We start from the raw sequence: 227,828 nt of genomic DNA, 5'->3' as shown, positions 1-227,828 counted from the left end.
AGGTGGCGCTTGTAGCGCTGTTCGCTGAGCAGGTGCGGCAGCAGTACAAGGCCGGGCAGCACAAAGCCGATCAGGCCCTTGAACAACGACGTCAGGGCCAGCAACAGGAAAAACACCGTATAGCGCCACAGCCGCGTGTCGTCTGGGCCGCGCCAATACCACGCGACTGCCGCCAGCACGCCGCACACGGTGAGCACATCCGCCGTAGCCACGCGGGCCCAGAACAGGAAGTAGAAGGTGGTGGCGAGCATCCAGCCGGCGATCAGCCCCGTGCCCTTGCGGAACAGGCGTTCGCCAATCAGGTACACCAGCCACACACTCAGCCACGCGCCGATCACCGACGGCAGGCGCAATGACCAGGGCCCGAGGCCTCCCATCAGGTGCGCCGCGCCGGTGATCAGCCAGTAGGAGGGCAGGGGTTTGTCGTAATACGGCCCGCCCTTGAGGTATGGGTCGAAATAGTCACCGCTCTGCAGCATCTGCAAGGCGATATTCGCCCAGCGGGTTTCCGGGCCCCATAGGTCACGCGCACCCAGGCCGGTGAGCAGCAGCAGGGCCGAGACGCCCAGCAACAGCAGCAGGGCGCCGCGTTCGGTCTTGAGATAACCCGGCATTATGGCGCCTGCGGGTAGAGGATAAGTTCCAGGTAGCCCTTGTAATAGCGTTTGCCTCCGGGCGGCAATTGCCCTGCCTCGCGCATTTCACTGGTGCTGTTGACCCGCAGCAGCACGCCGACCGAGCCGTGTTGGCGAGCGTCCTTGAGCCAGGCTTGCACCTGCTCCAGATCGACTTTGCGCGGAGCCGAATCGGCATATTGCAAGCCGTAGCGCAGCTCGCCTTCGGTGTCATACAGCGTCACGTCGGGTCGTTGCAGGCGCCAGGCCAAGGCGCTGGCGCTCTCCAGTTCATTGCTCAGCAGCGCGTGGGTGTGCTGCAACTCATCCACATGCTCCAGCACAAATTGGTCGGGCATTTCGTTATCGGCGATGTAGGCCGGCATGCTCGACGGCAGCAGCACCACCAGCAGGCCGATGCCCAGGGCTGGCATTGCCCACAACGTCAGCGGCCTAAAGCTTTGCAGCAGGTTGGTGAGGATCCAGCCCAGCAGCACGATAAAGGCCAGCGACAGGCTGAACATCTCGGCATGGCTGTTGCCGTAGAGCGGCCTCGCGATTTGCAGGTAGATCAGCCCGACCATGGCGGCCATGCCGATCACGAAGTTGAACAGGCCATTGAGGCGCAGGGTTCGGGTTCTGCCTTGGCTGACCAGCTCGCTCAAGGTATGCCCCATCAGCAACGCCAGGGGCAGCAGGCACGGCATGATGTAGGTCGGCAGCTTGCCGTTGCTCAGGCTGAACAAGCCCAGGGGCAGCAGCAACCACAGGGCCAGGAAGGCGATTGCCGGGTGGCGCTTTTCTGTCCAGGCCTGGTGCAGGGTGTTGGGCAGCAGCCCGGCCCACGGCAGGCAAGCCACCGCCATGATCGGCAGGAAGAACCACCAGGGTCGCACGTGTTGCGCGTTGTCGGCGCTGAAGCGGCGGATGTGTTCATTCCAGAAAAAGAAGCGCCAGAAATCCGGTTCCTGAGTGTGGATCGCCAGCACCCAGGGCAAACACACCAGCACGGCCACGCCGATGGCCAGCGGGCCATACCGCAGCAACTCGCCCAGGCGCCGCTGCCAGAGCATATAGGGCACGGCGATCAGCACCGGCAGCGCCCACGCCAGGAAACCCTTGGTCATGAACCCCATGGCACAGGCAAATCCCAACACGGCCCAGGCGCCCAGGCGGCTGCGCAGGGTGCTGCTGTCGAGGGCAAACCACAGCGCCACCAGGCTCAGGTTGACCCACAAGGTGAATGGCGGATCGAGGTTGGAATACCCCGCTTGCCCGGCCACCAGGCCAAAGCTCAGGTAGAGCAGGGCGCAGGCGAAGCTTTTGCGCGGGTCGTTCCACAGGCGACGGGCGATCAGGTAAGCGAGCAGCACACTCAAGCCGGTGGTCAGGGCCGAGGCGATGCGTACACCGAACAGGTTCTGGCCAAACACGGCCTGGCCCAGGGCGATCAGCCAGTAACCGGCGGCCGGTTTTTCGAAATAGCGGATGCCCATGAAGTGCGGTGCCACCCAGTTGCCGCTCAGGAGCATCTCCTGGCTGATCTGGGCGTAGCGGGTTTCATCCGGTATCCACAAACCGTGCAGGCCCAGTGGCAACAGATAAAACGCGACGAAGGCCAGCAAGAGTACCGGCAGGGGTTTCAGGCGAGTCATGAAAACGTCGCTCCTTGACGTCCGATGGTGTTTTTTTCAACTAATGAAGTAATGGCGAAAGTCGTCACGGCGTTCACTAAATAACAGGAAATAGTCATAACGACCTTAATTAAGGACGCAACTAAACATGCCAGAACAGGGCTGTCTTTTTGCTGAACATAAGCCTGGCGGCGGGAAGGGAATGACTTAGATTTGTTTAAGCGCGGCAGGCCAGTCCTGGTTTTTCATGATGCCCAGGGCCTTGAACTTGCCGTTGGCCAGCACCTGCACGAACAGCGCGCTGCCGTACTCGGAAAACTTGGCGTGGGGGAAGCCCAGGGCGGTTTCAAAGTCGGCGATGCAACCGCTGTGGGTGACGAATACGAGGTTGCGTCCAGCCTGTTTGTGGCTGAGCAGTTCTTCGCCCATGGCCTTGCCGCAGACGGCTTGTTCGCTGGAGGTCATGTCGGTTTTGCCGAACATGAAGCGCGAGGTCTGAGCCGTGCGAATGGCGGGGCTTGAGAGTACGTCAGTGCCGTCCATGCCCAGTGATTTAAAGGCTTTTCCCAGGTTTTCGGCGTGTTGGCTGCCATTGATCGTCACGCCTTCCACCGGGCCCAGGCACGGGTTGCTCGAACGGTCGCAGCGCTCTTCATGCCGCACCAGTACGATCAGGTCGCCGTCGCGCCACAGCGGCAGCACCTGGGACGTCAGCAGGCGGTTGCCCACGCCGAGGTCCCGTGGGGAGGACGGCCAGAACAGCGCGCAAGTGAGCAGCACGGCGACCACCGTAAGCCCGAGCCAAAGCGGTTTGAGGCGCTTGAAAAAGGCTCGGCGCGAGCGTGGTTTAATCAGGGTAAGGTCAACCACTACATTCACCATGGTCACTATCGGCTGTGTTGTATTAATTAGGCGCAACTTGTCGGCAAGTGCCCGAAGTGAAGCGCGAGGCTGTCACAGGGTGGCTGTCTTTTCGCTGAACATGCTGCGGTTAAAAGTTGCCAGGCGTGGCAACTAATAAGTTGTCGACGAGTGACGCTTGGCCGGCAATTTAAAGTGCGGTGGGTGGGCGGCCGGTGAAAACCATGTGAAAAATTTGCGTGGCCTTGATCCTCAGCCGTTATTCTCGATTGCCAGCCATCAAACGAGTGTTGCCATGTTGCAGGTGCAAGGTGTCTTCAAAAGCTACGCCACCCCCCAAGGCCCGTTGGCGGTGTTGGCGGGGGTCGACCTGCACCTGGGGGCGCGCAGCAGCCTGGCGTTGATGGGTGAGTCCGGCAGCGGCAAGAGCACCCTGCTGCATCTGGTTGCCGGGCTTGATCGGGTGGACGGCGGCAGCATAGAGGTGGGTGAGCAGCGCCTCGACCGGATGAGCGAGGCGCAACTGGCCCACTGGCGGCGTACCGAGATTGGCCTGGTGTTCCAGCAGTTCAACCTGATCGGCAGCTTGCGCGTCGACGACAACCTGGCGTTCCAGGCCCGCCTGGCGGGGCGTTTTGATCCGCAGTGGCAGGCGCAATTGGTCGAACGCCTGGGCCTGGGGGACTTGCTCAAGCGCTATCCGGAACAACTCTCGGGCGGCCAGCAGCAACGGGTGGCGGTCGGGCGGGCGTTGGCCTCGCGCCCAGGTTTGCTGTTGGCCGACGAGCCCACCGGCAACCTCGACGAAGCCACCAGCGACGAGGTCCTGCAACTGCTGCTGGACCTGCTGCGCGACAGTCCCACCAGCCTGTTGATGGTGACCCACAGCCCACGCATCGCCGCCCGACTGGACCGGCAAGTGGTGCTGCATCATGGACAGGTCATGCCGACGTGAGGGTGTTTTACTGGACCTTGCGTGCCTTGCTCAGCCATTGGCGACGGCATCCGGTGCAGTTTTTCAGCGTACTTACCGGCCTGTGGCTGGCCACCGCGCTGCTGACCGGGGTGCAGGCCCTCAACAGCCAGGCCCGCGACAGTTACGCGCGCGCCAGCCAATTGATCGGCGGCGAACCCCAGGCCAGCCTGAGTGCGCCGGACGCCACCAGTTTCGCGCAAACGCTGTTTGCCCAACTGCGTCGTGCCGGGTGGCCGGTGTCGCCGGTGGTGCAGGGGCGGCTGCAACTCAAGGGGCATGAGGACGTACGCCTGCAGTTGATGGGCATCGAACCATTGTCGTTGCCCGGCAGCGGCGCGGTGGCGGGGCAGCGCCTGAGCCAGGCGCAGATGCTGGCCTTCTTTGAACCGCCGGGTCTTACCTGGATTGCGCCGCACACCTTGCAGGCCCTGGGACTGCGCGAGGGCCAGCAACCGCTCACGCTGACTGGGCAGCGCCTGCCGCCGTTGCAGGTCCAGGCGGATATGGCGCCCGGCCTGTTGCTCACCGATATCGGGTTTGCCCAGGCGCTGCTGGAGATGCCCGGCCAGCTCTCGCGCCTGCTGGTGGACAAGGCCTTCGCCGCTCGCCATCCCACACCGCCCGCCGGGCTGCAGCTCAAGGAGGGCGAGGAGAATAACCTTGCACGGTTGACCGAGAGCTTTCACCTGAACCTTGATGCGCTGGGTTTCCTGTCGTTTGTGGTGGGGCTGTTTATCGTGCACGCGGCCATTGGCCTGGCCCTGGAGCAGCGGCGCGGGTTGTTGCGCACCTTGCGCGCCTGTGGGGTGAGTGCGCGGATGTTGATCCTCGGCCTGGGGGGGGAGCTGGGGGCGTTGTCGCTGTTGGGGGGCGTGCTCGGCGTCGCCAGCGGTTACCTGCTGGCCAGCCTGTTGCTGCCGGATGTGGCCGCCAGCCTGCGTGGCTTGTATGGCGCCGAGGTGCCGGGCCAATTGAGCTTGAGTCCCTGGTGGTGGGCGGCAGGGTTGGGCTTGAGCCTGCTCGGCGCCTTGCTTGCCGGCGCCAGCAGCCTATGGCGCGCGGCGCGTTTGCCGTTGCTGGCGCTGGCCAACGCCCAGGCCTGGCACGAGGCCCATGGGCGCTGGTTGCGGCGCCAGGGCTGGGTCGCGGCTACGGCCTTGCTGATCGCGTTGTTGGCGTTATGGCTGGGCGACAGCCTGGCGGCGGGCTTTGTGTTGATGGCGGCCTTGCTGCTCGGCGCCGCCCTGGGCTTGCCGGTGCTGCTCAATGGCCTGTTGGAGGCGCTGCTGGGGCGCAGCCGTTCGGTACTCGACCAGTGGTTCCTGGCTGACTGCCGTCAACAACTGCCGGCCCTGAGCCTGGCGTTGATGGCGCTGCTGTTGGCCCTGGCCGCGAATATCGGCGCGGGCTCCATGACCTCAGGCTTTCGCCACACGTTCAACAACTGGCTGGAGCAACGCCTCACCGCCGAGCTGTACCTCAACCCGCAAACCCCGGCCCAGGCAGAGCAACTCAGCGCCTGGCTGGCGCAGCAACCGTTGGTGCATACCGTGTTGCCCACCTGGCAGGTCGCGGTGCAATTGCAGGGCTGGCCGGCGGATCTGTTTGGCGTGGTCGACGACCCGACCTATCGCCAGCACTGGCCGTTGTTGGAAGCGGCGAGCGCGCCGTGGGACCAGTTGCAGCAAGGCGAGACCCTGATGCTCAGCGAACAGCTGGCGCGGCGGCTCGGGGTGACGCTGGGTGATACGGTGAGCATTCCCACGCCCCAGGGTGTGTGGTCGCCGACCGTGGTGGGGGTGTACGCCGATTACGGCAACCCCAAGGGCCACGTGCTGGTCAATTCTCGGCACCTGCTGGCCCGCTGGCCGACACTGGCACCGGCGCGTTTCAACCTGCGGGTGTTGCCGCAGGACGTGGCGCCGCTGGTGGCTGAAGTGCAGCGCGCCTTTGCCCTGGAAGACAGCCGTATCGTCGATCAACAGCAACTCAAGGGCTGGTCGAGCCAAGTGTTCGAGCGCACCTTCGCCGCCACCGCCGCGCTCAACAGCCTGACCCTGGGCGTGGCCGGCGTGGCACTGTTCATCAGCCTGCTGACCCAGAGCCAGAGCCGCCTCGGCCAACTCGCCCCGCTGTGGGCATTGGGGGTGACGCGCAGGCAATTGATGCTGCTGAACCTGGGGCAAACCTGGCTGCTGGCGGTGCTCACGTTGCTGCTGGCGTTGCCGCTGGGCCTGTTGCTGGCGTGGTGCCTGGACGCGGTGATCAACGTGCAGGCCTTTGGCTGGCGCCTGCCGTTGCAAGTGTTCCCGTGGCAGCTCGCACAATTGCTGGGGCTGGCGATGTTGGCCACGTTGCTGGCGTCGGCCTGGCCGCTGTGGCAGCTGTACCGCAGCCGTCCGGCGGATTTGTTGAGGACGTTTGCCCATGAAGATTAAGCCCCTGTTCCTGGCTGTCCTCTCTGTAGGAGCGAGCTTGCTCGCGAAAAACCCGAGAGCGCCGCGTGCAGCCGGAATGCCCGCGTTATCGTTGACGTTTTTCGCGAGCAAGCTCGCTCCTACAGGGCTTCTTCTGTTGCTGTTAGGCGCGTGCGACCAACAACCTGCGCCGCCGGAAAGCTTCGCCGGCCTGGGCAGTGACGCGGCCGACTTTGCCCAGGTGCTGCCCGGCAAGGTCTTCAGCTTTCCCGAGGACCACGGCCCCCACGACGGCTTTCGGATCGAGTGGTGGTACGTCACCGCCAACCTCAAGGACGCCCAGGGCAATGTGTTCGGCGTGCAATGGACGCTGTTTCGCAACGCCCTCAAGGCCGGGCCGACGCAGGCGGGCTGGCACGACTCGACCGTATGGCTCGGCCACGCCGCCGTCACCTCCGCCACCCACCACTACGCCGCCGAACGCTTCGCCCGCGGTGGCGTCGGCCAGGCCGGGGCGCAGGCCGCGCCGTTCAACGCCTGGATCGACGACTGGAATTTCGCCAGCCAGCCCGGCGCCGCGAGCGCCTTGGCGGACATGCAACTCAAGGCCAGCGGGGCGCAATTTGCCTACGACCTGCGCCTCACCTCCAGCCGGCCATTGGTGTTGCAAGGCGACAACGGCTACAGCCGCAAATCCGATCAGGGCCAGGCGTCGTACTACTACAGCCAGCCGTTTTTTACCGCCGAGGGCAGTGTCAGCATCGACGGTAAGACGTATCAGGTCAGCGGCCCGGCGTGGCTCGACCGCGAATGGAGCAGCCAACCGCTGACCGCCAGCCAGACCGGCTGGGACTGGTTCTCCCTGCACCTGGACCGAGGCGAGCAACTGATGCTGTTTCGGGTGCGGCAAACCGACGGCGCGTCCTACCTGACCGGCACCTGGATCGACCGCGAAGGCCACACCCAGACCCTGCACAACGCCGACATCCAACTGGCACCGCTGGACACCACGGCGATTGACGGCCGCCAGATTCCCACACGCTGGTCGCTGAAAATTCCCGGCAAGCAGCTGGATATCACCACCCAGGCCGTCAACCCCAAGGCCTGGATGAACCTGAGTATTCCGTACTGGGAAGGGCCGGTGCGGTTTGAGGGTGGGGTGGGGTACCTGGAGATGACCGGGTATTAGATGAAGAAATTTCCTACAAAAATACTGGACATGCATACAGTTGTTGGCTAGATTCCATCCCAGGTGACCGGATGTCACCTGACCTTCAGTTTTTAACTATGGATGGATAAAAAATGAAATCGAAAAAAGCCTTTATGCTCGGTGCGGCCATGGCGGCCACCTGCTTTGTCTCGGCCTTTGCCCTCGCTGAACAATACCCTCACCTGGCTGCGCAAGCGGCGCCTCCTGCGGTCAAGCAAGGCTTGAAAAGCGCTGCGAAGGTCAAGGCCAACAAGGCGACGGCTGCCCTCAAACAGCAATTGCTGGCGGGTGCCCAGCAGAAGAAAACCCTGTTTGCCCCCAAGGCGAAGGCTGACTCGGTGGTGGAAGACAACACTGCGCCGGCCAGGGTGGCCAAGGTACAAAAAGCCACGGCCCAGTCGGCGCCCGCCGTGCAGGCTGCGCTGGTCCAGGGCTGTGAGCAGACGCTGGACATCAACTCGCTCTATACGATCGATGGCGTGCAAACCGGCGACCTGCTGTGCTACCACTTCAACCTGCCGCAGAAGGCGCGGATCAATGTTCTGCTGGTCAACCAGACCGCAGGCACCGACATGTCGTTGTCGCTGTTCCAGGACGACGGCCAGGGCAATCCGCTGCCCCTGGGCACCTCCAATAACCCCGGCACGGGCGATGAAAGCCTTGGCGGCGTGGTGCCGGCCGGCGATTACTACTGGTTCATGGAGGCCAACGCGGCGGTCCAGGGCTCGAGCTTTCAGTTCGGCGTCGCGGTCGATACCAACCTTGATGCGTTCGAACCCAATGACACCCCGGACACGGCCTTCCAACTGCCGGACACCCTCAACTACATCAACGGCAATGCCGACAGCCTGGATGATGTCGATTACTTCGATTTCACCGCCGTCCGTGGCCAGAGTGTGGGTATTGCGCTGACGGCCGATGCGACCAGTGGCAGCACGCGCAACAAGTGGATCCTCGAGCGTTTCGATGGCGCCCAGTGGGTCACCGTGGGGGCCAACGTCGTGTCGACCTCGATCCCGAGCCCGGGTGTCGGTGGCGTGGTCAAGGTACGTGTGCGGCCGAACCAGCACCCGAACGAGCCGTGGAGCGCGACCGGCAAGTACAACTTGTCGTTTGGTTCCAACCCGCGGGTCAACAGCCCGGATGTGAAGGGCGAGGCGAACGTGTTGCGCATTCCGTATTCGGCTTCCGACGTGGGCTACGGCTACATGACCACCCAAGCCTATCGCGACCTGACCTGGACCATGGGCCTGTCGGACAGCACCGGTGCACCGCTGGTGGGCCTGCACCCGATCGTCTATCTCGACCAGCGGATCGACCCGGCCAACGGCGATATCGTCTACAAGGCGTATTCGGCGGCGACCGACAGTGCGGGCCAAGCGGCGGGCACGATCAACGTGGGCACCTGCTTCGGTGATTTCCAGACCACCTTTGTCGACTATGCCCAGGGCTACAACAACACCTGGCGTACCGACTTCAACTACGGCGTGTGGCGCATGGAAGTACTGGAATACCCGGGTATCGGCGTCGGTGGTGACAACACCGAGTTCGTCAGCTTCGGCCACCTGTGCAAACAGACCTTGCTGAGCAGCACCAAGAGCTGAACATGAGTGACCCGTAGTACCCAGGGCATACAGGCCAGGCGCCTGTATGCCCTGTTTGCGTTATTGCGCCAACGCCAGCTTCAACGGCAAGCGCGCCATGCTCGTATTCTTCAATGAGCCCAGGTACAGCCAGTCGCCATATTCCCGGGCCGTGGTGATGGGCGAGTAATTGCTGGCGCTGCCATCCTGCAAGTTGGCGATGACCTTGCCGTCGGTGTCCAGCCCCAGCACGAAGGCTTTGCGCTCAATGGGCTTGGGCACCACCATCAGCGCGCGCACCATCACCTTGCGCAGCAATGGGTAGCCGGCAAAACTGTCCAGCAGCGGGTTGCGCGGTGAGTACAGTGCTACCCAGAAACGGTCCTGGCCGTTGAAACTGAGGTTGTCCGGCAGGCCGGGCAGGTTGTCGATAAACAAGTCGTGGTTGCCCGCACGTTCGCCCTTGAGCCAGTAGCGGCTGATGCGATACGCCCCGGTTTCATTGACCAGCAGGTAATTTTCATCGGGGCCGAGGGCCACGCCGTTGGCGAATTGCAGTTGGTCCAGCAACACCTCGGTGGTGCCGTTGCGAAAGTCATAGCGCAGCAGGCGACCATCGCCGCCATGCTCGATCACCGCCTCGCCATCCTGGCCATAACCCCAGCGGCTCGAAGCATCGCTGAAGTAGGCATAGCGCCCGCCGGCATCGATGGTCACGTCATTGGTAAAGCCAAAGGGGACGCCATTGGCGCTGGCGCTCAGGACGGTCAGTTGGCGCTGGGGATCCAGCGCGAGCAAGCCCTTGACCCCGTCGGCAATGATCAAGCGCCCGTCCGGGTGCAGTGCCATGCCCAGCGGCCGCCCACCGGTGTTGGCCAGTACTTCCAGGGTGGGGCTGTCGGGCGACGTGCGGATGATGCGGCCGTCATGCAGCCCGCTGATCAGAAGCCCCTGGGCATCGAGCAGCAAGGCCTCGGGGCCGGCGATGCCCTGGGCGCCGATTTTCTGCACAGCCTTGAGGCGCTGGTTGTCGGCATAGGCACCTTCCTTCATCGATGGCGCCTTGGGCGGAGCCCAGTTCACCGGTTGCACTTTGGTCGGCATCAACAGCAGGAAAGCGATCACCGCCAGCAGCAGCACAAACAGCAGATGACGCATTTTCTTTCGACGGGTACTCATGACGATTCCTGGTTGTCGTTGGGGTTCGGTTCCCAGTACAGGGTGCCGAACAGGTAATCCATCAGCGGGAGGACGATATTGAAATTGCGCCCCTGCATCAGCTCTCGGCGGTGATGCAGGGCGTGCAGTCGGTGCATCTGGCGAATCCACGGCAGGCGCGCCAGCGGGTGGTCGGCGGGCAAGTGCTCGCAGGCGTGGAACACTTCGTAGAGCAGGTAACCGAGGATCATGCTCCCGGCGAACAGCCCGGCGACATTGGCGTTCAGGTGCTGGAGCAACCACCAGGCGGGGAGGGTGATGACCAGGCTGTGCAGCATGATCAGCCACGCCGGGAAGAGAATGACGCGCCAGTCTCGCGGGCTGTCGTAGGTCATGTGGCCGGGGGTAAAGAAGCTGTGGTGATCACCGGTGTGGCGCGCATAGAACAGGCGGGCCAAGGCGTGCTTGTGATGGCCGAGGTGGCGATGCACCAGGTAGATACAGAGGTTGAAGAGCACCAGGGTCAGCGGCACAGTCAGCCACTCGAACGGCGTAACTCGGTGGGTGGAGGCCCCGGCCAGGCCGATGCAGCACACGCCATAGCCGAGCACAAAGCCGGCGTGCAGCCAGGGGTTGTAATGGGGGCTGACCTCGGCGCGGTAGCGGCTGCGAAACGTCTCGGTGGGATGGACCATGGCGGGCTGCTCAGGTTTTTTTGTTGGAGACTGAGCTTAGTTGGTACACGGGAATCTGCGAGTTTTGCGCGCTGCGCCGGGGAAGGGATTCAGATCAACGGGTCCCAGCGCTGCGACCAGTCACTCTCGGCCTTGACCACTTCACGCAGCAGCCCCAGGGCCTGTTGCAACACCGCCGAATCCCGTGCCCGCGAGTACACCAGGAACGTCGGGAAGCTGAACTCCGGGGCCTTGGGCACGCGCTGCATCACGCCGCTGTCCAGGTAGCTCTGTACCACCCGCGTGCGGAAATAGCCGGCGCCGCCGTTCTCGAGGATGTACTGCAATGCCAGCGGCCCGAGGTTGAAACTTACCGCCGCGCGAGCCCTGTCGGGCAGGGCCGCGTCGTGCTGCTGGCGGAAACCAGGGCCCCAATCGATGTAGACGTACGGGGCCGGTTTGCTCGTCAATTGCACCAGGATCAGTTTTTCTTCCAGCACCTGCTCCACCTGCAACCCCGGCCAGTACTGCGGCTGGAACACCAGCGCGGCATCGAGTACGCCGAGCTCCAGCTGCCGCAGCAGGTATTCACCTTCACGCACTTCGGTGCGCAGGGCATGCCCGGGGATCTGTTCGCGCAGGGCCCGGGCCCAACCGAGCATCAGCGGGTTGCACAGGCTGACTTCACCGCCGATATGCAGCACATTGCGATAGCCATCGGGCAGCGGCAGGTCACGCCGCGCGGCTTCCCAGGTTTGCAGCAACTGGTTGGCGTACACCACAAACGCCTCGCCGTCGGCGGTCAGGCGTGCACCGGCGCGGTTGCGCACGAACAGCGTACTGCCCAGCTGGCTTTCCAGGTTTTTAACGCGTGCGGTGATGGCGGTCTGGGTGACGTGCAGTTTCTCGGCTGCGGCGGCCAGGCTGCCGCAGCGGGTGATTTCCAGGAAAGTGCGTGCCAGTTCGATGTCCATGAAGCCCCCGGGGATGAATGGGGGACATTGTAGAGGCAGGGGATTGGAGTGCGCTCAGAAAATGTGCGAGGGGGCTTGCCTCCGAAGACGCCTTCTGGGATGCCCAGGGTGTTCAAAAGGGATAGATTTATTTGGATTTGGCCAAGCGGTACTTGGGCATGAACTTCACGGCAGTATCGGCAGGCAGTAGCGCCCACCGGAAATAGTGCATGGAGCCTCGATAGATATTGTTGTTCATGTCGCCCAGGGTCAAACCGTCCTTGGGTTCTGCCCACAAATCCTGATCCACCACGAAGTAGCTCTGGCCAGCCTTGACGGACAAGTCAAACTGGCGCGTGGCTTCGTCCGTGAGGATTGAGGTTTTGTTGGAGCTGACGCGGTGCACGCCGGCTGGCAAGTCCACCTTGAAGTAGCCGCCGGTAGGCAGCCCCCCAAGGCACTGGCCATCGACGTGGACTTCGGTGATGAATTGCGGGCTCATGAGGCGATACTCGCGCACGAAGTAAACGGTGGCCTTGTCGCTGGCTGTCTGGGCTGGCGTTGTGAAGTAAGGCTGACCCAGCAGTGGGTCGGTATGCGCGCAGCCTTGCAAGCAGGCAAGCGCCAAGAAAAGACCTGTCCATGTGAGTATTCTTGGCATTGCGTAAAACTCCTGAAAACATTGAGGGCGCGAGAATAGCACTGAGTCAGGCGTCAACGCATTCCGCAGGCACAGTGGCTATTTATCAGACCGGGGCATGCAAGTGTCGGGTTGGAAATGCTCGCGCATACACCTGGCATACCCTCAACACCTGCTCATCGGCAAACCGCGCCGCCACCACATGCAACCCCACCGGCAAGCCATTCGCCGCCAAGCCGCACGGCACCGACGCCGCCGGTTGCTGGGTGAGGTTGAAGGGGTAGGTGAACGGTGTCCACTCGGTCCATTCCTGCATCCCGGAACCGGGCGGTACGTTGTGTCCGGCCTCGAACGCGGTGATCGGCATCATCGGCGAGACCAGCACGTCGTAATGCTCGTGGAACGCCGCCATCCGGGCCACCAGCGCGGCGCGGGCTTCGAGGGCTGCGTTGAAGTCATCCAGGCTCAACTGCTCGCCACGCTGGGCAATGCGCAGCAGCCCAGGGTCCAGCAGTTGTTTCTGTGCGTCGCTCATGGACCCGGTCAGGCGTGCCGCGCCCGCCGCCCACAAGGTGCTGAACACCTCCAGCGGGTCGCTGAAGCCAGGGTCGATCTGCTCGACATGGGCACCCAGCTGCACCAGGCCCTCGACCGCCTGGGCGACCACCCTGGCCACCTGCGGGTCGACATCCACGTAGCCAAACGTGGGGCTGTAGGCCACGCGCAGGCCGTTCAAATCCGTGTGCGGCGTGAGCCATGGCGTGGTCCTCGGCGCGCCGATCAGGCCATCCCGCGCATCCGGCTGTGCCACGGCCTGCAGCATCAGCACGCTGTCTTCCACGGTGCGGGTCATCGGCCCCAGGTGCGACAGGATGGTCATCGAACTGGCCGGCCACTGCGGCACATAGCCGAACGTCGGCTTGATCCCGAAGGTGCCGGTAAACGCGCAGGGGATGCGGATCGAGCCGCCGGCATCGCTGCCCTGGTGCAGCACGCCCAGGTTCAATGCAGCTGCCGCGCCCGCGCCGCCAGACGAGCCGCCTGCGGTGGTGCGTGTGTCCCACGGGTTGCGCGTGATGCCGTACAGCGGGTTATCGGTGACGCCTTTCCAGCCGAATTCCGGGGTGGTGGTCTTGCCCAGCAGCACCGCGCCGGCCTTGCGCATAAAGGCTGGGAAGGGCGCGTCGACGTCCCACGGACCCTCGGCCGACGAGGTGCGCGAGCCCTTGCGGGTGGGCATGCCGAGCGTCAGCGTGAGATCCTTGATCGAGGCGGGCACGCCATCCAGGGCACCGCAGGGCTCACCCTTCAACCAGCGGTGCTCCGAGGCCCGCGCGGCGCGCAGCGCGCCCTCGGGGTCCACATGGCAGTAGGCGTTGACCATCGGGTTGTAGCGTTCGATGCGCAGCAATGCATCCTCGGTGACCTCCACCGGCGACAGGGTCTTGTCGCGAAAATGCGCCAGCAGTTGTACGGCCGTCAGTTCACCTATGTCACTCATGGCTATTCCCCTGTGCCGCGTTGACCATGGCGCGCAACAACACGGCGCTCCCGGCCGCCAGGTCATCCGGCGCGGCGTTTTCGATTTCGTTATGGCTGATGCCGCCTTCGCACGGCACAAAGATCATCCCGGCCGGGCCCAGTTCGGCGACGAAAATCGCGTCATGCCCGGCGCCGCTGACGATGTCCATATGGCTCAGGCCTAAGGCACTCGCCGCATCACGCACGGCGTTGACGCAGGCCGGGTGGAAGTCCAGCGGCGGGAAGTCGGCGGTGGGCGTCAGTTCGAAGGTCAACCCGTGCCGGGCTGCTGTGGCTTCGATCACGCCACGTACTTCATCGACCATGGCCTGCAGCTTGTCGGCATGCAGGTGGCGCAGGTCGAGGGTCATGTGCACCTGGCCGGGAATCACATTGCGCGACCCCGGGTGCAGGCTCAGGCAGCCGACCGTGCCGCAGGCGTGAGGTTGCTGCTGGTGGGCGATACGGTTGACCGCGCTGACCACCTCGGCGGCGCCCACCAGGGCATCCTTGCGCAGGTGCATCGGCGTCGGCCCGGCGTGGGCTTCGACGCCGGTGAGGGTCAGGTCGAACCACTTCTGGCCCAGGCAGCCCATGACCACGCCAATGGTGGTGGCCTGGTCTTCCAGCACCGGGCCTTGCTCGATATGCGCTTCGAAATACGCGCCGACCGGGTGGCCCAACACCGCGCGGGCACCGGCATAGCCGATGCGCTGCAACTCGGCGCCCACCGACAGGCCTTGCTCGTCCTGTTTGGCGAGGGTGTCCTGCAAGTCGAACTTACCGGCAAATACCCCGGAGCCCATCATGCACGGCGGGAAGCGCGAGCCTTCTTCATTGGTCCATACCACCACTTCGAGCGGCGCCTGGGTCTCGATGTTCAAATCGTTGAGGGTGCGGATCACTTCCAGCCCGGCCATCACCCCGTAGCAACCATCGAACTTGCCGCCGGTGGGTTGGGTGTCGATATGGCTGCCGGTCATCACCGGCGGCAGTGCCGGATTACGCCCAGGGCGGCGGGCGAAGATATTGCCGATGGCGTCGACACTGACGCTGCACCCGGCGGCCTCGCACCACTGCACAAACAAGTCACGGGCCTGGCGGTCCAGGTCGGTGAGGGCCAGGCGGCACACGCCGCCCTTGACCGTGGCGCCCAGTTGCGCCAGGTCCATCAGCGATTGCCACAGGCGGTCGCGGTTGATCAGCGGGGCGTTGCCCTGGAGCGGTTGCGCAAAACTGTTCATCTGCATTCTCCCGTCAGGCGCTCAGCGCCAGGTAGCGGTTCTTGATCGTCGGGTCGGCGCGGAAGGCGGCGGCACTGCCTTCGTAGACCACGCGGCCCTGTTCGAGGACGTAATGGCGGTCGGCGAGCTTGTCGCAGACCATCAGGTTCTGTTCCACCAGCAGCACCGGCAGGCCGTCGTCCTTGACCTTGCGCAGGATCTTCACCAGTTCGTCGACGATCACCGGGGCCAGGCCTTCGGTGGGTTCGTCGAGGATCAGCAGCTTCGGATCGTTGAGCAGGGCGCGGGCGATCGCGAGCATCTGTTGCTCGCCGCCGGAGAGCGCATGGCCGGCGTTCCTGCGCCGCTCCTTGAGGCGCGGGAACATGCCGTACACGTCTTCAAGCTGCCAGCGGCTGCTCTTGCGGACGGCAATGCGCAGGTTTTCCTCGACGGTCAGCAGGCGGAAGATCCCGCGATTCTCCGGCACCAGCGCCAGGCCCTGGCGCGCGATTTCAAAGATTTTCTGCCCCACCAGCGCCTGGCCGTTGAAGTGGATCTGGCCCTGGCGTGGGCAGATGATGCCGAGGATGCTGCGCAGGGTGGTGGTCTTGCCGGCACCGTTGCGCCCGAGCAGGGTCACCAGTTCGCCGGGGTTGACCCTCAGCGACACGCCTTCGAGCACGTGACTCTTGTCATAGTAGGAATGGATATTCTCGACGATCAACATCAGGCAGCCTCCCCAAGGTAAGCACTGCGCACGCGTTCATCGGCACGCACGAACTCCGGCGTGCCTTCCACCAGGATCTGCCCGTGGCTCATCACGGTGATACGTTGGCTGATGGACATGACGATGCTCATGTTGTGTTCGATCAACAGCACCGTGTGGTCGCGGCCGAGGTCGCTGATCAACTGGGTCATGATCGGGATGTCATCGATGCCCATGCCCGAGGTGGGCTCGTCGAGCATCAACAGTTTGGGCTTGGAGCAGATCGACATGCCCACCTCCAGCACCCGTTGCTGGCCGTGGGACAACTCGCCGGCCAGGGTCTCGGCGCGGGCGCTGAGTTGCAGGCGTTCGAGCACCTGGTCGGCCATCTCCAGGTGTTCGCGCTTGCTGTCCACGCGGCGCCAGAAATTCAACGCACGTGCACCGTCGCGGCCCTGGGCGGCGAGGCGCAGGTTTTCGCGCACGCTGAGGTTCTGGAACAGGCTGGTGAGCTGGAACGAGCGCGCCATGCCCAGGCCGACGCGCGCGTGGGCGGGCTTGCGCATCAGGTTCTTGCCGTTGAAATGAATCGCCCCGGCCGTGGCCTGGCGTTCACCGGTCAGGCAGTGGAACAGGCTGGTCTTGCCCGCACCGTTGGGGCCGATGATGGTGTGGATGGTGCCGGCTTCGACCTTGAGGTTCACGCCGTTCACCGCACGGAACGCGCCATAGGCCAGTTCCAGGTCCTGGGTTTCCAACAAGATGCTCATAGCCCTTCCTCCTTGGCGACGACGACGGCCTTGCGACGGCCGCGCACGCGCTCGAACAACGCGGCCAGGCCGCCCCACAAACCGCCGCGCATGAAGATCACCACCAGGATCAGGATCACCCCCAGCAGCATCAGCCAACGGGGCCACAGGTCGGAAAGAAAATCCCCCAGCAGCACGATGGACCCGGCGCCCAGCAACGAACCGAACAGCGAGCCGGTGCCGCCGATGATGGTCATGATCAGGATGTTTTCGGACATCGCCAGGTCGATATTCGACAGCGGCACAAAGTGCAGCAGCATGGCGTACAGCGCCCCGGCAATTCCGGTGACTGCGCCGGACAGCACGAACACCAGGATCTTGAAGTGCCGCGTGTCGTAGCCGATGGCCGAGGCGCGGGTTTCGTTTTCGCGGATCGCCATCAACGTGCTGCCGAACGGCGAGGCGATCACCCGGCGTGCGCCGATGAAGATCAGCAGGAACAGCACCGCGACAAAACCATAGAACGCGCGGGCGTCGGCCAGGGACAACAGCACGGCGTCGCCGATGCGGATTTCCGGGCGTGGCACGCTGAGCAGGCCGTTATCGCCGCCGGTCCAGTCGCTCAAGGTGTAGGCGACAAAGTACGCCATCTGGCTGAAGGCCAATGTGAGCATCACGAAGTAGATGCCGGTGCGCCGGATCGCCAGGGCACCCACCAGCAAGGCCAGGAAACCACCGGCGATGGCGGCGCCCAGCAGCGCGGTGAACAGGCCCAGTTGCAGGTGGATCATCAGCAGCGCCGCGCAGTAGGCACCGGCACCAAAGAAGATGCCTTGGCCGAATGACAGCAGCCCGGTGTAGCCCAGCAACAGGTTGCAGGCCAGGGCCGCCATGGCAAAGATCAGAATCTCGCTGGCCAGGGTCGCCGAGGGCAATAGCACGGGCAGGCCGATCAGCACCGCCACGACCCACAGCAACATGGCGCGTGATTGGGTTTTGGCAAACGGCAGGGGATTTTTCTCGCTCATGTCAGGCTCTCCCAAACAGGCCGTAAGGCCGCACCAGAATCACCACGGCCATGGCGCCGTAGATCATCAGGCTCGCGCCTTGGGGCCAGAGTGTGGTCATCAGGCTTTGCACCACGCCCACCAGCAAACCGCCGACCAGCGCACCGCTGAACGAGCCCATGCCGCCGATCACCACCACCACGAAGGCGATGCCGAGAATCTCCGGGCCAACGAACGGCTGCGCACCGCGCAACGGCGCGAACAGCACCCCGGCCATGCCGGCCAGGCCCACGCCGAGGGCGAAGGTCATGGAGAACAGGCGGAAGATATTCGTGCCGAGCAGCGACACGGTCTCGGTGCTTTCACTGCCGGCGCGCACCAGGGCGCCGAAGCGTGTGCGTTCCAGCAGCAGCCACAGGCCCAGGCCCACCAGCCCGGAAAACACGATGAGGAACAGGCGGTAGTAGGGGTAGACGAAATCACCCACCACCAGCACGCCGCGCAGCAGTTCCGGCACGGCGACGCTTTTGCCCACCGGGCCCCAGATCATTACGCTGGCTTCCTGGATGATCAGTGCGATGCCCAGGGTGACCAGGATCTGGAACATGTGCGGCAAGTGATAGATCCGCTGGATCAACAGCCGCTCGATCACCCAGGCCAACGCGGCCACCACCAGCGGCGCAATCAACAGCGCCAGCCAGAAGTTGCCGGTGAGGCTCACGGCGGTGTAGCAGATGTAGGCGCCCAGCAGGAAGAACGCGCCGTGGGCGAAGTTGACGAAGTTGAGCAGGCCGAAAATGATCGTCAGCCCGACCGCGATCAGGAAGTAGATCATTCCCAATCCAAGGCCGTTGAGTATCTGGAACAGGTAAAGATTAAGCATGCAGAAACCCTCGAACAGGTGGCCGCCCGGGCGGCCCTGCCGTGTACAACGGTGGTGTTTTAGCGGATCAGGCGAGCGTGCAGCCCGTGGCTTCCACCGGCGGGAAGGACTGGCCGGCGCTGAGTACCTTGGCCAGGTCATCCTTGTCGGCCATCTCGCCGGCGGCCTTGCCGACCAGCAGGTAGTAGTCCTTGATCACCTGGTGGTCGCCGGCGCGGATCGACTCCTTGCCGGTGGGGCCTTCGAAACTCAGGCCCTGCATGGCCTTGGCCACGGTCGGCCCGTCGAAGCTGGCGGTGGCGATGATGGTGTCGAGCATGACTTTGGTGCTGATGTAGTCGGCGGCCAACGGGTAGGTGGGGTTGATGCCGTACTTGGCCTGGGTCAGCTTGACCAGTTCGCGGTTGAGCGGGGTGTCGACCTGATGCCAGTACTGCGCGCCGAGGTACACGCCGTCGAGGATATCGCTGCCCAGTTCCTGGAACTGGTCGAGGCCGGCGGACCACACCAGCAGCACTTTCATGCGCTCCTTGATGCCGAAGTTCACCGCCTGGCGCAGGGTGTTGGACGATTGGCTGCCGAAATTCAGCAACACCAGCACGTCGGGTTTGGTGGAGATGGCGTTGGTCAGGTAGCCGGAGAATTCCTGCTCCTGCAGCGAGTGGTAGCTGTTGCCGACATGCTCCAGGCCATGTTCCTTGAGTACGTTTCTGGCGCCTTCGAGCAGCGCTTCGCCGAACACATATTGCGGCGTGATGGTGTACCAGCGCTTGGCATCCGGCAGCAGCTTGATCAGCGGCACCATGGTTTCGCGGATCGCGCCGTAGGTAGGTACCGACCAGCGGAACGTGGCGTGGTTGCAGTCTTTGCCGGTGACTTCATCGGCACCGACCGGGGTCATGAATACACCGCCGACCTTGTCGACTTCCTTGGCCACCGCGAGTGCCGACGACGACAGCGTGCAGCCCTGGAAGAAGCGCGCGCCGTCCTGCTGGATCGCCTCCTGCACCTTGCGCACGGCCTTGCCGGCGTTGCCCTCGGTGTCGATGACCTTGTAGTTCAAGGGGCGGCCCAGTAGCTCGGTGTGTTGTGCCACCGCCAGGCGCGAACCCATGTCGGCAAACTTGCCATAGCTGGCAAAGGCGCCGGACATGGACTTGAGGCCGTAAAAGGTAAAGGGCTCGGCGGCGAATGCCGAACGCACGCTCAGTGGAAGACTGAGGGCGGCGGCGGTAAGACTGGCTTTCAATAACGTACGACGCTGCATGGGGTGACTCCCTGGTTTAGTTATTGGCAGGAGTAGCAAGGGCGATACGGTGGAGCAGGGCCTGTGGGCAGGCCTGTTATTGGGATAACGCAGTGAATGCAGTCAACTGTGGGAGGGGTGTTTTCAGTGGTTGTGGTCGAACTCCAGTAGAAAGTGCGGGCTGACCTGGCCTTCCAGCGCGGTCATATGGTGTTCGGCGTCGCACATATGTTCATGCATCAGGCTGCGTACCGCGCCTTCATCCCCGGCGCGAAAGGCGTTCAGCAGCTGTTTGTGATAGTCGAGGTTGGCCGCGTCGAACTGCTTGCGCTTGGGCTTGTAGGCTTTTTTCAGTACCACCAGGTCGCGCAGCAGGTCGTTGAGAAATTGCGCCATAAAGCTCAGCAACGGGTTGGGGCAGGCCTTGGCCAGCAGGTTGTGGAACTCCAGTTCCGCCAGGCGTTGCTCGCGCTGGCCGGCTTCGCTGTCTTCGGGGGCGCTGCAGAAATCCACGTTGTCCTGCAATGCCCGGTAGTCGTCCTCACTCAGGCGCCCGAGCACCGACACCGCCAGTTCCACTTCGATGACCTTGCGCAACTGGTACACCTGCTCGCCGTCCAGATGCTGGAAGTGCAGGTAGTTACGCAGCGCGCGGCTGGCGGGTTCAGTGCCGGCCTGGTTCAGGTACGCACCGCCGCTGGGGCCGGTGCGCGTACTCACCAGCCCCTCGACCTCCAGGGCCTTGAGCGCTTCACGGGCCGAGCCCTTGGAGCACTGGAAGCTCTCCATCAGCTCACGCTCGGTGGGCAGGCGGTCGCCGGGCTTCAAGGCGTCGGTGACGATAGAGCGCTTGACCGACTCGACAATCACGTCGGACAGCTTCTGGCGTTTGCGGCGTAGCGGGCGACTCAGCATGGGTTCGATTTATCGTATTAATGCGGATAAATAGCACTTAATAACGATTGCGACGGAGCGTCAACGCAGGGTGTCGTTTTCGGCGGCAACAGGTCGTAAACGACGCGCTACTGCCTGCCTGCCACGTCAAGGCAGCGAGTCGACGGTGGCGGCTGTTTGCCATAGGCGAGGAAGTCACCCACCCATCGGTTGATACAGCCGCCGGCGTCCGGTTTGGCGGGCTCCTTGAGGCGCAGTTGTTCGACCCCAAGCCTACCCGCCATGGTGTGTTCGGCGTTGACCAGCACCATGCGTGCGACGCGCTCGGGAAACACTGCGGCATAGCGGCTGCCCAGGCGCGTGGCGATGGTGTCCCCCAGGTAATGCAGTTGGGCGTCGCCCAACTGGGCGCGGACGTACTCCATGTCCCGTACGGCCTGTTCGACGCCATGCTCCTGAGTGAGGTCGCGGGGGCTGAGTTCGATCATGTCGTAGCGGTTGAGCAGCGTGCGATAGGCTTGTGTTGAATACGTGTCCCAGCGGCTGGCGAGGTGAATGGCGAAGGTGCTTCCGTAGTTTTTTTGCGCGGTGTCGCCGGCCTGGGTGAAGACCACGCCCTTGCGGTTCAGGGGATCGCGGGCGCCGACACGGGTCAGGTAGAGGCGCTGGTGGCCTTGCCAGGGGGCGGCATGGTTGCGCGGTACGGTGACGATGCCGCACTGGGTGCGCGACAGCACCTCGGGGTCAAGCCGTTCGGTGGTGGGGAGGGGGCAATCGAGCAGCCAATCAATGGCGGTGGGTTTGATCAGTGGCTCTGCCTGGCCAAGGGTTGCCATCAACCAGAGACAGCCGCACGCGAGGTATTTTGCAACATTCATCCAGTGTTCCCTGGCAGCCGTGTGATAGCGGCATTTTTTACCAAGGAACCTGAGTCGAAGAATGTAGGGGCGGTAGACGACTTATGTACGAAACTGGAGTTTCGTTTATCAGATGCTGGTTTTCCAACCGCCGCCCAATGCCTTGTACAGCGCAATGCTGGCCTGCAGGCGTGACAGTCGCAATTGCACGTTCAAGTCCTGGGCGGCATACAGGGTGCGCTGGGTTTCCAGTACCGTCAGCAAGTCCTCGGCACCCGCCTGGTAGCGGCTTTCGGCGATCTGGAAGGCGGTTTGGGCCTGTTGCAGTTCTTCCGTTTGCCAGTGGCGCTGCTGGTCCAGGCGCGTGATGCTGCTGAGGGCTTTTTCCACATCGGCAAAGCCGTTGATGATCGCGCCGCGGTAGGTTTGCAACAGCTCATCCTGGCGCGCGCGCGCCTTGTCGCGCTCGGCGCTTAAACGGCCGTTGTTGAAGATCGGCCCGACCAGGCCGGCCGTCAGCGTGTAGTAGGGGCTGCGCAGGACGTCCACGGCCTTGTAGGCATCGGAGCCGAGCGTGGCGCCGAGGGTCAGGGCCGGCAGCATGGCGGCGCGGGCCACGGTGACGTCCGCCTGGGCTGCCGCCAGTTCGGCCTCGGCCTTGGCAATGTCCGGCCGGCGGCTGAGCAGCTGGCTGGGCATGCCGGCGCCGATGGTTGGCCAGGTCAGCTCCTGGAAGGGTTCGGCGCCCAGGTCCAAGGCCTGGACCGGTTGGCCGAGGAGGGCGGCAAGGGTGATCTGGGATTCTTCGGCCAGTTGTTGAATCAACGGCAGCTGGCGTTGCTGGCTGGCCACCAGGCTTTTCTGCTGGGCCAGTTCCAGGGCCGTAGCGGAGCCTGCGTCGTAACGGGTCTGCACCAGGTCGAGGACGTTACGCGCATTGGTCAGGTTCAACTCGGCGATCTGCTGGCGCTGGCGCGCCGCGAGGGTTTGCGCGTAGCGGTCGGCGACGTTGCTGAGCAAGGTCAGTTCCACGGTGGCCTGGTCGAACTCGCTGGCGCGCAGACTGTGCAGGGCACTGTCACGGGCAGCGGCGCGGCCACCCCAGAAATCCACTTCGTAGCTGGCGGTGAAGTTGGCGCCGAAATTATCGACGGCGTCATCGCTTTGTGAGGCGTCAAGGTCCGGCCCGCCCGTGCCGTGCAACAACTTCTGGTGGCTGGCGGCAAGGTTGAACTTCACCTCGGGCAACAGTGGCGCCCCGGCAATCACCGCCGTGGCCTGGGCCTGGCGCACGCGGGCCATGGCGGCGGCCACGTCGAAGCTGTCACGCCGGGCCTGGTCGACCAGGCGGTTCAACTGCGGGCTGCCGAACTGCGTCCACCAGCGCTGGTTAGTGGCCTGGGCGGCGTCGCGTTCAGCGAACTGCCAGGCAGCCGGCGGCGCAATAGCGCTGTCCACGGCGGGCGGGTCACCGGCGCAGGCCGTGAGCAGCAGGCACAGGCCAAGTGCGGGCAGGTACGGGGGAATGGATCGTTTATTCACTGGTCAACGCCTTAACTGGATCGAGCCGGGCAGCTTTACGGGCCGGCATGAAGCCGAATACGACGCCGGTGACCAGTGCGCAAGCGAATGCGCCAAACACCGCCACCAGGGAGAACTGCACCGCCACCTTGGCCAGCACCAGCACGCCACCCACCAGCAGGGCCAGGGCAATGCCACACAGGCCGCCGACCACCGACAGCATCACCGCCTCGGTCAGGAACTGGCGCAGGATGTCGCGCTGGCGCGCGCCGGTGGCCATGCGAATGCCGATCTCGCGGGTGCGTTCGCGCACGGTCATCAGCATGATGTTCATCACGCCAATGCCGCCTACCAGCAGGGAAATCGCGGCAATCGAGCCGAGCATCAGCGACAGGGTATTCTGGGTGCGCGCCTCGGCCTGGATCATCGCCGCGTTGTTGGTCAGCTCGTAGTCGCGCTTGCCGTTGTGCAGCTTTTGCATCAACTGATCGATGGCCACTTCGGCCTCGTGGACTTTGCGCGCATCGGCGGCGGCAATCACCACGTATTCGGGGTTGTAGCTGCCGAACAGGCGCACGCTGGCGGCGGTGTAGGGGATGGCGATACGGTCATCACTGTCTTTGTTGCCGGAGCTGGCGCCTTTCTCCGCCAGCACGCCGATCACCTGGAACGGTACGTTTTCGATCAGGATGTACTGGCCGATGGGGTCGACCTCTCCCTTGAACAGCTTTTCCCGCACGCGATGGCCGATCACCGCCACGGTGGCGGCCGCATGCTCGTCGGCCGCCGTGAAGTAACTGCCCTCGACCACCGGCCAGTTGAAAATGTCCGGGAAATTGGTGTCATTGCCGCCCACATAGGCCATGTAGTCGACGTTGCCATAGCGCACGCCGGCTTCGGTGCCGTTGACCGGCATGATGCGCTTGATCTGGGGCAGCGCCGCCAGCGCCGCGACGTCATTGAGGGTGACGATACCCAGCGGCGTGCGCGGGTTGGGCGATGAGCCGCTGAGGTAGAGGATGTTGGAACCGAACGCGCCCATCTGCGCCATGACCTGGCGTTTGCTGCCTTCGCCCACGGCCAGCATCACCACCACCGAGGCTACGCCGATGATGATCCCCAGCAGGGTCAGCGCGGTGCGAAAACGGTTGATCCACATCACCCGCCAGGCGGCCTGGACCGCGTCCAGCAGTTCGGCCTTCCAGGCGCCATTGTGTTCGGCGCCGTCGGCCAGGCGCTGGCGCAGGTCCACGGCTTGCAGCGCGCCGCGGGTGGCGGGTGGGGGCGCTGCTTCGTCATCGGCCGAGTCACTGATGATCAGGCCATCGCGAATCTCGATGATGCGGTTGGCCCGCGCCGCGACTTCACGGTCGTGGGTGATCAGGATCACCACATGGCCCTGGCTGGCCAGTTCGTCCAGCAGGGTCATTACCTCGGCGCCGCTGTGGCTGTCGAGGGCGCCGGTGGGTTCATCGGCAAGGATGATGTGGCCGCCGTTCATCAGCGCCCGAGCGATCGAGACACGCTGTTGTTGACCGCCGGACAGCTGGTGCGGACGGTTACCGGTGCGCTCGGCCAGGCCCAGGCGTGTGAGCAGCGCGTGGGCGCGGGCATGGCGTTCGGCGGCGCTGATGCCGGCGTAGATCGCCGGCATCTCGACGTTCTCCTGGGCCGAGCCCGAGGGGATCAAATGGTAGCCCTGGAACACAAAGCCGAACGCCTCGCGGCGCAGCCAGGCCAGTTCGTCGCTGTCCAGGTGGGCGACGTTTTCCCCCGCGAACAGGTACTCGCCCAGGCTTGGGCGGTCGAGGCAACCGAGGATATTCATCAACGTGGACTTGCCGGAACCGGAAGCCCCGACGATGGCGACGAATTCCCCGGCGTGGATCGACAGGTCGATGCCGCGCAACACGTCGACCTGCGGGCTGTCGCCACCGCCGTAGGATTTGCGGATGTTCTTGAGTTCGATCAGGGGCGTGGTCACCTCAACCCCCGTTGCCGTCGGCCGGGCCGATCAGCAGGTGATCGCCTTCGTGCAGGCCGTCGAGCACTTCGACCCGCAGGCGATCGCTGATGCCCAGGTGCACTTCACGTTCTTCGATGCGGCCGTTGGTGGCGACCACGCGGGCGATATGCTTGTCGGCACTTGAGGTGCCCAGCAGCGCGGCCACCGGTGCGGTGAGGACATCCTTGACCTGGCTGGCGACGAAAAATACCTGGGCGGTCATTTCGGCCATCAGCGCGTTGTCGCTGTTGTCCACGTCCAGCAGCACGGTGTACAGCACCACGCGACCGCTGCCGCTCTTGCTGGAACTGTTGGGGCTGCCGCTGCCCTGGGTTTCATTCAGCGGCTTGGGCGGGATCGGCAGGATCTGCCGCACGGTACTGGTCCAGCGCCGGTTGCCGCCGCTGAGGGTGGTGAAGTAGGCGGTCATGCCCGGTTTGACGTGGCCGATGTCGGCTTCCGAGACTTCCGCCCACACGGTCATCGGCGACAACTTGGCGATCCGCAGGATCAGCGGCGTCTGCTGCTGGGCATTGAGGGTCTGGCCGACGCGCGCGTCCACCGCGACCACGGTGCCGGTCATCGGTGCGTAGATGCGCGTATAGCCCAGTTCCGCTTCATCGCTGCGCAGGCTGGCCTGGGCCTGGAGAATCTGCGCCTGGAACATGTCCATCCGGGCCTGGGTGGCACTCAGTTCGGCCTTGGCGGTTTGCACGTCTTCCTCGCGGGTGGCGTTGCCGGCGGCCAGGCGCTGCTGGCGCTGGTACTTCTGGCGGGCCAGGGCGTGCTGGGCCTTTTGCTCCTGCAACTGGGCCTTGAGGTTTTCGATGGCGTAGCGGCTGGCATCGAGCTTGGCTTTTTGCGTCGAGGGGTCGATCTCCACCAGCAATTGGCCCTCCTGCACCCGGTCGCCGGCTTCAACGTGGATCTTGCGAATCTGCCCGGACGCCTGGGCGCCCACGTCGACATACCGGCGCGGTTGCAGGGTGCCCAGGGCCGTGACGCTGTTTTCGATAGTGCCGCGGGTGACGGTGACGGTGGTCAGGTTGTCACGCCCCGGCGGCAACACCTGCCAGGCGGCGACGGCGATGATGGGAATCAGGCACGCGATAGCGAGCAAGGCGCGTCGGGCAGGTCGAGGGCGTTTCATGCTTAGGTTCCAGCCGGGAAAGTTCGGAGCGCAGTTGCGCAGAGCTGACAGTTAAACGAGAGAATTGGCCGAGGATTTAGGGTGTTACATAAGTGGTTACAGGTCTTGTGGAGAAAAAAAACGGCCTGTAGGTGCAAGTCTTGTTTAAAAGTAGATGAGAATTACTATAAATTGCACCTACCCAAACTGCCATTACTGAATGGCCTGTATTTGTGTAGGAGCGAGCTTGCTCGCGAAGAGCTCAATGACGCCGCGTTCACTCTGGTTTCCCGCGTTATCGTTGACGTACTTCGCGAGCAAGCTCGCTCCTACAGGACCTAATGCCGCCACCCGGTGGCCGGGAGTCATGTTGGAAAACTACTATCGCGAGCTGGTGTGTTTCCTCAACGCCAAGCTGGGCAACCGTCAGGTGGCCGAGGATGTGGTGCATGACGCTTATGTCCGGGTGCTGGAACGTTCCAGCGAGACGCCCATCGAACAGCCGCGTGCCTTTTTGTATCGCACCGCGCTGAACCTGGTGATCGATGGCCACCGGCGTAATGCCCTGCGCCAGGTCGAACCCCTGGAGGTGCTCGACAGCGAGGAGCGCTTTGCCGCCTGTTCGCCCCATGCCACCCACGACTACGGCCAACGCCTGGCCTTGCTCGAACGCGCCCTGGCCGAGCTGCCGGCGGCCTGTCGCGACAGCTTCCTGCTGCGCAAACTCGAGGGCCTGAGCCACCTGCAAATCGCCGAGCGCCTGGGTATTTCCCGCACCCTGGTGGAAAAACACATCGTCAACGCCATGAAGCACTGCCGGGTGCGGATGCGCGAGTGGGACGCGCACTGATCACTGATCGGTTAAATTTTTTTTCACTGTCCTCGTTTCCTATCAACACATGACCTGTTGTGCAGGTCTCGAAGGTATTCCCGCCCCACCGCCAAGGGGCTTATCCAGAGGACACTGGAATGACACAGGCAATTGCTTCGCCCGCGGTTCATGACCTGATCGGTATCGGTTTCGGCCCTTCGAACCTGGCGCTGGCCATCGCCCTGCAGGAGCGTGAAAAGGCGCAGGGCAAACTGGACGTACTGTTTCTTGACAAACAGGCCGATTACCGCTGGCACGGCAATACCCTGGTGACCCAGAGCGAATTGCAGATTTCGTTCCTCAAGGACCTGGTGACCCTGCGCAACCCCACCAGCCCGTACTCCTTCGTCAATTACCTGAAAGCCCACGACCGCCTGGTGGACTTCATCAACCTGGGCACCTTCTACCCGTGCCGCATGGAGTACAACGACTACCTGCGCTGGGTCGCGGGGCAGTTCCAGGCCCAGGCCCGCTACGGCGAGGAAGTGCTGGCCATCGAGCCGATCCTGCACCAGCAACAGGTCGAGGCATTGCGCGTGATCTCTCGCGATGCCCTAGGCGAGCAGCATGTGCGCACCACCCGTTCGGTGGTGGTCAGCGCCGGCGGCACCCCGCGCATTCCCGAAACCTTCAAGGCCCTCAAGGGCGACAGCCGGGTGTTCCACCATTCCCAGTACCTGGAGCGCATGGCCACCCAGCCTTGCGTGGACGGCAAGGCGATGCGCATCGCCATCATCGGTGGTGGCCAGAGCGCGGCCGAAGCCTTTATCGACCTGAACGACAGCTTCCCATCGGTACAGGTCGACATGATCCTGCGCGGTTCGGCGCTCAAGCCCGCCGATGACAGCCCGTTCGTCAACGAAGTGTTCTCGCCGGCTTTCACCGACCTGGTGTTCCAGCAAGTCGGTGCCGAGCGCGAGCGCCTGGTCGCCGAGTACCAGAACACCAACTATTCGGTGGTCGACCTCGACCTGATCGAGCGCATCTACGGGATTTTCTACCGCCAGAAAGTCTCCGGCATCGCCCGCCAGGCCTTCCGCACCATGACCGTGGTCGAGAAGGCCACCCCCGGCCCCCTGGGCATCGAACTGGCCCTGCGCAACAACGCCAGCGGCGAAACCAGCGTCAACCATTACGACGCGGTGATCCTCGCCACCGGCTACGAGCGCGAGACCCACCGCGCATTGCTGGCGCCGCTGGAGGAGTATCTGGGTGATTTTGAAGTGGCGCGCGACTACCGCATCGTCACCGATGAGCGCTGCAAGGCCGGCATCTACATCCAGGGCTTCAGCCAGGCCAGCCATGGCTTGAGCGATACGTTGCTGTCGGTACTGCCGATTCGCGCGGATGAGATTGCGGCGTCGCTGTTCGAGCATGATCGTCACCGTGGCCAGGGCCGCTCGGTGCAGGATTTGCTGCTCGCCACTGCCAGCTGACCGCCCTTGTAGGAGCGAGCTTGCTCGCGAAAATCGTCAACGATACGCGGGCATTCTGGATTAACGCGTTGTTCTTGCGTTCTTCGCGAGCAAGAACTAGGCGTCCCCCTCGCTCCTACAGGTGGTACTAGCAACACTGTTGGGCTACTGGTACTGTACAAAAAACCAGTATCGGTAGCCTTCCATGCAGTTGATCGAAAAACTCAGCATCCTTGCCGACGCGGCCAAGTACGACGCCTCCTGCGCCAGCAGTGGCGCGCCCAAGCGCAGTTCGGAGGGCAAGGCGGGTCTGGGCTCCACCGATGGCATGGGCATCTGCCACAGCTACACGCCGGACGGTCGTTGCGTATCCTTGCTCAAGGTGTTGCTCACCAACTTCTGCCTCTACGACTGCCAATACTGCGTCAACCGCCGCTCCAGCGACGTGCCCCGTGCACGCTTCAGCCCGGAGGAGGTGGTCACCCTGACCCTGGATTTCTACAAGCGCAACTGCGTCAGCGGGCTGTTCCTCAGCTCCGGCATCATTCGTTCGGCCGACTACACCATGGAGCAGTTGGTGCGGGTGGCCAAACTGCTGCGCGAAGAGCATGACTTTCGCGGTTACATCCACCTCAAGACCATCCCCGAAGCCGACCCGGCGCTGATTGCCGAGGCCGGGCGCTATGCCGACCGCCTCAGCGTGAATATCGAACTGCCCACCGATGCCAGCCTGCAAACCCTGGCGCCGGAAAAACAGATCGTCTCGATCAAGCAGGCCATGCAGACCATCTACACCGGCGAGCAGACGGTCCTGAACGAACCCCGCGCACCGCGTTTCGCCCCGGCCGGGCAGAGCACCCAGATGATCGTCGGCGCCGACGAGACCGACGACAGCACCATCCTCCACAGTGCCGAGGCGCTGTATGGCAACTTCAAGCTGCGCCGCGTGTATTACTCGGCCTTCAGCCCCATCCCCAACAGCCCGAAAAGCGTGCCACTGGCCGCGCCGCCGTTGATGCGCGAGCATCGCTTGTACCAGGCGGATTTCCTGCTGCGCAGCTACGGCTTCAGTGCCAACGAACTGTTCGAAGGCCCCGGCCACCTGGCCCTGGACATCGACCCCAAGCTGGCCTGGGCCCTGGAGCACCGCGAGGTATTCCCCCTGGACCTGAATCGCGCCGAGCCGACCTTGATCGCTCGCATCCCAGGGATCGGCCTGCGCACCACCCAGCGCCTGGTGGACCTGCGCCGCGAACGCAAGATCCGCTTTGAAGACCTGGCGCGCATGCGCTGTGTGCTGGCCAAGGCCAAGCCGTTTTTCATCACCAGTGACTACCACCCGCAACAGGCGGACAGCACCAGCGTGCTGCTGCGCGAGCAACTGCGCGACCGCCCGCAGCCGCAGCAGATGGGGTTGTGGGGATGATCAGCCTGGAATGCGACAACCTTTTCAGCACCTGGCGCGAACAGGCGCGCTGGCTGCTCAGCCATCAGGTCGACCCCAGCCAGGTCAGCTGGGGCGAGATGCAGGCGGCGGATCTGTTTGCGACCGATGAGCCGATCCCCGCAGGCTTGGGGCCGTTCCAGGCGCGCATTCCCAAGGCGCTGCTGGAGTTGCTGGAGTCGGCCGCCTGCTACCACGGCGACCAGCGTTGGAGCCTGTTGTACGAAGTGCTCTGGCGCGTCAGCCATGGCGACCGCACCGCGATGCTGGCGGGGGATAAACTCGGCACTGAGCTGCAGCGGCGCATCAAGCAGGTCAGCCGCGAGGCCCATCATCTGCATGCGTTTGTGCGCTTTATCGCCTTGCCGGCAGGGGCAGGGCCCGAGTTGCCGGAGTACGTCGCCTGGCATGAGCCGGCCCATGACATCCTCAAATCGGCCAGCCAGCATTTTGTCGGGCGCATGGGGCGCCATCGCTGGATGATCGCCACGCCGTTGGATGGGGTTTATTACGATGGCGAACAGTTGATTCATCAACGCCAATGCCCTGAGGCCTGGCAGCAGCTGGCGCAGAATGTCGAAGATCCCCACAGTGCGATGTGGCTGACGTACTACAGCCATATCTTCAACCCGGCGCGGTTGAACCCCAAGGTGATGGAAGGGCACTTGCCGAGCCGGTTCTGGAAGAATCTGCCGGAGGGCAAGTTGATCCCGGGGTTGATCAGCGAGGCACGTACGGGGAAGCAGAAGGATGGGCAGGCGAAGATGATTGGCACCAAGCTCGGCAAGCGTATTTCAAGCGGGCGCGGTTAAAAATCTGGGAGGGGCAAACCCCTCCCACATTGGATTTCCAGTGTTTGAGGATCTAGGCCAGTTCGATGGCGGTATTTTTCACCACCGCCAACTCCGGATGTGCCACCAACTTATCGATGTGCAACTCATCATTGTTCAGCCAGATCTCCGATACCACCCGGTAGTGCTCCATGTCCCGGCAGCGCATGCGCAGGCTGTAGTCGAACGGCCCGCTGATCAGCTGGCATTCGAACACCTGGGGGCACGCCTTCATACAGGCTTCGAAGGCCTTTTGCGCCGAGCGCCCGCTCTGGTTGGACAAGGCCACCAGCACCAGCAGCGACAGTCCGGGCGAGACCATCTGTACATCGATGATCGCGCCGTACCCGCGAATCACCCCGCGTCGCTCCAGCTTGCGCACCCGCTCCAGGCAGGGCCTGGGGGTGAGGTGCACCAGTGACGAGAGCTTTTCATAGGTGATACGCCCCTGGTGGCGCAGCACTTCGATGATCGCCTCATCGATGCGATCCAGCGCAGGGGAGGTATGGGGTCCGTTGGCCTTGGTATCCATGGGTTTCACTTCAAACGGTTGGAAAGAAATTGCTGCAAGCGCTCGCTGTTGGGGTGGTCGAGGATCTCGGCGCCGCCTTGTTCCTCGACTCGGCCCTGATGCAGGAACAGCACTTGGCTGGACACCTGGCGGGCAAAGCCCATTTCGTGGGTGACCATCAGCATGGTACGACCTTCCTCAGCCAACGTCTGTATGACTTTGAGGACTTCTCCTACAAGTTCGGGGTCGAGGGCGGAGGTGGGTTCATCGAACAGAATGATTTCCGGCTCCATCGCCAGGGCCCGCGCGATGGCCACGCGCTGTTGCTGGCCGCCGGACAGGAACGCCGGGTACTGATCGGCCACGCGGCCCGGCAGGCCGACCTTGTCGAGGTACGTGCGCGCGCGTTTTTCCGCTTCGGCGGCACTTACCCCCAGCACCCGGCGCGGGGCTATGGTGATGTTTTCCAGCACGGTCATGTGGCTCCACAGGTTGAAGTGCTGGAACACCATGGCCAGGCGCGTACGCAGGTTCTGCAATTGTTCCTGGTGCGGCGCACGGGCGCCGGCGCGGCCCTGGCGCATTTCGATGCTGATGCCGTCCAGGGTGATGACGCCGGCGTCCGGCTGTTCGAGAAAATTGATGCAGCGCAGCATCGTGCTTTTGCCCGAGCCGCTGGCGCCGATCAGGCTGATCACGTCGCCATTGCGGGCGTTGAGGGACACGCCCTTGAGCACTTCGTGTTCGCCGTAGCGTTTATGGATGCCTTCGACCTGCAGCTTGACGGCAGCAGTTGTCGCCTGGGTAACGGGTACATCGACAGGATAAGTGGCCAGGGCCTGCGCGGACTGATTCATGGGTTAGCCTCGGGTAGGAACAAGAAAACGCATCCAGCGACGTTCGGCCAGTCGGAACAGGCCCACCAGTGCAAAGGACAGCAGCATGTAGAGCAGGGCAGCGATGCCGAAGGCCTGGAACGTCAGGAACGTCTCGGCATTGGCATCGCGCGCCACCTTGAGGATGTCGGCGACGGTGGCGGTAAACGCCAGCGACGTGGCGTGCAGCATCAGGATCATTTCATTGCTGTAGGCCGGCAGCGCGCGGCGCAGTGCGGCAGGCACCACCACAAACAGGTTGAGGCGCCAGCCGTGCAGGCCATAGGCGCGGGCCGCTTCGAGTTCGCCGTGGGGAATGTTGCGGATCGCCCCGGCGAAGATTTCCACGGTGTAGGCGCAGGTGTTGAGCACAAAGGCCAGGAGGGTGCAGTTGAGGGCATTGCGGAAAAACTGGTTGAGCAGGGCGTTGTCTTGCACCACCTCCAGGCTGTACAGCCCGGTGTAGCAGATCAACAGTTGGATATACAACGGCGTGCCGCGGAACAGGTAGGTGTAGACCTCCACCGGCCAGCGCAGCCAGAAGTGTTCCGACACGCGGGCCAGCGCCAGGGGGATCGACAGGAAAAAACCCAGCACCACCGAGATAATGAACAGCCACAAGGTCATGGCAACGCCGGACAACCCGGTGCCATCGCTGAACAGGTAGGCCAGGCCGTATTGCTGGAACAGTTCGATCATCGCGCCATCCCCTTGATGCCGAGGTTATAGCGCCGTTCGAGGCGCTTGAAGATGCGGTTGGAGAGGGTGGTGATCACCAGGTACACCAGGCCCGCGAGGATCAGGAAGTACAACGGCTCGTTGGTGGTCTTGCCGGCGTTCTGCGCGGCCTTGACCAGGTCCGACAGGCCGATGATCGACACCAGCGCCGTGGACTTGAGCAGCACCAGCCAGTTATTGCCCAGGCCCGGCAGGGCAAAGCGCATCAGCTGCGGGAACAGCACCAGGTGAAAACGCTGCCAGCGGCTCAGGCCGTAGGCGGTGGCGGCTTCGAGTTGGCCGACCGGAACACTGAGGATCGCGCCACGGAAGTTCTCGGTGAAATACGCGCCGTAGATAAACCCCAGGGTGATGACCCCAGCGGTAAACGGGTCGATTTCAAAGTAGTCCCAGCCGAACACTTCGCTCAGGTCGTTGAGCCACAGTTGCAGGCTGTAGAAAATCAGCAGGATCAGCACCAGGTCCGGCACGCTGCGGATCAGCGTGGTGTACAGCGTGGCCGGCACCCGCAGCCATTGGGCGCTGGAAAGTTTGGCGCCGGCGGCGATCAGGCCCAGGGCGAGGCTCAGGGCCAGCGCCAGGAGCGCCAGCTTGACCGTCATCCAGGCACCCTGGGCGAGCATCGGGCCGTAGCCTTGCAGGTTGAGGAGTTCGTTCATGGGGAGATCTCTAAAGGGCGCAGACATACCCCTGTGGGAGGGGGCTTGCTCCCGATGAGGGCGTGCCAGTCGACACCTGTATTGACTGACCCACCGCTATCGGGAGCAAGCCCCTTCCCACAAGGGATTGTGTTGGCTTATTCGTTGTAGATGTCTTGATCGCCGAAGTATTTCTTCTGGATCTGTGCGTAGGTGCCATCGGCCTGGACGGCGGCGATGCCCTTGTTGATCAGCGCACGCAAGTCCTGGTCGTTCTTGCGCAGGCCCATGGCGATGTCCAGGGGCAGGGTCGGGTCCTTGAAGGCCGGGCCGGTCTTGAAGTCGGCGCCTTCAGGCTTGGACAGGAAGTTGAGCTGGGCTTCGAGCTTGTCGGTCAGGGTAGCGTCGAGACGGCCGTTCTGCAGGTCGGCGTAGTTCTGTTCCTGGGACTGGTACGCCTTGATCTGCGCGCCCAGCCTGGCCAGGTGTGCACGGGCATAAGCTTCCTGCAACGAACCTTGCAGCACGCCGACCTGTTTGCCTTTCAACGATTCCGGGGTGCCGCCGAAGTCGGCGTTTTTGCGCGTGATCACCGACGTGGGGCTGAGGAACAGGCGGTCGGTGAAGTCGATGACTTTCTCGCGCGCCGGGGTTACAGCCATGGACGACATGATCGCGTCGAACTTGCGCGCGCGCAGGGCCGGGATCATGCCGTCGAATTCGTTGTGCACCCAGGTGCATTTGACCTCGAGCTTGGCGCAGATCGCGTTGCCCAACTCGATATCGAAGCCTTGCAGGCTGCCGTCGGCGGCCACGGACTCAAACGGGGGGTACTCGGGGAATACGCCGAAGCGGATTTCTTTCCAATCCTGGGCGTGGGCGGCGCTGGCGCACAGTGGCAACAGCAACGCAGCGAAGAGTGATCGCAGTGGAGTCATGTGTCGGTCCCTATATTTTGTAATTGATGTCAGGGCAGTAAAAAGGGTGCAGCGTGCATTCATTCTGTGACGCTTTGGTCGGGCTCAGAATGCTTCATGATGGTGCGTTTTTTGTGTCGTTTACCCCGCGCTCAAAGCGCAAATTGCGCTGTTAAAACACGTAATGCAGCGGAATCGGCTGTAGCACCCTATGAATCGGCTTTTCAGTCCTGGAAATCCGGCCTGCCCTTGGCGCAAAGGGGCAGGCCAGAGCGGTCTCAGGCGCGCTTTTTGTGCTGTGCACGAGGCTGTTGGGCCAGGCGTGCGAACAAGTCCTTGGGGTCGGCCAGGTCCGGCACCAGTTCCAGTTCGCTGCCGACATCCAGGGCCTTGGCCACGTCCAGCACATAGCGCAGGGCCGAGTAGTCTTCGATGGCAAAGCCCACCGAGTCGAACAGGGTGACCTGGCGCTCATGCTCGCGGCCGGCGACCTGGCCGTTGATGACCTGCCACAACTCGGTCACCGGCGAGTCTTCCGGCATGTGCTGGATTTCACCTTCGATGCGGCTTTGCGGTTCGTACTCGACGATCACACGGGCGCGCTCGACGATGCGGCGGTCCAGTTCGGTCTTGCCCGGGCAGTCGCCGCCCACGGCGTTGAGGTGCATGCCGGGCTCGATCATGTCGTCGGTGAGGATCGTCGCGTAGGCCTTGTCGGCGGTGACGGTGGTGACGATGTCCGCGCCTTTGACCGCTTCGGCCACGCTGCCGGCCAGGATCACCTTGATTGCCGGGAACGCCTTGAGGTTGGCTGCCAGCTTGGCGGTGGCCTTGGCGTCGATGTCGAACAGGCGGATCTCGTTGATACCGAGCATGGCGTGGAAGGCCAGGGCCTGGAATTCGCTCTGGGAGCCGTTGCCGATCAACGCCATGCTGCGGCTGTTGGCGCGGGCCAGGTAGCGGGCCACCAGGGCCGACGTGGCGGCGGTACGAATGGCAGTGGTCAGGGTCATTTCCGCCAGCAGCACCGGTTTGCCGGTGTCGACGTCACCGAGGGCACCAAAGGCCATTACGGTGAGCATGCCGGCCAAGGTGTTCTTCGGGTGGCCGTTGACGTACTTGAAGGCGTACAGCGAGGCGTCGGACACCGGCATCAACTCGATCACGCCATCCGGCGAGTGGTTGGCCAGGCGTGCGCATTTCTCAAAGTCCTGCCAGCGCAGGTAGTCGGCGCGGATGTACTCGGCCATCTCGGTGATGCAGGTGTGCAGGCCTTTTTGCGAAACCAGATAGCTGAGGTCGTTGACGTCGATATAGCGGGTCATGGCAAGACTCCTTATTGAAATGAGGGACGGGCGGGCAGATGCACTTCTGCCAGCATGCAGCGGGCACTGCCGCCGCCGATGCGTTCGATGTTGTCGATGTTCACCACCACCGGCCGGGTGTGGCGCTCCACATGCCGGCGCTGGGCCGGTTGCAGCGCGCCCCAGGCACTGGCAGACATCACCAGCAGCGGCTGGCCGTCGCGGTCGTGGACTTCGAGCATGTTGCCGGCGAAGGCTTCGAGCTGGTCGAAGTCGAGGCCGAGGATGTCTTTGCCGGTGTCGCGCAGCGAGCGTTCCAGGGCCTGGCGTTCGTCGGCGTCGGGCAGCGCTTGCAGGCACACCACCGAGAGGTCGCGGCCGACGCTCATCATCACGTTGCTGTGGTAGATCGGTGCGTGGTGGCGGTCGACGGCGTGGAAGACGCAGAGCCGGTAGTCGAGGCGTTCGGCAAACTGGCGCAGCGCGTCGTGGTGGGTGCGCCCGGAGTGACAGGCGTAGCTGATGCGGTGCTGGCGGTCGAGCACCATGCTGCCGGTGCCTTCGAGGAAGATGTTCTGTTGTTCGAGGTGGCTGAGGTCGATGGTGTCCTTGATCGCAAAGCGCTGCTCCAGCACTTGCAGCACGCCTTTGTTACGTTCCAGTCGGCGGTTCTGGCCTTCCATCGGGTACAGCACCAGGCTGCCGTCGGCGTGGCTGCTCCACCAGTTGTTGGGGAAGATCGAGTCGGGTGTGTGGGGCGCCGGAGTGTCTTGCACCACCAGCACTTCCACGCCGTGCCGGCGCAGGGTGTCGACATAGCCGTCGAACTCTTCCAGCGCTTTCTGCTGTGCACTGAGCGGGTCGAGGGGTGGGCGTTGGAAACGGTTGTTGATCGCGGTATCCGGGTTGAAGGCAAAGCGCGCCGGGCGAATCATCAGGACGGTGTTGGTGGTTTGCATGGGTGCACGAATCCCTGGGGTTGAGCAGTGGGGCTATTTTGTTCGCTGTGGCAGGGGAATCCCGGCTGAAACCAAGGGGCGGCTCAGCCGGGAAAGCTGAAAAGGGGGGTGAGGCAGCCGAATCGGCGGTGGGAGCTGGAGCGCGGTCAAAATGTGGGAGGGTGGCTTGCCCCCGATTGCGGTATATCAGTCACTCAATCCATCAACTGGCACACCGCCATCGGGAGCAAGCCCCCTCCTACATTGGTACAGTGGCCACTGTAATAACGCCGTCAGCCAGGAGGAATCATGTCTACCGTCGTACGTCTTGCCCAATCCGACGATGCCGAAGGGATCAGCCTGGTCATCCTGGCGGCCTTGCACAGCAGCAATGCGCGGGACTATCCGGCGGATGTGATTGCCCGGGTGGCCAGCAACTTCACCCCGGACGCGGTGCTCGACCTGCTCAAGCGCCGTGTGGTGCTGGTGGCGGTCCAGGACCGGGTGATCGTCGCCACGGCGGCCCTGGATGCCAATGTGGTGCGTTCGGTGTTCGTCAACCCGACGCTGCAAGGGCAGGGCATTGGCCGGTTGCTGATGATTGAAATCGAACTGCGGGCGCGGGAAGCGGGGGTGACGACGCTGAGTGTGCCGTCCTCGCTGACCGCCGAGCCGTTCTACACCAAGCTGGGTTTTCACACGGTACGTGACGTCTACCACGGCAATGAGCGCACGTTGGTGATGGAAAAAGCGCTGTTGTCGCGCCATCCCATCGGTCCGTATCGCGACCGCCAGCACCGTGGGCAAGTGGTGGCGTTATGGCAGGAGGCGTTTGGGTATGACACGGCGCATAACCTGCCGACCCTGGCGATCGATAAGAAACTGGCGGTCAATGACGGGCTGTTTTTTGTGGCGACGGACAAAAAGACTGTTATCGGGACGGTGCTTGCCGGCTACGACGGTCATCGCGGCTGGTTGTACTCGGTGGCCGTGCACCCGGGCTATCGGCGTCATGGCCTCGGTTCCTCGCTGGTGCGGCATGCGGAACAGGTACTGACGGCCCTGGGCTGCATGAAGATCAACCTGCAGATCACCGGTGGCAATGAGGCGGTGGTGGGGTTCTATGAGGCGCTGGGGTATGGGGTGGAGCCGAGGATCAGCATGGGCAAGAAGATTGACGAGAATATCCCGAAAGAATCTTGAATACACCGGAGAGCAAATGTGGGAGGGGGCCCCCTCCCACAGGGTTTTGCGGTGTTACTGGCTTAGACTTTTACGATCCAACCCGCTGGCGCTTCGACGTCGCCGGTTTGCACGCCGGTCAGCTCTTTGTAGAGCTTCTGGGTGATCGGGCCGACTTCGGTCTCGCTGTGGAACACATGCAACTGGCCGTTGTACTGGATACCGCCGATCGGCGAGATCACTGCCGCAGTCCCGCAGGCACCGGCTTCCTTGAACTGATCCAGCTTGTCGATAAATACCTCGCCTTCGACCACTTCCAGGCCCAGGCGGGTCTGGGCCAGTTCGATCAGCGACAAGCGGGTGATGCCTGGCAGCACCGAAGGTGACTTCGGTGTGATGAACTGGTTGTCGTGGGTGATCCCGAAGAAGTTGGCCGAGCCGACTTCTTCGATTTTCGAGTGGGTCATCGGGTCCAGGTAGATCGCATCGGCGAAACCGGATTTCTTCGCTTCCGAGCCCGGCATCAGGCTGGCGGCGTAGTTGCCACCGACCTTGGCGGCACCGGTGCCCTGTGGCGCGGCGCGGTCAAAGGTGGAGATCTGGAAGTTGTGGGGCACCAGGCCGCCCTTGAAGTAGGCGCCGACCGGGATGCAGAACACCGAGAAGATGAACTCCGGCGCGGTGCGCACGCCGATGTTGTCACCGGTGCCGATCACGAACGGGCGCAGGTACAGCGCGCCGCCGCTGCCGTACGGCGGGATGAATCGCTCGTTGGCCTTGACCACTTGCTTGCACGCGTCGATGAACGCGTCGGTCGGGACGTGCGGCATCAGCAGGCGGGCGCAGCTGCGCTGCATGCGCGCGGCGTTCTGGTCCGGGCGGAACAGGTTGATCGAGCCGTCCTTGCAGCGGTAGGCCTTGAGGCCTTCGAAGCACTGTTGGCCGTAGTGCAGGGCGGTAGAGCCCTCGCTGATGTGCAGCACGTTGTCGTCGGTCAGGGTGCCGGTTTGCCATTCGCCGTTTTTCCAGACCTGGAGAAACCGCTTGTCGGTCTTGATGTAGTCAAAACCCAGCTTGTCCCAATTGATGCTTTCGTTACCCATGACACCCTCTATCTTTGGTCAAGTCGGTTTTTTTCTGAATGGGCGCAACAATACTTCATTCGCAGGCCCATTCGCATCCCCCGCGTCCCTTGTAGGAGCGAGCTTGCTCGCGAAAATCGTCAACGATAACGCGTCAAACCAGAATGAACGCGGCGCCCTCAGGTTCTTCGCGAGCAAGCTCGCTCCTACAGGGGGTGTTTATTTACAGGTGCAACGCGTGGCCCAGGGCCCGCAACGCCGCTTCCTGCACCGCCTCGCCGAGCGTCGGATGGGCGTGGATGGTGCCGGCCACGTCTTCCAGGCGCGCGCCCATTTCCAGGCTCAGGCCGAAGGCGGTGGACAGCTCGGACACGCCGGCGCCGACTGCTTGCCAGCCAACAATCAGGTGATTGTCCCGTCGCGCCACCACCCGCACGAAGCCGGTTTTCGACTCGAGGGTCATCGCGCGGCCGTTGGCGGCAAACGGGAAGCTCGACACGATGCAGTCCAGGCCGGCGGCCTTGGCTTCATCGGGCGTCTTGCCGACCACCACCAGTTCCGGGTCGGTGAAGCACACCGCCGGGATCGCCGCCGGGTTGAATTCGCGGTGTTGACCGCTGATCAGTTCGGCAACCATTTCACCCTGGGCCATCGCTCGGTGGGCGAGCATCGGCTCGCCGCTCAGGTCGCCGATGGCATACACATTGCGCATGCTGGTCTGGCAGCGGCTGTCGATCCTGATCGCCGCGCCGTTCATCTCCAGGTTCAGCGCCTCAAGGTTCCAACCCTGGGTGTTGGGTTTGCGACCAACGGCCACCAACACCTGGTCCGTCGCCAGCGACAACGTGTCGCCATTCGGATCGCGCACTTGCAGGCTGTTGTGCTCGAAACCCGTCACGCTGTACTTGAGGTACAGCTTCACGCCCAACTGCTTGAGCGATTCGTGCACCGGTTGCGTCAGCTCGGCGTCGTAGGCCGGCAGGATACGATCCTGAGCTTCGACCACACTCACGTCGGCGCCGAGCTTGCGATACGCAATCCCCAGCTCCAGGCCGATGTAGCCTCCGCCCACCACAATCAGGCGCTTGGGCAGGCGGGTTGGCGCCAGGGCTTCGGTGGAGGAGATGATCGGCCCGCCGATCGGCAGCATCGGCAGGTTGACGCTTTTCGATCCGGTGGCCAGCAACAGGTGTTCGCACTGGATGCGCTGGTCGCCGACGTCGACGGTCTTGCCGTCTACCACCTTGGCCCAGCCATGGATCACCTGCACTTTGTGCTTTTTAAGCAGCGCAGCGACACCGGTGGTCAGGCGGTCGACGATGCCGTCTTTCCATTCCACGCTTTTGCGGATGTCCAGGGTCGGCACATCCACCTCGATTCCCAACCGGGAACCCTGGCTGTGGTGCACGGTTTGCTGGAACTGCTCGGCCACGTGAATCAAGGCCTTGGACGGAATGCAGCCGATGTTCAGGCAGGTGCCGCCCAACGCCTGGCCTTCCACCAGGATGGTCGGGATGCCCAGCTGGCCGGCACGAATGGCGGCCACATAACCGCCAGGGCCGCCGCCGATAATCAGCAGCGTGGTATGCAATGTCTGGGTCATGCCCTTACTCCAGGAACAGGCTGGCGGGTTGTTCGAGCAGGCCGCGAATGGCCTGGATGAATTGCGCCGCGTCCATGCCATCGACCACGCGGTGATCGAAGGAGCTGGAGAGGTTCATCATCTTGCGGATCACGATCTGGCCCTTGATCACCATCGGCCGCTCAACGATGCGGTTGACGCCGACAATGGCCACCTCCGGCAGGTTCAGCACCGGGGTGCTGACGATACCGCCCAAGGCGCCCAGGCTGGTCAAGGTAATGGTCGAGCCCGACAGCTCATCGCGACTGGCCTTGCCGTTGCGCGCGGCGCTGGCCAGACGCGCGATTTCCTCGGCGTTGCCCCACAGGCTGCGGGCTTCGGCGTGACGCACCACCGGCACCATCAGGCCCATGTCGCTCTGGGTGGCGACGCCCACATGCACCGCGCCGAGGCGGGTGATGACCTGGGCTTCGTCGTCGTAACGCGCGTTGATCTGCGGGAAATCCCGCAACGCCACGACCATGGCGCGCACGATAAACGGCAGCAACGTCAGCTTGCCGCGCGTGGCGCCGTGCTTCTCGTTGAGGTGCACGCGCAGCTCGTCGAGGGCGGTGACGTCGATCTCTTCCACATAGCTGAAATGCGCGGCGCGCCGGGTGGCGTCCTGCATGCGCTGGGCGATCTTGCGGCGCATGCCTATCACCGGGATCTGTTCTTCGTCGTTGCGTTCGGCGTAAGGATTGGCGGCCGTCGAAGGCTTTGAAGCCCCTTGTTGCAGATAGGCCTCGAGGTCTTCGTGCAGGATCCGCCCGGCGGGGCCGGAGCCCTGTACCAGACGCAGTTGAATCCCGGCATCCAGCGCATGCTTGCGCACGGCGGGGGAGGCCAGGGGGCGTTCGTCGGCATCGCGGGCCACGGGGGCCTGTGCGGCTGCCACCGGTGCGGGCTTGCTTTCGACCACCGGTGCCGGCTTGGCCTCGACAACGGCAGCCGCTTTCACCGGCTCCGCCACCACGGGCACGTCCTTGGCATTGCCCGCACCTTCTACTTCAATGCTGATCAGGATACTGCCCACCGCCATGACTTCACCCGGCTCGCCGCCGAGGGCAATCACCTTGCCATGGACCGGCGAGGGAATGTCCACCATCGCCTTGTCGGTCATCACATCCGCCAGCACCTGGTCTTCGACGACCATGTCGCCGACCTTCACATGCCACTGCGACAATTCAACTTCCGCGATGCCTTCGCCAATGTCCGGCATCTTGATAACGTGCGTGCCCATTCAGACCTCCATGACCCGTTTCAACGCCGCGCCCACTCGGGACGGGCCTGGGAAATACGCCCACTCCTGCGCGTGCGGGTAGGGGGTGTCCCAACCGGTGACGCGTTCGATCGGCGCTTCCAGGTGGTGGAAGCAATGCTCCTGCACCAGCGCCACCAACTCGGCACCAAAGCCGCAGGTACGGGTGGCTTCGTGCACCACCACGCAACGGCCGGTTTTCTTCACGGACTTGACGATGGTGTCCAGGTCCAGCGGCCACAGGCTGCGCAGGTCGATGACTTCGGCGTCGATGCCGGTTTCTTCGGCGGCGACCTGCGACACATACACAGTGGTGCCGTAGGTCAGCACAGTGACAGCCGAGCCAGGGCGCACGATGGCGGCCACGTCCAGCGGCACCGTGTAGTAACCGTCCGGCACCTGGGCTTGCGGGTGTTTCGACCACGGTGTTACCGGGCGGTCGTGGTGGCCGTCGAACGGGCCGTTGTACAGGCGTTTAGGTTCAAGGAAGATCACCGGGTCATCGTTTTCGATGGAGGCGATCAGCAGGCCCTTGGCGTCATAGGGATTGGACGGCATCACCGTGCGCAGGCCGCAGACCTGGGTGAACACCGCTTCGATGCTCTGGCTGTGGGTCTGGCCGCCGTAGATGCCGCCGCCGCAGGGCATGCGCATGGTCAAGGGCGCGGTGAACTGGCCGGCCGAGCGATAACGCAGGCGCGCCGCTTCGGAGATGATCTGGTCAGTGGCGGGGTAGACGTAGTCGGCGAACTGGATTTCGGCCACCGGGCGCAGGCCATAGGCACCCATGCCCACGGCCACGCCGATGATGCCGCTTTCCGAGATCGGTGCGTCGAACACCCGCGAGCTGCCGTACTTGGTCTGCAAGCCTTCGGTGCAGCGGAATACTCCGCCGAAGTAACCGACGTCCTGGCCGAACACCACCACGTTGTCATCACGTTCAAGCATCACATCCATGGCCGAGCGCAGGGCCTGGATCATGGTCATGGTGGTGGTGGTCATGGCGGTTTCCAATTCGATGCTGTTGTTGTGATCGTTCATGTCAGATCCCCAACTCCTGACGCTGGCGCTTCAAGTGCTCCGGCATCTCTTTATAGACGTCTTCGAACATGGTCGCGGCGCTTGGGATCTGGCCACCGGCCAGGGTGCCGTACTGTTCGGCCTGTTTCTGCGCGGCGATCACCTCGGCTTCCAGTTCGGCACTGACCGCCGCGTGTTCCTCTTCGGACCACTGGCCAATCCTGATCAGGTGCTGCTTGAGGCGGGCAATCGGGTCGCCCAGCGGGAAGTGGCTCCAGTCGTCGGCGGGGCGGTATTTGGACGGATCGTCCGAGGTGGAGTGCGGACCGGCACGGTAGGTGACCCATTCGATCAGGGTTGGGCCGAGGTTGCGGCGCGCACGCTCGGCGGCCCAGGCGGAGGCGGCGTACACCGCGATAAAGTCGTTGCCGTCCACGCGCAGGGAGGCGATGCCGCAGCCGACGCCGCGTCCGGCGAAGGTGGTGGCTTCACCACCGGCGATGGCCTGGAAGGTGGAGATGGCCCATTGGTTGTTGACCACGTTGAGAATCACCGGGGCGCGGTACACGTGGGCGAAGGTGAGGGCGGTGTGGAAGTCGGATTCGGCGGTGGCGCCGTCGCCGATCCAGGCCGAGGCGATCTTGGTATCGCCCTTGATCGCCGAGGCCATGCCCCAGCCCACACCCTGTACGAATTGGGTGGCGAGGTTGCCGGAGATGGTGAAGAAGCCTGCATCCTTGACCGAGTACATGATCGGCAACTGGCGGCCCTTGAGCGGGTCGCGCTCGTTGGACAGCAGCTGGCAGATCAGGTCCACCAGCGGCACGTCGCGGGCCATCAGGATGCTTTGCTGGCGGTAGGTGGGGAAGCACATGACGTCGATGTTCAAGGCCAGGGCCTGGGCGCTGCCGATGGCTTCTTCGCCAAGGCTTTGCATGTAGAACGACATTTTTTTCTGACGCTGGGCGACCACCATGCGGTTGTCGAAGATCCGCGTCTTGAGCATGGCGCGCATGCCTTTGCGCAGGACTTCAACGGGAACCCCTTCGGCCCATGGCCCAAGGCCTGGCCCTGGTCGTCGAGCACGCGGATCAGGCCCTTGGCCAGGTCGGCGGTGTCGGCGGGTTCTACGTCGATGGCGGGTTTGCGCACGGTGCCTGCGTCGGTCAGGCGCAGGTAGGTAAAGTCGGTCTTGCAGCCTGGGCGGCCCGAGGGTTCGGGAACGTGCAGGCGCAGTGGGGCATACGGCTGATTCATGGCTTTCTACGCTCGATCTTGTGAATTTCTTGTAGTGGGCGCGCTAGCTGACAGTCAGTCTCCGGGTAAGAGAAATCTTGTCCTACAACAATCATAGGCGTGGCGTAGAAGAATATTTATCTGTGTTTTATTGCGTCCGCGATCATTTGCGGATAAAAAACCTGCATAAACATAATAAACAGGTGATTTTGTCTCATGCGCAAACTGGACCGTACCGATATCGGCATTCTCAACGCCCTGCAGGAGAATGCGCGGATTACCAACGCCGACCTGGCCCGCTCGGTCAACCTGTCGCCCACACCCTGTTTCAACCGGGTCAAGGCGATGGAGGAACTGGGCCTGATTCGCGAGCAAGTCACCCTGCTCGACGCCGATTTGCTGGGGCTGCACGTCAACGTGTTTATCCATGTGAGCCTGGAAAAGCAGAACGAGCTGGCGTTGCAGCAGTTCGAAGGCGCGATTTCCGACCGGCCCGAGGTGATGGAGTGCTACTTGATGGCCGGCGACCCGGACTATTTGATCCGGGTATTGGTGCCGACGATCCAGTCGCTGGAGCGTTTCATGATGGACTTTCTGACCAAGGTGCCGGGTGTCGCCAACATCCGCTCGAGCTTTGCCCTCAAGCAAGTGCGCTACAAGACGGCGCTGCCATTGCCGCCGGGTGGATTAATGGTTTGATCTCAATAGGGGGCTGCACCGCTGATCCTGATAGTTAGCCAAGTAATAATCAGGGCGGGCTTTTTATTTTTGGTTAATGAAAAATTGCATCAGCGGTCACGTATTTTTCACAAGCATTTCAACACATTGGCCTCCATCAGGCCGTGAAGTTCGCGGCCCAGGAAAGGGGTAAGCCGCGGTGTCCATGAGAGCCTTGAAGTTGAACTTCCGTACCACACTGTGTTTTGGCCTGGTGTGCCTTTTGCTGCTGATACAAGGCGCAATGACCCTGATAAAAGTCGATAAGGTCTATTCGTCGACGGTTGAAATCGAAACTAACTGGCTCCCCAGTATTCGTTTGGCGGGTGAAATAGATTCGGCGTTTTATAAACTTCGTCTCGATCTACGTCGTTATGTCATGGATATCAGCCGCCAGGATCCGGCCTCCCTGGAAAAACTCAAGGCGACCCGTACGGAAGCCCTCGATGTTGCCGAGCGTTATGGGCCTTTAGTCTCGAGCCCCGAAGAACAGGCCAAGTACAACGACGCCTTAACCGGCATAAAGAACTACAGCCAGAAGATGGACGAATTTCTTGCGCAAGCCTCCACCCTGTCCGCTGAACAGATGTCGACCTACCTGCGCGAAGTCAACGGGCCGATTGCCCTGGATGTGCAGCGTTCCATCAGCGAGTTGATCGCGTTGAATGAACGGGGCTCCAAGGCGGCGGTGCAGGTGGCTTCCAGCGAATATGACGCGGCGCGTCTGTTCACCTGGATATTGATGGCCGCCTCCTTGCTGATCACCGTCGTGGTAGCAAGCCTGTTTACTCGCAGCATCATTACTCCGGTGCGTGAATTGCTGGTATCGACCGGCAAGATTGCCGACGGCGATCTGCGCGTGGCGATTGCCATCAATGGCAATGACGAGTTGACCGCGTTGCAACGGTCCACGGCGTCCATGCAAATGAACCTGAAAAGTACCTTGCAGCACATCTCCGAGGCGTCCGGGCAATTGGCGGCGGCGGCGGAGGAGATGAGCGCCATCACCCGCGAGTCCAGTGCCGGTATTGAACGCCAAAGCATGGAAACCGATCAGGCCGCCACGGCGGTTAACCAAATGACGGCAGCAGTTGAAGAAGTGGCGCGCAATGCGGTGTCAGCGTCCCAGTCCACCCAGGACTCCCAACGCTCGGCCAAAGTGGGCCAGGAGCGTGTGACGCAAACCATCGCCTCCATCGAGAAACTCAGCGCCACGGTGCAGCAGACCGGCGTCGAAGTCGAAGGGCTGGCCAGGCAGGCCCAGGATATTGCCCGGGTGGTTGAAGTGATCCGCTCGATTGCCGAGCAAACCAACCTGCTGGCCTTGAACGCCGCCATTGAAGCCGCCAGGGCAGGGGAGCAGGGCCGGGGCTTTGCGGTGGTGGCCGACGAGGTGCGGGCCCTGGCCCACAGAACGCAGACCTCGACCCAGGAAATCGAGCAGATGATCGCGAAAATCCAGACGTGCTCCAGCGAAGCGGTGTCTTCCATGGCCCTCAACCGCAACGAAGCGGTGGACTCCTTGAAGATTGCCCATGAAGCGGGCCTGGCGATTACTCAGATCACCGAAGCCATTACCGATATCAATGACCGCAACCTGTTGATCGCCACGGCCTCCGAGGAACAGGCCCACGTGGCCCGTTCGGTGGACCAGAACCTGATCAGCATCCGTGATCTTTCCATCCAGAGTTCTTCGGCGGCCGGACAGACCTCGATCGCCAGCCAGGAACTGTCGAGGCTGGCGGTGGACCTCAAGCAGATCGTGTCGAAATTTGCCGTAGCCTGATCGCACCTGCGCAGCACCCCCGGAGCATGGAATGGCATGGACGCCAGGCAGGACGGCTTTAGAGCTGGTTCAACGGAATCTTCAAGTACACCACCCCGTTCTCCTCCGCTGGCGGCATATGACCGGCCCGCACATTCACCTGGATCGCCGGCAACAACAGCGTGGGCATCCCCAGCCCGGCATCGCGCTGGGTGCGCATCGCCACGAACGCCGCTTCATCCACTCCGTCATGCACATGGATATTGCCCGCGCGCTGCTCCGCCACAGTGGTCAGGCATTTGGCCTCGCGGCCTTCGGGCGGGTAGTCGTGGCACACGTACAGTTGGGTATCGGGGGCAAAGGCCAAGAGCTTGCGCATCGACGCATACAGCTGGCGCGCATCGCCGCCGGGGAAGTCGCAGCGGGCGGTGCCGACATCGGGCATGAACAGGGTGTCGCCCACCAGGATCAAGCGGTCGTCGATCAGGTAGGCCATGTCCGCCGGGGTATGCCCGGGCACGTGCAGGGCCTGGGCCTTGATGATGCCGATGTGGAAGATTTCATCCGGCGCGAACAGGTGGTCGAACTGCGAGCCATCGACGCGAAACTCCGGCTCCAGGTGGAAAAGATGCTTGAACACGTCCTGCACCTTGCTGATGCTTTGGCCGATGGCGATCTTGCCGCCCAGGGTGCTGCGCAGGTACGGCGCGGCCGACAGGTGGTCGGCATGGGCGTGGGTTTCCAGCAGCCATTGCACCTGCAAGCCGTGCTCACGCACAAAGGCAATGACCTTGTCGGCCTGAACGGTGTCGGTGCGCCCGGAGGCCGGGTCGTAGTTGAGCACCGAATCGACGATGGCACACGGGCCGCCGTCCGTTTCATAGACGACGTAGGTGTAGGTCGACGACGCCTCGTCCAGAAAGGAATGAATCAACGCTGACATGACGGCTGCCCCTGATGTTGAAAAAAGTGATTACAATCACTTTACATTTACACATAATGTTTTGAGCTTAAGTGACGCAAAGGACCCGAGGCAAATGGAATCTACTCTGAGTGAAGGCGAAGTCGCCCAATTGCGCGCGTCGGCGTCCAAGGCCTGTGCCTTGCTCAAGGCCCTGGCCAATGAGGATCGTTTGTTGATCCTGTGCCAGTTGACCCAGGGCGAGCGCAACGTCGGCGAGCTGGAAACCATGACCGGCGTACGCCAGCCCACGCTGTCACAGCAGTTGGGCATCCTGCGTGACGAAGGGCTGGTCGCCACCCGTCGCGAAGGCAAGTACATCTTCTACGGGCTGGCCAGCCATGAAGTGATCCAAGTGATGAAGACACTGTCCGGTCTTTACTGCGGCGCGGTGATAAAAAGCTGGGCGTGACGCCATACGGCAGCGACCCTTGTGTGCATTGACGATAAAAGGCAATAGACCATGACCGACCAACACTGGGGGCCAACCATCAGTGGCGATATCGTCGTCATCGGCGGCGGTTCGGCAGGCATCGGCCTGCTGGCCAGCCTGCTCAAGCGCGACCCCGACCTCAACATCACCCTTATCGAACCCAGCGATCATCACTGCTACCAGCCGGCCTGGACCCTGGTCGGCGGCGGCGCCTACGACCTGGAAAAGACCCGGCGTCCCCTGGCCGACGTGCTGCCCAATGGCGTCACCTGGGTGCAGGCTGCCGTTACCGAGTTGCTGCCGGATGAGCACACCCTGGTGCTCGACAGCGGCCAGCGGGTGACCTGGAACCACCTGATCGTCTGCCCCGGCCTGCGCCTGGCCTGGGAGAAAGTCGAGGGCCTGGAAGACACGTTGGGCCGCAACGGGGTCACGTCCAACTACAGCTATGAGCACGCCGCGTATACCTGGCAGCTGGTGCAGCAGTTGAAGCGCGGCAAGGCGATCTTTACCCAGCCGGCCATGCCGATCAAATGCGCGGGTGCGCCGCAAAAGGCCATGTACCTGTCCTGCGATCACTGGCTCAGGCACGGCGACCTCAAGCACATCGACGTCGAATTCAACCTGGCCGGCGCGGCGCTGTTCGGCGTGGCGACCTTTGTGCCGCCGTTGATGAAGTACGTGGAGAAATACCATGCGCGCCTGGCGTTCAACGCCAATCTGGTCAAGGTCGATGGCCCGGCGCGCAAGGCCTGGTTCGAGGTGAAGGACGCCGAGGGCAACGTCACGCTGGAGGAAAAAACCTTTGACCTGCTGCACGTGGTGCCGCCGCAAGTCGCGCCGGATTTCATCCGCTACAGCCCGTTGGCCGACGCTGCCGGCTGGTGCGAGGTAAACCCCCACAGCCTGCAACACCTGCGCTACCTGCACATCTTCGGCCTGGGCGATGTGTGCGGCACCCCCAACGCCAAGACCGCCGCCGCCGTGCGCAAGCAAATCGTGGTGGTCGCCGAAAACCTGCTCGCCCTGCGCAAACAGGCGCCGCTGCCGCTCAAGTACGACGGCTACGGTTCGTGCCCGCTGACGGTGGAGAAGGGCAAGGTGGTGCTGGCCGAGTTCGGTTACGGCGGCAAGCTGCTGCCGACCTTTCCCCTCGACCCGACCCGGGCGCGGCGTTCTATGTGGTTCCTCAAAGCCACATTGCTGCCGTGGTTCTACTGGAACGGCATGCTCAAGGGCCGCGAGTGGCTGACCCGTCTGAGCAAGGTGGACTGAATGCTGCTGGCGAGCGTTTTAGGCGTGTTGATGGGCCTGGTCATGGGCCTGACCGGCGCGGGCGGCGGCATCCTCGGGGTGCCGGCGCTGGTGTTGGGGTTGGGCTTGACGATGACCCAGGCCGCGCCGGTGTCGTTGCTGGCGGTGGGGGCGGCAGCGGCCGTCGGGGCGATTGACGGGTTACGTCACGGCCTGGTGCGTTACCGCGCCGCGCTGTTGATCGCGTTGCTCGGCGCGCTGTTTTCGCCGCTGGGGGTGTTTCTCGCCCACCAGTTGCCGGAGCCGGTGCTGATGGGCCTGTTCAGTGCGCTGATGGTGCTGGTGGCCTGGCGCATGTTGCAGCGCGAAAAGCTCGAGGCCGGGCCGAGTGACCATGGCGCGGCGTCCTGGGGCCAGAAGAACTGCATGCTCAACCAGCAGACCGGGCGCCTGGCCTGGACCGCCAAATGCAGCGCCACCCTGGCCGCACTGGGCGCGGTGACGGGGGCAGTCTCGGGGTTACTCGGGGTGGGCGGCGGCTTTTTGATCGTGCCGGCGTTCAAGCAACTCACCGACGTGCAGATGCGCGGCATCGTCGCCACGTCGCTGATGGTGATCAGCCTGATTTCGCTGATCGGCGTGGCCGGCGCGTTCCATGCCGGGGTGCGCATCGAACCCATGGGTTGGGTGTTTATCGCGGCGAGCATCGTCGGCATGCTGATCGGCCGGCGCCTGTGCTCGGTGATTGCCGCACGCACCTTGCAGGTGGGGTTTGCCAGCCTGTGTGTAGTGGTTGCAGCTGGAATGCTTGTGAACGCTTTGCTGTGAATTTGAAATGCAGTCCAACATTTGAATCTCCCTTGTTTTTGAGCGATTCATCCCATCGCATCCCCCCACCCAGTACCCAAGTAGCATAGGTCCCACCCTCCGCCCTTCGTACACTCATGCCTCAGAGGGGGAGGTAACGATGCATAACAGTGAAGGCGTAGTCAGTGCCATGTCCCAGGCCACCGATGCCGGGCAGGCCGCCGAGGAGTTGGCGCGGCAACTGTTGCATCCGTACCTGGGCTTCGTGCTGTTTTTCTGCTCGGCGTCCTACGACCTGCAGGCCCTGGGCCGCGCCCTGCAGGAGTGTTTCGGCAACGTGCGCGTGGTGGGCTGCACCAGCGCCGGCGAGATCACGCCCCAAGGCTATGGCCGCAATTGCATTACGGCGATGGGCTTCAACCACGCGCACTTTTCCATCGCCACGGAGCTGATCGACCAGGTGGAACACTTCAGCCTGATCGACGCCCAGCAGATGGTCGAACGTCTGGTCGGCGGTTGCCGCAGCAATACCCTGGCACCGATCAAGGGCAACACCTTCGCCCTGACCCTGCTCGATGGCCTGTCCAGTCGCGAAGAAATGGTGCTCGCCGCCCTCAGCGCGGCGCTCGGCGACATTCCGCATTTCGGCGGTTCGGCCGGCGACGACAACTTCCTCACCCACACCCACGTGTACTTCAACGGCGCCTTCCACAGCGGCGCGGCGGTGGTGGTGCTGGTCAATACCTGGCTGGATTTCGAGGTGTTCACCACCCACCACATCCTGCCGCGCAGTGAAAAGCTGGTGGTGACCGGCGCCGACAGTCCGTCACGCCGGGTCTTCGAGCTTAACGCCGAACCCGCCGCCGAAGAGTACGCGCGGCATATCGGCGTGGCCGTGGCCGACCTCGATCACCGCGTCTTCGCCGCGCACCCGCTGGCGGTGCGCATCCACGACCAGTACTACGTGCGCGCGATCCAGCAAGTGCACGACGACCTCAGCCTGAGTTTCTACTGCGCGGTGGAAAACGGCATCGTCCTTACCGTGATGAAGCCCGGACCGATCCTGCCCAACCTGCAAACCCTGTTCGACGGCCTGCAAGCGCGCCTTGGCGACCTGCTGTTGACCATCGGCTGCGACTGCTTCCTGCGCCGCCTGGAGTTGGAAGACTCAGGCAATCTGGAACAGATCGGCGGTTTCCTGCGTGACCAGCGGGTGATGGGTTTCAACACCTACGGAGAACAGTTCAATGGCATGCATATCAACCAGACCTTCACCGGGGTCGCCATTGCCCGAGGCCGGCGCTGAACTGCTCGCCCAGGTTGCCCAGCTGCAACAGGACAACCACAAGCTGGCACGGATCAACGCGGCGCTGATCGAGCGCATCGAGTCCGGCATGGCCCAGGGTAATAACCCGTACACCACCTTTCAGCATTCGGTGGTGCTGGCCGAGCAGGTGCGCGAACGCACCGACGCGCTGAACCAGGCGATGGCCGAACTCAAGGCCAGCAACCACTTGCTGATCAACGCCCGGCTGCGCGCCGAAACCCTGCGCGGCGAACAGGCGGCGGCGCAAAAGGCCCAGGAAAGCGAACGCTGGATTCGCCTGATCACCGATAACGTCCCGGCCCTGATCGGCTACCTGAATGCCGACCTGGTCTACGAGTTCACCAATAAAGTCTATGAAGAATGGTATTGCTGGCCACGCGGCATGATGCTCGGCCAGAGCCTGCGCGAAGTCCACAGCGAGCAGCACTGCCAGCGCCTGGATGCCTACGTCGCCCGCGCCCTGGCGGGGGAGAGCGTGACCTTCGAGTTCGCCGAGACCAACATCAATAACCAGGAGCGCTACATGCTGCGCTCCTATGTGCCGAATATGCTGGCCAGCGGCGAAGTGGTGGGGATCTTCGTGCTGATCCGCGACATCACCGAACGCCGCCGTACCGCCGAAGCCCTGCACCAGGCCTATCAGCACCTGGAGCAGCGCGTGGCCCAGCGCACCTCGGAACTCACCGCGCTTAACGACCAGTTATTGCAGGAGATCGACGAGCGCCGGCGCATGGAGGCGCGCCTGCGTGAAGCCAAGCTCGAGGCCGAACAGGCCAACCTGTCGAAAACCAAATTCCTCGCCGCCGTCAGCCATGACCTGCTGCAACCCCTGAACGCGGCGCGCCTGTTTACCAGCGCATTGCTGGAGCGGCCCAGCGAAACCCTGGTGCGCAACGTGAGCAATTCCCTGGAAGACGTGGAAAACCTGCTGGGCACCCTGGTGGATATTTCCAAGCTGGATGCCGGGGTGATCAAGGCCGACATCGCGCCGTTTGCCCTGAGTGAATTGCTCGACAACCTGGCCGTCGAGTACACCGAATTGGCCCGCAGCGAGGGCCTGGAATTGCATTTTGTCGGCTGTTCGGCACTGGTGCGCAGCGATATCCAGTTGCTGGCGCGGATCCTACGCAACCTGCTGAGCAATGCGCTTCGCTACACCTACAAGGGGCGTGTGGTGCTGGGCTGTCGCCGCCAGCATCAGCGTTTGTCGATCCAGGTGTGGGACAGCGGCATGGGCATCGCCGAGGAGCGGTTGGAGGAAATTTTCCAGGAATTCAAGCGCGGCGATGTGCAGCGGCCCGACCAGGACCGGGGGTTGGGCCTGGGGCTGGCGATCGTGGAAAAGATCGCCGGGATCCTGGGGCATCGCATCAGCGTCAGATCCTGGCCGGGCAATGGCTCGATGTTCTCGGTGGAGGTGCCGTTGAGCGCCACGGCGCCCAAGTCGCTGCCAATGCTGGCCATGAGCGAGCCGATGCTCGAACGCCTGCAAGGCGCGCGGGTGTGGGTGCTGGATAACGACGCGGCGATCTGCGCGGGCATGCGCACCTTACTGGAAGGCTGGGGCTGCCAGGTGATCACCGCGTTGTCGGAGCAGGACCTGGCGCGGCAGGTGGACAACTACCATGCCGAAGCCGATTTGCTGATCGCCGACTACCACCTCGACGACGACCAGAACGGCGTCGACGCCGTCGCCCGCATCAATGGGCGCCGCGGCCGCGCGATACCGGCGCTGATGATCACCGCCAACTACAGCAATGAACTCAAGCTGCAAATTCGCGAGTTGGGGCACACGCTGATGCACAAGCCGGTACGCCCGATGAAACTCAAGACCGCCATGAGCCACCTGCTCGGCAAATGAACGGCGAAATACCCACAAGTGGAGATCAAAATGTGGGAGGGGGCTTGCTCCCGATAGCGGTGGGTCAGTCGACATCATGACTGACTGATGCACCGCCATCGGGAGCAAGCCCCCTCCCACATTTGAGCAGTGTTGTGCCTGGAAGATTGGCGGCGCAGGTACGTCCGATGAAGCTCAAGACTGCCATGAGCCACCTGCTCGGCCGGCCCTGACAAACGGAGAACCAATGTGGGAGGGGGCTTGCTCCCGATAGCGGTGGGTCAGTCGACATCATGACTGACTGATGCACCGCCATCGGGAGCAAGCCCCCTCCCACCTTTGATTTGTGTTGTGTCAGATGGGTCAGCGGCGCAGGTACGAGCCGAAATCGATATCCCCGGCACTGAGGATCGCCTGCACCCGGTTATGCACATTCAATTTGCGCAGGATCGCCGACACATGGGCCTTCACCGTGGTCTCGGCAATCTCCAGGGTGTAGGCGATCTGCTTGTTCGACTCGCCCTTGGTCATGCGCTCCAGCACCAGCAACTGCTTGCGCGTCAGGGCTTGCAGCAGCTCGGGGGCGAAGCCGGGGTTTTCGTTGAGGCGCCGGTGGGTGCCGGGCTTCTGGGTGCGGATGATGTCCGGCGGCAGGTACACGTTGCCGTTGAGAATCTGCTGGATCGCCTCGGTCATTTGCAGGCGGGGCGAGGACTTGGTGATAAAGCCCACGGCGCCGTAAGTGATGGCTTGCAGCACGACCTGCTTGTCCTGCTCGGCCGAGACGATCACCACCGGAATGGTCGGCGCCTCGTTGCGCAGGTTGATCAGGCCATTGAGGCCATGCATGCCGGGCATGTTCAGGTCGAGCAGGATCAGGTCGAGGTCGTCGTGTTCCTGGGTCAATGCCAGGGCGCTGTCGAGGTCGGCGGTTTCCATCACTTCGCTGCCGGGGAAGCCGTCGCTGATGACGTTATGGATCGCTTCGCGAAACAGTGGGTGATCGTCGGCAATCAGGATTTTGTACATGGCCGTTCACCTTTCTTATTGTGAGGTTTGAAATGGCTCGGGTTGGGCGACCGTCACCGGCAGCTTCGCCGCTTCCCAGGCATCCAGGCCGTCGCGATACCAGTACACAGAGGTATAGCCGAGGTTGGCGGCACGTTTTACCGCGTTCCAACTCAGCCAGCAATCGGAGCGGCAATAGAAGACCAACGGTCGCTTGAGGTCGCCGCCGCTGTAGGCATACAAGTGGCGCACGAAATAGCTTTGCCACTCCGGCGTCAGGTCGCCGTCGCCGGTATTGGCCAGCCAGTGGCTGCCGGGCAGGTTGGCGTGGGGCTGGTCTTCGATGAAGCGGCCTTGCAGCCACTGGCGGCGGTACACATCGATCAGCACTGGCGCCGGGCTTTGATTGAGCAGGGTTTGCAGGGCCGCGGTATCGACAATCGTGGCGCCTGGCAGGTGGTCGGGCGTAGGGCTGCGGTACAGGCTGATGCGGTAGCCGTCGGCGGAAAACAGCGGGGTGTCGGCCTGGACGTGGGCGACGAACAGGCACAGCAGTGCCAACAGAGGCAGTCGAGCGTACAGCATGGCAGGGCAATCCTTATCGTTATGCGCGCATTACACGTGAGTCCCGAGCCCTTGGGAATGCGACGATAGACAGGAAAACCAGTACCAAAGTAGTAGTTTTGCCGCCTTCAGCCCTTTTTGCGCAGCGCCGCATGCTGGGGATTGAAGGTCAGCACCGCCAACACCGCGAACAGCACGGTCAAGCCCAGGCACACCGCCAGGGCCAGGCCGGCGAAGCGTTCGTACAGGGCAAAGCGCACCAGCTCCACGGCGTGGGTAAACGGGTTGATCGCGCACAGCCAGTACAGCCATTCACTGGAGTCGCGCATCTTCCACAGCGGGTACAGCGCCGATGACAGGAAAAACAGCGGGAAGATCACGAAGTTCATCACCCCGGCAAAGTTCTCCAGCTGGCGAATCGCATTCGACAGCAGCAGGCCCAGGGCACTCAACATCAAGGCCACCAGCAGCAACGCCGGCAGGGCGACGACCAGCCCCATGGCCGGCGGTTGCACGCCGTACACCCAGGCGATCGCCAGGAACCCATACACCTGCAACAGCGAAATCAGCGCGGTGGCCAACAACTTGCTGCACAGCAAGAATGTGCGCGGCAGCGGGCTGGTCAGCAGCACGCGCATGCTGCCCATCTCGCGGTCGTAGACCATCGACAGCGAGCCTTGCATGCCGTTGAACAGCAGGATCATGCAGGCCAGCCCCGGGACGATGTACACCTCGTAGGGGATGTAGGTGTCGTAGGGTTCGATTACCGAGATGCCCAACGCGGCGCGGAACCCGGCGGCGAACACCAGCAGCCACAGCAATGGGCGCACCAGCGCACTGAGAAACCGCGTGCGCTGCAACACAAAGCGCAGCCACTCGCGCAGCACGATGCCGCGCAGGCATTGCCAGTAAGCGTTCATGCCGCCGCTCCCGTCGTGGTGGGGCGAGTCAAGTGCGCGAACACGCTGCCCAGATCGCCGCCTTGCTGCGCGATCAAGGCAGCGACTTGCCCGCTGGCCACCAGGCGGCCCTGATGCAGGATCATCAACTCATCGTCGGCCTGTACTTCGTCGAGCAGGTGGGTGGTCCACAGCACGCTGATGCCCTGTTCGATGCACAGGCTGCGCACGTGCTGGTTCAGCGCCAGGCGGCTGGCCGGGTCGAGGCCGACGCTGGCCTCATCCAACAGCAGCAGGCGCGGCTCATGCAGCAACGCCCGGGCGATTTCCACCCGGCGCCGATGCCCGCCGTTGAGCTCGCGGACTTTTTCGCGTCGCCGTTCGGTGAGGGCCTGGCGTGCCAGTTCGGCGGCTACGCGCAGGTCGGTCTGGCGCCGCGATAAACCATGCAGCGCGGCGTGGTAGCGCAGGTTCTGTTCCACGCTTAAATCCAGGTCCAGGGTGCTTTGCTGGAACACCACACCCAGCTGGGTGAGGGCTGCACGCGGCGCCTCACGCAGGGAATGACCGCCCACGCGAATATCGCCGCTTTGCAGGTCATACAGCCGCGTGAGCAGGGCGATCAAGGTGGATTTGCCGGCGCCATTGGGCCCCAGCAGCGCCGCAAAGCGCCCTGGTGCCAGGCTGAAACTCACCTCGCACAAGACCTGCCGTGCGCCATAGGCGAAGTTCAGGTCGCGCACCTCCAGGGCGTTCATGGCGTGACCACCACGCCCCACGGATAACGCCCGACCTTCACCGACTTGATCACCTTGAGGCTGTCCACATCGATCACCGACACATCACCGCTCACGCCATTGGTGGCCAGCAACTGTTTCTCGTCCGGGGTAAATGCCATCTGCCACACGCGGCGGCCCACCAACAGGTAGTCGAGGACCTCGAAGGTCCTGGCGTCGATCACGGCCACATGGTTGGCCGGGCCGAGGGCGACAAAGCCGTACTTGCCGTCGGCGCTGAGCTTGATGCCGACCGGCTGGACTTTGTCCGGGTGCACGCCCTTGATCTTGAAGGTCAAGGTCTTGAGGATCGCGCGGCTGGCCACGTCGAGGATGGTCACGGTGCCGCCGATTTCCGCCGAGGCCCACAGCTGCGAGCCATCGTGGTTGAACTCGACGAAGCGCGGGCGCTGGTCCACCAGGGTGCTGTCGGCCAGGGTCTGGGTGCTGGTGTCGATCCAGTGCAGCATGTTGGTGGTTTCGCTGGTGTTCACCGCCCACTTGCCATCCGGGCTCACGGCCATGCCTTCGGGTTCGACGCCGACGTTGATCTGGCCGAGCACCTAGGAGGTTTCGGTGTCGATCACGGTGACCAGCGCATCGTCTTCGTTGGACACGTACAGCCAGCGGTTATTGGGGTGCAGGGCGAACTGCTCGGGGTCTTTGCCGGAGGGCAGTTCCTTGATGATCCTGCGCGTGGCCACGTCCATCACCTGCACGCGGTCCGAGTCGCTGGCGCAGATGTACAGCAGCTTGTTGTCATGGGACAGCAGCAGGCCCCGTGGGCGCTGGCCGACCTTGAGGGTGTCGGTGACTTGCAGGGTCTGCATGTCGATCAGGCTCAGGCTGTTGTCTTTCTCGTTGGAGACCCAGGCGGTACTGGCCACGGCGTGCCCGGCGGCAAGCAGCAGGGCGCATGGGAGCAGGGTGCGGCGCATGGCGGATTCCTTATTATTGTGGGTAGGCGATCAAGGGAAGCGGCAGGTCACCTCGGGTTTGTCATAGCCCAGGCTGTCCATTTCGTTGGTGGGGTGCAGGAAGCCGTCCTGGGGCGAGGTGCTGACCAGCGCGCGGGGCTGCACGATGGGAATCGGCTGGCGCAGTTGGCCGTTCCAGGAGCGGTAGCTGAGCTTGCGGCCCTTGAAGCCGTCCAGGGGCAGTTGCTCGCTGATTTGCACTTGGCGGATCGCCATGGGCTCGACCTGGCGCAACTTGCTCACTGCACTGGCGACGCTGCGCACGGCCATCCAGGCGGCGAAGTCGCGGTCGTTCATCCAACGCCCGGCCAGGGCCTCGAAGCGTTTCTGCAATTGGGCGGCGCCGTAGGTCTCGACGGTTTTGTGCCAGCCGGTGGGCGTCAAGCCCTGGGTGCCGGCGACGGGGCGCGGGTACCAGGTCTGGTAGGGCACGTACTCGCCGAAGTCGCCGCGCTCGTCGGCCACCAGCACCACGTCGTATTCGGCGGTCTGGGTGAACAGCGGCATATCCGCCTGGGCGCTGCGGCGTTGGTCGTTATCGAAGCGCCAGGCCTTTTCCGCCACCAGCTGCACGCCGAAGCGTTTGGCGGCGCGCCGCAGGGCGGCGGCGTAGGCCTGGTCATCCTCGGTGGGGCCGACGATCAACAGCGCTTTCTGCCATTTGCGCACTACCAGGAACTGCGCCAGGGCATCGGCGAGCATCGCGCGGCTGGGCAGGGTATGCAGCACGTTGCCCAGGCAGTCGCTGCTGCGCAGTCGGTCATCCGGGCTGCCGGCATTGAACAGCAGGCTGTCGGGCAGGGCTGCGCTGAGTTGGCGCAGGCTGGCGGCGGGTGCGTTGATCACGAACAGGCGCAGGCCCTGGGCATGCTGGGCCTGGGCGGCGGCGAGCAGGGCGTCCGGGGTGTCCACCGTGGCGGTCGTCAGGCTGTAGCGCTGGTTGAGAAAGGCGCCCGTGCTGTTGCTGTCGATGATCGCCAGTTCAGCGCCACGCTGCCCGGCATCGGCGGGCTCGGGAATCACATTCGACAGCAGCGGGCCTGGATCGGGCCGATAGCCCAGGTAGCCGATCTGCACCTGCAAGGGCGCTTCGGCGGCCTGGCCGGTGGCGGTCCAGGCGATCGCCAGCAGGCAGATCACGGCGTAGGGGGCGAGCTGGCGCATAGGGCACTCCATGACAGGTAGCGCCAGCATAGGAACCCTGAACGTCGCTGCAAATATGCAGAAAGTAGCGCTGGGGCAGTACCAAGGTAGTAGCCCCGGGCGCGCCGTGGGGTTTTAGCATGGAGCACCACGGGCTCTATCCACAGGAGTGACACCAGCATGCGCGTCTTGTCGACCTTGTGGCGCATCAACCTATGGGTGTGCGGCTTCTTCATCCTGGTGACCTGCGCCTGCACCGCGCTGTTGCTGCACCAGGCCCTGGCCGATGTGGAGCGCGAGCTGCAATCGGCCGAAGCGGTGGTGCACTACCTGAGCGAAACCGCCGCGCGCGACCCGGCCAGCCTGCAACCCCACCTCACCGCGAGTTTGCGCCATGTCCGCGTGCACTGGCTGGCGAGCGGCGACACCGTGCAAGCGCCGGACGCGGACGGGCTGGACGCCTGGCTCGGGCAGCTATTGTTTGCCGAGGCGCGGCGCAGTGCCCAGGTGTTGGACTTGCCGGACGGCCGGCGCGTGTCCATCGCTGTCGACCCGCGGGATGAAATCGACGAGGTCTGGGACTCCCTGCAACAACTGCTGGGCCTGTGCGCCCTGGCCCTGGCCCTGAGCCTGTTGACCATCCGCTGGGCGGTGCGCCGGGGCATGGGCGTGCTGGATGAATTGCTGCGTGCGCTGCAACAGGTGTGCGCCGGCCAGCTCAATGTGCGCCTGCGCAGCCAAGGCGCGCCGGAAGCACGCCAACTGGCGCTGCACTTCAACCGCATGACCGACGCCCTGGAGCAGGCGCGCACCGATAACACCCGGCTTACCCAAACCCTGCTGGCGGTGCAGGAGCGGGAACGCACCCACCTGGCCCAGACCCTGCACGATGACCTCGGCCAATACCTGGCCGGCATTCGCGCCCAGGCCTGCCTGTTGCGCCTGGCCACCGACCAGCCGCACCTGCTGGCGCCCACGGTGGCGCAACTTGAGGATCACTGCGAGCACTTGCAGCAAGGCTTCCGGGCACTGGTCCACGACCTTTATCCGGTGGCCCTGCAACACCTGCCGATGGCCGAGGCGTTTGCGCTGCTGGTCACCCAGTGGCAGGCCAGCCACGGCATTCCCTGCCACCTGCAGGTCAGCACCGACCTGCCGCTGTTGCCCGGCGCCAGCAAGACCCATCTGTACCGCCTGCTCCAGGAAGCCCTGACCAACATCCTGCGGCATGCCGACGCCAGCCAGGTGCACGTGCGCCTGCAACATCGCGGTTCGCGCCTGCGCCTGTGGGTGCGCGATAACGGTCGCGGCGCAGACACGCCCCAGCGGCCCGGCGTGGGCCTGTATTCGATGGCCGAACGCGCCCGCTGCCTGGGCGGCGAATTGAAGATCATCAGCCAGCCCGGCGCCGGCTGGGCGTTGGCGTTGAACATGCCGTTGGAGGCCTCATGAATATTCTGTTGGTGGATGACCACGCCGTGGTACGCCAGGGCTATGCCAGCCTGTTGCGTGCGCTGCTGCCGGCCGTTGAAGTGCGCGAGGCGGCCAGTGGCGAAGAGGCGTTGAGCCGGGTCCAGGAAGCGCTGCCGCACCTGGTGATCATGGACTTCGGCCTGCCGGGCATCAGCGGCCTGGAAACCACCCGGCGCCTGCGCCAGCGTCTGCCGCACCTGCGCGTGCTGTTTTTCAGCATGCACGACGAGTTGCCCCTGGTGCGCCAGGCCCTGGAGGCGGGCGCCTCGGGCTACCTGACCAAAACCTCGGCACCCGAGGTGTTGATCGAAGCGGTGCGGCGCATCCTCGACGGCCACGCCTATATCGAACAGGCCCTGGCCACTGAACTGGCCTATACGCCCGGTGATCAACGTTTGCAGGGCATGACCCCGCGCGAGCTGGAAATCTTCCTGATGCTGGCCAGGGGCACGCCGACCCGAGCGATTGCCGACCAGTTGAATATCAGCAGCAAGACCGTGTCCAATCACCTGACCTTGCTCAAGAGCAAATTGCAGGTGAGTTCCCATGCCGAGCTGGTGCACCTGGGGATCGACATGGGGGTGGTGCGGGTGGTTGGGTAACCGGGTGTGCGCACCGCCCCTCCCACATTTCAAGAGCGTCGTTTCAGCGATCCCAGGTCGTTGGGCAATCCTGGCAGCCCTCCATATTCGCATCCTGAAAATTCCCATAATGTTGCCGCGCACCGGTCAGGGTGGCGTTTTCAAGGTTGCTCTCGCCGAACTTGGCTTCCTGCAGGTTGGCATCGCTGAGGTCGGCACCTTGCAGGTCGGCCTTGCTCAGCCAGGTCATTTCCAGGTCGGCCGCACGCAGGTTGGCCTTGTGCATTTTCGCCCCCGACAGCCGCGCAAATTGCAGGTAGGCCGCGCTGAGGTTGGCGTTTTCGAACTGTGCGCCCTGGGCGAACAGGCCCCAACCCTGGATCGCCATCAACGTGGCGCCGCTGAAGTCGGCCAGGCGCAGGTTGGCCTGTTGCAGGCTGGCGCGAGTCAGGTTGGCGCCTTGCAGTCGGGCTTTTTCCAGGTTGGCCAGGTCGAGGTTGGCATGGCGCAGATCCGCCTCGCGCAGGTCGGCGCCGGCCAGGTTCATCTTGCTCAAGTCCTGGTTGCGCAAGTTGGCGCCCTTGAGGTTGGCGCCAGGGCATTGGCTGTGTTCGGCGATGGTGCAGCCGTTGATGATCAGCGGCGCATCGTCGCCATCCTCGGCGTGGGCCACGGGCAGGCAGAGCAGGAGTAACAAGGGCAGGTAGTTCATCGTGCGACCTCTGGGGATCCTGTGGTAAGCGGGCTTGTTGTGGTGAGGGGCTTGCTGTGGTGAGCGGGCTTGCCCCGCGCTGGGCTGCGAAGCGGCCCCGGCATTCCTCCAGCACCACCGTGCGCTCAGGTTCTACGACTGCTGCGCAGCCGAGCGCGGGGCAAGCCCGCTCACCACAAGGGAAGAAGCCGCCTGCTGCAAAAAGCGGCCCGGCATTCTCGCGGGGGTTATTTTTGCGCGGTCTTTTGATCCCAGCTCGGGATCTTGAACACCCAGAACGACCCGCCTTGTGCCACTGGCTTGGTCAGCTCCGCCATGTCGCCGCCCCACAATGGCACCGCGCCGCCGTAGCCGACGGTGACGCCGACATACTGCTCGCCATCCTGCTCCCAGGTGATCGGCGGCGAGACGATGCCGCTGCCGGTCTGGAACTTCCACAGCTCCTTGCCGGTTTTCGCGTCGAAGGCCTTGAAGAAACCGTCGCCTGTACCGGTAAACACCAGGTTGCCCTTGGTCGCCAACACGCCGGCCCACAGCGGCAAGGCTTCCTTGTGCTCCCACACCACCTTGCCGGTGGTCGGGTTCATTGCCCGCAGGGTGCCGACGTGGTCGTCATACATGCGCTTGATGCGAAAACCCATGCCCAGGTACGCCGAGCCCTTCTTGTAGTTGACCTCTTCGGTCCAGTATTCCTCTTTCCACTGGTTGCCCGGGATGTAGAACAGGCCGGTGTCCTGGCTGTAGGCCATGGGGTTCCAGTTCTTGCCCCCCAGGAACGGCGGCGAGACCTCCACCGGTTTGCCTTTGGTTTCACCCGGCAAGGGCTTGGCCGGGCGCTGGCCTTCGTTCTCCACCGGACGCCCGGTCTTCAGATCGATATGGCTGGCCCAGGTGATGTTGTCGACAAACGGGAAGGCGTTCTGCAGCTTGCCGTTGTTGCGGTCCACCACATAGAAAAAGCCGTTGCGGTCGGCGTGGCCGGTGGCCTTGACCACTTTGCCGTCCTTGTCCTTGTAGTCGAACAGCACCAGCTCGTTGTTGCCGGAAAAGTCCCAGGCGTCGTTCGGGGTGTGCTGGTAGAACCACTTCACTTCGCCGGTGCTCGGGTCGACGCCGACCTGGCCCGAGGTGTAGAGGCTGTCGAAGTCGTGGGGGTTGCCGTCCTTGGCGGTGCGCGCCCAGGTGTTCCACGGGCCGGGGTTGCCGGCACCGACGATGATCGTGTTGGTCTCGGCATCGAAGCTCGCGCTCTGCCAAGGGGCGCCGCCGCCGTGGCTCCAGGCCTCGACCTTGCCGGTTGCGGTGGTCGGGTCATCCGGCCACGAAGGCGCCTTGACGTCGCCGGTGGTGGTGCTGTCCTTGCCGTTGAGGCGGCCCATATGGCCTTCCACGAACGGGCGCATCCACACTTCTTCACCGGTGTCCGGGTCGCGGGCAAACAGCTGGCCGACCACGCCGAACTCATCGCCGGAGCTGCCGTGGATCAGCAGCACCTTGCCGCTGACCTTGTCTTTGATCAGCACCGGGGCGCCGGTCATGGTGTAGCCGGCGGCGTGGTCGCCGAACTTCTTGTTCCACACCACTTTGCCGGTGTGCTTGTCGAGGGCGATCAGGCGCGCGTCGAGGGTGCCGAAGTAGATCTTGTCGCCGAAGATCGCCGCACCGCGGTTGACCACATCGCAGCATGGGCGAATGTTGTCGGGCAGGCGGTGGTTGTAGGTCCACAGGCGCTTGCCGGTCTTGGCGTCGAGGGCGAACACGCGGGAATAGGAGCCGGTGACGTAGACCACGCCGTCGCTGACGATGGCCTGGGATTCCTGGCCGCGTTGCTTCTCATCGCCGAACGAGTAGGACCAGGCCGGGGTGAGCTTGAACACGTTCTTGTCGTTGACCTGGGCCAGCGGGCTCCAGCGCTGGGCGTTGGTGCCCATGCCGTATTGCAGCACGTCCTGGGTAGTCAGGTGGTCGTTGGCGATGTCTTCCCAGGTGACGTTGTGCGTCGGCTTGGCGGGTTCGGCGGCGGCAAACGTTGCCGCACTGAGGGACAGGCTGCCCACCAGCACGAAGGCTTGCACGGCAAGGCTTAAAGGTGAGCGGGCGGGTAGCGATCTTATTGTCATGGTTGCAGTTCCCAGTGGAGGTTTTGGCCTGCACAGGGTGGAACGCCGGGGCGCCGGGCGGATACGGAAAAATTCCCGCCGTGGCCGGGAAGACTTCCCGAGGCGCCGCTGTTTTAGGCGTGCCCCACAAGCCCTACTACCAAGGGAGGAGAGGGCGGCCACCAAAGCAGCATACGGCCCATGCCCCGGGGTTTCTAAGATGGTTGCCATAGCCTCTGCAATGAGGTTTTGCGTGCAATCCTGAGGGCAAAAATAATGACAACAAAACACAATGCCTTGCTCGTCGCCGGGCTGTTGGTCGGTGTGATCGCCGGGGGCTCCGCCTGGGCCCATGGCAACGTGGTCCCGCAAGCGGTGGAAACCAAGGGCCTGACCTCGATCAAGGACGCCGGCGTACCGGTCAACGAAGACGGCTGGGCGGCGGTCAACCCGTACCGCACCTCGCCTGAACACGACCGCGCCGTGGAAATCGGCTCGTCCGCCTATAACCAGAACTGCGCCGCCTGCCACGGCCTGGAAGCCAAGTCCGGCGGTATCGCCCCCGACCTGCGCATGCTCGATGTGGGCGAAGCCGGTGATGAGTGGTTCGTCGAGCGCGTGCGCCATGGCGCGGTGCGTGACGGTCGCGTGTACATGCCGAAAATGGCCGACTATCTGAGCCAGGAAGCCTTGTGGGCCGTGCGCACCTACCTGGACAGCGTGCACGTCGAGGAGTAAGCCATGCGCCTGTTCGCTTATGTGCTTGGCCTGGCCCTGCTGTGTTGCCAGCCGGCACAGGCGCAGGTGCGCAGCTATGACCAGATGATCGCCGCCGGCGAAATCAACGTGGCGGTGTACAAGGACTTTGCCCCCTACAGTTTCGAAGACGGCGCCACCGCGCGCGGGGTCGACGTGGAACTGGCCCAGGCCCTGGCCACGGCGCTGGGGGTACGGCTGAAGTTGATCTGGGCGCCGGCCGGCGAGAAGCTCGACGACGACCTGCGCGACTACATCTGGCGCGGCAGCCCGTTGCACAACCAGCAACTGGCCGACCTGATGATGCGCGCGCCCTACGACCGCGATTACGCACAAAAGCGCAACGACCAGGGCGAACTGGAAAACGGCCATGTGGTGATGTTCGGGCCGTACCAGAACGAACAATGGCAGGTGGCTTATGACCGTCGGCGCCTGGACACGGTTGCCAGTGTGGCGGTGTTCGAGCAGCACCCGATTGGCGTCGAAGTCGACAGCGTACCGTCGTTCTACCTCACCTCGGTGTTCAACGGCATGCTCGCCGCCAAGACCCATCACTACCCCGACGTACCCCAGGCCTTTGCGGCGATGAAAGCCGGTGAGGTCGATGCGGTGATGGCGATGCGCGGCGAAGTCGATTGGCAGGTGCACGAGGCCCATGACCCGCAACTGGCCCTGGCCGAAAACGCCTACCCGAACATGGGCAAGCAACGCTGGGAGATCGGCATGGCGGTGCACGAGAGCAATCGCCAGTTGGCCTACGCGGTGGAAGAGGCGCTGGAAGGCCTGATCCGCGACGGCGCGGTGCAAGCCATCTATGCCCGTTACGGCCTGCAGTACGAAGTGCCCGAGATGTATCAATAGGAGCAGGCGATGAACTGGCGATTGAGCTGCATCCTGGCCTGCTGGCTGCCGCTGGCGGCGCACGCCGTGGAGGTCGACCCGGTGCCGTCGGTGATGTGGGACTTCTATCACAAGCAGTTCCTGGCGCTGGCGCCGTTCGTGTTCGACGACCGAGTCAAGCTGCTTGCGCCGCCGTTTGCCGAAGATGCGCGTCAGGTGCCCCTGGAAATCGATGCACGGGCCTTCAGTGGCCATGTGGTGAAGATCCTCGCCTGGGCTGAGCTCAACCCGTTGCCGAAAATCGTCGACTTCCAGCCCAAGGCCGGGGTGCTGCCGTGGCTGTCGCTGCGGATTCGTATCGAGCAGGCCACGCCGTTGCGGGCGGCGGTGCTCACCGATGACGGCCTGTGGCACGTGGGCTCGACCCTGATCGACGCGGCCGGTGGCGGCTGCACTGCGCCCAGCGTGGTACGCACCCAGCCGGGCTGGGAAGAGCACATCGGCGAAGTGCTCGGCGGCCGGTACCCGCGTGGCGAGTTCAGCCGGGTGCGTGTACAGGTGGCGCACCCGATGGACAACGGCATGGTCAGCGGCATCCCCGAGTTTTTTATCAACCATGCACAACTGCGCGGCCAGGACGGCCAGGTGCTGGCTGACCTTGAGTTGTTCCCGGCGGTCAGCGAAAACCCCAACCTGGCCTTCGACATCGACGCGCCGGGGCCCACCCGCCTGGTGTTGCGCGACAACAGCGGCAATGAGTTCGACGCGGCCATCCCCTGACCAGAAGGAGCGCGGCATGCGCTGGATTCTATTGTTATGCCTGGGCCTGAGCCTGCCCGCCCTGGCGGACCTCGACTACGCCCTCAAGCCCCGGCTGATCGCCGACGACACCTGGCTGCTCGAAGGCAGCACCGACAATTTTGCCAAGGCCAATGGCGGCAATATCGTCAACACCGCCTTCATCGTCACCGAGGCCGGTGTGGTGGTGATCGACACCGGACCGTCGCGGCGCTACGGCGAAGCCATGCGCGAGGCCATCGCCCGTGTCACCCCCAAACCGGTGATCCAGGTGCTGATTACCCATCATCACCCCGACCATGCGCTCGGCAACCAGGCCTTCAAGGACATGCCCATCGGCGCCCTGGCCGAGACCACGCGGCTGCTGCACGAGCAGGGCGACGGCATGGCGGAAAACCTCTATCGCATGGTTGGCGACTGGATGCGCGGCACCGAGGTGGTGTTGCCCACCCAGGTGCTGGAACCCGGTGTGCTGAGTGTCGGCCGCCACGACTTGCGCCTGCTTGCGCTCAGCGGTCACACCGGCGCCGACCTGGCGATCTTCGACCAGAGCACCGGCGTGCTGTTTGCCGGCGACCTGGTGTTTTACCAGCGCGCCCTCACCACCCCCAACAGCCCGGGGCTGGCGGTGTGGCTGGCTGACCTCGGCACCCTGCAAGCCTTGCCCTGGACCCTGATCGTGCCCGGCCATGGCCCGGTGGCCAGCGATGCCCAGCCTTTCACACAGATGCGCGACTACCTGACCTGGCTTGACCAACTGCTGCGTGACGGCGCGGCCCAGGGCAGCGACATGGCCGAGATGATCCGCAGCCCCATCCCCGCACGCTTCGCGGCGATCAGCCTGAGCCGCTATGAACTGATCCGCAGCGTCAGCCACCTGTACCCGCGTTACGAGCGCGAACAGATGCAACGCGTGGATTCGGCGCGCTGACCCGCTACTAAGGAACTAGCAAACTCGATACTGCGGTCAATTGTGACAACGGCCCCTGCGCCCAAGAATCTGCACCAGACCGGGAAAATTTCCCGGGTATAACAAAAAACCGCAGAGGTAGCCGTCATGACCCAACCCGCACGTCGCCAACCCTTCGCCTTGAGTGTGTTGCTCGGTGCCATCCTGTTGTCTGGCCAGGCCATGGCCTCGGTCACCGATGAGGACATCCTCCAGGACCCGAAAAACCCCGGGCAGATCGTCACCAACGGCCTCGGCGTGCAGGGCCAGCGCTACAGCCCCCTCGATACCCTGAACGTCGACAACGTCAAGGAACTGCGCCCGGTCTGGGCGTTTTCCTTTGGCGGCGAGAAGCAGCGTGGGCAACAGGCGCAGCCGATGATCAAGGACGGGGTGATGTACCTCACCGGTTCCTACTCGCGGGTGTTCGCGGTGGATGCGCGCACCGGCAAGAAGCTCTGGCAGTACGATGCGCGTCTGCCCGATGACATCCGCCCGTGCTGTGACGTGATCAACCGTGGCGTGGCGCTGTACGGCGACCTGGTGTTCTTCGGCACCCTCGACGCCAAGCTGGTGGCGCTGAACAAAGACACCGGCAAAGTGGTGTGGAGCAAGCAGGTCGCCGACCACAAGGAAGGCTACTCGATCAGTGCCGCGCCCCTGGTGGTCAACGGCAAGCTGATCACCGGCGTGGCCGGTGGCGAATTCGGCGTGGTCGGCAAGATCCAGGCCTATGACCCGAAAAACGGCGAGCTGCTGTGGAGCCGCCCGACGGTCGAAGGTCATATGGGTTATGTCTACAAGGACGGCAAAGCCGTGGAAAACGGCATCTCCGGTGGCGAGGCGGGCAAGACCTGGCCGGGCGACCTGTGGAAAACCGGCGGCGCCGCACCGTGGCTGGGCGGCTACTACGACCCGGAAACCAACCTGCTGCTGTTCGGCACCGGCAACCCGGCGCCGTGGAACTCGCACCTGCGCCCCGGCGACAACCTCTACTCGTCCTCGCGCCTGGCGCTGAACCCGGACGACGGCACCATCAAGTGGCACTTCCAGAGCACGCCCCACGACGGCTGGGACTATGACGGCGTCAACGAGCTGATCGCCTTCAACTACACCGAAGGCGGCAAGGAAATCAAAGCGGCAGCCACCGCCGACCGCAACGGCTTCTTCTACGTGCTCGACCGCGCCAACGGCAAGTTCATCCGTGGCTTCCCGTTTGTCGACAAGATCACCTGGGCCAGCGGCCTGGATAAGGACGGTCGGCCGATCTACAACGAAGCCAGCCGCCCAGGCGCGCCGGGCAGCGAAACCAAGGGCACCTCGGTGTTTGTCGCGCCGGCGTTCCTCGGTGCGAAGAACTGGATGCCGATGGCCTACAACCGCGACACCGGGCTGTTCTATGTGCCGTCCAACGAGTGGGGCATGGACATCTGGAACGAAGGCATCGCCTACAAGAAGGGCGCGGCGTTCCTTGGCGCGGGCTTCACCATCAAGCCGCTGAACGAAGACTACATTGGCGTGCTGCGCGCCATCGATCCGAAGACCGGCAAGGAAGTCTGGCGCCACAAGAACTTCGCGCCGCTGTGGGGCGGGGTGCTGACCACCAAGGGCAACCTGGTGTTCACCGGCACGCCGGAAGGCTTCCTGCAGGCGTTCAACGCCAAGACCGGCGAGAAGGTCTGGGAATTCCAGACCGGCTCCGGCGTGCTCGGCTCGCCTGTGACCTGGGAAATGGACGGCGAACAGTACGTCTCGGTGCTCTCCGGCTGGGGCGGCGCCGTGCCGTTGTGGGGCGGTGAAGTGGCCAAGCGCATCAAGGACTTCAACCAGGGCGGCATGCTCTGGACCTTCAAGCTGCCCAAAGAGCTGGTCGCCAAGCACTGAAACTACGACCAAATGACAAGTGCCCCCCTGCCAACGGCGCATTCGCCCGCCAGCGGGGGCTCTTTACTATCGGGTCATCGCCTGTTGACCGACAGGCCCGGACCCAGACAGAGGCTTTAACATGATCTACGCACAACCTGGCACCCCTGGCGCCATCGTCAGCTTCAAGCAGCGCTACGGCAATTACATCGGCGGCGAGTTCGTCGCCCCGCTCAGCGGTGAGTACTTCACCAACACCTCGCCGGTGACCGGTGAAGTGATCGCCGAATTCCCGCGCTCCAACGCCGCCGATATCGACAAGGCCCTTGACGCTGCCCATGCCGCCGCCGACGCCTGGGGCAAGACTTCGCCCCAGGATCGCTCGCTGGTGCTGCTGAAAATCGCCGACCGTATCGAGCAGCACCTCGAAGTGCTGGCCGTGACCGAAAGCTGGGACAACGGCAAGGCCGTGCGCGAAACCCTCAACGCCGACGTGCCCCTGGCCGCCGACCACTTCCGCTACTTCGCCGGCTGCATCCGCGCCCAGGAAGGCGGCGCCGCCGAGATCAACGAACACACCGCGGCCTATCACTTCCATGAGCCATTGGGCGTGGTCGGGCAGATCATTCCGTGGAACTTCCCGCTGCTGATGGCCGCCTGGAAACTCGCCCCGGCCCTGGCCGCCGGTAACTGCATCGTGCTCAAGCCGGCCGAGCAGACGCCGCTGTCGATCATGGTGTTTGCCGAGTTGATCAATGACCTGCTGCCACCAGGCGTGCTGAATATCGTCCAGGGCTTTGGCCGCGAAGCCGGGGAGGCGCTGGCCACCAGCAAGCGCATTGCCAAGATCGCGTTCACCGGCTCGACCCCCATCGGTGCGCACATCATGCATGCGGCCGCCGAGAACCTCATTCCCTCCACCGTGGAACTAGGCGGCAAGTCGCCGAACATCTTCTTCGAAGACATCATGCAGGCTGAGCCGCAGTTCATCGAAAAAGCCGCCGAAGGCCTGGTGCTGGCGTTCTTCAACCAGGGCGAAGTGTGCACCTGCCCGTCGCGGGCGCTGGTGCAGGAGTCGATCTACGACGACTTCATGAAAGTGGTGATGAAGAAGATCGTCAAGATCAAGCGCGGCAACCCGCTGGACACCGAGACCATGGTCGGCGCCCAGGCGTCCGAACAGCAATACGACAAGATCCTCTCCTACCTCAAGATCGCCCAGGAAGAGGGCGCCGAGTTGCTCACCGGCGGCGCGGCCGAGCGCCTGGAGGGCGACCTGTCCAGCGGTTACTACATCCAGCCGACCCTGCTCAAGGGCCACAACAAGATGCGTGTGTTCCAGGAAGAAATCTTCGGCCCGGTGGTGGGTATCACCACCTTCAAGGACGAAGCCGAAGCCCTGGCGATTGCCAACGACAGCGAATTCGGCCTCGGCGCCGGGCTGTGGACCCGCGACATCAACCGCGCCTACCGCATGGGCCGGGCGATCAAGGCCGGCCGCGTGTGGACCAACTGTTATCACCTGTACCCGGCGCATGCGGCGTTTGGCGGCTACAAGAAGTCGGGCGTGGGGCGTGAGAACCACAAGATGATGCTCGATCACTACCAGCAGACCAAGAACCTGTTGGTGAGCTACGACATCAATCCATTGGGTTTCTTCTGATTCCAACTTGAAATGCGATCAAGTGTGGGAGGGGGCAAGTCGAATCGTCGCACCGCCCCTCCCACATTTTGCTCCCTGTACATTCGCGACTAATGCAGTGCGGCATTTACTTCGAAAGTAGCATTCGCACCCCCATCCCCCCATGCATTAATGCCTTTACCGGAATCTTCCGGCACAACAAGAGGACTCTGCCCATGTGGACCAAACCCGCCTTCACCGACCTGCGTATCGGCTTCGAAGTGACCATGTACTTCGCCAGCCGCTGATCCATCTCCGGCCAGCCTCGCGCTGGCCGGTGCCCTATTGGGAATGACCCTTTGGTCTGATTGCAAACGCCTGCGAATGGGTTAGTGTGGAGCGCATCTCCCAAAAATAATAACAACAGGCTTTCCAATGAGCCCCAATCTGAGCCTCCTGCGTAAATTCGTCTCGCCTGAAATCATCTTCGGTGCCGGCTGTCGGCACAACGTCGGTAACTACGCCAAGACCTTTGGTGCGCGCAAGGTCCTGGTGGTCAGCGACCCCGGTGTGATCGCCGCCGGATGGGTCGCCGATGTGGAAGCCAGCCTGCAGGCCATCGGCATCGACTACTGCCTGTACAGCGCCGTGTCGCCCAACCCGCGCGTCGAGGAAGTGATGCTCGGTGCCGAGGTGTACCGGGAAAACCATTGCGACGTGATCGTGGCCATCGGCGGCGGCAGCCCCATGGACTGCGGCAAGGCCATCGGCATTGTGGTCGCCCATGGGCGCTGCATCCTCGAGTTCGAAGGCGTGGACACCATCCGCGTGCCGAGCCCGCCACTGATCCTGATCCCCACCACCGCCGGCACCTCGGCGGATGTCTCGCAGTTCGTGATCATTTCCAACCAGCAGGAACGCATGAAGTTCTCCATCGTCAGCAAGGCGGTGGTGCCGGATGTGTCGCTGATCGACCCGGAAACCACGGCGAGCATGGACCCGTTCCTGTCCGCCTGTACTGGCATCGACGCGCTGGTGCATGCGATCGAGGCGTTCGTGTCCACCGGCCATGGCCCGCTGACCGACCCCCATGCGCTGGAAGCCATGCGCCTGATCAACGGCAACCTGGTGCAGATGATCGCCAACCCCGGTGACATTGCCCTGCGCGAGAAGATCATGCTCGGCAGCATGCAGGCGGGGTTGGCGTTCTCCAATGCGATCCTCGGCGCGGTGCATGCCATGTCCCACAGCCTCGGCGGGTTTCTCGACCTGCCCCATGGTTTGTGCAACGCGGTGCTGGTGGAACACGTGGTGGCGTTCAACTACAACTCGGCGCCGGAGCGCTTCAAGGTGATTGCCGAGACCTTCGGCATCGATTGCCGTGGCCTCAACCACCGACAGATCTGTGGGCGCCTGGTGGAACACCTGATTGCCCTGAAACACGCCATCGGCTTCCATGAAACCCTCGGCCTGCATGGCGTGCGCGTGGCGGACATTCCGTTCCTGTCCCAGCATGCGATGCACGACCCGTGCATCCTCACCAACCCGCGCGAGTCCAGCCAGCGTGATGTCGAGGTGGTGTATGGCGAAGCGCTCTGACGACCAGCAACAGGCCCTCGCCGGTCTGTTGGGCCTGGGTAATCACTCGGCGCGCAAGAGCCACTACCCGGAACTCACCGCGCGTCTCGACGAGCTGGAGGCCGAGCGCAACCGCTATATCCGTCTCAACGATGAGCTGGAGCAGCGCGTGGCGGCGCGCACCGATGAACTGCTGGAAGCCAACCGCAACCTGCAACAGCAGATCGCCCAGCGCGAGCAGGTCGAGCAGGAGCTGCGTGACGCCCGCGATGCCGCCGAGGCCGCCAACCGCAGCAAGGACAAATACCTCGCCGCCGCCAGCCATGACCTGTTGCAGCCGCTCAACGCCGCGCGACTGCTGATCTCCACCTTGCGCGAGCGCAAGCTGCCCAGCGTCGAACAAGTGCTGGTGGAACGTACGCACCAGGCCCTGGAAGGCGCCGAGGATTTGCTCACCGACCTGCTGGATATTTCGCGGCTCGACCAGGCGGCGGTCAAGCCCGATGTGGCGCTGTATCGCCTGGATGAGCTGTTTGCGCCGCTGGTCTCGGAGTTCCAGTCGGTGGCGCTGGCGGCCGGGCTGAACCTGCGCGCGCGTACCGGCCATTATGCGATTCGCACCGACCTGCGCCTGGTGACGCGGATCCTGCGTAACTTCCTCAGCAACGCCTGTCGCTACACCGACGAGGGCTGCATCCTGCTCGGCGCGCGCCGCCGTGGCGATCGCCTGCGCCTGGAAGTGTGGGACACCGGGCGCGGCATCGCGGCCGACCGCCTCGACGCGATCTTCCTCGAGTTCAACCAGCTCGACGTCGGCCGTGCCTCGGACCGCAAAGGCGTAGGGCTGGGCCTGGCGATTGTCGAGCGCATCGCCGAGATCCTCGGCTACCCGGTGGCGGTCCGTTCGTGGCCGGGGCGCGGCTCGATGTTCAGCATCGAGGTGCCCATCAGCGAAGAGATGCCCCTGGCGATCAGCCAACTGCCGGTGCTGCCGACCACGGGTAACCCGCTGCCGGGGCGGCGTTTGCTGGTAATCGACAACGAGGTGAGCATCCTCGACAGCATGCGCGCGCTGCTGGGGCAGTGGGGCTGCGAGGTAATTACCGCCACCGACCAGGCCGGGGCGTTGCTGGCTTTGCAGGGCAGGGCGCCGGAGCTGATCCTCGCCGACTACCACCTTGACCATGGGGTGGTGGGTTGTGCGGTGGTCAAGCACCTGCGCGAGCATTTCGCGCAGAACATCCCCGCCGTGATCATCACCGCCGACCGCACTGACCAGTGCCGCCGCGCGCTGCGCCGCCTGGACGCGCCGTTGCTGAACAAACCGCTCAAGCCCGGCAAGTTGCGGGCGGTATTGAGCCAGTTATTGACCTAGGGTGTTGATACCCGTCAACACCTGTTGCGGCGCTTTGCCCCATGCTGCCTCCCTGATTCAGAGCCCGACGGAGCCCGCCATGAACGCCCCCGCAACAACCGCAGCCTCTTTCAAGTTGCCCCTGGGCCTGGTGATCGGCGTACTGGTGATGGTCGGCGTGCTGCTGTTGCCGCTGCCCGCCGACCTGCCGGTGGCCGGGCAGCGCATGCTGGCGATCCTCGCGTTTGCGGTGGTGGTGTGGATCACCGAGGCGGTGTCCTATGAAGCCAGCGCGATCATGATCACCTCGCTCATGGCGTTTTTGCTCGGCACCGCGCCGTCGCTGCAAGACCCCACGCACCTGATCGGCTCCAGCCCGGCCATCAGCATGGCGCTTACCGGCTTTTCCAACCCGGCACTGGCCCTGGTGGCGGGCGCGTTGTTCATTGCGGCGGCCATGACCCACACCGGCCTGGACCGGCGCATCGCCCTGGTGACCCTGACCCGCGTCGGTACCAGCACGCGGGGCATTCTGCTCGGGGCGATTGCGGTGACGATCCTGCTCAGCCTCGTGGTGCCCAGCGCCACGGCGCGGAGCGCCTGTGTGGTGCCGATCATGATGGGCGTGGTCGCCGCATTTGGCGTGGACAAGCGCTCCAACATCGCCGCCGGCCTGATGATCGTGGTGGCCCAGGGCACCAGCATCTGGAACGTCGGCATCCTGACCGCCGCCGCGCAAAACCTGCTGACCGTGGGCTTTATGGACAAGATGCTCGGCCAGCGCGTGTCGTGGATCGACTGGCTGATCGCCGGCGCGCCGTGGGCGGTGATCATGTCGGCGGTGTTGCTGTTCCTGGTGATCAAGCTGCTGCCGCCGGAAACCGACAGCATCCCCGGTGGCAAGGAGGCCGTGGCCCAGTCCCTGGTGGACATCGGCCCGATGACCGGCCCGCAGAAACGTTTGCTGACGGTGTCGGTGCTGCTGCTGTTGGCATGGGCCACGGAAGGGCGCCTGCACCCGTTCGACACCACCTCGACCACCTATGCCGGGTTGGTGTTCCTGCTGCTGCCGGGCATCGGGGTGATGACCTGGAAAGATGTGCAATCGCGCATTCCGTGGGGCACGGTGATCGTGTTTGGCGTGGGCATCAGCCTCGGTACCGCATTGCTGACCACCCAGGCCGGGCAATGGCTGGGGTCTCAGGTGGTGGCGCACACCGGCCTGGATCAGGTCGGGCCGTTGGGGGTGTTTGCGATCCTGGGGGCGTTTCTGATTGTGATCCACCTGGGCTTTGCCAGCGCCACGGCGCTGACTTCGGCGTTGTTGCCGATATTGATTGCGGTGCTGCAGACCTTGCCGGGGGAGTTCAACCGCTTGGGCATGACCATGCTGTTGGGGTTTGTGATGAGCTACGGGTTTATCCTGCCGATCAATGCGCCGCAGAACATGGTGTGCCTGGGGACGGGGACGTTTACGGCGCAGCAGTTTGCCAAGGTGGGGATCCTGGTGACGTTGATCGGGTATGGGTTGATGTTGGTGTTTGCGGCGACTTACTGGAGCTGGCTCGGTTGGATCTGATTTGAAATGCGCTTGTGGATGCCCATGAGATCCACTGTGGCAGGCCGCTGATGTGGTGAGCGGGCTTGTCCCGCGCTGGGGGCGCATCGCACCCTCACGGGGGACAAGTCTGCATCGCCATCAGCTTGAGCGTTGGGTGGGCTTAGTCATAGGACCTTGATCACCACCTTGCCCTTGGCTCTGCCCCGTTCGACGTAGCTCAAGGCCTCAGCCGTTGCCTCGAGAGGGAAGGTTCGGTCGATCACCGGTGTGATAGCGCCGGACTCGACGAGCGCGGTGATTTTCTGCAATTGCGCACCGCTCGCACGCATGAACACGAACCCATAGTCGACGCCCTGCCTGCGGGCTTTTCTGCGTATGCCGCTGCTTAACAGGCGCATGATCCAACCGAGTCCCCAGGACAGCTTTTGCTCGCGTGCGAACTCGGCGGTCGGTGGCCCCGAGATGGAGATGAGCTGCCCACCCGGTTTGAGAATGCGCAGGGATTTTTCCAGTTCGGCGGGGCCGAGGCTGTTCAAGACGACGTCGTAGTCACGCAAGACGTTTTCGAAATTCTGCTGCGTATAGTCGATGACGACGTCTGCTCCCAACGCCTTGACCCAATCCACGTTGGCGGTGCTGGTCGTGGTGGCAACGAAAGCCCCCAGGTGTTTTGCAAGCTGGATGGCAATGCTGCCGACACCACCGGAGCCCGCCTGGATAAAGACTTTTTGCCCCTTCTTCACGCGGGCTGTTTCAACCAGCACCTGCCAGGCGGTCAGTGCCACCAGGGGCAGGGCGGCGGCTTGTTCCATGCTGGTGTTTTTGGGTTTCAGTGCGAGGGCACTTTCCTTAATCGCGATCAGCTCGGCAAAGCCACCGATGCGCGCGTCGGGCGGGCGCGCGTAGACCTCGTCACCGGGCTTGAAGGTGCGCACGCCTGACCCTACGCGAACGACGACGCCGGCCAGGTCGTTGCCCATGATCAGCGGGAATGTGTACGGCAGGATCAGTTTGAATTCACCCTTGCTGATCTTCGAGTCCAGCTGGTTGACGCTGCTGGCATGTACCTTGACCAGTACGTCGTGGATGCCCGGTTCCGGGTCCGGTACCTCGGCAAGGCGTCCTTGATGCTTGCCGTAACGGTCGATCAGGAAGGCTTTCATCGTTCAGTTCCCATGGCTATACGTGACAATCACGCCTTGGCTTGATAGCGCTCGGCGACGACCGATTGGCGAATCTCTGACAGCAAACCCTGGCGGGCGGCTTGCAGGGCATCCCAGCGGGCGGCGTCTTGCAATGGCGGAATGGTCACCGGCTCGCGACGATCAAAACCGACCAGCGCAGCATCGACCAACTCGTCCACGCTCATGATTTCGCTCAGGGTATTGATGTCGATGCCCGCGCGATCCCAGATTTCCGTGCGAGTGGCGGCTGGAAGAACGGCTTGCACGTAGACGCCCTTGGGCGAGAGTTCGAGGCTCAGCCCCTGGGATAGAAACAGCACGAACGCCTTGGTTGCACCGTAGACGCTCATGCCGAATTCCGGTGCCAGCCCCACCACCGAGCCAATGTTGATAATCGCGCCGTTACCGGCGTGTACCAGGCGTGGAGCGATGGCGCTGGCGAGTCGCACCAGGGCGGTGGTGTTGAGCGCGACCAGGTTGGTAACGCTGTCGATGGATTGCTCGATGAAGCTGCCGGAGAGGGCGGCGCCCGCATTGTTCACCAGGATGCCGATACTGGCGTCGTCACGCAGGCGTGCTTCGACGCGGGCCAGGTCACCGGTTTGAGTCAGGTCGGCCTGGATCACGTCAATGGACACCGCGTGTTTCTCACGCAGCTGCGAGGCCAGTGCGTCCAGCCGGCCTTTATCGCGGGCTACCAGCACGAGATTGTGCCCACGTTGGGCAAAACGCTCGGCGTAGGTCGCGCCAATGCCTGTTGAGGCGCCGGTAATCAGTACGGTTTCTGGGGTGCTCATAAGTAGATGCTCTTGATTGTTCAGGATGATCAGAGACGGCGATCCGCGCCGTACAGCCGCAGAGACATGCGCTGGTGGTTTTATGATGTCGATCACAATCAAAACTGTCAACAGTTTTGATTGTGATCGACATCATAGTATAGTCAGGCCATCGTTCAGGAGTCCCAGGGGCGCGAAATGAAGATCACCAAGACACAATCACTCGCCAACCGAGCTCATATTGTGGAGACGGCGTCAGAGCTGTTTCGTGAGCGTGGCTATGACGGTGTGGGTGTGGCAGAACTCATGGCTACTGCGGGTTTTACCCAGGGAGGCTTCTACAAACACTTCGGCTCCAAGGCCGACTTGATGGCCGAAGCAGCGGAAAATAGCCTGGCAAAGTCCCTGTCGAATAGCTCCGATCTGGACATTCCGGGCTTTGTGAACCTGTACGTGTCCAGGGATCACAGAGACGGCAGGGGAGAGGGGTGCACCATGGCAGCCCTGTGTGGTGACGCGGCCCGTCAGTCAGATGATCTGAAGGCAACCTTTGCCAGTGGCGTTGAAAACACGCTTGCAGCACTCGAGGACAAGTACACGGCGGGTGTGGATGTGCCCAGGCAAGAGGTCCGCGCGAAAATGATCGACCTGCTGGCCCATGCAATCGGTGCGGTCATGCTGTCGCGGGCGTGTCCGGATGACTCGGCCCTGGCGGATGAAATATTGGAAACGTGCCGCGCTGAGATAATGGCATCCCTGCCATCGAGTAAAGAAAGCAGCGCATGAGTGGCAAGATGGGCGCTGACCGACGCGCCCAAGATGGCAAGATGAACCCCGCTCAGGTTTACTACTCTGAGTAGTGGTTTTACCGACGTCACCCGTCGGCTCATCTAGGTCATCGAATGGACAAATACACCCCCCGCCCTTGGGAACCCCACGAGCGCCCGAGCCTGCCGGGCTCGCCGTCGACGCCGCTGCATCCGACGCACAAGCGCTGGCTGTTTGCGATGGTCGGCGTGCTGGTGGCAATCACCGGTGGCCTTGGCAACGCGCTGGTGATCGCCAACCTGCAATACCTGCAAGGCGCCCTCGGTGCGACCACCGCGGAAATGGCCTGGCTGCCCGCCGCCTATGTGATGACCAACGTATGCATGAACCTGCTGCTGGTGAAGTTCCGCCAGCAATTCGGCCTGCGCGCGTTTACCGAGGTGTTCCTGGTGCTGTATGCGCTGGTGACCTTCGGCCACTTGTTCGTCAACGACCTCAACTCGGCCATCGCCGTACGGGCCGCCCACGGCATGGTCGGCGCGGCGCTGAGTTCGTTGGGCTTGTATTACATGATCCAGGCGTTCCCGGCCAAGTGGCGGTTGAAATCCCTGGTGCTGGGGCTGGGCACGGCGCAGTTGGCGTTGCCCCTGGCGCGGCTGTTCTCCGAGGACTTGTTGCAGATCGCCGAATGGCGCGGGCTTTACCTGTTCGAACTGGGCCTGGCGCTGATCTGCCTGGGTTGTGTATTCCTGCTCAAACTGCCTCCCGGCGACCGCTTCAAGACCTTTGAAAAACTCGACTTCGTCACCTTCGCCATTCTCGCCAGCGGTGTCGCGCTGCTGTGTGCGGTGTTGTCCCTGGGGCGTATCGACTGGTGGCTGGAAGCGCCGTGGATCGGCGTGGCCTCGGCCTGTTCCCTGGTGCTGATCATGGCCGGCCTGGCCATCGAGCATAACCGCGCCAACCCGATGCTGATGACCCGCTGGCTGGGCAGCGGCACCATGATCCGCCTGGCGTTGGCGGTAATCCTGATTCGCATGGTGCTGTCGGAGCAGTCCACCGGTGCGGTGGGGTTCATGCAGATGCTGAACATGAGCTACCAGCAGATGCATACGCTGTACGTGGTGATGCTGGCCGGCGCGATCAGCGGGCTGGTGGTCAGTGCGCTGACGATCAACCCGGCGCACCTTCTAATGCCGTTGGTTATCTCCCTGGCGCTGATGGCCACCGGCTCGGTGATGGACAGTTTCTCCAGCAACCTCACGCGTCCGCAGAACCTGTACATCAGTCAGTTCCTGCTAGGCTTCGGTGGCACCTTCTTCCTGGGGCCGACCATGGTGCTGGGGACCAAAAACGTGCTGGCCAACCCGCGTAACCTGGTGAGCTTTTCGGTGATGTTCGGGATTTGCCAGAACCTCGGCGGCCTGATCGGCGCGGCTTTGCTCGGGACCTTCCAGATCGTGCGCGAGAAGTATCATTCCAGCATGATCGTCGAGCACCTGACGCTGCTCGACCCGCGTGTGGCCGCACGGGTGCAGAGCGGCGGGTCGGCCTATGGCGGTATCGTCGCCGACCCGGAACTGCGTAACCTCATGGGCATCCGCAGCCTGGCCACGGCGGCGACCCGCGAGGCCAATGTCATGGCCTACAACGATGTGTTCATGCTGATCGCGATTATCGCGATCCTGACCATGATCTGGATCTTTATCCGCAGTCTGTGGCTGATGAGTACCACCAAGGCAGCCACTCCCGTTCAACCCAGCGGCGCTACTTCATGACCGAACCCACCACCACGACCACCAACGCCATCGCCGCCACCCCGGAAGGCACCACGCCGCCCGGCGCCACGGTTACCGAGCCGCGCTCATTGCGCGTGCGCATCTTCTCGTCCCTGGGCTTTGCCGCGATTGCCATCGTCGGCGTGTTGATCGTGCTGTATGCCTGGCAATTGCCGCCGTTCAGCAGCGCGGTGGAAACCACCGAGAACGCTCTGGTGCGCGGCCAGGTGACCATTATCGGCCCGCAGCTCAGCGGCTATGTGTTCGAGGTGCCGGTGCAGGACTTCCAGTACGTCAAGGCCGGCGACCTGCTGGTGCGCCTGGATGACCGTATCTACAAGCAGCGCCTCGACCAGGCCCTGGCGCAACTGGCGGTGCAGAAGGCCGCGCTGGCCAATGTGGTGCAGCAACGCAACAGTGCCGAAGCCACCATCAAGCTGCGCCAGGCCGCACTGGTGGACAGCCAGGCCCAGGCGCGCAAAAGCACCGCCGACCTGCGCCGCAACGAAGAGCTGATCAGCGACGGTTCGGTGTCCCGGCGCGAGCTGGACGTGACCCGCGCCGCCAATGCCCAGACCATCGCCGCCGTGGCCCAGGCCCAGGCCAGCCTGGAAATCGCGCGGCAGGATTTGCAGACGGTGATCGTCAATCGCGGCTCCCTGGAAGCGGCGGTGGCCAGTGCAGAGGCGGCGGTGGAGCTGGCGCGGATCGACCTGTCCAACACCCGCATTACGGCGCCCCGTGACGGGCAGTTGGGGCAGATTGGCGTGCGCCTGGGGGCCTACGTCAACTCCGGCGCGCAGTTGATGGCGCTGGTGCCGAAGCAGCTGTGGGTGATCGCCAACATGAAGGAAACCCAGATGGACAATGTGCAGGTCGGCCAGCCGGTGACTTTCACCGTGGATGCGCTCAACCACCGCAGGTTTCACGGCACGGTGCAGCATATCTCCCCAGCCACGGGCTCGGAGTTCAGCCTGTTGCAGGCGGACAACGCGACGGGCAACTTTGTGAAGATTGCCCAACGCGTGCCGGTGCGGATCACCGTGGACCCGGATCAGGCCGAGAGCGAACGGTTGCGGCCGGGGTTGTCGGTTGTCGTGAGTATCGACACGGCTGGGCGGCTGAAAAACTCTCCACCTTGAGCATGACGCTGATCCCTGTAGGAGCGAGCTTGCTCGCGAAGATCGTCAACGATAACGCGGGGCGCCTGATGCCCCGCGTTGCCCTGAGGTTTTTCGCGAGCAAGCTCGCTCCTACAGGGGGGTGTATTTCAGGTTGAAATTGAGTTGGACCGACTGATTGTGTTCCAGCAGTTTCAGGCCCGGCCGTCCCGCCAGGTGATGAGCATTCACCGGATGGCTCACCGGCTCGATGCAAAAGAACCCCAGCCCCGGCGGGCAGTACAGCAGGAAGTAATCGGCCCCGCTGGCCTGGCATTCCAGCGCATAGCCCAGGTCCGGCTGTTCGATCCGGCAATAGCCATCCCATTGGCAGAAACCATTGTCCACCAGGCCTTCGGGCAGGGGCTTCAATGCCTGGAAGTCCCACTCGCCCGGCACCGGCGCCAACCCCGTCGGCAGCTTGGACGCGTCACTCATCCACACCTGTGCGGCCCTGGCCTGCAACCGGGTACCCGGCCGGCGCGGAAAGTACGGATGCAAGCCCAGGCCGTGCCACGCCGCTGTTTCGGCCAGATGGGTCACCCGCAGTTCAATACTTAACGCTCCGTCACTCAGGCGAATCCGCTGCTCGGCGCGATAGGCAAACGGCGTCTCGCACAGTACCTCCAGCACCACTTCATCCGCCGACTGGCTGACCACCTGCCACGCCTGTTGCCAGGCCGAGCCATGGATCGGCAGCGGATCGGTGAGGCTGTTGGGCGTGAGCGCGAGCCAACCGTCGGGGTTGTCGAAACCGCCGTGGGCAATGCGGTTGGACCAGGGCACCAACGGATAGCACGCCAGCTTGCCGGGCAAACCGGTATGGATCGCCTGCTCATCGTTATGGCGCAGCAGCGGCTGCCCGGTGGCGCGCACCGTCCAGTTGACGATGCTGCCGCCCACGGCCGGATTCACGGTGAGGTGGGTCAGGTGGTCTTCAAGTTCAATCATCTTCACAACACCACGCTTGGCAGCCACAACGACAGCGCCGGAATGTAAGTCACCGCTAACAGCACCAGGAACAGCACGGCGTAAAACGGCAGCAGCGCTTTCACGGTCTTCTCGATACTCACCTTGCCCACCGCCGCACCCACGAACAGCACCGCACCCACCGGCGGCGTAATCAAGCCAATGCCGAGGTTGACCAGCATGATCATGCCGAAGTGCACCGGGTCGACGCCGATACCGAGCACCACCGGCAGCAGGATTGGCGTGAGGATCAGGATCAGCGGTGCCATGTCCATCACCGTGCCGAGCAACAGCAGCATGGCGTTGATGCACATCAGGATCACGTAGCGGTTGTCCGACAGGGTCAGGAACAGCGTGGTGATTTTTGCCGGGATCTGCATCAGGGTCATGATGTAGCCGAAGCTGGCCGCGAAGGCGATCAGGATCATTACGATGGAAATGGTGCGCACCGTGCGGTGCATCAGCTTGGGCAGCTCGCTCCATTTGTAGTCGCGGTAGATGAACATGGTCACGAAGAACGCCCACAGCACGGCAATCGCGGCGGACTCGGTGGCGGTGAAAATGCCCGAAAGAATGCCGCCGAGGATGATCACCATGGCCATCAGGCCCCACAGCGCGTCGGCGCAGATTTTCAGGGCCTGTTTCAAGGGGATGACTTCGCCCTTGGGGTAGTTGCGTTTTTTCGCGAAGATCAGGCACAGCACCATCAGGCACGCGCTCATCAGCAAGCCGGGCACCACGCCGGCCATGAACAGCGAGGCGATGGACACCGTGCCGCCCGCCGCCAGGGAGTAGAGCACCGAGTTATGGCTGGGCGGGGTCAACAGCGCCTGCACCGAACCGCTGACGGTGACGGCGGTGGCAAATTCCCGTGGGTAGCCACGGCGCTCCATTTCCGGGATCAGCACCGAGCCGACCGAGGCGGTGTCGGCCACCGACGAGCCGGAGATGGCGCCAAAGAACGTCGAGGCCATGATGTTCACCAGCGACAGGCCGCCGCGTACAAACCCCACCAGCACCCCGGCAAACGCCACCAGCCGCCGCGACATGCCGCCCTCGGCCATGATCGCCCCCGCCAGCACGAAGAACGGAATCGCCATCAGCGAAAATTTGTTCACCCCGCCCGCCACCTGAATCATCAGGGCCTGGAACGGGATGTCGATCCACCACGCGCCAATCAGCGCCGACAAACCCAGGGCGTAGGCCACCGGCATGCCGATCAGGATCAAGGCGATAAAGCTGCCCAGCAGAATCAATGCGTCCATATCAGGCAGCCCCTTCGCTTTCTTCCACCAGGTCGAAGCGCACCACGCGCCGGTTGCTCTGGTCACCGAGCAGGAGTTTTTCCACCACGAAGATCAGGGTCAGCAGCCCGCCAATCGGAATCGGCATATAGGTGATGCCCACGCGCAGGGTCGGGATGGCGCTCATGAACTGGTTCCAGGTGGACACGCACAGCTTGGTGCCCCAGATCGCCATGAACAGGCAGATGGTGCCCATCAGCAGTTGCGACAGGATGCCGACGATGCGGCGCTGGGCGGGCGGCAGGCGGTCCGTGACCATGGCCACCGACATATGCGCGCCGGCGCGGTAGCTGGCGGCGGCACCGATAAAGGTGAACACCAGCATCAGCAGGATGGCGGTGGGTTCCGGCCAGCTGGAGCCGGTGCCGAGGATGTAGCGGGCGAAGATGCCCCAGGGGATGATCAGTGCGACGCCGAGAACCGAGAGGCCGGCGACCCAGATGCAGGTCATGTAGATGCGGTCGTTGATGCGCAGCAGTAGATTCTTCATGGCGTTCACCGTAACCGGGCGCGGCGGTGCAGACCGCGCCGGGCCTTTTGCGAGAGGCAGGAGAGGTTATTGAACGGCGTCGATGCGCGCGATGATGTCGGCGTACGGCGCGCCGTACTTGGCGCGAACCGCTGCGGTGGCGTCATAGAAGGGCTTTTTGTCGACGGTGATGAACTCGACGCCGGCCTTTTTGAGTTTTTCCTCACTGCTGGCGGACTTGGCATCCCACAGCGCGCGCTCATCGGCCTGGGCGGCCTTGGCGGCGTTTTTGACCATGACCTGTTGCGCCGGGGTGAGCTTGTTCCAGGTGATTTTCGACATCACGATGGGCTCGGGCAGGATCAGGTGCTCGGTGAGGGTGTAGTACTTGGCGTTCTGGAAGTGGTTGTGTTCCAGCAGGGTCGGCGGGTTGTTCTCCGCGCCGTCGATCACCCCGGTCTGCAGGGCGCTGAAGATCTCGCCGGTGTCCATTGCAATGCCGTTGGCGCCCATCGCGTTGAAGGCGTCGATGAACAGCGGGTTGCCTTGCACGCGGATCTTCATGCCCTTGAGGTCTTCGATCTTGCGCACCGGCTTCTTGGTGTAGAGGTTGCGTGTGCCGCCGTCCATCCAGGCCAGGGCCACCAGGCCGAACTCGGAGTCGGTGATCTTGGCGAGAATCTCGTCGCCGATCTCGCCGTCGATAACCTTGCGCATATGCGCCTGGTCGCGGAACACGAACGGCAGGTTGAACACGTTCACGTCCGGCACCACCGGCCCGACGATACCGAGGCTGACGCGGGTCATCTGGACGGCGCCGACCTGGGCCTGTTCGACCACTTCCTTCTCGGAGCCCAGCACGCCGCCGGGGAAGTACTTGAAGGTCAGTTCGCCGTTACTTTCCTTGGTCAGGGCCTTGCCCATGTTTTCTTCGGCGACGACGGTGGGGTAGCCGGCGGGGTGGATGTCGGCGAACTTGATTTCCAGTGCATGGGCGGCGCTGCTGAGGGTAAAGACTGCGGCGGCGAGCAAGGTGCGTTTGAAGTCCATGGGAGGTCACTCCTGTGTTGTTATTGTTGTATTCAAGGCACAGCGATGCAGCTAAAGGATGAAGCGGGGCTCCGGCAATCCGGTGACACCGGGGTTGAGGGCGAACACGCCGCCGGACACTGACTGTTCACTCTGGTCGTCACGGATCGAGGTGACGAACAGGGTGTCCAGGCGGCTGCCGCCGAAGGCGCACATGGTGGGTTTTTTCACCGGTACGGTGAGGGAGCGGTCCAGGCGCCCGTCGGGGGTGAAGCGGTGGATCAGGCCGGCGTCGTTGGCGCAGATCCAGTAGCAGCCATCGGCGTCCACGGCGGCGCCGTCGGGGCGGCCGAGGAAGTTGTGCATGTCGACGAACACGCGACGGTTGGACGGCGTGCCGGTGTCGATGTCGTAGTCGAAGGCCCAGATCTGCTGGACCAGCGGGTGCGAATCCGAGGCATACATCGTGCGGCCATCGGGGCTGAAGGCCAGGCCGTTGAGGGTGATAAAACCGTCCAGATGGGCGTGGGGGGCCGAACCCGATGCATAGCGATAGAGGATGCCTTCGGCCGCATTCGCGCCCATGTTCAGCACCATGCTGCCGGCCCAGAAACGGCCCTGGCGGTCGCAACGGCCGTCGTTCAGGCGCATGTCCGGGCGTGGATGCTCGACACTGGCCAACGGCGTGGTATCGAGGCTGCCGTCGTTGTGCGGCGTGAGTTGGAAGAAACCGGTTTCCATCCCGGCGACCCAGTTGCCCGCCGTGGTGCGGGCAATGCAGGCAAGCATCTGCGGGGCTTTCCAGGCGGCAACGTGGCCGCTGGCGGCGCTCCATTTTTGCAGGCCGCCGTTGGGGATATCCACCCAGTACAGGGCGTTTTCCTCGGGCACCCACACCGGGCATTCGCCCACGGCATTGCGGGCGTCGACGATCAATTCAGCAGTCATGGCCACTCATTCCCTTGGGTTGGTGTGAACTCAGTCACCGAACGGCCCGGCGGCGCAGAACGCCCCACCCTGATAGACCTTGGCCGGGTCATCGGCGGCTACCGGTGGCTGGGTTTCGACCTGGGCGCGGAAGACTTCGGAGCTGTCTTTCGGGGCGTAGCCCAGGTGCGCGGCGTAGCGGTTGTCCCACCAGGTGTCGAGGTTATCCGACATGCCGTAGACCACCGTGTGACCGACGTTCGGCGTATACAGCGCGCGTTCGAGCAGTTGGGTCAGGTCGTCGAAGCTCAGCCAGGTGTGCATCATCCGGCGGTTCTGCGGTTCTGGGAACGAGGAGCCGATACGGATGCTCACGGTCTCGATGCCGTAGCGGTCGAAGTAGAAGCTCGCCATGTCTTCGCCGTAGGACTTGGACAGGCCGTAGTAGCTGTCGGGGCGGCGTGGGGAGTGGGCGTCGATGGTTTCGGTCTGCTTGTAAAAGCCGATCACATGGTTGGAACTGGCGAAGATCACACGTTTTACCCCATGGCGGCGTGCGGCTTCGTAGATATGGAAGGTACCGCTGATATTGGCGCCGAGGATTTCTTCAAACGGACGCTCCACCGATACACCGCCGAAGTGCAGGATGGCGTCGACGCCTTCCACCAGGTGGTGCACCGCTTGTTTGTCGGCGAGGTCGCAGGGCTGGACTTCTTCCGAGGCATCCACCGGCGGGGCCATGCTGGCGATGTCCGACAGGCGCAGCACCTGGGTGTAGGGACGCAGGCGTTCGCGCAGGACTTTGCCGAGGCCGCCGGCGGCACCGGTGAGCAGCAGGCGGTTGAAGGGAGTGGGGGTGGTCGTGGTCATGGGGATTCCAAATTTTTGTTGTAGGTTGTCGTATGACTATGCCGAAGTATTGTTAGGGATCCCCCAGGTTGTCAACGTTCTTCCAGATGAGTGAGATTCAAACTGTGGGAGGGGGCTTGCCCTCGATGAGGGCGTGCCAGTGAATGCATCTGTTACTGACCCACCGCCATCGGGAGCAAGCCCCCTCCCACAGGGGATTTTCTGGGGCTGGGAGACTAGGTTCTACAGCAGGGAGATTGGATAGCTGATAAAGATCCGGTTTTCGTCGAACTCGTTGTTGCTGAAATCTCGACGCATGGTCGAGTTGCGCCACTTCACGTTGAGGTTCTTCAACGCACCGCTCTGCACGGTGTAGGCCAGTTCCGATTCGCGCCCCCATTCCTTGCCATCGGTGATCGCCCCGGTGTGCACGTTGCTGCCGCTGATATAGCGGTTCATCAGGGTCAGCCCCGGCACGCCGAGTATCACGAAGTTGAAGTCATGCCGCACCTGCCAGGATTTTTCCTTGGCGTTGTCGTAGCTGGCGTTGTAGCTGTCGTTGGCCAGGGTGCCACCGCTGGTGCCGTTGACGCGCATCCACACGCTGTCGCCGGTGAGTTTTTGCAGGCCCACGTAGAAGGTGTTGCCGTTGTACTTGGCCGAGAGCAGGGCGAACACGGTCTTGTTGTCGAGGTCGCCGGCCAGGGCGCTGCCGTCTTCCTTGCCGTTGAAGAAACCGAGGTTGGCCCCCAAGGTCCAGTCGCCCACGGGCTGGCTGTGGGTCAGGTTGAAGTACTGCTGCTGGTAGATATCGGCCAGCTCGGCGTACCACACGCCGACCTGGGTGCGCTTGTCGTTGAAGGTGTATTCGCCGCCGCCGAAGTTGAAGCGATCGGAGGTGAACGCGGCTTTGCCGTTCATGAACATGTCTTCCATGCTCGCGTCGTTGCGCGGGCTGTTGCCGCGAAACTGGCCGCCGTAGAGGGTCAGGCCGGCGATTTCGCTGGACGTCACCTGGCCGCCGCGAAAGGTCTGGGGCAGCGAGCGGCCATCGTCGGAGCGCAGGATCGGCAGCACCGGCATCCATTCGCCGACCTTCAATTCGGTCTTCGACAGTCTGGTTTTCAGCGCCACGCCCAGGCGCCCGAAGTTGTCGGCGGGGCGGCCGTCGTCGTGGATCGGCAACAGTTGGGTACCGCCGGTGCCTTTGCCGCCATCGAGCTTCTGGGAATACAGCCCCAGCACATCAATGCCGAACCCCACGGTGCCCTGGGTGAAGCCGGACTTGGCGTCGAGAATAAAACTCTGCGTCCACTCTTCGGCCTTGCCCTGGGGGTTGCTCGGGTTGGTGAAGTTGCGGTTGAAGTAGGCGTTGCGCAGGTTTAGCGTGGCCTTGGCATCATCGACGAAACCGTCGGCATGGGCGAGGAGGGGCAGGGTAAACAGGCCGATAACACTGAGACGCGCGGACGAATTGCGGGCGAATGGACTCACAGTGACGCTCCCTTTCATTTGTTGTTTTTATTATTTGTTATACGTCGTCGTACAATATTGGAGCGGATATTTGCGGGGTTTTCAGGGTGTGTCAAGCAGAAGTTATACGATGACTAGGTGTGGGTTGATCTAGAGCGCACAGGATCAATGTGGGAGGGGCGGTGCGACGATTCGACTTGCCCCTTCCACATTCAGCCCGTCAGGACCATCGGCGGCAAAGTGCCAAGGAGTGAAACGACCGCTACTGCACAAACACCGAGCAGCCATTCCAGCATCACGCTGGCCTTCAAGCTGCCCAACCGCTGTTCGCCGCTATCAAGGCGCAACCGGTTCAACAATGCCAGCGCCAGCATGCCCAGCACCAGCATCACCTTGATCAGCAGAATCAGGGCAAAACCACTGAACAACGGCGTGGGCCACAGCTGTCCGGTGAGTACGCGCACATTGATCAGGCCGGTCACCAGCAAGCCGGTGACCAGGCCATAACCCACGCCGCTGAAACGACGCAGGACAGGCGCCAGCTCAACACGGTGTGACTGCCTGAGGATCAATACCAGCAGCAATAACCCACCCAGCCATGCGCCGACGCATATCAGGTGCATCACCTGGTTGAGGATCAACAACTGCCCGCTCAGCCCGTCGAGCATGGCGCCATGGCCGACCGGGGCGAGAGTCATCAGCAACAGTGTGAGCAATGGCAGGCGCGGGGCTTTCCACGGGGTCATCAGGGCGATGACCAGCAAGCCATTGACGATCAGGTGCCAGGTCCACACCTGGCCAAAAAAGGTCTTGCCCAGCACCAACTGCACGGTCGACAGTTCCAGCGCCGCCGGCCATGAACCGGCCATGCTGGCGGTAATCAACAGTAACCAGATCACCCCCGACGCGAGGGCCGTCCATGCCAGCCCATGGGTGATGCGCAACAATTGCCGGTCCAGCACCGGCTGCGGTTCAGCGCCGAGGAGCCAGGGCCTGAATACACGGGCCCCGAACATCAACAGCACGACGATGAAATGCACGAACCGGCACAGCACCAGCAGCGTTGCCATGGGTTATTGGCCGACCTTGAAGCTGTACTCACCGTTGCTCTTGTGGGTGTCGACCGACACCGCATTCCACACCACCTTGTAGGTGCCCGCCGCAAGTGGGGCGGCCGGTGTCACCACCAGGGTTTTCTTGTCGGCGTCCGGGGTTTCCAGGCCTTTGATGGCGATTTCGGTGCCATCCTTGCTCAGGGACACCTTGGTGAAGGTGGCTTCGACGCCTTCGCTGAAGGTCAGGCGCAGGTCTTTGGGCGCGGTGACGCTGCTGTCTGCCGCAGGCGTGGAGCTTTTGAGATGAGCATGGGCAAATGCTGCGGAGGCACCCAGCAGGGAGGCGAGCAGGGCGACAGTGGTCAGGGTTTTCTTGATCAACATTGTGCAATACCCATCAATGGTTAGGAGCGGGCAGTGTACGAAGTTTCGACTGCGCCTGTCGCCCCGATCTAGAGCGGTGGTAGTCTTTGGGGCATGTCTTTGTCAGGGAGCCCTTATGGGCAATCACAAGAGCGGAATTCGCCGGGTCAACGTCGAGAAAATCCTGCTGGCGGCGGAGAAAATCTTCGCCGAAAAGGGCTACGGCAGCACTGCCATGGCCGATATCGCCGAAGAAGTACAACTGCCGCGCTCCAACCTGCATTACTACTTCACCACCAAGAGCGAGCTGTACAGCGCGGTGCTGTTCGACCTGCTGGAAGTGTGGAAGCAGGACGCCCTCAGCTTCGAAACCTTCGATGACCCCCGGGTGGTGCTCAGCAGCTATATCCGCGCCAAGATGCAGCGCTCGCGCACGCGGCCCTATGGCTCCAAGGTCTGGGCCAACGAGATCATCCACGGCGCGCCGACACTCGGTGAGGCCCTGGATGAAAGCCTGTACGACTGGGCCAAGATGAAGGAAGCGAAAATTCGCCAGTGGGTGGAAGACAAACGCATCCTGCCGGTGGAGCCGTCGAGCCTGCTGTACATGATCTGGGCGTCGACCCAGCACTATGCCGACTTTGATCACCAGGTGAAGATTTTGAATGATCACCAGCCGTTGTCGGATATGCAGTTCGAGAAGGCGATCCAGACGGTGACCAGTGTGATTTTGCGCGGGATTGGGTTGGAGCCTTGAGTGTTGTGGTGGGGCTGAGGGCCTCATCGGGGGCAAGCCCCCGATAGCGGCCTGAAGGCCTACACCGCTTCCCGGTAAGGATTCCTCGGATCCTGCGTCCAATTCAAAAACGGCTTGCCCGTGTCGATGGGCACCATCTCGATGCAATCGGCCACCGGGCAGGTGATCTGGCACAGGTTGCAGCCCACGCACTCGTCATCGATCACTTCGTATTTATGCGTGCCGTCCGCCTGTTTCAGGCTGGCGATGGCCTGGTGCGAGGTGTCCTCACAGGCAATATGGCAACGCCCACAGCCAATGCACGCCGCCTGGTCGATCCTGGCGATCACCTGGTAATTGATGTCCAGGTACTTCCAGTCCGTGGTGTTGCCCACCGCACGCCCGGAAAATTCTTGCAGGCTGGTGTAGCCCTGGCTGTCCATCCATCGCGACAGCCCATCCTTCATCTCTTCCACGATGCGAAAACCATGCAGCATCGCCGCCGTGCACACCTGCACCGCGCCGCAACCGAGGGCGACGAATTCCGCGGCGTCGCGCCAGTTGCCGATGCCGCCGATCCCGCAGATCGGTAGGCCTTGGGTCTGCGGGTCACGGGCGATTTCGGCAACCATGTTCAGGGCAATCGGCTTGACCGCCGAGCCGCAGTAACCGCCGTGGGTGCTCTGGGTGCCGACCATCGGCAGGGCGACCATGCGTTCCAGGTCCACGCTGGTGATGGAGTTGATGGTGTTGATCAGCGACACCGCGTCCGCACCGCCGCGATACGCTGCCCGTGCCGCCACGCGGATGTCGGTGATATTCGGCGTGAGCTTGACGATCACCGGCAGCGAGCAATAGGTCTTGCACCAGCGCGTCACCTGTTCCACGTACTCCGGCACCTGGCCCACCGCCGCACCCATGCCGCGTTCGGGCATGCCGTGGGGGCAGCCGAAGTTCAGCTCGATACCGTCGCAGCCGGTGGCTTCCACCAGGGGCAGGATGTTTTTCCAGGATTCCTCCACGCAGGGCACCATCAGCGACACGATCAGCGCGCGGTCGGGCCAGTCCTTTTTGACTTGGGTGATTTCCCGCAGGTTGATCTCCAGGGAACGGTCGGTGATCAGTTCGATATTGTTGATGCCCAGCACTTCACGGTTGGCGCCGTAGTGCGCCGAGTAGCGCGATGACACATTGACCGCCGCCGGGTCTTCACCCAGGGTCTTCCACACCACGCCGCCCCAGCCCGCTTCAAACGCACGCACCACGTTGTAGGCCTTGTCGGTGGGCGGCGCGGAGGCCAGCCAGAATGGGTTGGGGGCCTTGATACCGGCGAACACAATCGAGAGATCGGCCATTACGCAGCCTCCACATTCAGCATGAGTTGGGCGTGCATGGCTTCGGCGGCCAGCTTGCCGTGTTGCACCGCCTGCACGGTGAGGTCCTGGCCGAGGCTGACGCAGTCACCGCCGGCGTAGACCCCAGGGATGCTGGTGCGCAGCTGTTCGTCGACGAAGATACGCTCGCCGACGCGGTGCAGCTGTTGCGCCAGGGGATCGTGCAAAGCGTCGTTGTCGAAGCCCTGGCCGATGGCCTTGAAGATGGCATCAGCGGCCAGTTCGAAGGTTTCTCCGGTGGATTGCAGGCGGCCGTTTTCCAGGCGGGTGCGGGCGAAGCGCATGCCGCGTACGTGGCCCTGGTCGTCGAGCAGGACTGCTTCGGGTTGGGCCCAGGTCAGCAGGCGCACCTGATTGGCCTTGGCGATGTCCTGCTCATGGTGGGTGGCGCCCATGTCGGCCAGGCCACGGCGGTAGACGAGGTTCACATCACGGGCACCGAGCCGGGCCATTTGCACGGCCATGTCGATGGCGGTATTGCCGGCGCCGAGCACAATGCAGCGGTCGGCCAGGGGCAGTTGAGTCAGGTCATCGGCCTGGCGCAGTTCGCGGATATAGTCGGTGGCGGCGAGCAGGCCGGGGGCGTCCTCATGGGGTAGACCGAGTTGCTTGCTGGCCGCCAGGCCCAGGCCGAGGAACACCGAATCGAATTGCTGGTGCAGTTCGCTCAGCGTGAGGTTGTCGCCCAGGCGCTGGCCATGGCGGATTTCGATGCCGCCGATCTGCAGGAGGAAATCCAGTTCCTTCTGGGCGAAATTATCCACCAGTTTGTACTTGGCGATCCCGTATTCATTCAGGCCGCCGGCTTTTTCCCGCGCTTCGAAGATCACCACGTCATGCCCGTGCATAGCGGCACGATGGGCACAGGCCAGCCCTGCGGGACCTGCGCCGACCACGGCGATGCGTTTGCCGGTGGAGGCGGCACGCTGGAACGGGTGTTCGCTGAAGTGGGCGTTATCGATGGCGTAGCGTTGCAACAGACCGATCAGCACCGGCGCGCATTCTTCGGCGTTGTTACGCACGCAGGCTTGCTGGCAGAGGATCTCCGTTGGGCAGACCCGCGCGCAGCTGCCGCCGAGGATGTTGGCCGAGAGGATTTTCTGCGCGGCGCCCTGGACGTTGTCGGTGTGGATATTGCGGATGAACGACGGGATGTCGATTTCGCTGGGGCATGCGTTCACGCAAGGGGCGTCGTAGCAATACAGGCAGCGCGAGGCTTCCAGTTGGGCCTGGCGCGCGTTGAGCGGCGGCGCCAGGTCGGTGAAATGGCTGGCGAGGGTGGCCCCGTCTTCATGGGGATGGGGGAGGTGGGTCAGGGTCTGGATCACGGTGTGGGCCTCACGGTTTTTTTGGATTGCCTCTAAGTGGGCATTTTTGTTGCCTGGCGGTCTCAGCGCTTCACAGCAACCGGCCTGGAATGCTCCGCCCGCTTGCTCAACTGTTCGAACACCGACGGATACGCCGGCCGTTCCACATAGCGCCCGGCCCCGCGCTCGGCGCGCAGGTCGCCATCGGCCCAGACCAGCTTGCCCTGGCTGATGGTGTGGCTCGGCACGCCGCGCACGGTCTTGCCTTCGAAGATGTTGAAGTCGACTTGCTGGTGATGGGTCTTGGCGGAGATGGTCCGCGTACCCTCGGGGTCCCACAGCACCAGGTCGGCATCCGCACCCACGCGGATCGCGCCTTTGCGTGGGTAGAGGTTGAAGATCTTCGCGGTGTTGGTGGAGGTCAGCGCGACGAACTCCTGCATCGACAGGCGCCCGGTATTGACCCCTTCGTGCCACAGCAGCGCCATGCGGTCTTCGATACCGGCGGTGCCGTTGGGGATCTTGCTGAAGTCGTCACGCCCGGCGGCTTTTTGCTCGGCGCAGAAGCAGCAGTGGTCGGTGGCGGTGGTGTGCAGGTTGCCCGATTGCAGGCCACGCCACAGCGCTTCCTGATGCCCGCGCGGGCGGAACGGCGGGCTCATCACGTAGCCGGCGGCGGTTTGCCAGTCGGGGTGCTGGTAGACGCTGTCGTCCAGCAGCAGGTGGCCGGCGAGCACTTCGCCGTAGACCGCCTGGCCCTTGCCCCGGGCGTAGGTGATTTCATCCAGCGCTTCCTGTGTGGACACGTGCACCAGGTACAGCGGCGTGCCGATGGTCTCGGCGATACGGATCGCGCGGCTGGCCGCTTCGCCTTCCACCTGGGACGGGCGCGACAGCGGGTGTGCTTCCGGCCCGGTGATGCCCTGGGCCATCAGTTTGCGTTGCAGGTGGTACACCAGCTCGCCGTTTTCCGCATGCACGGTGGGCACGGCGCCGAGTTCCAGGCAGCGTTCGAAGCTGGCCACCAGGGTATCGTCGGCCGCCATGATCGCGTTCTTGTAGGCCATGAAATGCTTGAAGCTGTTGATGCCGTGGTGGCTGACCAGCTCGGCCATTTCCTCGCGCACCTGCTCGCTCCACCAGGTGATTGCTACGTGAAAGCCATAGTCGGACGCGGATTTTTCCGCCCAGCCCCGCCACTGATGGAACGCTTCCATCAGCGATTGCTGCGGGTTGGGAATCACGAAGTCGATAATCGACGTAGTGCCCCCCGCCAAACCCGCCGCCGTGCCGCTGAAGAAATCTTCACTGGCCACGGTGCCCATGAAGGGCAGTTGCATATGGGTATGGGGATCGATGCCGCCGGGCATCAAATATTGTCCGCTGCCGTCGAGTTGTTCAGTGCCGGCGGGAATATCCAGGTCCGTGCCAATGGCGCGAATCAGACCGCCTGCGCATAAAACATCGGCGCGGTAACTTTCATCATGGGTAATAACGGTGGCGCCACGGATCAACAGCGACATGTCGAGTTCCTCACAGGCTTGACCGGCTTGTGCCAGTTCTAAGTGTTGTATGGCTACGCGCCGATGGTCGGTTAATTCCTGTCATCGGTGACAGGAATAGAAACTAGACCGAGTTTTTCGATTGAGCAAGAAGATTTTTTATAAGCTTATATCGTATTTAATCTATTGATTTATAAGAATAAAAATACAAAATCACCAAAATGTAGCGGTCTCTCACCATTTTGACGCACTTGACAGGTTCCCAATATGAGCAACATTTCTTATTGCAAATCAGACGCTTGAGACATGCCTCTTGACGGGGTCGGTCAATAAAAATAATTGTGGTGCACCAGATTGAGTCCTGACCATTCGGATAATTGGCGCGTTATTTAGCCTGAGTATCGCGGCAAGTACCGCAGGCACAATCGGAAAGCTGATTAACATCAGCGAGTTATATAAGCGGTGCGGGTTCAAGAGCGGTTGTCGGCACGGTTATTGAGTGCAGTGGCGGCTGGCCGGGCCCGTGATGTCATGTTGTTTACGAGGTACTCCGGCCACCCTGCGTTCAGCGCGGAGTGAGCAACAATAATTCGAAAAAACCGTGGAGCGGCCATGCAACAGAACAGATCGCAAGTCATTGAGCGCAACGGCCTGTACGAACTCGACGCCGGCCCCGACGTCCTCGACAGCCCTCGCTACAACCACGACATGGCACCGACCAAGGTGCACGAACGCACCTGGAACAAGTGGCACATCACCGCGCTGTGGGTCGGCATGTCGATCTGCGTGCCCACGTACACCCTGGGCGGTGTGCTCACCGCGTATTTCGGGTTGTCGGTGGGCGAGGCGCTGATGGCGATTTTGCTCGCCAATATCGTGGTGCTGATCCCCCTGACCCTTAACGCCTTCCCCGGTACCAAGTACGGCATTCCGTTCCCGGTGTTGTTGCGTTCGTCCTTTGGCATCCTCGGCTCTAACGTGCCGTGCCTGATCCGCGCGCTGGTGGCGTGCGGCTGGTTCGGGATCCAGACGATGTTTGGCGGGCTGGCGATTCACCTGTTCCTGGGCTCGATTTTCGAGGGGTGGAAGTCCCTCGGCGGCACTGGTGAAGTGATCGGCTTCATGATGTTCTGGTGCCTGAATTTATGGGTGGTGCTGCGCGGCGCCGAGTCGATCAAGCGCCTGGAAACCCTGTCGGCGCCGTTGCTGGTGGCGGTGGGCATTGGCCTGCTGGTGTGGGCGATGCCGAATGTGTCTCTCAGCGAACTGATGGCAATCCCGCCCAAGCGTCCGGAGGGCGCGAGCCTTACCGGTTACTTCATGGCCGGCCTGACCGCGATGGTGGGCTTCTGGGCCACCTTGTCGCTGAATATTCCCGACTTCAGCCGCTACGCCAAAAGCCAGAAGGACCAGATCCTCGGGCAGATCTTCGGCCTGCCACTGACCATGTTCCTGTTCGCCGCCCTCGGCGTGATCATGACCGCCGCGTCGGTGAAACTGGTGGGCGTCAGCGTGTCCGACCCGGTGACGCTGATCGGGCATATCCAGAGCCCTGTGTGGGTGGCCGTGGCCATGGCGCTGATCATCGTCGCCACCTTGTCCACCAACACCGCCGCGAACATCGTCTCGCCCACCAACGACTTCCAGAACATCGCGCCCAAGCTGATCAACCGCACCACGGCGGTGATCCTCACCGGGTTGGTGGGCTTGGCGTTGATGGGCCATGAACTGCTGAAAAAACTCGGCTTGATCGTCTCGGATGTGAGCCTGGAAACCGTGTATTCCAACTGGTTGCTGGGCTATTCCAGCCTGTTGGGGCCGATTGCCGGGATCATGGTGGTGGACTACTTCATCACCCGCAAACAACAACTGGACCTGGCCGGCCTGTACCGCGACGACGTGTACCCGGCGTGGAACTGGAGCGGTTTTATCGCCTTCGGTGTGCCGGTGGTGCTGACCTTGCTGTCCCTGGGCAGTGATGCGTTCAGCTGGTTCTATAGCTACGGCTGGTTTACCGGTTCGGCGTTGGGCGGGTTGTTGTATTACGGCCTGAATGCCAGGCGTGGAGCCAGCCCGGTGGTTGTCAATTCATAAGAAATACAAGCCTGAGGAGATCCCCATGAACGCTGCCCTCGACGTTCTGCAATCGCCCCACCAGCACATCAATCGCGACCGCTTGTGGCAGTCGTTGATGGACCTGGCCAAACTCGGTTCCACCCCCAAGGGCGGCGTGTGCCGCCTGGCGCTCACCGACCTCGACCGCAAGGCCCGCGACCTGTTTGTGCAATGGTGCGAAGACGCCGGTTGCACCGTGACCGTCGACGGCATCGGCAATATCTTTGCGCGCCGCCCTGGGCGTAATCCCGACCTGCCGCCGGTGATGACCGGCAGCCATATCGACACACAGCCTACGGGCGGCAAGTTCGATGGCTGTTTCGGTGTGCTGGCGGGCGTGGAGGTGCTGCGTACGCTCAATGACCTCAAGATCGAAACCGAGGCGCCCTTGGAAGTGGTGGTGTGGACCAACGAGGAAGGCTCGCGCTTCCCGCCGTGCATGATGGGCTCGGGGGTATTTGCCAAGAAATTCACCCTGGCGGATACCTTGGCCAAGGTCGATGCGGATGGGGTCAGCGTGGGTGACGCGCTGAATGCGATTGGCTACGCGGGAACCCGTCCCGAGTGTGGACACAAGGTCGGTGCGTATTTCGAGGCGCATATCGAACAAGGGCCGATTCTGGAGGATGAGAAAAAGACCATCGGCGTGGTGCTCGGCGCCCTTGGGCAGAAGTGGTTCGACCTGAAACTGCGCGGTGTCGAGGCCCATGCGGGGCCGACGCCGATGCACCTGCGCAAGGACGCCCTGGTAGGCGCGGCAGCGGTGGTGGCGGCGGTCAATGCGGCGGCGTTGGGGCATCAGCCCCATGCGTGCGGGACCGTCGGTTGCCTGCAGGCGTATCCCGGTTCACGCAACGTCATTCCGGGCGAAGTGCGCATGACCCTGGACTTCCGTCACTTGGAACCAGCGCGGTTGGATTCGATGATTGCCCAGGTGCGCCAGGTGATTGACGAGACCTGCGCCAAGCATGGGCTGAGTTTTGAAATGGAACCCACGGCTGACTTCCCGCCGCTGTACTTCGACAAAGGCTGTGTGGACGCCGTGCGCGATGCGGCCAATGGGCTGGGCTTGTCGAACATGGACATCGTCAGCGGGGCAGGGCACGACGCGATTTTCGTCGCCGAGTTGGGGCCGGCGGGGATGATCTTTGTGCCGTGTGAAGGGGGCATCAGCCACAACGAAATCGAGAACGCCGCCCCGGATGACCTGGCGGCGGGGTGTGCGGTGTTGTTGCGGGCCATGGTGGCCGCTTCAGCCGCCATCGCCAGCGGCAAACTCGCGGCTTGAAATGCGGGTAAAAAATGTAGGAGGGGGCTTGCTCCCGATAGCGGTGTATCAGTTACAGATAAGTTGACTGACCTACCGCAATCGGGAGCAAGCCCCCTCCCACATTTGAACTGTGTTTGACGTTAAACCCAGATGGCATCCCACAGTGGGTAGTCGCCAATCCGCTCGACCAGACCCGCTCGCAATGGATTAGCCACCACATACCGGGCCATTTTCACCAAGTCATCTTCCTTGCGCAGTGCCCGGTCATGAAAGCTTTCTTGCCAAAGCCGTCCTTTGCGACCACTCACAGCATTGACGGTCCTGGTGCTTTTTGACTTCACCTGGCACATCAAGTCCGCCAGCGAGCCTTTTTTCAGTTCAAGCAGCCAATGGAAATGGTCCGGCATGATGACCCATGCCAGGGAGTTGGCCAGCCCTTGGTACTGGGCTAACCGAAATTGCCAGACCACCAGGCGAGCGAGTTGGAAATTGTCGAATATCGGTATGCGTTCGTGGGTGTTGGTGGTGATGAGGTAGATGCGGTTGGGGTCGCTGAATCGACCGATGCGCAGGCGGTGTGACGCGGGTAAATCTGCCATTCCCTGGCCCTCTCTAGATGTGCTTAGAGAGGCTAGATTGGAGAGCAAGAGGTTGATGGGCGGGCTTTTGGCAGGATGTGTCTGGACGGTCGCGATCGGGGGCAAGCCCCCTCCCACATTGGCTCAGCGGTGTTCATACATTGTGTGTCTGACGTGGGACCAGTGTGGGAGGGGGCTTGCTCCCGATGAGGCCGGAACTGACGCTGCCGAAACCTCATTGGACGTGGAAGTACCTTGTTTTGAGGCTGTGGTGTAAGGCATGTCTTACTCCTTTGTACGAAGTCTCTTTTGTTCTTCTCCTCGCTCATCATCTTGGCTATCTGGTGTTAGGTTCTGCCGCGCAAAAACCTAATGCAGAGGAAGCATGCAATGGCGAACCCTATACCCCCGCCTGGTGTATCGGTTGACGAAAATATGGCCACCGCTTTTCATAAAAAGAATGTACTGAAAGCCGGTTCAGCGTTTATGTACTCTTGGTTTTATACTCAGGTCCGCAATCGCGGCCCGTGGGACTACAAGCAAATTTCCAAAGAATATGAAGCGTTTGGAAATTTTCACTATGGTGCGGTGGGGATTGCGGCGGGTTTCAGCGAGGAAGTGCTTTTACGCGCAGCGGGACTTGCTCAAACCAGAGCGGGTACGGATAAACCCGAGTTTGGTCGTTGGTGGGGGGATGCGCCTTTCGGTGACGATCCAGTCGACCAATATTGGATCAAGAAAGGAATCAGCTATGCCAGGTTCAGGAACTACTAGAAAGTCGCTTTATTCAACGGTCACAACGATCTTGCTGGCGCTTTGCTTGGTGTATATCGCTGGTGATTGGCTGCTCTCGCCGGGCCGTCCGCAATTGACGGAGGTTGTACTCCGCGTGCCGATCAGTGATGACGCTTCGATCTATGGCGTCAAGGATGATCGCGGAGGGGCCACTGTGCCGTTCAGTTACCGATATTACGTTTACCGCACCTTGGGAACCGATAGTGAAATATTGGCTGTATTGAAAGATGCCAATCCGTTTCTAGTTACGCGTGACGGGGCGGTAAAAGTTGATGTCGAGAGCCGTTCGATTACGGTTTCGGTGTCGGGGGATGTATCCGACTATCACAGCAGCACCCTGTATCGGCATGCCAATGGTAGTGATTACACAGTGGTGAGTGTTTTTCTTAATAGTCGGCCAGAGGGCTGAAATGTGCGGTGGCTCAGTCAGTGGTGGTTGACTGAGCCACCGCCATCGGGGGCAAGCTCTCTTCTGCATTTAGCCGGAACTGTGCCTTGGGGCGATGTCAGGCGCCAGGTTGCCAGCCGCCGCCGAGTGCAGTCATGAGTCCTACACTGGCCTGCAACTGCCGCGTCTGCACCGCCTGCAATGTCCGCTGCGCCTGCAACGCCGCGGTCTGCGCGGTCACCACATCCAGGTAACTCACCGCCCCCGCCTGATAGCTGTTCATCGCCAATGATTGCGTATGCTGCGCCGCATCCGCCGCCGCCTGTTCATCCTGCGCTTCCTGCTGCAAATCCCGTAGTTGCGCCAAGTTATCTTCCACCTCGCGCACGGCCTTCAGCACCTGGCTACGGTACTGCGCCGACGCCTCTTCAAACTCGGCCTTGGCCTGGCGTTCATTGGCGCTCAAGCGGCCACCGTCGAAAATCGGCAGGTTCACCAACGGGCCCAGTGCCCAATACCGATTACCCGCCGACAGCAGATTGCCGACGCCCTGTGTCTGCCCGCCAATCAACCCGGTCAAGCTGAAGTCCGGATACCACGCCGCCTTGGCCACGCCGATATTTGCGTTGGCCGCAAACACCCGTCGCTCTGCCGCTGCAATATCCGGGCGACGTTGCAACAGGTGGCTTGGCAACTGCGACGGAATTCCCGGCAGGGCGATCAGTTGCTGGCCGGGCGGCAAGGTAAAGTCGCTGGCTGCCACACCCACCAACTCGCCGATGGCGTGCTCGGTGAGGTTGCGTTGCCCACGCACTTCATCCAATTGCGCCCTGGCCTGCGCCAGTTGATTTTGCGCACGGGTCAGGTCCAGCTCCGAGGCTATCTGGCCCTCGTAGCGGCTGCGGGTCAATTGCAATGCCTGGCTGAAATCATCCAGCGAGCGAGTGAGAATCCGGCTCTGTGCATCCAGCCCATTGAGCTGCACGTACAAGGTCGCCAACTGACGCTGCAAACTCAGGCGTGCCACCGCCAGGTCATCCCCGGACGCTTGCGCCTGGGCATCGCCGGCCGCGACCTGGTTGCGGATTTTGCCCCACAGGTCCAGGTCATAGCTCAACGAAAAGCCCGCGATGTTGCTGTTGTACACCGACGGTTGCGTATCCCCTCGCAACGGTCGCGAATCCGATTGCCGCTGGCGCAGCGGTTGCGCGCTGGCGCTGATTTGCGGGAACAGGCCTGCGTGCAGTTGGCTGGCATACGCCTGGGAAGCGTCGAAGTGCGCCAGCGCCGCCGCCAGGTCCGGGTTGGCCTTGAGCAGCTGCTGTTGCAGGTCATTCAGGCGCGAATCGTTGTAGAGCTTCCACCATTCGGGCGCCAGTTGGTCGGAGGGCTGGGCGCTGTGCCAGGGCCCATCGCTGGTCTGTTCGCGGTAGTTGGCCGGCAGGTCGATCGCCGGCACCTTGTAGGTCGGCGCCATCGAGCAACCCTGCAAGACCAGCAGCGTCAATGCGGCGAGCGGTTTAAGCCTTATGCGCATGCGCACCTCCGGAGGCATCGGCGAGTTGCACGGGATCACCTTCGCGCAGCGCATCGGGCGGGTTGTCGACGATGCGGTCGGCGGGTTTCAAGCCCTGGTCGATCACCAGGCGTTCGCCCAGGTCGAGGCCGATATGAATGGCCTGCAGGTGCACATGGTTCTGCCCGTCCAACACCGCCACCTGGGTGCCCTGGGCGCGGAAGATCAGGGCGCTGGCCGGGATGCTCACACCATGGGTATCGGCCGGAATCGGCAGGGTGGCCTCGGCATAATCACCGGGCAGCAGTTCGCCGTCGGGGTTGTCGGCGACGAACTGGGCGAGCAGGGTGCCGGAGCGGCGGTCGATGGCGGTGGAGTCACCGATCAGGCGCGCCTTGAAATGCTTGCCGGGGTGCTCGGGCACGGTCAGCTCGGCTTCAAGGCCCGGATGGATGACCGTTGCGTAGTTCTGCGGCACCGGTACATAGAGGCGCAATTGATGGGTGTCGGCAATGTTGAACAGTTCCGGATCGCTGTCGGTGTCGGCCTTGATCAGTTGGCCGATATCGGTGTTGCGCGCGGTGATGGTGCCGGCGAACGGGGCGCGAAGGGTCTTGTAGCTTTCCAGCGCCGACAGCCGGGCATAGTCGGCAGCGGCGGCCTCGGCGTTGGCCTTGGCGGCAGCGGCATTGGAGGTTTTTTCATCGGCCTCCTGGCGCGATACCGAATGGCTGGCCAGCAGGTTTTGCCAGCGCGTGGCGGTGGTTTCGGCCAGGCGTGCGTTGGCCTGTTCCTGCACCAGGCGTGCATGGGTCTGCGCCAACTGTTGATCAAGGTCGGGGCTGTCGATTTCCGCGAGGACTTGCCCGGCGTTGACGTGGCTGCCGATATCGACTTTCCAATCCTTCAGGTAACCGCTGACCCTGGCGTGGATCGGCGCCTTGCTCCAGGCTTCCAGGTGCGCCGGCAGGCGCAAGGTATCGCCGGCCACATTCTGCCTGGGCTGGAACACCATCACGTGCGGGATGGCGGCGGTCTCGGTCCAGGCCGTGACCGATTGTTCGTGCAGCGTACGGGCATGCAGGCCGTTGGCGACCAACAGGGCGGCCAGGGTCAGGCCGCCGACACCCATGAGCATCAGACGCTTGCGCGAGGGTTTGTGATCAGACGACATGTGGGGTTTCTCCTGCAACTGCGCGAGTAGGGTGACGACCGTGGACCAGGCTGAAGACCACGGGAACAAACAACAATGTGGCGAGGGTGGCGAAGATCAAACCGCCGATGACGGCGCGCCCGAGCGGGGCGTTCTGCTCCTCGGAAATCGCCAGGGGCAACATGCCGATGATCATCGCCAGGGCGGTCATGCACACTGGGCGGAAGCGCGTGTAACCGGCCTCCATGGCGGCTTTCAACGCATCACCATGTTCGGCCAGGCGCTCACGGCAGAAGCTCACCACCAGGATCGAGTTGGCCGTGGCGACGCCCATGCACAGGATGGCGCCGGTGAGTGCCGGCACCGACAAGGAGGTGCCGCTGAGGAACAGCATCCACACGATGCCTGCGAGCGCCGCCGGCAACGCGGTGATGATGACGAATGGGTCGGCCCACGACTGGAAGTTGACCACGATCAGCAGGTAGATCAGCACCACCGCACCCAGCAGGCCAAGGCTCAAGCCGCTGAAGGCTTCATGCAGCGCATCGATCTGTCCGTGCAGGCTGATCGTCGCGCCTTTGGGACGCAGATGCGCGGTGTCATCCAGCACCTTTTGCACGTCGCGGGCTACGCCGCCGAGGTCGCGGCCCTGCACGTTGGCGTACAGGTCCAGGGTCGGTTCGATGTTGTAGTGGGTCACCACCGCCGGGCTTTGCACGCGGGAGATGGTTGCCACGCCGCCGAGGATCTGCGACTGCCCATCGGCGCCGGTGACGGGCAGCGCTTCCAGTGACGGCAGGCTGTCGAGGCGGTATTGCGGGGTGGCGGCGACGATGGAATAGGACACGCCGTTGGCCGGGTTGAGCCAGAAGGTCGGCGCGGTCTGCGAACTGCCGGCCAGCGACGCCACCATGCTGTTGGTCACGTCCCGCTCGGTAATGCCCAGGCCGTTGGCGCGCATGCGGTCGACACTCACCTGCAGCGACGGGTAGCCGGTGGACTGCTGGATGCGCAGGTCGGCGATACCAGGCACGTGTTGCAGGCGACGTTCCAACTCGACGGCATAGGCGCGGTTTTCTGCATCGCTGCGCCCGGAGATTTTCACGTCCAGCGGCGCCGGCGCACCGAAGTTGAGGATCTGGCTGCTGATGTCCGCCGGCAGGAACGCAAAGTGGCTGCCAGGGAAACTTTGCGGCAGCGCTTCACGCAGTTTTTTCACGTAGTCGGCGGTGGGCGCATGGTCCTTTTTCAGGCTGACCTGGATGTCGCCATCCTGCGGGCCGATGGTGCCGCTGCTGCTGTAGGCCATGTCGATGCCGCTGAGCGGAATGCCAATGTTATCGACGATGGTGTCCAGCTCTTCGGCGGGGATCACTTCACGGATCCGCGCTTCGATGCGGTCGAAGGCGGCGGCGCTTTCTTCGATGCGCGTGCCCAGCGGCAGGCGCACATGCAGGGCCAGCGCACCGGCATCCGTCGCCGGGAAAAAGTCCTGGCCCAGGCTTGGCAACAGCAGGAATGAGGCGAGCACGCAGGCCAGGAAACCGACGATAAAACCCTTGCGATTGCCCAGGGCCAAGGTCAGCAGGCCGTGGTAGGTGTCGCGGATATTCGAGAAGTGACGCTCGAAACCCTGCTGGAAATTCAGCACCGCTTGCAGTGCGGCATTGCGCGGTTTCGGGTGCTGCTCGCCCTCATGGTGGTTGATGAATGCATCTTCGGGATGGTGCCCCACGCCTGGCTCCGGCGTGTGCGGCTTGAGCAGGAACATCGCCAGCGTCGGCACCAGGGTGCGCGAAAGAATGAATGAGCTGGCCATGGCGAAGATCACCGCCAGCGCCATCGGCCGGAACAGATAACCGGCGATGCCTTGCAGCAGGAACATCGGCACGAACACGATGCAGATGCACAGCAGCGAGACGAACGCCGGGCCGACAATTTGCGCGGCGCCGTCGAGGATCGCGGTCTTCACCGCCTTGCCTTGTTCCAGGTGCCAGTTGATGTTTTCGATGGTCACCGTGGCGTCGTCCACCAGGATCCCCACCGCCAACGCCAGCCCGCCGAGGGTCATGACGTTGAGGGTCTGCCCGCTGACCGCCAGCAACGCAATGGCCGACAGCACCGCCAGGGGAATTGACGCCGCGATAATGATCGTGGAGCGCCAGCTGCCGAGGAACAGCAGGATCATCGCACTGGTCAGCAGCGCGGCGATGATGCCTTCCTGGGCCACGCTGCCCACCGATTGCTTGACGAATACCGAGGCGTCGCCCAGCAACGAGGTCTTCAATGACGGCGGCAGGGTTTCGTTGATGCGCGGCAGCATCTGGCGGATACCGTCGATGATCGACAGGGTGGAAATGCTGCCGTTTTTCAACGCCGGCATCAGCACCGCTCGATGGCCGTCGACGCGCACGATGTTGGTCTGCGGCGGCGAACCGTCGCGCACGTGGGCGACCTGGCCGATGGTGATCAGCGCGCCGTCGACGGTCTTGATCGGCAGGTCGTTGAGCTCATCGATGGCCTTGGGGCTGTTGTTGAGCAGGATCGTGTATTCATTGGGGCCGAGTTTGGCGGTGCCCACCGGGATGATCTGGTTCTGCAGCGCCAGGGCATTGCCCACATCCTGGGCCGACAAGCCTTTGGCCGCCAACGCCTGGGGGTCGAGGTCGAGGGTGATCTGCCGCTGCTTGCCACCCATCGGCGTGGGCATAGCCAGGCCGGGCAGGGCGCTGAGGGGCAGGCGGATATTGTTCTGCACCAGGTCGCGAATTTTGGCTTCCGACAGCGTGGGGCTGGAGAACGCCATTTGCAGGATCGGCACCGTGGAGGCGCTGTAGTTGAGGATCAGCGGCGGCGTGATGCCCGGTGGCATCTGCTTGAGCACGGTTTGTGACACGGCGGTCACTTGGGCGTTGGCGGTGCGGATGTCGACGCCGGGCTGGAAGAAAATCTTCACGATGCCCATGCCGGGCAGGGATTGCGATTCGATATGTTCGATGTCGTTGACGGTGGTACTCAGGGAGCGTTCATAGGTGTAGATCACCCGGCCGGCCATGGCGTCCGGTGACAGGCCGTTGTACTGCCAGACCACAGCGACCACAGGGATGCCGATATCGGGAAACACGTCGGTGGGGGTTCGCAGGGCCGCCATCGGCCCGATGATGCAGATGAATATGGCCAACACGATAAACGTGTACGGCTTTTGCAGTGCGGTCTTTACCAGCCCGAGCATGCGTGAACCTCCGAGGGAGCAGGATTGCAAACCCCGGCAGTCTTGCCCGACCCACCTAACACGCGCCTTTCAGCCAGGTGAAGGAACATTTAGGTAAGGGCTGAAGATCGTTTCATATGGATTCATTTGTTCTACAGGGCGTGGCTGCCCAAGCTTGCATCCCATCGGACGACTTGTCTTTTAACTGATGTTCTTTGGAGCCCTGCCATGTCACTCAAACCTTTATTGTTGATCCCCGCCCTGGGGGCTGTTTTGTTGTTGTCGGCCTGTGCCGGCCCGATTCCCAAGGCGGACCCCAGCGAAGCCTGGATCGGCTTGAAAGAAGAAGCGCCGAACGACCTGATGGCCGAACGTGTGGACGGCAAGCGTGTCGACGACGGGCGCTTTTTCGAGGTGACCCCCGGGGATCACCGCCTGGACGTGACGTTGTTCGAGGAAGAGGCAGGCGACGACAACCAGCAGGACTGCCAGGGTCGGGTCGAGTACAAGGATTTCAAGGCGGGTGAGCATTACACCCTGGTGGAGTCGAGCCTGGGCACCACCGTGCGCGCATCCCTGATGGACGGGCACGGTAAGGAAGTCGCAGCGACTCAGGATTTCAATTGCATGCCTGGCTAGGCGTGGTGCACCGCCGCTCTATGGGGCTTGGCGGGTGCCGCAGGTTTGACGTGGGGGTGATGGTGCCGGCGAGTAATGCGCAACACCCCCCACAACATGGCGCCGGCTACCGCCAGCCAACCGCATATCAACAGGAAAATCGTTGTTGCAAGGCTCATTTTGGCCTCCTTTCGCCCCGCAGGGGGCACACACAGTCTTCTCAATGGACAGTCTAGCTACCCGGCGGTTGCCTGCTATTGACCAATGGTCGTGTTCGTCCAACTCGTTTGCTCTATCCGCGACGCTTTACTGAGCCTGTGGGCTATACCCGCGTGGCAGAGCGTCCTATGATCAGGGCCCTCACCGGCAGTTGATCAAGAGAGTAAAAAATTGCGGTTACGGTCGAACCTTAAAACATCCTTGTTGCTGGCCTGTGCCCTGGGGCTCGCGGCCTGTTCCGGGCAGCCGTCGAAACTTCCGGGCCTGCCGGAACGTGTCGAACTCAATGGTGTGCCGACCTTTCGCAGCGAGGCTTATCAGAGTGGTCCTACAGCGTTAGCCAGCATGCTGTCGCAACAAGGCATTGTGATGACACCGGGCTTGTTGGATAAACCGTTGCATTTGCCGGGCGGGGAAGCGGACCTGGAGCGCAACATGCAGGTGCTGGCCCGTGAGTACGGGCTGATGGTGTACCCGCTGGATGCCAAGCTGACCGCGGTACTGGCGCAGGTGGCGGCGGGTTACCCGGTGATGGCGCGGATTGGCGGCGGCCTGTTGTCTGACGCGCGCTACGTGGTCGTGGTGGGTTTCAACCAGCAGAAAAGCACGGTGCTGTTGCGTTCAGGCATGGACCGACGCCTGCTGATGAGCTTCAGCGACTTTGAGTCGAAGTGGAGCAGTGCCGGGCACTGGGCAATCCTCACTCAGCGCCCGAGCCAGTTGCCGGCCAATGTGGATGCGCAGCGCTGGCGGGACTCGGCGAACGCAACGGCCCAGGCCGGGCAGGAGCGGGCGGCGGCGCAGGCGCTCAAGGTGTTGGCGGAACACAAATAAAATGGGAGGGGCGAGCCCCTCCTAAATGAGTTCTCGGTGTTCCTTAGCGGCGGACTTCGGCGGCATTCGCGCGGTTCTTCAGGTTCTTATCAGCCTTGTAGCGCAGAGCGACGTCCGGCACCGAGCCGCCCTTGCCGGTCTCGACCCAGTTACGGATACGGCTGGCATCGGCAAAGTGGGTGAATTTGCCGAAAGCATCCAGGATCACCAGCGACACCGGACGATTACCCATGCGGGTGACCAGCACCAGGCAATGACCGGCCTGGTTGGTGAAACCGGTCTTGGTCAGCTTGATATCCCAGTTGGCGCGGTTGATCAGGTGGTCGGTATTGGAGAAACCCAGGGTGTAGTTGGGCTTGCGGAACGCTACGGTCTTTTCCTTGGTGGTGCTCAACTGGCTCAGCATCGGAAATTTTTGCGCGTAGGCCAGCAGCTTGCTCAAGTCGCGGGCGGTGGACACGTTGTGGATCGACAGGCCGGTGGGCTCGACATAATGGGTGCTGGTCATGCCCAGGGCCTTGGCCTTGGCGTTCATCGCGGCAATAAAGGCCGCGTAGCCGCCCGGATAGTGGTGCGCCAGGCTCGCGGCGGCGCGGTTTTCCGAGGACATCAGGGCAATCAGCAACATCTCCTTGCGCGGCATCTGGCTGCCGATCTTCACGCGCGAGAACACGCCTTTCATCTCCGGCGTGTCGGTGATGTTGATGTCGATGTACTCGTCCATGTTCTGCTTGGCTTCAAGCACGATCAGGCCCGTCATCAGTTTGCTCACCGAGGCGATAGGCACCACCACGTCGGGGTTGCTGGCGTAGATGACCTTGTTGGTTTGCAGGTCCACCAGCATGGCGCTGCCGGAAGCGATCTGCAGTTTGGATGGATCCCGCGGCGCCAGGGCGGAGTCGGCAGCGTGTGCAAAGGTGCCGGTGAAAGCAAAAAATAGGCTGACAATGGAAAGACGAATTTTCACGCGGATGAACTCGCTAAAAAAGTAAGAAATACCGTTGGGAAACGGGTTCTGTGACAAATGGCGTTACATTTTAGGAGTATGGACGACAGACTGTCGAATGTTCTTCTAAAACCAGACGAAAGTGCTTAAAAACTAAGAAAAAACAGGTTTTCTTCCGGGCAATAAAAAGCCCTGCGATAAGGCAGGGCTTTTTCAGTACGACTGGTTATTAACCGTGCAGGGTTTCTGCGGCGTACAGGGTATTTTCCAGCAGGCAGGCACGGGTCATCGGGCCAACGCCACCCGGCACCGGGGTGATCCAGCCAGCGCGGGGCAGGGCGGTTTCATACACCACGTCGCCGACCAGCTTGCCGTCTTCCTGGCGGTTGATGCCCACGTCGATGACGATGGCGCCTTCCTTGATCCATTCGCCCTTGACCAGGCCCGGCTTGCCGGCGGCCACGACGACCAGGTCGGCACGGCCAACGTGGCCTGCGAGGTCCTTGGTGAAACGGTGGGTCACGGTGACGGTGCAACCGGCCAGCAGCAACTCCATGGCCATGGGGCGGCCCACGATGTTGGACGCGCCGACGATGACGGCATCGAGGCCGTACAGGTCGACACCGGTGCTTTCCAGCAGGGTCATGATGCCTTTGGGCGTGCACGGGCGCAGCAGCGGGATACGCTGGGCCAGGCGGCCGACGTTATAGGGATGGAAACCGTCGACGTCTTTGTCAGGGCGGATGCGCTCGAGCAACTTGGACGCGTCCAGGTGCGCGGGCAATGGCAATTGCAGGAGGATGCCGTCCATCGCCGGGTCGTCGTTGAGGCTGTCGATCAGGTCGGTCAGGGCCTGCTGGGTGGTGTCGGCAGGCAGGTCGTAGGCCTTGGAAAGAAAGCCGACCTCTTCACAGTCTTTACGCTTGTGCGAGACATAAACCTGAGAGGCAGGATCGCTGCCGACCAGGATCACCGCGAGGCCAGGCGTGCGCAAGCCTTGCTGGCTGCGCTCGGTGACTCGTTTGGCGATCTGCTGGCGCAGGCTGGCGGCGATTGATTTGCCGTCGATAAGTTGTGCAGTCATTACGCGTGATTAACCATCGAGAGGGGGAGGAAAAGTGCGCGCATTCTCGCACGCCACGGCGTGAGGGCAAAGGCGCTTGGTCCGCAAATTGGCCTAACCCCTTAAATAAAATGAATTTTTTTCAAAAAAGATTTGACGGGTTTCCAGGCCCTCTATACTATTCGTCGCACTTGTCGGGCACAGCCTAGCACTGGTTAAGAAGGTCGAGCAGAATCGTTGTTCTGCAAGGCTGGAAGCACTTAGTTTGTAATCCTCCAAGAGTACAGATTAATAAGGCGCCCGTAGCTCAGCTGGATAGAGCATCCGCCTTCTAAGCGGATGGTCGCAGGTTCGAGTCCTGCCGGGTGCGCCATTAGGCAGCTTTGGCACAAGTAGCGCTATATGGTGGGCGTAGCTCAGTTGGTAGAGCACGGGATTGTGACTCCCGTTGTCGAGGGTTCGATCCCCTTCGTCCACCCCATATTTTGAAAGGCGCCAGATTAACCGTCTGGCGCCTTTGCTTTAAGAGCTTCAAGCGCGGATGTGGTGGAATTGGTAGACACACTGGATTTAGGTTCCAGCGCCGCAAGGCGTAAGAGTTCGAGTCTCTTCATCCGCACCAATAAAGCTTTACTCGGTCTATACGCAGGGTAGGGCTCGACAAAGAAGTGGTTTGGTTTCTTTGTTAACGCAATATGGTGGGCGTAGCTCAGTTGGTAGAGCACGGGATTGTGACTCCCGTTGTCGAGGGTTCGATCCCCTTCGTCCACCCCATATTCGAAAGGCGCCAGATTTAACAGTCTGGCGCCTTTTTTGGTTTTGGCGGTTCGGATTGTCGTGGCTGCAGGTTCTGGGTCGCGATGGCGGTGCGTTTCATCGTATTTATGTGTCTCGATGATACTGCGTTGTCTATCTGCCCTCACTGCGGGGTGGGCGTCAGGGAGATGAGCGACGATCCCTTCTATATATAGAAGGGGCGGCGCAGAGCCCTGGCGTGATTGGCTTTATTTGTCACCGGGGCGGGGCGCGACAGTGCCTTCGTATCGATAAATTGCCGGCTGTTTACGGGCGTATTTCCAGTAGGGTGACTTCTTGAGTTTGACCCACTAGAATGCATGCCCTTGATTGGGGTCGGAAATGGCCGGCTAACGTCTGTGCAACGAGGAATATCCATGCAAGTTTCTGTTGAAAATACTACTGCTCTCGAGCGCCGCATGAGCATCACCGTGCCGGCTGAGCGCATCGAGACTGCGGTCAACAAGCGTCTGCAGCAGACTGCCCAAAAGGCCAAGATCGCTGGTTTCCGTCCAGGCAAAGTGCCAATGAGCGAAATCAAGCGCCGTTTTGGTGCTGATGCACGCAATGAAGCCGTCGGTGACGTGATCCAGGCTTCTTTCTACGAAGCAGTGGTTGAGCAAAAGCTGAACCCGGCTGGTTCGCCTTCGATCGAACCCAAGTCCCTGGAAGCGGGCAAGGACCTGGAATACGTTGCCGTATTCGAAGTGTTCCCCGAGTTCGAAGTGGCCGGTTTCGACGGTATCGCTATCGAGCGCCTGAGCGCCGAAGTGGCTGATTCGGACCTGGACAACATGCTGGAAATCCTGCGCAAGCAGAACACCCGTTTCGAAGTGGTCGACCGTGCTGCCCAGAACGAAGACCAGTTGAACATCGATTTCGTTGGCAAGGTTGACGGCGAAGCATTCGCTGGCGGCTCCGCCAAGGGTACTCAGCTGGTGCTGGGTTCCAACCGCATGATTCCTGGCTTCGAAGACGGCCTGGTTGGCGCCAAGGCTGGCGAAGAGCGGGTCCTGAACCTGGAATTCCCTGCTGACTACCAGAACCTGGACCTGGCTGGCAAAGCCGCCGAGTTCACCGTGACCGTCAACAGCGTTTCCGAGCCTAAGTTGCCAGAGCTGAACGAAGAATTCTTCAATCAGTTCGGCATCAAGGAAACCGGTATCGAAGGCTTCCGCACCGAAGTTCGCAAGAACATGGAGCGCGAGCTGCGCCAGGCTATCAAGTCCAAGGTCAAGAACCAGGTCATGGACGGTCTGCTGGCCTCCAACCCGATCGAAGTGCCTAAGGCCCTGCTGTCCAACGAAGTGGATCGCCTGCGCGTACAGGCTGTCCAGCAGTTCGGCGGCAACATCAAGCCAGACCAGCTGCCGGCCGAGCTGTTCGAAGAGCAAGCCAAGCGCCGTGTGGTGCTGGGTCTGATCGTGGCTGAAGTGGTCAAGCAGTTCGACCTCAAGCCTGACGAAGATCGCGTCCGCGAAATGATCCAGGAAATGGCTTCGGCCTACCAGGAGCCTGAGCAGGTCGTGGCCTGGTACTACAAGAACGACCAGCAGCTGAACGAAGTACGTTCGGTTGTGCTGGAAGAACAAGTTGTGGATACTGTTCTGCAGAAGGCTAAGGTGACCGATAAAGCGGTCTCTTACGAAGAAGCAGTCAAGCCGGCGGAAGCAGCACAAGCCGACTGATTGTCCAACTCGTTGGAAATTCAACCATAAGCCAGCCTCGCGCTGGCTTATGCGTTTTCAAGACATGACTATTTGGGAGTAACTGCAGAGCATGTTCCGTAATTCCTATATTCAGCAGAACTCTGATATCCAGGCCGCAGGCGGCCTGGTCCCGATGGTTGTCGAGCAGTCCGCTCGTGGCGAACGCGCCTACGACATCTACTCGCGCCTGCTCAAGGAGCGAGTGATCTTTCTGGTGGGCCCGGTAGAGGACTACATGGCCAACCTGATCTGTGCGCAACTGCTGTTCCTTGAAGCGGAAAACCCGGACAAGGACATCCATCTCTACATCAACTCGCCGGGCGGTTCGGTGACAGCGGGCATGTCGATCTACGACACCATGCAGTTCATCAAGCCGAACGTATCGACTACCTGCATTGGCCAGGCCTGCAGCATGGGCGCGTTCCTGCTGACCGCAGGTGCCGAGGGCAAGCGTTACTGCCTGCCGAACTCGCGCGTGATGATTCACCAGCCACTGGGCGGTTTCCAGGGCCAGGCGTCGGACATCGAAATCCACGCCAAGGAAATCCTCTTCATCCGCGAACGTCTCAACACGCTGATGGCCAAGCACAGCGGGCACACCCTGGAAGAAATCGAGCGCGACACCAACCGTGACAACTTCATGAGCGCCGAAGCCGCACGTGAATATGGGTTGATCGACGCAGTGATCGAAAAGCGCCCCGCTTAATATAAGCCGCTCAAAATAGGGCTGGTCGGGTTTCCCGATCATCTGCGGGCTTGAAAAAGCCCGCATAAGCCTTCATCTTGTGTTGCAAGCCTATCGGATTTGGATCGAACGAATGACTGACACCCGCAACGGCGAGGACAACGGCAAGCTGCTCTATTGCTCCTTCTGTGGCAAAAGCCAGCATGAAGTGCGCAAATTGATTGCCGGCCCCTCGGTCTTTATCTGCGACGAGTGCGTCGACCTGTGCAATGACATCATCCGTGAGGAGGTGCAGGAAGCCCAGGCCGAAAGCAGCGCGCATAAATTGCCTTCGCCTAAAGAAATCAGCGGCATCCTTGATCAGTATGTGATTGGTCAAGAGCGTGCAAAGAAGGTTCTGGCCGTAGCGGTATACAACCACTACAAGCGCTTGAACCAGCGTGACAAGAAAGGCGACGAAGTCGAACTCGGCAAGAGCAACATCTTGCTGATCGGTCCTACAGGCTCGGGTAAGACCCTGCTTGCAGAAACCCTCGCTCGCCTGCTGAACGTTCCGTTCACCATCGCTGACGCCACCACCCTCACCGAGGCTGGCTACGTGGGCGAAGATGTCGAGAACATCATTCAGAAACTGCTGCAGAAGTGCGACTACGACGTAGAGAAGGCCCAGATGGGTATTGTCTACATCGACGAAATCGACAAGATCTCGCGCAAGTCCGACAACCCGTCGATCACTCGGGACGTTTCCGGTGAAGGCGTGCAGCAGGCCCTGTTGAAACTGATCGAAGGCACGGTTGCTTCCGTACCGCCACAAGGCGGCCGCAAGCACCCGCAGCAGGAATTCCTTCAGGTTGATACGCGCAACATCCTGTTTATCTGTGGCGGTGCATTCTCCGGCCTGGAGAAGGTTATTCAGCAACGGTCTACCCGTGGCGGCATCGGTTTCAGTGCAGAAGTGCGCAGCAAGGAAGAAGGCAAGAAGGTGGGCGAGTCCCTGCGTGAAGTCGAGCCTGACGATCTGGTCAAGTTCGGTCTGATCCCGGAATTCGTTGGCCGTCTGCCGGTCCTGGCCACGTTGGACGAGTTGGATGAGGCGGCTCTGATTCAGATCCTCACCGAACCGAAAAACGCCCTGACCAAGCAATACGCCAAGCTGTTCGAGATGGAAGGTGTGGACCTCGAGTTCCGTACCGACGCGCTCAAATCGGTGGCCAAGCGGGCACTGGAGCGCAAGACCGGTGCACGTGGCCTGCGTTCGATCCTCGAAGGTGTATTGCTCGACACCATGTACGAAATCCCCTCGCAGTCCGAGGTGAGTAAAGTGGTGATCGACGAAAGCGTTATAGAAGGTAAGTCCAAGCCACTGTATATCTACGAAAACAGTGAGCCGACTGCCAAGGCTGCGCCAGACGCGTAAGCGTTTCGCAGTTTTGGTACAAACGAAGGGGCCTCTAGGGGCTCCTTTGTTTTTCATAAGGATTTTTACTGCGTGTAACTGCCAGCATTGAGCTTGTTTTTTTTACACGCAGCCCCCATCTTGGTTTCAAGCTTATTTTTCAACTGTCATAGAGGCGAAATCATGAAGACAACCATCGAATTGCCTCTCCTGCCGTTGCGTGATGTCGTCGTCTATCCGCACATGGTTATCCCGCTGTTCGTGGGGCGCGAGAAGTCTATCGAAGCCCTCGAGGCCGCGATGACGGGCGACAAGCAGATCCTGCTGTTGGCCCAGAAAAATCCTGCCGATGATGATCCAGGCGAAGATGCCCTGTATCGCGTCGGCACCATTGCCACTGTCCTGCAACTGCTCAAGCTGCCCGATGGCACCGTCAAGGTGCTGGTGGAAGGCGAGCAGCGCGGTGCGGTAGAGCGTTTCATGGAGGTGGACGGCCACCTGCGCGCCGAAGTGGTGCTGATCGACGAAGTCGAGGCCCCTGAGCGCGAGTCCGAAGTGTTTGTGCGCAGCCTGCTCTCGCAGTTCGAGCAGTACGTGCAGTTGGGCAAGAAAGTCCCGGCTGAAGTCCTGTCTTCCCTCAATAGCATCGATGAGCCAAGCCGCCTGGTCGACACCATGGCCGCGCACATGGCGCTGAAGATCGAGCAGAAGCAGGACATCCTCGAAATCATTGACCTGTCGGCCCGTGTCGAACACGTGCTGGCGTTGCTGGATGCCGAGATCGACCTGCTCCAGGTCGAGAAGCGCATCCGGGGTCGGGTCAAAAAACAAATGGAGCGCAGCCAGCGCGAGTACTACCTGAATGAGCAGATGAAGGCCATTCAGAAGGAACTCGGCGACAGCGAGGAAGGCCACAACGAAATCGAAGAGCTGAAAAAGCGCATCGATGCTGCCGGCCTGCCGAAAGACGCCCTGGCCAAAGCCACCGCCGAGTTGAACAAGCTCAAGCAAATGTCGCCGATGTCGGCCGAAGCCACCGTGGTGCGCTCGTACATCGACTGGCTGGTGCAGGTGCCGTGGAAGGCCCAGACCAAGGTACGCCTGGACCTGGCCCGTGCCGAAGATATCCTTGATGCCGACCACTATGGCCTTGAAGAAGTCAAAGAGCGCATCCTCGAATACCTCGCCGTGCAGAAGCGCGTGAAGAAGATTCGTGGCCCGGTGTTGTGCCTGGTTGGCCCGCCTGGGGTAGGTAAAACCTCCCTGGCCGAGTCCATCGCCAATGCCACCAACCGTAAATTCGTGCGCATGGCCCTCGGTGGTGTGCGCGATGAGGCGGAAATTCGTGGCCATCGCCGGACTTACATCGGTTCGATGCCAGGAAGATTGATTCAAAAAATGACAAAGGTGGGTGTGCGCAACCCGCTGTTCCTGCTCGATGAAATCGACAAAATGGGCAGCGACATGCGTGGCGATCCGGCATCGGCCTTGCTGGAAGTGCTCGACCCTGAGCAGAACCACAATTTCAACGACCATTACCTGGAGGTCGACTACGACCTGTCCGACGTAATGTTCCTGTGCACCTCCAACTCCATGAACATCCCGCCGGCATTGCTGGACCGGATGGAGGTGATTCGTCTGCCGGGTTACACCGAAGACGAGAAGATCAATATCGCCGTCAAATACCTCGCGCCCAAGCAGATTTCGGCCAATGGCCTGAAGAAGGGCGAGATCGAATTCGACGTCGAGTCGATCCGCGACATCGTGCGCTACTACACTCGCGAGGCCGGTGTCCGGGGCCTTGAGCGCCAGATCGCGAAGATTTGCCGCAAGGCGGTCAAGGAGCACGCGCTGGAAAAACGCTTCTCGGTGAAGGTCTCGGCCGACGCTCTTGAGCACTTTCTGGGTGTGCGTAAATTCCGTTACGGCCTGGCAGAACAGCAGGATCAGGTAGGGCAGGTGACTGGCCTGGCGTGGACCCAGGTGGGCGGCGAATTGCTGACCATCGAAGCTGCGGTGATCCCCGGCAAGGGCCAGTTGATCAAGACCGGCTCCCTCGGTGACGTGATGGTCGAATCCATTACCGCCGCGCAGACCGTGGTGCGCAGCCGCGCCAGGAGCCTGGGGATCCCCCTGGACTTCCACGAGAAGCACGACACCCACATCCACATGCCGGAAGGGGCTACACCGAAGGATGGTCCGAGCGCTGGCGTAGGCATGTGCACGGCCCTGGTTTCGGCATTGACCGGCATACCGGTGCGCGCCGATGTTGCGATGACCGGGGAAATCACCCTGCGTGGCCAGGTATTGGCCATTGGTGGCCTGAAAGAGAAATTGCTGGCTGCACACCGCGGTGGCATCAAGACTGTGATCATTCCTGAAGAGAATGTTCGCGACTTGAAGGAAATTCCTGACAATATCAAGCAGGATCTTCAGATTAAACCGGTTAAATGGATTGACGAGGTCCTGCAAATTGCGCTGCAATACGCGCCGGAGCCCTTGCCGGATGTGGTTCCGGAGATAGTTGCAAAGGACGAAAAACGAGAGTCTGATTCCAAGGAAAGAATTAGCACGCATTAATGTGAATAAGCCTGGGGGCTTCCTTGACAGCTTTTTAGAGCCCTTGTTATAAAGCGGCTCTTAAGTGTCTGTAGGCCATTCAGCACTGGTTTTTGCTGTTTACCAAAAAACTTAGAATCATACTCAATAGATATATAAGGGGACTTAGAGTGAACAAGTCGGAACTGATTGATGCTATCGCTGCATCCGCTGATATCCCGAAAGCTGCTGCCGGCCGTGCGCTGGATGCAGTAATCGAATCCGTCACTGGCGCTCTGAAGGCCGGCGACTCCGTGGTACTGGTAGGCTTCGGTACTTTCTCTGTGACTGACCGCCCAGCTCGCACTGGCCGTAACCCACAGACTGGCAAAGCACTGCAAATCGCTGCTGCCAAGAAACCAGGTTTCAAAGCCGGTAAAGCCCTGAAAGAAGCGGTTAACTAAGCTTCGATCAAGCCTTTGCTACCCGGGTCGGACGCAGGTCTGGCCTGGCAGCGGAGCGAAAGCTGACCCAAGTATCCATCGGGTCGCCAAGCCGGGGGTGTAGATTCAACCCCCCGTCCGCTCCGCCAGTTACGAGAAGGCGCATCCTCGGATGCGCCTTTCTTCTATCCGGACTCTACCCACGCTCCACGGTTGCCAATTTTTGAAGTTCAACCGTTTCTGGGGGACGCATGCTGCAAAATATCAGGGACAATTCACAAGGCTGGATTGCCAAGACCATTATCGGGATCATCGTCGCATTGATGGCGTTCACCGGTATCGAGGCCATTTTCCAGGCTTCGACCAACACCAAGCAGGACGTGGCCAAGGTCAACGGTGAAGAAATCACCCAGACTGAACTGAGCCAGGCCGTCGACATGCAACGTCGCCAGCTGATGCAACAGCTGGGCAAGGATTTCGATGCTTCACTGCTGGACGAAAAACTGCTGCGCGAAGCGGCCCTCAAGGGCCTGATCGATCGCAAGCTGCTGCTGCAAGGCGCTGCCGACTCCAAGTTTGGCTTCTCTGAAGCTGCACTGGACCAGGTGATCCTGCAGACGCCGGAATTCCAGGTGGACGGCAAGTTCAACGCCGAACGCTTTGACCAGGTGATCCGTCAGCTGGGCTACAGCCGTCTGCAGTTCCGTCAGATGCTGACCCAGGAAATGCTGATCGGCCAGGTGCGCGCAGGCATCGCCGGCAGCGGTTTCGTGACCGACGCCGAAGTGCTGGCATTCGCCCGTCTGGAAAAACAGACCCGCGATTTCGCTACCGTCAATATCAAGGCCAACCCTGCGGCGGTGAAACTCACCGACGACGAGGTCAAGGCTTACTATGACCAGCACGCCAAGGAGTTCATGACCCCGGACCAGGTGGTCATTGACTACCTGGAACTGAAGAAGTCTTCCTTCTTCGACCAGGTCAGCGTCAAGGACGATGAACTGCAGGCTGCCTATCAGAAAGAAACCGCCAACCTCGCTGAACAGCGTCGTGCCGCGCACATCCTGATTGAAGTCAACGACAAGGTCACCGACGCACAAGCCAAGGCCAAGATCGAAGAAATCCAGGCACGCCTGGCCAAGGGTGAGAAGTTCGAGGCCCTGGCCAAGGAGTTCTCCCAGGATCCAGGTTCGGCCAACAATGGCGGCGATCTGGGCTTTGCCGGCCCTGGCGTCTACGACCCTGACTTCGAAGCTGCCTTGTACGCGTTGAACAAAGACCAGGTTTCGGCGCCGGTGCGCAGCACCTTCGGTTGGCATTTGATCAAGCTGTTGGGCGTTGAAGCACCGCAAGTGCCGACGTTTGCCAGCCTGAAAGACAAGCTGACCCGCGAGCTCAAGACCCAACAGGTCGAGCAGCGTTTTGTCGAAGCAACCAAGCAATTGGAAGATGCGGCATTCGAAGCCTCCGACCTGGCCCAACCAGCATCGGACCTGAAGCTGACCGTACACACCTCCGCGCCGTTTGGCCGTGAAGGTGGTGAAGGTGTCGCGGCCAACCGCGCCGTGGTCACCGCTGCGTTCAGCCCGGAAGTGCTGGATGAGGGTGCCAACAGCAGCGCCATCGAGCTGGACCCGGAAACCATCATCGTGCTGCGTGCCAAAGAGCACCGCAAACCGGCGCAACTGCCGCTGGAAAGCGTTGCTGCGGCGATTCGCACACAGATGGCCAAGGAGCGCGCCAGCGCGGCTGCCAAGACTCACGCTGACGAACTGATCGCCAGCCTGCGTGATGGCAAGACCCCGCTGAACCAGCCGGTCGACGGCCAGGCCTGGAAAGTCACTGAAGCGGCTACCCGTAGCCAGGAAGCGATTGACCCGGCCGTGCTGCAAGCCCTGTTCCGCATGCCCAAGCCTGCGGCCAAGGACAAGCCGACCTTCACCACCGTGACCCTGGCTGATGGCAGCCTGGTGATCGTGCGCTTGAACGGCGTCAACGAAGCGGCTGCCCCAACGGACGAAGAAAAGGCGCAATACCGCCGCTTCCTCGCTTCCCGTGTCGGCCAGCAGGACTTTGCGGCGTACCGCAAGCAGTTGGAAACCAAGGCTGATATCAAGAAGTACTGATGTCGCTTTGAACAAGAAGCCCCCGGCCTGAAAAGACCGGGGGCTTTTTTATGTGCGCTAGACTGGGTACTCGGTATCGTCGACCCAGGAGTTCCAAGCGTGTTGATTCAAGGAATGGATGGCTTGCTGATCCGCCGCGCCAGCGTGGCGGATGTTCCTGCGGTGCTGCAGGTGTTCGACGAGGTGATCGCCTGGTTCGTTGGCAGGGGCAATGCCCATCAGTGGGGCACCGAGCCCTGGTCGGGGTCGCCCCGGCGGGTCGCGCAAGTGGCTGAAGCCTGCGCGTTGCCCGGGGCCTGGGTTGTCGAGGACCCCGAGGGGCATCTCCGAGGAGCGCTGGTGGTGGGCGATCCCATGCCTTATGTACCTTCGGCGACTGAGCCCGAGGTGTATGTGCGCCTGTTGATTGCCGCGCGTGACCCGAGTGTTCGCGGCCTTGGCCGGCGCATGATGGCCTTTGCCGATGACCAGGCCCGCGCAGCAGGAGTCACGCGCTTGCGTGTGGACTGCTACGGCGGCGGGACAGGGGATCTGGTGCGTTTTTATGAGTCCTGTGGCTACCAGCGCATTTCAACGTTCGACTTGGCGGGGTGGCCGGGCCAACTGCTGGGGCGCCGTCTGTGATGCACCGGCCCAGGCCAGCAGCATCAGAAGCACAACCGCCCATGGAAAGGCTGTGACGCCCCAACCTTGAAGCAATACGCCACCCGCCAGGCCGCCACCGGCTATCCCCAGGTTCCACACGGTCACCAGCATGGATTGTGCGGCATCCGCCGACTTGCCCGCCGATTGGGCCAGTGCGGTTTGCAGCAATGCCGGCAAACCGCCGAACGCCAGACCCCATAACGTCACGGCGATATAGATGACTGCCGGCACATTGATCCACAACGCCAGCGCAAGGGCGATCAGGCCAAACAGCGCACAACTGATCAGCAGCAAGGCGCGCAACCACCGGTCAATCAATACACCTGCCAGCCAGATGCTCAGCACTGCCGCGAGGCCGAACACCAGCAGTACTCGGTCAACGTCCGCATCGACCCCTGCGGGCACCAGCAACGGGGCGATGTAGGTGTACAGAATGTTGTGGGCCAGCACGTAGGTAAACGTCACCCATAGCACCGGACGAATGCCCGGCAGGTTCAGCACCTGGCGCAGCCCCAGGCGTTTATCCGCCCGTTCGCCGGCAAAGTCCGGCAGTTGCCAGCGTGCCCAGGCGAGCAGCACCAGGGTCAGCCCGGTCATGATCGCAAAGCTCAAGCGCCAGCCAACGGCGGTGCCGAGGAAGGTGCCCGCAGGTACACCCAGCGACAGCGCCAGGGGTGCACCCAGCATCGCCACGGCAATGGCGCGACCTTGCAGGTGTGGCGCCACCATTCGGCTCGCATAACCCGCCAGCAACGCCCACAGCAACCCGGCGAAGACCCCGGCAAAAAAGCGCGCCACCAGGGTCAACCCGTAATGGCTGGACAGCGCGGTTACGCTATTGACCAAGGCAAAGCCGCCAATGGCCAGCAGCAACAACGGCCGCCTGCGCCAGCCGCGGGTCAGCAGCGTCAGCGGGATGGCTGCCAGCAGGGAGCCAAGGGCGTAGAGGGTAACCAATTGGCCGACCAAGGCGGGCGACACGCCCAGGCCGTCGCCCATCTGCGGCAGAAGCCCGGCGGGCATGGCTTCGGTGAGGATGGTAATAAAGCCGGCGCTGGCCAGGGCCAGTAGACCGCCCAAGGGTAAAGAATCCCGCTGGGCTGATGCGGTGAGTGAAGGGCTGCTGCTCATGACGTTTTATCCAGGTAAAAGGGCAAGCAGGCAGAGTAGGGGGCTGTGGTTGACGGAAAAACAGGCTAAGGTTCCGAACTTATCGGACGCGGATGTCCGTAATTGGAGGCAGATCATGGACAGCTTGGGCAGCCTGTCGGTATTTGTGCAGGTGGCGCAGACGCTCAGCTTCACCGCCGCCGGCCGCGTGCTGGGGGTGTCGTCGTCGGCCGTGGGCAAAAGCATTGCGCGGATGGAAGAGCGCCTGGGCGTGCGGCTGTTTCACCGCAGCACGCGCAGTATCACCTTGACCAGTGAAGGTGCACTGTTCCTTGAGCGCTCGCGGCGGATTCTCGCTGAGGTGGAAGCGGCCGAGCAGGAGCTGACGGACGCCGCTGCAACGCCACGGGGCAAGTTGCGCATCAGTGTGCCGCAGGTGCGCGGCTTGTTGATGCCGGTGCTCAGTGACTTTATGCGCACCTACCCGGAGATCGAGCTGGACGTGGATTTTTCCGACCGCATGGTGGACGTGATCGAGGAAGGTTTCGATGCGGTGATTCGCACGGGCAAGCCGGAAGATTCGCGCTTGATGGCGCGTCATCTGGGCCACTACCAGTTGGTACTCGTCGCCACGCCGGGCTACTTCGCCCAACACGGCACGCCGCAGCAACCACAGGACCTCAATGGCCACGCCTGCCTGCGCCACAAGTTCTGCGCCACGGGCAAGCTCGAGCCCTGGCCGTTGCGCCTTGCCCCGGGGGCTGCGGAACCGCTGTTGCGTACGCCGCTGGTCAGCACCACCATCGAGTCCCTCAAGCATGTGGTGCTCGAGGGCTTGGGCATTGCCTGCCTGCCGGACTACATGGTCAACCAGGCCGTGGACGAAGGGCGGTTGCAACGGGTGCTGGATGATGACCTGGAGCATCGGGGCAATTTCTGGATATTGTGGCCCGGTCGCCATACCTCGGCCAAGCTCCGCGTATTTATTGACCATATGTGCGCCGGGCTTTTCCCTGCAGGCCCCGGCGCGTAACCCTGTGACGTTTTACCGACAGGAATGCGCGCGCCAAGGCCTCGTTCTGTTGCACAATACCGCCCAGACCGTTTTCCTCAGGATTATCAATGTCGACATCATTCCACTTGCGTAGCCTCGGGCTGGCGCTGGTGCTGGCGGGCGCCGCGGGCTGCTCGTCACCCAAGACCGCTATTTATGAACATGAGAACTTCGACGACTCCGGTACATTTTCCCGGGATTACCCGGTTACCGATGTAGCGGCGTGCGAGGCCGCGCGGCGCGCCTTGCTGAGCCAGGGCTACATCATCACCAGCAGCGATCCGAAACTGGTCGTGGGTAACAAGAGCTTCCAGCAGACCGGCGAAACGCACCTGCAGATCAGCTTCAACGTGGTGTGCGCCGATGATGGCAAAGGCAAGAACCACTCGACGATGTTCGCCAATGCCCTGCAGGATCGTTATGCGCTGAAGAAGGTCAACAACTCCGCGAGCCTGGGCGTGGGCGTGCTGGGGTCGGTGTCGATGCCGATCGGCTCTACCGATGACTCGATGGTGAAGGTGGCCAGTGAGACGGTGTCCGCGCCGAAGTTCTACGACCGTTACTTTGCGTTGGTGGATGTGTTCCTGCCACAGGAAGTGAAGAAGGCCGAGCATATCCCCGAGCAGCCCAAGGCCGACCTCGGTGTGCCGGAGCCGAAGGCCGCACCGGCTGCAGAGAAAGTCGAGGCGCCGAAGGAAGAGCCTGCCGCACCGGCTGCCTCGGAGCCGGTTGTGCCCGCGCCTGAGGCTGCACCGATTGCGCCGCAGGCCGAGCCCGCACCCGCTGCCACCACGCCGGACCTGCCGCCGCCGACAGAAGCGATTCCGCCCCTGCCGACGCCTGCGCAGTAAATCAAACCGCTACGGGGTCGGCCTTGTCGACGTTGATCCCGTAGCGTTTGATCGCTTCACTGACCTTGTCGCGACCGATCACGCCGTCATCCGCCAGTGCCTTCAGGGCAGCCAGGGCGATGAAGTGGCGATCCACCTCAAAGAACGCGCGCAAGGCTTCCCGGGTGTCTGATTGCCCGAAACCATCAGTGCCCAGTGCGACAAAGCGTCGGCCCGGCACGAACGGACGGATCTGATCGGCGAACAGCTTCACGTAATCCGTCGCCACCACCACCGGTCCCGTTTGCCCGGCCAGGCATTGCTCGACGTAGCTCTCGCGTGGCTCACGCTCGGGGTGCAACAGGTTCCAGCGCTCCACCGCGTGCCCGTCACGGCGCAATTCGGTCAGGCTGGTCACGCTCCATACATTGCATTGCACGGCAAAGTCGTTGGCGAGCAGGTCGGCGGCGGCGATCACTTCGCGCAGGATCGAACCACTGCCCATCAGTTGCACCTTGGCGTGCTGGCTGCCGCTCAGGCGGTACATGCCTTTAACAATGCCATCCTCCATACCTTCGGGCATTGCCGGGTGCGGGTAGTTTTCGTTGAGCAGGGTGATGTAGTAGTAAATATCCTCCTGTTCGACATACATACGCCGCATGCCTTCGCGAATAATCACCGCCAGTTCGTAGGCAAAGGTCGGGTCATAGGACACGCAGCACGGAATCATCGACGACAGGATATGACTATGGCCATCGTCATGCTGCAGGCCTTCGCCCATCAACGTGGTGCGCCCGGCCGTGGCACCCAGCAGGAAACCACGTGCCCGTGCATCGCCCGCTGCCCAGGCCAGGTCGCCGACGCGCTGGAAGCCGAACATCGAATAGAAGATGTAGAACGGCACGGTCATCAGGCCGTGATTGCTGTAGGACGTACTCGCCGCTATCCACGAGGAAATGGCCCCGGACTCATTCAGGCCTTCCTGCATGATCTGTCCGTCCTTGCTCTCCTTGTAATAGCTCAGTTGCCCGGAGTCCTGTGGGGTGTAGAGCTGGCCGACGGCAGAGTGGATACCGATCTGACGGAACAGGCTTTCCATGCCGAAGGTGCGTGATTCGTCCGGCACGATGGGCACGATCAGCTTGCCCAGGTGCGGGTCTTTCAGCAGGGTGCCGAGGATGCGCACGAAGGCCATGGTGGTTGATATCGCGCGCTCGCCAGTGTCCTTGAGCTGAGTGGCGAAGGCGCTCAGTTCGGGGATCTGCAACGGTTCGACCGCCGTGTGGCGCGCGGGTACATAGCCGCCCAGGGCCTGGCGACGCGCGGCGAAGTAACGGGCTTCTTCGCTGTCGGCGGTGGGCTTGAGGTACGGAATTTCAGCGAGTTGCTCATCGGGCACTTCCAGGCCGAAGCGGTCGCGGAAGGCTTTGACGGCATCGGCGCCCATCTTTTTCAGTTGGTGATTGATGTTCTGGCCTTCGCCGGCTTCGCCCATGCCAAAGCCCTTGACGGTCTTTGCCAGGATCACCGTTGGTTGGCCGCTGTGGCGTACGGCGGCAGCATAGGCGTTGTAGACCTTGTCCGGGTCATGGCCGCCCCGTGAGAGTTTCCAGATATCGTCGTCGGACAGGTCTGCAACCAGTGCCAGCAACTCCGGGTATTTGCCGAAGAAATGTTCGCGCACATAGGCGCCGTTCTGGGATTTGTAGTTCTGGTAGTCACCGTCCACGCACTCCATCATGCGCTGGCGCAGCAGGCCGCCGGTGTCTTTTTCCAGCAGCGCATCCCAGCCACCGCCCCAGATCACTTTGATCACATTCCAGCCGGCGGCGCGGTACAGGCTTTCGAACTCCTGGATCACCTTGGCATTGCCGCGTACCGGGCCGTCCAGACGTTGCAGGTTGCAGTTGACCACGAAGATCAGGTTGTCGAGTTTCTCGCGCCCGGCCAGGGAAATGGCGGCCAGGGATTCCGGCTGGTCCATTTCGCCATCACCGAGGAATGCCCAGACCTTGCGGCCCTGGTGTTGCTTGAGGTCACGAAACTCCAGGTAGCGCATAAAGCGCGCCTGGTAGGCCGCCGTGATCGGCCCGAGGCCCATGGACACGGTGGGGAATTGCCAGAAGTCCGGCATCAGCCGTGGGTGGGGGTAGGACGAAATGCCCTCGCCACCGGCTTCGCGGCGGAAGTTATCCAGTTGTGCTTCGCTGATGCGGCCTTCGAGGTAGGCACGGCCGTAGATGCCTGGCGAGGAGTGGCCCTGGATGTACACCAGGTCGCCGTCGAAGTTGTCGGTGCGGCCACGGAAGAAGTGGTCGAAACCTACGTCGTACAGCACAGCGGCTGACGCATAAGTGGCGATATGCCCACCCACACCGGAGTGTTTGCCTGCACGCAATACCATGGCCATGGCGTTCCAGCGGATAAACGCGTTGATACGGCGTTCGATGACCAGGTTGCCGGGGTAGGGCAACTGGCGTTCCACCGGGATGGTGTTGACGTAAGGCGTGGTCACCCGCCCGTAGAAATCACCATGCCGCGCCACGTCGAAATCCAGCAACTGATCGATCAGGTAATGGGCGCGCGGGCGACCTTCGGTGGACAGCACCGATTCGATGGACTCCAGCCACTCGCGGGTTTCCTGTGGATCGACGTCGCGTCTGACTACGTTATTCGGGGTCATGTGAGGCTCCAGGGTCGGCGGATTTCAAGTGGCGGGCTCCTTGTGGGAACGTCGTCAATGTTGTTGCAATTGCAACTACATGGCCGAATCTAGCGCGGGATGAGCTACTATTGCAACCTTCTTGAAATCCGCCGGATGGTGTTGCATGTCGTCGAAAGAGCCTGATGTATGGTTCCGTTTTGTCAGGGCCCACAGGACGGTCATCCGTGAAATCGAGCGCCGCCTGGCGGCCGCCGACTTGCCGCCTTACGCCTGGTACGATGCACTGTGGGGCCTTGAAAGCGGCCCCGAAGGCACCCGCCGCATGCACGAATTGGCCGATGTGCTGGCCATCGAGCGCTATAACCTCACGCGCCTGGTAGATCGCCTGGAAAAGGACGGCCTGGTGCTGCGTTCACGTTCCGACGGCGATGGGCGCGCGGCCTTTGCGTCGATCACCGATGCCGGCCGGGCGTTGCGTAAAAAAATGTGGAAGATCTACGAAAGTACGGTGGACGAGTTGTTCCTGTCGCAGATCGAACCGCAGCAGCGCCAGGCGTTTGCCGAGGCGTTGGAGCGTACCGCCGGGATGGCGGTGGAGGCGGGTGTCCAAACCCGTGGTCGACGCAAGTCTGAAACTTGATGCATTCCATTTCAGTGCATCCCTGATTGCAATCGCGCCTCAAAACCCCGGTGCTAAATCCGCACAACGCTGCTACGTTTAATCCTGGAGTGCAGGAACGTCATGACGTCGACATTTTTTCGTCATCACGGCACTTTAGGCTGGCTGTGCAGGTCATTTATCTGCAGCCGCTTTTAATTCAAAACAAGGAGCCCACCATGGACGAATACCAGGAAGAACTGCTGGAGTACCAGGCCTTTGAACTGGATCCTCTGGATCCGGCCGATGACGCCACCGAGCTGTAAGACCGACTTCAGGCGGAATGCCGCTGACTGCGGCGAAATTCCCCTGGGGTCTGGTTGTTCCATCGCCTGAACGCCCGTTGAAACGCCTGGGCCGAGGCAAAACCGAGCAAGTAGGCGATTTCGCCGAATGCCAGTTCCGTATCGCGAATGTAGGTCATGGCCAGGTCGCGGCGGGTATCGTTGAGAATCGCGCGAAACTGTGTGCCTTCTTCGGCCAGTTTGCGGCGCAGTGTCCAGGTCGGCAGCTTCAAGCGTGCCGCCACTTCTTCCAGGTCGGGTTCCCGGCCGCCATTGAGCATCGGCCCGAGCAACCGGGTAATGCGCTCGCGCAGGCTGCGGGTGCGGGTCAACTGCTCCAGTTCCCGTTCACACAGTTGCAGCAACAGGTGCCAGGTACTCGGACAATGCTGCGGGTTGCGCAGGGCCAGGGTTTGCTGGCTCAGGCGCAGTTGATTGGCGTCGGCGCCGAACTGGATCGGGCCATCGCCCAGCACCGCGTACTGTTCGCTGTAGTCCGGCGCTTCAAACTCGATTTCAATCCGCTGCGCCTGCACCGTTTGCTGGGCCAGGCTCGACAGTTGCTGCAGCCAGCCGGCGATGATCGAGTCCACCACGAAGCGGTTGTAGGCGTTATAGGGGCTGATGGAATAGAAACGCAGCCAGGCGCCTTCGGCGTCCTCGTGAAAACTTGATTGGCCGCGATAGTTGGAGCCGTACAGCGCCTCGAAGCGGGTCAGGGTGCGCGCCGCCTCACGTACGTTGGGTGCCTGGGCGGCGGTGACCCCGGCCAGCCCGGCCTGGCTCAGGCGGCTGAGCTGGCCCATGCGCAGGCCCAGGCCGGGGGCGCCGGTGAGTTGGATGGCCGCATGGCCCAGGCGCATATAACGGGGGATCGACAAGCGTGCACCCGCTTCGGCGAGGCGCGCGGGGTCGAGGCCGTATTGCAGCAGCAGCGGTTGCGGGTCGAGGCCGTGGCTGTGGATCGCGTCGGCCAGAGTGTGCACGAAGCCCACCGACAAATCACCCAGGCGCACCGGCTTCACGGGGTTACAGCCAGATATTCAGCAGGCGCGCACCACGGGCGTCGCCGTCGGCGCTGATCTGCCCGTAGCTGCTGAGAAAGCTGTGCCCGGCCGTGCCCAGGTCCCAGAACTGCCCACGCAGGAATACGCTCATGCCAGCGGTTGCCTGGCTGACGGGTTGCTGGCTGATCAGCGTCAGGCGCCGCCAGGCCTCACCTTCGCTGAGTTCTTCAGGCTTGAGGCTGATTTCCGGTGGCGTGGACACGCTCTTGAAGCCGCGCCATGGTCGATCCCAGGTATCGCGACCCAGCACAAAGGCCGGTACCGCAATCAGTTGCGCACCTTGCTCGTTGAGCTTGCGATAGTTGTCCGGGTACCAGCTGTCACTGCCGACCAATACGCCGAGGCGCCCGGCCGGGGTGTCGACCACGCTGACGATGTTTTCGTCACCGGGTTCGATAAAACCGCGTTCATCGTAGATCGGATAAAGCTGGCGCTGGGGATCACCGAGGGGCAATCCGTCCGCCGCGAACACCACGCTGGCGTTGTACAAGGCGCCATGGCCGACCTGCAGTTGGCCCTGGCTGACGCTGGGGTTGGGCAGGGCGATGGAGCCGGCCACCAGCGTGACACCAAACTCCTTGGCCAGGCCGCCGAACAGCACCTGATAGTCCCGCGCCATGCCGGAGGCTTTCATGCGCAGGTAGGCGTCATCGGTGCGGTTATCGCCGGTTGCGCTGATCCAGGCACGGGCAAACAGCAGCGGGTTGCTGACTGACAGCCAGTTCATCGCATCCTTCACGTGCAGCGCCTGGTACACCTCATTTTTTTCACCGGTCAACATCAGCCAGGTGCCGATATGTTCAGGCAGCACCACGATGGTTTTTTCGTTGATCAACCCCTGGTCCCGGGCATTTTGCAGATAGGCCGCGAGCTTCAGGTGCAGGCGTTCCAGGCTCTGGTAATCGGCGGGAAACAGCTCCGGCTGGATGCCCAGCAAGTTGCCGCGATCGGCGGGCAGGCCTTCGTTGACGGCGAGGGTGATGCGCAGGTCCGACAGGTAATGCCCCACGGGGCGCTCCTGGGTCCAGACCAGATACGCGGCGACTGCGGCAACCAGGGCCATGGAGACGGTAAAAGCGAGAAGTTTACGCATGGGGCAACAGACAACAGACCGGGTGCAGGGTTCGCGACTAGGGTAGGGCCCCGGCAGCGGCTTGCCAAGGGGCGCTGTGCATTTGGATCAATAACTTGTCAGTTTCAGTCATTGAGCCGTCGTCCACCGCCTCTTAGTCTGTGGGACATAAACCGATGGGGTGCCATTCGAGCCCTCCACGTCCCGTGATGATCCGTTGTGGAGCTGTACCATGACCGCTGCTGCCTACCCGCACCTGCTGGCCCCGTTGGACCTGGGTTTTACCACCTTGCGCAACCGCACCCTGATGGGCTCGATGCACACGGGCCTGGAAGAAAAGCCCGGTGGGTTCGAGCGCATGGCGGCCTACTTTGCCGAGCGCGCCCGTGGCGGCGTGGGCCTGATGGTCACTGGCGGCATTGGCCCGAATGATGAAGGCGGGGTGTATTCCGGCGCGGCCAAGCTCACCACCGAAGAAGAAGCGCAGAAGCACAGGATCGTCACGCAGGCCGTGCATGAGGCGGGCGGCAAGATCTGCATGCAGATCCTCCACGCCGGCCGTTATGCGTACAGCCCAAAACAGGTGGCGCCGAGTGCGATCCAGGCGCCGATCAACCCGTTCAAGCCCAAGGAGCTGGACGAGGAAGGCATCGAGAAGCAAATCCAGGATTTCGTCACCTGCTCGCTGCTGGCCCAGGTCGCCGAGTACGACGGCGTGGAAATCATGGGTTCCGAAGGTTACTTCATCAACCAGTTCCTCGCCGCCCACACCAACCACCGCACCGACCGTTGGGGCGGCAGCTACGAAAACCGTATGCGCCTGGCGGTGGAGATCGTGCACCGCGTGCGTGAAGCGGTGGGCCCGAACTTCATCATTATCTTCCGCCTGTCGATGCTCGACCTGGTGGAAGGCGGCAGCACTTGGGAAGAAATTGTGCAGTTGGCCAAGGCCATCGAGCAGGCCGGCGCGACCATCATCAACACCGGCATCGGCTGGCACGAAGCGCGTATCCCGACCATCGCCACCAAAGTACCCCGTGGCGCGTTCAGCAAAGTCACGGCCAAATTGCGCGGTGCGGTGCAGATCCCGCTGATCACCACCAACCGCATCAACACACCGGAGATTGCCGAGCAGATCCTCGCCGAAGGCGATGCCGACATGGTCTCGATGGCGCGGCCTTTCCTCGCCGACCCCGAGTTCGTCAACAAGGCCGCCGCCGGCCGCGCCGATGAAATCAACACCTGCATCGGCTGCAACCAGGCTTGCCTGGACCACACCTTTGGCGGCAAGTTGACCACCTGCCTGGTCAACCCGCGGGCCTGCTATGAAACCGAACTCAACTACCTGCCGGTCAAGCAGATCAAGAAAATCGCCGTGGTCGGTGCCGGCCCCGCAGGCCTGGCCGCCGCCACCGTGGCGGCTGAGCGTGGCCACCAGGTGACCTTATTCGATTCGGCCAGTGAGATCGGCGGCCAATTCAATATCGCCAAGCGCGTACCGGGCAAGGAAGAGTTTTTCGAAACCCTGCGCTACTTCAATCGCAAGTTGCAGACCACCCACGTCGAGCTGTGCCTCAACACCCGTGTCGACACCGCACAACTGGTGGCGGGCGGTTACGACGAGATCGTCCTGGCCACCGGCATTGCGCCGCGCACGCCGGCGATTCCGGGCGTTGAAAATGCCAAAGTGCTGAACTACCTGGACGTGATCCTCGAGCGCAAGCCGGTGGGCAAGCGCGTCGCGGTGATCGGCGCCGGCGGCATTGGTTTTGACGTGTCGGAATTCCTCGTGCATGAAGGCGTGTCTACCAGCCTCGACCGCGAAGCGTTCTGGAAAGAGTGGGGCATCGACACCCAGTTGCAAGCCCGTGGCGGTGTGGCCGGGATCAAGCCGCAACCCCATGCCCCGGCCCGTGATGTGTTCCTGTTGCAACGCAAGGCTTCCAAGGTCGGCGACGGCCTGGGCAAGACCACCGGCTGGATCCACCGTACCGGCTTGAAGAACAAGCGCGTGCAGATGCTTAACAGCGTCGAGTACCTGAAGATCGACGATGACGGCCTGCATATCCGCATCGGTGCCGAAGGTGAGCCGCAGCTGTTGGCCGTGGACAACATCGTCATCTGCGCCGGGCAAGACCCGCTGCGCGAGTTGCAGGACGGCCTGGTCGCCGCAGGGCAGAACGTGCACCTGATCGGCGGCGCCGATGTGGCGGCCGAGCTGGACGCCAAGCGCGCCATCAACCAAGGCTCACGGCTCGCCGCCGAGCTGTAAGGCGACGCAAGGGGCGGTGTTAGACTACCGCCCCTTTTTCGATGCAGATGCCGCCCGATGGGTCCTTTCGATTGGCTTCCCCATGCACCGCTTGAACCGTTAGCGCTGGAGTGGCTGAACGGCGTCGAGCTGGCCGTGCTGCGCCTGGACCGTATCGACCCACTGATCAGCGGCAATAAGTGGTTCAAGCTCACCCAACATCTGGCCCAGGCGCAGCAGGCCGGTGCCAGCGGCATCGTCAGCCTCGGCGGTGCTTACTCCAACCATCTGCACGCGCTGGCAGCGGCGGGCAAGCGCTTTGGTTTTCCCACCGTCGGCCTGTTGCGTGGTCACCCTCAAGACACCCCCACAGTCCTCGATCTGAAAGGCTTTGGCATGCAGTTGCATTGGCTGGGCTATGCCGGCTACCGCGCGCGCCACGCGGAGGATTTCTGGTTGCCGTGGCGCGCGCAATATCCCGATCTTTACCCCGTGCCCGAAGGCGGCGGCGGGATGGCCGGGGCATTGGGTTGCGGGGTCTTGGTCGAGCAGGCACGCCGGCAATTGAGCACCGTGGGCTGGGCCGATTACGATGCCTGGTGGTTGGCGGCAGGCACCGGTACGACGTTGGCGGGGTTGGCGTTGGCGGAGGCGGGCGCGCATCCGGTGTATGGCGCCATGGCGGTACCGGATGATCATGGTGTGGCACAGAACGTGAGTGCCCTGGTGCAGGGTGGTTATGAATTGCTGGACGCCAGTCGGGGCGGTTTTGCCAAGGTAGATCCGCTGCTACTGGACTTTATCGAGACCGCTGAACAGGCCTGCGGTGTACCGCTGGAACCGCTCTATACCGGCAAGGCGTTGTTGGCGTTGAAGCAGCAGATCGAGGCCGGGCGGTTCTTACCCGGCACTCGCCTGATCTTCGTGCATACCGGCGGCTTGCAAGGCCGCCGAGGGTTTACAGCCTAGCACGCTTACCCGGCATCATCCGCAGCGCCGTGTTATCACGCATCACATAATGATGAAAGATCCCCGCCAACGCATGCAGCCCGATCAGCCAGTAACCGGCCTTGCCGAACCACACATGCCAGCCTTCAATCTCTTTGGCCAGCGCCTTGTTTTCAGCGATCAGCGGCGGCAACTCGATCCCATAGAACATCACCGAATGCCCCTCGGCACTGACGATCAGCCAACCGGCAATCGGCATGCCGATCATCAAGGCGTACAGCGCGAAGTGCATCAGCGTGGCCAGCAGGCTTTGCCATTGCGGCGGGGCGGGGACGATCCTCGGCGCAACCCCCAGGCTGCGCGCGAACAGGCGCAGCCACACCAGCACAAACACGGTGAGGCCGAACATAAAATGCATCTCGACGATCAACGTCCGTGCACCGCTGCCTTTGGGAAACTGTCCGCGTAACTCAATGCAGGCGTAGACCACCGCCAGTAGCACCACCATCAACCAGTGCAGCGCAATCGACATGGTGCTGTAGCGCGTATCGGAATTTTTCCACGGCATCGCTGGGTTCCTCACTCATCAGGGCGAACCTTCGTTCTTTGGCGACGAAGTCCTTTTACTGTAAGCCTGTTTTGCGCGGTTTGCCCGGTGCGATGTCGTTGTCTTGACCTCTATCAGTCGCTTTGCGGCATTTCGCCACGGGCCAGGCGCTGGTTGATGTCGGCGATGACGGCCGGCAGGTCGGTAATGGTATCGATCAGGTAATGGGGGCGGGAGCTTGCGAACATCGCTTCGATGCGCGTGCGTTCGCTGGCCAACGTGGCGCTGTCCAGGGCGCGGAACTGCGCGTAGGTCAGGCCCAGGGCATTGCCGGAGCAGGTCAGGGCCACGGTCCACATCCCGGCGCGGCGGCCTTCGAGGATGCCTGGCACGGTGTCGTCGACCTTGACGCACGCCGCCACATCGTCGATGCCCAGGGCGATCACGTTGGCGAGTGCCTGGGCTGGCCATGGGCGGCCGTTGGGCACTTCGTCGGTGGCGACCACGTGGTCGGCGACGTAGCCGTTGGTGGCGGCCAGGGCGACGACCTTGTCCATGACTTGCTTGGGATAGCCCGAGCAGGAGCCGATCTTGATGCCTTGCCCGCGCAGTTGGCCGATGGTGTCGAGGGCGCCGGGGATCAGCGCCGAGTGTTCGGCGATCTTCTCGATCTGCAACGGCATGAAGCGCTGGTAGATGGCCGTCACGTCGTCATCGGTGGGCGTGCGGCCGAATGCCTGGCGGTAGCGCTCGGCGACTTGCGGCTGGTCGCACAGGGTGCGGATATGGTCCCACTTGCCCATGCCCATCGGGCCACGGGCTTCTTCGATGGATACCTGCACATCGAATTCGGCGAAGGCCTCGACGAAAATCTGCGTGGGGGCGAAGGAGCCGAAGTCGACCACGGTGCCGGCCCAGTCGAGGATGACGGCCTGGAGGGTGTTGGGGTTTTGATAGTTCATGGTTCAGATCCTGTGGGTAGGGGGCAATCAGATGTCCGACACTTCCATTTCTTCCAGCACCTCGGCGATCGCCTTGACCGCTGCGCGCATCCCTTGCGCATCGACATGGCCGATGCAGCCCACGCGGAACGTCTCCACCTCGGTCAATTTGCCCGGGTACAGAATGAACCCCTTGGCCTTGACCCGTTCGTAGAAGTCCTTGAACTGGTAGCGCGGGTCCTGCGGTGCGTGAAAGGTCACGATGATCGGTGCCTGGATCGCCGCCGGCAGGAAGCTGCGCAGGCCCAGTGCGGCCATGCCGTCCAGCAAGGCCTGGCAGTTGTCGGCGTAGCGTCGGTGGCGCGCGGGCAGGCCGCCTTCTTCCTGGTATTGCAGCAGCGCTTCGTGCAGGGCGGCGACCACATGGGTCGGCGGGGTAAAGCGCCATTGGCCGGTCTTGGCGATGTAGCTGTGCTGGTCGAACAGGTCCATCGCCAGGGAATGGCAGTTGCCCTGGGCGGTGGCCAGCGCCTGTTTGTTCGCGAAGACGAAGCCCATGCCCGGAACGCCTTCCAGGCACTTCCCGGACGCGGCGATCAGTGCGTCGAACGGCACCTCGCGGGCATTGATCGGCAGCGCACCGAAGGAGCTCATGGCGTCGATGATCAGGCGCTTGCCGTGGTGTTTGACGACCTCGGCGATCTGCGGCAGCGGGTTGAGAATGCCGGTGCTGGTTTCGCAGTGGATCAACGCAACGTGGGTGATGGCGCTGTCTACCGTCAGCAGGCGGTCCACATCGGCGGCGGTAGTGGGCTGGTCCTCGGCGGTCTCAAAGGTGCTCAAATCACGGCCGAGCACTTCGCAGATCCTGGCCAGGCGCTTGCCGTAGGCGCCGTTGATCAGCACCAGTACCTTGCCGTCACGCGGGACCAGGGTGCCGATGGCGGCCTCGACCGCAAAGGTGCCGCTGCCTTGCAACGGCACGCAATGGTGGCTGCCTTCGCCGTGGAGGATCGCCAGCAATTGCGCGCAGACGCTGGCAGTGAGTTGGTTGAAGCGGTCATCCCATGAACCCCAGTCCACCATCATGGCCCGGCGGGTGCGGTTCGATGTGGTCAGGGGGCCAGGTGTCAGCAGGATCGGCGCGGCAGTGGTCATCTCAAGTCCTCGCAAGGCATCGGGGGTTGAAGCTACGACGCCTAAATTGCAGTTTGGCTTGTCATCAATCAAATTGTTTGTTGTTATGCGAGCTATCAGTGAGGCCGATAACCATGAACCTGTTCCAACTGCGCGCATTCGATGCCGTGGCCCGCGAGGGCAGTTTTACCCGTGCTGCCGCGCGGCTGTTCATCAGCCAACCGGCGGTGACCGGGCATATCAAGGCCCTGGAGGAGCACTACCAGATCCCGTTGCTGCGCCGCACCGCGCGGCGGGTGGAGTTGACCGAAGAGGGCGCGCGGCTGGCGGCGATCACACGGGCGATCTTTGGCCTGGTGGACGAAGCCCAGACCATGCTGGAGGCCAACCGCCAACTGCTGAGCGGGCGCCTGGAAGTCGCGGCGGACGGCCCGCACCTGGTGATGCCGATGATTGCCAGCCTGCGCGCGCGCTACCCCGGGATTACCGTCAACCTGCGCCTGGGCAATGCCCAGGAAACCCTGGCCGCGCTGTTGTCCGAGCATGCGGATGTGGCGGTGCTCACCGAAGTGGAACCGCGCAACGGTCTGCACCTGCAACCGTTGAGCGAGTCGCGGATGTGCGCATTGGTGCCGGCCAGCCACCCGTGGGCGCAGCAACCCGAGGGTATTCGCCTCGAGCAACTCAACGACATGATCATGGTGCTGCGCGAGCCCAGCTCGATCACCCGGCGTACCTTCGATGAGGCCTGCATGGCCGCGAATGTGCAGCCCAAGGTGCTGCTGGAGCTGGACAGCCGCGAGGCGGTGACCGAAGCCGTCGCCGCTGAGCTGGGGGTGGGCGTGGTCTCGTCCATGGAAGTCAGCCCCGACCCGCGGGTGCAGGCGGTGCCGATTGAGGGCGAGGGGCTGCTCAACCGGCACCTGCTCGGTTGCATGGAGCGGCGGCGCTCGTTGCGCCTGATTCAGGCGTTTTTCGAGTTGGCGCCCTGAGGGTTTTTTGGTGGAACGATGCGTTCTCGCGCTATAAACTCTGCCCCCAAAGCGCCGGCCAGTAGACGTTTCGGCGCGATGTATAGAAGAGAGTGAGTCATGGGCGCACAGTGGAAAGTCAAACATAAAGAAGCGGCATCCAATGCCAAGGGCAAGATCTTCGGCAAGCTGGTGAAAGAAATCACCATCGCCGCCCGCAACGGTGCCGACACCGCGACCAACGCCCACCTGCGTCTGGTGGTGGAACAGGCCAAAAAGGCCTCGATGCCCAAGGAAACCCTGGAACGCGCGATCAAGAAGGGCGCCGGTCTGCTCGGTGAAACCGTGCAATACCACCGCGTGACCTACGAAGGGTTCGCCCCGCACCAGGTACCGTTGATCGTCGAGTGCGTGACCGACAACATCAACCGCACCGTGGCGGAAATCCGCGTGGCGTTCCGCAAGGGGCAGCTGGGTGCTTCCGGCTCCGTGGCCTGGGATTTCAACCATGTCGGCCTGATCGAAGCCTCGCCGGACACCCCGGATGCCGATGCGGAAATGGCCGCGATCGAAGCCGGTGCGCAGGACTTTGAAGACGGCGAAGAGGAAGGCACCACCCTGTTCATCACCGAGACCACCGACCTGGACGCCGTGCAAAAAGCCCTGCCGGAACAGGGGTTCACCGTGCTGTCGGCCAAGTTGGGCTACATCTCGAAGAACCCGGTAAGTGGCCTGACCGATGAGCAGATGGCTGAAGTCGAAGCCTTCCTCGAAGGCTTGGACAACCACGACGACGTGCAGGATATGTTCGTCGGCCTGGCGGGCTGATTTATCCGCTGAAGAAACGCATTCAAAATGTGGGAGGGGGCAAGCCTTAATGCCAGTCAGTTAAGGCTTTTTGTAGGAGCGAGCTTGCTCGCGAAAAACTCACAGGCGCCGCGCTCATTCAGGAAGCACGCGTTATCGTTGACGTTTTTCGCGAGCAAGCTCCTACAGGAGGCGATGTAAGCTTAACTGACTGGCATTAGGGCAAACCCCCCTCCCACATTTGTTTATTGGTGTTGGATGGATTGCAGCAAGGCGTTGATTTCTTCGAAGCTCGGCCGTGCCAACACGTCGGGCTGGCAACAGCTTTTCTGCAACGCTACCAGCGCCTCGTCAATCAACCCCGCTTCAACCCGCTCCAGCAATTCCCCCAGCAACACCCCGAACGCGCGCACTTCAATGCGTTGCAAGGCTCGTGTTTCCAAGGTGTCTGCCTTGGCATGGAACGACGCCGCGCCAAAGTCCCCGAGCAAACAATCTCCCGCTTCATTCCACAGGATATTGTGCCCGTACAGGTCGCCATGGGTGATGCCGTGCCGGTGCAGATGCGCGGCCACGGAGGCGATGCCCCGGGCCATGCGCAAGGCTACGTCGAGGCTGAAGCGGGTGGCGGGGTCGTAGACATCGCGGGTGCACGAGGCCAGGCTCGGCAGGGCGGCGAGGTTGCGGTAGCTCGGGTCGATCAGGTCCATGACCAACGCGGCCTGGTCCTCGGGGGCACCCACCACGCGGCCTTGCACCTTGATCAGGTTAGGGTGCAACCCGGCGGCGATGCAGGCCTGCATTTCGTGCAGCGGCGAGCCGTCGCTGGTGATCGTGCCCTTGTACAGCTTGACGGCGACGGGCTTGGCCATGGGGGTCCACAGGGCCTTGCGAATCACCCCCGAGGCACCTTCGCCCAGCACGTCTGCGAGTTCCAGTTCCGTCCAGGGAATAGCCGCTGTCGTGTCGTCCACCGCCACATCCACGGCCATTTCCACCGGGTTGCCCGCATAGGCCAGCCACGTCAGGCTCGGCAGCGTCAACAGCCATTCGGGCAAGCGTGTGAGGCGGTTGGAGGCAATGCGGATCAGCTCCAGATTGCTGCAGTTGGCCAGGCTCTGCGGCAACTGCGTCAGTTGGTTACCGGCGAGCATCAGTTTCTGCAGTAGCGGCCGCTCGCCCAACTCGCAGGGGAGCTGGCTGATGCAGTTATCGGTGAGGATCAGCCAGCGCAGCAACGGCGGCAGCGCGGCGGCGGGCACGTGGCTGATCTGGTTGGCCTTGAAGCCGATCATGCTCAGTTTGGCGCATTGGCCCAGGCATTCCGGCAGTTCGGTAAAGGCGTTGTCCGAGCAGAACAGCACGCGCAGGTGCGGCAGGCGGTGCAGGTCGTCGGGCAGGCGGCTCAGGGCATTGCCGCTGAGGTTGAGGATTTCCAGGGAGTCGGCCAGCCCGAAGATTTCCTCAGGGAATTCGGTGAGCCCGCAGGACAGGTCCAGGCGCGTAATGCCGGCCAAGTGGCCGGCCTTGAGTTGGGCGAGGGTATTCATGAACGGCGCGATCACTCGGCAAGGGGGCGTAAATGGCGCTCATGATACCGGGTCGCGCGCCCGTTGCGGGTTGGCCTGTTGCAATTGGTTCAGGCGACTGGCGGTGCGCGCCAGGTCGATGGCCTGGCCGCTCATGGCCTGTTCCAGCGGTTGTTCGCCGATCAGGACCAGGTGCTTGTCCTTGTCGTAAAGCACGTCCACCAAGTTGATAAAACGTTGTTGCACGGCGATCGGGCACTCTGCCAGGTGGGGCAGGCCGTCGATGACCCAGTGATCGAACGCCTCGCACAGCAACAGGTAGTCCATCACCGCCGTCAGCTGTTCGCACAGATCGTTGAAGGTGAATACGATGGTGCGTGCCTGATGCTGGCGGCAGATCAATGTGCGGTTGCCCACCGTCAGCGTCTGCGTCGGGCCGCCGCTGACCGGCAGGCCGAGCGCCGCACGCTGGGCCTGCGTGCCCGGCCACAGGTAACAACCGGTGGTAAAGCGTTGCGCGGCATGGGCCTGGGGCAGGCTGCGAAAGTCCTCGGGCGAACTGACTTCCAGCACGTCCATACGCGCGGCAATCAAGTCGATCACCGGCTTGAAACGCTCGTGGTACAGCGGGTTGGGCAACAGTCCTTCGGGTGGATAGTTGGAGGTGACCAGCACCCACACGCCACGCTGGAACAGGGCCTTGAACAGCCGGGTAATCAGCATGGCATCGCCGATGTCGTGCACGTGGAACTCGTCGAAACACAGCACGCGGCAGCCGTCGAGCAGTTCGTCCAGGGTCATGGCCAAGGCATCGTCCGTCGCCTGGTGCGTGAACATACCGCGGTGCAGTCGGGCGAAAAACTCATGGAAATGCACGCGTTGCTTTTCGGCGATGGGCAGCGCCTGGAAGAAACCGTCCAGCAGCCAGCTTTTGCCGCGCCCCACCGGGCCGTGCAGGTACAGGCTGCGGGTCGGCTGGCTGGCGAGCAGGTGCCGGGTCTGGCGCGCCATCGCGTCGATGGCCTGGGCTTGGCCAGCACTGAGGGTGTAACCCTGTTGCCGGGCTTTGTCCTGAAAGAACGTCTGGATGGGCATGTCGTCGTGTGTGTCGGTTTTTTTACCGAGCAAACGACGGATAAGGGGGAGCACGGCCAATGCGAGTCACTCTGTAGTGCGGTGGTCGCTTACTTTAGGGCGCCGCTGGCGATTTGACCAATCTAGAACGGCTGCAGGGGCGGCGTCGGCTGGCCGGCCGGGCTGACCACCGCATAGTTGTAGCCGCCGCCGGACCAGTATTGCGCTTGCAACCCATCCGCCGTGCGCTCGCCACGGGGCAGGAAACCGTTGTCCGGGCCCGGTGGGCGGATGTAGAAGCTGATGCGCCGACCTTGTGCGTCCTGGTACAGCACCATGGCGGCGGCGCCTTGATCGGTGGTGAGCAGTCGCCCGCTGACGGGCGTGAAGCCCGCTTGGCTCAAGTCCGGCAGGCGATGGGCTTGATTGAAGTAGCGGTCGAGCCACGCCTGCATCGTGCCGCGGTCCTGGCCGTTATAGTCGGCGGGCATGATGCCCTCCTGGGCAAACAGGCGGAACGCTTGCATCGCATCGGCCATCGGCAGCAGCGGCGGTTGCGTGGCTTCACGGGCCTGCCAGCCGCCGAGGCCACCGAGGCTGACGGCCATCAGCAGGACCGCAGCGGTAGCATAGTGGCGGCGCGATTGATGCTTGAGGCGCTGGCGAATCAGTGCCGGGTCCAGCGCCGGGTTAGCCGGTTGTTGCAGGGCGCCGCTCAAGGACGCGCGCAGCAATTGCGCGTCCTGTTGCCACGCCTGCACTTGGGCCGCGACCTCGGGGTGGGCGGCCAGATAGGTTTCGAGCACGCGGCGATCACTGTCCAGGAGTTGATGATCGACGTAGGCATGCAGGTCGCGTTCGCTGGGGGGCAGGCTGATCATTTGAGTATCCGCAGGGAAGGGCTGGCGATGTCGCCATCGCTGAGTTGACGCAACGCTTGGCGCGCCCGGGACAGGCGCGACATCACGGTGCCGATCGGCACCTCGAGTATTTGCGCGACTTCCTTGTAGCTCAAGCCCTCCACCGACACCCACAACAGCAGTGCGCGTTGTTCGGTGTTGAGTTGGTCGAAGGCTTGCAGGGTCGCTTGGGCGATGACGGTGCGCTCCACCGACGGCTGCGCATCATCGCGGCCGGTAAAGAATTCCAGCATGCGTGCATAGCGCCGGGTGCGGCGGTGGGCATCGAGGAACTGCCGGTAGAGGATCGAGAACAGCCAGGCGCGCAAATCGCCCTCGATGCGTTTGTCGGCCCAACGGGTGATCGCCCGCTCCAGGGTCGCCTGCACCAGGTCGTCGGCACTGCTGGCGTTACGGGTCAGGGACACAGCGAAACGCCGCAGCCTGGGGATGAGTTCACTTAACGGTTCGTCGAGTTCATGCATGGGTGTCTGGCTGGTCACTACGCTGGGACTAGAGAGACGTCCGGCGTGAACGGTTATTCCCGGCCGTGGAAAATAAATCCAGGGCCTGGGAATAGAGCGGATCGGCGTTCGTCTTAATGCTCCGACCTTATGGTTACCCCCAAAGGCCTTCAGGCCCTGGAGTCTGTTCATGGTAGATCACTCATCACCGCCACGTCCCCCGTTAAGCACGGCGAGCCTGATCGCACGACTTGCGGGAATTGGTGCCGTGGTTGCGGTTATGGCCGGGGCATTTGCCTACGTCAACGGCAGCCTCGACCCACAACGCCTGCGCCCGAAAACCCTGGTCAATGCCCTGGAAACCAACAACGGCGTGCACCCTGGATTCCGGCGTAACCATGCCAAGGGCGTGTGCGTGGCCGGGTACTTCGAAAGCAGTGCCGAGGCGCGTGCCTACTCCCGCGCCCAGGTGTTCAGCGCGGCCAGGACCCCATTGATCGGCCGCTTCGCCCTGCCCAGCGGCAACCCCTATGCGCCGGACAGCAGTGTACCGATCCGCAGCTTTGCCGTGCAGTTCAGCCTGGTCAACGGCCAGCAATGGCGTACCGGCATGAACAGCATACCGGTGTTCCCGGTGGGCACGCCCGAGGCGTTCTACCAGATGCTCAAGGCCGGCGCGCCGGACCCGGCCACCGGCAAGCCGAACCCGGCGAATATGCCGGCGTTTTTTGCCGCACACCCTGAGGCGGCGCCATTCCTGGCGTGGGTCAAGACGGCCAGGCCATCGGCCAGTTATGCGACCGAAACCTATAACGGTATCAACGCGTTTTATTTGGTGAGTGCCGAGGGCAAGCGCCAGGCCGTGCGTTGGGGCGTAGTGCCCCAGAGTCAGGATGCAAAGGGGGAGACCGCACCGATGGGCGCCGACTTTCTGGAGAAAGACCTGGTGCAACGCCTGGCCACAGGGCCGTTGCGTTGGCAGTTGAACATGACCCTGGCCAACCCCGGCGACCCGCTGGAGGACGCGAGCAAACCCTGGACCGGTGAGCACAAAGTGTTGAATGCCGGCACCCTGGTGCTGCAAAGCAGCCAGCCCCAGGCCGACGGCGATTGTCGCGACATCAATTTCGATCCGTTGATCTTGCCCAGCGGCATCGAAGCCTCCAATGACCCGCTGCTGGCTGCACGTTCGGCGGCGTATGCCAGTTCGTACCTGCGCCGTGCCGGTGAAGTCAGCCCCTTGCACAGTGCCCCAGCGGAGTCGAAGCCATGAATGCCCAACCACGGTTTTTTGCCCCCCTGGCGCGCCTGCTGCACTGGTTGATGGCGCTGATGGTCATCGCCATGTTGTTTATCGGCGCAGGCCTGGCGGCGTCAGTGTCGGAACGGCATGAGTGGTTGATCCACCTGCACAAGCCGTTGGGGATCGCGATCCTGATGCTGGTGATCCTGCGCCTGGCGGTGCGCTTTTCCACCCGCCAGCCGCCGTTGCCGTCTGACTTACCGCTGTGGCAAGTGCTGGCGGCCAAGGCGTCCCATCTGGTCTTGTATGGGTTGATGCTGGTATTGCCGCTGCTGGGCTGGGCGATGATTTCGGCGGCGGGCGACCCGGTGATGCTCAGCAGTTCGGTACAGTTGCCGGCGTTGGTGGCGGCGGATGCGCCGCTGTTTGCGCTATTGCGCAAGGCCCATGGGTATCTGGCCTACCTGCTGTTCCTGACGGTGCTGTTGCACCTGGCGGCGGCGCTGTTCCATGGGTTGATTCGGCGCGATGGTGTGTTGCAGAGCATGACCGGCACCAAGGACTGATGCCGGGGGCCAGGGGCGTTAGCGCAGGACCGTGACGATATCGGCCACGGTGCTCAAGACGTCCTTGGCCAGCTGTTTGGAGCGTTCGCCTGACCAACCGGTTTTCGGGTTGGGGGCGTCATCGTTGTCCTTGAACGGCATTTCCAGGGTCAGGGACAGGCAGTCGTACTGCTCGCCGACGGCATTGCAGGCCAGAGTCATATTGGCTTCGCCCGGCAAGTCACGGGTGTAGCCGTGGGTGGTTTGGAAGTCACGGGTCAGCGAACTCAAATGGCTGCGAAAGCGTTTTTCCAGCGCTTCGATACGCGGGGTGTAGCCGGGGTTGCCTTCGCAGGCAGCGGTGAACACGTAGGGGATTTCTTCGTCGCCGTGAATATCGAGGAACAGGTCGACACCGTACTGCTGCATTTGCTGTTGCACGAACAGCACTTCCGGGCTGATCTCCTGGCTGGCGCTTTGCCAGGCGCGATTGAGGTCCTGGCCCATGGCGTTGGTGCGCAGGTGACCGTGGAAGGCGCCGTCGGGGTTCATGTTCGGCACCAGGTACAGGTCGGCAACGGCCAGGAGCTTTTTCATCTCGGCATCGCCATCCTGTTGCAGGCGTTCGATGATGCCCTCCATGAACCATTCGGCCATGTGTTCGCCGGGGTGCTGCTGGGCAATGATCCAGACATTGCGTCGGCCTTCGCCGCCTTTGCCACGTCGCAACAGTTGAATATCGCGGCCCTCGACACTTTTGCCGGTGGCCAGCAGTTGGGTGCCGGCGTACTTCAGGGCCTGGTCGATCAGCCAGTTGTGGCGTTCGCGACTGTAGGGCTCGAAGTAGGCCAACCAGGCATGCTTCTCACGGGTTTCGAGGCTGATGTGCAGGATCTCGCCGTCAAAGCGCGTGGGGACTCGGAACCAGTTGACGTGATCATAGGACGCGACAGCGTTATAGCCGCTCCAGGCGTGCTTATACGAAGAGCCACCGGCGTTGCTCAGGCGAAAGTTATGGGTGTGGCCCACGTGCATGCCTTCGGCTTTGAAGTGGAACCATTGGTAATGGTGGCTGCGGGTATCGGGCTGGATGGCCAGCAGCAACTGGTAGGCGTCGCTGGCGTCGAGCACCTGGATATTGCCACTGTCGAAGTCGGTGCTGATCTTGATGGAGGTCAAGGCCACGGTCATAGTCTGGTTGCCTGAATATGAGTGTTGTGGCGGCTATATTACACAGGAGTCTGGTAAAGCCTGGATGCAAAATTGTTGCGGGGAGGGGGGCGTCGTCCGTGACGCCGCCGCAGCTTAGAATCTATGAGATTGATTCTCAAGCGCTATTTCGCAGAGATGTGCGCTGGAGCACTGGACTGGCTTTCTTTTGGCGATGGTCTTTTGCTACCATGCGCGCCATCAAGCAACACACAGTCTTCATTAGCCTGAAGCCATGCCAGGGAAACTGGCAAAAAAAAGACCCGGCCAAAGAGCCGGGTCAAAAACCGTGATTAGCCTGATGAGGAGATATTCCAAGAGTCCGACCTAAGGTCCCTTGGTCTATCGACTGATCTCGCGATCAGCTGGGTCCAATAATAATCATTATCATTTGCAAGTCAAATGTTTTTATCCATGGGATAGAAATATTTTTCTTTCGCGGTTGTTATCCGTTCGCCCGAACCTCCGGTGCCCGCAACGACCGCTCGACCATCGCCTTCGCCATATCAATCAAATACACCACGGAAAACGCCAGGTCGCGCTGGTTGCCCTGATGGCTGCTCGCTGATTCGTAGGCCGTGGCGGCGGCACTGCGCAACAGGTCCGAGGCGTGCACCAGGGCTTCCTCCTGGCTGATGCCGGGCTTGATGGCGAAAAAGCTGTCATCCGGGACGGGTGCTGACATATTTTCTTTCAAGTAGAAGTCCAAGGCACGCTGGGCAGCACCGCTGCTGCGCAGGCCTTGAACGTCATCGTTTTCGGGTGTTTCAGGCAGGGGATACGGGCTCGTCGTCATAAGGGGCGGTACTCTGGGTGGGTGTCGAAAACCTTATGCCCGATGATAGTACGTATCGTATTTATGTCGTTTTATGGATTACTACAAACTGTTTATTGCCCTGGAAACTGGCTGACGTATTGTCGGCGGCCATGGATAAATGGATAGCATTGGTCAAGGCCAACATGAAAGACCGCGAGGTCACCCAGGGTGAGCTGGCTGAACGCTTGGGCATGTCCCAGGGGGGCGTTGGCCACTGGCTCAACAAGCGCCGCGTGCCGAGCCTGGCGGATATGAACCGGGTGCTGGAAGAGTTGGGGCTGGGCGACTTGGAGGTGGTGCAGGAGCTGCGTGAGAAGGCCGACGAAGTCCGTGGCCCGGCAAAACAATACACGTCGTATTTTCGCTACCCGGTCAGCGAGTGGAAAGGCCTGTGTGACATTCGCGAAGAGCGCCCGGCCTATGGCGCCGCACGCTTCGAACCGACGGATTACCACGCCCGGGGCGACGCCTTCTGGCTGCCGGTGACAGGTGACGCCATGACCGCGCTCAGCGGCCCGAGCATCGCAGCGGGGATGATGATCCTGGTAGATCCGGCCATCGCCGCCGAACCCGGCAAACTGGTAGTCGCCCAACGGGCCGCCAGCACCCAGGCGACCTTCCGCCAGTTGCTGGAAGAGAGCGGCCAGCTCTACCTGGTGCCGCTCAACCCCACCTACCCGAAACTGCTGTTCACCGCTGATTGCCGCATCCTCGGCGTCGTCGTGCAGGCCACGGTGAAGTTCTAGTCCGCCGTTTCGAGCTCCACCAACGCACACCCTTCGGCAACCATTTCGCCCTCCTGGCAGAACAGCGCCTTGACTACCCCGGCCTGGGGCGCGCGGATGCTGTGCTCCATCTTCATCGCTTCGAGCACCACCAACTGGGTGCCGGCCTCGACCGTTTGGCCGACGTCCACCAGTACCCGCACGATGCTGCCGTTCATGGGTGCCGTGAGGCCGCCCTGGTGCGACTGGTTGGCCTCGACAGCGGCAATCGGATCGAACAGGCTGACGCCCTGCATCTCGCCGTCCCAACGCAGGAAAACCGTGTGCTCGTTGCGCACTGCCAGATGTGAACGACGGACGCCCTGGTGTTCGATCACTAACTGTTCGCCCTGCAATGTCGCGGCGTCGGCGGCCAGTGTCACCAGGCGGTCCTGGCCATTGCAGCTCAAGTGCAGCGAGACCTCGGCGGGCAGCCCCGCACGGAATCCACGGGTGTCCGCCCATGGCCCGTCACCCGCAGGCAAGCTCTGCATGAAGGCCGAACCCGCAGCCTGCCAGAACGCATCGCTCAGCGTCCCGGCCACCGGCAGCAGATCCTCCTGATAGCGCGGAATGAATCCGGTATCCAACTCGGCCGCCGCAAATGCCGGATGACCAATAATGCGCCGCAGGAAGCCCAGGTTGGTCTTCAGCCCACCCACGGCAAACTCGTCGAGCATGCTCAGCAAGCGCAGGCGTGCCTGTTCACGGTCTTCACCCCAGGCAATCAGCTTGCCGAGCATCGGGTCGTAGAACGGCGACACGTCGTCTCCTTGCTCGACACCACTGTCCACGCGGCGCCCCGGGCCCGGCCCGGACTCGCGATACAGCGCCAGGTGCCCGGTGGCGGGCAGGAAGTCGTTGGCCGGGTCTTCGGCGTACAAACGCACTTCAATCGCATGGCCGATCAGCGGCACCTGCTCCTGGGTGATCGGCAGCGCCTCGCCCTGGGCGACGCGAATCTGCCAGGCCACCAGGTCCAGGCCGGTAATCGCTTCGGTGACCGGGTGTTCCACCTGCAGCCGGGTGTTCATCTCCATGAAGAAAAACTCGCCGCGCGCATCCAGCAAGAACTCCACCGTGCCCGCACCGACATAACCGATGGCCTGGGCCGCACGCACCGCCGCTTCGCCCATGGCCTTGCGCTGTGCAACGCTCAGCCCCGGTGCCGGGGCTTCCTCGACGACCTTTTGGTGGCGGCGTTGGATCGAGCAATCCCGCTCATTGAGGTACAGGCAATGCCCATGCTGATCGGCAAACACCTGGATCTCTACGTGGCGTGGCTTGAGCAGGTATTTCTCCACCAGCATCTGCCCATTGCCGAAGGACGACAGCGCCTCACGCTGGGCCGAGGCCAGGGCGTCGGCGAGCTGGCTGACATCCTCCACCACCTTCATGCCCTTGCCGCCGCCGCCGGCCGTGGCTTTGAGCAGTACCGGATAGCCGATGCGCTCACAGGCGGCGCGGAAGGTTTCCAGGTCCTGCTCTGTGCCGTGATACCCAGGCACCAGGGGCACGCCGGCGGTTTCCATCAGGGCCTTGGCGGCGGACTTACTGCCCATGGCGTCGATGGCCGAGGCGGGCGGCCCGAGGAAGATCAGGCCCGCCGCCTCGATCGCACGGGCAAACCCGGCGTTTTCCGACAGGAAGCCGTAGCCTGGGTGAATGGCCTGGGCACCGCTGGCCTGGGCGGCGGCGATCAGTTTGTCGATTTGCAGGTAGCTCTCGGTGGCCTTGCTGCCCCCCAGGTCGACACGAATATCCGCCTCGCGGCTGTGTCGCGCATCACGGTCGACGGCGCTATGCACCGCCACGGTGGTCAGGCCCATGGCCTTGGCGGTGCGCATCACCCGGCAGGCAATCTCGCCGCGGTTGGCCACCAGTATGGTGGTCAGCGTGCTCATGAACGCGGCTCCTGGGGTTGCCAGCTGGGTGGGCGTTTTTGCAAAAAAGCGCGCAAACCTTCCTGGCCTTCGGCGCTGACACGGATGCGTGCAATGGCATTTTCGCAATAGCGGCGCAGGGCAGGGGTGAGCGCGCCGTTACCGACTTCACGCAGCAGGTCCTTGCTGGCGCGCATCGCCGCCGGGCTGTTATGCAGCAGGTGGGTGATCCACTGTTCCACCTGTTGGTCCAGTTCGCCAATCGGGTAGCTTTCCGCCAGCAGGCCGATTTCCCGTGCACGCTGGCCGCCAAAGCGCTCGGCGGTCAGGGCATAGCGCCGCGCCGCCCGTTCGCCGATGGCCTGCACCACGAACGGGCTGATCACGGCCGGGGCCAGGCCGATGCGCACTTCCGACAGGCAAAACTGCGCGTCATCGGCGCCGATGGCCATGTCGCAGCAACTGATCAGGCCCAGCGCGCCACCGTAGGCCGCGCCTTGCACTACTGCCAGGGTCGGGATTTTCAGCTTGGCCAGGTTGTACATCAGCTCCGCCAGTTCGCGGGCGTCGTCCAGGTTGGTGTGGTAATCCAGCTCGGCCGACTGCTGCATCCAGGCCAGGTCGGCACCGGCGCTGAAGTGCCTGCCGCGCCCACGCAGGACCAGGAAACGCAGGGACGCATCACCTTGCACATGGTCGAGGGCGATGATCAGTTCGCGGATCATCTCGGCGTTGAACGCGTTGTTCTTGGCTTCTCGGCTGAGCCACAGCGTGGCAAAGCCACGGCTGTCGGTGATCAGTTCGAGGGTGTTGAAATCGCTCATGCAAGGAGCTCCATGATGATGAGAGGTCTCCTGTAGGAGCGAGCTTGCTCGCGAAAAACGTCCAGGCAACGCGTTCATCCAGAATGCTCGCGTTATCGTTAACGACCTTCGCGAGCAAGCTCGCTCCTACAGGTTACATGCGGAACACGCCGAAGCGGCTCGGCTCGATGGGGGCATTCAGCGCGGCGGACAAGGCCAGGGCCAGCACATCGCGGGTCTGCATCGGGTCGATGACGCCGTCGTCCCACAGGCGTGCGCTGGAGTAATAAGGGTGACCCTGGGTTTCGTACTGGTCGAGGATCGGCTGCTTGATCGCCGCTTCCTCTTCAGCGCTGAAGCCGACGCCTGCCCGTTCAGCCTGCTCACGCTTGACCTGCACCAGCACGCCCGCAGCCTGTTCGGCGCCCATCACGCCAATCCGCGCGTTGGGCCACATCCACAAAAAGCGCGGATCATAGGCGCGGCCGCACATGCCGTAGTTGCCGGCGCCGAAGCTGCCGCCGATGATCACCGTGAATTTCGGCACCTTGGCGCACGCCACCGCGGTCACCAGCTTGGCGCCGTGCTTGGCGATGCCACCGGCTTCGTATTTCTGGCCGACCATAAACCCGGTGATGTTCTGCAGGAACAGCAGGGGAATCCCGCGTTGGCAGGCCAGCTCGATAAAGTGCGCGCCTTTTTGCGCGGCTTCGGCGAACAGAATCCCGTTGTTCGCCAGGATCGCAATCGGGTAGCCGTGCACATGCGCGAAGCCGCACACCAGGGTGGTGCCGAACAGCGCCTTGAACTCATCGAACACCGAGCCATCCACCAGCCGTGCGATCACTTCGCGTACATCGAACGGCTGCTTGGCATCGGCCGGGATCACGCCGTAGAGCTCTTCGCTGCTGTACAGCGGCGCCACGGGCGTGCGTTGCAGCAATTGGCCCTGCTTGCGCCAATTGAGGTTGGCCACGCTGCGGCGTGCCAGGGCCAGGGCGTGTTCGTCACTGTCGGCATAGTGGTCGGCCACGCCGGATATCCTGCAGTGCACATCGGCACCGCCGAGGTCTTCGGCACTGACCACTTCACCGGTAGCGGCCTTTACCAGCGGCGGGCCGGCCAGGAAGATGGTGGCTTGGTTGCGCACCATGATCGCTTCGTCGGCCATGGCCGGCACGTAGGCGCCACCGGCGGTGCACGAGCCCATCACCACGGCGATCTGCGGGATGCCCTGGGCACTCATGTTGGCCTGGTTGAAGAAGATCCGCCCGAAGTGTTCGCGGTCGGGAAACACTTCATCCTGGCGCGGCAGGTTGGCGCCGCCGGAGTCCACCAGGTAGATGCACGGCAGACGGTTCTGCTCGGCGATGGTCTGGGCGCGCAGGTGTTTTTTCACCGTGAGCGGGTAGTAGGAGCCGCCTTTTACCGTGGCGTCGTTGGCGACGATCATGCATTCGACGCCTTCCACGCGGCCGATGCCGGCGATCACGCCGGCGGCAGGCACGTCTTCGCCATACACCTGATGGGCGGCCAGTTGGCTGAGTTCAAGGAACGGCGAGCCCGGGTCCAGCAGGCGATTGATGCGCTCGCGCGGCAGCAGTTTGCCGCGTGAGGTGTGGCGTTCCTGGGCCTTGGCGCCGCCGCCTTGCTGCACGTGGGCGAGCAGGGTATGCAGGGCGTCGACCTGTTGGCGCATCGCCGCGCTGTTGCTGGCGAACTCCGCTGAGCGTGGGTTGAGCTGGGTGTGCAAGGTGGCCATGGGGCGCTCCTTCAGCGGGTTTCGTTGAAGAGTTCGCGACCGATCAGCATCCGCCGAATCTCACTGGTGCCGGCGCCGATTTCATACAGCTTGGCGTCCCGCAGCAGGCGCCCGGCGGGGAATTCATTGATGTAGCCATTGCCGCCGAGGATCTGGATCGCGTCGAGGGCCATTTGCGTGGCGCGTTCGGCGCTGTACAGGATCACCCCGGCCGCATCCTTGCGCGTGGTTTCACCGCGTTCGCAGGCCTGGGCCACCGCGTAGAGGTAGGCGCGGCTGGCGTTGAGCTGGGTGTACATGTCGGCGACCTTGCCCTGGATCAGCTGGAACTCGCCGATGCTTTGGCCGAACTGCTTGCGATCGTGGATGTAGGGCACGATCAGGTCCATGCACGCCTGCATGATCCCGGTGGGGCCGCCGGACAGCACCACGCGCTCGTAATCGAGGCCGCTCATCAGCACTTTCACACCGCCGTTGAGCACGCCGAGGATGTTTTCTTCCGGCACTTCGACGTCATCGAAAAACAGCTCGCAGGTGTTGGAGCCACGCATGCCGAGCTTGTCGAACTTGTTGCTGCGGCTGAAGCCTTTCCAGTCGCGCTCGACGATAAACGCGGTGATGCCGTGGGGGCCCTTTTCCAGGTCGGTCTTGGCGTAGATCACATAGGTGCTGGCGTCGGGGCCGTTGGTGATCCAGGTCTTGCTGCCGTTGAGCACGTAGTGGTCGCCGTGTTTGTCGGCGCGCAGTTTCATCGAGACTACATCGGAACCGGCGTTGGGTTCGCTCATGGCCAGGGCGCCGACGTGTTCGCCGCTGATCAGTTTGGGCAGGTACTTGAGTTTCTGTTCGTGAGTACCGTTGCGGTTGATCTGGTTCACACACAGGTTGGAGTGGGCGCCGTAGGACAACGCCACCGACGCCGAGCCACGGCTGATTTCTTCCATGCTCACCACGTGGGCCAGGTAGCCCAGGCCGGCGCCGCCGTATTCTTCCGGTACGGTGATGCCCAGCAGGCCCATATCCCCGAACTTGCGCCACAGGTCGGCGGGGAACAGGTTGTCGATGTCGATCTGTGCCGCACGGGGCGCGATTTCCTTGGCCACGAAGGACTGCACCTGGTCGCGCAGCATGTCGATGGTTTCACCGAGGGCGAAGTTCAGGGACGGGTAACTCATGGACAGGCACCTTAATGTGAGCTTTGTTGTTGTGTGGATGGCGCGCCAGGGAAGGGCGCTCACCTTTACGTTAACGTAAGCTTGCGTTACGGTGCTGTCAATCGTAGTTTACGTTTACGTCAACCTACAAAAAAGACAACCGGGGTCGTTATGGATCAACTGCATCCGAGCTACAGCCGTGGCTCTCAGGACAAGGCGTTGCTGGCCATGACCATTGGCCAGGCCTTCGATCACACCGTGGCGCAATACCCCGATGGCGAAGCCCTTGTGGTGTGCCATCAGCAGCGTCGCTACACCTGGCGGCAACTGGCCGAGACCGTCGATGTGCATGCCCGCGCGTTCCTGGCCTTGGGTATGCAGACCGGCGATCGCCTGGGCATCTGGGCGCCCAATTGCGCCGAGTGGTGCATCAGCCAGATCGCCAGCGCCAAGATTGGTGTGATCCTGGTCAATATCAACCCGGCGTACCGCAGCAGTGAACTGGACTACGTGCTCAAGCAGTCCGGCTGCGAGTGGCTGGTGTGCGCCGGCGCGTTCAAGACCTCCGACTACCACGCGATGTTGCAGGCATTGCAGCCTGATCTGCGCGGCATGATCAGCCTCGACCCCAGCCCGCCCCCGGGCTTCCTGCCCTGGTCGGAACTGGCGGCCCTCGGTGCGGGCCTGCCGCCCGAGCAGCTGCACAGCCGTCAGGCCAGCCTGCACTTCGATCAAGCCGTCAATATCCAGTACACCTCCGGCACCACGGGGTTCCCCAAGGGCGCCACCCTCAGTCATCACAACATCCTCAATAACGGCTATATGGTCGGCGAAAGCCTGGGCCTCACCGCGCAGGACCGCCTGGTGATCCCGGTGCCGCTGTACCACTGCTTCGGCATGGTGATGGGCAACCTGGGCTGCATTACCCATGGCACCACCATGATCTACCCGAATGACGGCTTCGATCCGCTGCTGACCCTCACCGCCGTCGCCGAAGAACGTGCCACTGGCCTGTACGGCGTGCCCACGATGTTTATTGCCTTGCTTGATCACCCACGCCGGGGCGAGTTCGAGCTGTCCACCCTGCGCACCGGCATCATGGCTGGCGCCACGTGCCCCATCGAGGTGATGCGCCGGGTCATCGGCGAATTGCACATGGGCGAGGTGCAGATTGCCTACGGCATGACCGAGACCAGCCCCGTGTCCCTGCAAACCGGCGCGGATGACGATCTGGAGCGTCGCGTGACCACCGTCGGCCGCACCCAGCCGCAACTGGAAAGCAAGATCATCGATGAAGCCGGTAACACGCTGCCCCGTGGCCAGGTCGGCGAACTGTGCACCCGTGGCTACAGCGTGATGCTCGGCTACTGGAACAACCCCGACGGCACCCGCGAGGCCATCGACGCTGCGGGCTGGATGCACACCGGCGACCTGGCCACCATGGATGCCCACGGCTATGTGTGCATCGCCGGGCGCAACAAGGACATGATCATTCGCGGTGGCGAAAACGTGTACCCGCGCGAGGTGGAAGAGTTTTTCTTCACCCATCCGGCGGTGGCCGATGTGCAGGTCATCGGCATTCCGGACGAGCGTTACGGCGAGGAGATCGTGGCCTGGGTCAAGCTACATCCCGGCCATGTGGCCAGCGAACTGGAGCTGCAGGCCTGGTGCAAGGGCCGCATCGCGCACTTCAAGACGCCCAGGTACTTCAAGTTCGTGGAGGAGTTTCCGATGACGGTGACGGGCAAGATCCAGAAATTCCGCATGCGCGAGATCTCGATCGAAGAGCTGGGGGCAGGGCAGGGTTAAAGGCCAGAAAGCACAAAGGGGACCCGAAGGTCCCCTTTAATTTGTCGTTGCGTGCTCTTTTTTTATTATTGAGGGGCGGTCTATTGTTGTTTTTGGCAACCGTTACCCTTTACCGCTGTTTTTGGCGACCCCCATCCGGGGTCAAGAGCAAACGTATTTTTTTGAGCGCTGATCTGCTTCTTCGTTAACGATCCAACCAGTGGGTAGCTACCTGAGGTAGTTTTATTTTTCTCTAACCGGTTGCGGGTTTCGGCATGCCGTACCCTGCGAAGCACATCTTCTCCAAAAAAATCTGTTAGCTGCGTCTCTGCCGTGTTGTTTTTGTTATGTCAGAGTCGTTTCGTCTTATTTTTATTAGGTTTGGCGCTTTTTATTCTTGTTATGCCATAGAGATAGCAGAAGGCGTGCCAACTTTTAAAATCCATTTAAAATCAATAAGTTAATTTTTAAGTAGGGTTTGGCCTACAGAAAATACGACAAAATATGTTCCCGTGTTACTCGATGTGTAGCCGTGCGGTAACACATTGTCACGGCTACGCTACTCAACCGGCTGTCCGCGCCTTGGCTACGCGCGAGCCGGTAGGGCGGCCGAGGACATGGCTGATTTGCAGGCCCGCGCGAATCAATGCGTCCAGGTCGATGCCGGTGTCGATCCCGAGGCCATTGAGCAGGTACAGCACATCTTCGGTGGCGACGTTACCGCTGGCGCCCTTGGCATAGGGGCAGCCGCCGAGGCCTGAAATAGAGCTGTCGAATACCGTGATGCCTTCCAGCAGGCCGGCATAGATATTGGCGATGGCCTGGCCATAGGTGTCATGGAAGTGGCCCGCCAGTTTGTCCCGTGGCACCTGCGCGCCGACCACCTCGAACAGCCGCCGCGTGGTGCCCGCCGTGCCGGTGCCGATGGTGTCGCCCAGGGACACCTCGTAGCAGCCCATGGCATACAACTCCCGCGCGACCGCCGCCACCTGTTCCGGCGCAATCTCACCTTCGTAAGGGCAACCCAACACACAGGACACATAGCCGCGCACGCTGATGCCGTGCTGCCTGGCCGCCGTCATGATCGGCGCAAAACGCTCCAGGCTTTCGCTGATGGAACAGTTGATATTGCGCTGGGAAAACGCCTCGGAGGCTGCGGCAAACACCGCCACTTCCTTCACGCCCGCCGCCAGCGCGTCCTCGAAACCACGCAGGTTTGGCGCCAGCGCGCCGTAGGTTACGCCGGGCTTGCGCTGGATCTGCGCGAACACGTCGGCGGAACCGGCCATTTGCGGCACCCACTTGGGCGAGACAAAACTGCCGACTTCGATATAGCTCAGGCCCGCCGCGCTGAGGGCATCCACCAATTGGACCTTGTCGGCCACGCTGATGGGCTGGGCTTCGTTCTGCAAGCCGTCGCGCGGGCCGACTTCCACCAGGCGCACATGGGAGGGGAGGGACATGGCAGCTACCTTCTGATCAATGGCCAACCTGGCCCATGGTTTGCGCCAGGGCCTGGGTGCAACGCTCTTCGGCGGTGTCCAGCTCCAGCTTCATTTGTTCGATATCCAGCAGTTGCTGTTCCAACTGCTCACGGCGCTCGGCGATCTTGGCCAGCATGCTGTTGAGTTGGATCTGGTTGCCGCCGGTGGGGTCGTAGAGTTCGATCAGCTCACGGCACTCGGCCAGGGAAAAACCGATGCGTTTGCCCCGCAGGATCAGCTTGAGGCTGACCTTGTCCCGCGCCGAATAAATGCGCTCCTGCCCCCGGCGTTCCGGGGCCAGCAGGCCTTGTTCTTCATAGAAGCGAATGGCGCGGGTGGTGATGTCGAGCTCGCGGGCGAGGTCGGAGATGCTGTAGGTCGTGCTCATGGGGGCGCTCAAGAAGGTCTTGGCGCTAAGCTAATGGCAGGTTGACGTAAACGTCAAGGGCCGCTGCGCAGCCCATCGGGGCAAGCCCCCTGCCACAGGGGGCGCTCTTCAGCCTCAGGCCTGTTGCTTATCCAGCTTCTTCTCATGGGCGGTGACTTGCTGGCACAACTCGATCATCTGCTCGCGCATCCAGCGGTTAGCCGGGTCCTGGTCGGTGCTTTCGTGCCAGTACAGGTGGGTTTCCACCGGTGGCACGTCGTTGACCGGCAGGTTGAACCAATGCAGTTCATGGCGGCGGGCGAAACGTTCGGGCACGGTCATGACCATGTCGGTCTGCTGCAACACTTGCGAGGCCATCAGGTAATGCTGGGAGCGCAGGGCGATCTTGCGCTGGATGCCTATCTTGCCCAGGGCCAGGTCGACATGGCCCAAGCCGTTGCGGCGGCTGGAGATATGGATATGGGTCAGCGACAGGTAGTCATCCAGGGTGAACTTGTCCTTGCCCGCCATGGGATGGCCCTTGCGCATGGCGCAGACGTAGCGGTCTTCCATCAGCTTGACGTGGCGCACCTGCGGGTCGGTGTTGAGCGGCGCGTCCACGGCAAAATCCAGGCGCCCGGCTGCCAGTTCCTTGGTGGTCTCGCGGCGTTTGGAGAGGAAACTCTCGATCACCACGGTGGGCGCCAGGCGGCGCAGGCGTTGGAACAGCAGCGGCAGAATCACCGCTTCGGTGAGGTCGGTCATGCTGATGCGGTAGGTCTTGGCCGCCTGCTGCGGGTTGAAGATGCGGCTTTCCTGCACCGACACCCGCAGCAACGACAGCGCATTGCGCACCGGGCCGATGATGTTCTGCGCCATCGGCGTGGGCACCATGCCTTGGGCGGTGCGCACGAACAGCGGGTCGTTGAACGTCTCGCGCAGGCGCGCCAGGGCGTTGGACACCGCCGGCTGGGTGATGCCGACAATCTGCCCGGCGCGGGTCAGGTTGGCTTCGGTGTAGATCGCGTCGAAGACGATAAAGAGGTTGAGGTCGACCTTGCTCAGATTCATTGGGTTGCGCTCTTATTATTAGGTGGCGATTTGTTACGTGCTCATACGTCGATCATATATCGGTGATGAATGTTAATACACGCCGAGAATAGGCTAGGTAAATTATCAACGCTGTTCTAGCATCGATTGCATGACCTAAACAACCTCTCAAAGAAGGGAGCTGCTCATGGATTTCGCCTATTCGCCCAAGGTTCAGGAACTGCGTGAACGTGTTACAGCGTTCATGGACGCTTACGTTTACCCGGCCGAGCCGGTGTTCGAACGCCAGGTCAGCGAAGGCGACCGCTGGCAGCCCACCGCCATCATGGAAGAGCTGAAGGCCCGGGCGAAAGCCGAAGGCCTGTGGAACCTGTTCCTGCCCGAGTCCGAACTGGGCGCCGGCCTGACCAACCTTGAATACGCCCCCCTGGCCGAGATCATGGGCCGCTCGCTGCTGGGCCCGGAGCCGTTCAACTGCTCCGCCCCCGACACCGGCAACATGGAAGTGCTGGTGCGCTACGCCAACGAAGAGCAGAAACAACGCTGGCTCGAACCGCTGCTGCGCGGTGAGATCCGTTCGGCCTTCGCCATGACCGAGCCCGATGTCGCCTCCTCGGATGCCACCAACATGGCCGCCCGCGCCGAGCGCCAGGGCGACGAGTGGGTGATCAACGGCAAGAAATGGTGGACCTCCGGCGCCTGCGACCCGCGCTGCAAGATCCTGATCTTCATGGGCCTGAGCAACCCGGATGCACCGCGCCACCAGCAACACTCGATGATCCTGGTGCCGGTGGACGCCCCCGGCGTGAAAATCGTACGCCCGCTGCCGGTGTTCGGCTACGACGACGCGCCCCACGGCCACGCCGAAGTGCTGTTCGACAATGTCCGCGTGCCATACGAAAACGTACTGCTGGGTGAAGGCCGAGGCTTCGAGATTGCCCAAGGCCGCCTCGGCCCGGGCCGTATCCACCACTGCATGCGCTCCATCGGCATGGCCGAGCGCGCGCTGGAACTGATGTGCAAACGCTCGGTCAGCCGCACCGCGTTCGGCAAGCCTTTGGCGCGCCTGGGCGGCAATATCGACAAGATCGCCGACTCACGCATGGACATCGACATGGCGCGCCTGCTGACCTTGAAAGCGGCGTACATGATGGACACCGTGGGCAATAAAGTGGCGAAAAGTGAAATCGCCCAGATCAAGGTGGTGGCGCCGAACGTGGCGTTGAAGGTGATCGACCGCGCGATCCAGATCCACGGCGGCGCCGGCGTATCCAACGACTTCCCGCTGGCCTACATGTACGCTATGCAACGCACACTGCGCCTGGCCGACGGCCCGGACGAAGTGCACCGCGCGGCCATCGGCAAGTTCGAGATCGGCAAGTATGTGCCTAAAGAGTTGATGCGAGGCGGGCAGTAACACCGCGCCGCCTGCAATCGGGGCAAGCCCCCTCCCACACTTTGACTGTATTCCCAAATCAAAATGTGGGAGGGGGCTTGCCCCGGTACAAACCGGGGACATCGTTTACATTTCTAACCGGGGACATGGTTTACAGGCTAATACGCATGATCAGGAGGTAACTGATCATGCCCTGGAACCAAGAGTCCCCCATGAATCAAAGAATCAAGCTGGTAGCTGATTGGCTTTCTGGCAACTTCACCAAAAGCCAGTTGGCACGCCGCTTTGACGTTAGCCGACCTACCGTCGATAAGTGGATTGCCCGGCACGACGGCGACTTGAGGTCTTTATCCGAACTGTCCCGGCGACCTCACAACAGCCCAAATAAAACCGACGACGAGATTTTGGCCCGTGTAGTCGCGATGAAGGAGGCTCACGATAAATGGGGGCCGAAAAAGCTTCTCGAACTATTACGGCTGGAAGATCCCTCCGTCACCTGGCCCTCTCCAAGTACGGCCGGTCAATGGCTTGACCGACTTGGGCTCGTCAAAAAGCGGCGCTTCAAACGCCGACACAGCATTTCCCACGCACAAATGCGAAAGGCCGACGAACCTAACAAGACGTGGTGTGCTGACTACAAAGGGCAGTTCAAGATGCTTAATGCTCAGATGTGCTTCCCTTTGACCGTCACAGACCATGCGTCGCGTCTGATTTTAGCGTGCAGGGCCCATCCCAAGATCATGACCCAGCCTGTAAAACAGGCCTTTGAGAGGCTTTTTCAGGAGTACGGCATGCCGGAAGTTATCCGTTCGGACAACGGGGTACCGTTCGCCTCTCCTGGCCTGGCAAGAATATCCACACTGGCAGTTTGGTGGATTCGGCTGGGTATTTATCCCGAGCGAACCATGCCGGGAAGACCCGCCCAGAATGGTCGCCATGAACGAATGCACCGTAGCTTGAAACTTGAGTTGCCCTTAGGGAAAAACTTAGTCGAGCAGCAGCTTTTGCTGGAGCATTTCAGGCATGAGTTTAATTACGTACGCCCTCACGAAGCGCTCGGCATGAAACGTCCAGGAGACTTGTATGTGCCGTCCACCCGAATTTATCCAGGATGCTTGCCCGATGTGGAATATCCGGCAGAAATGAAAGTTCGAAGCGTCAGGCAGGACGGATCGATCAAGTGGAACGGCAAGTTGGTATTTATCAGCGAGGCGCTGTCCGGGGAAAGGATAGGGCTCAAAGAAGCTGAAGATGAAGCTTGGGATTTGTACCTGTGTGATTATCCCTTGGGGAGGCTTGGACGAGGTATGACCCGCGTCCAGGCCTCAAATGTGTAAACGATGTCCCCGGTTTCAGATGTAAACGATGTCTACGGTTCTACACCCCGATGAGGCCATTCCGAACACCGCAAGGCTAAGGCCTCAGTACACCCAAACCTCCACCCGCCGATTCTTGATCCGCCCCTCATCCGCCGTATTCGCCGCCACCGGCATCTGTGCGCCGAAGCCGCGAATATCGCGCAATACCACGCCATTCTTGACCAGCTCCCGGCGTACCGCCATCGCCCGCAGCTTCGAGAGCAGCGCGGCCCGTTGCGGGTCATTCTTGGCATCGCCGAATCCCACCAGCGTTACCTGCTTGTCGAGTTGGTTGTGGCGCTTTATATAGGCCACGACGCGCTGCACGTCCTGGCGCGCCTTGTTGTCCAGGCTGGCGCTGCCTTCCTCGAAGCGAAAATTCACGCTCAAACGCTGGGCGTCGCGGGCAATCGCCTGGTAATCGTCGGGCATCGAAGGGCGTGGCTCCACCGTCATCGCCTGCACCTGCTGCGCAATAAACCCATTGGCCGCCACAATCGCCTGGCCTTTGCTGCTCTGGGCAAAGTCCACCAGGGCCTTGGCCCACGGGTTGCTGGAGGCGGGCGGCAGGTAGAAGAACAGCCGACGTGACAGCGGGTAATCCTCGGTGGCAATCAGGCTGTTCAACGGCAACATCGGTTGCGAGTCGCCATCGACAATTGCCACCGCCTTGGCCTGGCGCACGTAAGGCAAGCCGATAAAACCGATGCCCTGGGGATCCCGGCTCACCGCATCGGACAACGCTTCGCTGGACTCGAAGCGCTTGGCGGACGCGGCCAGGGGCTTGCCGCGCAGGCGCAGCACCAGGTCCTTGAAGGTGTCATAGGTGCCGGATTGATCATCCCGCGCGTACAGGTGAATGGCGCCGCCGATCCCGCCCAATGCTTCCCAGGTGTTGATTTCGCCGTTGAAAATCTGCGCCAGTTGCTCGGTGTTCAACGTATTCAGCGGGTTGCGCGGGTTGAGGATAATGGCCAGGCCGTCGATGGCGATCACCTGTTCGGCCTCGGGGCTTTTCAGGTCGCCGAGCGGTTCGAGGTCCACCAGTTCGCTGTCTTTTATCGGCCGGGACGAGGCGGCCAGGTCGGCGCTGGCGTTTTTCAGCGCGGCAAACCCCGTGCTGGAACCATGGGCCGCCACCTCGACGGTCACCGTCCTGCCCTGGCGTGTCTTGCCGATCACGTGCTGTTCATTGGCGCCCTCGGCCGGTTCGCTGTGCACCGCCTGCAGGCCCTGATGCTCCATCAACCCCTTGACCAACGCCGGCCCCAGCGCCGCGCCAATGGTGTTGGAACCCTGGATGCGCAAAGCCGGGCCTTGGTCGGGAACGGGGAGGGGGGCAGCCACGACGCAGAGGGAAAACGCGCTACACAACAGGAACAGAACGCGCAGCATCATGCCGGCACCTTCTCAAGCCAAAGGGAGTGCCGCGAGATTAAGTCACTTGGATTTCAATAATGTGACTGACAGTCAGCCTATCTGTTACTGATACACCGCGATCGGGGCAAGCCCCCTCCTACATTTGGCCCGAGTACACAGTCAAGGGGATCAGCTCAGCTCAAGCCAGATCGGCGCATGGTCAGACGGTTTCTCCAAGCTCCGCAGGTCGTAATCCACGCCGGCATCCTTGACCCGCGCCAGCAAGCCATTGGAGGCCATGATCACGTCAATGCGCAGCCCACGCTTGGGCTCATCCTCGAACCCACGGCTGCGGTAGTCGAACCAGCTGAAACGGTCGGCCACATCGGGGTTGAGGTGGCGGAAGCTGTCCACCAGGCCCCAGTTCTTCAGGCGCGCCATCCACTCGCGCTCTTCAGGCAGGAAGCTGCACTTGCCGGTTTTCAGCCAGCGCTTGGCGTTGTCGGCACCGATGCCGATGTCGCAGTCCTCCGGGGAAATGTTCACATCGCCCATCACCACCAGGGCCTGGTCGTTGCTGAACTGGCTTTCCAGCAGGTGCTGCAAATCTGCGTAGAAGCGCTGCTTGGCCGGGAACTTGGTCGGGTGGTCGCGGCTTTCACCTTGTGGGAAATAGCCGTTCATGATGGTCACCGGCTGGCCATTTTCATCGGCGAAGGTGCCCCAGATAAAGCGGCGCTGGGCGTCTTCTTCATCGCTGGCAAAGCCCTTGTGCACGCTCAAGGCTTCTTTGCGCGAGAGCAGCGCTACACCGTAGTGGCCTTTTTGGCCGTGGTAGTACACGTGATAGCCCAGGGCCTGCACTTCGGCCAGGGGGAACTGGTCGTCGTGGACCTTGGTTTCCTGCAGGCCGATCACGTCGGGTTGGTGTTTTTCAATCAGTGCCGCCAGCTGATGAGGGCGGGCGCGCAGCCCGTTGATATTGAAGGAGACGATTTTCATGGTCGGCGGTCCAGTCTGGCAAAAGGGCGATGCTAGCGGACAAGTCGGACGGGGGCCAGCGTGGCGGTAGGACAGATGCACTGCTAATGTCTGGGAACGACTGGTGCTGCGTAGGTTCGTACCCATAAGAACGCCATCTATTGAGTGGCGCCCAGGGAGATTGACTGTATGACTGACACTGCCATTGGCGAAGTTCGCCTGCTCAACAGCGGCTACTCCCGCGAAGCCCGCTCGCTGCTGTACCAGGCCTATCGGCATGAGCCGACGTTTGCCTACATCTTCGAGGCGGAACGCGCAGGCTATGAACAACGGGTACGTGCCACGGTGCGCGAACTGGTCAAGCAGCATTTCTTCCAGAAACTTCCCGCCATCGGCCTGTTCGTCAACGACCGCCTGATCGGCATCGCGCTGATCGCGCCACCGCAGCGACGCCTGGGGATTACCGAAAGCTGGGCCTGGCAATTGCGCATGTGGCTGAGCACCGGCGTGCGCGGTACCCGGCGCTACCTGGACTACCACTATGCGGTGATGGCCTGCCTGCCCAACGAGTCGGTGCATGTGTTACCGCTATTGGGCATTCATCCGCAATTCCAGGGCAAGCACTACGGTGAACAGCTGCTGGAGGCGGTACACAACTGGTGCGCTGAAGACCCGCATTCGTCCGGTGTGGTGTTGGACACGGGGAATTCGCGCTATCTGGAGTTCTACAAACGCCAGGGCTATGAGGAGATCGGCGAAGTGGCTGTAGGACCGATTCTGGAACACGTATTTTTCCACCCCAATCCGCAGGTGTTACATGCTGCAACGGCTTAGCGCAGAATTTTTCAGAATCCTCTGAGTTCTAAGTTTCTCCCCAGCTCGTGTAGCATCCGCGCCTATGAAGTTTCCAGGAAGATTTACCAGCGGCTTGGTTCTGCTGTTCATAAGCTGCGGCGCATTCGCGCAAAGCGAATTGGACGTGCGGATCAAGCCAAAAAACGACGCGTTGAAAGCCAACATCGAAGGCTATATCGGCGGGGTGGGCGAGCGTGACGAAGAGGCCTTGCTGCGGTTCAGCCGTGGGGCCGAAGAGCAGGCGCGCAAAGCCGCCCAGGCTTTAGGTTTCTATCAGCCCCGGATCGAAAGCGATGTGAAGGGCGGCAAGAACCCGCGCCTGATCCTCACCATCGACCCCGGCGAACCGGTGCATCTGCGCAACGTGACCATTCGGGTCGACGGCCCGGCCGCGGACCTCAAGGCCTTTCGCGTGCCCGCCAGCGACGACCTGAAATCCGGCGCCGTGCTCAACCACGGCCACTACGAAGACGCCAAGCGTCTGATCCAGAACCAGGCCTCGCGCTACGGCTTTTTCAGCGGGCGTTTCACTCACCAGAAACTCTCGGTAGACCCCCAGGCCGGTGTCGCCGATATCGAACTCATCTATGACAGCGGCCCGCGCTACACCTTGGGCAAGGTCAGCTTTGCCGGCGATACGCCGTTTGACGAAGAGCTGCTGCAACGCATGGTGCCGTTTAAAAGTGGCGCCCCCTACGATTCCGAACTGATCGCCGAACTCAACCAGAACCTGCAAGCCAGCGGCTTTTTCGAAGGCGTGCGCGTCGACGCCGCGCCTGCGGCTTCGGCCAATGACGTGATCCCGGTGGCCGTCAACCTGGAGACCCGCAAGCCACGCACCATGGGCCTGGGCCTGGGTTTCTCCACCGACGTCGGCCCGCGCGGCAAGGCCAACTGGACGCGCCACTGGGTCAATCCCCAGGGCCACAGCTATGGCTGGGAAGCTGAACTGTCGGCGCCTCGGCAGAACGTCGGGCTGTGGTACGACATCCCGCTGGACCCGCCGCTCACCGATAAACTGCGTTTCGCCGGCGGTTATCAGAATGAAGAAATCGCCAACACCGACACCTTGAGTAAATTGCTCACCCTCGGGCCCGAATGGCACAGCAAGTTGCCCAGTGGCTGGACCCGGGTGATCTCGCTCAAATACCAGCGCGAAGAATACCGCCTGGGCAATGACTCGGGCCTCAGTAACCTGGTGATGCCGGGTGTGAGTTATTCCTACCTGCGCAGTGATAACCGCATCGACCCCCACAACGGCTACCGCCTGCAATTCGACAGCAAGGTGGCGAAGGAGGGGCTGGGCTCCGACACCAACCTGCTGTACGGCACGGCCATGGTCAAGGGCCTGACCACCCTGTGGGACAACCACCGCTTCTTGGCGCGGGCCCAGGTCGGCGGCAGTGCCACCAACGGCTACAAGTCGGTGCCACCATCGCTGCGGTTCTTCGCCGGTGGTGATCAGAGTGTGCGCGGCTACGAGTACCAGACCCTGTCGCCGGAGAATGACCGGGGCGACCGTATCGGCGGCCGCTACATGGTGGCCCTGAGTGCCGAGTATCAATATTCCATCGCCGAAAAATGGCGGATTGCGACCTTTATCGACCAGGGCAACTCGTTCAACTCCCTGGAGTTGCCCAGCTTGAAGACCGGTGTGGGTGTCGGCATCCGCTGGGTCTCGCCGGTCGGGCCGATCCGCCTGGACCTGGCCCATGCCCTGGAAGACCCGGGCGGCGTTCGATTGCACTTTTCCATGGGACCTGAGCTGTGATGCGTGGTGTGAAAATAGCGGGGCTGGTCGTGTTGGCCATCCTTGTCGTGCTGTTGCTGGCCCTGTGGGCGGTCGTCGGTACCCAGGCGGGCAGTCGCTGGGCGCTGGGGCGTGTACCGGGTTTGAGCGTAGAGAATTTCCACGGCCGTCTGGGCGGCCAGTGGCGCGCCGATCATCTGTTGTGGGCGCAGGACGGCAGTCGCGTCGAACTCGATGCGCCGACGTTTGACTGGTCGCCGGCGTGCCTGTTGCGCATGACCCTGTGCATCAATCGCCTGGATGTGGAGCAAGTCCGCCTGGACGTTGCGCCGAGCACCGAAGAAAGCAGCGGGCCGATTCGATTGCCCGACCTGAAGCTGCCCGTTTCCATTCAGTTGGGCGACGTTCGTGTCGGCAGCCTGCTGCTTAACGGCAGCGAACAACTCAAGGGCCTGCAACTGGCCGCGCACTGGACCGCCGCCGGCATGCAGATTGACACGGTGCACCTGCAACGGGACGGCCTGGTGCTGGACCTGAACGGCCTGTTGCAACCCAGCGGCGACTGGCCGCTGACCGCCAGCGGCAATCTGAACCTGCCCTACGCCCCCGACGGCGCGCCGTGGACGGTGGCGCTCAAGGTCGAGGGCGACCTGCTCAAGACCCTCAGGCTCGACGCCGACAGCAGCGGCTACCTGCCGGCCAAGCTCAAGGGCGAGCTGCAACCCCTGGCGGACAACCTCCCGGCCCAGGTGCATATCACCGCTGATGGCTTCAAACCCAGTGCCGATCTGCCCGACACCCTGCAGCTCAATCAACTGGACCTCACCGCCAAGGGCGACCTGGGCAGCGGCTACCAACTGCTGGGCAAGGCCGTACTGCCGGCGGAAAAAGGCCCGGTGGACCTGTTGCTGCAAGGCAAGGTCGACGCCAAGGGCGCGCAGATCGCCGGCCTGGACCTCAATGCCGGCGACAAACAAAGCCTCAAGCTCACGGCGCAGTTGGACTGGCAACAAGGCTTCAGCGCCGAGGCCAAGATTGACTGGCTGGACTTTCCCTGGCATCGCCTCTACCCGCTGATCGACGAGCCACAGGTGGTGCTGCGCACCTTCAACGGTGAGGTTTCCTACAAAGACGGCAACTACCTCGGCAACCTCAAGGCCGACCTGGACGGCCCGGCCGGCAAATTCAATCTGGTCACGCCATTCAGTGGCGACCTCACGCAAATCTTCCTGCCGGAGCTGAAACTGACCGCCGGCCAAGGCAAGGCCGAAGGGCACCTGAGCCTGCAATTTGCCGATGGTATTGCGTGGGATACCGCGTTGGACCTGTCGGCGCTGAACCCGGCGTACTGGGTGGCGGAGTTGCCCGGTACCCTGGCCGGACCGCTGCGCAGCAAGGGCGAGTTCAAGCACGAGCAACTCAAGCTCAACGCCGACCTCGACCTCAAGGGCCGCCTGCGTGGGCAAACCGCCGTGCTGGCGGCCAAGGCCGAAGGCGCGGGCGAGCAATGGACCCTGGCCAACCTGGATATCCGCCTGGGCGACAACCGCATCAACGGCAGCGGCAGCCTGCAGCAACGCCTGGCTGGGCAGATCGACATCAAGTTGGCGCGCCTGGCCCAGCTGTGGCCGCAGTTGCGTGGGCAGGTGAATGGCCGACTCGACGTCGCCGGCAGCCTCAAGGCGCCCCAAGGCAAACTCGACCTCAAGGGCCAGCAACTGGCATTCGCCGATAATCGCCTGCAAAGCCTTAGCCTGGACGCGACCCTGGACAGTGCCCAGCGCGCGAAAATCGATCTCAAGGGCAGCGGCATTCAAAGCGGCGACACCCAGGTCGGCACGCTCACCGCCAGCGCCCAGGGCGACATCAGGAACCAGAAGGTTCAACTCGACCTGGCCGGTCCCTTGGTCAAACTGGCCCTGGCCCTGGATGGCAACCTCGACCAAGGCAACTGGCGCGGGCGCCTTGCCAGTGGTGATGTGCAGGCGGGTGGCCAGGACTGGAGGCTGCAAGCGCCGGCAAAAATCGAGCACATGGCCGACGGCAAGTTGACCTTCGCGGCCCACTGCTGGATCTCCGGCGCCGCCAGCCTGTGCGGTGAAGACCAGCGCCTGATGCCCGAACCCAAATTGCGCTACCACCTCAAGCAATTCCCCATCGACAGCCTGGCGGCGTTTCTGCCCAAGGACTTCGCCTGGCAGGGCAAGCTCAACGCCGACGTCCAACTGGACCTTCCCGACAGCGGCCCCAAAGGCGTGGTCGCGGTGGATGCCAGCGGCGGCACCTTGCGCGTCAAGGACAAAGACCAGTGGCTGGATTTCCCCTACGACACCCTCAAGTTGGAAACCACCCTCAACCCCAAACGTATCGACACCCAGCTGAACTTCCGTGGCGGCAAGCTCGGCGAGTTGCTGTTGCAGGCGCAGATCAACCCGCTGCCGAAAAACAAGCCGATCAGCGGCAATTTCAGCCTGACCGGTCTGGATCTCGCCGTGGCGCGGCCATTTGTGCCGATGGTCGAGAAACTCAGCGGCAAGCTCAACGGCAGCGGTCGGATCGCCGGTGGCCTGCTGGCGCCGCAGGTCAACGGTAACGTCAACCTGGTGGGCGGTGAAGTCTCCGGGCCGGAGCTGCCCATTAGCCTTGAAGGCCTGAACGTGCAGGCGCTGATCGCCGGTGAAAGTGTGCAGTTGAACGGCGCATGGCGCAGTGGCAAGGCCGGGCAGGGCAGCCTCAAGGGCCAGATCGACTGGGGCCAGGCCCTGGTGGTGGACCTCAGCCTGCAAGGCTCGCAACTGCCGGTCACGGTGGAGCCCTATGCGGTGCTCGAAGTGGCCCCGGACCTGAAGATCAGCCTGAAGAACGACAAACTGGCGATTGCCGGCAAGGTGCGGATCCCGCGCGGCGACATCACCGTGCGCGAACTGCCGCCTTCGACGGTCAAGGTCTCGGATGACACCGTAATCGTCGGCAGCCAGACCGAAGAGGGCAAGCCGCCGATGGCCATGGCCATGGATATCGATGTGGCGGTGGGCGAAGACCAGCTCAACTTCTCGGGCTTCGGCCTCACCGCCAAGGTGCAGGGCCATGTGCACATCGGCGACAACATGGACACCCGTGGCGAGCTGTGGCTCAACGACGGTCGCTACCGCGCCTATGGCCAGCGCCTGGATGTGCGCCGCGCACGCCTGCTGTTCGCCGGGCCGCTCGACCAGCCGTACCTGGATATCGAAGCGATCCGCAAGACCGACGATGTAGTCGCCGGTATCCGCCTCAGCGGCAGCGCCGAGCAGCCCACCACGCAGATCTTCTCGGAACCGGCCATGAGCCAGGAACAGGCACTGTCCTACCTGGTGCTGGGCCGTCCGCTGAGCTCTACCGGCGAAGACAACAACATGCTTGCCCAGGCCGCCCTCGGCCTGGGCCTGATGGGCAGCGCCGGGGTCACCTCGGATCTTGCCAACAAACTGGGGATTCGCGACTTCGACCTCGACACCCAGGGCAGCGGCAACAATACGGCAGTGGTGGCCAGCGGCAAGATCACCGAGAAACTCAGCCTGCGTTACGGGGTAGGGGTGTTCGAACCGGCCAGCACCATTGCCTTGCGCTACCTGCTGAGCAAAAAGGTGTACCTGGAAGTGGCGAGTGGCGTGGCCAGTTCCCTCGACATCTTCTACAAGCGCGATTTCTGAGTCCTGCTCGATCAAAAAATGTGGGAGGGGGCTTGCCCTAATGCCAGTCAGTTAAGCGTACATCGCCTCCTGTAGGAGCGAGCTTGCTCGCGAAAAACGTCAACGATAACGCGTGCTTCCTGAATGAACGCGGCGCCTGTGAGTTTTTCGCGAGCAAGCTCGCTCCTACAAAAAGCCTTAACTGACTGGCAAGCCTCCTCCCACATTGGTTTGCATCCCAGCCCGCCGGTCGTGAAATTAGCAAGCAAGCTAATTATTCCATTTGACTTTCGCTGCCTAGGCAGTAACATCTCGTCATACATTCACTGCCTAGGCAGTAATAAGGTGACTTCCGATGCCCCACTTCACCCCTGAAAACTTCCACAACTGCCACCTCGGGCTGTTGCTGGGCCGTGCGGCGCTCCTCAAGGACCGCATCATCGACACCCACATGGAACCCCACGGCATCACGGCCGCGCAGTTCAAGGTGCTGATCATCATGGCCCAGTTCGGCGTCGACACCCCGGCCGAGCTGTGCCGCAACCTGTCCCTGGACAGCGGTTCGATGACCCGCATGCTTGACCGCCTCGAGCAGAAAGGCCTGCTGGACCGCAAACGCTCCGAGCAGGACCGCCGCCAGGTGCAGTTGGTGCTGACTGCCGACGGCCAGCGCCTGGCAGACATGCTGCCGCACATAGGCGCCCAGGCGTTGAACCAACTGGCGGGCGTACTTGAGGCTGGCGAGCTGGAAACCCTGGAACGGATTCTCAAGAAAATTCTGATAGCTGCCGGTGATCCCATCACCCTGCAGCGGGTAGGTAAAGCATGAACACACGTGCCCTATGCCTGGTGCTCGTGGCCATGAGCATGGCCGGTTGCGCCAACTACAGCGGCCTCGACACCCAGGGCCGGCGCCTCGACGCCAACACCTTGCAGACCGGTAAATCCCTGAGCGGGGTGACCCTGTCGAGTGCCGCCTGGCCCAGCGCCGACTGGTGGAAAAGCCTCGGCGACCCGCAGCTCGACGGCCTGATCCAGGAAGCCCTGCAAAACAGCCCCGACATGCAAGTCGCCAGCGCCCGTGCCCATCAGGCCGAAGCCGCCGCCTATGCCGCGAATGCCGCACGCATGCCGACCCTGGATGCCAGCGCCGGCGTGAGCCGTTCACGCCTGGCCAAGGACCAGGACCCGCGCGGCGAGGGCGATGCCTACTCGACCGTGCGTAATATCGGCGCCAGCTTCAATTACAACTTCGACCTCTGGGGTGGCCAGCGCGCCGCCTGGGAAGCCGCGCTGGGCCAGGCCCGCGCCGCCGAAGTCGACCAGCAGGCCGCGCGCCTGACCCTCGCTGCCGATGTGGCCAAGGCCTACAGCGACCTGGGCCAGGCGCACATCGTGCGCGACCTGGCCGGCGATGACCTCAAGCGCACCCGGCAAATGCTCGACCTGAGCAAGCGCCGCCTGGCTGCGGGCATCGACAGCCAGTACCAGTACCAGCAGACCGAAAGCCTGGAAGCCAGCTCCCAGTCGCAATTGATCGATGCCGACAAACAACTGCAGAGCGCCCAGATCGCACTCGCCGTATTGCTCGGCAAAGGCCCGGACCGAGGCGGCGAACTGGCTCGTCCGAATGTGCTCAAGCCCGCCGCTGTCGCCGTGCCTTCGGTGTTGCCCGCCGAGCTGCTGGGCCGCCGCCCGGACCTGATCGCCGCGCGCTGGCGAGTCGAGGCTGCGAGCAAGGACATCGCCGCCAGCAAGACGCGCTTCTACCCCAACCTCAACCTCAGCGCGAGCGCCGGGGCCGAGTCGTTGCTGGGGGATGCGATGTTCGGCTCGGCCAGTCGCTTCTTCAACATTGCGCCGACGATCTCGTTGCCGATCTTCGATGGCGGCCGCCTGCGCGCCGACCTCGATGCGCGCGATGCCGACTACGACCTGGCCGTGGCCCAGTACAACAAAACCCTGGTGCAGGCCTTGGGCGATATCGGCAACACCCTTTCGCAACTGCGCGAAACCGGTCGGCAGATCCAGGCCCAGCAACACGCCACGGACATTGCCCAGCAGTCCTACGACACCGTGGTCCAGCGCTACGGCTCAGGGGTCGGTAACTACCTGGACGTGCTCAGCATCGAGCAGCAATTGCTGCAGGCCCAGCGTCAGCTGGCGACCCTGAATGCCGGGCAAATCGATCTGTCGATTCAATTGATGCAGGCCCTGGGTGGCGGATACAGCGCCGACAACGTGGCGTCGACCACCCCAGCCACACGCACGGAATAATTTGAGGTATTTGTCATGGCCACTGCCGAAAACACCAACGCTACAGAACAACCCAAAGACAACAACCCACGCAAACGCAAGGTCATGCTGATCGGCCTCGCGCTGATCGTCATCCTCGGTGTCGTGGGCGTATGGGGCTGGTATGAATTCTACGGGCGCTTCAACGAGAGCACCGACGACGCCTATGTGAACGGCAACGTGGTGGAAATCACCCCGCTGGTCACCGGCACCGTGGTCAGCATCGGCGCCGACGATGGCGACCTGGTCCATGAAGGCCAGGTGCTGATCAACTTCGACCCCAACGACGCCGCCGTCGGCCTGCAAAGCGCCCAGGCCAACCTGGCCCGCACCGTGCGCCAGGTGCGGGGCTTGTACAGCAACGTCGATGGCATGAAAGCCCAGGTCAACGCACAGAAAGCCGATGTGCAAACTGCCCAGGACAACTTCAACCGTCGCAAGACCCTGGCCCAGGGCGGCGCGATTTCCCAGGAAGAGCTGTCCCACGCCCGTGACAGCCTGACGGCCGCGAAAAACGCGCTGACCAACCTTGAGCAGCAACTCAAGACCAGCAATGCGCTGGTGGATGACACCGTGATCTCGTCCCACCCGGACGTGCAGGCCGCTGCCGCGCAACTGCGCCAGGCTTACCTGGCCAATGCGCGCAGCACCTTGATCGCGCCGGTCACCGGCTACGTGGCCAAGCGCACCGTGCAACTGGGCCAGCGCGTGCAGCCGGGTACGGCGTTGATGGCGGTGATCCCGCTGAACCAGCTGTGGATCGACGCCAACTTCAAGGAAACCCAACTGCGCGACATGCGCATTGGCCAGCCGGTGGACATCGAGTCGGACATCTACGGCAGCGACGTGAAATTCAGCGGCACCGTGGATAGCCTCGGCGCCGGTACCGGCAGTGCGTTTGCCCTGCTGCCGGCGCAGAACGCCACCGGTAACTGGATCAAGATCGTGCAACGGGTGCCGGTACGCATCCACATCAATGCCGAAGAACTGGCCAAGCACCCGCTGCGGGTCGGCCTGAGCACCGTCGTCAATGTCGACCTGCATGACCAGAGCGGCCCGGTGTTGGCGCAACAGGCGCCGCAGAAGGCGACCTTCACCACCAACGTGTACGACCGCCAATTGGCCGAGGCTGACGCCATGATCACCGAGTTGATCCATGCCAACAGCATCGCCGCGCCCAAGGCTGCGCAACGCTGATGAGCAATAACGCCTCCTTCACGCCGCCCAGCCTGTTGATGGCCACCATTGGCCTGTCGCTGGCGACCTTTATGCAGGTGCTCGACACCACCATCGCCAACGTGGCCTTGCCGACCATTTCCGGCAACCTCGGCGTGAGTTCGGAGCAGGGCACCTGGGTGATCACCTCGTTTGCGGTGAGCAACGCCATCGCCTTGCCGCTGACCGGTTGGTTGAGCCGGCGGTTTGGCGAAGTGAAGCTGTTCCTGTGGGCCACCATGCTGTTTGTGCTGGCCTCGTTCCTCTGTGGTATTTCCACTTCGATGCCCGAATTGATCGGCTTCCGGGTGCTGCAAGGCCTGGTGGCCGGGCCGTTGTACCCGATGACCCAGACACTGCTGATCGCGGTCTACCCGCCGGCGAGGCGTGGCATGGCCCTGGCGTTGCTGGCGATGGTCACGGTGGTGGCGCCGATTGCGGGGCCGATCCTCGGCGGCTGGATCACTGACAGTTACAGCTGGCCGTGGATCTTCTTTATCAACGTCCCCATCGGCATCTTTGCGGTGATGGTGGTGCGTGCGCAATTGAAGAAGCGCCCGGTGACCACCAGCTACCAGCCGATGGATTACGTCGGGCTGTTGAGCCTGATCGTGGGCGTCGGCGCGCTGCAGATCATCCTCGACAAGGGCAACGACCTGGACTGGTTCGAATCCAACTTCATCATTGTGGGCGCGGCGATTTCGGTGATTGCCCTGGCGGTGTTCATCATCTGGGAAATGACCGACAAGCACCCGGTGGTCAACCTGCGGCTGTTTGCCTACCGTAACTTTCGCATCGGCACGATTGTGTTGATCCTCGGCTACGCGGGCTTCTTCGGCATCAACCTGATCCTGCCGCAATGGCTGCAAACTCAGATGGGCTACACCGCCACCTGGGCCGGCCTGGCGGTGGCGCCGATCGGCATCCTGCCGGTGCTGATGTCACCGTTCGTGGGCAAGTACGCGCACAAGTTCGACCTGCGCCTGCTGGCAGGCCTGGCGTTCCTGGCGATTGGTCTGAGCTGCTTTATGCGCGCGGGCTTCACCAATGAGGTGGACTTCACCCACATCGCCCTGGTGCAGCTGTTCATGGGCATCGGCGTGGCGCTGTTCTTCATGCCGACCTTGAGCATCCTGATGTCCGACCTGCCACCGCACCAGATCGCCGATGGCGCCGGTCTTGCGACCTTTCTGCGGACCCTGGGCGGCAGCTTTGCGGCCTCGCTGACCACCTGGATCTGGATTCGCCGGGCGGACCAGCACCATGCGTACATGAGCGAGAACATGACCACCTATGACTCGGCCACCCGCGACGCGCTGCAGGCGCTCGGTGGGGCAGGGCACAAGGCCTACGCGCAACTGGACCAGATCCTCACCAGCCAGGCGTACATGATGTCCACCGTGGATTACTTCACGTTGCTGGGGTGGATGTTCATGGGGTTGATGCTGCTGGTGTGGCTGGCCAAACCGCCGTTTGGCGCCAAGGCAGGGCCGGAAGCGTCCGGCCACTGATTGGCAAAGACTGAAATGCAATCAATTGTGGGAGGGGGCTTGCCCTAATGCCGTTCAGTTAAGCGAAAGTGATTCACTGTAGGAGCGAGCTTGCTCGCGAAGAACTCAGGGCCACCGCGCTTATCGAGAATGAACGCGTTGCCTGGGCGTTTTTCGCGAGCAAGCTCGCTCCTACAGTGAATCACTTTCGCTTAACTGAACGGCATTAGGGCAAGCCCCCTGCCACATTTTGATCTCTGTTCACATTGGATCAGTGGTGTTTGAGGATCAGGCGCCAGGCAACGCCAGCTGCGGATTGACGAAGTCAAACGCCGCCAACTGAAAGCCTTGCTCATCCGCCTGCAACGCCCAGCCCTGCTTGTCCCAATCCCCCAGCACAATGCGCTTGGCCGCCTGGTCGCCAATCTGCAGCTTATGGATCGCCGGGCGGTGCGTGTGGCCGTGGACCAGGGTGCGCACGCCGAACTGCTGCATCACCCGCGGCACTTCCTCGGGCGTCACATCGACAATGTCGTTGGCCTTCATGCGCGTTTGCGCGCGGCTTTCACTGCGCAGCTTGCGCGCCAGCCGGTGGCGGGTGCGCAACGGCAGGTGACGCAGGATAAACAGCACGATGGGATTACGCAGGATGCGCCGCAGCTTCATGTAGCCAAGGTCGCGGGTGCAGAGGCTGTCGCCGTGCATCAACAGCACGGGTTCGCCTGCGAGCTGCACGACACTCGGGTCCTTGAGCAAGGTGGCGCCTGCCGCTTTGCAGAACGCCTTGCCGATCAGGAAGTCGCGGTTGCCATGCATGATAAAAATCGGGGTGCCGCTGTCGCTCAGCTCGCGCAGAGCCTCGCAGATCGAACGCTGGAAGGGCGTCATCCCATCGTCGCCAATCCAGGCTTCAAAGAAGTCCCCCAGAATGTACAACGCCTGGGCGCCACGGGCGCGGTTGTGAAGCAGATCCAGAAACGCCCGGGTAATGTCCGGGCGCTCCTCTTCCAGATGCAAATCTGAAATCAGTAATATCACTCAACGATCTCGGCTTTCTCGACGATCACGTCTTCGACCGGAACGTCCTGGTGACCGGCCTTGGAGGTGGTCGACACGCCTTTGATCTTGTCGACAACGTCCTGGCCTTCGGTGACTTTACCGAACACGGCGTAGCCCCAGCCCTGTACGTTCTTGCCGCTGTGGTTCAGGAAGGCGTTGTCGGCCACGTTGATGAAGAACTGCGCGGAGGCCGAATGCGGCTCCATGGTACGGGCCATGGCGACGGTGTACTTGTCGTTGGAAAGGCCGTTGTCCGCTTCGTTCTGGATGCTTGGGCGCTTGTCTTTCTTTTCTTTCATGCCAGGCTCGAAACCGCCGCCCTGGACCATGAAGTTACCGATCACACGGTGGAAAACCGTGTTTTCGTAGTGGCCGGCCTTAACGTACTCGATGAAGTTGGCGACGGTGATCGGCGCTTTCTCGGCGTTCAGCTCGATGACGATGTCACCGTGGTTGGTGGTCAGTTTGACTTGAGTCATGTTCACTACTCTTTTCAGGGAATTCGTGGGTTTGGACGCCTGGGGCGCCTTACCTGTCTGGCTAAACGGCGGCCAAGGCGCGCAGTTTAGCGTGCCCGGCAGGAATTTCGAGGTGGTTTTTTACCGCCCGGTTAATTAAAGCAGCAGTTTTTGGTCGTGACCTGTCAGTGTCTTGACAGCATCAGCTATGATATCGCCTTTGTTTTATCTGGCCCCAACCGGCCACGAACCTGTCTGTTCAAGGATCCTATGAGCAAGCCCACTGTCGACCCTACCTCGAATTCCAAGGCCGGACCTGCCGTCCCGGTCAATTTCCTGCGCCCGATCATCCAGGCGGACCTGGATTCGGGCAAGCACACGCAGATCGTCACCCGCTTCCCGCCAGAGCCCAACGGCTACCTGCACATCGGTCACGCCAAGTCGATCTGTGTGAACTTCGGCCTGGCCCAGGAGTTCGGTGGCGTCACGCACCTGCGTTTCGACGACACCAACCCGGCCAAGGAAGACCAGGAATACATCGACGCCATCGAAAGCGACATCAAGTGGCTGGGCTTCGAATGGTCCGGTGAAGTGCGCTATGCCTCCAAATACTTCGACCAGTTGTTCGACTGGGCCGTCGAGCTGATCAAGGCCGGCAAGGCCTACGTCGACGACCTCACCCCGGAGCAGGCCAAGGAATACCGTGGAACGCTGACCGAACCGGGCAAGAACAGCCCGTTCCGCGACCGCTCCGTAGAAGAGAACCTCGACTGGTTCGCCCGCATGCGCGCCGGTGAGTTCCCGGACGGCGCCCGCGTGCTGCGCGCCAAGATCGACATGGCCTCGCCGAACATGAACCTGCGCGACCCGATCATGTACCGCATCCGCCACGCCCATCACCACCAGACCGGCGACAAGTGGTGCATCTACCCGAACTACGACTTCACCCACGGCCAGTCGGACGCCATCGAAGGCATCACCCACTCCATCTGCACCCTGGAGTTCGAGAGCCATCGTCCGCTGTACGAATGGTTCCTCGACAGCCTGCCGGTCCCGGCGCACCCGCGTCAGTACGAGTTCAGCCGCCTGAACCTGAACTACACCATCACCAGCAAGCGCAAGCTCAAGCAACTGGTGGATGAAAAGCACGTACATGGCTGGGATGACCCGCGCATGTCCACACTGTCGGGCTTCCGTCGCCGTGGCTACACCCCGGCCTCGATCCGCAACTTCTGCGACATGGTCGGCACCAACCGTTCCGACGGCGTGGTCGATTTCGGCATGCTGGAATTCAGCATCCGTCAGGACCTCGACGCCAATGCCCCGCGCGCCATGTGCGTGCTGCGCCCGTTGAAAGTCGTGATCACCAACTACCCCGAAGGCCAGGTCGAGAACCTCGAACTGCCGCGTCACCCGCAGAAAGAAGAGCTGGGCGTGCGCAAGTTGCCATTCGCCCGCGAGATCTACATCGACCGTGACGACTTCATGGAAGAGCCGCCAAAAGGCTACAAGCGCCTGGAGCCGAACGGCGAAGTGCGCCTGCGCGGCAGCTACGTGATCCGTGCGGACGAAGCGATCAAGGACGCCGACGGCAACATCGTCGAGCTGCGCTGCTCGTACGATCCGGACACCCTGGGCAAGAACCCTGAAGGCCGCAAGGTCAAAGGCGTGGTCCACTGGGTGCCTGCCGCTGCCAGCATCGAGTGCGAAGTGCGCCTGTACGATCGTCTGTTCCGCTCGCCAAACCCTGAGAAGGCTGAAGACAGCGCGAGTTTCCTCGACAACATCAACCCTGATTCCCTGCAAGTACTCACTGGTTGTCGTGCCGAGCCATCGCTTGGCGACGCACAGCCGGAAGACCGTTTCCAGTTCGAGCGCGAAGGCTACTTTTGCGCGGATATCAAGGACTCGAAACCAGGCGCTCCGGTATTCAACCGTACCGTGACCTTGCGAGATTCGTGGGGCCAGTGATTTAAGGGAAACATCGTGCTAACGATCTACAACACGCTCAGCAAGACCAAAGAAGTCTTCAAGCCGCTGGATGGCAACAAGGTGCGCATGTACGTGTGCGGCATGACCGTGTACGACTACTGCCACATCGGCCACGGCCGCAGCATGGTTGCCTTCGACCTGGTGACCCGCTGGTTGCGTTTCAGCGGCTATGACTTGACGTACGTGCGCAACATCACCGACATCGACGACAAGATCATCAACCGTGCCAACGAAAACGGCGAGTCGTTCGACGCGCTGACCGAGCGCATGATCGCCGCCATGCACGAGGACGAGGCGCGCCTCAACATCCTCAAGCCGGACATGGAACCGCGTGCCACGGACCACATCCCCGGCATGCACGCCATGATCCAGACCTTGATCGACAAGGGTTACGCCTACGCTCCTGGCAACGGTGACGTGTACTACCGCGTCGCCAAGTTCATGGGCTATGGCAAGCTGTCGCGCAAGAAAATCGAAGACCTGCGCATCGGCGCGCGCATCGAAGTCGACGAAGCCAAGCAGGATCCGCTCGACTTCGTGCTGTGGAAAGGCACCAAGCCCGGCGAGCCGAGCTGGGAATCGCCATGGGGCGCCGGGCGTCCGGGCTGGCACATCGAATGCTCGGTGATGTCCACCTGCTGCCTGGGCGAGACCTTCGACATTCATGGCGGCGGCAGCGACCTCGAGTTCCCGCACCACGAAAACGAAATCGCCCAGAGCGAAGCCGCCACCGGCAAGACCTACGCCAACGCCTGGATGCACTGCGGCATGATCCGCATCAATGGCGAGAAGATGTCCAAGTCCTTGAACAACTTCTTCACCATCCGCGACGTGCTGGAAAAGTACCACCCGGAAGTGGTGCGTTACCTGCTGGTGTCCAGCCACTACCGCAGCGCCATCAACTACTCCGAAGACAACCTCAAGGACGCCAAGGGCGCCCTGGAGCGGTTCTACCACGCGTTGAAAGGCCTGCCATCCGTGGCGCCGGCCGGCGGCGAAGCCTTCGTGGCACGCTTCACCGAAGTCATGAACGACGACTTCGGCACACCGGAAGCCTGTGCGGTGCTGTTCGAGATGGTGCGCGAGATCAACCGTTTGCGCGAGAGCGATCTCGACGCAGCGGCGGGCCTGGCGGCTCGCCTGAAAGAACTGGCCAGTGTGCTGGGCGTGCTGCAGATGGAAGCCGACGAGTTCCTGCAGGCCGGCGCCGAAGGGCGTGTGGATGCGGCGCAGGTGGATGCGCTGATCCAGGCGCGTCTGGCGGCTCGGGCTGGTAAAGACTGGGCGGAGTCTGACCGTATCCGTGACCAACTGACCGCGATGGGTGTGGTGTTGGAAGATGGGAAAGGTGGGACTACTTGGCGGTTGGCTGACTGACGGTTGGTTGCTGTACGTTGAATAAAAAAACGCCCCGACTGGTTCGGGGCGTTTTTTGTAGTATGGAGATTAGTATGCGTCAAACTAGCTGGATTTATAGCGCTCTCATCAAAACCACCATCTGATTTCCCATCTAACAGGTAGAGCCCCCGCGTGAGCGGGTATACAGAAAAAAGCAATCCATCCAATGAAGGGGTAGTTTGATATAAGATCTGGGTTGTATCCGAGTAAGGGAAAGTTGTTTTTTTCGATCATGCTTAAGTATGTGATCGAAAAAAAGCCATTAAATATTAAATATAGTAGAAATTTTGCAAGAAAATACTCGGTTCCAGAGAAGCGTATTTTTAGTGTGTATGCGCAAAGAATTCCCCATGTGGCAAATAGCGGGAAAGTCAAAACGAACCAGAGTGTCAATGTTTTTCCTCGTCGTACATCTGCTTTATCGTTTGAAAATCTGTATAGACTTCGATTCCCATCGTAGTTGGGGTCATTGTTTTGTACGCTCGGATGTAATCGGTTGGGAGGTATCTAAATAGGCGCCAAGCATCAGGTTTAAGTACGTGTCTCGCAGCACTGTAGACGGATAAGCCAATATCAGCTGCACCGTAGGCCATATTGGCTGCTCGTTCATCATGACCCATAGCGAATGCGGCCGACTGATATGCAGCACGAACCGGGCCGACCGCATCTGATTGTCCCGTCACTAGATTACGCCCACCCTCATATACGTTATTTGCACCATGTGCGATCAGCGGCACCCCCGCAATGAGACAGAGCGTGCCAACTGATGCGTAGCAAATTCCAGCTCCTGTGGCCATTTGCAGCGCGCCTGCTACAACTCCAATACCTTTACGCCCAATCTCCATTGACTGGTTCAGCAGGCTTTGTTGTTCGGTTTTTATCTCCACGAGCCCCTGCGCAACCGTCTTTTTTCCCTGCTCCACATCGTTAACAATACTGCGAGCGTAATAGGCCACTTCCCGATTGAATATCGAACGATTAACGCCATCCTGTAGATGTCGGGCACTTATTGCGCACGCATGATTGGTCAGTTTTGCAGCGGCTTGGCTGACTCCCCCCAAGTCATAGAAAGTAGGCGTTTGATTTTTGTTCTTTGAGTTCATCGCCCGGTTTCCCATGAGCCATAGCCGCTGGTCCCCGCGATGTGATGTGTCCAGATAATTTCCCGATAACAAATCGACAGATGTTCTTGTGCGTCTACATCATTCAGGAGTACGGAATGGGGAACGTCGACGGTCAGGCTGGCAATGATGCAGCCCCTTATATCGACGGTGTAGTATTTTTCGTGCCGACCAAACTGTGAAATTCGATAGAAGTTGATGACGCAGTTCAGTTCTTCTCTGTTGGATAACGCCACGGCCAGCAAGGGCGAGGATTTATCAATGCTTTTTGTGATGACCACAGGGCCGTGAGTGGAAGCACTGACGTTGCCGGTGTTGAGCATATTGTGGTTGAAGGACATCACCATGATTTCATCCCTGTGCCCCTCCTGACATTTGTTGCCAATAGAGTCTTGAGTTGAGCAGCCAGCCGAGATCAGGCCTTGAGATTTTCCGTTAATGGACATGTAACCGTGGTTAGCCATGGAAGTTGGTATCCTGATTTATTCACCATAAACATACGGAAAAATGTAAATAGGAAATATCGGATGTTTCGCCTTTTATCGTGCGAGCGGGATGTAGGATTATTCGGTTTTGTGCGAGAAGAAAAACGCCCCGTTATGCAGGGGCGTTTTGCTGTGGTTGTGTGAGCGAAGGTAATGACGGCATTCGTCGCCTACTATTTTTCAATTCCCGCGCAATGCTCATTCAGTGCTTCATTCACCAGAAGCTGGATAGTTTCCACCATTCGGCAAATCCCTAGTGCCACGCTGCGTGGTGTGCCATCAATCTCAAAGGCTAAATGACTAGCCAATGCCTGAACTGACGCAAGGTCCTCCGAAGCATTGACCAGTAGTGTCTCGGCATCCAGTCCTTTACGTACAGTAAAAAGACCTAGCCCGTCATCAGGTGGCCCAGGCGTTGAAGACGGATTCAAATGATGGTTAATCGCTTGATCAGCACAAGCGTGAAGCGAAGATGAATCCAGCGGCGGATTCGAATTGTCTTTAATCATGGCGAAGCTCCCAGAGTATTGGAGTCACCTAGAGTCTAATCGGGCTGCGAAACCCGGTCGCTGAATTTGCAGCGACCACCTAAGATTAGAAAGCCATTTTCCGAGCGACAACACTAAATCTTTGTAGGAAGTTTCTCTACGACCAATATCGAGGTGTTGCTGACCTCATAAGCGCTACCAGCTGCGTCGTTATGGACAGTCGCATGGTATTCACCGTTCTTGAAATGCAGGGCAACGCCGTCATCCAGCGCGTAGGCGGGGTGTATGTTTTTAAGTCGAACCAGTTCAACAAACGAAGATTCTCTCCCCACCTCTGAACTGAAGTGCGGGCACAGCGCGCCAGGGAGAAAACCCAGCCCGTCGATCAGCGCATATACGCCTCCTGAGTCGGAATGCCCGTGGTCGAACCAGCAGATGGCGCCGGCACTGACGCCGCAAAGCGCTTTGCCGTGTTCCTGGGCTTGCTTCAAAAGGGCGGTCACGTCAAATTCACGCCAGATGGCCAGCAAGGCTCGGGTGTTGCCGCCGGCCACATAGATGATGTCAGCCTGCTCAAACAGCGCGGCAACATGACCCGGGGCTGGAAAAGGCGGAATGAAAAACGTCAATGGCACAACGGTGCAGCCGGCGCTTTGGTATTTGAGCGTGAAGTCGGCAATCTTCGTACGGTCATCGCCATTGGCGGTGGAGATATAGAGCACCGTGGGCTGGGTTTTGCCCGACGAAGCGACGATATATTCGTCGATGCCGGTCATGCGTGTCATGTCTTCGCTGGACTCGCCGCCGATGACAATAATGTTTTTATCCATGGTGAACTCCTGTCTCAGCACAGCGGGCATACCCAGGTCTTAGGACATTTCCCAAAATGCCCGTAGGGTTTGACGCTCATTCCATCCTAGCTTTAGATGATTGCCACGACCAAACCCAAGACGAAACTGGCGGTAATTCAAATGGATTGTATTTTCTGCAGCATTGTCCGCAAAACTTCCCCCGCCCACATCCTGTGGGAAGACGACCACCACATGGCGTTCCTCTCGATCTTCCCCAACACCCCAGGCTTCAGCGTGGTCATCCCCAAACAGCATTACGGCAGTTATGCGTTTGCGCAGTCGGATGAGGTGCTGGCTGGTCTGATGGTCGCGACCAAGAAAACCGCTTTGCTGATCGACCGGGCGTTTCCCGATGTGGCCCGCACGGGGATGATGCTGGAAGGGTATGGGGTGGATCACTTGCATGCGAAGTTGTTTCCCATGCATGGGACGGGGCAGGACAGTGCGTTCAAGCCGTTGAGTTCGAAGGTGGATAAGTTTTTCGAAGCTTATGAAGGCTATATCTCTTCCCATGACCATGTGCGGGCGGATGATGCCGAATTGGCTGAGCTGGCAGAGCGAATCCGATCTTTCGTCTAGCACAAATCCAAATGTGGGAGGGGCGGTGCGACGATTCGACTTGCTCCCGATTGCAGTGGATCAGTCGGCTCATCTGTAGCTGACCCACCGCAATCGGGAGCAAGCCCCCTCCCACATATTGACTGTGTACGGTCTGTCACTCAGCGGCGGCTGCTGACCTCGGCGGGTACGTCGTCACCGGCCATGCGCTTGCGGAACAGCGCGGTGCGGGCCAGCAGCAACGTGGTCACCGGCACCGTGATCGCCAGCAGGATCGGTATCAACCACCCGTGCAGCACCGGCCCGGACTTGAGCACCGAAAAGTAAACAATCGACGCCAACGCCACGCACCACGCGCCCAGAGTCGAAGCCAATGCCGGCGGATGCATGCGCTGGAAGAAGTCCTTCATGCGCAGCAAGCCAATCGCGCCAATCAGCGCAAACACGCTGCTGAGCACCAGCAGCACCGCCACTATCACTTCCATCCACAGCGGCATCATTCAATCACCTCTCCGCGCAGCAGGAATTTGGCCAGGGCAAACGAGCCGACGAAGCCGAACAACGCGATCAGCAGCGCCGCTTCGAAGTAGGTATCGCTGGCATAACGAATACCCAGCACCAGCATCATCAGCATGGCGAGGATGTACAGGTAGTCCAGCGCCAGTACCCGGTCCTGGGCCGAGGGACCTTTGAACAGGCGGATCAGGGTCAGCACCATGGCCAGGGAGAACAGGAACAGGCTGAACAGGATCGCATTGGAGAGCAGGGCGCTCATTCGAAGATCTCCATCAGGGGCCGTTCGTAGGCGCTTTTGAAATGTTCGATGAAGGACGCTTCGTCCTCCAGATCGAATACATGCAACAACAGGACGCTGCGGTCCAGGGCCAGTTCCGACCAGATGGTACCGGGCACGACGGTGGTGATCATCGACAGCGCCGCCAGGCCGTTGGCATCGCGCAGGTCCAGGGGGATTCTGATAAAGCGCGAGCGCGGTGGTCGCGAGCCGCACGTCAGCACGCCCCACGCCACTTGCAGGTTGGAGACGACCACGTCGCGGCCTACCAACAGGAACAGGCGCAGGATCACACCGGGGCGGTGCAGTCTGATCGGTTGCGGACGCAGCGGCGCCATCATCAGCGGTGCAAGAAACCCCAGCAGCGCGCCCAACAGCAGGTTGCCGGGGCTGACGGACAGGTTCAGCACCAGCCACAGTATCCACAAGGCCAACGATAACCACGGGGCCGGGAACAGGCGTCTCATGGCTGTACCTCCAGTGCGGCGGTCTTGGCTTCAGGGCTCGGCACCGGGCGCGTGGCCATGACGGCCATCACGTAGGTTTCCGGGTTGTTCAGGCTCCGGGCAGTGGCCAGGGTGTACTGCATCAGCGGTTCGGCCTTGAAGGTCAGCGCAATGCTCAGGCCCAGCAGCAGGAAGATCGGCAGGCACTCGTAACGGCGCAGCAGCGGCGATGGGCGCTCTTCCGGGGTCCAGAAACGCTGGATACCCAGGCGCGCGAAAGCGATCAGTGAAGCCAGGCCGGACAGGATCAGTAAAGCCACCAGGCCCCAGGCCGCCGGACGAACAGGTTCATCCACACTGACGCCCAGGCCCAGAGGATTGACCAGCGCACTCAACAAACTCAGCTTGCCGATAAACCCGGACAGCGGCGGCATGCCGATGATCAGCAGGGCGCAGGCGACAAAGCTCAAGCCGAGGAAGGCCATGGTCCAGGGAATCACCTGGCCGACCACGGCTTTCTGCTCGTCATCCAGGTTCACGCCAGGACGCGGATGCAGGGATTCCATGGCCTTGGGCAGTGCATCGATTTCTTCATCCAGCGGCAGGTCGTTGGCCGAGCGCGAACGCTCGATCAATTCGGCCAGCAGGAACAGCGCACTCAACGCCAGGGTGGAGCTGACCAGATAGAACAGCGCTCCGGCGGTCAGGCTTGGCTGGGCGAAGCCAACGGCCGACAGCAGGATGCCGGCCGAGACCAGGATGCTCAAGCTGGCCATGCGCTCGAGCCGCTGCGCCGCCACCATCGCCAGCGCCGCGCAGATGATCGTGGCCATGCCGCCGTACACCAGCCAGTCGCCGCCAAACAACGCCGACGCGCCGGCCTGGCCGGAGAACAACAGGGTCCACAGGCGCAGCACGGTGTACACGCCGACCTTGGTCATGATCGCGAACATCGCTGCCACCGGCGCACTGGCCGAGGAGTAGGCGGGGGCCAGCCAGAAGTTCAGCGGCCACATGCCGGCCTTGGCCAGGAATGCGGTGGCGAGGATCGCCGCACCGGCATGCAGCAGGCCACGATCCGCCTCGGGGACCAGCGGGATTTTCAGCGCCAGGTCAGCGAAGTTCAGCGTGCCGGTCACCCCGTAGATCATCGCCGCGCCAATCAGGAACAGCGACGACGCCAACAGGTTGATCGCGATGTAATGCAGCCCCGACGACACCCGCGCCCGGCCCGAGCCGTGCAGCATCAAGCCGTAGGACGCCGCCAGCAGCACCTCGAAGAACACGAACAGGTTGAACAGGTCCGCCGTGAGGAACGCGCCGTACAGGCCCATCATCTGGATCTGGAACAGCGCATGGAAGCTGGTGCCGGCGCGGTCCCAACGGGCCATGGCGAACAGCAGCGCGCTCACGCCGATGATCCCGGTGAGCACCAGCATCAACGCCGAGAGCTGGTCGACCACCAGCACGATGCCGAACGGCACCTGCCAGTTGCCCGGCAGGTAGACGCCAATCGAGCCGGGGCCGCCTTTTTGCGTCCAGTACAACAGCAGGATCGCGATGCCCAGGCCAATAACGCTGGAGAACAGATTGATCCTGGCCTTCAGCGGACGGCGTTTTTCGCCGAGCATCAGCATCAGCGCGGCGGTGAGCAACGGCAGCAAAATGGGGGCGACGATCAGTTGGTTGACCCAATTCATTCCTTGGGCTCCCGGCCGTCCACATGGTCAGTGCCGGTCAGGCCCCGTGACGCCAGCAGCACCACCAGGAACAACGCAGTCATGGCGAAGCTGATCACGATGGCCGTGAGCACCAGGGCCTGGGGCAGGGGATCGGTGTAATTGAGCAGGTCCTGGGGCACGCCGTCCTTGATGATCGGCTCCTTGCCGATAAACAGGCTGCCCATGCTGAAAATGAACAGGTTGACCCCGTACGACAACAGGCACAGGCCCATCACCACCTGGAACGTCCGTGGCCGCAGGATCAACCAGACGCCGGAGGCCGCCAGGACCCCAATGGCAATTGCGATGACTTCTTCCATCAGGCGGCTCCTTCGGTGGCGGCGACTACTTTGGCCTGGTTGCTCGGTTTATGCGCGCGCACCGACTGGTGGCCGAGGGCGGTGAGCATCAACAGCGTCGAGCCGACGACCATGGCGTATACGCCCACATCGAAGAACAACGCGCTGGCAACATGAATATCGCCCAGCAGCGGCAGGCTGAAATGCCAGGTATGGGTGGTGAGGAACGGGTAGCCGACAAACAACGCGCCGATCCCGGTCAGCGTCGCCGAGAACAGGCCGAAGCCCATCCAGCGCATCGGCCGCAGGCTCATCTGCGCCTCGACCCACTGGGTGCCGGCAACCATGTATTGCAGGATAAACGCCACCGACATCACCAGGCCGGCGACAAACCCGCCGCCCGGTTGGTTGTGGCCGCGCATGAACAGGTAGAACGACACCACCAGCGCAATCGGCAGCAGCAGGCGCACCAGCACCGCCGGCACCATCATGAAGCCCAGGGCGGTGTCGCTGGCCTGGCGCGGGTTGACCAGGTCGGTGGCCACGTCCGGCGCCAGTTGACGCTGCTGTGGCGGCAGCTCCATGCTTTCCTTGGACGGGCGGAAACGACGCAGCAGGGCGTACACCGTCAGCGCCACGGCGCCGAGCACGGTGATTTCGCCGAGGGTATCAAAGCCCCGGAAGTCCACGAGCATCACGTTCACCACATTGCTGCCACCGCCCTCGGGCAGGGCGCGGCTCAAGTAGAACGAGGAAATATCGTTGGGCGTCTGGCGCGTCAGCATCGCATAGGACAGCAGCGCCATGCCGCCGCCTACCACGGTGGAGAGCAGGAAGTCGCGCAGACGACGGATGCGCGCCTTGCGCAGCGAACTGGGCAGTGGCGAGACTTCTTCGATCCGCCGTGGCAGCCAGCGCAGGCCGAGCAGGATCAGTACGGTGGTGACCACTTCCACCACCAGCTGGGTCAGCGCCAGGTCCGGCGCCGAGAACCACACGAAGGTGACGCAGGTCATCAGGCCGCACACGCTGACCATGGTCAGGGCCGCGAGCCGGTGGTACTTGGCTTGCCAGGCGGCGCCGAGGGCACAGGCAATCGCCAGCAGCCACAGGGTGACGAACACGATGGAGCCCGGGATCTTCGGGCGGTCGCCCCAGCTGAGGCCGCTGTTGATCATCGGGATCATGGCGCCGATCACCGCGACGATCACCAACAGGAACAATTGGGTCTGCAGGCGCTTGGTGCTGATGCGTTTCTCGATCCTGCGCACGCCGCGCATCATCACCACCAGGCTGCGCTCGAAGCCGCGCTTGCCGTTGAAGTAGCTGATGACCGGCGGGTACTTGAAACGGCCGCGCTTCAGTTGTTTGCGTAGCAGCAGGTAGAGCACCACGCCACCGGACATGGCCACCAGGCTCATGATCATCGGTGCATTCCAGCCATGCCAGATCGCCAGGCTGTATTCCGGCAGCACGCCGCCGACCACCGGCAGCGCCGCGGCGGCGAGGATCGAACCGACCACCTGGGCCGGGAAGATGCCCACCAGCAGGCAGGTGAATACCAGCAGCTCAACCGGGGCGCGCATCCAGCGCGGGGGTTCGTGAGGTGTGTGGGGCAGGTCGGTGGCGGGCGGGCCGAAGAACACATCCACGGTAAAGCGCAGGGCGTAGGCCACGCTGAACGTGCCGGCGATGGTCGCGATCATGGGCAGGGCGATTTCCACCCATTGGGTCGACGAGATAAACACGGTTTCAGCGAAGAACATCTCTTTGGACAGGAAACCATTGAGCAATGGCACGCCGGCCATGGATGCACTGGCCACCATCGCCAGGGTCGCGGTAAACGGGATCAGGCGCACCAGGCCACTGAGCTTGCGGATGTCCCGCGTGCCGCTTTCGTGATCGATGATGCCTGCCGCCATGAACAGCGAGGCCTTGAAGGTGGCGTGGTTGAGGATATGGAACACCGCGGCGACGGCGGCCAGCGGGCTGTTGAGGCCCAGCAGCAGGGTGATCAGCCCGAGGTGGCTGATGGTGGAATAGGCTAAAAGGCCTTTGAGATCATTCTGGAACATGGCGCAGTAAGCGCCGAGGAGGAGGGTCAGGGCGCCGGCACCGCCGACGATCCAGAACCATTCTTCGCTGCCGGACAGCGACGGCCACAGGCGGGCCAGCAGGAACACGCCGGCCTTCACCATCGTCGCCGAGTGCAGATAGGCAGACACCGGGGTCGGTGCGGCCATGGCGTGGGGCAGCCAGAAGTGGAACGGGAACTGCGCGCTTTTGCTCAGGGCGCCGATCAGCACCAGCGCGAGCATCACCGGGTACAGCGAATGCGCGCGGATCTGCTCGCCGGCGGCCAGCACCTGGTCCAGCTCATAGCTGCCGACGATATGCCCCAGCAGCATCACGCCCGCCAGCAGGCACAGGCCGCCCGCGCCGGTGACCATCAAGGCCATGTACGCACCACGACGCGCATCGGCGCGGTGGTGCCAGTAGCCGATCAACAGGAACGAGAACAGGCTGGTCAGTTCCCAGAAGAACACGATCTGGATCAGGTTGCCGGAAATCACCAGCCCGAGCATGGCGCCCATGAAGGCCAGGAAAAACGCGAAGAAACGCGGCACCGGATCGTCCGGCGACATGTAGTAGCGCGCATACAGCGACACCAGCGCGCCGATGCCGAGCACCAGCATCGAGAACAGCCAGGCGAATCCATCCATGCGCAGCACGAAGTTCAGCCCAAGGCTGGGCAACCACATGAATTCTTCGCGGATCACGCCACCGTGGGCGATCTGGGGGTAGAGCAGGGCGACTTGAACGGTTCCGACCAGAGCCACAAGGCCAGCCAGCAGGGATTCGGTGTTACGTGCATTGTGCGGCAGCAAGGCCGCCAGACAGCTGCCGATAAAAGGCAGAAGCAGTAGAACTATCAGGGACATAGGCTTCTAATCTGCGGGAGTTTGGGATGCATCATACGTGCCGCTTTGTCGATCACCAAACGGCAACATGTGGCAGGATCCTACAAAGTAGGTCGAAAACTCCCGTTTGGCATTGTTTCGGACCCTAGCCCTGTTGCTCCTGTTCCCGCTCATCCTGCAAATCGATGGCCTTTTGCCCTTTTGTCTTGATCTCACTCACAATCACCGCCACCACAATCAACGCCGCCCCCAGCATGGCAATCGGCGGGAACCGCTCGCCGGCGATCCGCCCGACTACCCCGGCCCACACCGGCTCACCGGCATAGATCAACGTGGCCCGTGTCGGCGAAACGCTTTGCTGCGCCCAATTCATGGCGACCTGGATCACCGCACTGGTCAGGCCCAGGCCCACGGCGCTGAACAATAGCAGCCAGGAGAACCCCGGCAGTGCCTCGCCCATCGGCACCACCATCAAAAACGACAGCAGCGACGCCGTCGCCAGTTGCACCACCGTCACCCGGCGTACGTCCACTTGCCCGGCGAACGCACTGATCAAAATGATTTCCGCCGCTATCGCCACGGCACCGATCAGGGTGGCGATTTCCCCGGGGCTGAAATTCAGCGAAGCCCCGGCGGGACCGGTCAACAACATCAACCCGGCAAACGCCAGCATGATGCCGATGCTTGGCATCAACCCCGGGCGCCGGCCCAGCACCAGCCATTGCAGCAGCGGCACGAACGGCACATACAGCGCGGTGATGAACGCCGATTGGCTGCTCAGGATCGTCTGCAGGCCAATGGTCTGCAAGCCGTAGCCGAACATGATCGCTACGCCGATGAACACGCCCGCCTTCAGCTCGAACAACGTCAGGTCGCGCAGTGTACGCAAGGAAAAGAACCCGACCACAATCGCCGCCGCTGCAAAGCGCAGGCCCACGAAAAACATCGGTCCGCTGACAGTCATGGCATGCTGCACCAGCAAAAACGTGCCGCCCCAAATCATGGTGATAAACACCAGGATGCACTCGGCTTTGCTGAAACGGTGGAAACGCGAGGGGGAGTTCGGCGTGGTCATGGCGGCTCGGTCTTGCAAGGGAAAGGCACGGACCGCACAATGCGCCGCACGCTGGGCAGTATACTGCGCACACCCACCCATTGAGCAATATAGTGCACAAAGAAAATCCACAACGGGCCTCGGTCCTGCAGCACGTCAGCCAGAACGTTCGTCGCCTGCGCCACGCCGCCGACCTGAGCCAGACTGCGCTCTCGGAAAAGTCCGGGGTCAGCCGGCGCATGCTGGTGGCCATCGAGGCCGGGGAAAAGAACGTCAGCCTGTCCACCCTCGACCGTGTGGCCGAAGCGTTGGATGTGGCGTTCAGCGACCTGATCCAGGCACCGGATGTGCGCGATCACAGCCGCATCAACGAACTGGCCTGGGCGGGGGAAATCGACGGCAGCAAGGCGGTGTTGCTGGCCAAGGCCACGGCGCGGCGCGAGGTCGAGTTATGGGAGTGGCGCCTTGAACCGGGCGATCGTTATTGCCCGGACCCCGACCTGGAGGGGTGGAGCGAGCAACTGTTCGTCTTCGAGGGCAGCCTGACGTTGGTGGTCGGCGAGCAGGAAAATACCATCGGCGCCGGCGAATTCTTCATGTTCGCCAGCCACCAGCCCCATGCCTATCGCAATGACGGCCAGGTCGCCGTGCGCTTTGTGCGCAATGTGGTGATCTAACTGTTTGCCAGCCAACAGTGGATGCACACTTTGCTGGTTTGAAACAGCGGTTGTACGCCTGTTTACGCGGCAACCGCCTGATTTTACTGACGATTAAATTCAGGCACGACTCCTGCAAACACTCCAGTATCCCCTCGGAGCCTGGAGTCGGCCCATGTCTGCCCACCCTCAACAACCTGCCCATATCATCCGCTCGGACGCGGAGGCCATCGAGGTCGCCAAACGCCTGGCCGAGCGCTTTGCCGTCGACGCCAGCGCGCGTGACCGTGAGCGGCGCCTGCCGGTGGCCGAACTGGACGAGTTTTCCGCCAGCGGCCTGTGGGGCATCACCGTTCCCAAGGCCTATGGCGGCGCCGGGGTGTCCTATGTGACGGTGGCCGAGGTGATCAAGTTGATCTCCGCCGCCGACCCGTCATTGGGCCAAATCCCGCAGAACCACCTGGGCGTGGTGGACATCCTGCTGCAAACCGCCACCGAGGAACAAAAGCGCCACTACTTTGGCAAAGTCCTGGCGGGTTATCGCTTTGGTAACGCCTTCTCCGAGGCCAAGAGCAAAAACGCCGGCACCTTCGATACCCAGATTCGCTTCCACGGCGACACCGCGCAAATCAACGGCGAGAAGTTCTACTGCACCGGCGCGCTGTTCGCCCACATCGTGCCCACCGTGGGTAATAACGAAAAGGGTCAGGCCTTCATCGGCCTCGTCGAGCGCGATGCGCCAGGCCTGACCGTCATCGACAACTGGGACGGCTTCGGCCAGCGCACCACCGCCAGCGGCGGCGTGACCCTCGACGGTGTGAGCGTGCCCTTGAGCGCGGTGATTCCCGCCCACCTGGCGTTTGACCAACCCACGGCCGATGGGCCGATTTCGCAAATTATCCAGGCGGCGGTCGACACCGGCATTGCCCTCGGCGCCCTTGAACAGGCAAAAATCTTTGCGCGGCAGGCCCGTCCGTGGATCGACAGCCAGCAGGATCACGGTTGGCAGGACCCGTTCACCATCGCCGCCATCGGCGACCTGGAGTGGCGTGTGCACGGCACCGAAGCGATCCTCGCCAAGGCCGGCCTGGCCGTCGACCGCGCCCTCGCCGAACCGAATGAAGACACCGTCGCCCAGGCTTCACTGGTGGTCGCCCAGGCCAAGGTCCTGTCGGCCGAAACTGCCTTGCTCGCCAGCAGCAAACTCTTCGAACTGGCCGGCACCCGCTCGGTCACCGCCAAGCACAACCTCGACCGCTTCTGGCGCAACGCGCGGACCCACACCCTGCACGACCCGGCCCGCTGGAAATACCACCTGATCGGCAATTTCGTGCTCAACGGCGTCAAGCCTGCGCGCCACGCCTGGAACTGAGGACCTGACCCATGACCGCCCTGACCCTCGCACGCCAACTGCTGGACAGCACCCGTCGCCACGTCGAAAAAAGCGACGACCCCTACGTGATCAGCCGCTTCGGCGATTGGCAGATTCGCGTGGATGTAGCGGCCGCCTTGCTTGAACGCGCCGAAACCGATCCAAGCCCGGTCGCCGTCACCGAAGCGCAGATCGCCGCCGCTGAAGCCTTGCTCTTTGCCAGCAACACCGAATTCGAACTGACCGGCCAACGCACCGCGCTGCCACCGACCCTGGATGATCCGTTGCGCTGGAAATACCAGGTCGTCGGCAACTACCACCTCAACGGAGTGCTGTGATGTCCCGTGAAATCCGCTTGAACGCCTTCGACATGAACTGCGTCGGCCACCAATCGCCGGGCCTGTGGGCGCATCCGCGCGATCGCTCGTGGCAGTACAAGGACCTTGAATACTGGACCGACCTGGCGAAGATCCTTGAACGCGGCAAGTTCGACGGCCTGTTTATCGCCGACGTGCTGGGCATCTACGACGTGTACAACGGCAATGGCGACGCGGCGATTCGCCAGGCGACCCAGGTGCCGGTCAACGATCCGTTGTCGCTGATCGCACCGATGGCGCTGGTCACCGAGCACCTGGGTTTTGGCCTGACCGCGTCGCTGTCGTTCGAACACCCGTATCCGTTTGCACGCAGGCTGTCGACCCTCGACCACCTGACCAAGGGCCGCATCGGCTGGAACATCGTCACCTCCTACCTGGAAAGCGGCGCCAAGAACCTTGGCCAGAAAGCCCAGACCGAACACGACGCCCGCTACGACTATGCCGAGGAATACCTGGAGGTCTGCTACAAACTCTGGGAAGGCAGTTGGGAAGAGGGCGCGGTACTGCGCGACCGCGAACGTCGGATCTTCAGCGACCCGAGCAAGATCCACGAGATTCGCCACGTCGGCAAACACTTCCAGGTGCCCGGCATCCACCTGTGCGAACCCTCGCCGCAGCGCACGCCGGTGCTGTACCAGGCCGGTGCTTCCAGCCGTGGCAAGCAGTTCGCCGCCGAGCAGGCCGAATGCGTGTTCGTTGCCGCGCCGTCCAAGGTGCTGCTGAAAAAGACCGTCGCCGACATCCGCCGCCGTGCGGCCGAAGCCGGGCGCGACCCGAAGAAAATCCTGATTTTCAACTTGCAGACCGTGATCGTCGACGAGACCGACGCCAAGGCCAAGGCCAAGTTTGACGAATACAAATCCTATGCCAGTTATGAAGGTGCGATGGCGCTGATCTCCGGCTGGACCGGGATCGATTTCAGCCAGTTCAAGCCGGATGAACCGCTCAAGCATGTGCACACCAATGCGATTCAATCGGCGGTGGAAGCTTTCTCCACGGCGGACCCGAACAAGGTCTGGACCCCCAGCGAGCTGGCCGATTGGGTCGGTATCGGCGGCTTTGGCCCGCTGTTCGTCGGCGGCCCGGAGACCGTGTCGGACCTGTTGCAGGAGTGGGTCGAAGAGACCGACGTGGACGGATTCAACCTCGCCTATGCGCTGACCCATGAAACCTTTGTCGACGCCGTCGAATGGCTGGTGCCGGAGTTGCAGAAGCGCGGCGTGTACAAGACCGAATACGCCCAGGGCACATTGCGCGAGAAGTTGTTTGGCGACGGTGCAAGGTTGGGTGCGAACCACCCGGGCGCTGGCTATCGAAACCTTGCTGAGTCCCGCAAAGCAAATGTTGCGTAGCAACTGCGCAGCCTTGGCGAGGCTGCGAATGCCAATCCCCATCGCGGCCTCATCCCGTAGCAGCTGCCGAGCGCAAGCGAGGCTGCGTCGGCCGCGACTCGGGCTCGAATCGGCAGCGCGCCTGACGCAGCCTCGCTTGCGCTCGGCAGCTGCTACGGACTTGCGTGGTGCTCGGTATCTACTTACGGGAAATTGAGTTTGATTTATTTCAGCCAGCGGACCACCGCACGCATACCCCCCAATAGGAGCAACCCCCTATGAGCGTGCACGAACCAACGGCCCTCCTGGAACACCTGCGCCACTGGGCGCAACTCACGCCGTTGCACATCGCCCTGCACCACAAGCGCCAGGGCCAGTGGTACGCCTGGCGCTGGATCGACACCTTGCGCGATGTCGAACGCCTGGCCGATGGTTTGCGCCAGCAAGGTTTCAATCAACAGTCACGCTTGGTGCTCAGCGGCGCCTTTGAGCCGAACCTGCTGTTGCTGGCGTTGGCGGCCCAGTCCGTCGGCGCACAGGTACTGACGCTGGCCGATAACCTCGAGCCGCAGGCCTTGGAGCAACAGCTGTGGCGTATTCATCCCAGCCATGCCTACGTTCAAGGTCGCCAGCGCGATTGGACCTTCACCCAGCGGTTGGATTTCGCCCAACTGCTCGGCCCCGTCGACCCGGCGCAACACCTGCAGCGCTGGTGGCAGCCCGCCGGTGAAACCGCGTTGTGGAGCGAGGAGGGCACCCACTGGCAAGGCGGCCTGGCGGTGGTGCTGGAGCAGTGGCTGAGCAGTGGCCACGGCCTGGCCTTCCCGGAAAGCCTGGCCTCGGCGCGACGTGATCGCAGCGAAGTCGCGCCCACCGGCCTGCTGCTGTCACCCGCCCGTTTGCTGCACCTGGCCGACGAGATCGAAAGCCGCCTGCCACCCCACGGCACCTGGCGTCGACGCCTGTGCGACTGGGCCATTGCCCACCCACACAGCGGCCTGCGCCGCCTGCTGAAAAACCGCGTGCGCACACTGTTGGGCTTCCAGCGCCTGGCCTATATCTGGCAGCCCCTCAAATCCAATGCCGAGCCGACGTGGCTTGCCGAATTCAAACGGGAGCGTGCATGAGCCAAGCCATTCTCCAGGTGCGGGACATCTCGCTATCGTTCAAGGGTGTCAAGGCGATCAATGGGTTGTCGTTCGAGGTGGCGCGCGGGGAAATCTGCGCGTTGATCGGGCCCAACGGTGCCGGCAAAAGTTCATTGCTCAACGTCCTCAACGGCGTGTATCGCTTCGATGCCGGCGAGATCGTGTTCGAGGCGCAGCATTTCCAGCGTATCGACCCGCTGGGCGCCGCGCGTCGAGGCATTGGCCGTACCTTCCAGAACAACGCCCTGTTCAAGAAAATGAGTGTGCTCGACAACATCCTCACCGGCCTGTCGCGGCATATGCACACCAGCCTTATCGAACAGGCCCTCGGCTTGCCCCGCGCACGCCGTGAAGCCGACGCCTTCCGCCTGCGCGCCCAGGGCATCCTCGAGTTCCTGGAGCTGCAAGCCTACCGCGATGTGCTGGTGGGCAACCTGTCCTATGGCCTGCAAAAGCGTGTGGAACTGGGCCGTGCATTGATCGCCGGGCCGAGCCTGTTGCTGCTGGACGAACCCATGGCCGGCATGAACGCCGAGGAAAAACAGGAAATGGCGCGCTTTGTCGCCGACGTGAACCGCGACCTCGGTACCACCGTGGTGTTGATCGAGCATGACATGGGCGTGGTCATGGGGCTGTCCGACCATGTTGTGGTGCTCGACTACGGGCGCAAGGTCGGCGACGGCACCCCTGCCGAGGTGCAGGCCAATCCCGAGGTGATCGCGGCCTACCTGGGAGTGACGCACTGATGACGTTCTTCTTCGAAACCCTGCTCGGCGGCCTGCTCGCCGGCACCATGTATTCCCTGGTCGCCATCGGCTTCGTGCTGATCTACAAGGCCAGCGGCGTGTTCAATTTTGCCCAGGGCTCGATGCTGCTGTTTGCCGCGCTGACCTTCGTCAGCCTGCACGACCAGGGCGTGCCGTTTGCCCTGGCGTTGCTGTTGACGGTGATCGTGATGATTGTCGGCGCCTTGCTCATCGAGCGCCTGGTGCTGCGGCCGTTGGTGAACCGCTCGCAGATCACGCTGTTCATGGCGACGCTGGGCCTGTCGTTCATTATCGAAGGCCTGGCCCAGGGCGTGATGGGCTCGCAGGTGCGCGCTCTGGACCTGGGCATCGACGATGTACCGCTGTTCGTCGGGCCGCTGATGCTCAGCCAGTTCGACCTGATCGCCGCGGCCGTGGCCGTGGTGCTGGTGACGGTGCTGGCGCTGCTGTTCAACAAGACCCGTATCGGCGTGTCGCTGCGCGCGGTGGCGGATGACACCACGGCGGCGCTGTCCATCGGCATCAACCTCAACCGCATCTGGCAGATCGTCTGGGCGGTGGCCGGCATCGTCGGGCTGGTGGCGGGGTTGTTGTGGGGGGCGCGCCAGGGCGTGCAGTTTTCGCTGTCGCTGGTGGTGCTCAAGGCCTTGCCGGTGTTGATCATCGGCGGCTTCACCTCGATTGGCGGGGCAATTGTCGGCGGGCTGATTGTCGGTGCGGCGGAAAACCTCGCCGAGGTGTATATCGGCCCGCTGATCGGTGGCGGCATCACACCGTGGTTCGCCTATGTCCTGGCGTTGTCCTTCCTGTATATCCGTCCCGCCGGCCTGTTCGGCGAGCGCGCCATCGAGCGAGTCTGAAAGCATGTCGATCCCTGTTGCTGAACACACTGCACCGTTGCTGCTGGTCCAGCGGCGCGTGCCCTGGAGCCTGCTCGGCCTGCTGGCACTGGCGTTTATCGTGGTGCCGCTGTGGGGCAATGACTATTGGCTCAACGCGATCCTGATCCCGTTCCTGGTGCTGTCACTGGCCGGGCTGGGCCTGAATTTACTCACCGGCTATACCGGGCAAACCTCGGTCGGTGCCGCCGGGTTCATGGCCGTCGGTGCCTTCGCCACCTATGGGTTTTTACTGCGCCTGCCGGAGCTGGGCCTGCCGGTGGCGCTGCTCGGCGGTGGGATCATCAGCGCGCTGGTCGGGCTGCTGTTTGGCTTGCCCAGTTCGCGGATCAAAGGCTTCTACCTGATGGTCACCACCTTGGCCGCGCAGTTTTTCCTGGAGTGGCTGTTCGTCAAATTCCCCTGGTTCTACAACTACGGTTCGTCCGGAACCATTTCGGCGCCGAAGCTGGCGTTGTTCGGCCATGACCTCAACACGCCGCTGGGCCGCTACTGGCTGACCCTGGTCACGGTGCTGTTGTTGACCTGGGCCGCGGTCAACCTGGTGCGCAGCCAGGTGGGCCGCAACTGGATGGCGATCCGCGACATGGACACTGCCGCCGCCGTGGTCGGCATCCCGGTGGTGCGCTACAAGCGCCTGGCGTTTGCGGTCAGTTCGTTCTACCTCGGCATCGCCGGCGCGTTGTGGGCGTTTGCCTACCTGGGCACGGCCAGCGCCAGCAGCTTCGACATCAACCGCTCATTCCAGATCCTGTTCATCATCATTATCGGCGGCATGGGCAGCATTGCCGGCAACTTCGTCGGCGCGGCATTCATCAGTTTGCTGCCGATCTTCCTCAGCCATGCCGGGCAGGCGTTGTTCGGTGGTGCGGTGGATGCCGGGCAGTTGCAGAACCTGCAGAAAATCATTTTTGGCGTGTTGATCATCGTGTTCCTGATCAAGGAGCCCGAGGGCTTGATTCGCCTGTTGCACAACCTTCGCGATCGGCTGCGTCAGTGGCCCCTACGTTTCTGACTGAATAAGAGAATCCCTATGCGTGCATCCTTGAAACGTTCCCTGGCCGGCGCCGCCTTCGCGCTGGCTGCCCTGGCCGGTGCCGTGCCCCAGGCGGTAGCCTCGGCCGACCAGCAGTTCTTTCCCCTGGCCACCTACCGGGTGGGTGCCTACGCCTCCAGCGGCGTGCAGGTGTGGGCCGGGATGATCGACTACCTGCGCTATATCAACGAGGTCGAAGGCGGCATCAATGGCGTGAAGCTGGTGTGGCAGGAATGCGAGACCGAGTGGACGGCGGAGAAGGGCATCGAGTGCTACGAGCGCTTCAAGAACGGCCTGGATGGCGCGCCGGTCGCGGTGTACCAGCCCAACGGTGCACCGGCGGCCTATGCGCTCAGTGAAAGGGCTGAGGTGGACAAGATCCCGCTGATCACCCTCGGCTACGGTCGCACCGAAGCCACCGACGGCACGGTGTTCCCGTACAACTTCCCGGTGATGCTGACGTTCTACAGCGAGGCGTCGACCCTGGTAAACTACATCGCCCAGCGCGAAGGCGGCTTCGACAAACTCAAGGGCAAGAAGATCGCCACGGTCTACCACGACTCGGCCTACGGTCGCGAAACCCTTGGCCCGCTGAAATTGCTGGCGGAAAAATACGGTTTTGAAAACATCCAGATTCCGGTGGCCGACCCGGGCAATGAGCAGTCTGCGCAATGGCGCCAGGTACGCCAGGCCAACCCGGATTGGGTGTTCCTGCGCACCTGGGGCGTGTCCACCCCGGTGGCGGTGAAAACCGCCGCGCGCTTCGGCTTTCCGGTGGACCATATCATCGGCGATATATGGGCCAGTTCCAGCGAAGACGTATTGCCCGCAGGCGCCGCCGCCAAGGGCTACCTGGCACTCACGCCTTACCCGGCAGGTGCGGATTTCGAGATCCACAAGCGCCTCAAGCAATACATCCTCGACAAGGGCCACAGCGACCTCAAGGACCTGAAAAACTTCGGCAGCGTCTACTACAACTCCGGCCTGGTGAACGCCGCCGTCGCCGTGGAAGCGATCCGCACCGGCCAGGCCAGGTTCGGCAAGCGTCCGCTCAATGGCGAAGAAGGCCGCTGGGGCCTGGAACACCTGAATATCGATGACGCGCGCTTGAAGGACATGGGCTACCTGGGCCTGATGCAGAACCTCAAGCTGTCGTGCCGCGACCACGAAGGCGGCGGCTCGGCGCGCGTGCAGCAATGGGACGGCGCCCACTGGACGCTGATCAGCGACTGGATCGCCGCCGACCGCGCCCTGTTGCGCCCGCTGATCGATGAAAAATCTGCGGCCTTCGCCAAGGAAAAAGGCCTGACGCCACGCACCTGCACCGGGGATGAATAAATCATGAGCCAGCTCGCCAGCGAAGCCATGCGCCCGTCGTTGTTGACGGTCAACGATATTGAAGTGATCTACGACGGCGCGATCCTCGCCGTGGCCGGGGTGTCGCTGAGCGTGCCCAAGGGCGCCATCGTCGCCTTGCTCGGGGCCAATGGCGCCGGCAAGAGCACCACCCTCAAGGCGATCTCCGGGCTGGTGCGTGCCGAGCGCGCTGAAGTCAGCCGGGGCGTGATCGAATATGCGGGCGTCGACCTGGCCGGCGTCGACCCCAGCCAGCGCGTGCGCCAAGGCATGGTGCATGTGCTGGAAGGCCGCCATGTCTTCGGCCAGCTCAGCGTCGAAGACAACCTGCGCAGCGGCGGCTTTGTGCGGCGCCTGAGCCGCAAGGCCATGGAGCAGGATCTGGAGCGCATCTACGCCTGGTTCCCGCGGCTCAAGACCAAGCGCCACACCCGTGCGGGCCTGACGTCCGGCGGCGAGCAACAGATGGTCGCCATCGGCCGCGCGTTGATGACCCGTCCTACTTTGGTACTGCTCGACGAGCCGTCCATGGGTTTGGCGCCTATGATCGTGCAGGAGATCTTCGAGATCATCGCGCAGCTCAACCGCGAGCAGCAGGTGAGCTTCCTGATCGCCGAGCAGAATATCAACGTCGCGCTTAACTATGCGTCCCAGGGCTACGTGCTGGATACTGGGCGCGTGGCCTTGAGTGGCAGCGCCGCCGAGCTGTTGGCGCGGGGCGATTTGCACGACATTTATCTGGGTAAACAGTAAAGGCGAATGTGCATGACTGAATCCCTCCGCAACGCTGATGTGCTGATCATCGGCGGCGGCCTGAGCGGCACCATGCTGGCGGTGCAACTGCTGCGTCGGCCTGGGCAGCGCCGGATCCTGGTGATCGAACCGCGCGCCGAACTCGGCCGTGGCGAGGCCTACAGCGCCGTCGAACTGGGCCACACCTTGAACGGCAACGCGGCGCGCATGAGCGTCGACCCGGACAACGCCGACGACCTGACCCAATGGCTCACCGACTACATCGGCGCCGGCGGTTGGCCCGAGTCGGACCAGCAGCACGTGCCCATCAGCGAACTGTTCCCGCCACGCGGGATTTTTGGCCTGTATGCACAGCAACGGCTGGCTGAAGCCAAGGCGTTGTCGGCGTCCACCGTCGAGCATATCCGCGCCGAAGTCGTCGACCTGCAGGTCGGCGACGATTCAGTGGTGCTGACCCTCGACAACGGCCAGCAACTGCACGGCGCCCAGGCGGTGTTGGCCACCGGCATGTTCCCGGCGGCACGCACGCCGCAGACCCAGTCCAGCGGCTTGAACGCCGCCGCCGTGGACCCCTGGGACGTGCAGGCCATGACCCGGATCGACCCGCAGGCGCCGGTGCTGATCATCGGCTCCGGGTTGACCATGGTGGACGCCGTGGTGTCCCTGGAACAGGCCGGGCACCGTGGGCCCATCGAGGTGTTTTCACGCCACGGGTTGTTGCCCCATGTGCGCCGGCAGCCGCCGGGCTGGGACGATTTCCTCGCCGCCGACCACGCCTTGTGCAGCCCGCGACAACTGCTGCGCGAGGTGCGGCGTCAATGCCGCCTGGCACTGGCGCAGGGCATCGATTGGCAGGCGCCACTGGACACCGTGCGCGCCCATATCGGCCGGCTGTGGAGCCAGGCCAGCGAAGGCCAGAAACGTCAGTTCGTGCGGCATGTGCGGCCCTGGTGGGAAAGCCATCACCACCGCTCGCCGCCGTTGAGTGCCCAGTTGGTGGCCCGGCTGCATGAGCAAGGGCGGTTGCGCATTCGCGCGGCGTCGTTCAAGGGGCTGGAGCCTTCGGGCGAGGGCGTGACCATTCGCTTGCGTTACCGTGGCGAGCAGGTGATCAGCCAAGTGTCGGGGGCGGCGCTGATCAACTCCAGCGGTATCGAATACGACTGGCGCCGCGTGGCCCGGCCGCTGCCGCAGCAGTTGCTCAAGCGCGGGCTGATCACGCCCGGGCCGTTGGCGTTGGGGATTGCGGCGGACACGTCCGGCGCCGTGCTGGATGCCCAGGGCGAGGTCAGCGCGCGATTGTTCGCCATGGGCCCGCCGTTGCGGGGGATGTGGTGGGAGAGCACGGCGGTGACGGATGTGGCGCTTCAGGCCAAGGCATTGGCATTGGCATTGAAGTTGGCGCATTTCTAAATGTGGGAGGGGGCAAGCCCCAATGCCAGTCAGTTAAGGCTTTTTGTAGGAGCGAGCTTGCTCGCGAAAAACTCACAGGCGCCGCGTTCATTCAGGAAGCACGCGTTATCGTTGACGTTTTTCGCGAGCAAGCTCGCTCCTACAGGAGGCGATGTACGCTTAACTGACAGGCATGCCACAACAGCCCTCTCTGCCGGGCGTTCAGCGTTGAGCCAACGTTTTGTAGAAACCTATGCCCCTCCCACAGGGGATCTTCATTTATCTTGAGGTCTTTACGAAGCCGGGTTTTAGGCCGAATACTTCCACCCCCTGCGGCGTCGATTGCCCGGTAGTCACCTTCACCCGCTCCACCGGCTTATCCATCGCTTCTCGATACTCCACCGTCCTATCCGCCTGGATTGCCTCGCTCGGAATCACCATCGCCTGCGCATTGTTGTAAGTGACGATGGTCAACCGCGCACTCATCCCCAGCCGCACCCGCTGCAACTGTTGCGGGGTCAGTTTGGGGATCGACAACGTCACCGGAAACTGCGCGCTGCCCTGGCTGTCGCCGGCAATCGCCAAGCCGCTGACCACACTCACCGAGCCGCTCAGCCGTTCGCCGTCAAAACCATCGCCCAGCACTTCCACCGCCTGGCCCTGGTGCAGTTGGTTGATGTCCAGCTCAGAGACCTTGGCGACGATTTTCAGCCGCTCGATATTGGCCAGGCCGAACAGCACCTGGCCCTGGCTGACCCTGCTGCCGGCCTGAATGGGCGCGTTCGTGTTGCCGCCGCCTGGGGGCCCATTATTGCCGGGCGCGGGCACGACGATGCCGGAGAACGGCGCCTTGATCTCCTTGCCCGCTAGCAACGTGCGCAGGGCCTCGTATTTCACCGTGGCGTTGGTCAGTTCCATGTCGGCGATCTGGCGGTACTCGCCCTTGCCCTGGTCGAGGGCCTGTTGCAGTTCGCTGCGGGCGGAGGCGAGGTCCAGTTGCTGTTGCTGGGCCTGTTGCTTGAGGTCGTCCAGCTCATTGCGCGGGATGATGCCGCGCTTGAACAGGTTTTCGCTTTCGGTGAGTTTGCGTTGGGTATTGCCGGCGGTCATTTCGGCAGTGCGCAGGCTGCGGCGCGCACGGCTGACGGTGGGGCCGCTGTCCCAGTCCTGCAGCTCCTGCACGGCGCGGCGGGCCTTGAGCTGGGCGGAGAGGGCGTCGCGCAACTGCACTTCAAGGGTGGCCGGGTCCATGCGCAGCAGGACCTGGCCAGCCTCGACCCGCTGGCCTTGCTCCACCAGATTGGCCTGCACGTTGCCGTCGAACGGCGCCGTGAGGGTGAGGGTGGTGTCGGGTTCGATCTTGCCCACCAGGCCGATCTGGTGCACCAGCGGGTCGGGCTTGACGGCCAGCCATTGCTCGCCGGTGGTAGCCGGGCCTTCGGCCGGGCTGCGCAGGACCAGCCCGGCGCCGGCCAGCAGCACGATCAATACAGCGCCCAGCAGGCCTTTGTGTTTAATAGTCATTGAGGGCGATTTCCCAACTTTCCAGCGTCATGCCCAGGGTCAAGTCGAGCTGGGTCTGGGCGTTCAAATAAGCGATCAGGGCGTTGAGCTGCGCGTTTTCGGCATTGCGCAGGTCGGTCTCGAAACTCAGCACCTGGAAGTTGGTGGAGCGCCCGGCGCTGAGTTTCTCGCGTTCGATCTCGATCTTGCGCCGCGACAACTCCACCGCGCGCTGGGAGATTTCATACTGGCGCCAGCGGGTGCCGAGGTCGCGTACCACGTCGTTGACGTTGCGTTCCAGTTCCTGGCGTGCGTCGGTGATGCGGATCTCCTGGTCCTCCACGTTGACCCGCGCGCGCACTTCGGCCTGGCGCGTGCTGATGTCGCCGATGGGGATCTGCACCTGCACCCCGGCGTAGCTGTCCCAGGTGCGGTTGTTGGTGCTGCCGGCATCGTTATTGTAGGCGTCGCGTATCTGGTTCGCGCCGGCCACCAGGTCCACCTGCCAGCGCCCGGAGTCCTTGGCGATCACCAGGTTGAGGTCGGCCTGCTGGCTGCCGAGCAGGGCGGCGAGGTATTCCGGTTGCTGGGTCTGCGCCAGGTTGAAAGCCTGGCGTTTGTCGATCTGCATGGGCTTGGCCTCCAGGGCTTCGGTGGCGCGAATCGGCGTGGACAGGTCCAGGGCCAGCAGGCGCAGCAAGGCCAGGCGGTTGGTGTCGAGCTGGTTCTGCGCTTCTTCGACGCCCAGTTGCTGGGTGGCGATGTCGGCTTCGGTCTGCACGATTTCGAATTCGGCCATGCGCCCGGCGCTGATCAAGGCCTTGTTCACCTCCAGCAAGGTGCCGGAGCGCTTGAGGGCGTCCTGCACGATGCTCAGTTGCTCCTGGGCCCGCAGCAGTTCGCGGTAGGTGGCGATGATCTGGCTGATGGTCTGCGCCACGGTCGCCTTGAGGTTCAGGCGGTTGGCCTGCTCCGACAGGCGCGACAGGCGCAACGGTGCGGTGGTGGCGTCCCAGCCGGCGCCGCGCATCAACGGCTGGATGATCGCCAGGTCGAGGCCGTCGCTGCGGTAGCGCCCGGCGCGGTCGGCGTTGTTCAGCTGCTGGGTCCAGGCCATGCTCAGGCGAGTGCCGTATTCACTGAGCAAGCTGGTGGCCGGCGCCACGTTGGCATTGCGCGCACTGTCCTGAGAGCCGCGGGTACTGCGGTAATAACTGTTGAGGGTGAGCTTGGGGTTGAACACGTCTTCGGCGACGCGCAGGTCGAACTTCTGCGCCACCCGTTGCAGGTAGGCGCTGCGGATCGCCGGGTTGTTGCGCAGGCCCAGGTACACGGCGTCACCCAGGGTCATGGTGGTGACCTGGGCATTCAAGGACACGCCCCGGTCGTAACCGCTGCGCGTGCTGCTGGGGGCCGACGGCTTGATGACCACCTCGGCGGCCATGCCGTGCAGGCTGATCAACACGAGCAACCCCAGCCATTTACTCATCGCGCAAGGCCTCCACCGGCTGCAACCGTGAGGCCGATACCGCCGGGTAGATGCCAAAGAACAAGCCCACCAGCAACGTACTGCCCACCCCCAGGGGCAGGGCGGCGACGGCCAGGTCGAATAGCCAGCCCGACAGCCAGGCATAGAGCCAGGCGGCGGTCATGCCAAGTACCGCACCGCACAGCGCGCCGACGGCGGTGAGGGTGACGGCTTCGAGCAGGAACAGGTTGCGGATGTCGCGCTGGCGAGCGCCCAGGGCCATGCGAATGCCGATCTCACGACGGCGCTCCGACACGTTCATCAGCATCACATTCATCACGCCTACACCGCCGCCGACCAGGGAAATGGCGCCGAGGGCCAGCAGCAGGTAGGCGAAGGTGCGGCTTTGCCGGGTCATGCCGTCGATCATTTGCTGGGGCACCTGGATGTCGACAGTGTGGTCGGTGAGCTGGGCCTGCAAGGCGCTGGCGGCTTCCCTGGCAATGTGTTCCATGTCCTGGCCGGGCGCGGCGCGGATAATTACATTGCCGATCTGCGGCATGGCATGGATGCGGCGCATGCCTTCGGCGGGAATGAACAACGACTCGTTGGCCTGTACCGGCATCAGCATTGCCCTGGGCTGGTTCTGCAGAATGCCCACCACCAGGAACAGGTAGTCGTTGATGCGCACGCGGTCGCCCAGTTGCAGCGGATCGCCCGGCGCGCCGAGGGCCTGGGCCAGCTGGTCACCGATCACGCCATAGGTTTCGTTGGCGTCGAAGCTAGACAGGAAGCGCCCCTGCCGTACCACCAGGCGCATCGCTGCCTGGATGTCCGGTGTGCTGCCGACGAGGTTGGCGTTGGTGGTGCGGCCATGGAACACGATGGGCCCGCTGAACAAGGTCAGCGCGCCGATATGGGCGATGCCCGGCACGGCCTGGCGCACGGCATCCAGGTCGAGCCTCGCAGGCGCGGGCACCGTGCTGTTGCCCTTGGGCGGGAACTGGGCGACCAGGGTGTCGGTGCCCATGTCCTTGAAAATCATCGCGGCATCCACCGCGGCGTTATGGCCGATATTGATCAGCGCCACCACTGACGAACTGCCGATGACGATGCCCAGCAGGGCCAGCACCGAGCGCTTGCCCAGGGTGCGCAGGCTGACGAAGGCTTCATGCAGCAGTTGGCTGAAGCTCTGTTCGACCCGCAGGCTCATAGGCGCCCGGCCTCGTGCACTAGGCCGTTGCGCACCAGGATCTTGCGCTCCAGGCGTTCGGCGATATGCGGGTCGTGGGTGACGATGATCAGCGTGACCTGTTGCTCGCGGTTCAATGCCAGCAGCAGGTCCATGATGTCCTGGGCGGTGCTGCTGTCGAGGTTGCCGGTGGGCTCGTCGGCCAGGATCACCGACGGCTTGCCCACCAATGCACGGGCAATCGCCACACGTTGGCGCTGGCCGCCGGAGAGGTCGGCGGGGCGATGGTGGGCGCGCTCCGCCAGCCCGACCTGTTCGAGCATGCGCAGGGCCTGCGCCACCGATTCATGCCGCGATACACCGCGGTAGCTCAGGGGCAGGGCGACGTTGTCCAGGGCGCTGAGGCGCGGCAGCAGGTTGAAGCTCTGGAACACAAAGCCGATCTGCTGGTTGCGGATCGCCGCCAGTTCGTCCGGGGATGCACTGAAAATATCGTGGCCGGCAAAGTGGTACTGGCCGCAATTGGGCAGGTCCAGCAGGCCGAGGATATTGAGCAGGGTGCTTTTGCCTGAGCCCGAGGCGCCGAGGATGCCGCAGCTGTCACCGCGCTCGATGGACAGGCACACCTCTTTGAGAATGGTCAGTTCCTGCCCGGCGAGCTGATAGCGCTTGCCGATGCCTTGCAGGGAAATCAAGCCTGGGTGCGCGGGGGTATCTGTCATCGTGACTACGCCTGCAGTCTCGACGCTGCCGTCATGCGCCCTTTGTAAATCTTTGTAACAAGTTCGGGGGCTATCTGGTTCGCGTCACGGACTGGTTTTATTTCTTGTTTTTAAAATATTGTTTGAATACTAACCGTGTTCCCGGTGCTTCGCCAGCCGTGGATGTAGAGCGGTTTTACGCTTTGAAAAGATTTCCCTCGCCGGTACGGGGGTCTACCGAAAGGTCCCTGGCTTGCCTGAGAATCCCCATGGGCAAAGGCTTTGGATAGTATGGCGGTGTGTCACTACTTGCTTTCGACCGGCCACACCGGTATAAAAAATCAAATTATTTTTTAAAACAATATTTCCGCCGTGGAACCCTTATGGTCGCGAAGAAACTCAGCGCTCCAAACGTTACCAAGACTCGATTGCTGGATGCGACAGAGGCTCTCTTCATCAAATACGGCTATGACGCCGTGCTGCTGCGGCAGATTACCGAGCGCGCCCAGGTGAACCTGGCTGCGGTGAACTACCACTTCGGGGACAAGGACTCCCTGATGAAGACCCTGCTGATGCAACGCCTGGAGCCGCTCAACGAGCAGCGCCTGGAATTGCTGGCGCGCTGTGAGGCCGAATCCGACGGCCCCCTCGACTGCGACACCTTGCTCGGCGTGCTCTTCGCCCCGGCCATGGGCCTGGAACGCAGCGACCCGGCGAGTGGGGAAGGGCGTTCGTTCATCCGTTTCCTTGGGCGGGTGTACAGCGACACCTCGCCGTTTATCCAGGAATACCTCAAGGTGCATTACCAGCCGGTGTTCCAACGCTTCTTCGAAGCCTTCGCCCTGGCCTTGCCGGACTTGCCGCGCAATGAGCTGGGGGTGCGCCTGCAATTTGCCCTCAAGGCGATTTCCGGGGTCATGGCCGGTACCGAACTGCGCCTGCTGATGAACTCCATGAGCCTGGGCCGCCCGGCGACGGATGCCGAGGTGATGGCCAAGCTGATCACCCTGGTCTCGGCGGCGATTCGTGTGCCGCAGCAAAGCCCGGAAGCCGAACACGCGCTGGCCAAGGTGCTGGATACCCAGCGTGCCATTCGTGAACAGGCGACAGCGCCGGCCGCCAAGGCCTCGCGCTGAGAAATCCCAGGCAAAAAAAAGCCCGCTGGGGCGGCGGGCTTGATGTGCAACGTTTGTAACGGATGAGGCTTCACCCTACGTCCCGGGATGTGAATAAAACGTGAAAAATATGTAAGAGAAAGTGTGAAAGTGTTGATGTGAGTAAACCGGTCAACGGGCCACCTTTCTAGATCTTCCAGCGCCCGGCGCTTTTAGCCAGGCGTTGGCGCATCGCGTCCACATTCGCCGCCAGTTGCACGGTCAACAATCGATACCCATCCAGCGCGCTGTAAACCGGCGCATCCAGGCTGGGCTCGCCGCCGCTGACAGGGCTGGGGCGCTCCAGCCGCTCCGTAACCCCCGACTTCAATGCCCGCGCCATCCCCACCAACTGCACGCGAATCTGCCGATGCTCGGCTTTCAACATCACTTGCATGCGCGCCATCGCCTGTTCGTCTCGAGGGTCCGGGCGGGTGTTGCCGAGAATCTCCAGGGTGCTGATGCACATGCGCAGGTGGCGTTGGATCGCGTCCAGCTCGGTCATGGAGATGCGCACCTCCTTGGACACCGACGGCATCAGCGAGCGCAATTGCAGCATTGCCGCATTCAGGCGGTTGAGCAGCTTCAGGTGTTCATCGTCGGTGACCGACTGGCCATTGATGATCCGGCTGTAGATCTGGGCGCAATCACGCAAGGCGCTGGCCAGGTTGTAGCGCCAGGAATACACGGCATACAGCGGCAGGGCGAAGGAAAACGCCAACGCCAAGGCAATGCCGATCAGGATATCCACGGTGCGCCACAGCCCGTCCGACAACGGGTTGTCACCGTGCCCCGCGACGATAAACACCGTGATCGCGGACAACAGCGCCGTGTACCCGCCCTTGCCGATGGCGTGATAGGAAAAGAACCCGCACACCACCGACATCAGCAGGTAGGTGAGCAACGGCTGGCCGACATACGCCTCCTGCACCACCAGCAGCAAACCGACGCTGGCACCGATCAGCGTGCCATAGGCGCGCTCAACGGCCTTCTTGCCGATATTGCCGTGGTGTTGCAAACCGCCGATCACCACCAGCATGGTCACCGATGCCCATTCACCATGGGGCAGGTTGATGCCGGTGGTCAGCAGGATCGTCGCCAGCAAGCCGATGGATACGCGCACGGCGTGGATCAGTTTGGCGTGGCGATAGCGGCGGTAGGGGTCGAGCAAGGGGCGCAGCAGGCGCCGGGCGAAGAGTGGCAGGTTCATCGGTAATTAAAGTGGCCTCGGTTTTGGATATGTACACAATCCAAATGTGGGAGGGGGCGGTCCCCTCCCACATTGCGATCGGCATTGTGCTTAGAAGATATAGTCGGTGGTCAGGAAGCTTGAGTCACGGTTACGCAGGATATCGCTGACCAGCGCCTTGTTGCTGTCCTGGAACTTGGTCGCCACCAGGGTGCGGATCGAAAACACGCGCAGCGCATCATGTACCGACAGCGTGCCTTCGGCCGAGTTCTTGCGCCCGTTGAACGGGAAAGTGTCCGGGCCGCGCTGGCATTGGGCGTTGATATTGATGCGGCCGACCTGGTTGGCGAAGGTGTCCACCAGGCGTCCGACTTCCACGGCGTTGGTGCCGAAAATACTCAATTGCTGGCCGAAGTCCGAGTCGAGTACGTACTCGATCACCGTCTCCAGATCGCGGTAGGGCACGATGGGCACCACCGGGCCGAATTGTTCCTCGTGGTACACGCGCATCTGCGGGGTCACCGGGTACAGCACCGCCGGATAGAAGAACGAACCAAGATGGGTACCGCCATTGGCATTCACCACGTGGGCGCCGTGTTGTTGGGCATCGGCCACCAGGTCGTTGAGGTAATCCACCTTGCCGACTTCCGGCAGCGGTGTCAGTGAAACCCCGTCTTCCCAGGGCATGCCGGGTTTGAGGGTCTCCAGCTTGCGGTTGAATTTCTCGATAAAGCTATCGACCACGTCCTCATGCACAAACAGGATTTTCAACGCGGTGCAGCGCTGGCCGTTGAAGGACAACGAACCGGTGACAGCCTCGCTGACGGCGTTGTCCAGGTCCACCTCGGGCAGCACGATGCCGGGGTTTTTCGCATCCAGGCCCAGGGCCGCACGCAGGCGGTGCGGCTTGGGGTGCAGCTTTTTCAAGTCGCTGGCGGCCTTGTTGGTGCCGATAAAGGCAAAGATGTCGATCTTGCCGCTGGCCATCAACGCACTGACGGTTTCGCGGCCGCTGCCGTAGATCACGTTGATCACCCCGGCCGGGAAGCTGTCGCGGAAGGCTTCCAGCAACGGACGGATCAGCAGCACACCGAGTTTGGCCGGCTTGAACACCACGGTATTGCCCATGATCAGCGCCGGGATCAGCGTGGTAAACGTCTCGTTGAGCGGGTAGTTGTAGGGGCCCATGCACAGCGCCACGCCCAGGGGCACGCGGCGGATTTGCCCGAGGGTGTCCTGTTCCAGCTCGAAGCGGCTGCTGCGGCGGTCGAGTTCCTTGAGGGCATTGATGGTGTCGGTGATGTAGTCGCAGGTGCGGTCGAATTCTTTCTGCGAGTCCTTGAGGTTCTTACCGATCTCCCACATCAGCAGGGTGACCACTGCGTCGCGCTGTTCGCGCATACGTCGCAAAAACGCCTCGACGTGCTGGATACGCTCCACCACGCGCATCGTCGGCCATTCACCCTGGCCACGATCATAAGCGCGCACGGCGGCATCGAGGGCGGTGAGGGCGGTGTCGGCGTCCAGCAACGGCGTGCTGCCGATCACCACGCGGCGGTCGCCCAATTGCACCGGGCTCTGCACCTGGGCCAAGGGGCCGTTCCACACCTGCAACTGGCCATCCACCAGGTAGTCACGCTGTTCGATGGGCGCCGCCAGGCGGTATTGCTCGGGAATATCGGCGACGCTGGTGGGAAACAGCTGGGCGAGCAGGTTGCTGGTGGTCATGGCACTACCCCTGAAATAGTTGCAAAACATGACGAGAGAGTCACCCAACACAGGGCTCTATGGCAAGGCTTGTGCGCGTTGCACTACACACCGGGGCGTGTCGCCTGCTCTTCGAGATAGTAGACTGCGCGCCTTTCTTGAAGGAGTTCACATGAGTCAGTACCAGCCGGGCATTCTTGCCGCACCGGTGCCTTTGCAGGCACGCCATCTGTTTTTTGCCGTGGACACCCTGGCAGCCGTGCCCGCTGCGCTGGACGCGCTGGTGCAGTTGGCCGATTCGGCGGCAGTGGTCGGATTTGGCGAGCCGCTGGTCAACGCGCTGGGTGCAACGATTGATGGTTTGCGCAGCTTTCCTGCCGTGAGCGCACCGGGTGCGCACAACCCGTCCACCCAGCAGGCACTGTGGGTGTGGCTGCATGGCGTCGATCGCGGTGAGTTGCTGCTGCGCAGTCGCGCTTTCGAGAAGGCCCTGGCCCCGGCGTTTCGCCTGGTGCAGTCGATCGAAGGCTTCCGCTACAAGACCGGCTTCGACCTCACCGACTACGAAGACGGCACCGAAAACCCCCACGACGACGCTGCCGTTGAAGCCGCCCTGACCGACAGCGGTGCCAGCTTCGCCGCGATCCAGCAATGGCAGCACGACCTCGATGGCTTCGCCGCGTTGCCCGCCCAGGAGCGCGACCACATCATCGGCCGCCGCCATGGCGACAACGAAGAGCTGGAAGACGCTCCCGAATCCGCCCACACCAAACGTACCGCCCAGGAAAGCTTCACCCCGGAAGCCTTCGTGGTGCGCCGCTCCATGCCCTGGGCCGAAAATGGCCAGGCCGGGTTGATGTTCCTCGCATTCGGCCATTCCTTCGATGCGTTCGAAGCCCAACTGCGCCGCATGAGCGGGTTGGAGGACGGGATTGTCGATGGCCTGTATCGCATCAGCACGCCGTTGACCGGTGGTTACTACTGGTGTCCGCCGACCCTCGGTGGGCGCCTGGACCTGAGTGCACTGGCAGGCTGATCGCCTTTACCTGTGGCGCGTGGCTGAACATGAAAATTCGGACAGCCACGCAATCCCCCACTGAAAAAATCCCCGGCTGCCCTTAATCTAGACACCTTTGCCACTGTGCGGATTGTTCATGTCTTCTATTGCCGATGGGCTGCCCCTCAATAAACGCCTGCCGGCCGTGATCGCGATCTCCCTGGGGATCGGCATGGCGACCCTGGACACGGCCATCGTCAACACGGCTTTGCCGACCCTGGCCGAAGGGATTGGCACCGATTCCGCCTCGGTGATCTGGGTGGTCAATGCCTACCAGTTGGCGATTATCGCCACGGTCCTGCCGTTTGCGTCCCTCAGCGATGTGCTCGGGCACCGCCGCGTGTATCTCGGCGGGTTGCTGCTGTTTATCGTCTCGTCGCTGTTTTGCGGGCTGGCCGGCTCGCTGGTCAGCCTGACCGCCGCCCGTGTGGTGCAGGGGCTGGGGGCGGCGGCGATCATGAGCGTCAATACGGCGTTGCTGCGACATATCTACCCGTCAAAAATGCTCGGGCGTGGCCTGGGCTATAACTCGCTGGTGGTGGGACTGGCCTTTACCCTGGGGCCCACGGCGGCGTCGGCGATTCTGTCGGTGGCGACCTGGCACTGGCTGTACCTGATCAATGTGCCGTTGGGGCTGTTGGCCCTGGGATTGGGCCTGCGTTCATTGCCGACCCTGCCGATGGCCGGGCATGCCTTCGACCGCCTCGCGGCTGCACTGTGTGCCGGATTGTTCGCCTTGCTGGTGCTGGGGCTGGGCACGGCGGTGCATGGTGCGCAGGGGGCGTTGACCCTGGGCTTGATTGCGGTGGCGCTGCTGTGTGGCGCGTTGCTGCTGCGCCGACAGGCCGGTCACCCGGCGCCGATGCTGGCGTTGGATCTGTTCAAGCGGCCAGTGTTTGCCTTGTCTTCCTTGACGGCGATCTGCGCCTTCAGCGCCCAGGGCCTGGCCTTTGTGTCGCTGCCCTTTCTGTTGCAGGCGGTGTTGGGGCATAGCCAGGTGGAAACCGGGTTCCTGATGACACCGTGGCCGGCGGTCGTGGCGGTGATGGCGTTGGTCGCCGGGCGCCTGGCTGACCGTGTGTCCCTGGGCCTGCTGTGCGGTATCGGGCTGTTGATGTTGAGTGTGGGCATGGCCGCGTTGGCGACCTTGGGCCACGGCGCGTCGGCCTTCGATATCGGCTGGCGCATGGCGTTGTGCGGTGCCGGTTTCGGCTTCTTCCAGTCGCCCAACCTCAAGGCCTTGATGACCAGTGCGCCGTTGGCGCGCAGCGGTGGGGCCAGCGGCATCGTGGCGATTTCGCGGTTGCTGGGGCAGACGCTGGGGGCGTCGTTGGTGGCGCTGTGTTTCCACCTGTCCCTGGGCAATGGCCCGCTGTATGCGCTGTGGCTGGGTTGCGTGTTTGCGCTGGTGGGCGCCGTGGCCAGTGGCCTGCGTTTGCTGCCCTACGGGAAAAAGCCGTTGTAAAACCTGCGGTGGGAGGGCTACCGTGGCGACCTGAATATTTCGGGATGTTTCAGATTTATGTCCAGCCTGGCCCTCCGCACTGCCGATACCCATTCCCGCCGCGCTGCGTTGACCCTGGCCTTATGCCTGCCCAGTGACGTGTTGCTCTATCTGCTGCTGCCCATGGAGTCCCAGGCCTTCGGCATCACGCTCGCCCAGGCCGGGGTGTTGCTGGCGGCCAACCGCCTGGTGCGGATTTTCGGCTATCGGCATGTGTTGAATTTCTACGCGCGCAACGGTGATCGCCTGACCTGCATGATTGCCGCCGGGGCTGCAACGCTTTGCGCCTTGGGTAATTCGGTGCTGTCGGGCTTTGCCGCGTTGTTGGGGCTGCGGCTGGTGTGGGGCCTGTGTTTTGCCGCGTTGAACCTGTCGACTCAGGTATTGGCAACCTCCGAACCGGAGGGCGCCGCGCGCCGGGCCGGGCGTTCGCGGGCCTTGATCGCCTGGGGGCCGATGCTGGCGTTGCCGTTCGGTGGCTGGCTGACGCTGTGGGCCGGGCCGCGTCCGATCTTTGTGATCCTCGCCGGCTGTTGCCTGGTGGGGCTGTGGATGGCGCGCGGCCTGCCCAGCGCCGGGCATGATTTGCACAGCACCCCGGGGCGCCGTTTCAAGTGGCCCGACAGCGTGGCGCTGTGGTCGTTTATCGAAGGCGTGGCGCTGGACGGACTGTTTATTTTCGGCCTGTCGATCCAGGCGCAGAAGCTGCTCGGCGGTAATGCGGTGCTGATCGCCGGCGGCTTGATGGCCCTGCGTTATGTCTCGGAAATGCTCCTGAGCCCCCTGGGAGGTCACGCCGCCCAGCGCTTTGGCGCGACCTCGATGTTGTTGCTGTTTTCGTTCCTGAGTGCCTTGGCCTTGACGGCGTTCGGCAGCTATTGGGTGATTGTCGGCGCGGCGGCGGTGTTGGTGCTGCGCGCGTTGCAACTGCCCCTGGTGACCACCCTGGTCGCCGAGCGCAACCCCGGTTCGCTGCGGGTGTCGGCCCTGGCGTCGAATGCGGTATGGCGTGACATCGGTGCGGGCCTCGGGCCACTGCTGGCAGGCCTGCTGTTGCCGGTGGCCTCGGCACCCCTGGTGTTTGGCGTGGCGGGTGCGGCGATTGCGGTGAGTGCGTTGTTCTGCTGGCGCACCCGTGTGGCAGCAGACTGACTTACGTGCGTTTCAATCCTTCCAGCCAGGCGGGATCAAAGCGGGTTTGTTCGGTGTCGATCCCCAGTGCCAGCATCGTGTTCTTATGCGCGTCCATTTCACCGACCAACTGCGCCTGGGCACTGGAGTTGGCGTCCAGGGCGTGCATCTGCGTCAGCCCCAGGTGATAGAAACGCAGTATCTTCATGGCCGTCGGATCATTCGCCTGCACACGCTCGGTGACGGTGTGCATCACGTTGGTCACGCGCATCAGGGTGCGCTTGAGCTGCCAGCCATACACGGCCGGTGCCAGCCACGGTTGGGTGCGGAACGGGCCGCGCAGCAGGGCGACCGTTATCAACACCCCGGCGAATACGCCACCGACATTAAAGCGGAAGTTGTCACCGCCGGGTTCGCCGAACAGCATCACCGCCAGGCTCGACAGCAGCATGGCCAGGGCCACGAACAGCACGGCCACGATCAGCGTGCTGCGGCGCGTCTGTTGGCGGTAGGTGACGGGGTCGCAGGGTTTGAGCTCGAACATCCGGTCCAGGTCTCCAGGGCGGGTAGGGGGGAAGGCATCTTCTCATGGTCAGCGGTCAGTGGTGGGGCAATCAAGTTGAACCATGATCTGGGGCAGTTTCTCTAAACCGGTGTAGTCCCTTTGAGGTCAACCACCATGCCCGAATACAAGCAGCCACCGCCCGGAACCCCCGACCCTGACCGCACGCCCGGTGAAGAGGAGCGCGACAACGATGCCTTGCGCCCCAATGACCCGAAAGAGCGTGACGCCCAGGATGATGTGGAGCGCGTCGAAGACGACCTGGAAAACCTCCACGACAAAGCTCGCCCGCTATAACAGGAGACCATGATGAATAAGCGCTCGGATGGACCGCCCTCCAATGAACACGCCAGCGGCAAGGATGAGCTGGGATTTGATCCGGACTCGCCCGATGTGGCTGATCCGCAGGTTGATCCCATCGGTCCGGCCATCGCCCCTCTGGATAAAAAGGCCAAGGACGACGGGAAAAAAAAGCCGCCCTACGATCCGTTGGGCGACTTGAAGAAATGAGCTGGGCCCCGCCAATGAGCGGGGCTTTTTGTTTATCTGGGCGGCATCCAGGTGACGTCGGTAATGCCGTACTTCTCGGCCCACGGGCGCGTGGTTTTTTTCACTTGCTCATGGCCGACCCGGCCGATACGGCTCACATGCGCAATGTCAGCGTCAACGGCTGCCCAGTGCCAGGCCTCGGCGTTGTTCATCACTTCGGCACGCACCACAAAGGACTTCGGTTGACCGTGCAGTTGGTAGTGGATGGTGTAGATTTTTGCGGTACTCATGTTGCCTCCCTGTCTTGTTATAGATGGATAGGGAACGGTCTAAAAAGGTTCACTCAAAATGACAATCTGCATGCTTGCGCGGCATAGTGACGCATTCCTCCCGCGCCCAAGGATCGCGCCATGACCCTCCTGAACCACAGCCGCCTGTACCTGCAACGCTTGGGTTACGACTCGCCACCACCGCCCACCCTGCAGACCCTGCGGGATTTGCAACTGCGTCATGTGTGCACCTTCGCCTTCGAAAGCCTGTCGACCCTGCTGCGCCTGCCGGTGCCGATCGACTTGCCCAGCGTCGAGCAGAAAGTCCTGTTCGATGGGCGGGGTGGGTATTGCTATGAGTTGAACCAGATGTTCCTGGCGCTGTTGCAGGAACTGGGGTTCGAGGCGCGCGGCATTACCGGGCGGGTTGTGATGGGTGGTCCGCCGGACGCACGTACGGCGCGCACCCATCGCCTGAGCCTGGTGACCCTGGACGGCGTGCGCTACATCACCGACGTCGGCTTTGGTGGCATGGTGCCCAGCAGTCCGTTGCAGTTGGACACGCAGGCCGTGCAGGCCACGGCCCATGAGCCGTATCGCCTGACACTCAATGAGCAGGAGGGCAGCTACACGTTGTGGGCCGAGGTCGCGGGGGAGTGGCGTGGCTTGTATGTGTTCGACCTGCAAGTGCAGGCAGACATCGACTACGAAATCGGTAACTGGTACGTCTCGACCCATCCAGGTTCGCCGTTCCTGGGCCAATTGAAAGTCGCACGCCTGGCAGCGGGCGAACGCCACACCTTGAACAACGCCCACTATGGGATTCACTACCTGGATCGGCCGAGTGACAAGCGTGTGATCCAGAGCGCCGACGAGCTGCTGGACGTACTGGGCACTACCTTTGGGATTCGCGTGCCGGTTCACCCTCAGCTTGATTCAACCCTTGAGGGCTTGGTAATGGCTGCACGCCAGGAGTATTGATCTAGAGCCATCGCTGAACCGTTTTACCTCCAAGTGGGGGCAAATTTTTTCGAACCTTTGGTGCCAGCCTGGGTTCGAAGCGTTTCCTGAATAATTTGCCCACCAGACAAGGAGATGTAAACGATGTCCAAACTATTCGCAAACCTCCTCAAGCATTCCTCACTGCTGGCGCTGGTCGCCGCGCCAGCAGTGGCGTTCGCCGCACCGTCCACTGACCCGATTTCTACCTTTGGGATTCTGGGCAGCTACAACGACTTCAAGCTCGAAGGCGGTAGTGAAAGTGATAAGGACCACATGCCCGAAGCCGGTCTTTTCTACAACTTCGGCAACAAGCTCACCGCCGAGTCGGGCTTTATCTACCAGGCAGGTGTGGAAGCCAAGTACGGTAAAAAGAGTGATAACAAACTCAAGGAAGGCCAGGCCGACCTGGATCTCGGCTGGCGTGCCGCGCTGGATGCGCGCAACTTCGTCGACGTGATCGTTGGCGGCGGTTACAGCTGGACCCGCTATGAGCTGGACTCGAACGACTACGACATGGAACTCACCAACAAGTCGCCGTTCGCCAAGGCAGCCCTGGGCTACAACCATCAGTTCGATGACATGACGCTGCGTTTCGAAGCCGGTGCGCGTCGCACCATTGATGGTCGTACCAAGCTCAAGGTGGACGGCGTGGGCAGCGACACCGTAGACCTCAAGGACCGCACTAACCCGTATGCGGAAGTCAGCCTGCTGATGAACCAGAAGGGCGACCTGCCGGTGATGGCGGGCCTTTACTACACCCGCACCGAATACAAGCTCGACGGTGATTCCGAAGTGGCCGATAACACTCGGCTCAAGCGGGATGAGTACGGGGTCAAGCTAGGCATCGCGTTCTGACGCGGTTGCAATGTAAAACGCCCCGAACATTCGGGGCGTTTTTTTGGGCTGTTGCAGGTCAGCCCAGAACGCAAAAACGGCGCCCTGGGGCGCCGTTTCTGTTGATTCGCATACCGCTAAGGGATCAAACCCCCAGCACCGCGTGCTGCACCAGGGTCAGCAACGGTTGTGGGTACACGCCGAGGAAGAAGGCGAGCAGGGCGATAGCCAGCAGCATCACGCCACCGGCTTTCTGTTCCCAGTGCAGCTCAGCATCCACACGGCGCAGGTTTGGCTCGATCAGGTACAGGGTGACCATCACGCGCAGGTAGTAGAACACGCCGATGGCACTGCCCAGCACCAGGGACGCAACCAGCCACCACTCGTGGGCTTCGACACCGGTCGCGACGATGTAGAACTTGCCGATAAAGCCCGCGGTCAGCGGGATACCGGCCAGGGACAGCATCATCACGGTGAGTACGGCGGTCAGGTACGGACGGCGCCAGAACAGGCCGCGGTATTCGTACAGGGCGTCGGCGTCACGGCCCTTGTAAGGCGAGGACATCAGGGTGATCACGCCGAACGCGCCGAGGCTGGTGATCACGTAGGTGACCAGGTACACGCCGATGGCTTCCACGGCCAGGCCTTTGCTCGCCACCAGGGCGATCAACAGGTAGCCGAAGTGGGCGATGGACGAGTAACCCAGCAGACGCTTGAGGTTGTTCTGGGTCAGCGCCAGCAGGTTGCCGAACAGGATCGACGCGATGGCGATCACGGTCAACACGTTGCTCAGCACGCCGGTGTTGGCGGCAGGCGAGATCTGGAACAGACGCACCATCACCGCAAACACAGCGACCTTGGACGCGGTCGCCAGGAACGCCGCCACCGGCGCCGGGGCGCCTTCGTACACGTCCGGGGTCCACAGGTGGAACGGCACCAGCGACAGCTTGAACGCCAGGCCGATCAGCATCATCGCCAGGCCCAGTTGGGCAATCGGCGCGGGGCTGTTGGTGGCGGCCAGGGCGTGACCGATACCGGTGAAGCTCAGGCTGCCGGCTTCGGCGTAGAGCAGGGCCATACCGAACAACAGGAACGCGGAACCGGCGGCCGACAGCACCATGTACTTGATGCCGGCTTCCAGGGAACGCTTGTTGAAGAAGGCGTAGGCCACCAGGCCGTAGGTCGGGATCGACAGCAGTTCCAGGCCGATGAACAAGCCGGCCAGGTGCTGCGCGCTGACCAGCACGATACCGCCGGCCGCAGCCAGCAGGATCAGCAGGTACAGCTCTTCGCGGTTGCCCGGGTAGCCGGTGCCGCCTTCGCCGAGGTAGGCGTGGGCGAGGGTGACGCAGGCGAGGGTGGCGACGAGGATCAGCGCGATATACAGCAGCGCGAAGTCATCGACCATCATCAGCGGGGTCACCGCCAGTGGCGCGACCTTGAGTGCCGGGATAATCGACAGCAAGGCCAGGTTCAAACCGGCGCAGGACAGCAGGAACGTTTGTGAGTGATTGCGGCGCCAGGCGATCGCCAGCATCACCACCACGATGGTGAGGCTGGTGATCAGCAGCGGCGCAAGCGCGATAAAGTGTTGGATCGTGAATTCCATAGCGCTCTTACCGGGCCGAAGCGAGTTGAGAGAAGGCGGTGCCGAACCACTGCTGCACGCCATGCATCGTCGCGGCAGAAATGTCCAGGAACGGTTGCGGGTACACGCCGATGTAGATCAGCAATACCGCAAGGCCGAGCACCATGATCAGTTCGCGAGCATCCATCCCTTTCAGGACGGCGTCGGACTTGGCCGGGCCGAAGTAGGCGCGGTGGATCATGATCAGCGAGTAGACCGAACCGAATACCAGGCCGGAGGTAGCAATGGCGCTGATCCACGGTGTTTGCACGAAGGCACCCATCAGGATCAGGAACTCGCCGATGAAGTTACCGGTACCCGGCAAGCCCAGGGAAGCGGCGGCGAAGAACAGGCTGATCGCCGGCAGGTACGCAATGCGCGACCACACGCCGCCCATCTCACGCATGTCACGGGTGTGCAGGCGCTCGTACAACTGGCCACTCAGGATAAACAGTGCCGCGGCCGAGACACCGTGGGCCAACATCTGGATCACCGCACCTTGCAACGCCAGCTGGCTGCCGGAGTAGATGCCGATCAGTACGAAGCCCATGTGGGAAACGGACGAGAAGGCAATCAGACGCTTGATGTCGGTTTGGGCGAATGCGAGGAATGCACCGTAGAAGATCCCGATCAGGCCGAGGGTCATGGCAATCGGCGCGAACTCGGCCGAGGCGTTCGGGAACAGCGGCAGGGCGAAACGCAGCAGGCCGTAGGCCGCCGTCTTCAGCAGGATACCGGCCAGGTCCACGGAACCGGCGGTCGGCGCCTGGGCGTGAGCGTCAGGCAGCCAGGAGTGGAACGGCACCACCGGCAGCTTCACCGCGAAGGCGATGAAGAAGCCCAGCATCAGGATGTACTCGGTGGTCAGGGACATCTTGGTTTTCAACAGGTCGGCGTAGTTGAAGGTAATCACGCCAGTCGAGTTGAAGTTGACCAGTACCAGGCCCAGGATCGCCACCAACATGATCAGGCCGGAAGCCTGGGTGAAGATGAAGAACTTGGTCGCCGCGTAGATCCGGGTTTTCTTGCCGTCCGAAGAACTGTGACCCCAGAGCGCGATGAGGAAGTACATCGGCACCAGCATCATCTCCCAGAAGAAGAAGAACATGAACAGGTCGAGGGCGAGGAACACGCCGACAACGCCGCCCAGGATCCACATCAGGTTCAGGTGGAAGAAGCCCACGTGACGCTGGATCTCTTTCCAGGAGCAGAGTACCGAGAGGATACCCAGCAGGCCGGTCAGCAGGATCATCAACAGCGACAGGCCGTCGAGGGCCAGGTGCACGTTGATGCCGAAGCGCTGGATCCACACGTGCTTGAATTCAAGCGCGAACGTTGGATCGACACCCGGTGCCGGAGCGAATGAATAGTCGCCATGGGCCCACAGCCAGAGGCCGAGTGCGAGTTCCAGGGACATGGTCAGCAACGCAATCCAGCGGGGGAGGGTGGCGCCGAAGCGTTCACCCATCCAGCAGAGCAGGCCGCCGATAAAGGGGATCAGGATTAGCCAGGGCAGAATCATGACGGGCTCGTTTCCTTTCGCAAGTTCGCAAAGTACGCAGTGCACTTAAACATAGTCAGGCCGCTACCACGACGATGGCGCCGATCACCAGCACGGCACCAGCAGCCATGGAAGCCGCATACCAACGCAACTGGCCGGTCTCGGTACGGCTCAGGGCGGTGTGACCGCCTTTGGCCGCGCGCGGGATCAAACCGATGGTCTGGTCGAGCGGGTCTTTACGCAGTACATGACTGATGGCCAGGTAGGGCTTGACGAACAGTTTGTCGTAGAGCCAGTCGAAGCCCCAGGCGGCGAACCACCAGGCCGAGAGGAAACGGCCGATGCCACTGTTGGCCACGGCGGTCACGAAGCGACGCTTGCCGAGGAACAGCAGGGCCGCCAGCAGGATGCCGGCGATGGCAATGGCGCCCGAGGCGATTTCCAGACTGTGCTTGGCGGCGCCGCCGGCATGGCCGGCGCTTTCCGGCAGTACACCGGCCAGTGGCGGGGTGATCAGCGCGCCGATGAAGGTCGACAGGATGATCAGCACCGACAGTGGCAGCCAGTGGGAGATGCCATGGCCTGCGTGGGCTTCGGTCTTGGCTTCACCGTGGAAGGTGATGAAGATCAGGCGGAAGGTGTACAGCGAGGTCATGAACGCACCCACCAGGCCTGCGTACAGCAGGTTCTGGTTACCGCTGGCAAAGGCTTCCCAGAGGATTTCGTCCTTGGAGTAGAAACCGGCGGTCACCAGCGGCAGGGCGGCCAGGGCGGCACCACCGACGATGAAGCTGGCGTAGGCCAGTGGCAGTTTCTTCCACAGGCCGCCCATCTTGAAGATGTTCTGCTCGTGGTGGCAGGCCAGGATCACCGCACCGGAGGCCAGGAACAGCAGGGCCTTGAAGAAGGCGTGGGTCATCAGGTGGAAGATCGCCGCGTCCCAGGCGCCGACGCCCAGGGCCAGGAACATGTAGCCAATCTGGCTCATGGTCGAGTAGGCGAGGATCCGCTTGATGTCGGTCTGCACCAGCGCGGCGAAGCCGGCCAGTACCAGGGTCACGCCGCCGACGATGCCCACCAGGTGCAGGATGTCCGGCGCCAGGGTGAACAGGCCGTGGGTACGGGCGATCAGGTAGACACCGGCGGTAACCATGGTTGCGGCGTGGATCAGTGCCGACACCGGGGTAGGACCGGCCATGGCATCCGCCAGCCAGGTCTGCAGCGGCAGTTGCGCGGATTTACCCACGGCGCCGCCCAGCAGCATCAGGGTCGCCAGGGTGATCCAGAAGTCGCCGACCTGGAATTTCTGCGGTGCCAGCACCAGCAGTTCCTGGATGTTCAGCGTGCCCACCTGTTGGAACAGGATGAACAGGCCGATGGCCATGAACACGTCGCCGATACGGGTGACGATAAACGCCTTGAGTGCCGCGTTACCGTTGTTGCGGTTGCTGTAGTAGAAACCGATCAACAGGTACGAGCACAGGCCCACGCCCTCCCAGCCGAAGTACAGGAACAACAGGTTATCGCCGAGCACCAGGAACAGCATGCTGGCGATAAACAGGTTGGTGTACGAGAAGAAGCGCGAGTAGCCCGCTTCACCGCGCATGTACCAGGACGCGAACAGGTGGATCAGGAAGCCCACGCCCACCACCACGCCAAGCATGGTGATCGACAGACCATCGACGTAGAGGGCGAAGTTGGGCTTGAAGCCTTCCACCGACATCCACTGCCACAGCACCAGGGTGTAGTGGCCGCCTTCCGGCGGTGCCACGTTGAATTGCCAGATGACGTAGGCGGCAACGATGGCCGACAGGCCAATGGAGCCCACACCGATCAGGGCCGAAAGGTTTTCCGACCAGCGTCCGCGAGAGAACGACAGCAGCAGGAAACCGATCAGGGGAAATACGAAAGTCAGAAAGATCATGTTCATCCGCGCATCTCACTGGCAGCGTCGATATCAAGCGTGTGGAAGCGACGATACAGTTGCAGCAGGATCGCCAGGCCGATACTGGCCTCGGCGGCTGCCAGGCTGATCACCAGGATGAACATGACTTGTCCATCCGGCTGGCCCCAACGTGCACCTGCAACGATGAACGCCAGTGCCGCAGCGTTCATCATGATTTCCAGGCTCATCAACACGAACAGAATGTTACGGCGAACCATCAGGCCGACCAGGCCAAGGCAGAACAGGATGCCGGCGACCGCCAGACCATGCTCCAAAGGGATAGCAGGCATCGTCATTGCTCCTTGGCTTCGTTGCGGCCCAAGTGGAAGGCAGTGATGGCTGCGGCGAGCAGCAGCATCGACGCCAGTTCGACCACCAGCAGGTACGGGCCGAACAGGCTGATGCCCACGGCTTTCGCGTCCACGGTGGTATGGCCGATGGCCTGGCCGCTCTGGTGAGCGAACAGCACATACAGCAGTTCACCCAGCAGCAGCGCTGCGAGGACAACCGGGCCGAGCCAGATGCCGGGCTTGAGCCAGACGCGTTCCTGGGCGACCGAGGCCGGCCCGAGGTTGAGCATCATCACCACAAACACGAACAGCACCATGATGGCGCCGGCGTAGGCGATCACTTCCAGCACACCGGCGAACGGTGCGCCGAGGCTGAAGAAGGTCATGGCCACGGCGATCAGCGAAATGATCAGGTAGAGCAGGGCGTGCACGGGGTTGGTGTTGGTGATCACGCGAAGCGTGGACACAACCGCGATACCCGATGCGAAATAGAAAGCGAATTCCATCTTTCTTCCTTAAGGCAGCAAGCTCTTCACGTTGATCGGCTCGGCTTCGTTTTGTGCGGCGCCTTTCGGCTTACCGGCAACGGCCATACCTGCAACACGATAGAAGTTGTAATCAGGGTTTTTACCGGGACCAGAGATCAGCAGATCTTCTTTCTCGTACACCAGGTCCTGACGTTTGAACTCGGCCATCTCGAAATCCGGTGTGAGCTGGATCGCGGTGGTCGGGCAAGCTTCCTCGCAGAGGCCGCAGAAAATGCAGCGCGAGAAGTTGATGCGGAAGAAGTCCGGGTACCAGCGACCGTCTTCGGTTTCAGCTTTCTGCAGGGAGATGCAACCCACCGGGCACGCCACGGCGCACAGGTTGCAGGCTACGCAACGCTCTTCGCCATCGGGGTCGCGGGTCAGCACGATGCGGCCGCGATAGCGCGGCGGCAGGTACACCGCTTCTTCCGGGTATTGCAGGGTGTCGCGTTTACGGAAGCCGTGACCGAACACCATCACCAGGCTTCGCAACTGGGTACCGGTACCCTTAACGATGTCGCCAATATATTTGAACATGGGTCAAATCCTCACTGAACCGCGCCCGCTGGCGTGTTCAACAACACAACGGCAGCAGTCACCAGCAAATTGATCAGGGTCAGCGGCAGGCAGAAACGCCAGCTGAAATCCATCACCTGGTCATATCGTGGACGCGGAATGGAAGCGCGCAGCAGGATAAACAGCATGATGAAGAACGCGGTCTTCAGGAAGAACCAGAAGAACGCCAGCTGCGGCAGGATGCCGAACGGACCGTGCCAGCCGCCGAAGAACAGCGTGACCAGCAGGGCCGAGATCAAGATGATGCCGATGTATTCACCGACGAAGAACATGCCCCATTTCATGCCGGCGTATTCAATGTGGTAACCGTCAGCCAGTTCCTGTTCCGCTTCCGGCTGGTCGAACGGGTGACGGTGAGTCACGGCGACGCCGGCGATGAAGAAGGTACAGAAGCCGAAGAACTGCGGAATGATGAACCACAGGTTCTGCGCCTGGTACTCGACGATGTCGCGCATGTTGAACGAGCCGACCTGCACCACGATGCCCATCAGCGCGAGGCCCATGAACACTTCGTAGGACACGGTCTGGGCCGAGGCCCGCAGGCTGCCCAGCAGGGCGAACTTGTTGTTGCTCGACCAGCCGGCGAACAGCACCGCGTAGACCGACAGGCCGGCCATGGCGAAGAAGAACAGCAAGCCGATGTTCAGGTCCGCCACGCCCCAGGTCGGGGTGATCGGGATGATCGCGAAGGCGATCAGCAAGGCGCTCATGGCCACGACCGGTGCCAGGGTGAAAATCACCTTGTCGGCAAACGGCGGGGTCCAGTCTTCCTTGAAGAACATCTTCAGCATGTCGGCGGCGATCTGGAACATACCGAACGGGCCAACGCGGTTCGGACCGTAACGGTCCTGCCACCAGCCCAGCAGGCGACGTTCGACGAAGCTGAGCAGGGCGCCCGCAACGACCACGGCCAACAGGATCACGATGGCCTTGACGACCGAGATGATCACGTCGATCACTTCAGGGGTGAACCAGGTCATTGCGCTGCCTCCTGCAGACCGTCAACGGTTTTGCCGAAGATCGCCGTCGGGATGCCGGCAAGGCCTTTAGGCAGGGCAACCAGGCCGGCACCCAGCTCTTCGTTGATACGCAGCGGCAGACGCAGGGTCTGGCCGGCCACGGTCACGCTGAGCAAGGCTCCGTCGTTGACGCCCAGGCGGTCGGCTTCGGACTTGGCCACGGACACGTAGGCCTCGGGAATGCGCTCTTGTACCGGCGCGGCCTTGGAAGAGGTCTCTTCGCTGCCGAACAGGTGGAAGAACGGCACAGCCTGCCAGGTGCCCTGGGCCGGGTTGAACGGACGCGGGACCGCAGCGAACCAGTTCAGCGCGTCGCCCTGGGGTTCGATCAGGCGGGTGCCCGGGTCGCCGGCGCGGATATGCCCACCGACTTCGTCCTGGAACTTGTTCCAGGCCTGTGGCGAGTTCCAGCCCGGCGACCAGGCAAACGGCACCTGCTGACGCGGCTCGACCGAACCCGAGTAACCTTCCATGGAGAAGGCGAACGCGGTGTCGTTGTCTTGCGGGGTACGCGGCTCGTGCACGCTGATGTCGGCGCGCATGGCGGTACGACCGGAGTAACGCAGCGGCTCACGGGCGAGCTTCATGCCCTTGATGCGGAACGCGGCGGACGGTGCGGCGTCGACGATACGCGCCAGCTGCGGCGCGCTCGCGGCGGCTGCGGCGGTGACGTGGTCGAGTTGGGTCCAGTCGATCGGCTGGTTCAGCAGGGTCGCGCGCAGGGCATGCAGCCAGCGCCAGCCTTCGTGAACCAGGATGCTGGCGTCCATGTACTTCGGATCGAACACCTGGAAGAAGCGCTGGGCACGGCCTTCCTGGCTGACCAGGGTGCCGTCGCCTTCGGCGAAGGTAGCGGCTGGCAGTACCAGGTCGGCACGCTCGCTGGTGGCGGTCTTCTGGTGGTCGGCGACGATCAGGACCTTGGCGGCGTTCAGCGCAGCGTCAACCTTGGCGGCGTCGGTGCGGGTGTACAGGTCGTTTTCCAGCACCACGATCGCATCGGCAGTGCCGTCGATCACGGTTTGCAGGGCGGCGTCCAGGGACTCGCCACCGAGCATGGCCAGGCCGAGGCTGTTGGCTTCCGGCACCACCAGGCTGATGGAGCCGTTCTTGTCGCGCAGCTTCAAGGCCTTGGCGATGTTGGCGGCGGCTTCGATCAAGGCCTTGGAACCCAGCGAGGTACCGGCAATGATCAATGGACGCTTGGCTGCCAGCAGGGCGTCGGCAATGCGCTGGGCCAGTTCGACGGCTTCAGTGTCCAGGCCTTCGACTGCCGGCGCGCTGGCGTCGAGGGCGTGGGCCACGGCGAAACCGATGCGGGCCAGGTCGTCCGGTGCGGCGTGGACGCATTCTTCGGCGATGTCGTCGAGCTTGGTTTCTGCCAGGCTGGCGATAAACAGCGGGTTCAGCGCGTGCTGGCCGATGTTTTTCACCGCAGCGTCGAGCCAAGGCTGGACGCGCATGGCGTCGGCCATGTCTTCGGCCTTGCCTTTGACCGACTGGCGCAGGGACAGCGCGATACGCGCGGCGGTCTGGGTCAGGTCTTCACCGAGCACGAAGATGGCATCGTGGTCTTCGATGTCACGCATGTTCGGCACCGGCAGCGGGCTGTCGTTCAGCACCTGCAGGACCAGGCGGATGCGCTCCAGCTCACCGGCTTCGATACCGGAGTAGAAGTGCTCGGCACCCACCAGCTCGCGCAACGCGTAGTTGCTTTCGAGGCTGGCGCGGGGCGAGCCAATACCGACTATGTTGCGGCCGCGCAGCAGGTCGGCGGCTTTGTCCAGCGCCGCGTCCAGGCTCAGCTTGGCGCCATCGGCCAGCAGTGGCTGGCGTGGACGGTCTTCACGGTTGACGTAGCCATAGCCGAAACGACCACGGTCGCACAGGAAGTACTGGTTTACCGAACCGTTGAAGCGGTTTTCGATGCGACGCAGTTCGCCGTAGCGTTCGCCCGGGGAGATGTTGCAACCGCTCGAGCAGCCGTGGCAGATGCTCGGCGAGAACTGCATGTCCCACTTGCGGTTGTAGCGCTCGGAGTGGGTCTTGTCGGTGAACACACCGGTCGGGCAGACCTCGGTGAGGTTGCCGGAGAACTCGCTTTCGAGCACGCCGTCTTCAACGCGACCGAAGTACACGTTGTCGTGGGCGCCGAATACGCCGAGGTCGGTGCCGCCGGCGTAGTCTTTATAGAAGCGTACGCAGCGGTAGCAGGCGATGCAGCGGTTCATTTCGTGGGAAATGAACGGGCCCAGCTGCTGGTTCTGGTGGGTACGCTTGGTGAAGCGATAGCGGCGCTCGTTGTGGCCGGTCATCACCGTCATGTCTTGCAGGTGGCAGTGACCGCCTTCCTCACAGACCGGGCAGTCGTGGGGGTGGTTGGTCATCAGCCATTCGACAACGCTGGCGCGGAACGCCTTGGATTCTTCATCGTCGATGGAGATCCAGGTGTTGTCGGTGGCTGGGGTCATGCAGGACATGACGATACGACCACGGGTGTCGTTTTCGTCGGTGTACTGCTTGACCGCACACTGGCGACAGGCACCGACGCTACCAAGCGCGGGGTGCCAGCAGAAATACGGGATATCGAGGCCGAGTGACAGACACGCCTGTAACAGGTTGTCCGCCCCATCGACTTCGAGCGCTTTGCCGTCTACGTGGATAGTGGCCATGGTTCAAAGTTCTTCGTTGGCCCGTTGTCAGCGGGCGTGGCTAATGGAATCTTGTTATTCATGTGCATCTACACAGCCTTCACGGCGTCAGCACATGAGCAGGCGAAGGGCACGGACCCTTTGCCTGTTTAAGCGTTACGCGCCGACTACGATCGGCCTTGCCAGAGGCGGGACGGCGGCGCTGGTGGGCGCGATGCCGGCTTCGAACTCCGAGCGGAAGTATTTGATTGCGCTGCCCAATGGCTCCACGGCGCCCGGTGCGTGAGCACAGAAGGTCTTGCCTGGGCCGAGGAAACCGACCAGGCCCAGCAGGGTCTCGATGTCACCCTCGCGGCCTTCGCCATTTTCCAGGGCCATCAGCAGCTTGACGCTCCACGGCAGGCCGTCGCGGCATGGGGTACAGAAGCCGCAGGATTCACGGGCAAAGAACTGCTCCATGTTGCGCAGCAGCGAGACCATGTTCACGGTGTTGTCCACCGCCATCGCCAGGCCGGTACCCATCCGGGTGCCCACCTTGCCGATGCCGCCGGCATACATTTGTGCGTCGAGGTGCTCGGGGAGCAGGAAGCCGGTGCCGGCGCCGCCTGGCTGCCAGGCCTTGAGGGTGTAGCCGTCGCGCATGCCGCCGGCGTAGTCCTCGAACAGCTCGCGTGCGGTCACGCCGAACGGCAGTTCCCACAGGCCAGGGTTCTTGACCTTGCCGGAGAAGCCCATGAGCTTGGTGCCCATGTCTTCACTGCCTTCACGGGCCAACGATTTGTACCAGTCCACGCCGTCGGCGATGATCGCCGGCACGTTGCACAGGGTCTCGACGTTGTTCACGCAGGTCGGCTTGCCCCACACGCCCACGGCGGCAGGGAAGGGCGGCTTGGAGCGCGGGTTGGCGCGGCGGCCTTCGAGGGAGTTGATCAGTGCGGTTTCTTCACCGCAGATGTAACGCCCGGCGCCGGTGTGCACGAACAGTTCGAAGTCAAAACCCGAACCGAGGATGTTCTTGCCCAGCAGGCCTGCGGCCTTGGCTTCTGCCACTGCACGGTTGAGGTGCTTGGCGGCGGTGGTGTATTCGCCGCGCAGGAAGATGTAGCCACGGTAGGTTTTCAGCGCGCGGGCGCTGATCAGCATGCCTTCGATCAGCAGATGGGGCAGTTGCTCCATCAGCATGCGGTCTTTCCAGGTGTTGGGTTCCATTTCATCCGCGTTGCACAGCAGGTAGCGGATGTTGATGGATTCGTCTTTGGGCATCAGGCCCCACTTAACACCGGTGGGGAAGCCTGCACCGCCGCGACCCTTGAGGCCGGCGTCCTTCACGGTCTGGACGATGTCGTCCTGGGCCATGTCGGCGAAGGCCTTGCGCGCAGCGGCGTAGCCGTTCTTGGCCTGGTACTCGTCGAGCCATACCGGCTCGCCGTCGTCACGCAGGCGCCAGGTCAGCGGGTGGGTTTCGGCCGAACGCTTGATCAGGTTGGCCGGGCCGAAGGAAGTCAGGGTCATGGGTAGCCCTCGAGCAATTGGGTCACGCCAGCAGGCTGCACGTCACCGAATGTGTCGTCGTCAATCATCAACGCCGGCGCCTTGTCGCAGTTGCCCAGGCAGCACACCGGCAGCAGCGTGAAGCGGCCGTCCGCAGTGGTCTGGCCGAGGCCGATGCCCAGCTTGGCCTGGATCTCGCTGACCACCGACTCGTGGCCACCGATGTAGCAGACCATACTGTCGCACACGCGAATGATGTGGCGGCCGACCGGCTGGCGGAAGATCTGGCTGTAGAACGTCGCCACGCCTTCAACGTCGCTGGCGGGGATGCCGAGGATCTCGCCGATGGCGTAGAGGGCGCCGTCCGGCACCCAGCCACGTTCCTTCTGGACGATCTTCAAGGCCTCGATCGACGCCGCGCGCGGGTCTTCGTAGTGATGCAGCTCGTGCTCGATGGCCGAGCGCTCGGTTTCACTCAAGGTGAAACGGTCTGTCTGGATAAGCGTGCTGTTCATGCTTAGCGGTCCACGTCGGCCATAACGAAATCGATACTACCCAGGTACGCAATCAAGTCCGCGACCATCTCGCCTTTGATCACCGAAGGGATCTGCTGCAAGTGGGCGAAGCTTGGGGTACGAATCCGGGTGCGGTAGCTCATGGTGCCGCCATCGCTCGTCAGGTAATAACTGTTGATACCCTTGGTCGCTTCGATCATCTGGAAGGATTCGTTGGCCGGCATTACCGGGCCCCACGAAACCTGCAGGAAGTGCGTGATCAGGGTTTCGATGTGCTGCAGCGTGCGCTCTTTCGGCGGCGGCGTGGTCAGCGGGTGATCCGCCTTGTACGGGCCGGCCGGCATGTTGCGCATGCACTGCTCGATGATCTTCAGGCTCTGGCGCATTTCTTCGACGCGCACGATGCAACGGTCGTAGGCATCGCCATTGGCGGCCAGCGGTACTTCGAACTCGAAGTTTTCGTAGCCCGAGTACGGACGCGCCTTGCGCAGGTCGAAATCGCAACCGGTGGAACGCAGGCCGGCACCGGTGACGCCCCATTCCAGGGCCTCTTTGGTGTTGTACTGGGCGACGCCGATGGTACGGCCCTTGAGGATGCTGTTATCCAACGCAGCCTTCTGGTACTCGTCCAGGCGCTTGGGCATCCAGTCGATGAATTCCTTGACCAGGCGTTCCCAGCCATTCGGCAGGTCGTGGGCGACGCCGCCGATACGGTACCAGGCCGGGTGCAGGCGGAAACCGGTGATGGCTTCGATGACCTTGTAGGCGCGCTGACGGTCGGTGAAGGTGAAGAACACCGGGGTCATGGCGCCGACGTCCTGGATATAGGTACCCAGGAACAGCAGGTGGCTGGTGATCCGGAAGAACTCGGCCATCATGATGCGGATGGTGTCGACGCGGTCCGGAACCTTGATGCCGGCCAGCTTCTCGACCGAGAGCACGTACGGCAGGTTGTTCATCACGCCGCCGAGGTAGTCGATACGGTCGGTGTACGGGATGAAGCTGTGCCACGACTGACGCTCGGCCATCTTCTCGGCACCACGGTGGTGGTAGCCGATGTCCGGCACGCAGTCGACGATTTCTTCGCCGTCCAGTTGCAGGATGATGCGGAAGGCACCGTGGGCCGAAGGGTGGTTCGGGCCCAGGTTGAGGAACATGTAGTCCTCGTTGGTGCCGGAGCGCTTCATGCCCCAGTCTTCCGGACGGAAGCGCGCGGCCTCTTCTTCAAGCTGCTGCTTGGCGAGGTTGAGGCTGAACGGGTCGAATTCGGTGGCGCGGGCAGGGAAGTCCTTGCGCAGCGGGTGACCTTCCCACGTTGGCGGCATCATGATGCGCGTCAGGTGCGGGTGGCCCGGGAAGTCGATACCGAACATGTCCCAGACTTCGCGCTCGTACCAGCTGGCGTTCGGCCAGATACCGGTCACGGTCGGCACGCTCAGGTCGCTCTCGGACAATGCGACCTTGATCATCACGTCGCTGTTACGTTCCAGCGACAGCAGGTGATAGAACACGGTGAAATCGGCGCCGCTCGGCAGGCCCTGGCGCTTGGTGCGCAGGCGTTCGTCCACGCCATGCAGGTCATAGAGCATGACGTACGGCTTGGGCAGGTTGCGCAGGAAGGTCAGGACTTCGACGAGCCTGGCGCGCGCCACCCACAGCACCGGCATGCCGGTGCGTGTGGCCTGGGCGGTGAAGGCGTCAGGGCCAAAACGGTTATTGAGTTCGACGACCACATCCTGGTCGTCTGCCTTATAAGGCGGGATGCGTCGAGCACTGCCTGTAGTCATGGTTTTTTATCGCTTTCGGTCAACGTAAAGAATGAAGCCAGGTTTTCGTTCTATAAAAGAAGCGGTGCTGGATCAGACTTCGTCTGGGCTGCGCAGGTTGGTGACTGCGATTCGCTGTTCGCGGCGCTGTTCCTTTTGCGACGGCATCTCGGCGCGGTACACGCCTTGATCGCCGACGACCCAGGAAAGCGGGCGACGCTCCTTGCCAATCGATTCCTGCAACAGCATCAAGCCTTGCAGGAATGCTTCGGGGCGGGGCGGGCAGCCAGGCACGTAGACGTCCACGGGCAGGAACTTGTCCACTCCCTGAACCACGGAGTAGATGTCGTACATGCCACCGGAGTTGGCGCACGAACCCATGGAGATAACCCACTTTGGCTCGAGCATTTGCTCGTAGAGACGCTGAATGATCGGCGCCATCTTGATAAAGCAGGTACCGGCGATAACCATGAAATCCGCCTGGCGCGGTGATGCCCGGATAACTTCGGCGCCAAAGCGCGCGATGTCGTGGGGCGCCGTGAAGGCGGTGGTCATTTCCACGTAGCAGCACGAAAGACCGAAGTTGTACGGCCACAGGGAGTTCTTACGTCCCCAGTTGACCGCGCCACTCAGCACGTCTTCCAGCTTGCCCATGTAGATGTTCTTGTGGACTTGGTCTTCTAACGGATCGGAAACGGTTTCCCGTTCGCCGATGGGGTACTGCTCGTTAGGAGCATCCGGGTCGATCCTGGTGAGATTGTATTGCATCGCCAAAGCCTCATTGTTTCAGC

General features: G+C 62.3%; 203 protein-coding genes, 4 tRNA genes and 3 pseudogenes (2 of these 210 cut by a window edge). 93 read left to right on the top strand and 117 right to left on the bottom strand.

Annotated elements, in window-relative coordinates; genetic code table 11:
* From BLW22_RS18830 to pmrG, 3 genes are all read right to left on the bottom strand, one after another.
* Positions 1–614, bottom strand: the start of a protein-coding gene (locus BLW22_RS18830; RefSeq protein ID WP_074847254.1) for an ArnT family glycosyltransferase. It extends 907 nt beyond the left edge of the window; the window shows 614 of its 1,521 coding nt (coding positions 1–614); its start codon is at positions 612–614; the stop codon falls past the left edge of the window.
* Positions 614–2,269: a lipid IV(A) 4-amino-4-deoxy-L-arabinosyltransferase gene (arnT, locus tag BLW22_RS18825; protein ID WP_074847253.1), complete on the bottom strand. Its 1,656-nt coding sequence runs from the start codon at positions 2,267–2,269 to the stop codon at positions 614–616. The genes BLW22_RS18830 and arnT overlap by 1 nt, the downstream gene beginning before the upstream one ends.
* A gap of 186 nt (positions 2,270–2,455) precedes the next feature.
* Positions 2,456–3,130 carry a lipopolysaccharide core heptose(II)-phosphate phosphatase PmrG gene (gene pmrG / locus BLW22_RS18820; protein ID WP_065923764.1) on the bottom strand — a complete coding sequence of 225 codons (675 nt, stop codon included), beginning with the start codon at positions 3,128–3,130 and terminating at the stop codon, positions 2,456–2,458.
* A 274-nt stretch (positions 3,131–3,404) separates the two neighbouring features.
* On the opposite strand from pmrG, the gene BLW22_RS18815 reads away from it, so the two are divergent.
* The 4 genes from BLW22_RS18815 (at position 3,405) to BLW22_RS18800 (ending at position 9,316) form a co-directional block, all read left to right on the top strand.
* On the top strand, positions 3,405–4,064 hold the full coding sequence (locus BLW22_RS18815) for an ABC transporter ATP-binding protein (protein WP_065923765.1): 660 nt from the start codon (positions 3,405–3,407) through the stop codon (positions 4,062–4,064).
* Positions 4,061–6,523, top strand: a complete 2,463-nt coding sequence (locus BLW22_RS18810; RefSeq protein WP_074847252.1) for an ABC transporter permease — start codon at positions 4,061–4,063, stop codon at positions 6,521–6,523. The genes BLW22_RS18815 and BLW22_RS18810 overlap by 4 nt, the downstream gene beginning before the upstream one ends.
* A 76-nt stretch (positions 6,524–6,599) precedes the next feature.
* On the top strand, positions 6,600–7,691 hold the full coding sequence (locus BLW22_RS18805) for a lipocalin-like domain-containing protein (protein WP_074847251.1): 1,092 nt from the start codon (positions 6,600–6,602) through the stop codon (positions 7,689–7,691).
* Positions 7,692–7,804: 113 nt separating this feature from the next.
* On the top strand, positions 7,805–9,316 hold the full coding sequence (locus tag BLW22_RS18800) for a cell envelope integrity TolA family protein (protein ID WP_065948441.1): 1,512 nt from the start codon (positions 7,805–7,807) through the stop codon (positions 9,314–9,316).
* Positions 9,317–9,376: 60 nt separating this feature from the next.
* On the opposite strand, the gene BLW22_RS18795 is transcribed toward BLW22_RS18800, so the two are convergent.
* The 16 genes from BLW22_RS18795 to BLW22_RS18720 form a co-directional block, all read right to left on the bottom strand.
* Positions 9,377–10,474: an SMP-30/gluconolactonase/LRE family protein gene (locus tag BLW22_RS18795; protein ID WP_074847250.1), complete on the bottom strand. Its 1,098-nt coding sequence runs from the start codon at positions 10,472–10,474 to the stop codon at positions 9,377–9,379.
* Positions 10,471–11,148, bottom strand: a complete 678-nt coding sequence (locus BLW22_RS18790; RefSeq protein ID WP_074847249.1) for a sterol desaturase family protein — start codon at positions 11,146–11,148, stop codon at positions 10,471–10,473. Before BLW22_RS18790 ends, BLW22_RS18795 begins: the two co-directional genes overlap by 4 nt.
* An 89-nt stretch (positions 11,149–11,237) precedes the next feature.
* Positions 11,238–12,101 (bottom strand): LysR family transcriptional regulator, encoded by an 864-nt coding sequence (locus BLW22_RS18785; RefSeq protein WP_027606159.1) that lies wholly within the window; start codon positions 12,099–12,101, stop codon positions 11,238–11,240.
* Between the two features lie 127 nt (positions 12,102–12,228).
* Positions 12,229–12,708, bottom strand: a complete 480-nt coding sequence (locus BLW22_RS18780; protein ID WP_159440254.1) for a DUF2846 domain-containing protein — start codon at positions 12,706–12,708, stop codon at positions 12,229–12,231.
* 118 nt (positions 12,709–12,826) lie between these two features.
* Entirely contained in the window at positions 12,827–14,221 is a 1,395-nt protein-coding gene (locus tag BLW22_RS18775; RefSeq protein WP_074847247.1) for an amidase, read from the bottom strand.
* Entirely contained in the window at positions 14,214–15,485 is a 1,272-nt protein-coding gene (locus BLW22_RS18770) for a Zn-dependent hydrolase (protein ID WP_074847246.1), read from the bottom strand. The genes BLW22_RS18775 and BLW22_RS18770 overlap by 8 nt, the downstream gene beginning before the upstream one ends.
* 13 nt (positions 15,486–15,498) lie before the next feature.
* Positions 15,499–16,194: an ABC transporter ATP-binding protein gene (locus BLW22_RS18765; protein WP_065923779.1), complete on the bottom strand. Its 696-nt coding sequence runs from the start codon at positions 16,192–16,194 to the stop codon at positions 15,499–15,501.
* Positions 16,194–16,943 carry an ABC transporter ATP-binding protein gene (locus tag BLW22_RS18760; protein WP_074847245.1) on the bottom strand — a complete coding sequence of 250 codons (750 nt, stop codon included), beginning with the start codon at positions 16,941–16,943 and terminating at the stop codon, positions 16,194–16,196. Before BLW22_RS18760 ends, BLW22_RS18765 begins: the two co-directional genes overlap by 1 nt.
* Positions 16,940–17,950, bottom strand: a complete 1,011-nt coding sequence (locus BLW22_RS18755; protein WP_065923781.1) for a branched-chain amino acid ABC transporter permease — start codon at positions 17,948–17,950, stop codon at positions 16,940–16,942. Before BLW22_RS18755 ends, BLW22_RS18760 begins: the two co-directional genes overlap by 4 nt.
* Position 17,951: 1 nt before the next feature.
* Complete coding sequence (locus tag BLW22_RS18750; protein WP_065923782.1) at positions 17,952–18,812, bottom strand: branched-chain amino acid ABC transporter permease; 861 nt, start codon at positions 18,810–18,812, stop codon at positions 17,952–17,954.
* Between the two features lie 67 nt (positions 18,813–18,879).
* Entirely contained in the window at positions 18,880–20,079 is a 1,200-nt protein-coding gene (locus BLW22_RS18745; RefSeq protein WP_074847244.1) for an ABC transporter substrate-binding protein, read from the bottom strand.
* A 123-nt stretch (positions 20,080–20,202) separates the two neighbouring features.
* Positions 20,203–20,973: a FadR/GntR family transcriptional regulator gene (locus BLW22_RS18740; protein ID WP_065923784.1), complete on the bottom strand. Its 771-nt coding sequence runs from the start codon at positions 20,971–20,973 to the stop codon at positions 20,203–20,205.
* Between the two features lie 107 nt (positions 20,974–21,080).
* Complete coding sequence (locus BLW22_RS18735) at positions 21,081–21,830, bottom strand: alpha/beta fold hydrolase (RefSeq protein ID WP_065948435.1); 750 nt, start codon at positions 21,828–21,830, stop codon at positions 21,081–21,083.
* 108 nt (positions 21,831–21,938) lie between these two features.
* Entirely contained in the window at positions 21,939–23,351 is a 1,413-nt protein-coding gene (locus BLW22_RS18730; RefSeq protein ID WP_074847243.1) for an efflux transporter outer membrane subunit, read from the bottom strand.
* Positions 23,344–25,314 carry a MacB family efflux pump subunit gene (locus tag BLW22_RS18725; protein ID WP_065923787.1) on the bottom strand — a complete coding sequence of 657 codons (1,971 nt, stop codon included), beginning with the start codon at positions 25,312–25,314 and terminating at the stop codon, positions 23,344–23,346. Before BLW22_RS18725 ends, BLW22_RS18730 begins: the two co-directional genes overlap by 8 nt.
* Position 25,315: 1 nt before the next feature.
* On the bottom strand, positions 25,316–26,485 hold the full coding sequence (locus tag BLW22_RS18720) for an efflux RND transporter periplasmic adaptor subunit (protein ID WP_074847242.1): 1,170 nt from the start codon (positions 26,483–26,485) through the stop codon (positions 25,316–25,318).
* A 346-nt stretch (positions 26,486–26,831) separates the two neighbouring features.
* Here BLW22_RS18720 and BLW22_RS18715 point away from each other — a divergent pair, with 346 nt between their 5' ends.
* The 4 genes from BLW22_RS18715 (at position 26,832) to BLW22_RS18700 (ending at position 31,006) form a co-directional block, all read left to right on the top strand.
* The gene (locus tag BLW22_RS18715) at positions 26,832–27,314 is read left to right on the top strand and encodes a sigma-70 family RNA polymerase sigma factor (protein WP_065923789.1); all 483 of its coding nucleotides are present in this window, start codon (positions 26,832–26,834) and stop codon (positions 27,312–27,314) included.
* Between the two features lie 119 nt (positions 27,315–27,433).
* Positions 27,434–28,771 carry a lysine N(6)-hydroxylase/L-ornithine N(5)-oxygenase family protein gene (locus tag BLW22_RS18710; RefSeq protein WP_065948432.1) on the top strand — a complete coding sequence of 446 codons (1,338 nt, stop codon included), beginning with the start codon at positions 27,434–27,436 and terminating at the stop codon, positions 28,769–28,771.
* A 184-nt stretch (positions 28,772–28,955) separates the two neighbouring features.
* Positions 28,956–30,176 carry a putative DNA modification/repair radical SAM protein gene (locus BLW22_RS18705; RefSeq protein WP_027606175.1) on the top strand — a complete coding sequence of 407 codons (1,221 nt, stop codon included), beginning with the start codon at positions 28,956–28,958 and terminating at the stop codon, positions 30,174–30,176.
* Positions 30,173–31,006 (top strand): TIGR03915 family putative DNA repair protein, encoded by an 834-nt coding sequence (locus BLW22_RS18700; protein ID WP_065923791.1) that lies wholly within the window; start codon positions 30,173–30,175, stop codon positions 31,004–31,006. The genes BLW22_RS18705 and BLW22_RS18700 overlap by 4 nt, the downstream gene beginning before the upstream one ends.
* Positions 31,007–31,058: 52 nt before the next feature.
* Here BLW22_RS18700 and BLW22_RS18695 read toward each other — a convergent pair whose 3' ends face one another.
* The 7 genes from BLW22_RS18695 to ctlX all read right to left on the bottom strand — a co-directional run bounded on the left by BLW22_RS18695 (position 31,059) and on the right by ctlX (position 36,966).
* A complete protein-coding gene (locus BLW22_RS18695; protein WP_053138651.1) occupies positions 31,059–31,556 on the bottom strand; it encodes an Lrp/AsnC family transcriptional regulator in 498 nt (165 codons plus the stop codon).
* 5 nt (positions 31,557–31,561) lie between these two features.
* Positions 31,562–32,392, bottom strand: coding sequence for an ABC transporter ATP-binding protein (locus BLW22_RS18690; RefSeq protein ID WP_074847241.1), 831 nt, complete (start codon positions 32,390–32,392; stop codon positions 31,562–31,564).
* A gap of 3 nt (positions 32,393–32,395) precedes the next feature.
* Positions 32,396–33,109 (bottom strand): ABC transporter permease, encoded by a 714-nt coding sequence (locus BLW22_RS18685; protein ID WP_065923793.1) that lies wholly within the window; start codon positions 33,107–33,109, stop codon positions 32,396–32,398.
* A complete protein-coding gene (locus BLW22_RS18680) occupies positions 33,106–33,807 on the bottom strand; it encodes an ABC transporter permease (RefSeq protein ID WP_027606180.1) in 702 nt (233 codons plus the stop codon). The genes BLW22_RS18685 and BLW22_RS18680 overlap by 4 nt, the downstream gene beginning before the upstream one ends.
* Before the next feature lie 137 nt (positions 33,808–33,944).
* Entirely contained in the window at positions 33,945–34,724 is a 780-nt protein-coding gene (locus tag BLW22_RS18675) for an ABC transporter substrate-binding protein (protein WP_065923794.1), read from the bottom strand.
* 257 nt (positions 34,725–34,981) lie between these two features.
* Positions 34,982–36,028 (bottom strand): ornithine cyclodeaminase, encoded by a 1,047-nt coding sequence (locus tag BLW22_RS18670; protein WP_065923795.1) that lies wholly within the window; start codon positions 36,026–36,028, stop codon positions 34,982–34,984.
* Positions 36,029–36,039: 11 nt separating this feature from the next.
* Complete coding sequence (gene ctlX / locus BLW22_RS18665; RefSeq protein WP_065948429.1) at positions 36,040–36,966, bottom strand: citrulline utilization hydrolase CtlX; 927 nt, start codon at positions 36,964–36,966, stop codon at positions 36,040–36,042.
* Between the two features lie 288 nt (positions 36,967–37,254).
* Here ctlX and BLW22_RS18660 point away from each other — a divergent pair, with 288 nt between their 5' ends.
* Complete coding sequence (locus tag BLW22_RS18660; protein WP_074847240.1) at positions 37,255–38,148, top strand: GNAT family acetyltransferase; 894 nt, start codon at positions 37,255–37,257, stop codon at positions 38,146–38,148.
* Positions 38,149–38,210: 62 nt separating this feature from the next.
* On the opposite strand, the gene BLW22_RS18655 is transcribed toward BLW22_RS18660, so the two are convergent.
* A complete protein-coding gene (locus BLW22_RS18655; protein WP_065940198.1) occupies positions 38,211–39,230 on the bottom strand; it encodes a branched-chain amino acid aminotransferase in 1,020 nt (339 codons plus the stop codon).
* Positions 39,231–39,333: 103 nt separating this feature from the next.
* On the opposite strand from BLW22_RS18655, the pseudogene BLW22_RS35425 reads away from it, so the two are divergent.
* Positions 39,334–39,420 (top strand): annotated as a pseudogene (locus BLW22_RS35425) (outer membrane lipoprotein carrier protein LolA); the annotation flags it as partial.
* A gap of 12 nt (positions 39,421–39,432) precedes the next feature.
* On the opposite strand, the gene lpdA reads toward BLW22_RS35425, so the two are convergent.
* The 4 genes and pseudogenes from lpdA to BLW22_RS18635 all read right to left on the bottom strand — a co-directional run bounded on the left by lpdA (position 39,433) and on the right by BLW22_RS18635 (position 44,368).
* Complete coding sequence (gene lpdA / locus BLW22_RS18650; protein ID WP_074847239.1) at positions 39,433–40,812, bottom strand: dihydrolipoyl dehydrogenase; 1,380 nt, start codon at positions 40,810–40,812, stop codon at positions 39,433–39,435.
* A 4-nt stretch (positions 40,813–40,816) separates the two neighbouring features.
* The gene (locus BLW22_RS18645; RefSeq protein WP_074847238.1) at positions 40,817–42,073 is read right to left on the bottom strand and encodes a dihydrolipoamide acetyltransferase family protein; all 1,257 of its coding nucleotides are present in this window, start codon (positions 42,071–42,073) and stop codon (positions 40,817–40,819) included.
* The gene (locus BLW22_RS18640) at positions 42,074–43,132 is read right to left on the bottom strand and encodes an alpha-ketoacid dehydrogenase subunit beta (RefSeq protein WP_065884833.1); all 1,059 of its coding nucleotides are present in this window, start codon (positions 43,130–43,132) and stop codon (positions 42,074–42,076) included.
* Position 43,133: 1 nt separating this feature from the next.
* Positions 43,134–44,368: pseudogene (locus BLW22_RS18635) on the bottom strand (thiamine pyrophosphate-dependent enzyme).
* A 195-nt stretch (positions 44,369–44,563) separates the two neighbouring features.
* On the opposite strand from BLW22_RS18635, the gene BLW22_RS18630 reads away from it, so the two are divergent.
* Positions 44,564–45,046 (top strand): Lrp/AsnC family transcriptional regulator, encoded by a 483-nt coding sequence (locus BLW22_RS18630; RefSeq protein WP_027606189.1) that lies wholly within the window; start codon positions 44,564–44,566, stop codon positions 45,044–45,046.
* Positions 45,047–45,230: 184 nt separating this feature from the next.
* Positions 45,231–46,850: a methyl-accepting chemotaxis protein gene (locus tag BLW22_RS18625; RefSeq protein ID WP_074847237.1), complete on the top strand. Its 1,620-nt coding sequence runs from the start codon at positions 45,231–45,233 to the stop codon at positions 46,848–46,850.
* A gap of 58 nt (positions 46,851–46,908) precedes the next feature.
* Here BLW22_RS18625 and BLW22_RS18620 read toward each other — a convergent pair whose 3' ends face one another.
* Positions 46,909–47,772, bottom strand: coding sequence for an MBL fold metallo-hydrolase (locus tag BLW22_RS18620; RefSeq protein ID WP_074847236.1), 864 nt, complete (start codon positions 47,770–47,772; stop codon positions 46,909–46,911).
* A 94-nt stretch (positions 47,773–47,866) separates the two neighbouring features.
* Between BLW22_RS18620 and BLW22_RS18615 the strand changes: the two genes are divergently transcribed.
* The 5 genes from BLW22_RS18615 (at position 47,867) to BLW22_RS18595 (ending at position 53,472) form a co-directional block, all read left to right on the top strand.
* The gene (locus BLW22_RS18615) at positions 47,867–48,202 is read left to right on the top strand and encodes an ArsR/SmtB family transcription factor (protein ID WP_017527038.1); all 336 of its coding nucleotides are present in this window, start codon (positions 47,867–47,869) and stop codon (positions 48,200–48,202) included.
* Positions 48,203–48,253: 51 nt separating this feature from the next.
* On the top strand, positions 48,254–49,498 hold the full coding sequence (locus tag BLW22_RS18610; RefSeq protein WP_074847235.1) for an NAD(P)/FAD-dependent oxidoreductase: 1,245 nt from the start codon (positions 48,254–48,256) through the stop codon (positions 49,496–49,498).
* Positions 49,499–50,305, top strand: coding sequence for a sulfite exporter TauE/SafE family protein (locus BLW22_RS18605; RefSeq protein WP_074847234.1), 807 nt, complete (start codon positions 49,499–49,501; stop codon positions 50,303–50,305).
* 139 nt (positions 50,306–50,444) lie between these two features.
* Positions 50,445–51,590, top strand: a complete 1,146-nt coding sequence (gene nosP / locus BLW22_RS18600) for a nitric oxide-sensing protein NosP (protein ID WP_074847233.1) — start codon at positions 50,445–50,447, stop codon at positions 51,588–51,590.
* Entirely contained in the window at positions 51,532–53,472 is a 1,941-nt protein-coding gene (locus BLW22_RS18595; RefSeq protein ID WP_074847232.1) for a PAS domain-containing hybrid sensor histidine kinase/response regulator, read from the top strand. The genes nosP and BLW22_RS18595 overlap by 59 nt, the downstream gene beginning before the upstream one ends.
* A gap of 342 nt (positions 53,473–53,814) precedes the next feature.
* Here BLW22_RS18595 and BLW22_RS18590 read toward each other — a convergent pair whose 3' ends face one another.
* From BLW22_RS18590 to BLW22_RS18565, 6 genes and pseudogenes are all read right to left on the bottom strand, one after another.
* The gene (locus BLW22_RS18590; RefSeq protein WP_010209341.1) at positions 53,815–54,480 is read right to left on the bottom strand and encodes a response regulator transcription factor; all 666 of its coding nucleotides are present in this window, start codon (positions 54,478–54,480) and stop codon (positions 53,815–53,817) included.
* 15 nt (positions 54,481–54,495) lie between these two features.
* A complete protein-coding gene (locus BLW22_RS18585) occupies positions 54,496–55,044 on the bottom strand; it encodes a PQQ-dependent catabolism-associated CXXCW motif protein (protein ID WP_065948418.1) in 549 nt (182 codons plus the stop codon).
* A gap of 107 nt (positions 55,045–55,151) precedes the next feature.
* The gene (locus BLW22_RS18580) at positions 55,152–55,943 is read right to left on the bottom strand and encodes an ABC transporter permease (RefSeq protein WP_065926984.1); all 792 of its coding nucleotides are present in this window, start codon (positions 55,941–55,943) and stop codon (positions 55,152–55,154) included.
* Positions 55,940–56,680 (bottom strand): ABC transporter ATP-binding protein, encoded by a 741-nt coding sequence (locus tag BLW22_RS18575; RefSeq protein WP_074847231.1) that lies wholly within the window; start codon positions 56,678–56,680, stop codon positions 55,940–55,942. Before BLW22_RS18575 ends, BLW22_RS18580 begins: the two co-directional genes overlap by 4 nt.
* Positions 56,677–57,636: pseudogene (locus BLW22_RS18570) on the bottom strand (YVTN family beta-propeller repeat protein). Before BLW22_RS18570 ends, BLW22_RS18575 begins: the two are co-directional and overlap by 4 nt.
* A 30-nt stretch (positions 57,637–57,666) precedes the next feature.
* Positions 57,667–58,839, bottom strand: a complete 1,173-nt coding sequence (locus tag BLW22_RS18565) for an ABC transporter substrate-binding protein (protein WP_074847230.1) — start codon at positions 58,837–58,839, stop codon at positions 57,667–57,669.
* 168 nt (positions 58,840–59,007) lie between these two features.
* Between BLW22_RS18565 and BLW22_RS18560 the strand changes: the two genes are divergently transcribed.
* Both BLW22_RS18560 and BLW22_RS18555 read left to right on the top strand, forming a co-directional pair.
* A complete protein-coding gene (locus tag BLW22_RS18560) occupies positions 59,008–60,270 on the top strand; it encodes a sensor histidine kinase (RefSeq protein ID WP_074848201.1) in 1,263 nt (420 codons plus the stop codon).
* Positions 60,267–60,893: a response regulator transcription factor gene (locus BLW22_RS18555; protein WP_065948415.1), complete on the top strand. Its 627-nt coding sequence runs from the start codon at positions 60,267–60,269 to the stop codon at positions 60,891–60,893. Before BLW22_RS18560 ends, BLW22_RS18555 begins: the two co-directional genes overlap by 4 nt.
* Before the next feature lie 43 nt (positions 60,894–60,936).
* Here BLW22_RS18555 and BLW22_RS18550 read toward each other — a convergent pair whose 3' ends face one another.
* Both BLW22_RS18550 and exaA read right to left on the bottom strand, forming a co-directional pair.
* Positions 60,937–61,584 (bottom strand): pentapeptide repeat-containing protein, encoded by a 648-nt coding sequence (locus tag BLW22_RS18550; protein WP_065948414.1) that lies wholly within the window; start codon positions 61,582–61,584, stop codon positions 60,937–60,939.
* A 227-nt stretch (positions 61,585–61,811) separates the two neighbouring features.
* The gene (gene exaA / locus BLW22_RS18545) at positions 61,812–63,704 is read right to left on the bottom strand and encodes a quinoprotein ethanol dehydrogenase (protein ID WP_074847229.1); all 1,893 of its coding nucleotides are present in this window, start codon (positions 63,702–63,704) and stop codon (positions 61,812–61,814) included.
* A 255-nt stretch (positions 63,705–63,959) separates the two neighbouring features.
* Between exaA and pedF the strand changes: the two genes are divergently transcribed.
* The 10 genes from pedF to BLW22_RS18495 all read left to right on the top strand — a co-directional run bounded on the left by pedF (position 63,960) and on the right by BLW22_RS18495 (position 75,021).
* Positions 63,960–64,421 (top strand): cytochrome c-550 PedF, encoded by a 462-nt coding sequence (gene pedF / locus BLW22_RS18540; RefSeq protein WP_027606205.1) that lies wholly within the window; start codon positions 63,960–63,962, stop codon positions 64,419–64,421.
* Positions 64,422–64,424: 3 nt separating this feature from the next.
* Entirely contained in the window at positions 64,425–65,300 is an 876-nt protein-coding gene (locus tag BLW22_RS18535) for a substrate-binding periplasmic protein (protein ID WP_065948412.1), read from the top strand.
* A gap of 9 nt (positions 65,301–65,309) precedes the next feature.
* Positions 65,310–66,059 (top strand): quinoprotein dehydrogenase-associated SoxYZ-like carrier, encoded by a 750-nt coding sequence (locus BLW22_RS18530; protein ID WP_065926991.1) that lies wholly within the window; start codon positions 65,310–65,312, stop codon positions 66,057–66,059.
* A 16-nt stretch (positions 66,060–66,075) separates the two neighbouring features.
* Entirely contained in the window at positions 66,076–67,008 is a 933-nt protein-coding gene (locus BLW22_RS18525; RefSeq protein WP_065948411.1) for a quinoprotein relay system zinc metallohydrolase 1, read from the top strand.
* Between the two features lie 126 nt (positions 67,009–67,134).
* The gene (locus tag BLW22_RS18520; RefSeq protein WP_074847228.1) at positions 67,135–68,910 is read left to right on the top strand and encodes a PQQ-dependent methanol/ethanol family dehydrogenase; all 1,776 of its coding nucleotides are present in this window, start codon (positions 67,135–67,137) and stop codon (positions 68,908–68,910) included.
* A gap of 121 nt (positions 68,911–69,031) precedes the next feature.
* Positions 69,032–70,552 (top strand): acetaldehyde dehydrogenase ExaC, encoded by a 1,521-nt coding sequence (exaC, locus tag BLW22_RS18515; protein WP_010209363.1) that lies wholly within the window; start codon positions 69,032–69,034, stop codon positions 70,550–70,552.
* A gap of 194 nt (positions 70,553–70,746) precedes the next feature.
* A complete protein-coding gene (pqqA, locus tag BLW22_RS18510; RefSeq protein ID WP_010209364.1) occupies positions 70,747–70,818 on the top strand; it encodes a pyrroloquinoline quinone precursor peptide PqqA in 72 nt (23 codons plus the stop codon).
* A 127-nt stretch (positions 70,819–70,945) separates the two neighbouring features.
* Positions 70,946–72,109, top strand: a complete 1,164-nt coding sequence (gene ercA / locus BLW22_RS18505; RefSeq protein ID WP_065926995.1) for an alcohol dehydrogenase-like regulatory protein ErcA — start codon at positions 70,946–70,948, stop codon at positions 72,107–72,109.
* A complete protein-coding gene (locus tag BLW22_RS18500) occupies positions 72,093–73,463 on the top strand; it encodes an ATP-binding response regulator (protein ID WP_065926996.1) in 1,371 nt (456 codons plus the stop codon). Before ercA ends, BLW22_RS18500 begins: the two co-directional genes overlap by 17 nt.
* Positions 73,464–73,542: 79 nt before the next feature.
* Entirely contained in the window at positions 73,543–75,021 is a 1,479-nt protein-coding gene (locus BLW22_RS18495; RefSeq protein WP_074847227.1) for a DASS family sodium-coupled anion symporter, read from the top strand.
* A gap of 146 nt (positions 75,022–75,167) precedes the next feature.
* Here the strand turns inward: BLW22_RS18495 and BLW22_RS18490 are convergent, their stop codons facing one another.
* Entirely contained in the window at positions 75,168–76,166 is a 999-nt protein-coding gene (locus BLW22_RS18490; RefSeq protein WP_074847226.1) for an NADP-dependent oxidoreductase, read from the bottom strand.
* Positions 76,167–76,195: 29 nt separating this feature from the next.
* A complete protein-coding gene (locus BLW22_RS18485; protein ID WP_065926998.1) occupies positions 76,196–76,984 on the bottom strand; it encodes an SDR family NAD(P)-dependent oxidoreductase in 789 nt (262 codons plus the stop codon).
* Positions 76,985–77,161: 177 nt separating this feature from the next.
* On the opposite strand from BLW22_RS18485, the gene BLW22_RS18480 reads away from it, so the two are divergent.
* The 3 genes from BLW22_RS18480 to BLW22_RS18470 all read left to right on the top strand — a co-directional run bounded on the left by BLW22_RS18480 (position 77,162) and on the right by BLW22_RS18470 (position 80,651).
* Complete coding sequence (locus BLW22_RS18480; protein ID WP_065926999.1) at positions 77,162–77,749, top strand: TetR/AcrR family transcriptional regulator; 588 nt, start codon at positions 77,162–77,164, stop codon at positions 77,747–77,749.
* Between the two features lie 116 nt (positions 77,750–77,865).
* Positions 77,866–79,509 carry an MFS transporter gene (locus tag BLW22_RS18475; protein ID WP_065927000.1) on the top strand — a complete coding sequence of 548 codons (1,644 nt, stop codon included), beginning with the start codon at positions 77,866–77,868 and terminating at the stop codon, positions 79,507–79,509.
* Positions 79,506–80,651 (top strand): HlyD family secretion protein, encoded by a 1,146-nt coding sequence (locus tag BLW22_RS18470; RefSeq protein WP_065948404.1) that lies wholly within the window; start codon positions 79,506–79,508, stop codon positions 80,649–80,651. Before BLW22_RS18475 ends, BLW22_RS18470 begins: the two co-directional genes overlap by 4 nt.
* Before the next feature lie 111 nt (positions 80,652–80,762).
* Here the strand turns inward: BLW22_RS18470 and BLW22_RS18465 are convergent, their stop codons facing one another.
* The 9 genes from BLW22_RS18465 to copC form a co-directional block, all read right to left on the bottom strand.
* A complete protein-coding gene (locus BLW22_RS18465) occupies positions 80,763–81,620 on the bottom strand; it encodes an aldose 1-epimerase (RefSeq protein WP_074847225.1) in 858 nt (285 codons plus the stop codon).
* Between the two features lie 2 nt (positions 81,621–81,622).
* Complete coding sequence (locus BLW22_RS18460; protein ID WP_065948402.1) at positions 81,623–82,903, bottom strand: TRAP transporter large permease; 1,281 nt, start codon at positions 82,901–82,903, stop codon at positions 81,623–81,625.
* Position 82,904: 1 nt separating this feature from the next.
* Positions 82,905–83,432, bottom strand: a complete 528-nt coding sequence (locus BLW22_RS18455) for a TRAP transporter small permease (protein ID WP_065927004.1) — start codon at positions 83,430–83,432, stop codon at positions 82,905–82,907.
* 66 nt (positions 83,433–83,498) lie between these two features.
* A complete protein-coding gene (locus BLW22_RS18450; RefSeq protein ID WP_053138521.1) occupies positions 83,499–84,461 on the bottom strand; it encodes a TRAP transporter substrate-binding protein in 963 nt (320 codons plus the stop codon).
* Positions 84,462–84,512: 51 nt separating this feature from the next.
* Positions 84,513–85,388: an SMP-30/gluconolactonase/LRE family protein gene (locus BLW22_RS18445; RefSeq protein ID WP_065927006.1), complete on the bottom strand. Its 876-nt coding sequence runs from the start codon at positions 85,386–85,388 to the stop codon at positions 84,513–84,515.
* A 30-nt stretch (positions 85,389–85,418) separates the two neighbouring features.
* On the bottom strand, positions 85,419–86,237 hold the full coding sequence (locus BLW22_RS18440; protein WP_065927007.1) for an NAD-dependent epimerase/dehydratase family protein: 819 nt from the start codon (positions 86,235–86,237) through the stop codon (positions 85,419–85,421).
* Positions 86,238–86,459: 222 nt separating this feature from the next.
* Positions 86,460–87,710: an OprD family porin gene (locus tag BLW22_RS18435; RefSeq protein WP_074847224.1), complete on the bottom strand. Its 1,251-nt coding sequence runs from the start codon at positions 87,708–87,710 to the stop codon at positions 86,460–86,462.
* Positions 87,711–87,901: 191 nt separating this feature from the next.
* Positions 87,902–88,759 (bottom strand): copper homeostasis membrane protein CopD, encoded by an 858-nt coding sequence (copD, locus tag BLW22_RS18430; protein WP_074847223.1) that lies wholly within the window; start codon positions 88,757–88,759, stop codon positions 87,902–87,904.
* A gap of 3 nt (positions 88,760–88,762) precedes the next feature.
* Positions 88,763–89,128, bottom strand: a complete 366-nt coding sequence (gene copC, locus BLW22_RS18425) for a copper homeostasis periplasmic binding protein CopC (RefSeq protein WP_065927010.1) — start codon at positions 89,126–89,128, stop codon at positions 88,763–88,765.
* A 115-nt stretch (positions 89,129–89,243) separates the two neighbouring features.
* Between copC and BLW22_RS18420 the strand changes: the two genes are divergently transcribed.
* Positions 89,244–89,864, top strand: a complete 621-nt coding sequence (locus tag BLW22_RS18420; protein ID WP_027606227.1) for a TetR/AcrR family transcriptional regulator — start codon at positions 89,244–89,246, stop codon at positions 89,862–89,864.
* 59 nt (positions 89,865–89,923) lie between these two features.
* On the opposite strand, the gene preA is transcribed toward BLW22_RS18420, so the two are convergent.
* The 3 genes from preA to hydA all read right to left on the bottom strand — a co-directional run bounded on the left by preA (position 89,924) and on the right by hydA (position 94,067).
* Positions 89,924–91,198 carry an NAD-dependent dihydropyrimidine dehydrogenase subunit PreA gene (gene preA / locus BLW22_RS18415; protein ID WP_065927011.1) on the bottom strand — a complete coding sequence of 425 codons (1,275 nt, stop codon included), beginning with the start codon at positions 91,196–91,198 and terminating at the stop codon, positions 89,924–89,926.
* The gene (locus BLW22_RS18410) at positions 91,198–92,565 is read right to left on the bottom strand and encodes an NAD(P)-dependent oxidoreductase (protein WP_074847222.1); all 1,368 of its coding nucleotides are present in this window, start codon (positions 92,563–92,565) and stop codon (positions 91,198–91,200) included. Before BLW22_RS18410 ends, preA begins: the two co-directional genes overlap by 1 nt.
* A 62-nt stretch (positions 92,566–92,627) precedes the next feature.
* Entirely contained in the window at positions 92,628–94,067 is a 1,440-nt protein-coding gene (hydA, locus tag BLW22_RS18405; RefSeq protein ID WP_074847221.1) for a dihydropyrimidinase, read from the bottom strand.
* Between the two features lie 591 nt (positions 94,068–94,658).
* On the opposite strand from hydA, the gene BLW22_RS18400 reads away from it, so the two are divergent.
* Both BLW22_RS18400 and BLW22_RS18395 read left to right on the top strand, forming a co-directional pair.
* Entirely contained in the window at positions 94,659–96,140 is a 1,482-nt protein-coding gene (locus BLW22_RS18400) for an NCS1 family nucleobase:cation symporter-1 (RefSeq protein WP_065948399.1), read from the top strand.
* A 25-nt stretch (positions 96,141–96,165) separates the two neighbouring features.
* Complete coding sequence (locus BLW22_RS18395) at positions 96,166–97,449, top strand: Zn-dependent hydrolase (protein WP_074847220.1); 1,284 nt, start codon at positions 96,166–96,168, stop codon at positions 97,447–97,449.
* A 122-nt stretch (positions 97,450–97,571) separates the two neighbouring features.
* Here BLW22_RS18395 and BLW22_RS18390 read toward each other — a convergent pair whose 3' ends face one another.
* On the bottom strand, positions 97,572–98,030 hold the full coding sequence (locus tag BLW22_RS18390) for an REP-associated tyrosine transposase (protein WP_053138490.1): 459 nt from the start codon (positions 98,028–98,030) through the stop codon (positions 97,572–97,574).
* A 369-nt stretch (positions 98,031–98,399) separates the two neighbouring features.
* Here BLW22_RS18390 and BLW22_RS18385 point away from each other — a divergent pair, with 369 nt between their 5' ends.
* Both BLW22_RS18385 and BLW22_RS18380 read left to right on the top strand, forming a co-directional pair.
* Entirely contained in the window at positions 98,400–98,783 is a 384-nt protein-coding gene (locus BLW22_RS18385; RefSeq protein WP_065927017.1) for a polymorphic toxin type 44 domain-containing protein, read from the top strand.
* Positions 98,761–99,213 carry a hypothetical protein gene (locus BLW22_RS18380; protein WP_074847219.1) on the top strand — a complete coding sequence of 151 codons (453 nt, stop codon included), beginning with the start codon at positions 98,761–98,763 and terminating at the stop codon, positions 99,211–99,213. Before BLW22_RS18385 ends, BLW22_RS18380 begins: the two co-directional genes overlap by 23 nt.
* A 97-nt stretch (positions 99,214–99,310) precedes the next feature.
* Here the strand turns inward: BLW22_RS18380 and BLW22_RS18375 are convergent, their stop codons facing one another.
* From BLW22_RS18375 to BLW22_RS18365, 3 genes are read right to left on the bottom strand one after another with little or no spacing between them, the layout of a single operon-like run.
* Positions 99,311–100,729, bottom strand: a complete 1,419-nt coding sequence (locus tag BLW22_RS18375; protein ID WP_074847218.1) for an efflux transporter outer membrane subunit — start codon at positions 100,727–100,729, stop codon at positions 99,311–99,313.
* Positions 100,713–101,882, bottom strand: coding sequence for an efflux RND transporter periplasmic adaptor subunit (locus BLW22_RS18370; RefSeq protein ID WP_074847217.1), 1,170 nt, complete (start codon positions 101,880–101,882; stop codon positions 100,713–100,715). The genes BLW22_RS18375 and BLW22_RS18370 overlap by 17 nt, the downstream gene beginning before the upstream one ends.
* On the bottom strand, positions 101,872–105,093 hold the full coding sequence (locus tag BLW22_RS18365) for an efflux RND transporter permease subunit (protein ID WP_074847216.1): 3,222 nt from the start codon (positions 105,091–105,093) through the stop codon (positions 101,872–101,874). The genes BLW22_RS18370 and BLW22_RS18365 overlap by 11 nt, the downstream gene beginning before the upstream one ends.
* A 207-nt stretch (positions 105,094–105,300) precedes the next feature.
* On the opposite strand from BLW22_RS18365, the gene BLW22_RS18360 reads away from it, so the two are divergent.
* Positions 105,301–105,711 (top strand): PA0061/PA0062 family lipoprotein, encoded by a 411-nt coding sequence (locus BLW22_RS18360; protein WP_065927021.1) that lies wholly within the window; start codon positions 105,301–105,303, stop codon positions 105,709–105,711.
* Here BLW22_RS18360 and BLW22_RS35020 read toward each other — a convergent pair.
* Complete coding sequence (locus BLW22_RS35020) at positions 105,708–105,869, bottom strand: hypothetical protein (RefSeq protein WP_162844269.1); 162 nt, start codon at positions 105,867–105,869, stop codon at positions 105,708–105,710. The genes BLW22_RS18360 and BLW22_RS35020 overlap by 4 nt on opposite strands.
* Positions 105,870–106,080: 211 nt before the next feature.
* On the opposite strand from BLW22_RS35020, the gene BLW22_RS18355 reads away from it, so the two are divergent.
* Positions 106,081–106,743 carry a peptidase C39 family protein gene (locus tag BLW22_RS18355; protein ID WP_065948396.1) on the top strand — a complete coding sequence of 221 codons (663 nt, stop codon included), beginning with the start codon at positions 106,081–106,083 and terminating at the stop codon, positions 106,741–106,743.
* A 43-nt stretch (positions 106,744–106,786) separates the two neighbouring features.
* On the opposite strand, the gene pbpG is transcribed toward BLW22_RS18355, so the two are convergent.
* Both pbpG and folD read right to left on the bottom strand, forming a co-directional pair.
* Complete coding sequence (gene pbpG, locus BLW22_RS18350) at positions 106,787–107,710, bottom strand: D-alanyl-D-alanine endopeptidase (RefSeq protein ID WP_065927030.1); 924 nt, start codon at positions 107,708–107,710, stop codon at positions 106,787–106,789.
* Between the two features lie 208 nt (positions 107,711–107,918).
* Positions 107,919–108,773, bottom strand: a complete 855-nt coding sequence (folD, locus tag BLW22_RS18345; RefSeq protein WP_065927023.1) for a bifunctional methylenetetrahydrofolate dehydrogenase/methenyltetrahydrofolate cyclohydrolase FolD — start codon at positions 108,771–108,773, stop codon at positions 107,919–107,921.
* Between the two features lie 275 nt (positions 108,774–109,048).
* Here folD and BLW22_RS18340 point away from each other — a divergent pair.
* The 11 genes from BLW22_RS18340 to BLW22_RS18290 all read left to right on the top strand — a co-directional run bounded on the left by BLW22_RS18340 (position 109,049) and on the right by BLW22_RS18290 (position 119,068).
* Positions 109,049–109,125: transfer RNA gene (locus BLW22_RS18340), tRNA-Arg, on the top strand.
* 32 nt (positions 109,126–109,157) lie between these two features.
* A tRNA-His gene (locus tag BLW22_RS18335) sits at positions 109,158–109,233 on the top strand.
* Positions 109,234–109,289: 56 nt separating this feature from the next.
* A tRNA-Leu gene (locus BLW22_RS18330) sits at positions 109,290–109,374 on the top strand.
* Between the two features lie 76 nt (positions 109,375–109,450).
* A tRNA-His gene (locus tag BLW22_RS18325) sits at positions 109,451–109,526 on the top strand.
* 398 nt (positions 109,527–109,924) lie between these two features.
* A complete protein-coding gene (gene tig, locus BLW22_RS18320) occupies positions 109,925–111,235 on the top strand; it encodes a trigger factor (protein WP_027606242.1) in 1,311 nt (436 codons plus the stop codon).
* 91 nt (positions 111,236–111,326) lie between these two features.
* The gene (clpP, locus tag BLW22_RS18315) at positions 111,327–111,962 is read left to right on the top strand and encodes an ATP-dependent Clp endopeptidase proteolytic subunit ClpP (protein ID WP_003174822.1); all 636 of its coding nucleotides are present in this window, start codon (positions 111,327–111,329) and stop codon (positions 111,960–111,962) included.
* Positions 111,963–112,074: 112 nt separating this feature from the next.
* A complete protein-coding gene (clpX, locus tag BLW22_RS18310; RefSeq protein WP_003238279.1) occupies positions 112,075–113,358 on the top strand; it encodes an ATP-dependent Clp protease ATP-binding subunit ClpX in 1,284 nt (427 codons plus the stop codon).
* A 162-nt stretch (positions 113,359–113,520) separates the two neighbouring features.
* Entirely contained in the window at positions 113,521–115,917 is a 2,397-nt protein-coding gene (gene lon / locus BLW22_RS18305; protein ID WP_065927024.1) for an endopeptidase La, read from the top strand.
* Between the two features lie 149 nt (positions 115,918–116,066).
* A complete protein-coding gene (locus tag BLW22_RS18300; RefSeq protein WP_003174819.1) occupies positions 116,067–116,339 on the top strand; it encodes an HU family DNA-binding protein in 273 nt (90 codons plus the stop codon).
* Positions 116,340–116,569: 230 nt separating this feature from the next.
* The gene (locus tag BLW22_RS18295) at positions 116,570–118,444 is read left to right on the top strand and encodes a SurA N-terminal domain-containing protein (protein ID WP_074847215.1); all 1,875 of its coding nucleotides are present in this window, start codon (positions 116,570–116,572) and stop codon (positions 118,442–118,444) included.
* A 99-nt stretch (positions 118,445–118,543) separates the two neighbouring features.
* A complete protein-coding gene (locus BLW22_RS18290; RefSeq protein ID WP_143045149.1) occupies positions 118,544–119,068 on the top strand; it encodes a GNAT family N-acetyltransferase in 525 nt (174 codons plus the stop codon).
* On the opposite strand, the gene BLW22_RS18285 is transcribed toward BLW22_RS18290, so the two are convergent.
* On the bottom strand, positions 119,015–120,220 hold the full coding sequence (locus BLW22_RS18285; RefSeq protein ID WP_065927026.1) for an MFS transporter: 1,206 nt from the start codon (positions 120,218–120,220) through the stop codon (positions 119,015–119,017). The two genes, BLW22_RS18290 and BLW22_RS18285, sit on opposite strands and share 54 nt — an antisense overlap.
* Positions 120,221–120,335: 115 nt before the next feature.
* Between BLW22_RS18285 and BLW22_RS18280 the strand changes: the two genes are divergently transcribed.
* Both BLW22_RS18280 and BLW22_RS18275 read left to right on the top strand, forming a co-directional pair.
* Positions 120,336–121,232 (top strand): LysR family transcriptional regulator, encoded by an 897-nt coding sequence (locus BLW22_RS18280; protein ID WP_065927027.1) that lies wholly within the window; start codon positions 120,336–120,338, stop codon positions 121,230–121,232.
* 89 nt (positions 121,233–121,321) lie between these two features.
* The gene (locus tag BLW22_RS18275; RefSeq protein ID WP_027606248.1) at positions 121,322–122,104 is read left to right on the top strand and encodes a DUF2242 domain-containing protein; all 783 of its coding nucleotides are present in this window, start codon (positions 121,322–121,324) and stop codon (positions 122,102–122,104) included.
* A gap of 1 nt (position 122,105) precedes the next feature.
* Here the strand turns inward: BLW22_RS18275 and aceE are convergent, their stop codons facing one another.
* Entirely contained in the window at positions 122,106–124,766 is a 2,661-nt protein-coding gene (gene aceE / locus BLW22_RS18270; protein ID WP_074847213.1) for a pyruvate dehydrogenase (acetyl-transferring), homodimeric type, read from the bottom strand.
* A 145-nt stretch (positions 124,767–124,911) separates the two neighbouring features.
* Here aceE and BLW22_RS18265 point away from each other — a divergent pair, with 145 nt between their 5' ends.
* Both BLW22_RS18265 and BLW22_RS34580 read left to right on the top strand, forming a co-directional pair.
* Positions 124,912–125,388 carry a MarR family winged helix-turn-helix transcriptional regulator gene (locus BLW22_RS18265; protein ID WP_027606249.1) on the top strand — a complete coding sequence of 159 codons (477 nt, stop codon included), beginning with the start codon at positions 124,912–124,914 and terminating at the stop codon, positions 125,386–125,388.
* A 26-nt stretch (positions 125,389–125,414) separates the two neighbouring features.
* A complete protein-coding gene (locus BLW22_RS34580; RefSeq protein ID WP_137212152.1) occupies positions 125,415–125,672 on the top strand; it encodes a hypothetical protein in 258 nt (85 codons plus the stop codon).
* An 8-nt stretch (positions 125,673–125,680) separates the two neighbouring features.
* Here the strand turns inward: BLW22_RS34580 and BLW22_RS18260 are convergent, their stop codons facing one another.
* Positions 125,681–126,715 (bottom strand): AraC family transcriptional regulator, encoded by a 1,035-nt coding sequence (locus tag BLW22_RS18260; RefSeq protein ID WP_074847212.1) that lies wholly within the window; start codon positions 126,713–126,715, stop codon positions 125,681–125,683.
* Positions 126,716–126,719: 4 nt separating this feature from the next.
* Positions 126,720–127,850, bottom strand: coding sequence for a carbon-nitrogen hydrolase family protein (locus tag BLW22_RS18255; RefSeq protein ID WP_074847211.1), 1,131 nt, complete (start codon positions 127,848–127,850; stop codon positions 126,720–126,722).
* 211 nt (positions 127,851–128,061) lie between these two features.
* On the opposite strand from BLW22_RS18255, the gene BLW22_RS18250 reads away from it, so the two are divergent.
* On the top strand, positions 128,062–130,101 hold the full coding sequence (locus tag BLW22_RS18250) for an NADPH-dependent 2,4-dienoyl-CoA reductase (RefSeq protein WP_074847210.1): 2,040 nt from the start codon (positions 128,062–128,064) through the stop codon (positions 130,099–130,101).
* 57 nt (positions 130,102–130,158) lie between these two features.
* Positions 130,159–131,049 carry a 1-aminocyclopropane-1-carboxylate deaminase/D-cysteine desulfhydrase gene (locus tag BLW22_RS18245; protein WP_074847209.1) on the top strand — a complete coding sequence of 297 codons (891 nt, stop codon included), beginning with the start codon at positions 130,159–130,161 and terminating at the stop codon, positions 131,047–131,049.
* On the opposite strand, the gene BLW22_RS18240 is transcribed toward BLW22_RS18245, so the two are convergent.
* From BLW22_RS18240 to BLW22_RS18230, 3 genes are all read right to left on the bottom strand, one after another.
* The gene (locus BLW22_RS18240; RefSeq protein ID WP_065924135.1) at positions 131,039–131,596 is read right to left on the bottom strand and encodes a cytochrome b; all 558 of its coding nucleotides are present in this window, start codon (positions 131,594–131,596) and stop codon (positions 131,039–131,041) included. The genes BLW22_RS18245 and BLW22_RS18240 overlap by 11 nt on opposite strands.
* A 113-nt stretch (positions 131,597–131,709) precedes the next feature.
* On the bottom strand, positions 131,710–132,537 hold the full coding sequence (gene phnX, locus BLW22_RS18235) for a phosphonoacetaldehyde hydrolase (protein WP_065948389.1): 828 nt from the start codon (positions 132,535–132,537) through the stop codon (positions 131,710–131,712).
* 27 nt (positions 132,538–132,564) lie between these two features.
* Positions 132,565–133,674 carry a 2-aminoethylphosphonate--pyruvate transaminase gene (locus BLW22_RS18230; protein ID WP_074847208.1) on the bottom strand — a complete coding sequence of 370 codons (1,110 nt, stop codon included), beginning with the start codon at positions 133,672–133,674 and terminating at the stop codon, positions 132,565–132,567.
* Positions 133,675–133,787: 113 nt separating this feature from the next.
* Here BLW22_RS18230 and BLW22_RS18225 point away from each other — a divergent pair, with 113 nt between their 5' ends.
* The gene (locus BLW22_RS18225) at positions 133,788–134,645 is read left to right on the top strand and encodes a LysR substrate-binding domain-containing protein (protein WP_074847207.1); all 858 of its coding nucleotides are present in this window, start codon (positions 133,788–133,790) and stop codon (positions 134,643–134,645) included.
* Between the two features lie 99 nt (positions 134,646–134,744).
* Positions 134,745–135,452, top strand: a complete 708-nt coding sequence (locus tag BLW22_RS18220; protein ID WP_027606258.1) for a YebC/PmpR family DNA-binding transcriptional regulator — start codon at positions 134,745–134,747, stop codon at positions 135,450–135,452.
* Positions 135,453–135,676: 224 nt separating this feature from the next.
* Here BLW22_RS18220 and BLW22_RS18215 read toward each other — a convergent pair whose 3' ends face one another.
* The 4 genes from BLW22_RS18215 to BLW22_RS18200 all read right to left on the bottom strand — a co-directional run bounded on the left by BLW22_RS18215 (position 135,677) and on the right by BLW22_RS18200 (position 139,418).
* Positions 135,677–136,981 carry a protein kinase gene (locus tag BLW22_RS18215; RefSeq protein WP_074848199.1) on the bottom strand — a complete coding sequence of 435 codons (1,305 nt, stop codon included), beginning with the start codon at positions 136,979–136,981 and terminating at the stop codon, positions 135,677–135,679.
* 39 nt (positions 136,982–137,020) lie between these two features.
* Positions 137,021–138,115, bottom strand: coding sequence for a cell division protein ZapE (zapE, locus tag BLW22_RS18210; RefSeq protein WP_074847206.1), 1,095 nt, complete (start codon positions 138,113–138,115; stop codon positions 137,021–137,023).
* Positions 138,116–138,177: 62 nt separating this feature from the next.
* On the bottom strand, positions 138,178–138,915 hold the full coding sequence (locus BLW22_RS18205; protein WP_074847205.1) for an anti-sigma factor family protein: 738 nt from the start codon (positions 138,913–138,915) through the stop codon (positions 138,178–138,180).
* Positions 138,912–139,418, bottom strand: coding sequence for an RNA polymerase sigma factor (locus BLW22_RS18200; RefSeq protein ID WP_074847204.1), 507 nt, complete (start codon positions 139,416–139,418; stop codon positions 138,912–138,914). The genes BLW22_RS18205 and BLW22_RS18200 overlap by 4 nt, the downstream gene beginning before the upstream one ends.
* 169 nt (positions 139,419–139,587) lie before the next feature.
* Here BLW22_RS18200 and BLW22_RS18195 point away from each other — a divergent pair, with 169 nt between their 5' ends.
* Together BLW22_RS18195 and BLW22_RS18190 are read left to right on the top strand one after the other, a co-directional pair.
* Positions 139,588–140,670, top strand: a complete 1,083-nt coding sequence (locus BLW22_RS18195; RefSeq protein ID WP_074847203.1) for a catalase family peroxidase — start codon at positions 139,588–139,590, stop codon at positions 140,668–140,670.
* On the top strand, positions 140,667–141,206 hold the full coding sequence (locus BLW22_RS18190) for a cytochrome b (RefSeq protein ID WP_065924126.1): 540 nt from the start codon (positions 140,667–140,669) through the stop codon (positions 141,204–141,206). The genes BLW22_RS18195 and BLW22_RS18190 overlap by 4 nt, the downstream gene beginning before the upstream one ends.
* 18 nt (positions 141,207–141,224) lie before the next feature.
* Here the strand turns inward: BLW22_RS18190 and BLW22_RS18185 are convergent, their stop codons facing one another.
* Positions 141,225–142,376, bottom strand: a complete 1,152-nt coding sequence (locus BLW22_RS18185; protein WP_065924125.1) for a M14 family metallopeptidase — start codon at positions 142,374–142,376, stop codon at positions 141,225–141,227.
* A 463-nt stretch (positions 142,377–142,839) separates the two neighbouring features.
* Positions 142,840–143,190 carry a DUF6124 family protein gene (locus BLW22_RS18175; protein WP_027606266.1) on the bottom strand — a complete coding sequence of 117 codons (351 nt, stop codon included), beginning with the start codon at positions 143,188–143,190 and terminating at the stop codon, positions 142,840–142,842.
* A gap of 131 nt (positions 143,191–143,321) precedes the next feature.
* Between BLW22_RS18175 and BLW22_RS18170 the strand changes: the two genes are divergently transcribed.
* On the top strand, positions 143,322–143,957 hold the full coding sequence (locus tag BLW22_RS18170) for a LexA family protein (RefSeq protein WP_065924124.1): 636 nt from the start codon (positions 143,322–143,324) through the stop codon (positions 143,955–143,957).
* Here BLW22_RS18170 and BLW22_RS18165 read toward each other — a convergent pair.
* The 4 genes from BLW22_RS18165 to BLW22_RS18150 all read right to left on the bottom strand — a co-directional run bounded on the left by BLW22_RS18165 (position 143,954) and on the right by BLW22_RS18150 (position 149,598).
* Positions 143,954–145,879: an acetyl/propionyl/methylcrotonyl-CoA carboxylase subunit alpha gene (locus BLW22_RS18165; RefSeq protein WP_074847201.1), complete on the bottom strand. Its 1,926-nt coding sequence runs from the start codon at positions 145,877–145,879 to the stop codon at positions 143,954–143,956. The genes BLW22_RS18170 and BLW22_RS18165 overlap by 4 nt on opposite strands.
* Positions 145,876–146,682: a gamma-carboxygeranoyl-CoA hydratase gene (locus BLW22_RS18160; protein ID WP_027606269.1), complete on the bottom strand. Its 807-nt coding sequence runs from the start codon at positions 146,680–146,682 to the stop codon at positions 145,876–145,878. Before BLW22_RS18160 ends, BLW22_RS18165 begins: the two co-directional genes overlap by 4 nt.
* A 133-nt stretch (positions 146,683–146,815) precedes the next feature.
* Positions 146,816–148,423 (bottom strand): carboxyl transferase domain-containing protein, encoded by a 1,608-nt coding sequence (locus BLW22_RS18155; RefSeq protein WP_027606270.1) that lies wholly within the window; start codon positions 148,421–148,423, stop codon positions 146,816–146,818.
* Between the two features lie 11 nt (positions 148,424–148,434).
* Positions 148,435–149,598: an isovaleryl-CoA dehydrogenase gene (locus BLW22_RS18150; protein WP_065924121.1), complete on the bottom strand. Its 1,164-nt coding sequence runs from the start codon at positions 149,596–149,598 to the stop codon at positions 148,435–148,437.
* Positions 149,599–149,748: 150 nt separating this feature from the next.
* Here BLW22_RS18150 and BLW22_RS18145 point away from each other — a divergent pair, with 150 nt between their 5' ends.
* Complete coding sequence (locus tag BLW22_RS18145; RefSeq protein ID WP_074847200.1) at positions 149,749–151,386, top strand: AMP-binding protein; 1,638 nt, start codon at positions 149,749–149,751, stop codon at positions 151,384–151,386.
* A 542-nt stretch (positions 151,387–151,928) separates the two neighbouring features.
* Here the strand turns inward: BLW22_RS18145 and BLW22_RS18140 are convergent.
* The 3 genes from BLW22_RS18140 to BLW22_RS18130 all read right to left on the bottom strand — a co-directional run bounded on the left by BLW22_RS18140 (position 151,929) and on the right by BLW22_RS18130 (position 154,287).
* A complete protein-coding gene (locus BLW22_RS18140; RefSeq protein WP_065924119.1) occupies positions 151,929–152,828 on the bottom strand; it encodes a hydroxymethylglutaryl-CoA lyase in 900 nt (299 codons plus the stop codon).
* A 16-nt stretch (positions 152,829–152,844) separates the two neighbouring features.
* Positions 152,845–153,237: a MerR family transcriptional regulator gene (locus BLW22_RS18135; RefSeq protein ID WP_027606274.1), complete on the bottom strand. Its 393-nt coding sequence runs from the start codon at positions 153,235–153,237 to the stop codon at positions 152,845–152,847.
* A 114-nt stretch (positions 153,238–153,351) separates the two neighbouring features.
* Entirely contained in the window at positions 153,352–154,287 is a 936-nt protein-coding gene (locus tag BLW22_RS18130) for a LysR family transcriptional regulator (RefSeq protein WP_074847199.1), read from the bottom strand.
* Between the two features lie 166 nt (positions 154,288–154,453).
* Here BLW22_RS18130 and BLW22_RS18125 point away from each other — a divergent pair, with 166 nt between their 5' ends.
* Positions 154,454–155,683 (top strand): acyl-CoA dehydrogenase, encoded by a 1,230-nt coding sequence (locus tag BLW22_RS18125; RefSeq protein WP_074847198.1) that lies wholly within the window; start codon positions 154,454–154,456, stop codon positions 155,681–155,683.
* Positions 155,684–155,850: 167 nt separating this feature from the next.
* Positions 155,851–156,999: an integrase core domain-containing protein gene (locus tag BLW22_RS18120; RefSeq protein WP_065924691.1), complete on the top strand. Its 1,149-nt coding sequence runs from the start codon at positions 155,851–155,853 to the stop codon at positions 156,997–156,999.
* A gap of 84 nt (positions 157,000–157,083) precedes the next feature.
* Here BLW22_RS18120 and BLW22_RS18115 read toward each other — a convergent pair whose 3' ends face one another.
* On the bottom strand, positions 157,084–158,418 hold the full coding sequence (locus BLW22_RS18115) for a substrate-binding domain-containing protein (protein ID WP_074847197.1): 1,335 nt from the start codon (positions 158,416–158,418) through the stop codon (positions 157,084–157,086).
* A gap of 150 nt (positions 158,419–158,568) precedes the next feature.
* Positions 158,569–159,381, bottom strand: a complete 813-nt coding sequence (gene xthA, locus BLW22_RS18110; RefSeq protein ID WP_065924116.1) for an exodeoxyribonuclease III — start codon at positions 159,379–159,381, stop codon at positions 158,569–158,571.
* Positions 159,382–159,549: 168 nt separating this feature from the next.
* Between xthA and BLW22_RS18105 the strand changes: the two genes are divergently transcribed.
* From BLW22_RS18105 to BLW22_RS18075, 7 genes are all read left to right on the top strand, one after another.
* Complete coding sequence (locus tag BLW22_RS18105; RefSeq protein ID WP_027606279.1) at positions 159,550–160,194, top strand: GNAT family N-acetyltransferase; 645 nt, start codon at positions 159,550–159,552, stop codon at positions 160,192–160,194.
* A 64-nt stretch (positions 160,195–160,258) separates the two neighbouring features.
* On the top strand, positions 160,259–161,986 hold the full coding sequence (locus tag BLW22_RS18100) for an autotransporter assembly complex protein TamA (protein WP_074847196.1): 1,728 nt from the start codon (positions 160,259–160,261) through the stop codon (positions 161,984–161,986).
* Positions 161,986–165,657, top strand: coding sequence for a translocation/assembly module TamB domain-containing protein (locus BLW22_RS18095; protein WP_083381377.1), 3,672 nt, complete (start codon positions 161,986–161,988; stop codon positions 165,655–165,657). Before BLW22_RS18100 ends, BLW22_RS18095 begins: the two co-directional genes overlap by 1 nt.
* A 334-nt stretch (positions 165,658–165,991) precedes the next feature.
* Positions 165,992–166,465 (top strand): MarR family winged helix-turn-helix transcriptional regulator, encoded by a 474-nt coding sequence (locus tag BLW22_RS18090; protein ID WP_027606282.1) that lies wholly within the window; start codon positions 165,992–165,994, stop codon positions 166,463–166,465.
* Positions 166,462–167,913, top strand: coding sequence for an efflux transporter outer membrane subunit (locus tag BLW22_RS18085; protein WP_074847194.1), 1,452 nt, complete (start codon positions 166,462–166,464; stop codon positions 167,911–167,913). The genes BLW22_RS18090 and BLW22_RS18085 overlap by 4 nt, the downstream gene beginning before the upstream one ends.
* Positions 167,914–167,928: 15 nt before the next feature.
* Positions 167,929–169,128 carry an HlyD/EmrA/EmrK family protein gene (locus BLW22_RS18080; RefSeq protein ID WP_065948374.1) on the top strand — a complete coding sequence of 400 codons (1,200 nt, stop codon included), beginning with the start codon at positions 167,929–167,931 and terminating at the stop codon, positions 169,126–169,128.
* Positions 169,128–170,657, top strand: a complete 1,530-nt coding sequence (locus BLW22_RS18075; protein WP_027606285.1) for a DHA2 family efflux MFS transporter permease subunit — start codon at positions 169,128–169,130, stop codon at positions 170,655–170,657. Before BLW22_RS18080 ends, BLW22_RS18075 begins: the two co-directional genes overlap by 1 nt.
* Positions 170,658–170,924: 267 nt before the next feature.
* Here BLW22_RS18075 and lpxH read toward each other — a convergent pair whose 3' ends face one another.
* A complete protein-coding gene (gene lpxH, locus BLW22_RS18070; protein WP_074847193.1) occupies positions 170,925–171,674 on the bottom strand; it encodes a UDP-2,3-diacylglucosamine diphosphatase in 750 nt (249 codons plus the stop codon).
* Positions 171,671–172,174, bottom strand: coding sequence for a peptidylprolyl isomerase (locus BLW22_RS18065; protein ID WP_065927032.1), 504 nt, complete (start codon positions 172,172–172,174; stop codon positions 171,671–171,673). The genes lpxH and BLW22_RS18065 overlap by 4 nt, the downstream gene beginning before the upstream one ends.
* Before the next feature lie 249 nt (positions 172,175–172,423).
* Between BLW22_RS18065 and BLW22_RS18060 the strand changes: the two genes are divergently transcribed.
* On the top strand, positions 172,424–174,124 hold the full coding sequence (locus BLW22_RS18060) for a glutamine--tRNA ligase/YqeY domain fusion protein (protein ID WP_065927033.1): 1,701 nt from the start codon (positions 172,424–172,426) through the stop codon (positions 174,122–174,124).
* 15 nt (positions 174,125–174,139) lie between these two features.
* On the top strand, positions 174,140–175,522 hold the full coding sequence (cysS, locus tag BLW22_RS18055) for a cysteine--tRNA ligase (protein WP_074847192.1): 1,383 nt from the start codon (positions 174,140–174,142) through the stop codon (positions 175,520–175,522).
* A 410-nt stretch (positions 175,523–175,932) separates the two neighbouring features.
* On the opposite strand, the gene BLW22_RS18050 is transcribed toward cysS, so the two are convergent.
* The 4 genes from BLW22_RS18050 to BLW22_RS18035 form a co-directional block, all read right to left on the bottom strand.
* A complete protein-coding gene (locus BLW22_RS18050) occupies positions 175,933–176,646 on the bottom strand; it encodes a DUF4225 domain-containing protein (RefSeq protein ID WP_074847191.1) in 714 nt (237 codons plus the stop codon).
* Positions 176,643–177,128, bottom strand: a complete 486-nt coding sequence (locus BLW22_RS18045; RefSeq protein WP_074847190.1) for an Hcp family type VI secretion system effector — start codon at positions 177,126–177,128, stop codon at positions 176,643–176,645. Before BLW22_RS18045 ends, BLW22_RS18050 begins: the two co-directional genes overlap by 4 nt.
* Positions 177,129–177,322: 194 nt before the next feature.
* A complete protein-coding gene (locus tag BLW22_RS18040; protein WP_074847189.1) occupies positions 177,323–177,658 on the bottom strand; it encodes a DUF6124 family protein in 336 nt (111 codons plus the stop codon).
* A gap of 113 nt (positions 177,659–177,771) precedes the next feature.
* Positions 177,772–178,467, bottom strand: a complete 696-nt coding sequence (locus BLW22_RS18035) for a Type 1 glutamine amidotransferase-like domain-containing protein (protein WP_074847188.1) — start codon at positions 178,465–178,467, stop codon at positions 177,772–177,774.
* Positions 178,468–178,608: 141 nt separating this feature from the next.
* Between BLW22_RS18035 and BLW22_RS18030 the strand changes: the two genes are divergently transcribed.
* On the top strand, positions 178,609–179,067 hold the full coding sequence (locus tag BLW22_RS18030) for an HIT family protein (protein ID WP_074847187.1): 459 nt from the start codon (positions 178,609–178,611) through the stop codon (positions 179,065–179,067).
* Positions 179,068–179,207: 140 nt separating this feature from the next.
* Here BLW22_RS18030 and BLW22_RS18025 read toward each other — a convergent pair whose 3' ends face one another.
* The 7 genes from BLW22_RS18025 to BLW22_RS17995 all read right to left on the bottom strand — a co-directional run bounded on the left by BLW22_RS18025 (position 179,208) and on the right by BLW22_RS17995 (position 186,301).
* A complete protein-coding gene (locus BLW22_RS18025) occupies positions 179,208–179,546 on the bottom strand; it encodes a Na+/H+ antiporter subunit G (RefSeq protein ID WP_074847186.1) in 339 nt (112 codons plus the stop codon).
* Positions 179,543–179,821 (bottom strand): K+/H+ antiporter subunit F, encoded by a 279-nt coding sequence (locus tag BLW22_RS18020; RefSeq protein ID WP_005789171.1) that lies wholly within the window; start codon positions 179,819–179,821, stop codon positions 179,543–179,545. Before BLW22_RS18020 ends, BLW22_RS18025 begins: the two co-directional genes overlap by 4 nt.
* A complete protein-coding gene (locus BLW22_RS18015; RefSeq protein WP_074847185.1) occupies positions 179,818–180,306 on the bottom strand; it encodes a Na+/H+ antiporter subunit E in 489 nt (162 codons plus the stop codon). Before BLW22_RS18015 ends, BLW22_RS18020 begins: the two co-directional genes overlap by 4 nt.
* On the bottom strand, positions 180,303–181,985 hold the full coding sequence (locus tag BLW22_RS18010; RefSeq protein WP_074847184.1) for a monovalent cation/H+ antiporter subunit D: 1,683 nt from the start codon (positions 181,983–181,985) through the stop codon (positions 180,303–180,305). Before BLW22_RS18010 ends, BLW22_RS18015 begins: the two co-directional genes overlap by 4 nt.
* A complete protein-coding gene (locus BLW22_RS18005) occupies positions 181,982–182,326 on the bottom strand; it encodes a Na+/H+ antiporter subunit C (RefSeq protein ID WP_003192163.1) in 345 nt (114 codons plus the stop codon). The genes BLW22_RS18010 and BLW22_RS18005 overlap by 4 nt, the downstream gene beginning before the upstream one ends.
* Positions 182,326–185,247 carry a monovalent cation/H+ antiporter subunit A gene (locus BLW22_RS18000; protein WP_074847183.1) on the bottom strand — a complete coding sequence of 974 codons (2,922 nt, stop codon included), beginning with the start codon at positions 185,245–185,247 and terminating at the stop codon, positions 182,326–182,328. Before BLW22_RS18000 ends, BLW22_RS18005 begins: the two co-directional genes overlap by 1 nt.
* Positions 185,248–185,371: 124 nt before the next feature.
* A complete protein-coding gene (locus BLW22_RS17995; protein WP_074847182.1) occupies positions 185,372–186,301 on the bottom strand; it encodes a DMT family transporter in 930 nt (309 codons plus the stop codon).
* Between the two features lie 92 nt (positions 186,302–186,393).
* On the opposite strand from BLW22_RS17995, the gene BLW22_RS17990 reads away from it, so the two are divergent.
* The 11 genes from BLW22_RS17990 (at position 186,394) to BLW22_RS17940 (ending at position 197,388) form a co-directional block, all read left to right on the top strand.
* Complete coding sequence (locus BLW22_RS17990; protein WP_027606295.1) at positions 186,394–186,957, top strand: helix-turn-helix domain-containing protein; 564 nt, start codon at positions 186,394–186,396, stop codon at positions 186,955–186,957.
* Between the two features lie 154 nt (positions 186,958–187,111).
* Entirely contained in the window at positions 187,112–188,308 is a 1,197-nt protein-coding gene (locus BLW22_RS17985; protein WP_027606296.1) for an SfnB family sulfur acquisition oxidoreductase, read from the top strand.
* An 11-nt stretch (positions 188,309–188,319) separates the two neighbouring features.
* A complete protein-coding gene (locus tag BLW22_RS17980; RefSeq protein ID WP_065927040.1) occupies positions 188,320–188,646 on the top strand; it encodes an acyl-CoA dehydrogenase in 327 nt (108 codons plus the stop codon).
* A complete protein-coding gene (locus tag BLW22_RS17975; protein WP_065927041.1) occupies positions 188,646–190,037 on the top strand; it encodes an LLM class flavin-dependent oxidoreductase in 1,392 nt (463 codons plus the stop codon). The genes BLW22_RS17980 and BLW22_RS17975 overlap by 1 nt, the downstream gene beginning before the upstream one ends.
* A gap of 257 nt (positions 190,038–190,294) precedes the next feature.
* Positions 190,295–191,143: an AMP-binding protein gene (locus tag BLW22_RS17970; protein WP_074847181.1), complete on the top strand. Its 849-nt coding sequence runs from the start codon at positions 190,295–190,297 to the stop codon at positions 191,141–191,143.
* Positions 191,140–191,910, top strand: coding sequence for an ABC transporter ATP-binding protein (locus tag BLW22_RS17965; protein ID WP_065927043.1), 771 nt, complete (start codon positions 191,140–191,142; stop codon positions 191,908–191,910). Before BLW22_RS17970 ends, BLW22_RS17965 begins: the two co-directional genes overlap by 4 nt.
* Positions 191,910–192,791: a branched-chain amino acid ABC transporter permease gene (locus BLW22_RS17960; protein WP_027606301.1), complete on the top strand. Its 882-nt coding sequence runs from the start codon at positions 191,910–191,912 to the stop codon at positions 192,789–192,791. The genes BLW22_RS17965 and BLW22_RS17960 overlap by 1 nt, the downstream gene beginning before the upstream one ends.
* A 4-nt stretch (positions 192,792–192,795) precedes the next feature.
* Positions 192,796–193,845, top strand: a complete 1,050-nt coding sequence (locus tag BLW22_RS17955) for a branched-chain amino acid ABC transporter permease (protein WP_065948365.1) — start codon at positions 192,796–192,798, stop codon at positions 193,843–193,845.
* 18 nt (positions 193,846–193,863) lie between these two features.
* The gene (locus BLW22_RS17950) at positions 193,864–195,204 is read left to right on the top strand and encodes an ABC transporter substrate-binding protein (RefSeq protein ID WP_065940088.1); all 1,341 of its coding nucleotides are present in this window, start codon (positions 193,864–193,866) and stop codon (positions 195,202–195,204) included.
* 3 nt (positions 195,205–195,207) lie between these two features.
* Positions 195,208–195,975: an ABC transporter ATP-binding protein gene (locus tag BLW22_RS17945; RefSeq protein WP_065927046.1), complete on the top strand. Its 768-nt coding sequence runs from the start codon at positions 195,208–195,210 to the stop codon at positions 195,973–195,975.
* 12 nt (positions 195,976–195,987) lie between these two features.
* A complete protein-coding gene (locus BLW22_RS17940; protein WP_074847180.1) occupies positions 195,988–197,388 on the top strand; it encodes an FAD/NAD(P)-binding protein in 1,401 nt (466 codons plus the stop codon).
* 258 nt (positions 197,389–197,646) lie between these two features.
* On the opposite strand, the gene BLW22_RS17935 is transcribed toward BLW22_RS17940, so the two are convergent.
* From BLW22_RS17935 to BLW22_RS17920, 4 genes are read right to left on the bottom strand one after another with little or no spacing between them, the layout of a single operon-like run.
* On the bottom strand, positions 197,647–198,891 hold the full coding sequence (locus tag BLW22_RS17935) for an efflux RND transporter periplasmic adaptor subunit (protein ID WP_074847179.1): 1,245 nt from the start codon (positions 198,889–198,891) through the stop codon (positions 197,647–197,649).
* Positions 198,881–200,359, bottom strand: a complete 1,479-nt coding sequence (locus BLW22_RS17930; protein WP_065927049.1) for a TolC family protein — start codon at positions 200,357–200,359, stop codon at positions 198,881–198,883. The genes BLW22_RS17935 and BLW22_RS17930 overlap by 11 nt, the downstream gene beginning before the upstream one ends.
* Complete coding sequence (locus BLW22_RS17925; RefSeq protein ID WP_065948361.1) at positions 200,352–201,551, bottom strand: ABC transporter permease; 1,200 nt, start codon at positions 201,549–201,551, stop codon at positions 200,352–200,354. Before BLW22_RS17925 ends, BLW22_RS17930 begins: the two co-directional genes overlap by 8 nt.
* Positions 201,548–202,252 carry an ABC transporter ATP-binding protein gene (locus BLW22_RS17920; RefSeq protein ID WP_065948360.1) on the bottom strand — a complete coding sequence of 235 codons (705 nt, stop codon included), beginning with the start codon at positions 202,250–202,252 and terminating at the stop codon, positions 201,548–201,550. The genes BLW22_RS17925 and BLW22_RS17920 overlap by 4 nt, the downstream gene beginning before the upstream one ends.
* Before the next feature lie 362 nt (positions 202,253–202,614).
* Between BLW22_RS17920 and BLW22_RS17915 the strand changes: the two genes are divergently transcribed.
* Positions 202,615–203,367: a TetR/AcrR family transcriptional regulator gene (locus tag BLW22_RS17915; protein WP_065927052.1), complete on the top strand. Its 753-nt coding sequence runs from the start codon at positions 202,615–202,617 to the stop codon at positions 203,365–203,367.
* A 166-nt stretch (positions 203,368–203,533) separates the two neighbouring features.
* Here BLW22_RS17915 and BLW22_RS17910 read toward each other — a convergent pair whose 3' ends face one another.
* Both BLW22_RS17910 and BLW22_RS17905 read right to left on the bottom strand, forming a co-directional pair.
* Positions 203,534–204,595 (bottom strand): FUSC family protein, encoded by a 1,062-nt coding sequence (locus BLW22_RS17910; protein ID WP_065927053.1) that lies wholly within the window; start codon positions 204,593–204,595, stop codon positions 203,534–203,536.
* 90 nt (positions 204,596–204,685) lie between these two features.
* A complete protein-coding gene (locus tag BLW22_RS17905) occupies positions 204,686–206,302 on the bottom strand; it encodes an NADP-dependent glyceraldehyde-3-phosphate dehydrogenase (protein ID WP_074847178.1) in 1,617 nt (538 codons plus the stop codon).
* A gap of 151 nt (positions 206,303–206,453) precedes the next feature.
* On the opposite strand from BLW22_RS17905, the gene BLW22_RS17900 reads away from it, so the two are divergent.
* The 3 genes from BLW22_RS17900 to BLW22_RS17890 all read left to right on the top strand — a co-directional run bounded on the left by BLW22_RS17900 (position 206,454) and on the right by BLW22_RS17890 (position 209,994).
* Positions 206,454–207,317, top strand: coding sequence for a Dyp-type peroxidase (locus tag BLW22_RS17900; RefSeq protein WP_065927055.1), 864 nt, complete (start codon positions 206,454–206,456; stop codon positions 207,315–207,317).
* A 118-nt stretch (positions 207,318–207,435) separates the two neighbouring features.
* Positions 207,436–208,803: an MFS transporter gene (locus BLW22_RS17895; protein ID WP_065927056.1), complete on the top strand. Its 1,368-nt coding sequence runs from the start codon at positions 207,436–207,438 to the stop codon at positions 208,801–208,803.
* A 57-nt stretch (positions 208,804–208,860) separates the two neighbouring features.
* Positions 208,861–209,994: an MFS transporter gene (locus BLW22_RS17890; protein ID WP_065927057.1), complete on the top strand. Its 1,134-nt coding sequence runs from the start codon at positions 208,861–208,863 to the stop codon at positions 209,992–209,994.
* 1 nt (position 209,995) lies between these two features.
* Here BLW22_RS17890 and BLW22_RS17885 read toward each other — a convergent pair whose 3' ends face one another.
* Positions 209,996–210,517: a DUF3087 domain-containing protein gene (locus BLW22_RS17885; RefSeq protein ID WP_065927058.1), complete on the bottom strand. Its 522-nt coding sequence runs from the start codon at positions 210,515–210,517 to the stop codon at positions 209,996–209,998.
* 135 nt (positions 210,518–210,652) lie between these two features.
* Here BLW22_RS17885 and BLW22_RS17880 point away from each other — a divergent pair, with 135 nt between their 5' ends.
* Positions 210,653–210,832, top strand: a complete 180-nt coding sequence (locus BLW22_RS17880) for a hypothetical protein (protein WP_027606318.1) — start codon at positions 210,653–210,655, stop codon at positions 210,830–210,832.
* Positions 210,833–210,844: 12 nt separating this feature from the next.
* A complete protein-coding gene (locus tag BLW22_RS17875; RefSeq protein ID WP_027606319.1) occupies positions 210,845–211,045 on the top strand; it encodes a DUF6021 family protein in 201 nt (66 codons plus the stop codon).
* Positions 211,046–211,077: 32 nt separating this feature from the next.
* Here the strand turns inward: BLW22_RS17875 and BLW22_RS17870 are convergent, their stop codons facing one another.
* Positions 211,078–211,314: a DUF6555 family protein gene (locus tag BLW22_RS17870; protein ID WP_027606320.1), complete on the bottom strand. Its 237-nt coding sequence runs from the start codon at positions 211,312–211,314 to the stop codon at positions 211,078–211,080.
* A gap of 120 nt (positions 211,315–211,434) precedes the next feature.
* On the opposite strand from BLW22_RS17870, the gene BLW22_RS17865 reads away from it, so the two are divergent.
* Positions 211,435–212,274 (top strand): arylamine N-acetyltransferase family protein, encoded by an 840-nt coding sequence (locus tag BLW22_RS17865; protein WP_065927060.1) that lies wholly within the window; start codon positions 211,435–211,437, stop codon positions 212,272–212,274.
* 123 nt (positions 212,275–212,397) lie between these two features.
* On the top strand, positions 212,398–213,150 hold the full coding sequence (locus BLW22_RS17860; protein WP_065927061.1) for an outer membrane beta-barrel protein: 753 nt from the start codon (positions 212,398–212,400) through the stop codon (positions 213,148–213,150).
* A gap of 124 nt (positions 213,151–213,274) precedes the next feature.
* Here BLW22_RS17860 and nuoN read toward each other — a convergent pair whose 3' ends face one another.
* From nuoN to BLW22_RS17795, 13 genes are all read right to left on the bottom strand, one after another.
* Entirely contained in the window at positions 213,275–214,738 is a 1,464-nt protein-coding gene (gene nuoN, locus BLW22_RS17855) for an NADH-quinone oxidoreductase subunit NuoN (protein WP_003174731.1), read from the bottom strand.
* A gap of 7 nt (positions 214,739–214,745) precedes the next feature.
* Positions 214,746–216,278 (bottom strand): NADH-quinone oxidoreductase subunit M, encoded by a 1,533-nt coding sequence (gene nuoM, locus BLW22_RS17850; protein WP_074847177.1) that lies wholly within the window; start codon positions 216,276–216,278, stop codon positions 214,746–214,748.
* 55 nt (positions 216,279–216,333) lie between these two features.
* On the bottom strand, positions 216,334–218,187 hold the full coding sequence (gene nuoL / locus BLW22_RS17845; protein WP_074847176.1) for an NADH-quinone oxidoreductase subunit L: 1,854 nt from the start codon (positions 218,185–218,187) through the stop codon (positions 216,334–216,336).
* A complete protein-coding gene (nuoK, locus tag BLW22_RS17840) occupies positions 218,184–218,492 on the bottom strand; it encodes an NADH-quinone oxidoreductase subunit NuoK (RefSeq protein ID WP_003174727.1) in 309 nt (102 codons plus the stop codon). The genes nuoL and nuoK overlap by 4 nt, the downstream gene beginning before the upstream one ends.
* 2 nt (positions 218,493–218,494) lie before the next feature.
* Positions 218,495–218,998 (bottom strand): NADH-quinone oxidoreductase subunit J, encoded by a 504-nt coding sequence (gene nuoJ / locus BLW22_RS17835; RefSeq protein ID WP_003174726.1) that lies wholly within the window; start codon positions 218,996–218,998, stop codon positions 218,495–218,497.
* 9 nt (positions 218,999–219,007) lie between these two features.
* Positions 219,008–219,556, bottom strand: coding sequence for an NADH-quinone oxidoreductase subunit NuoI (gene nuoI / locus BLW22_RS17830; RefSeq protein ID WP_003174725.1), 549 nt, complete (start codon positions 219,554–219,556; stop codon positions 219,008–219,010).
* 11 nt (positions 219,557–219,567) lie between these two features.
* Positions 219,568–220,575 carry an NADH-quinone oxidoreductase subunit NuoH gene (nuoH, locus tag BLW22_RS17825; protein WP_017137518.1) on the bottom strand — a complete coding sequence of 336 codons (1,008 nt, stop codon included), beginning with the start codon at positions 220,573–220,575 and terminating at the stop codon, positions 219,568–219,570.
* On the bottom strand, positions 220,572–223,286 hold the full coding sequence (gene nuoG, locus BLW22_RS17820; RefSeq protein WP_074847175.1) for an NADH-quinone oxidoreductase subunit NuoG: 2,715 nt from the start codon (positions 223,284–223,286) through the stop codon (positions 220,572–220,574). Before nuoG ends, nuoH begins: the two co-directional genes overlap by 4 nt.
* 135 nt (positions 223,287–223,421) lie before the next feature.
* Complete coding sequence (nuoF, locus tag BLW22_RS17815; RefSeq protein WP_027606325.1) at positions 223,422–224,777, bottom strand: NADH-quinone oxidoreductase subunit NuoF; 1,356 nt, start codon at positions 224,775–224,777, stop codon at positions 223,422–223,424.
* Positions 224,774–225,271, bottom strand: a complete 498-nt coding sequence (gene nuoE, locus BLW22_RS17810) for an NADH-quinone oxidoreductase subunit NuoE (protein WP_003232080.1) — start codon at positions 225,269–225,271, stop codon at positions 224,774–224,776. Before nuoE ends, nuoF begins: the two co-directional genes overlap by 4 nt.
* Before the next feature lie 2 nt (positions 225,272–225,273).
* Positions 225,274–227,058 carry an NADH-quinone oxidoreductase subunit C/D gene (nuoC, locus tag BLW22_RS17805; protein ID WP_065927064.1) on the bottom strand — a complete coding sequence of 595 codons (1,785 nt, stop codon included), beginning with the start codon at positions 227,056–227,058 and terminating at the stop codon, positions 225,274–225,276.
* Positions 227,059–227,130: 72 nt separating this feature from the next.
* Positions 227,131–227,805, bottom strand: coding sequence for a NuoB/complex I 20 kDa subunit family protein (locus tag BLW22_RS17800; RefSeq protein WP_003174719.1), 675 nt, complete (start codon positions 227,803–227,805; stop codon positions 227,131–227,133).
* Between the two features lie 10 nt (positions 227,806–227,815).
* On the bottom strand, positions 227,816–227,828 hold the 3' portion of the coding sequence (locus BLW22_RS17795; RefSeq protein WP_003219575.1) for an NADH-quinone oxidoreductase subunit A. Its footprint extends 401 nt past the window's final position; the window shows 13 of its 414 coding nt (coding positions 402–414); its start codon lies beyond the right edge, outside the window — the gene reads right to left on this strand; the stop codon is at positions 227,816–227,818.

Source organism: Pseudomonas marginalis (assembly GCF_900105325.1).
In the GTDB taxonomy this organism is placed as follows: domain Bacteria; phylum Pseudomonadota; class Gammaproteobacteria; order Pseudomonadales; family Pseudomonadaceae; genus Aquipseudomonas; species Aquipseudomonas marginalis.
Note: the sequence above shows the minus strand (reverse complement) of the source record. Positions and strands in the feature narration are given on the sequence as shown.

Coding starts and splice junctions, on each gene's coding strand:
- nuoL (WP_074847176.1), bottom strand. CDS start 218,187: ATGAACATGATCTTTCTGACTTTCGTATTTCCCCTGATCGGTTTCCTG.
- BLW22_RS17955 (WP_065948365.1), top strand. CDS start 192,796: ATGTCGATCCCTGTTGCTGAACACACTGCACCGTTGCTGCTGGTCCAG.
- BLW22_RS17940 (WP_074847180.1), top strand. CDS start 195,988: ATGACTGAATCCCTCCGCAACGCTGATGTGCTGATCATCGGCGGCGGC.
- aceE (WP_074847213.1), bottom strand. CDS start 124,766: ATGACCCCGAATAACGTAGTCAGACGCGACGTCGATCCACAGGAAACC.
- BLW22_RS18750 (WP_065923782.1), bottom strand. CDS start 18,812: ATGCTTAATCTTTACCTGTTCCAGATACTCAACGGCCTTGGATTGGGA.
- BLW22_RS18610 (WP_074847235.1), top strand. CDS start 48,254: ATGACCGACCAACACTGGGGGCCAACCATCAGTGGCGATATCGTCGTC.
- BLW22_RS18195 (WP_074847203.1), top strand. CDS start 139,588: ATGGTAGATCACTCATCACCGCCACGTCCCCCGTTAAGCACGGCGAGC.
- BLW22_RS18225 (WP_074847207.1), top strand. CDS start 133,788: ATGAACCTGTTCCAACTGCGCGCATTCGATGCCGTGGCCCGCGAGGGC.
- BLW22_RS18045 (WP_074847190.1), bottom strand. CDS start 177,128: ATGGCTAACCACGGTTACATGTCCATTAACGGAAAATCTCAAGGCCTG.
- pedF (WP_027606205.1), top strand. CDS start 63,960: ATGACAACAAAACACAATGCCTTGCTCGTCGCCGGGCTGTTGGTCGGT.
- BLW22_RS18745 (WP_074847244.1), bottom strand. CDS start 20,079: ATGCAGCGTCGTACGTTATTGAAAGCCAGTCTTACCGCCGCCGCCCTC.
- BLW22_RS18550 (WP_065948414.1), bottom strand. CDS start 61,584: ATGAACTACCTGCCCTTGTTACTCCTGCTCTGCCTGCCCGTGGCCCAC.
- BLW22_RS18770 (WP_074847246.1), bottom strand. CDS start 15,485: ATGAACAGTTTTGCGCAACCGCTCCAGGGCAACGCCCCGCTGATCAAC.
- BLW22_RS18205 (WP_074847205.1), bottom strand. CDS start 138,915: ATGATCAGCCTGCCCCCCAGCGAACGCGACCTGCATGCCTACGTCGAT.
- BLW22_RS18695 (WP_053138651.1), bottom strand. CDS start 31,556: ATGGATACCAAGGCCAACGGACCCCATACCTCCCCTGCGCTGGATCGC.
- copC (WP_065927010.1), bottom strand. CDS start 89,128: ATGTTGATCAAGAAAACCCTGACCACTGTCGCCCTGCTCGCCTCCCTG.
- BLW22_RS18115 (WP_074847197.1), bottom strand. CDS start 158,418: ATGATGCTGCGCGTTCTGTTCCTGTTGTGTAGCGCGTTTTCCCTCTGC.
- BLW22_RS18010 (WP_074847184.1), bottom strand. CDS start 181,985: ATGAATTGGGTCAACCAACTGATCGTCGCCCCCATTTTGCTGCCGTTG.
- BLW22_RS18245 (WP_074847209.1), top strand. CDS start 130,159: ATGGGTCCTTTCGATTGGCTTCCCCATGCACCGCTTGAACCGTTAGCG.
- lpdA (WP_074847239.1), bottom strand. CDS start 40,812: ATGACCCAGACATTGCATACCACGCTGCTGATTATCGGCGGCGGCCCT.
- clpP (WP_003174822.1), top strand. CDS start 111,327: ATGTTCCGTAATTCCTATATTCAGCAGAACTCTGATATCCAGGCCGCA.
- phnX (WP_065948389.1), bottom strand. CDS start 132,537: ATGAACTATCAAAACCCCAACACCCTCCAGGCCGTCATCCTCGACTGG.
- BLW22_RS17950 (WP_065940088.1), top strand. CDS start 193,864: ATGCGTGCATCCTTGAAACGTTCCCTGGCCGGCGCCGCCTTCGCGCTG.
- BLW22_RS17865 (WP_065927060.1), top strand. CDS start 211,435: ATGACCCTCCTGAACCACAGCCGCCTGTACCTGCAACGCTTGGGTTAC.
- BLW22_RS18455 (WP_065927004.1), bottom strand. CDS start 83,432: ATGAAGAATCTACTGCTGCGCATCAACGACCGCATCTACATGACCTGC.
- BLW22_RS18715 (WP_065923789.1), top strand. CDS start 26,832: ATGTTGGAAAACTACTATCGCGAGCTGGTGTGTTTCCTCAACGCCAAG.
- exaC (WP_010209363.1), top strand. CDS start 69,032: ATGATCTACGCACAACCTGGCACCCCTGGCGCCATCGTCAGCTTCAAG.
- xthA (WP_065924116.1), bottom strand. CDS start 159,381: ATGAAAATCGTCTCCTTCAATATCAACGGGCTGCGCGCCCGCCCTCAT.
- BLW22_RS35020 (WP_162844269.1), bottom strand. CDS start 105,869: ATGAGCCTTGCAACAACGATTTTCCTGTTGATATGCGGTTGGCTGGCG.
- BLW22_RS18090 (WP_027606282.1), top strand. CDS start 165,992: ATGCCCCACTTCACCCCTGAAAACTTCCACAACTGCCACCTCGGGCTG.
- BLW22_RS17910 (WP_065927053.1), bottom strand. CDS start 204,595: ATGAACCTGCCACTCTTCGCCCGGCGCCTGCTGCGCCCCTTGCTCGAC.
- BLW22_RS18385 (WP_065927017.1), top strand. CDS start 98,400: ATGGCGAACCCTATACCCCCGCCTGGTGTATCGGTTGACGAAAATATG.
- BLW22_RS18265 (WP_027606249.1), top strand. CDS start 124,912: ATGTCGTCGAAAGAGCCTGATGTATGGTTCCGTTTTGTCAGGGCCCAC.
- ctlX (WP_065948429.1), bottom strand. CDS start 36,966: ATGCAAACCACCAACACCGTCCTGATGATTCGCCCGGCGCGCTTTGCC.
- BLW22_RS18790 (WP_074847249.1), bottom strand. CDS start 11,148: ATGGTCCATCCCACCGAGACGTTTCGCAGCCGCTACCGCGCCGAGGTC.
- BLW22_RS18120 (WP_065924691.1), top strand. CDS start 155,851: ATGCCCTGGAACCAAGAGTCCCCCATGAATCAAAGAATCAAGCTGGTA.
- BLW22_RS17905 (WP_074847178.1), bottom strand. CDS start 206,302: ATGACCACCAGCAACCTGCTCGCCCAGCTGTTTCCCACCAGCGTCGCC.
- BLW22_RS18740 (WP_065923784.1), bottom strand. CDS start 20,973: ATGCTGAGTCGCCCGCTACGCCGCAAACGCCAGAAGCTGTCCGACGTG.
- BLW22_RS18020 (WP_005789171.1), bottom strand. CDS start 179,821: ATGAGCGCCCTGCTCTCCAATGCGATCCTGTTCAGCCTGTTCCTGTTC.
- BLW22_RS18450 (WP_053138521.1), bottom strand. CDS start 84,461: ATGGACTTCAAACGCACCTTGCTCGCCGCCGCAGTCTTTACCCTCAGC.
- BLW22_RS18590 (WP_010209341.1), bottom strand. CDS start 54,480: ATGTACAAAATCCTGATTGCCGACGATCACCCACTGTTTCGCGAAGCG.
- BLW22_RS18395 (WP_074847220.1), top strand. CDS start 96,166: ATGAACGCTGCCCTCGACGTTCTGCAATCGCCCCACCAGCACATCAAT.
- folD (WP_065927023.1), bottom strand. CDS start 108,773: ATGACTGCACAACTTATCGACGGCAAATCAATCGCCGCCAGCCTGCGC.
- BLW22_RS18060 (WP_065927033.1), top strand. CDS start 172,424: ATGAGCAAGCCCACTGTCGACCCTACCTCGAATTCCAAGGCCGGACCT.
- BLW22_RS18685 (WP_065923793.1), bottom strand. CDS start 33,109: ATGATCGAACTGTTCCAGCAATACGGCCTGGCCTACCTGTTCAGCGAT.
- BLW22_RS18800 (WP_065948441.1), top strand. CDS start 7,805: ATGAAATCGAAAAAAGCCTTTATGCTCGGTGCGGCCATGGCGGCCACC.
- nuoE (WP_003232080.1), bottom strand. CDS start 225,271: ATGAACAGCACGCTTATCCAGACAGACCGTTTCACCTTGAGTGAAACC.
- copD (WP_074847223.1), bottom strand. CDS start 88,759: ATGGCAACGCTGCTGGTGCTGTGCCGGTTCGTGCATTTCATCGTCGTG.
- BLW22_RS17930 (WP_065927049.1), bottom strand. CDS start 200,359: ATGAGTAAATGGCTGGGGTTGCTCGTGTTGATCAGCCTGCACGGCATG.
- BLW22_RS18500 (WP_065926996.1), top strand. CDS start 72,093: ATGGCGAAGCGCTCTGACGACCAGCAACAGGCCCTCGCCGGTCTGTTG.
- BLW22_RS18040 (WP_074847189.1), bottom strand. CDS start 177,658: ATGATTAAAGACAATTCGAATCCGCCGCTGGATTCATCTTCGCTTCAC.
- BLW22_RS18360 (WP_065927021.1), top strand. CDS start 105,301: ATGTCACTCAAACCTTTATTGTTGATCCCCGCCCTGGGGGCTGTTTTG.
- BLW22_RS18465 (WP_074847225.1), bottom strand. CDS start 81,620: ATGATTGAACTTGAAGACCACCTGACCCACCTCACCGTGAATCCGGCC.
- nuoN (WP_003174731.1), bottom strand. CDS start 214,738: ATGGAATTCACGATCCAACACTTTATCGCGCTTGCGCCGCTGCTGATC.
- BLW22_RS18085 (WP_074847194.1), top strand. CDS start 166,462: ATGAACACACGTGCCCTATGCCTGGTGCTCGTGGCCATGAGCATGGCC.
- BLW22_RS18280 (WP_065927027.1), top strand. CDS start 120,336: ATGGACAGCTTGGGCAGCCTGTCGGTATTTGTGCAGGTGGCGCAGACG.
- BLW22_RS18285 (WP_065927026.1), bottom strand. CDS start 120,220: ATGAGCAGCAGCCCTTCACTCACCGCATCAGCCCAGCGGGATTCTTTA.
- BLW22_RS18165 (WP_074847201.1), bottom strand. CDS start 145,879: ATGAGCACGCTGACCACCATACTGGTGGCCAACCGCGGCGAGATTGCC.
- BLW22_RS17935 (WP_074847179.1), bottom strand. CDS start 198,891: ATGACTATTAAACACAAAGGCCTGCTGGGCGCTGTATTGATCGTGCTG.
- BLW22_RS18735 (WP_065948435.1), bottom strand. CDS start 21,830: ATGAATGTTGCAAAATACCTCGCGTGCGGCTGTCTCTGGTTGATGGCA.
- BLW22_RS18670 (WP_065923795.1), bottom strand. CDS start 36,028: ATGACCCGCTATATCGACGTCAACGACCTCAGCTATCTGGTTTCGCAA.
- BLW22_RS18470 (WP_065948404.1), top strand. CDS start 79,506: ATGACCGAACCCACCACCACGACCACCAACGCCATCGCCGCCACCCCG.
- BLW22_RS17975 (WP_065927041.1), top strand. CDS start 188,646: ATGTCCCGTGAAATCCGCTTGAACGCCTTCGACATGAACTGCGTCGGC.
- BLW22_RS18605 (WP_074847234.1), top strand. CDS start 49,499: ATGCTGCTGGCGAGCGTTTTAGGCGTGTTGATGGGCCTGGTCATGGGC.
- BLW22_RS18160 (WP_027606269.1), bottom strand. CDS start 146,682: ATGAGCGATTTCAACACCCTCGAACTGATCACCGACAGCCGTGGCTTT.
- BLW22_RS18025 (WP_074847186.1), bottom strand. CDS start 179,546: ATGATGCCGCTGTGGATGGAAGTGATAGTGGCGGTGCTGCTGGTGCTC.
- BLW22_RS18535 (WP_065948412.1), top strand. CDS start 64,425: ATGCGCCTGTTCGCTTATGTGCTTGGCCTGGCCCTGCTGTGTTGCCAG.
- BLW22_RS18495 (WP_074847227.1), top strand. CDS start 73,543: ATGAACGCCCCCGCAACAACCGCAGCCTCTTTCAAGTTGCCCCTGGGC.
- BLW22_RS18240 (WP_065924135.1), bottom strand. CDS start 131,596: ATGCCGTGGAAAAATTCCGATACGCGCTACAGCACCATGTCGATTGCG.
- BLW22_RS18035 (WP_074847188.1), bottom strand. CDS start 178,467: ATGGATAAAAACATTATTGTCATCGGCGGCGAGTCCAGCGAAGACATG.
- BLW22_RS18080 (WP_065948374.1), top strand. CDS start 167,929: ATGGCCACTGCCGAAAACACCAACGCTACAGAACAACCCAAAGACAAC.
- BLW22_RS18765 (WP_065923779.1), bottom strand. CDS start 16,194: ATGTTGATCGTCGAGAATATCCATTCCTACTATGACAAGAGTCACGTG.
- BLW22_RS18220 (WP_027606258.1), top strand. CDS start 134,745: ATGGGCGCACAGTGGAAAGTCAAACATAAAGAAGCGGCATCCAATGCC.
- BLW22_RS18155 (WP_027606270.1), bottom strand. CDS start 148,423: ATGGCCACCTTGCACACCCAGCTCAACCCACGCTCAGCGGAGTTCGCC.
- BLW22_RS18775 (WP_074847247.1), bottom strand. CDS start 14,221: ATGAGTGACATAGGTGAACTGACGGCCGTACAACTGCTGGCGCATTTT.
- BLW22_RS18480 (WP_065926999.1), top strand. CDS start 77,162: ATGAAGATCACCAAGACACAATCACTCGCCAACCGAGCTCATATTGTG.
- BLW22_RS18005 (WP_003192163.1), bottom strand. CDS start 182,326: ATGGAAGAAGTCATCGCAATTGCCATTGGGGTCCTGGCGGCCTCCGGC.
- BLW22_RS18595 (WP_074847232.1), top strand. CDS start 51,532: ATGGCATGCATATCAACCAGACCTTCACCGGGGTCGCCATTGCCCGAG.
- BLW22_RS17875 (WP_027606319.1), top strand. CDS start 210,845: ATGAATAAGCGCTCGGATGGACCGCCCTCCAATGAACACGCCAGCGGC.
- BLW22_RS17860 (WP_065927061.1), top strand. CDS start 212,398: ATGTCCAAACTATTCGCAAACCTCCTCAAGCATTCCTCACTGCTGGCG.
- BLW22_RS17925 (WP_065948361.1), bottom strand. CDS start 201,551: ATGAGCCTGCGGGTCGAACAGAGCTTCAGCCAACTGCTGCATGAAGCC.
- BLW22_RS17995 (WP_074847182.1), bottom strand. CDS start 186,301: ATGACCACGCCGAACTCCCCCTCGCGTTTCCACCGTTTCAGCAAAGCC.
- exaA (WP_074847229.1), bottom strand. CDS start 63,704: ATGACAATAAGATCGCTACCCGCCCGCTCACCTTTAAGCCTTGCCGTG.
- BLW22_RS17900 (WP_065927055.1), top strand. CDS start 206,454: ATGAGTCAGTACCAGCCGGGCATTCTTGCCGCACCGGTGCCTTTGCAG.
- BLW22_RS18755 (WP_065923781.1), bottom strand. CDS start 17,950: ATGAGCGAGAAAAATCCCCTGCCGTTTGCCAAAACCCAATCACGCGCC.
- BLW22_RS18575 (WP_074847231.1), bottom strand. CDS start 56,680: ATGAACGCCCTGGAGGTGCGCGACCTGAACTTCGCCTATGGCGCACGG.
- BLW22_RS18530 (WP_065926991.1), top strand. CDS start 65,310: ATGAACTGGCGATTGAGCTGCATCCTGGCCTGCTGGCTGCCGCTGGCG.
- BLW22_RS18150 (WP_065924121.1), bottom strand. CDS start 149,598: ATGAGTTACCCGTCCCTGAACTTCGCCCTCGGTGAAACCATCGACATG.
- BLW22_RS18100 (WP_074847196.1), top strand. CDS start 160,259: ATGAAGTTTCCAGGAAGATTTACCAGCGGCTTGGTTCTGCTGTTCATA.
- BLW22_RS18075 (WP_027606285.1), top strand. CDS start 169,128: ATGAGCAATAACGCCTCCTTCACGCCGCCCAGCCTGTTGATGGCCACC.
- lon (WP_065927024.1), top strand. CDS start 113,521: ATGAAGACAACCATCGAATTGCCTCTCCTGCCGTTGCGTGATGTCGTC.
- BLW22_RS17960 (WP_027606301.1), top strand. CDS start 191,910: ATGACGTTCTTCTTCGAAACCCTGCTCGGCGGCCTGCTCGCCGGCACC.
- BLW22_RS18190 (WP_065924126.1), top strand. CDS start 140,667: ATGAATGCCCAACCACGGTTTTTTGCCCCCCTGGCGCGCCTGCTGCAC.
- BLW22_RS18275 (WP_027606248.1), top strand. CDS start 121,322: ATGTCGACATCATTCCACTTGCGTAGCCTCGGGCTGGCGCTGGTGCTG.
- arnT (WP_074847253.1), bottom strand. CDS start 2,269: ATGACTCGCCTGAAACCCCTGCCGGTACTCTTGCTGGCCTTCGTCGCG.
- BLW22_RS18175 (WP_027606266.1), bottom strand. CDS start 143,190: ATGACGACGAGCCCGTATCCCCTGCCTGAAACACCCGAAAACGATGAC.
- BLW22_RS17890 (WP_065927057.1), top strand. CDS start 208,861: ATGTCCAGCCTGGCCCTCCGCACTGCCGATACCCATTCCCGCCGCGCT.
- BLW22_RS18140 (WP_065924119.1), bottom strand. CDS start 152,828: ATGTCCCTCCCCTCCCATGTGCGCCTGGTGGAAGTCGGCCCGCGCGAC.
- BLW22_RS18815 (WP_065923765.1), top strand. CDS start 3,405: ATGTTGCAGGTGCAAGGTGTCTTCAAAAGCTACGCCACCCCCCAAGGC.
- BLW22_RS18660 (WP_074847240.1), top strand. CDS start 37,255: ATGTCTACCGTCGTACGTCTTGCCCAATCCGACGATGCCGAAGGGATC.
- BLW22_RS18065 (WP_065927032.1), bottom strand. CDS start 172,174: ATGACTCAAGTCAAACTGACCACCAACCACGGTGACATCGTCATCGAG.
- BLW22_RS18185 (WP_065924125.1), bottom strand. CDS start 142,376: ATGACCGTGGCCTTGACCTCCATCAAGATCAGCACCGACTTCGACAGT.
- BLW22_RS18795 (WP_074847250.1), bottom strand. CDS start 10,474: ATGAGTACCCGTCGAAAGAAAATGCGTCATCTGCTGTTTGTGCTGCTG.
- BLW22_RS18420 (WP_027606227.1), top strand. CDS start 89,244: ATGGGCAATCACAAGAGCGGAATTCGCCGGGTCAACGTCGAGAAAATC.
- BLW22_RS18365 (WP_074847216.1), bottom strand. CDS start 105,093: ATGCTCGGGCTGGTAAAGACCGCACTGCAAAAGCCGTACACGTTTATC.
- BLW22_RS17945 (WP_065927046.1), top strand. CDS start 195,208: ATGAGCCAGCTCGCCAGCGAAGCCATGCGCCCGTCGTTGTTGACGGTC.
- BLW22_RS18135 (WP_027606274.1), bottom strand. CDS start 153,237: ATGAGCACGACCTACAGCATCTCCGACCTCGCCCGCGAGCTCGACATC.
- BLW22_RS18485 (WP_065926998.1), bottom strand. CDS start 76,984: ATGAGCACCCCAGAAACCGTACTGATTACCGGCGCCTCAACAGGCATT.
- BLW22_RS18400 (WP_065948399.1), top strand. CDS start 94,659: ATGCAACAGAACAGATCGCAAGTCATTGAGCGCAACGGCCTGTACGAA.
- BLW22_RS18720 (WP_074847242.1), bottom strand. CDS start 26,485: ATGAAACGCCCTCGACCTGCCCGACGCGCCTTGCTCGCTATCGCGTGC.
- BLW22_RS17920 (WP_065948360.1), bottom strand. CDS start 202,252: ATGACAGATACCCCCGCGCACCCAGGCTTGATTTCCCTGCAAGGCATC.
- BLW22_RS18555 (WP_065948415.1), top strand. CDS start 60,267: ATGAATATTCTGTTGGTGGATGACCACGCCGTGGTACGCCAGGGCTAT.
- BLW22_RS17880 (WP_027606318.1), top strand. CDS start 210,653: ATGCCCGAATACAAGCAGCCACCGCCCGGAACCCCCGACCCTGACCGC.
- BLW22_RS18625 (WP_074847237.1), top strand. CDS start 45,231: ATGAGAGCCTTGAAGTTGAACTTCCGTACCACACTGTGTTTTGGCCTG.
- BLW22_RS18640 (WP_065884833.1), bottom strand. CDS start 43,132: ATGAACGATCACAACAACAGCATCGAATTGGAAACCGCCATGACCACC.
- BLW22_RS18170 (WP_065924124.1), top strand. CDS start 143,322: ATGGATAAATGGATAGCATTGGTCAAGGCCAACATGAAAGACCGCGAG.
- BLW22_RS17870 (WP_027606320.1), bottom strand. CDS start 211,314: ATGAGTACCGCAAAAATCTACACCATCCACTACCAACTGCACGGTCAA.
- tig (WP_027606242.1), top strand. CDS start 109,925: ATGCAAGTTTCTGTTGAAAATACTACTGCTCTCGAGCGCCGCATGAGC.
- BLW22_RS18680 (WP_027606180.1), bottom strand. CDS start 33,807: ATGAACGAACTCCTCAACCTGCAAGGCTACGGCCCGATGCTCGCCCAG.
- BLW22_RS18490 (WP_074847226.1), bottom strand. CDS start 76,166: ATGAAAGCCTTCCTGATCGACCGTTACGGCAAGCATCAAGGACGCCTT.
- nuoM (WP_074847177.1), bottom strand. CDS start 216,278: ATGATTCTGCCCTGGCTAATCCTGATCCCCTTTATCGGCGGCCTGCTC.
- BLW22_RS18050 (WP_074847191.1), bottom strand. CDS start 176,646: ATGAACTCAAAGAACAAAAATCAAACGCCTACTTTCTATGACTTGGGG.
- BLW22_RS18520 (WP_074847228.1), top strand. CDS start 67,135: ATGACCCAACCCGCACGTCGCCAACCCTTCGCCTTGAGTGTGTTGCTC.
- BLW22_RS18000 (WP_074847183.1), bottom strand. CDS start 185,247: ATGTCCCTGATAGTTCTACTGCTTCTGCCTTTTATCGGCAGCTGTCTG.
- BLW22_RS17980 (WP_065927040.1), top strand. CDS start 188,320: ATGACCGCCCTGACCCTCGCACGCCAACTGCTGGACAGCACCCGTCGC.
- BLW22_RS18615 (WP_017527038.1), top strand. CDS start 47,867: ATGGAATCTACTCTGAGTGAAGGCGAAGTCGCCCAATTGCGCGCGTCG.
- BLW22_RS18145 (WP_074847200.1), top strand. CDS start 149,749: ATGGATCAACTGCATCCGAGCTACAGCCGTGGCTCTCAGGACAAGGCG.
- BLW22_RS18710 (WP_065948432.1), top strand. CDS start 27,434: ATGACACAGGCAATTGCTTCGCCCGCGGTTCATGACCTGATCGGTATC.
- BLW22_RS18585 (WP_065948418.1), bottom strand. CDS start 55,044: ATGCTGTACGCTCGACTGCCTCTGTTGGCACTGCTGTGCCTGTTCGTC.
- ercA (WP_065926995.1), top strand. CDS start 70,946: ATGAGCCCCAATCTGAGCCTCCTGCGTAAATTCGTCTCGCCTGAAATC.
- BLW22_RS18445 (WP_065927006.1), bottom strand. CDS start 85,388: ATGACTGCTGAATTGATCGTCGACGCCCGCAATGCCGTGGGCGAATGC.
- BLW22_RS18130 (WP_074847199.1), bottom strand. CDS start 154,287: ATGAATCTGAGCAAGGTCGACCTCAACCTCTTTATCGTCTTCGACGCG.
- BLW22_RS18655 (WP_065940198.1), bottom strand. CDS start 39,230: ATGGGTAACGAAAGCATCAATTGGGACAAGCTGGGTTTTGACTACATC.
- BLW22_RS18805 (WP_074847251.1), top strand. CDS start 6,600: ATGCCCGCGTTATCGTTGACGTTTTTCGCGAGCAAGCTCGCTCCTACA.
- nosP (WP_074847233.1), top strand. CDS start 50,445: ATGCATAACAGTGAAGGCGTAGTCAGTGCCATGTCCCAGGCCACCGAT.
- nuoI (WP_003174725.1), bottom strand. CDS start 219,556: ATGTTCAAATATATTGGCGACATCGTTAAGGGTACCGGTACCCAGTTG.
- BLW22_RS17885 (WP_065927058.1), bottom strand. CDS start 210,517: ATGTTCGAGCTCAAACCCTGCGACCCCGTCACCTACCGCCAACAGACG.
- BLW22_RS18375 (WP_074847218.1), bottom strand. CDS start 100,729: ATGCGCATAAGGCTTAAACCGCTCGCCGCATTGACGCTGCTGGTCTTG.
- BLW22_RS17915 (WP_065927052.1), top strand. CDS start 202,615: ATGGTCGCGAAGAAACTCAGCGCTCCAAACGTTACCAAGACTCGATTG.
- BLW22_RS18095 (WP_083381377.1), top strand. CDS start 161,986: ATGCGTGGTGTGAAAATAGCGGGGCTGGTCGTGTTGGCCATCCTTGTC.
- BLW22_RS18295 (WP_074847215.1), top strand. CDS start 116,570: ATGCTGCAAAATATCAGGGACAATTCACAAGGCTGGATTGCCAAGACC.
- BLW22_RS18440 (WP_065927007.1), bottom strand. CDS start 86,237: ATGACCACGACCACCCCCACTCCCTTCAACCGCCTGCTGCTCACCGGT.
- nuoC (WP_065927064.1), bottom strand. CDS start 227,058: ATGACTACAGGCAGTGCTCGACGCATCCCGCCTTATAAGGCAGACGAC.
- BLW22_RS18645 (WP_074847238.1), bottom strand. CDS start 42,073: ATGGGCACGCACGTTATCAAGATGCCGGACATTGGCGAAGGCATCGCG.
- nuoF (WP_027606325.1), bottom strand. CDS start 224,777: ATGACCCTGACTTCCTTCGGCCCGGCCAACCTGATCAAGCGTTCGGCC.
- BLW22_RS18390 (WP_053138490.1), bottom strand. CDS start 98,030: ATGGCAGATTTACCCGCGTCACACCGCCTGCGCATCGGTCGATTCAGC.
- BLW22_RS18030 (WP_074847187.1), top strand. CDS start 178,609: ATGGATTGTATTTTCTGCAGCATTGTCCGCAAAACTTCCCCCGCCCAC.
- nuoJ (WP_003174726.1), bottom strand. CDS start 218,998: ATGGAATTCGCTTTCTATTTCGCATCGGGTATCGCGGTTGTGTCCACG.
- BLW22_RS17800 (WP_003174719.1), bottom strand. CDS start 227,805: ATGCAATACAATCTCACCAGGATCGACCCGGATGCTCCTAACGAGCAG.
- BLW22_RS18475 (WP_065927000.1), top strand. CDS start 77,866: ATGGACAAATACACCCCCCGCCCTTGGGAACCCCACGAGCGCCCGAGC.
- BLW22_RS18230 (WP_074847208.1), bottom strand. CDS start 133,674: ATGACCACTGCCGCGCCGATCCTGCTGACACCTGGCCCCCTGACCACA.
- BLW22_RS18700 (WP_065923791.1), top strand. CDS start 30,173: ATGATCAGCCTGGAATGCGACAACCTTTTCAGCACCTGGCGCGAACAG.
- BLW22_RS18630 (WP_027606189.1), top strand. CDS start 44,564: ATGCGCAAACTGGACCGTACCGATATCGGCATTCTCAACGCCCTGCAG.
- BLW22_RS18215 (WP_074848199.1), bottom strand. CDS start 136,981: ATGAATACCCTCGCCCAACTCAAGGCCGGCCACTTGGCCGGCATTACG.
- BLW22_RS18705 (WP_027606175.1), top strand. CDS start 28,956: ATGCAGTTGATCGAAAAACTCAGCATCCTTGCCGACGCGGCCAAGTAC.
- nuoK (WP_003174727.1), bottom strand. CDS start 218,492: ATGCCTGCTATCCCTTTGGAGCATGGTCTGGCGGTCGCCGGCATCCTG.
- nuoG (WP_074847175.1), bottom strand. CDS start 223,286: ATGGCCACTATCCACGTAGACGGCAAAGCGCTCGAAGTCGATGGGGCG.
- hydA (WP_074847221.1), bottom strand. CDS start 94,067: ATGTCGCTGTTGATCCGTGGCGCCACCGTTATTACCCATGATGAAAGT.
- BLW22_RS18620 (WP_074847236.1), bottom strand. CDS start 47,772: ATGTCAGCGTTGATTCATTCCTTTCTGGACGAGGCGTCGTCGACCTAC.
- BLW22_RS18580 (WP_065926984.1), bottom strand. CDS start 55,943: ATGAACGCTTACTGGCAATGCCTGCGCGGCATCGTGCTGCGCGAGTGG.
- BLW22_RS18380 (WP_074847219.1), top strand. CDS start 98,761: ATGCCAGGTTCAGGAACTACTAGAAAGTCGCTTTATTCAACGGTCACA.
- BLW22_RS18250 (WP_074847210.1), top strand. CDS start 128,062: ATGACCGCTGCTGCCTACCCGCACCTGCTGGCCCCGTTGGACCTGGGT.
- BLW22_RS17985 (WP_027606296.1), top strand. CDS start 187,112: ATGTCTGCCCACCCTCAACAACCTGCCCATATCATCCGCTCGGACGCG.
- BLW22_RS18460 (WP_065948402.1), bottom strand. CDS start 82,903: ATGGACGCATTGATTCTGCTGGGCAGCTTTATCGCCTTGATCCTGATC.
- BLW22_RS18125 (WP_074847198.1), top strand. CDS start 154,454: ATGGATTTCGCCTATTCGCCCAAGGTTCAGGAACTGCGTGAACGTGTT.
- BLW22_RS18255 (WP_074847211.1), bottom strand. CDS start 127,850: ATGCGTAAACTTCTCGCTTTTACCGTCTCCATGGCCCTGGTTGCCGCA.
- BLW22_RS18760 (WP_074847245.1), bottom strand. CDS start 16,943: ATGAGCATCTTGTTGGAAACCCAGGACCTGGAACTGGCCTATGGCGCG.
- BLW22_RS18105 (WP_027606279.1), top strand. CDS start 159,550: ATGACTGACACTGCCATTGGCGAAGTTCGCCTGCTCAACAGCGGCTAC.
- clpX (WP_003238279.1), top strand. CDS start 112,075: ATGACTGACACCCGCAACGGCGAGGACAACGGCAAGCTGCTCTATTGC.
- BLW22_RS18690 (WP_074847241.1), bottom strand. CDS start 32,392: ATGAATCAGTCCGCGCAGGCCCTGGCCACTTATCCTGTCGATGTACCC.
- BLW22_RS18200 (WP_074847204.1), bottom strand. CDS start 139,418: ATGCATGAACTCGACGAACCGTTAAGTGAACTCATCCCCAGGCTGCGG.
- BLW22_RS18785 (WP_027606159.1), bottom strand. CDS start 12,101: ATGGACATCGAACTGGCACGCACTTTCCTGGAAATCACCCGCTGCGGC.
- pmrG (WP_065923764.1), bottom strand. CDS start 3,130: ATGGTGAATGTAGTGGTTGACCTTACCCTGATTAAACCACGCTCGCGC.
- BLW22_RS17965 (WP_065927043.1), top strand. CDS start 191,140: ATGAGCCAAGCCATTCTCCAGGTGCGGGACATCTCGCTATCGTTCAAG.
- BLW22_RS17895 (WP_065927056.1), top strand. CDS start 207,436: ATGTCTTCTATTGCCGATGGGCTGCCCCTCAATAAACGCCTGCCGGCC.
- BLW22_RS18565 (WP_074847230.1), bottom strand. CDS start 58,839: ATGCGCCAGCTCGCCCCCTACGCCGTGATCTGCCTGCTGGCGATCGCC.
- BLW22_RS18675 (WP_065923794.1), bottom strand. CDS start 34,724: ATGACTCCACTGCGATCACTCTTCGCTGCGTTGCTGTTGCCACTGTGC.
- preA (WP_065927011.1), bottom strand. CDS start 91,198: ATGGCCGATCTCTCGATTGTGTTCGCCGGTATCAAGGCCCCCAACCCA.
- BLW22_RS18015 (WP_074847185.1), bottom strand. CDS start 180,306: ATGAGACGCCTGTTCCCGGCCCCGTGGTTATCGTTGGCCTTGTGGATA.
- BLW22_RS17970 (WP_074847181.1), top strand. CDS start 190,295: ATGAGCGTGCACGAACCAACGGCCCTCCTGGAACACCTGCGCCACTGG.
- nuoH (WP_017137518.1), bottom strand. CDS start 220,575: ATGACCTGGTTCACCCCTGAAGTGATCGACGTGATCATCTCGGTCGTC.
- BLW22_RS18525 (WP_065948411.1), top strand. CDS start 66,076: ATGCGCTGGATTCTATTGTTATGCCTGGGCCTGAGCCTGCCCGCCCTG.
- BLW22_RS18370 (WP_074847217.1), bottom strand. CDS start 101,882: ATGTCGTCTGATCACAAACCCTCGCGCAAGCGTCTGATGCTCATGGGT.